The sequence below is a fragment of the Nitrobacter hamburgensis X14 genome, assembly GCF_000013885.1.
GTDB classification, from domain to species: domain Bacteria; phylum Pseudomonadota; class Alphaproteobacteria; order Rhizobiales; family Xanthobacteraceae; genus Nitrobacter; species Nitrobacter hamburgensis.
In genome coordinates this window covers 2,275,508-2,506,193 of record NC_007964.1, presented here as the reverse complement: position 1 = coordinate 2,506,193, position 230,686 = coordinate 2,275,508, and the positions used below count along the sequence as shown (strand labels likewise).

The 230,686-nt window shown below is 61.2% G+C and carries 204 protein-coding genes, 9 tRNA genes and 1 pseudogene (2 of these 214 cut by a window edge); 136 read left to right on the top strand and 78 right to left on the bottom strand.

What is annotated here, in order from left to right; all coding sequences use genetic code 11:
* The 12 genes from NHAM_RS11485 to NHAM_RS11430 form a co-directional block, all read left to right on the top strand.
* Positions 1 to 149, top strand: the 3' portion of a protein-coding gene (locus NHAM_RS11485) for a pyridoxine 5'-phosphate synthase (protein WP_011510723.1). Its footprint begins 622 nt before the window's first position; 149 of the gene's 771 nt are visible here — the last part of the coding sequence; its start codon lies beyond the left edge, outside the window; the stop codon is at positions 147 to 149.
* Positions 146 to 565, top strand: coding sequence for a holo-ACP synthase (gene acpS, locus NHAM_RS11480; RefSeq protein WP_011510722.1), 420 nt, complete (start codon positions 146 to 148; stop codon positions 563 to 565). Before NHAM_RS11485 ends, acpS begins: the two co-directional genes overlap by 4 nt.
* A gap of 444 nt (positions 566 to 1,009) precedes the next feature.
* Positions 1,010 to 1,768, top strand: a complete 759-nt coding sequence (gene lepB, locus NHAM_RS11475; protein WP_011510721.1) for a signal peptidase I — start codon at positions 1,010 to 1,012, stop codon at positions 1,766 to 1,768.
* Positions 1,765 to 2,565, top strand: a complete 801-nt coding sequence (gene rnc, locus NHAM_RS11470) for a ribonuclease III (protein WP_011510720.1) — start codon at positions 1,765 to 1,767, stop codon at positions 2,563 to 2,565. The genes lepB and rnc overlap by 4 nt, the downstream gene beginning before the upstream one ends.
* Entirely contained in the window at positions 2,562 to 3,479 is a 918-nt protein-coding gene (gene era, locus NHAM_RS11465) for a GTPase Era (RefSeq protein ID WP_011510719.1), read from the top strand. Before rnc ends, era begins: the two co-directional genes overlap by 4 nt.
* Before the next feature lie 13 nt (positions 3,480 to 3,492).
* Positions 3,493 to 3,870, top strand: a complete 378-nt coding sequence (locus tag NHAM_RS11460) for a hypothetical protein (RefSeq protein WP_011510718.1) — start codon at positions 3,493 to 3,495, stop codon at positions 3,868 to 3,870.
* A gap of 43 nt (positions 3,871 to 3,913) precedes the next feature.
* The gene (gene recO, locus NHAM_RS11455; RefSeq protein ID WP_011510717.1) at positions 3,914 to 4,675 is read left to right on the top strand and encodes a DNA repair protein RecO; all 762 of its coding nucleotides are present in this window, start codon (positions 3,914 to 3,916) and stop codon (positions 4,673 to 4,675) included.
* Between the two features lie 225 nt (positions 4,676 to 4,900).
* Positions 4,901 to 7,150, top strand: a complete 2,250-nt coding sequence (gene parC / locus NHAM_RS11450) for a DNA topoisomerase IV subunit A (protein WP_011510716.1) — start codon at positions 4,901 to 4,903, stop codon at positions 7,148 to 7,150.
* A 193-nt stretch (positions 7,151 to 7,343) separates the two neighbouring features.
* On the top strand, positions 7,344 to 7,691 hold the full coding sequence (locus NHAM_RS11445; protein WP_011510715.1) for an ArsR/SmtB family transcription factor: 348 nt from the start codon (positions 7,344 to 7,346) through the stop codon (positions 7,689 to 7,691).
* Positions 7,692 to 7,846: 155 nt separating this feature from the next.
* Positions 7,847 to 8,545 carry an aquaporin gene (locus tag NHAM_RS11440; protein ID WP_011510714.1) on the top strand — a complete coding sequence of 233 codons (699 nt, stop codon included), beginning with the start codon at positions 7,847 to 7,849 and terminating at the stop codon, positions 8,543 to 8,545.
* Positions 8,542 to 8,940 carry an arsenate reductase (glutaredoxin) gene (gene arsC, locus NHAM_RS11435; protein ID WP_011510713.1) on the top strand — a complete coding sequence of 133 codons (399 nt, stop codon included), beginning with the start codon at positions 8,542 to 8,544 and terminating at the stop codon, positions 8,938 to 8,940. Before NHAM_RS11440 ends, arsC begins: the two co-directional genes overlap by 4 nt.
* A 226-nt stretch (positions 8,941 to 9,166) precedes the next feature.
* Entirely contained in the window at positions 9,167 to 10,561 is a 1,395-nt protein-coding gene (locus NHAM_RS11430) for an Nramp family divalent metal transporter (protein WP_011510712.1), read from the top strand.
* Between the two features lie 131 nt (positions 10,562 to 10,692).
* Here NHAM_RS11430 and NHAM_RS11425 read toward each other — a convergent pair whose 3' ends face one another.
* The 3 genes from NHAM_RS11425 to hemB form a co-directional block, all read right to left on the bottom strand.
* The gene (locus tag NHAM_RS11425) at positions 10,693 to 11,466 is read right to left on the bottom strand and encodes an arginyltransferase (RefSeq protein ID WP_011510711.1); all 774 of its coding nucleotides are present in this window, start codon (positions 11,464 to 11,466) and stop codon (positions 10,693 to 10,695) included.
* Positions 11,467 to 11,655: 189 nt separating this feature from the next.
* Positions 11,656 to 12,195 carry an RDD family protein gene (locus tag NHAM_RS11420; RefSeq protein WP_011510710.1) on the bottom strand — a complete coding sequence of 180 codons (540 nt, stop codon included), beginning with the start codon at positions 12,193 to 12,195 and terminating at the stop codon, positions 11,656 to 11,658.
* Between the two features lie 129 nt (positions 12,196 to 12,324).
* A complete protein-coding gene (gene hemB, locus NHAM_RS11415) occupies positions 12,325 to 13,386 on the bottom strand; it encodes a porphobilinogen synthase (RefSeq protein WP_041358013.1) in 1,062 nt (353 codons plus the stop codon).
* A gap of 172 nt (positions 13,387 to 13,558) precedes the next feature.
* On the opposite strand from hemB, the gene NHAM_RS11410 reads away from it, so the two are divergent.
* From NHAM_RS11410 to NHAM_RS11395, 4 genes are all read left to right on the top strand, one after another.
* On the top strand, positions 13,559 to 14,023 hold the full coding sequence (locus NHAM_RS11410; RefSeq protein WP_011510708.1) for a DUF6163 family protein: 465 nt from the start codon (positions 13,559 to 13,561) through the stop codon (positions 14,021 to 14,023).
* 456 nt (positions 14,024 to 14,479) lie between these two features.
* Positions 14,480 to 14,995, top strand: coding sequence for a transcriptional regulator LdtR (gene ldtR / locus NHAM_RS11405; RefSeq protein WP_041358011.1), 516 nt, complete (start codon positions 14,480 to 14,482; stop codon positions 14,993 to 14,995).
* 290 nt (positions 14,996 to 15,285) lie between these two features.
* Positions 15,286 to 15,834 (top strand): hypothetical protein, encoded by a 549-nt coding sequence (locus NHAM_RS11400; protein ID WP_011510706.1) that lies wholly within the window; start codon positions 15,286 to 15,288, stop codon positions 15,832 to 15,834.
* A gap of 325 nt (positions 15,835 to 16,159) precedes the next feature.
* Positions 16,160 to 16,456, top strand: a complete 297-nt coding sequence (locus NHAM_RS11395) for an antibiotic biosynthesis monooxygenase family protein (RefSeq protein ID WP_011510705.1) — start codon at positions 16,160 to 16,162, stop codon at positions 16,454 to 16,456.
* Between the two features lie 100 nt (positions 16,457 to 16,556).
* Here NHAM_RS11395 and NHAM_RS11390 read toward each other — a convergent pair whose 3' ends face one another.
* From NHAM_RS11390 to NHAM_RS11380, 3 genes are all read right to left on the bottom strand, one after another.
* Positions 16,557 to 17,744, bottom strand: a complete 1,188-nt coding sequence (locus tag NHAM_RS11390; RefSeq protein WP_011510704.1) for an AI-2E family transporter — start codon at positions 17,742 to 17,744, stop codon at positions 16,557 to 16,559.
* Between the two features lie 238 nt (positions 17,745 to 17,982).
* On the bottom strand, positions 17,983 to 19,392 hold the full coding sequence (gene glnA / locus NHAM_RS11385; protein ID WP_011510703.1) for a type I glutamate--ammonia ligase: 1,410 nt from the start codon (positions 19,390 to 19,392) through the stop codon (positions 17,983 to 17,985).
* Positions 19,393 to 19,482: 90 nt separating this feature from the next.
* Positions 19,483 to 19,821 carry a P-II family nitrogen regulator gene (locus NHAM_RS11380; protein ID WP_011510702.1) on the bottom strand — a complete coding sequence of 113 codons (339 nt, stop codon included), beginning with the start codon at positions 19,819 to 19,821 and terminating at the stop codon, positions 19,483 to 19,485.
* Positions 19,822 to 20,177: 356 nt separating this feature from the next.
* Between NHAM_RS11380 and NHAM_RS11375 the strand changes: the two genes are divergently transcribed.
* On the top strand, positions 20,178 to 21,677 hold the full coding sequence (locus NHAM_RS11375; protein ID WP_011510701.1) for a bifunctional ADP-dependent NAD(P)H-hydrate dehydratase/NAD(P)H-hydrate epimerase: 1,500 nt from the start codon (positions 20,178 to 20,180) through the stop codon (positions 21,675 to 21,677).
* 14 nt (positions 21,678 to 21,691) lie between these two features.
* On the opposite strand, the gene NHAM_RS11370 is transcribed toward NHAM_RS11375, so the two are convergent.
* Positions 21,692 to 23,032, bottom strand: a complete 1,341-nt coding sequence (locus tag NHAM_RS11370) for a multicopper oxidase family protein (RefSeq protein WP_011510700.1) — start codon at positions 23,030 to 23,032, stop codon at positions 21,692 to 21,694.
* A 249-nt stretch (positions 23,033 to 23,281) separates the two neighbouring features.
* Between NHAM_RS11370 and NHAM_RS11365 the strand changes: the two genes are divergently transcribed.
* The 6 genes from NHAM_RS11365 (at position 23,282) to NHAM_RS11340 (ending at position 30,589) form a co-directional block, all read left to right on the top strand.
* Positions 23,282 to 23,366 (top strand) — tRNA-Leu (locus NHAM_RS11365).
* A 150-nt stretch (positions 23,367 to 23,516) separates the two neighbouring features.
* A complete protein-coding gene (gene tig, locus NHAM_RS11360; RefSeq protein ID WP_011510699.1) occupies positions 23,517 to 24,878 on the top strand; it encodes a trigger factor in 1,362 nt (453 codons plus the stop codon).
* Positions 24,879 to 25,211: 333 nt separating this feature from the next.
* Complete coding sequence (locus NHAM_RS11355; RefSeq protein WP_011510698.1) at positions 25,212 to 25,847, top strand: ATP-dependent Clp protease proteolytic subunit; 636 nt, start codon at positions 25,212 to 25,214, stop codon at positions 25,845 to 25,847.
* Positions 25,848 to 26,272: 425 nt separating this feature from the next.
* Positions 26,273 to 27,547: an ATP-dependent Clp protease ATP-binding subunit ClpX gene (clpX, locus tag NHAM_RS11350; RefSeq protein WP_011510697.1), complete on the top strand. Its 1,275-nt coding sequence runs from the start codon at positions 26,273 to 26,275 to the stop codon at positions 27,545 to 27,547.
* A 316-nt stretch (positions 27,548 to 27,863) separates the two neighbouring features.
* The gene (gene lon / locus NHAM_RS11345) at positions 27,864 to 30,287 is read left to right on the top strand and encodes an endopeptidase La (protein WP_011510696.1); all 2,424 of its coding nucleotides are present in this window, start codon (positions 27,864 to 27,866) and stop codon (positions 30,285 to 30,287) included.
* A gap of 225 nt (positions 30,288 to 30,512) precedes the next feature.
* Positions 30,513 to 30,589 (top strand) — tRNA-Val (locus NHAM_RS11340).
* Between the two features lie 52 nt (positions 30,590 to 30,641).
* Here NHAM_RS11340 and NHAM_RS11335 read toward each other — a convergent pair.
* On the bottom strand, positions 30,642 to 30,860 hold the full coding sequence (locus NHAM_RS11335) for a hypothetical protein (protein ID WP_041358009.1): 219 nt from the start codon (positions 30,858 to 30,860) through the stop codon (positions 30,642 to 30,644).
* A 420-nt stretch (positions 30,861 to 31,280) separates the two neighbouring features.
* Here NHAM_RS11335 and NHAM_RS11330 point away from each other — a divergent pair, with 420 nt between their 5' ends.
* Positions 31,281 to 32,138 (top strand): class I SAM-dependent methyltransferase, encoded by an 858-nt coding sequence (locus tag NHAM_RS11330; RefSeq protein WP_011510695.1) that lies wholly within the window; start codon positions 31,281 to 31,283, stop codon positions 32,136 to 32,138.
* Positions 32,139 to 32,155: 17 nt separating this feature from the next.
* On the opposite strand, the gene NHAM_RS11325 is transcribed toward NHAM_RS11330, so the two are convergent.
* The 3 genes from NHAM_RS11325 to NHAM_RS11315 all read right to left on the bottom strand — a co-directional run bounded on the left by NHAM_RS11325 (position 32,156) and on the right by NHAM_RS11315 (position 34,294).
* A complete protein-coding gene (locus tag NHAM_RS11325; protein ID WP_011510694.1) occupies positions 32,156 to 32,476 on the bottom strand; it encodes a hypothetical protein in 321 nt (106 codons plus the stop codon).
* A 113-nt stretch (positions 32,477 to 32,589) separates the two neighbouring features.
* The gene (gene pepT / locus NHAM_RS11320; protein ID WP_011510693.1) at positions 32,590 to 33,843 is read right to left on the bottom strand and encodes a peptidase T; all 1,254 of its coding nucleotides are present in this window, start codon (positions 33,841 to 33,843) and stop codon (positions 32,590 to 32,592) included.
* A gap of 151 nt (positions 33,844 to 33,994) precedes the next feature.
* Positions 33,995 to 34,294 (bottom strand): HU family DNA-binding protein, encoded by a 300-nt coding sequence (locus NHAM_RS11315; RefSeq protein WP_011510692.1) that lies wholly within the window; start codon positions 34,292 to 34,294, stop codon positions 33,995 to 33,997.
* 212 nt (positions 34,295 to 34,506) lie between these two features.
* On the opposite strand from NHAM_RS11315, the gene NHAM_RS11310 reads away from it, so the two are divergent.
* Positions 34,507 to 34,583 (top strand) — tRNA-Asp (locus tag NHAM_RS11310).
* Between the two features lie 125 nt (positions 34,584 to 34,708).
* Here the strand turns inward: NHAM_RS11310 and NHAM_RS11305 are convergent.
* A complete protein-coding gene (locus NHAM_RS11305; RefSeq protein WP_011510691.1) occupies positions 34,709 to 34,903 on the bottom strand; it encodes a hypothetical protein in 195 nt (64 codons plus the stop codon).
* Between the two features lie 328 nt (positions 34,904 to 35,231).
* Here NHAM_RS11305 and NHAM_RS11300 point away from each other — a divergent pair, with 328 nt between their 5' ends.
* The 27 genes from NHAM_RS11300 to NHAM_RS11170 all read left to right on the top strand — a co-directional run bounded on the left by NHAM_RS11300 (position 35,232) and on the right by NHAM_RS11170 (position 63,663).
* The gene (locus NHAM_RS11300) at positions 35,232 to 35,597 is read left to right on the top strand and encodes an NADH-quinone oxidoreductase subunit A (RefSeq protein WP_011510690.1); all 366 of its coding nucleotides are present in this window, start codon (positions 35,232 to 35,234) and stop codon (positions 35,595 to 35,597) included.
* Positions 35,567 to 36,202 (top strand): NuoB/complex I 20 kDa subunit family protein, encoded by a 636-nt coding sequence (locus NHAM_RS11295; protein ID WP_086008316.1) that lies wholly within the window; start codon positions 35,567 to 35,569, stop codon positions 36,200 to 36,202. The genes NHAM_RS11300 and NHAM_RS11295 overlap by 31 nt, the downstream gene beginning before the upstream one ends.
* A gap of 12 nt (positions 36,203 to 36,214) precedes the next feature.
* Positions 36,215 to 36,835: an NADH-quinone oxidoreductase subunit C gene (locus NHAM_RS11290; protein ID WP_011510688.1), complete on the top strand. Its 621-nt coding sequence runs from the start codon at positions 36,215 to 36,217 to the stop codon at positions 36,833 to 36,835.
* Positions 36,835 to 38,043 (top strand): NADH-quinone oxidoreductase subunit D, encoded by a 1,209-nt coding sequence (locus tag NHAM_RS11285; RefSeq protein ID WP_011510687.1) that lies wholly within the window; start codon positions 36,835 to 36,837, stop codon positions 38,041 to 38,043. Before NHAM_RS11290 ends, NHAM_RS11285 begins: the two co-directional genes overlap by 1 nt.
* Positions 38,043 to 39,005: an FkbM family methyltransferase gene (locus tag NHAM_RS11280; RefSeq protein ID WP_198137038.1), complete on the top strand. Its 963-nt coding sequence runs from the start codon at positions 38,043 to 38,045 to the stop codon at positions 39,003 to 39,005. The genes NHAM_RS11285 and NHAM_RS11280 overlap by 1 nt, the downstream gene beginning before the upstream one ends.
* Before the next feature lie 14 nt (positions 39,006 to 39,019).
* Positions 39,020 to 39,706 (top strand): NADH-quinone oxidoreductase subunit NuoE, encoded by a 687-nt coding sequence (gene nuoE, locus NHAM_RS11275; RefSeq protein WP_011510685.1) that lies wholly within the window; start codon positions 39,020 to 39,022, stop codon positions 39,704 to 39,706.
* Positions 39,706 to 41,031, top strand: coding sequence for an NADH-quinone oxidoreductase subunit NuoF (gene nuoF / locus NHAM_RS11270; RefSeq protein WP_011510684.1), 1,326 nt, complete (start codon positions 39,706 to 39,708; stop codon positions 41,029 to 41,031). Before nuoE ends, nuoF begins: the two co-directional genes overlap by 1 nt.
* A 4-nt stretch (positions 41,032 to 41,035) precedes the next feature.
* Positions 41,036 to 43,111, top strand: coding sequence for an NADH-quinone oxidoreductase subunit NuoG (gene nuoG, locus NHAM_RS11265; RefSeq protein ID WP_011510683.1), 2,076 nt, complete (start codon positions 41,036 to 41,038; stop codon positions 43,109 to 43,111).
* 5 nt (positions 43,112 to 43,116) lie between these two features.
* Positions 43,117 to 44,187, top strand: a complete 1,071-nt coding sequence (nuoH, locus tag NHAM_RS11260) for an NADH-quinone oxidoreductase subunit NuoH (RefSeq protein ID WP_011510682.1) — start codon at positions 43,117 to 43,119, stop codon at positions 44,185 to 44,187.
* A gap of 7 nt (positions 44,188 to 44,194) precedes the next feature.
* Positions 44,195 to 44,683, top strand: coding sequence for an NADH-quinone oxidoreductase subunit NuoI (nuoI, locus tag NHAM_RS11255; RefSeq protein ID WP_011510681.1), 489 nt, complete (start codon positions 44,195 to 44,197; stop codon positions 44,681 to 44,683).
* 93 nt (positions 44,684 to 44,776) lie between these two features.
* Positions 44,777 to 45,415, top strand: a complete 639-nt coding sequence (locus NHAM_RS11250; RefSeq protein WP_011510680.1) for an NADH-quinone oxidoreductase subunit J — start codon at positions 44,777 to 44,779, stop codon at positions 45,413 to 45,415.
* Positions 45,412 to 45,720, top strand: a complete 309-nt coding sequence (gene nuoK / locus NHAM_RS11245; RefSeq protein WP_011510679.1) for an NADH-quinone oxidoreductase subunit NuoK — start codon at positions 45,412 to 45,414, stop codon at positions 45,718 to 45,720. Before NHAM_RS11250 ends, nuoK begins: the two co-directional genes overlap by 4 nt.
* An 83-nt stretch (positions 45,721 to 45,803) precedes the next feature.
* Positions 45,804 to 47,855 carry an NADH-quinone oxidoreductase subunit L gene (gene nuoL / locus NHAM_RS11240; protein WP_011510678.1) on the top strand — a complete coding sequence of 684 codons (2,052 nt, stop codon included), beginning with the start codon at positions 45,804 to 45,806 and terminating at the stop codon, positions 47,853 to 47,855.
* Between the two features lies 1 nt (position 47,856).
* Positions 47,857 to 49,365, top strand: coding sequence for an NADH-quinone oxidoreductase subunit M (locus tag NHAM_RS11235; RefSeq protein WP_011510677.1), 1,509 nt, complete (start codon positions 47,857 to 47,859; stop codon positions 49,363 to 49,365).
* 25 nt (positions 49,366 to 49,390) lie between these two features.
* Positions 49,391 to 50,827: an NADH-quinone oxidoreductase subunit NuoN gene (gene nuoN / locus NHAM_RS11230; RefSeq protein ID WP_011510676.1), complete on the top strand. Its 1,437-nt coding sequence runs from the start codon at positions 49,391 to 49,393 to the stop codon at positions 50,825 to 50,827.
* Positions 50,828 to 50,841: 14 nt separating this feature from the next.
* On the top strand, positions 50,842 to 51,654 hold the full coding sequence (locus tag NHAM_RS11225; protein ID WP_011510675.1) for a biotin--[acetyl-CoA-carboxylase] ligase: 813 nt from the start codon (positions 50,842 to 50,844) through the stop codon (positions 51,652 to 51,654).
* Entirely contained in the window at positions 51,654 to 53,324 is a 1,671-nt protein-coding gene (locus tag NHAM_RS11220; protein WP_041358945.1) for a ribonuclease J, read from the top strand. The genes NHAM_RS11225 and NHAM_RS11220 overlap by 1 nt, the downstream gene beginning before the upstream one ends.
* A 113-nt stretch (positions 53,325 to 53,437) precedes the next feature.
* Complete coding sequence (mce, locus tag NHAM_RS11215; protein ID WP_011510673.1) at positions 53,438 to 53,842, top strand: methylmalonyl-CoA epimerase; 405 nt, start codon at positions 53,438 to 53,440, stop codon at positions 53,840 to 53,842.
* Positions 53,842 to 54,117, top strand: coding sequence for a DUF1467 family protein (locus NHAM_RS11210; RefSeq protein WP_011510672.1), 276 nt, complete (start codon positions 53,842 to 53,844; stop codon positions 54,115 to 54,117). The genes mce and NHAM_RS11210 overlap by 1 nt, the downstream gene beginning before the upstream one ends.
* 568 nt (positions 54,118 to 54,685) lie before the next feature.
* On the top strand, positions 54,686 to 55,060 hold the full coding sequence (locus NHAM_RS11205) for a DUF2946 domain-containing protein (protein ID WP_011510671.1): 375 nt from the start codon (positions 54,686 to 54,688) through the stop codon (positions 55,058 to 55,060).
* Positions 55,061 to 55,152: 92 nt separating this feature from the next.
* Positions 55,153 to 57,363 carry a TonB-dependent receptor family protein gene (locus NHAM_RS11200; protein WP_011510670.1) on the top strand — a complete coding sequence of 737 codons (2,211 nt, stop codon included), beginning with the start codon at positions 55,153 to 55,155 and terminating at the stop codon, positions 57,361 to 57,363.
* 88 nt (positions 57,364 to 57,451) lie between these two features.
* Complete coding sequence (locus NHAM_RS11195) at positions 57,452 to 57,982, top strand: copper chaperone PCu(A)C (RefSeq protein WP_011510669.1); 531 nt, start codon at positions 57,452 to 57,454, stop codon at positions 57,980 to 57,982.
* Positions 57,979 to 58,512 carry a YcnI family copper-binding membrane protein gene (locus NHAM_RS11190; RefSeq protein ID WP_011510668.1) on the top strand — a complete coding sequence of 178 codons (534 nt, stop codon included), beginning with the start codon at positions 57,979 to 57,981 and terminating at the stop codon, positions 58,510 to 58,512. The genes NHAM_RS11195 and NHAM_RS11190 overlap by 4 nt, the downstream gene beginning before the upstream one ends.
* 13 nt (positions 58,513 to 58,525) lie before the next feature.
* A complete protein-coding gene (locus NHAM_RS11185; RefSeq protein ID WP_245269871.1) occupies positions 58,526 to 60,106 on the top strand; it encodes a copper resistance CopC/CopD family protein in 1,581 nt (526 codons plus the stop codon).
* A gap of 175 nt (positions 60,107 to 60,281) precedes the next feature.
* Positions 60,282 to 61,601 carry a proline--tRNA ligase gene (proS, locus tag NHAM_RS11180; RefSeq protein WP_011510666.1) on the top strand — a complete coding sequence of 440 codons (1,320 nt, stop codon included), beginning with the start codon at positions 60,282 to 60,284 and terminating at the stop codon, positions 61,599 to 61,601.
* Between the two features lie 73 nt (positions 61,602 to 61,674).
* Positions 61,675 to 62,955 (top strand): lipoprotein-releasing ABC transporter permease subunit, encoded by a 1,281-nt coding sequence (locus NHAM_RS11175; protein WP_011510665.1) that lies wholly within the window; start codon positions 61,675 to 61,677, stop codon positions 62,953 to 62,955.
* 9 nt (positions 62,956 to 62,964) lie between these two features.
* The gene (locus NHAM_RS11170) at positions 62,965 to 63,663 is read left to right on the top strand and encodes an ABC transporter ATP-binding protein (protein WP_011510664.1); all 699 of its coding nucleotides are present in this window, start codon (positions 62,965 to 62,967) and stop codon (positions 63,661 to 63,663) included.
* 148 nt (positions 63,664 to 63,811) lie between these two features.
* Here the strand turns inward: NHAM_RS11170 and NHAM_RS24890 are convergent, their stop codons facing one another.
* The 11 genes and pseudogenes from NHAM_RS24890 to NHAM_RS11125 all read right to left on the bottom strand — a co-directional run bounded on the left by NHAM_RS24890 (position 63,812) and on the right by NHAM_RS11125 (position 73,538).
* A complete protein-coding gene (locus tag NHAM_RS24890) occupies positions 63,812 to 64,066 on the bottom strand; it encodes a DUF3551 domain-containing protein (protein WP_011510663.1) in 255 nt (84 codons plus the stop codon).
* A 236-nt stretch (positions 64,067 to 64,302) separates the two neighbouring features.
* On the bottom strand, positions 64,303 to 64,980 hold the full coding sequence (aat, locus tag NHAM_RS11165; RefSeq protein ID WP_011510662.1) for a leucyl/phenylalanyl-tRNA--protein transferase: 678 nt from the start codon (positions 64,978 to 64,980) through the stop codon (positions 64,303 to 64,305).
* Between the two features lie 193 nt (positions 64,981 to 65,173).
* Positions 65,174 to 66,262, bottom strand: coding sequence for a sensor histidine kinase (locus NHAM_RS11160; RefSeq protein WP_011510661.1), 1,089 nt, complete (start codon positions 66,260 to 66,262; stop codon positions 65,174 to 65,176).
* On the bottom strand, positions 66,259 to 66,699 hold the full coding sequence (locus NHAM_RS11155) for a response regulator (RefSeq protein WP_011510660.1): 441 nt from the start codon (positions 66,697 to 66,699) through the stop codon (positions 66,259 to 66,261). Before NHAM_RS11155 ends, NHAM_RS11160 begins: the two co-directional genes overlap by 4 nt.
* On the bottom strand, positions 66,696 to 68,225 hold the full coding sequence (locus tag NHAM_RS11150) for a sensor histidine kinase (RefSeq protein WP_041358944.1): 1,530 nt from the start codon (positions 68,223 to 68,225) through the stop codon (positions 66,696 to 66,698). Before NHAM_RS11150 ends, NHAM_RS11155 begins: the two co-directional genes overlap by 4 nt.
* A 146-nt stretch (positions 68,226 to 68,371) precedes the next feature.
* Positions 68,372 to 69,727 (bottom strand): acetyl-CoA carboxylase biotin carboxylase subunit, encoded by a 1,356-nt coding sequence (gene accC / locus NHAM_RS11145; RefSeq protein WP_011510658.1) that lies wholly within the window; start codon positions 69,725 to 69,727, stop codon positions 68,372 to 68,374.
* Between the two features lie 25 nt (positions 69,728 to 69,752).
* Positions 69,753 to 70,241 (bottom strand): acetyl-CoA carboxylase biotin carboxyl carrier protein, encoded by a 489-nt coding sequence (gene accB, locus NHAM_RS11140; RefSeq protein ID WP_011510657.1) that lies wholly within the window; start codon positions 70,239 to 70,241, stop codon positions 69,753 to 69,755.
* Between the two features lie 42 nt (positions 70,242 to 70,283).
* A complete protein-coding gene (aroQ, locus tag NHAM_RS11135; protein ID WP_011510656.1) occupies positions 70,284 to 70,754 on the bottom strand; it encodes a type II 3-dehydroquinate dehydratase in 471 nt (156 codons plus the stop codon).
* Positions 70,755 to 71,045: 291 nt separating this feature from the next.
* Positions 71,046 to 71,156: pseudogene (locus NHAM_RS28895) on the bottom strand (DUF1236 domain-containing protein); the annotation flags it as partial.
* A 149-nt stretch (positions 71,157 to 71,305) separates the two neighbouring features.
* On the bottom strand, positions 71,306 to 72,073 hold the full coding sequence (locus NHAM_RS11130) for a DsbA family protein (RefSeq protein WP_011510655.1): 768 nt from the start codon (positions 72,071 to 72,073) through the stop codon (positions 71,306 to 71,308).
* 43 nt (positions 72,074 to 72,116) lie between these two features.
* On the bottom strand, positions 72,117 to 73,538 hold the full coding sequence (locus NHAM_RS11125) for a M48 family metalloprotease (protein ID WP_011510654.1): 1,422 nt from the start codon (positions 73,536 to 73,538) through the stop codon (positions 72,117 to 72,119).
* A 103-nt stretch (positions 73,539 to 73,641) separates the two neighbouring features.
* On the opposite strand from NHAM_RS11125, the gene NHAM_RS11120 reads away from it, so the two are divergent.
* Positions 73,642 to 74,829 carry a pyridoxal phosphate-dependent aminotransferase gene (locus NHAM_RS11120; protein WP_011510653.1) on the top strand — a complete coding sequence of 396 codons (1,188 nt, stop codon included), beginning with the start codon at positions 73,642 to 73,644 and terminating at the stop codon, positions 74,827 to 74,829.
* 355 nt (positions 74,830 to 75,184) lie between these two features.
* Positions 75,185 to 77,305, top strand: a complete 2,121-nt coding sequence (locus NHAM_RS11115) for a sodium-translocating pyrophosphatase (RefSeq protein ID WP_011510652.1) — start codon at positions 75,185 to 75,187, stop codon at positions 77,303 to 77,305.
* 331 nt (positions 77,306 to 77,636) lie between these two features.
* Here NHAM_RS11115 and NHAM_RS29275 read toward each other — a convergent pair whose 3' ends face one another.
* A complete protein-coding gene (locus NHAM_RS29275; protein ID WP_081434990.1) occupies positions 77,637 to 77,918 on the bottom strand; it encodes a GCG_CRPN prefix-to-repeats domain-containing protein in 282 nt (93 codons plus the stop codon).
* Positions 77,919 to 78,184: 266 nt separating this feature from the next.
* Here NHAM_RS29275 and NHAM_RS11110 point away from each other — a divergent pair, with 266 nt between their 5' ends.
* Positions 78,185 to 79,000 carry an isocitrate lyase/PEP mutase family protein gene (locus NHAM_RS11110; RefSeq protein WP_011510650.1) on the top strand — a complete coding sequence of 272 codons (816 nt, stop codon included), beginning with the start codon at positions 78,185 to 78,187 and terminating at the stop codon, positions 78,998 to 79,000.
* Positions 79,001 to 79,070: 70 nt separating this feature from the next.
* On the opposite strand, the gene NHAM_RS11105 is transcribed toward NHAM_RS11110, so the two are convergent.
* Positions 79,071 to 79,475: a hypothetical protein gene (locus tag NHAM_RS11105; protein ID WP_011510649.1), complete on the bottom strand. Its 405-nt coding sequence runs from the start codon at positions 79,473 to 79,475 to the stop codon at positions 79,071 to 79,073.
* Positions 79,476 to 79,751: 276 nt separating this feature from the next.
* On the opposite strand from NHAM_RS11105, the gene NHAM_RS11100 reads away from it, so the two are divergent.
* Both NHAM_RS11100 and NHAM_RS11095 read left to right on the top strand, forming a co-directional pair.
* Complete coding sequence (locus tag NHAM_RS11100) at positions 79,752 to 83,246, top strand: indolepyruvate ferredoxin oxidoreductase family protein (RefSeq protein WP_011510648.1); 3,495 nt, start codon at positions 79,752 to 79,754, stop codon at positions 83,244 to 83,246.
* 138 nt (positions 83,247 to 83,384) lie between these two features.
* Entirely contained in the window at positions 83,385 to 86,066 is a 2,682-nt protein-coding gene (locus tag NHAM_RS11095; RefSeq protein ID WP_041358002.1) for a PAS domain S-box protein, read from the top strand.
* Positions 86,067 to 86,165: 99 nt separating this feature from the next.
* Here NHAM_RS11095 and NHAM_RS11090 read toward each other — a convergent pair whose 3' ends face one another.
* The 4 genes from NHAM_RS11090 to NHAM_RS28885 all read right to left on the bottom strand — a co-directional run bounded on the left by NHAM_RS11090 (position 86,166) and on the right by NHAM_RS28885 (position 89,094).
* Positions 86,166 to 86,516 (bottom strand): GrlR family regulatory protein, encoded by a 351-nt coding sequence (locus tag NHAM_RS11090; protein ID WP_011510646.1) that lies wholly within the window; start codon positions 86,514 to 86,516, stop codon positions 86,166 to 86,168.
* Positions 86,517 to 86,751: 235 nt separating this feature from the next.
* Positions 86,752 to 86,991, bottom strand: a complete 240-nt coding sequence (locus tag NHAM_RS26705; RefSeq protein ID WP_198136923.1) for a hypothetical protein — start codon at positions 86,989 to 86,991, stop codon at positions 86,752 to 86,754.
* Between the two features lie 535 nt (positions 86,992 to 87,526).
* Positions 87,527 to 88,228: an L-lactate permease gene (locus NHAM_RS28890; protein WP_198136922.1), complete on the bottom strand. Its 702-nt coding sequence runs from the start codon at positions 88,226 to 88,228 to the stop codon at positions 87,527 to 87,529.
* Complete coding sequence (locus tag NHAM_RS28885) at positions 88,210 to 89,094, bottom strand: L-lactate permease (RefSeq protein WP_198136921.1); 885 nt, start codon at positions 89,092 to 89,094, stop codon at positions 88,210 to 88,212. The genes NHAM_RS28890 and NHAM_RS28885 overlap by 19 nt, the downstream gene beginning before the upstream one ends.
* Positions 89,095 to 89,500: 406 nt before the next feature.
* Here NHAM_RS28885 and NHAM_RS11070 point away from each other — a divergent pair, with 406 nt between their 5' ends.
* On the top strand, positions 89,501 to 90,289 hold the full coding sequence (locus NHAM_RS11070) for a hypothetical protein (RefSeq protein WP_011510644.1): 789 nt from the start codon (positions 89,501 to 89,503) through the stop codon (positions 90,287 to 90,289).
* Positions 90,290 to 90,423: 134 nt separating this feature from the next.
* Complete coding sequence (locus NHAM_RS26700) at positions 90,424 to 90,588, top strand: hypothetical protein (protein WP_157043605.1); 165 nt, start codon at positions 90,424 to 90,426, stop codon at positions 90,586 to 90,588.
* A gap of 525 nt (positions 90,589 to 91,113) precedes the next feature.
* On the opposite strand, the gene NHAM_RS11065 is transcribed toward NHAM_RS26700, so the two are convergent.
* Together NHAM_RS11065 and NHAM_RS11060 are read right to left on the bottom strand one after the other, a co-directional pair.
* Positions 91,114 to 91,479 carry a PRC-barrel domain-containing protein gene (locus NHAM_RS11065; RefSeq protein WP_011510643.1) on the bottom strand — a complete coding sequence of 122 codons (366 nt, stop codon included), beginning with the start codon at positions 91,477 to 91,479 and terminating at the stop codon, positions 91,114 to 91,116.
* A gap of 329 nt (positions 91,480 to 91,808) precedes the next feature.
* A tRNA-Arg gene (locus NHAM_RS11060) sits at positions 91,809 to 91,885 on the bottom strand.
* 362 nt (positions 91,886 to 92,247) lie between these two features.
* On the opposite strand from NHAM_RS11060, the gene NHAM_RS11055 reads away from it, so the two are divergent.
* A complete protein-coding gene (locus tag NHAM_RS11055; RefSeq protein ID WP_011510642.1) occupies positions 92,248 to 93,588 on the top strand; it encodes a tetratricopeptide repeat protein in 1,341 nt (446 codons plus the stop codon).
* A 477-nt stretch (positions 93,589 to 94,065) separates the two neighbouring features.
* A complete protein-coding gene (locus NHAM_RS11050) occupies positions 94,066 to 96,336 on the top strand; it encodes a CHASE2 domain-containing protein (protein ID WP_011510641.1) in 2,271 nt (756 codons plus the stop codon).
* Between the two features lie 71 nt (positions 96,337 to 96,407).
* Here NHAM_RS11050 and NHAM_RS11045 read toward each other — a convergent pair whose 3' ends face one another.
* Both NHAM_RS11045 and NHAM_RS11040 read right to left on the bottom strand, forming a co-directional pair.
* Entirely contained in the window at positions 96,408 to 97,535 is a 1,128-nt protein-coding gene (locus tag NHAM_RS11045) for an S-(hydroxymethyl)glutathione dehydrogenase/class III alcohol dehydrogenase (RefSeq protein WP_011510640.1), read from the bottom strand.
* Between the two features lie 440 nt (positions 97,536 to 97,975).
* Positions 97,976 to 98,635, bottom strand: coding sequence for a peroxiredoxin (locus NHAM_RS11040; protein WP_011510639.1), 660 nt, complete (start codon positions 98,633 to 98,635; stop codon positions 97,976 to 97,978).
* Between the two features lie 399 nt (positions 98,636 to 99,034).
* On the opposite strand from NHAM_RS11040, the gene NHAM_RS11035 reads away from it, so the two are divergent.
* The 3 genes from NHAM_RS11035 to NHAM_RS11025 all read left to right on the top strand — a co-directional run bounded on the left by NHAM_RS11035 (position 99,035) and on the right by NHAM_RS11025 (position 102,300).
* On the top strand, positions 99,035 to 99,595 hold the full coding sequence (locus tag NHAM_RS11035) for a hypothetical protein (RefSeq protein WP_430707706.1): 561 nt from the start codon (positions 99,035 to 99,037) through the stop codon (positions 99,593 to 99,595).
* A gap of 316 nt (positions 99,596 to 99,911) precedes the next feature.
* On the top strand, positions 99,912 to 101,927 hold the full coding sequence (locus NHAM_RS11030) for an acetyl-CoA carboxylase biotin carboxylase subunit (RefSeq protein WP_011510637.1): 2,016 nt from the start codon (positions 99,912 to 99,914) through the stop codon (positions 101,925 to 101,927).
* A 73-nt stretch (positions 101,928 to 102,000) separates the two neighbouring features.
* The gene (locus NHAM_RS11025) at positions 102,001 to 102,300 is read left to right on the top strand and encodes an acylphosphatase (protein ID WP_011510636.1); all 300 of its coding nucleotides are present in this window, start codon (positions 102,001 to 102,003) and stop codon (positions 102,298 to 102,300) included.
* Positions 102,301 to 102,480: 180 nt separating this feature from the next.
* Here the strand turns inward: NHAM_RS11025 and lipB are convergent, their stop codons facing one another.
* Positions 102,481 to 103,206 carry a lipoyl(octanoyl) transferase LipB gene (gene lipB, locus NHAM_RS11020; protein ID WP_011510635.1) on the bottom strand — a complete coding sequence of 242 codons (726 nt, stop codon included), beginning with the start codon at positions 103,204 to 103,206 and terminating at the stop codon, positions 102,481 to 102,483.
* Between the two features lie 42 nt (positions 103,207 to 103,248).
* Here lipB and NHAM_RS11015 point away from each other — a divergent pair, with 42 nt between their 5' ends.
* From NHAM_RS11015 to NHAM_RS11000, 4 genes are all read left to right on the top strand, one after another.
* Complete coding sequence (locus tag NHAM_RS11015) at positions 103,249 to 103,512, top strand: FliM/FliN family flagellar motor switch protein (RefSeq protein WP_011510634.1); 264 nt, start codon at positions 103,249 to 103,251, stop codon at positions 103,510 to 103,512.
* Positions 103,513 to 103,743: 231 nt separating this feature from the next.
* A tRNA-Leu gene (locus NHAM_RS11010) sits at positions 103,744 to 103,828 on the top strand.
* Between the two features lie 455 nt (positions 103,829 to 104,283).
* On the top strand, positions 104,284 to 104,955 hold the full coding sequence (locus tag NHAM_RS11005) for a phosphatase PAP2 family protein (RefSeq protein ID WP_157043604.1): 672 nt from the start codon (positions 104,284 to 104,286) through the stop codon (positions 104,953 to 104,955).
* A 108-nt stretch (positions 104,956 to 105,063) separates the two neighbouring features.
* Positions 105,064 to 106,173 (top strand): IS5-like element ISNha7 family transposase, encoded by a 1,110-nt coding sequence (locus NHAM_RS11000; RefSeq protein ID WP_011509106.1) that lies wholly within the window; start codon positions 105,064 to 105,066, stop codon positions 106,171 to 106,173.
* Between the two features lie 1,064 nt (positions 106,174 to 107,237).
* Here NHAM_RS11000 and NHAM_RS10990 read toward each other — a convergent pair.
* The 3 genes from NHAM_RS10990 to NHAM_RS26695 all read right to left on the bottom strand — a co-directional run bounded on the left by NHAM_RS10990 (position 107,238) and on the right by NHAM_RS26695 (position 108,314).
* Entirely contained in the window at positions 107,238 to 107,459 is a 222-nt protein-coding gene (locus NHAM_RS10990) for a hypothetical protein (protein WP_041357994.1), read from the bottom strand.
* Between the two features lie 122 nt (positions 107,460 to 107,581).
* Positions 107,582 to 107,791 carry a hypothetical protein gene (locus tag NHAM_RS10985; protein ID WP_011510631.1) on the bottom strand — a complete coding sequence of 70 codons (210 nt, stop codon included), beginning with the start codon at positions 107,789 to 107,791 and terminating at the stop codon, positions 107,582 to 107,584.
* A gap of 328 nt (positions 107,792 to 108,119) precedes the next feature.
* Positions 108,120 to 108,314, bottom strand: coding sequence for a hypothetical protein (locus tag NHAM_RS26695; RefSeq protein ID WP_157043603.1), 195 nt, complete (start codon positions 108,312 to 108,314; stop codon positions 108,120 to 108,122).
* Between the two features lie 436 nt (positions 108,315 to 108,750).
* Between NHAM_RS26695 and NHAM_RS10980 the strand changes: the two genes are divergently transcribed.
* The 13 genes from NHAM_RS10980 (at position 108,751) to NHAM_RS26685 (ending at position 119,212) form a co-directional block, all read left to right on the top strand.
* The gene (locus tag NHAM_RS10980) at positions 108,751 to 109,842 is read left to right on the top strand and encodes a tyrosine-type recombinase/integrase (protein WP_011510630.1); all 1,092 of its coding nucleotides are present in this window, start codon (positions 108,751 to 108,753) and stop codon (positions 109,840 to 109,842) included.
* Between the two features lie 215 nt (positions 109,843 to 110,057).
* Positions 110,058 to 110,243 carry a helix-turn-helix transcriptional regulator gene (locus tag NHAM_RS10975; RefSeq protein ID WP_011510629.1) on the top strand — a complete coding sequence of 62 codons (186 nt, stop codon included), beginning with the start codon at positions 110,058 to 110,060 and terminating at the stop codon, positions 110,241 to 110,243.
* Positions 110,240 to 110,413 carry a hypothetical protein gene (locus tag NHAM_RS26690; RefSeq protein WP_157043602.1) on the top strand — a complete coding sequence of 58 codons (174 nt, stop codon included), beginning with the start codon at positions 110,240 to 110,242 and terminating at the stop codon, positions 110,411 to 110,413. The genes NHAM_RS10975 and NHAM_RS26690 overlap by 4 nt, the downstream gene beginning before the upstream one ends.
* A 69-nt stretch (positions 110,414 to 110,482) precedes the next feature.
* On the top strand, positions 110,483 to 112,570 hold the full coding sequence (locus tag NHAM_RS24870; RefSeq protein WP_011510628.1) for a VapE domain-containing protein: 2,088 nt from the start codon (positions 110,483 to 110,485) through the stop codon (positions 112,568 to 112,570).
* Between the two features lie 187 nt (positions 112,571 to 112,757).
* The gene (locus NHAM_RS10965) at positions 112,758 to 113,111 is read left to right on the top strand and encodes a hypothetical protein (RefSeq protein ID WP_011510627.1); all 354 of its coding nucleotides are present in this window, start codon (positions 112,758 to 112,760) and stop codon (positions 113,109 to 113,111) included.
* 37 nt (positions 113,112 to 113,148) lie between these two features.
* Complete coding sequence (locus tag NHAM_RS10960; RefSeq protein WP_198136920.1) at positions 113,149 to 114,732, top strand: terminase large subunit domain-containing protein; 1,584 nt, start codon at positions 113,149 to 113,151, stop codon at positions 114,730 to 114,732.
* On the top strand, positions 114,723 to 115,148 hold the full coding sequence (locus NHAM_RS24865; RefSeq protein WP_081434986.1) for an HNH endonuclease: 426 nt from the start codon (positions 114,723 to 114,725) through the stop codon (positions 115,146 to 115,148). Before NHAM_RS10960 ends, NHAM_RS24865 begins: the two co-directional genes overlap by 10 nt.
* Complete coding sequence (locus NHAM_RS10950; protein WP_011510625.1) at positions 115,105 to 116,301, top strand: phage major capsid protein; 1,197 nt, start codon at positions 115,105 to 115,107, stop codon at positions 116,299 to 116,301. The genes NHAM_RS24865 and NHAM_RS10950 overlap by 44 nt, the downstream gene beginning before the upstream one ends.
* Positions 116,301 to 117,002: an HK97 family phage prohead protease gene (locus tag NHAM_RS10945; protein ID WP_011510624.1), complete on the top strand. Its 702-nt coding sequence runs from the start codon at positions 116,301 to 116,303 to the stop codon at positions 117,000 to 117,002. The genes NHAM_RS10950 and NHAM_RS10945 overlap by 1 nt, the downstream gene beginning before the upstream one ends.
* A 1-nt stretch (position 117,003) precedes the next feature.
* On the top strand, positions 117,004 to 117,534 hold the full coding sequence (locus tag NHAM_RS10940; protein WP_011510623.1) for a hypothetical protein: 531 nt from the start codon (positions 117,004 to 117,006) through the stop codon (positions 117,532 to 117,534).
* Entirely contained in the window at positions 117,534 to 118,607 is a 1,074-nt protein-coding gene (locus tag NHAM_RS10935; RefSeq protein WP_011510622.1) for a phage portal protein, read from the top strand. The genes NHAM_RS10940 and NHAM_RS10935 overlap by 1 nt, the downstream gene beginning before the upstream one ends.
* Positions 118,607 to 118,813, top strand: coding sequence for a cold-shock protein (locus NHAM_RS10930; RefSeq protein WP_011510621.1), 207 nt, complete (start codon positions 118,607 to 118,609; stop codon positions 118,811 to 118,813). The genes NHAM_RS10935 and NHAM_RS10930 overlap by 1 nt, the downstream gene beginning before the upstream one ends.
* Before the next feature lie 231 nt (positions 118,814 to 119,044).
* The gene (locus tag NHAM_RS26685) at positions 119,045 to 119,212 is read left to right on the top strand and encodes a hypothetical protein (RefSeq protein WP_157043601.1); all 168 of its coding nucleotides are present in this window, start codon (positions 119,045 to 119,047) and stop codon (positions 119,210 to 119,212) included.
* Between the two features lie 81 nt (positions 119,213 to 119,293).
* On the opposite strand, the gene NHAM_RS10925 is transcribed toward NHAM_RS26685, so the two are convergent.
* Positions 119,294 to 119,368 (bottom strand) — tRNA-Glu (locus tag NHAM_RS10925).
* Positions 119,369 to 119,646: 278 nt separating this feature from the next.
* Here NHAM_RS10925 and NHAM_RS10920 point away from each other — a divergent pair.
* Entirely contained in the window at positions 119,647 to 119,898 is a 252-nt protein-coding gene (locus NHAM_RS10920; RefSeq protein WP_157043600.1) for a hypothetical protein, read from the top strand.
* A 340-nt stretch (positions 119,899 to 120,238) separates the two neighbouring features.
* Here the strand turns inward: NHAM_RS10920 and NHAM_RS10915 are convergent, their stop codons facing one another.
* On the bottom strand, positions 120,239 to 120,688 hold the full coding sequence (locus NHAM_RS10915; RefSeq protein WP_011510619.1) for a VOC family protein: 450 nt from the start codon (positions 120,686 to 120,688) through the stop codon (positions 120,239 to 120,241).
* 184 nt (positions 120,689 to 120,872) lie between these two features.
* Between NHAM_RS10915 and NHAM_RS10910 the strand changes: the two genes are divergently transcribed.
* Positions 120,873 to 121,226, top strand: coding sequence for a hypothetical protein (locus tag NHAM_RS10910; protein ID WP_011510618.1), 354 nt, complete (start codon positions 120,873 to 120,875; stop codon positions 121,224 to 121,226).
* A 46-nt stretch (positions 121,227 to 121,272) separates the two neighbouring features.
* Here NHAM_RS10910 and NHAM_RS27565 read toward each other — a convergent pair whose 3' ends face one another.
* Entirely contained in the window at positions 121,273 to 121,479 is a 207-nt protein-coding gene (locus NHAM_RS27565; protein ID WP_041357987.1) for a hypothetical protein, read from the bottom strand.
* A gap of 437 nt (positions 121,480 to 121,916) precedes the next feature.
* Between NHAM_RS27565 and NHAM_RS10895 the strand changes: the two genes are divergently transcribed.
* The 3 genes from NHAM_RS10895 to NHAM_RS10885 all read left to right on the top strand — a co-directional run bounded on the left by NHAM_RS10895 (position 121,917) and on the right by NHAM_RS10885 (position 123,493).
* Positions 121,917 to 122,570, top strand: coding sequence for a cold-shock protein (locus NHAM_RS10895; protein ID WP_011510616.1), 654 nt, complete (start codon positions 121,917 to 121,919; stop codon positions 122,568 to 122,570).
* Positions 122,571 to 122,813: 243 nt separating this feature from the next.
* Complete coding sequence (locus NHAM_RS10890) at positions 122,814 to 123,230, top strand: DUF192 domain-containing protein (RefSeq protein ID WP_086008350.1); 417 nt, start codon at positions 122,814 to 122,816, stop codon at positions 123,228 to 123,230.
* 186 nt (positions 123,231 to 123,416) lie between these two features.
* A tRNA-Pro gene (locus NHAM_RS10885) sits at positions 123,417 to 123,493 on the top strand.
* A gap of 342 nt (positions 123,494 to 123,835) precedes the next feature.
* Here the strand turns inward: NHAM_RS10885 and NHAM_RS10880 are convergent.
* Entirely contained in the window at positions 123,836 to 124,108 is a 273-nt protein-coding gene (locus tag NHAM_RS10880) for a hypothetical protein (protein ID WP_081434984.1), read from the bottom strand.
* On the opposite strand from NHAM_RS10880, the gene NHAM_RS10875 reads away from it, so the two are divergent.
* The 8 genes from NHAM_RS10875 (at position 124,107) to NHAM_RS10835 (ending at position 129,228) form a co-directional block, all read left to right on the top strand.
* Positions 124,107 to 124,820, top strand: coding sequence for an IS5 family transposase (locus NHAM_RS10875; protein WP_081434983.1), 714 nt, complete (start codon positions 124,107 to 124,109; stop codon positions 124,818 to 124,820). The two genes, NHAM_RS10880 and NHAM_RS10875, sit on opposite strands and share 2 nt — an antisense overlap.
* Before the next feature lie 466 nt (positions 124,821 to 125,286).
* Entirely contained in the window at positions 125,287 to 125,790 is a 504-nt protein-coding gene (locus NHAM_RS10870) for a hypothetical protein (protein ID WP_041357982.1), read from the top strand.
* A 310-nt stretch (positions 125,791 to 126,100) separates the two neighbouring features.
* Positions 126,101 to 126,855 (top strand): IS5 family transposase gene (locus NHAM_RS24860; RefSeq protein WP_086008349.1). Its coding sequence is split into 2 segments (ribosomal slippage): positions 126,101 to 126,434 and positions 126,434 to 126,855, totalling 756 coding nucleotides; the frame shifts between segments, so codons are not numbered across the junction.
* 114 nt (positions 126,856 to 126,969) lie between these two features.
* A complete protein-coding gene (locus NHAM_RS10850) occupies positions 126,970 to 127,317 on the top strand; it encodes a hypothetical protein (protein WP_011510610.1) in 348 nt (115 codons plus the stop codon).
* A gap of 27 nt (positions 127,318 to 127,344) precedes the next feature.
* Complete coding sequence (locus NHAM_RS10845) at positions 127,345 to 127,671, top strand: hypothetical protein (RefSeq protein WP_011510609.1); 327 nt, start codon at positions 127,345 to 127,347, stop codon at positions 127,669 to 127,671.
* Positions 127,672 to 128,089: 418 nt separating this feature from the next.
* Positions 128,090 to 128,245 carry a hypothetical protein gene (locus tag NHAM_RS26680; RefSeq protein WP_157043598.1) on the top strand — a complete coding sequence of 52 codons (156 nt, stop codon included), beginning with the start codon at positions 128,090 to 128,092 and terminating at the stop codon, positions 128,243 to 128,245.
* Positions 128,227 to 128,661, top strand: coding sequence for a hypothetical protein (locus NHAM_RS26675; protein WP_011510608.1), 435 nt, complete (start codon positions 128,227 to 128,229; stop codon positions 128,659 to 128,661). Before NHAM_RS26680 ends, NHAM_RS26675 begins: the two co-directional genes overlap by 19 nt.
* A 27-nt stretch (positions 128,662 to 128,688) precedes the next feature.
* Positions 128,689 to 129,228, top strand: a complete 540-nt coding sequence (locus NHAM_RS10835) for a hypothetical protein (protein WP_011510607.1) — start codon at positions 128,689 to 128,691, stop codon at positions 129,226 to 129,228.
* Positions 129,229 to 129,230: 2 nt separating this feature from the next.
* On the opposite strand, the gene NHAM_RS10830 is transcribed toward NHAM_RS10835, so the two are convergent.
* Positions 129,231 to 130,964 carry a site-specific integrase gene (locus NHAM_RS10830; RefSeq protein ID WP_049769328.1) on the bottom strand — a complete coding sequence of 578 codons (1,734 nt, stop codon included), beginning with the start codon at positions 130,962 to 130,964 and terminating at the stop codon, positions 129,231 to 129,233.
* 311 nt (positions 130,965 to 131,275) lie between these two features.
* Here NHAM_RS10830 and NHAM_RS10825 point away from each other — a divergent pair, with 311 nt between their 5' ends.
* Positions 131,276 to 131,695 (top strand): GTA-gp10 family protein, encoded by a 420-nt coding sequence (locus tag NHAM_RS10825; protein WP_011510605.1) that lies wholly within the window; start codon positions 131,276 to 131,278, stop codon positions 131,693 to 131,695.
* A 318-nt stretch (positions 131,696 to 132,013) separates the two neighbouring features.
* Here NHAM_RS10825 and NHAM_RS10820 read toward each other — a convergent pair whose 3' ends face one another.
* Positions 132,014 to 132,325 (bottom strand): hypothetical protein, encoded by a 312-nt coding sequence (locus NHAM_RS10820; RefSeq protein WP_041358933.1) that lies wholly within the window; start codon positions 132,323 to 132,325, stop codon positions 132,014 to 132,016.
* Between the two features lie 31 nt (positions 132,326 to 132,356).
* Between NHAM_RS10820 and NHAM_RS26670 the strand changes: the two genes are divergently transcribed.
* The 5 genes from NHAM_RS26670 (at position 132,357) to NHAM_RS10800 (ending at position 139,061) form a co-directional block, all read left to right on the top strand.
* Positions 132,357 to 132,704: a hypothetical protein gene (locus NHAM_RS26670; protein ID WP_157043597.1), complete on the top strand. Its 348-nt coding sequence runs from the start codon at positions 132,357 to 132,359 to the stop codon at positions 132,702 to 132,704.
* Positions 132,705 to 132,814: 110 nt separating this feature from the next.
* Positions 132,815 to 134,626: a carbamoyltransferase family protein gene (locus tag NHAM_RS10815; RefSeq protein ID WP_011510603.1), complete on the top strand. Its 1,812-nt coding sequence runs from the start codon at positions 132,815 to 132,817 to the stop codon at positions 134,624 to 134,626.
* A 205-nt stretch (positions 134,627 to 134,831) separates the two neighbouring features.
* Positions 134,832 to 135,140: an ETC complex I subunit gene (locus NHAM_RS10810; RefSeq protein WP_011510602.1), complete on the top strand. Its 309-nt coding sequence runs from the start codon at positions 134,832 to 134,834 to the stop codon at positions 135,138 to 135,140.
* A 313-nt stretch (positions 135,141 to 135,453) separates the two neighbouring features.
* Complete coding sequence (locus tag NHAM_RS10805) at positions 135,454 to 137,058, top strand: carboxyl transferase domain-containing protein (protein ID WP_041357977.1); 1,605 nt, start codon at positions 135,454 to 135,456, stop codon at positions 137,056 to 137,058.
* A 2-nt stretch (positions 137,059 to 137,060) separates the two neighbouring features.
* Positions 137,061 to 139,061, top strand: coding sequence for an acetyl/propionyl/methylcrotonyl-CoA carboxylase subunit alpha (locus tag NHAM_RS10800; RefSeq protein WP_011510600.1), 2,001 nt, complete (start codon positions 137,061 to 137,063; stop codon positions 139,059 to 139,061).
* Between the two features lie 158 nt (positions 139,062 to 139,219).
* On the opposite strand, the gene NHAM_RS10795 is transcribed toward NHAM_RS10800, so the two are convergent.
* Positions 139,220 to 139,567, bottom strand: a complete 348-nt coding sequence (locus NHAM_RS10795; protein WP_011510599.1) for a DUF6481 family protein — start codon at positions 139,565 to 139,567, stop codon at positions 139,220 to 139,222.
* A gap of 298 nt (positions 139,568 to 139,865) precedes the next feature.
* On the opposite strand from NHAM_RS10795, the gene ndk reads away from it, so the two are divergent.
* From ndk to NHAM_RS10780, 3 genes are all read left to right on the top strand, one after another.
* Positions 139,866 to 140,288, top strand: coding sequence for a nucleoside-diphosphate kinase (gene ndk / locus NHAM_RS10790; protein WP_011510598.1), 423 nt, complete (start codon positions 139,866 to 139,868; stop codon positions 140,286 to 140,288).
* A 186-nt stretch (positions 140,289 to 140,474) separates the two neighbouring features.
* Complete coding sequence (locus tag NHAM_RS10785) at positions 140,475 to 141,296, top strand: YjbE family putative metal transport protein (protein ID WP_011510597.1); 822 nt, start codon at positions 140,475 to 140,477, stop codon at positions 141,294 to 141,296.
* A 359-nt stretch (positions 141,297 to 141,655) separates the two neighbouring features.
* Complete coding sequence (locus NHAM_RS10780) at positions 141,656 to 141,859, top strand: cold-shock protein (protein WP_011510596.1); 204 nt, start codon at positions 141,656 to 141,658, stop codon at positions 141,857 to 141,859.
* 93 nt (positions 141,860 to 141,952) lie between these two features.
* Here NHAM_RS10780 and purN read toward each other — a convergent pair whose 3' ends face one another.
* Positions 141,953 to 142,603, bottom strand: coding sequence for a phosphoribosylglycinamide formyltransferase (purN, locus tag NHAM_RS10775; RefSeq protein ID WP_011510595.1), 651 nt, complete (start codon positions 142,601 to 142,603; stop codon positions 141,953 to 141,955).
* Between the two features lie 10 nt (positions 142,604 to 142,613).
* A complete protein-coding gene (purM, locus tag NHAM_RS10770; RefSeq protein ID WP_011510594.1) occupies positions 142,614 to 143,684 on the bottom strand; it encodes a phosphoribosylformylglycinamidine cyclo-ligase in 1,071 nt (356 codons plus the stop codon).
* A 172-nt stretch (positions 143,685 to 143,856) separates the two neighbouring features.
* Here purM and NHAM_RS10765 point away from each other — a divergent pair, with 172 nt between their 5' ends.
* The 5 genes from NHAM_RS10765 (at position 143,857) to petA (ending at position 149,805) form a co-directional block, all read left to right on the top strand.
* Positions 143,857 to 144,399 (top strand): CDP-alcohol phosphatidyltransferase family protein, encoded by a 543-nt coding sequence (locus NHAM_RS10765; RefSeq protein WP_011510593.1) that lies wholly within the window; start codon positions 143,857 to 143,859, stop codon positions 144,397 to 144,399.
* Positions 144,400 to 144,450: 51 nt separating this feature from the next.
* Positions 144,451 to 145,131 carry a DnaA ATPase domain-containing protein gene (locus tag NHAM_RS10760; RefSeq protein WP_011510592.1) on the top strand — a complete coding sequence of 227 codons (681 nt, stop codon included), beginning with the start codon at positions 144,451 to 144,453 and terminating at the stop codon, positions 145,129 to 145,131.
* 139 nt (positions 145,132 to 145,270) lie between these two features.
* Positions 145,271 to 147,472, top strand: coding sequence for an RNA degradosome polyphosphate kinase (locus NHAM_RS10755; protein WP_041358932.1), 2,202 nt, complete (start codon positions 145,271 to 145,273; stop codon positions 147,470 to 147,472).
* 7 nt (positions 147,473 to 147,479) lie between these two features.
* The gene (gene ppx, locus NHAM_RS10750) at positions 147,480 to 148,991 is read left to right on the top strand and encodes an exopolyphosphatase (protein ID WP_011510590.1); all 1,512 of its coding nucleotides are present in this window, start codon (positions 147,480 to 147,482) and stop codon (positions 148,989 to 148,991) included.
* A gap of 154 nt (positions 148,992 to 149,145) precedes the next feature.
* Complete coding sequence (petA, locus tag NHAM_RS10745; protein WP_011510589.1) at positions 149,146 to 149,805, top strand: ubiquinol-cytochrome c reductase iron-sulfur subunit; 660 nt, start codon at positions 149,146 to 149,148, stop codon at positions 149,803 to 149,805.
* Between the two features lie 101 nt (positions 149,806 to 149,906).
* On the opposite strand, the gene rnd is transcribed toward petA, so the two are convergent.
* Entirely contained in the window at positions 149,907 to 151,055 is a 1,149-nt protein-coding gene (rnd, locus tag NHAM_RS10740) for a ribonuclease D (RefSeq protein ID WP_041358930.1), read from the bottom strand.
* A gap of 222 nt (positions 151,056 to 151,277) precedes the next feature.
* On the opposite strand from rnd, the gene aspS reads away from it, so the two are divergent.
* The 3 genes from aspS (at position 151,278) to NHAM_RS10725 (ending at position 156,013) form a co-directional block, all read left to right on the top strand.
* Positions 151,278 to 153,050: an aspartate--tRNA ligase gene (gene aspS, locus NHAM_RS10735; protein ID WP_011510587.1), complete on the top strand. Its 1,773-nt coding sequence runs from the start codon at positions 151,278 to 151,280 to the stop codon at positions 153,048 to 153,050.
* 99 nt (positions 153,051 to 153,149) lie between these two features.
* Positions 153,150 to 155,450, top strand: a complete 2,301-nt coding sequence (locus NHAM_RS10730; protein ID WP_041357975.1) for an NADP-dependent malic enzyme — start codon at positions 153,150 to 153,152, stop codon at positions 155,448 to 155,450.
* 110 nt (positions 155,451 to 155,560) lie between these two features.
* Positions 155,561 to 156,013 carry a DoxX family protein gene (locus NHAM_RS10725; protein ID WP_011510585.1) on the top strand — a complete coding sequence of 151 codons (453 nt, stop codon included), beginning with the start codon at positions 155,561 to 155,563 and terminating at the stop codon, positions 156,011 to 156,013.
* Positions 156,014 to 156,139: 126 nt separating this feature from the next.
* Here NHAM_RS10725 and NHAM_RS10720 read toward each other — a convergent pair whose 3' ends face one another.
* The 3 genes from NHAM_RS10720 to NHAM_RS10710 all read right to left on the bottom strand — a co-directional run bounded on the left by NHAM_RS10720 (position 156,140) and on the right by NHAM_RS10710 (position 159,149).
* A complete protein-coding gene (locus NHAM_RS10720) occupies positions 156,140 to 156,691 on the bottom strand; it encodes a dihydrofolate reductase family protein (RefSeq protein WP_011510584.1) in 552 nt (183 codons plus the stop codon).
* A 23-nt stretch (positions 156,692 to 156,714) separates the two neighbouring features.
* Positions 156,715 to 157,647, bottom strand: a complete 933-nt coding sequence (locus NHAM_RS10715) for a polysaccharide deacetylase family protein (RefSeq protein WP_011510583.1) — start codon at positions 157,645 to 157,647, stop codon at positions 156,715 to 156,717.
* Between the two features lie 131 nt (positions 157,648 to 157,778).
* Positions 157,779 to 159,149 carry a L,D-transpeptidase gene (locus NHAM_RS10710; protein ID WP_198137036.1) on the bottom strand — a complete coding sequence of 457 codons (1,371 nt, stop codon included), beginning with the start codon at positions 159,147 to 159,149 and terminating at the stop codon, positions 157,779 to 157,781.
* A gap of 346 nt (positions 159,150 to 159,495) precedes the next feature.
* Between NHAM_RS10710 and NHAM_RS10705 the strand changes: the two genes are divergently transcribed.
* Positions 159,496 to 160,059: a CreA family protein gene (locus NHAM_RS10705; protein WP_011510581.1), complete on the top strand. Its 564-nt coding sequence runs from the start codon at positions 159,496 to 159,498 to the stop codon at positions 160,057 to 160,059.
* Positions 160,060 to 160,103: 44 nt separating this feature from the next.
* Here the strand turns inward: NHAM_RS10705 and NHAM_RS10700 are convergent, their stop codons facing one another.
* The 6 genes from NHAM_RS10700 to yghU form a co-directional block, all read right to left on the bottom strand.
* A complete protein-coding gene (locus NHAM_RS10700) occupies positions 160,104 to 160,349 on the bottom strand; it encodes a DUF6719 family protein (protein ID WP_011510580.1) in 246 nt (81 codons plus the stop codon).
* Between the two features lie 89 nt (positions 160,350 to 160,438).
* Positions 160,439 to 160,738, bottom strand: coding sequence for a hypothetical protein (locus NHAM_RS10695; protein WP_011510579.1), 300 nt, complete (start codon positions 160,736 to 160,738; stop codon positions 160,439 to 160,441).
* A 317-nt stretch (positions 160,739 to 161,055) separates the two neighbouring features.
* Positions 161,056 to 161,730 carry a DUF2161 domain-containing phosphodiesterase gene (locus NHAM_RS10690; protein ID WP_011510578.1) on the bottom strand — a complete coding sequence of 225 codons (675 nt, stop codon included), beginning with the start codon at positions 161,728 to 161,730 and terminating at the stop codon, positions 161,056 to 161,058.
* A 37-nt stretch (positions 161,731 to 161,767) separates the two neighbouring features.
* Positions 161,768 to 162,310 (bottom strand): bifunctional 3-hydroxydecanoyl-ACP dehydratase/trans-2-decenoyl-ACP isomerase, encoded by a 543-nt coding sequence (fabA, locus tag NHAM_RS10685; protein ID WP_011510577.1) that lies wholly within the window; start codon positions 162,308 to 162,310, stop codon positions 161,768 to 161,770.
* 144 nt (positions 162,311 to 162,454) lie between these two features.
* Entirely contained in the window at positions 162,455 to 163,135 is a 681-nt protein-coding gene (gene fabG, locus NHAM_RS10680; protein ID WP_011510576.1) for a 3-oxoacyl-ACP reductase FabG, read from the bottom strand.
* A 46-nt stretch (positions 163,136 to 163,181) separates the two neighbouring features.
* Positions 163,182 to 164,054 (bottom strand): glutathione-dependent disulfide-bond oxidoreductase, encoded by an 873-nt coding sequence (gene yghU / locus NHAM_RS10675; protein WP_011510575.1) that lies wholly within the window; start codon positions 164,052 to 164,054, stop codon positions 163,182 to 163,184.
* A gap of 160 nt (positions 164,055 to 164,214) precedes the next feature.
* On the opposite strand from yghU, the gene NHAM_RS10670 reads away from it, so the two are divergent.
* From NHAM_RS10670 to NHAM_RS10660, 3 genes are read left to right on the top strand one after another with little or no spacing between them, the layout of a single operon-like run.
* Positions 164,215 to 164,904: an ROK family protein gene (locus tag NHAM_RS10670; RefSeq protein ID WP_011510574.1), complete on the top strand. Its 690-nt coding sequence runs from the start codon at positions 164,215 to 164,217 to the stop codon at positions 164,902 to 164,904.
* A gap of 26 nt (positions 164,905 to 164,930) precedes the next feature.
* On the top strand, positions 164,931 to 165,146 hold the full coding sequence (locus tag NHAM_RS10665) for a DUF2945 domain-containing protein (RefSeq protein ID WP_011510573.1): 216 nt from the start codon (positions 164,931 to 164,933) through the stop codon (positions 165,144 to 165,146).
* 31 nt (positions 165,147 to 165,177) lie between these two features.
* Positions 165,178 to 165,576, top strand: a complete 399-nt coding sequence (locus NHAM_RS10660; RefSeq protein ID WP_011510572.1) for a hypothetical protein — start codon at positions 165,178 to 165,180, stop codon at positions 165,574 to 165,576.
* A 29-nt stretch (positions 165,577 to 165,605) separates the two neighbouring features.
* Here NHAM_RS10660 and NHAM_RS24855 read toward each other — a convergent pair whose 3' ends face one another.
* Positions 165,606 to 166,742, bottom strand: coding sequence for a DUF3298 domain-containing protein (locus NHAM_RS24855; protein WP_011510571.1), 1,137 nt, complete (start codon positions 166,740 to 166,742; stop codon positions 165,606 to 165,608).
* A gap of 312 nt (positions 166,743 to 167,054) precedes the next feature.
* On the bottom strand, positions 167,055 to 167,789 hold the full coding sequence (locus NHAM_RS10650) for a hypothetical protein (protein ID WP_041357971.1): 735 nt from the start codon (positions 167,787 to 167,789) through the stop codon (positions 167,055 to 167,057).
* A 93-nt stretch (positions 167,790 to 167,882) separates the two neighbouring features.
* Between NHAM_RS10650 and NHAM_RS28880 the strand changes: the two genes are divergently transcribed.
* A complete protein-coding gene (locus NHAM_RS28880; protein WP_011510569.1) occupies positions 167,883 to 168,017 on the top strand; it encodes a hypothetical protein in 135 nt (44 codons plus the stop codon).
* Between the two features lie 346 nt (positions 168,018 to 168,363).
* On the opposite strand, the gene NHAM_RS10645 is transcribed toward NHAM_RS28880, so the two are convergent.
* From NHAM_RS10645 to NHAM_RS10590, 12 genes are all read right to left on the bottom strand, one after another.
* The gene (locus NHAM_RS10645) at positions 168,364 to 169,083 is read right to left on the bottom strand and encodes a hypothetical protein (protein ID WP_157043596.1); all 720 of its coding nucleotides are present in this window, start codon (positions 169,081 to 169,083) and stop codon (positions 168,364 to 168,366) included.
* A 90-nt stretch (positions 169,084 to 169,173) separates the two neighbouring features.
* Positions 169,174 to 169,944 carry a YecA family protein gene (locus tag NHAM_RS28185; RefSeq protein WP_041357970.1) on the bottom strand — a complete coding sequence of 257 codons (771 nt, stop codon included), beginning with the start codon at positions 169,942 to 169,944 and terminating at the stop codon, positions 169,174 to 169,176.
* A 34-nt stretch (positions 169,945 to 169,978) separates the two neighbouring features.
* Positions 169,979 to 171,835: a TniQ family protein gene (locus NHAM_RS10635; RefSeq protein ID WP_011510566.1), complete on the bottom strand. Its 1,857-nt coding sequence runs from the start codon at positions 171,833 to 171,835 to the stop codon at positions 169,979 to 169,981.
* The gene (locus tag NHAM_RS10630; RefSeq protein ID WP_011510565.1) at positions 171,832 to 172,902 is read right to left on the bottom strand and encodes a TniB family NTP-binding protein; all 1,071 of its coding nucleotides are present in this window, start codon (positions 172,900 to 172,902) and stop codon (positions 171,832 to 171,834) included. Before NHAM_RS10630 ends, NHAM_RS10635 begins: the two co-directional genes overlap by 4 nt.
* Positions 172,899 to 175,148, bottom strand: a complete 2,250-nt coding sequence (locus NHAM_RS10625) for a DDE-type integrase/transposase/recombinase (RefSeq protein WP_011510564.1) — start codon at positions 175,146 to 175,148, stop codon at positions 172,899 to 172,901. The genes NHAM_RS10630 and NHAM_RS10625 overlap by 4 nt, the downstream gene beginning before the upstream one ends.
* Before the next feature lie 6 nt (positions 175,149 to 175,154).
* Positions 175,155 to 175,877, bottom strand: a complete 723-nt coding sequence (locus NHAM_RS10620) for a hypothetical protein (RefSeq protein WP_011510563.1) — start codon at positions 175,875 to 175,877, stop codon at positions 175,155 to 175,157.
* Positions 175,878 to 176,271: 394 nt separating this feature from the next.
* Positions 176,272 to 177,147 carry a hypothetical protein gene (locus tag NHAM_RS10615; RefSeq protein ID WP_011510562.1) on the bottom strand — a complete coding sequence of 292 codons (876 nt, stop codon included), beginning with the start codon at positions 177,145 to 177,147 and terminating at the stop codon, positions 176,272 to 176,274.
* Positions 177,148 to 177,231: 84 nt separating this feature from the next.
* Positions 177,232 to 177,888 (bottom strand): hypothetical protein, encoded by a 657-nt coding sequence (locus NHAM_RS10610; protein ID WP_011510561.1) that lies wholly within the window; start codon positions 177,886 to 177,888, stop codon positions 177,232 to 177,234.
* A 171-nt stretch (positions 177,889 to 178,059) separates the two neighbouring features.
* Entirely contained in the window at positions 178,060 to 181,851 is a 3,792-nt protein-coding gene (locus NHAM_RS10605) for a vitamin B12-dependent ribonucleotide reductase (protein ID WP_011510560.1), read from the bottom strand.
* Between the two features lie 808 nt (positions 181,852 to 182,659).
* Positions 182,660 to 183,178 (bottom strand): BA14K family protein, encoded by a 519-nt coding sequence (locus NHAM_RS10600; protein ID WP_011510558.1) that lies wholly within the window; start codon positions 183,176 to 183,178, stop codon positions 182,660 to 182,662.
* A 332-nt stretch (positions 183,179 to 183,510) separates the two neighbouring features.
* On the bottom strand, positions 183,511 to 186,552 hold the full coding sequence (gene uvrA / locus NHAM_RS10595) for an excinuclease ABC subunit UvrA (protein ID WP_011510557.1): 3,042 nt from the start codon (positions 186,550 to 186,552) through the stop codon (positions 183,511 to 183,513).
* 300 nt (positions 186,553 to 186,852) lie between these two features.
* A complete protein-coding gene (locus NHAM_RS10590; RefSeq protein WP_011510556.1) occupies positions 186,853 to 187,608 on the bottom strand; it encodes an outer membrane protein in 756 nt (251 codons plus the stop codon).
* Between the two features lie 397 nt (positions 187,609 to 188,005).
* Between NHAM_RS10590 and NHAM_RS10585 the strand changes: the two genes are divergently transcribed.
* Positions 188,006 to 188,497, top strand: coding sequence for a single-stranded DNA-binding protein (locus tag NHAM_RS10585; protein WP_011510555.1), 492 nt, complete (start codon positions 188,006 to 188,008; stop codon positions 188,495 to 188,497).
* Between the two features lie 122 nt (positions 188,498 to 188,619).
* Here NHAM_RS10585 and NHAM_RS10580 read toward each other — a convergent pair.
* A tRNA-Arg gene (locus tag NHAM_RS10580) sits at positions 188,620 to 188,696 on the bottom strand.
* Positions 188,697 to 188,985: 289 nt separating this feature from the next.
* On the opposite strand from NHAM_RS10580, the gene NHAM_RS10575 reads away from it, so the two are divergent.
* The 5 genes from NHAM_RS10575 to NHAM_RS10555 all read left to right on the top strand — a co-directional run bounded on the left by NHAM_RS10575 (position 188,986) and on the right by NHAM_RS10555 (position 199,509).
* A complete protein-coding gene (locus NHAM_RS10575; RefSeq protein WP_011510554.1) occupies positions 188,986 to 194,202 on the top strand; it encodes an alpha-2-macroglobulin family protein in 5,217 nt (1,738 codons plus the stop codon).
* Positions 194,199 to 196,319, top strand: coding sequence for a penicillin-binding protein 1C (gene pbpC / locus NHAM_RS10570; protein WP_011510553.1), 2,121 nt, complete (start codon positions 194,199 to 194,201; stop codon positions 196,317 to 196,319). The genes NHAM_RS10575 and pbpC overlap by 4 nt, the downstream gene beginning before the upstream one ends.
* A 50-nt stretch (positions 196,320 to 196,369) precedes the next feature.
* Positions 196,370 to 198,112: an ArnT family glycosyltransferase gene (locus NHAM_RS10565; protein WP_011510552.1), complete on the top strand. Its 1,743-nt coding sequence runs from the start codon at positions 196,370 to 196,372 to the stop codon at positions 198,110 to 198,112.
* A 319-nt stretch (positions 198,113 to 198,431) separates the two neighbouring features.
* A complete protein-coding gene (locus tag NHAM_RS10560) occupies positions 198,432 to 199,193 on the top strand; it encodes a glycosyltransferase family 2 protein (RefSeq protein WP_011510551.1) in 762 nt (253 codons plus the stop codon).
* Positions 199,186 to 199,509 carry a lipid-A-disaccharide synthase N-terminal domain-containing protein gene (locus NHAM_RS10555; protein ID WP_011510550.1) on the top strand — a complete coding sequence of 108 codons (324 nt, stop codon included), beginning with the start codon at positions 199,186 to 199,188 and terminating at the stop codon, positions 199,507 to 199,509. Before NHAM_RS10560 ends, NHAM_RS10555 begins: the two co-directional genes overlap by 8 nt.
* Before the next feature lie 12 nt (positions 199,510 to 199,521).
* On the opposite strand, the gene NHAM_RS10550 is transcribed toward NHAM_RS10555, so the two are convergent.
* A complete protein-coding gene (locus NHAM_RS10550; RefSeq protein ID WP_011510549.1) occupies positions 199,522 to 201,213 on the bottom strand; it encodes a Na/Pi cotransporter family protein in 1,692 nt (563 codons plus the stop codon).
* Between the two features lie 138 nt (positions 201,214 to 201,351).
* Positions 201,352 to 202,548, bottom strand: a complete 1,197-nt coding sequence (gene metC, locus NHAM_RS10545; protein ID WP_011510548.1) for a cystathionine beta-lyase — start codon at positions 202,546 to 202,548, stop codon at positions 201,352 to 201,354.
* 342 nt (positions 202,549 to 202,890) lie between these two features.
* On the opposite strand from metC, the gene NHAM_RS10540 reads away from it, so the two are divergent.
* From NHAM_RS10540 to NHAM_RS10525, 4 genes are read left to right on the top strand one after another with little or no spacing between them, the layout of a single operon-like run.
* Complete coding sequence (locus NHAM_RS10540; RefSeq protein ID WP_011510547.1) at positions 202,891 to 203,925, top strand: amino acid ABC transporter substrate-binding protein; 1,035 nt, start codon at positions 202,891 to 202,893, stop codon at positions 203,923 to 203,925.
* Positions 203,926 to 203,946: 21 nt separating this feature from the next.
* Entirely contained in the window at positions 203,947 to 205,152 is a 1,206-nt protein-coding gene (locus tag NHAM_RS10535) for an amino acid ABC transporter permease (RefSeq protein WP_011510546.1), read from the top strand.
* Positions 205,149 to 206,669, top strand: a complete 1,521-nt coding sequence (locus NHAM_RS10530) for an amino acid ABC transporter permease (protein WP_011510545.1) — start codon at positions 205,149 to 205,151, stop codon at positions 206,667 to 206,669. The genes NHAM_RS10535 and NHAM_RS10530 overlap by 4 nt, the downstream gene beginning before the upstream one ends.
* Before the next feature lie 14 nt (positions 206,670 to 206,683).
* Positions 206,684 to 207,427: an amino acid ABC transporter ATP-binding protein gene (locus tag NHAM_RS10525; protein WP_011510544.1), complete on the top strand. Its 744-nt coding sequence runs from the start codon at positions 206,684 to 206,686 to the stop codon at positions 207,425 to 207,427.
* A gap of 15 nt (positions 207,428 to 207,442) precedes the next feature.
* Here the strand turns inward: NHAM_RS10525 and NHAM_RS10520 are convergent, their stop codons facing one another.
* On the bottom strand, positions 207,443 to 208,483 hold the full coding sequence (locus tag NHAM_RS10520) for a cysteine synthase A (protein ID WP_011510543.1): 1,041 nt from the start codon (positions 208,481 to 208,483) through the stop codon (positions 207,443 to 207,445).
* A 660-nt stretch (positions 208,484 to 209,143) separates the two neighbouring features.
* On the opposite strand from NHAM_RS10520, the gene NHAM_RS10515 reads away from it, so the two are divergent.
* From NHAM_RS10515 to NHAM_RS10495, 5 genes are all read left to right on the top strand, one after another.
* Positions 209,144 to 210,559: an efflux transporter outer membrane subunit gene (locus NHAM_RS10515; RefSeq protein WP_049769326.1), complete on the top strand. Its 1,416-nt coding sequence runs from the start codon at positions 209,144 to 209,146 to the stop codon at positions 210,557 to 210,559.
* Positions 210,549 to 211,913, top strand: a complete 1,365-nt coding sequence (locus NHAM_RS10510) for an efflux RND transporter periplasmic adaptor subunit (protein ID WP_011510541.1) — start codon at positions 210,549 to 210,551, stop codon at positions 211,911 to 211,913. The genes NHAM_RS10515 and NHAM_RS10510 overlap by 11 nt, the downstream gene beginning before the upstream one ends.
* A gap of 65 nt (positions 211,914 to 211,978) precedes the next feature.
* The gene (locus NHAM_RS10505; protein WP_011510540.1) at positions 211,979 to 215,107 is read left to right on the top strand and encodes an efflux RND transporter permease subunit; all 3,129 of its coding nucleotides are present in this window, start codon (positions 211,979 to 211,981) and stop codon (positions 215,105 to 215,107) included.
* Positions 215,107 to 218,205 carry an efflux RND transporter permease subunit gene (locus tag NHAM_RS10500; RefSeq protein ID WP_011510539.1) on the top strand — a complete coding sequence of 1,033 codons (3,099 nt, stop codon included), beginning with the start codon at positions 215,107 to 215,109 and terminating at the stop codon, positions 218,203 to 218,205. The genes NHAM_RS10505 and NHAM_RS10500 overlap by 1 nt, the downstream gene beginning before the upstream one ends.
* A gap of 73 nt (positions 218,206 to 218,278) precedes the next feature.
* On the top strand, positions 218,279 to 218,995 hold the full coding sequence (locus tag NHAM_RS10495) for a tRNA-uridine aminocarboxypropyltransferase (RefSeq protein ID WP_011510538.1): 717 nt from the start codon (positions 218,279 to 218,281) through the stop codon (positions 218,993 to 218,995).
* Positions 218,996 to 219,354: 359 nt separating this feature from the next.
* Here NHAM_RS10495 and NHAM_RS24005 read toward each other — a convergent pair whose 3' ends face one another.
* The gene (locus NHAM_RS24005; protein WP_011510537.1) at positions 219,355 to 220,005 is read right to left on the bottom strand and encodes a class I SAM-dependent methyltransferase; all 651 of its coding nucleotides are present in this window, start codon (positions 220,003 to 220,005) and stop codon (positions 219,355 to 219,357) included.
* Between the two features lie 454 nt (positions 220,006 to 220,459).
* On the opposite strand from NHAM_RS24005, the gene NHAM_RS10485 reads away from it, so the two are divergent.
* A tRNA-Cys gene (locus NHAM_RS10485) sits at positions 220,460 to 220,533 on the top strand.
* Positions 220,534 to 220,615: 82 nt separating this feature from the next.
* Here the strand turns inward: NHAM_RS10485 and NHAM_RS10480 are convergent.
* Entirely contained in the window at positions 220,616 to 220,810 is a 195-nt protein-coding gene (locus NHAM_RS10480) for a hypothetical protein (protein WP_011510536.1), read from the bottom strand.
* Positions 220,811 to 221,160: 350 nt separating this feature from the next.
* On the opposite strand from NHAM_RS10480, the gene glmS reads away from it, so the two are divergent.
* Together glmS and NHAM_RS10470 are read left to right on the top strand one after the other, a co-directional pair.
* Positions 221,161 to 222,987: a glutamine--fructose-6-phosphate transaminase (isomerizing) gene (glmS, locus tag NHAM_RS10475; RefSeq protein ID WP_011510534.1), complete on the top strand. Its 1,827-nt coding sequence runs from the start codon at positions 221,161 to 221,163 to the stop codon at positions 222,985 to 222,987.
* A 154-nt stretch (positions 222,988 to 223,141) separates the two neighbouring features.
* Complete coding sequence (locus tag NHAM_RS10470) at positions 223,142 to 223,861, top strand: DUF502 domain-containing protein (RefSeq protein WP_198137035.1); 720 nt, start codon at positions 223,142 to 223,144, stop codon at positions 223,859 to 223,861.
* A gap of 3 nt (positions 223,862 to 223,864) precedes the next feature.
* Here the strand turns inward: NHAM_RS10470 and recG are convergent, their stop codons facing one another.
* A complete protein-coding gene (recG, locus tag NHAM_RS10465) occupies positions 223,865 to 225,964 on the bottom strand; it encodes an ATP-dependent DNA helicase RecG (protein WP_011510532.1) in 2,100 nt (699 codons plus the stop codon).
* A gap of 159 nt (positions 225,965 to 226,123) precedes the next feature.
* Here recG and NHAM_RS10460 point away from each other — a divergent pair, with 159 nt between their 5' ends.
* The gene (locus NHAM_RS10460; RefSeq protein ID WP_011510531.1) at positions 226,124 to 226,414 is read left to right on the top strand and encodes a succinate dehydrogenase assembly factor 2; all 291 of its coding nucleotides are present in this window, start codon (positions 226,124 to 226,126) and stop codon (positions 226,412 to 226,414) included.
* Positions 226,414 to 229,935 carry a transcription-repair coupling factor gene (gene mfd, locus NHAM_RS10455; RefSeq protein WP_011510530.1) on the top strand — a complete coding sequence of 1,174 codons (3,522 nt, stop codon included), beginning with the start codon at positions 226,414 to 226,416 and terminating at the stop codon, positions 229,933 to 229,935. The genes NHAM_RS10460 and mfd overlap by 1 nt, the downstream gene beginning before the upstream one ends.
* A 5-nt stretch (positions 229,936 to 229,940) precedes the next feature.
* Here the strand turns inward: mfd and NHAM_RS10450 are convergent, their stop codons facing one another.
* Positions 229,941 to 230,686, bottom strand: the 3' portion of a protein-coding gene (locus NHAM_RS10450) for a GGDEF domain-containing protein (RefSeq protein WP_011510529.1). The gene runs 490 nt beyond the window's last position; only the last 746 of its 1,236 coding nucleotides appear in the window; its start codon lies beyond the right edge, outside the window — the gene reads right to left on this strand; it ends in the stop codon at positions 229,941 to 229,943.

Sequence of the window (230,686 nt, the reverse complement as noted above, 5' to 3'; positions counted from 1 at the left end):
CGATCGCGGCGCTGCCTGAGATCGCTGAGCTCAACATCGGTTACTTCATGATCGGCGAGGCGTTGCTCGTCGGGATCGCCGAGACCGTTCGCACCATGCGCGCTGCCATGGATCGCGGACGCGCCATCCTGAAGACGCGTATGGCATGATCATCGGCGTCGGCTCCGACCTGATCGATATCCGCCGGGTGGCGAAGGTCATCGAGCGTCACGGCGACCGGTTCCTCAATCGCATCTTCACGGACGCCGAGCGGGCGAAGGCCGCGCGCCGCGCCAACAACGAGAAGATGGCGGTGGCGACCTACGCAAAGCGGTTTGCCGCGAAGGAAGCCTGCTCCAAGGCTCTCGGGACCGGAATCCGGCATGGCGTGTGGTGGCGGGACATGGGCGTCGTCAATATGCCGTCCGGGCGGCCCTCCATGATCCTCACGGGCGGGGCGCTGAGGCGGCTGCAAATGCTGACGCCGCAGGGTCTTGAGGTGCGGATAGACCTGAGCCTCACCGACGATTGGCCACTGGCGCAGGCCTTTGTCATAATTTCGGCCGTCACACCGGGCAACCTTTGATCGGCTGATTCCGATACAGTATCGTGTCGGAACTAAAATCAAAGCAATATCATAATGTTAGAAGGTTTCTGTAGCGCGGTTGATTGCGCAGCCGCAAACAACCGTCTAAAATGCCGCAGGATAGGGACACTTCGGGCCGGTGGTCCGACCAACATTCGCAAGTTTGCTTCATTCACTTCGGCGAGTCGGTCAAGCGAACTTCTGAATCTCAAACCACACCAGAAATCATAAAGTTTGCTAGTGTCCCTTGATTCCGAAGTTCGCATCAGGGGGGTGCTGCAAGGACATGCGAAGTTCGGAATCGGGGCATCAGGTGAATCAGCACGAAGGTTGCGCGCGGATTCGTCTCAACACCAGAATTGACTGCGTTTTGTGCGGAACGGACACGCTTCGCCTTGAACGCTTTGCCACCGCCCGGGCGGCGGCGACGGACATAGGGAAGCGATGGGCGTGACATCCGGAACCAAAACTGAAAGCGGCGTCGGCGAGACCATCCGTGTCGTCATCCATGCTCTCCTAATCGCGCTGGTGATCCGAACCTTCCTGTTCCAGCCGTTCAACATCCCCTCGGGATCGATGAAGGCGACGCTGCTGGTCGGTGACTACCTGTTCGTTTCGAAATACTCATATGGCTACAGTCGCTATTCCATCCCGTTCTCGCCGCCGCTGTTTTCGGGGCGTGTTTTCGGCTCCGAACCGAGTCGCGGCGATGTCGTGGTGTTTCGCCTGCCGAAGGACACCACCACCGACTACATCAAGCGGGTGATCGGGATGCCGGGCGACCGCATCCAGATGAAGGAGGGGCTGCTCTACATCAACGACACGCCGGTGCAGCGCGAACGGCTGCCGGATTTCGTCGGGGAAGACCCCTGCGGCTCCGATGCGACGGCGCGGGTCAAGCAATGGCGGGAAACGCTGCCGAACGGCGTCACCTACAAGACGCTCGATTGTGTCGACAACGGTTTCTACGACAATACCAACGTCTACGTCGTGCCGGCGGGCCATTTCTTCATGATGGGTGACAACCGCGACAACTCGACCGACAGCCGCGTGCTCTCCGCGGTCGGCTATGTGCCGTTCGAGAACCTGGTCGGACGGGCGCAGATGATCTTCTTCTCGATCGCGGAGGGCGGGCATGCCTGGGAGGTCTGGCGCTGGCCCACCGCGGTGCGGTGGAATCGCATATTCTCCTTTGTGCGATGATCGACGAATTGGCTGACATCAAGCCGGTCCCGGACTCGGACGCCGCGATCGTGCCGTCCGGCACGGAGCCGGCGGAGCCTGCGCCGAAGAAGAAGCGGGCCCGCACCAGCACCAAGGCGATCATGGCCGCGATCGAACAGCGGCTGGGCCACAAGTTCGCCGATATGTCGCTGCTGACCACGGCCTTCACCCATGTCTCGGCGCTGAAGTCGTCGCGCGGACGCAGCGACAGTTACCAGCGTCTCGAATTTCTCGGCGATCACGTGCTCGGTCTGGTGGTCTCCGACATGCTCTACCGCGCCTTTCCCAAGGCGGACGAGGGCGAACTGTCGAAGCGGCTCGCCGAACTCGTGCGCAAGGAGACCTGTATCGATGTCGCCAAATCGCTCGATCTGCAGGATGGCATCAAGCTCGGCGCGGTCGGCGCCGGCGCCGGCGCGCGGCTGCGCAGGTCCGTGCTCGGGGACATCTGCGAGGCGGTGATCGGCGCGGTCTATCTCGATGGCGGCTATGCGGCTGCTGCCGCCTTCGTCGAGCGCAACTGGCTTGAGCGAATGCGCAAGCCGGTGCGGCCGCTGCGCGATCCCAAGACCGTGCTGCAGGAGTGGGCGCAGGGCCAGGGCCTGCCGACGCCGGTTTACCGCGAAGTGGAGCGCACCGGGCCGCATCACGACCCGCGTTTCCGCGTCGCGGTGGAATTGCCGGGGCTGGAGGCCTCGGAGGGCATCGGCGGCAGCAAGCGCGCGGCGGAGAAGGCTGCGGCATCCGCCATGATCGCCCGTGAAGGTGTAAAGTGAGCGAGACCGGCGCGACTGCTGCCACGCGATGCGGTTTCGTTGCGTTGATCGGGGCGCCGAACGTCGGCAAGTCCACCCTGGTCAATGCGCTGGTCGGCTCGAAAGTCACCATCGTCTCGCGCAAGGTGCAGACCACCCGTGCGCTGATCCGCGGCATCGTCGTCGAGAACAATGCCCAGATCATTTTGGTCGATACGCCCGGCATCTTCGCGCCGAAGCGGCGGCTCGACCGCGCGATGGTTTCGACCGCGTGGAGCGGGGCCCACGACGCCGATCTCGTCTGCGCGCTACTCGACGCACGTGCGGGGGTCGATGACGAGGCCGACGTCATCCTGACGAAACTCGCAGGCGTTGCGCATCCGAAAATTCTGGTGCTGAACAAGATCGATCTCGTGCCCCGCGAAAAACTGCTGGCGCTGGCCAGCGCGGCCAACGGGCGCATGGCCTTCGAGGATACGTTCATGGTGTCGGCGCTGTCGGGTGACGGCGTCGATGATCTGCGCCGCGCGCTGGCCGAGCGCGTGCCGGAAGGGCCGTTTCACTACCCGGAAGACCAGATGTCGGACGCGCCGCTGCGTCATCTCGCTGCCGAAATCACCCGCGAGAAAATCTATCGCCATCTGCATCAGGAATTGCCGTATCAATCCACCGTCGAGACCGACACCTGGACCGAGCGCAACGACAAGTCGGTTCGCATCGAGCAGACCATCTTTGTGGAGCGCGACAGCCAGCGTAAGATCGTGCTGGGCAAGAATGGCGCGACCATCAAGGCGATCGGCGCCGACTCCCGCAAGGAGATCGGCGAGATCCTTGGCCAGCCGGTGCATCTGTTCCTGTTCGTGAAGGTGCGTGAGAACTGGGGCGACGACCCGAACCGTTATCGCGAAATGGGACTGGAATTTCCCAAAAAATAGGCCGGCGGACGCCATGACGATTCCGAGAAACGTGCTGTGGTTCGAGGTCCTGCTGTATCTGTCGCTGCTGATCGATACGTTGTCGGCTGCGTTCATCGAACGCCCGTCGACTGAAATCGACGAGACGGCTGCGGTGAGCGCCGATATGTTCGTCGTTGTCGTGTTGATGTTTTTCCTGCTTCTGGTCTGGCTCGCGGCACGACACAGGAAGAGCTGGGCGCGATGGATCCTGGTCGCTGCACTCGGGCTTTCCGCGCTTTCGCTGCTCGATTCATTGAGCAGCGGGTTGAGGCTGGCGTCGGTGGTCGACCTGTTTTCGACCGTTCTGGCCGGGGCCGGGATTTATTTGTCATTCACGGATGACGCGAAAGACTGGTTCAACTCCGTCTGATCGGATGGCTGCGAAACGCCGCGCGATATTATAAGCTGACGCGATGGAATGGACCGACGATGGCATCGTGCTCGGGGTGCGGCGGCATGGCGAATCCTCAGCCATCGTCGAACTGCTGACGCGCGGCCACGGCCGCCATCTCGGCCTTGTGCGCGGAGGGGCGGGATCGCGGATGCGCCCGCTGTTGCAGCCCGGAAATTCGGTCAGCGCGCTGTGGCGCGCGCGGCTCGACGAACATCTCGGCGCCTATGCGCTGGAAGGCACCCGGATGCGAGCCGCCAACCTGCTCGGTGCATCCCATGCGACCTATGGCGTGACCCACCTGGCGTCGCTGGCGCGGCTGTTGCCCGAGCGCGATCCGCATGACGGCATTTTCGAGAGGCTGGAACGGACGCTGGACGATTTCGACACGGCGGGCGAGGCGGCGATCCATCTGATCCGGTTCGAACTGGCGATGCTGACCGAACTCGGTTTCGGCCTCGATCTATCGACGTGTGTGGCGACTGGTACCACCACCGAACTGATCTACGTCTCACCGAAATCGGGCGGGGCGGTGTCGCGGCAGGCCGGCGAGCCGTGGCGCGACCGGCTGCTGCGGCTGCCACCGTTTCTGCGCGAGGCTGACGAAGAACAAAGCGGCTGGTCGGATCAGGACTTGCTGGATGGATTCGAACTGACAGGCCGGTTCCTGCTGCGCCACGTGCTGGAGCCGCGGGGGCAAGGACATTCTGATGCGCGCGCCGGGTTCATCAACGCAGTTGTGAAGCATCAGGCGCGGGCGAGCGCAGCGGCGATTTCCGGATAGGATACGATCCAAGCCGTCATGCCCCGCGGAGGCGGGGCATCCAGTAAAGCGTTACCTTCGCGATATTGATCCAATGTTGAGGCGTACTGGATCATCCGCCGGAGCCTGTCATCGGGCCGGCGAAGCCGGACCCGTTGGCGGATGGACCATCAGCTTGGCCGTGGATGGCGATACCGACCTGATTCGCGCCTTGTCGCCGCACTCCGCAGGCGTTAACCCCACGCCATGGGAAAGCGCTTGATTCCGGCGGAGCCGGCCGAAATTCACGACGTGCAGCTTCGGGATGCGCTGGAAGAGCGCTATCTCGCCTACGCGCTATCCACCATCATGCACCGCGCGCTGCCGGATGCCCGCGACGGCCTGAAGCCGGTACATCGGCGCATCCTTTACGGTATGCGGCTGCTACGGCTCGACCCCGGTTCGGCCTTCAAGAAGTCGGCCAAAATCGTCGGTGACGTCATGGGCTCGTTCCATCCCCACGGCGACCAGGCGATCTACGATGCCATGGTGCGGCTCGCGCAGGATTTCGCCTCGCGTTATCCGCTGGTCGACGGCCAGGGCAACTTCGGCAATATCGACGGCGATAATCCCGCCGCCTACCGCTACACCGAAGCGCGCATGACCGATGTCGCGCGGCTGCTGCTCGAAGGCATCGACGAGGATGCCGTCGAGTTTCGTCCCAACTACGACGGCCAGACCCGCGAGCCGGTGGTGCTGCCGGGCGGCTTTCCGAACCTGCTCGCCAACGGTGCGCAGGGTATTGCGGTCGGCATGGCCACCGCTATTCCGCCGCACAACGCCGCCGAACTCTGCGACGCCGCGCTGCATCTGATCGACAAGCCGGACGCGACGTCGAAATCGCTCCTGAGGTGGGTCAAGGGGCCGGACTTTCCAACCGGCGGCATCATCATCGACTCCAAGGAAAGTATCACTGAGGCCTACATGACCGGGCGGGGCGCGTTCCGCACCCGCGCCAAGTGGAATCAGGAAGAAGGCGCGCGCGGCACCTGGGTGATCGTGGTCACCGAAATCCCCTGGCTGGTGCAGAAGTCGCGGCTGATCGAGAAGATCGCCGAACTGCTCAACGAGAAGAAGCTGCCGTTGGTCGGGGACATCAGGGACGAGTCGGCAGAAGATATCCGCGTCGTCATCGAGCCGAAGTCGCGCAACGTCGATCCCGAACTGGTGATGGAATCGCTGTTCAAACTCACCGAGCTTGAGAGCCGCATTTCGCTCAACCTCAACGTGCTCATCAAGGGCAAGATTCCGAAGGTCGTCGGCCTCGCGGAATGCCTTCGCGAGTGGCTCGACCATCTGCGCGACGTGCTGTTGCGCCGTTCGGCCTATCGCAAGGCGCAGATCGAACATCGGCTGGAGGTGCTGGGCGGCTACCTGATCGCGTATCTGAACATCGACAAGGTCATCAAAATCATCCGCACCGAGGACGAGCCGAAGCCGGCCTTGATGAAGGCATTCAAGCTGACCGAGGTTCAGGCCGAGGCCATCCTCAACATGCGCCTGCGCTCCTTGCGTAAGCTCGAGGAGATGGAAATTCGCACCGAGGACAAGAACCTTCGGGCGGAACTCAAGGGCATCAATGCCGTGCTGGGCTCCGAAGCCAGGCAGTGGGAGAAAGTCGCCGAGCAGGTGCGCACCGTGCGCGACATGTTCGGTCCCAAGACACCGCTCGGCAAGCGCCGCACCGTCTTCGCCGATGCGCCGGAGCACGATCTCGCCGCGCTGGAAGAGTCGCTGGTCGAGCGCGAGCCGGTCACGGTCGTGTTATCCGACAAGGGCTGGGTGCGGACGCTGAAAGGCCACGTCGAAGACCTGTCGAGCCTGTCCTTCAAGACCAACGACAAGCTCGGTTTTGCGTTCTTCGCCGAAACCACGTCAAAGCTGCTGCTGTTCGCCACCAACGGCAAATTCTATTCGCTCGACGTCGCAAAGCTGCCGGGCGGGCGCGGCCACGGCGAGCCGATCCGTCTGTTTATCGACATGGAGCAGGACGCTGCGATCGTGTCGCTGTTCGTCAACACCGGCGGCCGCAAGTTCCTGATCGCGAGCCACGAGGGGCAGGGCTTCATCGTCAATGAGGACGATTGCGTCGGCACCACCCGCAAGGGCAAGCAGGTACTCAATGTCGAGATGCCGAACGAGGCCAAGGCGATTGTGACGGTCGCGGGCGATCAGGTCGCCGTCATCGGCACCAACCACAAGATGGTGATCTTCCCGCTCGATCAGGTGCCGGAGATGGCGCGCGGCCGCGGCGTACGGCTGCAGAAGTACAAGGACGCAGGTCTATCCGACGTCGCCGTGTTCGATTCGAAGGCCGGATTAACGTGGAAGGACTCTGCAGGCCGCGAGCAGGGCCTGCGCTGGAAGGACTTGTCCGACTGGCGCGGCAACCGCGCCGACGCCGGACGCCTCGCGCACGGCCTGCCGAAGTCGAACAGGTTCGGTCGCACCATTTAATTTCATTTCAAGATGCACGCCCGCGCGGAAACCATTGCGCCGCGCCCTCGCCATCGAGGTGCAAACGTCGTGACATCCGCACTCCGGTGGTCCGCACCGTCACGTCAACCTGCAGGGATTATGGGTCCCTGCGTGCGCATGGACGACGGCGGGGCGGCTTGACAACGGGTTGTATATCGATAATTCTCGATACATGGAATCCGAAGCCATTATCCTGGCGCTCGCGGCGCTCGCCCAATCGACCCGGCTGGATGTCTTCAGGCTTCTGGTGAAGCATGAGCCGAAGGGTCTTGCAGCAGGCGATATCGCGAAAGCTGTTGCCGTGCCGCAAAACACGATGTCGTCGCATCTTGCGGTTCTGTCCCGTGCCGGACTGGTTTCGGCGCAGCGTTTCAGCCGCTCGATCGTCTATCGCGCTGACCTTAAGCGTTTTGGCGGCGTGGTTCAGTTCCTGCTCGAAGATTGCTGCGGCGGTCGCGCCGATTTGTGCGCGCCCGCGGCGACAAGCAAGCGCGGCAGGCGTGCCAAAGTTTCGACCTGAAGGGATATGTCCATGACGTTTGCACGCTCACGTCGCGGTCGAGGTTATCACGCGATCGGTTGGCTTCTATTCCGCCTCGTTCGCGGCGAAACCGGCTGTGATCAAGCCGGATTACGCCAAAATCCTGCCGCGGCTTCGGCCTGCTGCACGTCCTGATGCCTGAGTTTGATCTGCAGCGCAGGTTGGCGGCTGAAGCGCTCGGGACCGCGCTTCTGGTTGCGACCGTGGTCGGCTCTGGCATCATGGCGGAGGGGCTTACGAAGGATGCGGCGCTGGCGTTGCTCGGCAATACCATTTCCACCGGCGCAATCCTCGTTGTTCTGATTACCGTGTTCGGCCCGATCTCCGGCGCGCATTTCAATCCCGCCGTAACGCTGGTTTTCTGGTTTAAGCGCGAGCTTTCGACGAACGATGCGCTGATGTATGCCATCGTCCAGATTGTCGGCGGCATTGTCGGCACGATGATCGCTCATCTGATGTTCGGGCTGCCGCTTCTGAATGAATCGATGAAAATCCGGACCGGCGGCGGGCAATGGTTCGCTGAGGCCGTCGCGTCGTTTGGATTGATCGCAACGATCCTTGCGGGACTTCGTTTTGAGCGCGGCTCCGTGCCGTGGCTGGTTGGTCTCTATATCACGGCCGCGTACTGGTTTACGGCGTCGACATCGTTTGCCAATCCGGCCGTCGCGGTGGCGCGTTCGCTGACGAACACGTTTTCCGGAATTCGTCCGCGGGACCTTCCAGGTTTTATCACTGCCGAACTTTGTGGGGCTATCATCAGCGTGATTGTTATTGGTTGGCTGCTGCGCGAGGTTAACCGCGCGGCTCCCATCAGCAAGGAGGTTCAGCCATGACCGTGACGATCTATCACAACCCATCCTGCGGCACCTCCCGCAACACGCTGGCGATGATCCGGCAGAGTGGCGAAGAGCCGGTGATCGTCGAATACCTCAAGCATCCGCCAGACCGTGTGCGGCTTCGCGCGCTCGCTGACGCCATGGGGATTCCCATCCGCGCGCTGCTGCGGGAGAAGGGCACGCCCTATGCCGAACTCGACCTCGGCAATCCCAAATGGACCGACGACCAGCTTCTCGATTTCATGCTGGCGCACCCGATCCTGGTTCAACGCCCGATCGTGGAAACGCCGAAAGGCACGCGGATTTGCCGTCCGTCTGAGACGGTGCTCGAGCTGCTCGATCGTCCTGCCGCTTCCTTCACCAAGGAAGACGGCGAGGTTGTCAGGCGCTAGTGGTCCGATTCTAACATTTGCGTCCCGTTTCATGTCGAGCACGGGCGCGAGCAACGAGACACAATCAGGGCGAGGCCGAGCGCGATCTTCGCGTTGCGGAATACAGTCGCTCGCGAGCCACCCGCATGGATGCGGAATGCGAACGGCGATCGTCCGCCCACGCATCTGGCTAGATGCATTTGCAAGTGAGTTGCAAGAACGAACGTTTTAGTCCATTACGTTGCCGATGGATGTGAAAACACCTGGATTGGCGTCTGAACCGGTACCGGTGTCGGAGCCGTCGCATGGAGCCTTTTCGGCTGGGGCTGGCTGGCGTCCGGAAGCACCAGCCCACCCCAGCCTTGAGGAGGTCCATGCGACGGTGCCGGTGCCCGCGACCGGGCACTGGCTGCGTCGTCTGCTGGCCTTTGCGGGTCCCGGTTACATGGTCTCGGTGGGGTATATGGACCCCGGCAACTGGGCCACCGACATCGCGGGCGGTTCGCAGTTCGGTTACACGCTGCTGTCGGTCATCCTGCTGTCGAACCTCATGGCGATCCTGCTGCAGGCGCTGGCCGCGCGGCTTGGCATCGCGTCCGGCCTTGATCTCGCGCAGGCGTGCCGCGCCAGCTATTCGCGGCCGGTCAGTTTTATGCTCTGGCTGGTCTGCGAGGCAGCGATCATCGCCTGCGATCTGGCTGAGGTGATCGGCACGGCGATCGCGCTGCAGTTGCTGTTCGGCATTCCGCTGATAGGCGGCGCGCTGATCGCGGCGCTGGATGCCTTTCTACTGTTGCTGTTGATGAACCGGGGCTTCCGTTTCCTTGAGGCCTTTGTGGTCGCGCTGCTGATCGTGATCGCGGTCTGTTTTGCAATCCAGATCGTTGCCGCCGCGCCGCCGGTCGCCGAGATTCTGCACGGCTTCGCACCGTCGCGCGAGATCGTCACCAATCCGGAAATGCTCTACATCGCCATCGGCATCATCGGCGCGACGGTCATGCCGCATAACCTCTATCTGCATTCGTCGATCGTGCAGACGCGCGCTTATCCGCGCACGGAGGAGGGGCGGCGGAGTGCAATCCGATGGGCTACCGCCGACAGCACGCTGGCGCTGATGCTGGCGTTGTTCGTCAACGCCGCCATTCTGATCGTGGCCGCCGCCGTGTTTCATCGCAGCGGTCACACCGACGTGGCCGAAATCGGGGACGCCTTCAGGCTGCTGTCGCCGCTATTGGGTCTCAGCATCGCCTCGACGCTGTTCGCGATCGCGCTTCTTGCTTCCGGCCTCAATTCCACAGTGACGGCGACGCTCGCGGGCCAGATCGTTATGGAAGGCTTTCTGCATTTGCGGATGCCGATGTGGGCACGGCGGCTGGTCACCCGCGGCATCGCCATCGTCCCGGTGATCGCCGTCACTGCGTTCTATGGCGAGCGCGGGACCGCACAACTTCTGGTTCTCAGTCAGGTCGTCCTGTCGATGCAGTTGCCGTTCGCGGTGATCCCGCTGGTCCGCTTTGTCTCGGACCGGCGCAAGATGGGCGAGTTCGCGATTTCAACCGGAACTGCCGTTGCGGCATGGATCGTCGCCGGTGTGATCGTGATTCTGAATGTGAAGCTGTTGGTAGACACGTTTGCCGGATAGCACTGAACAGCGTTTTCGAACGAAGCATGTCCTCGGGCTTGACCCGAGGATGGATACTGGTTCGCAGGAAGAAAACGCGTCAAATCAAAATCATAGGACCCGCTTCTGATTCCATCAGAAGCGAAAAGGCTCTAGTCCCGCGACTCGTGCTGCGATTCGTCTTTGGCATCGACACGCAACCAGCCGGTGGGCGCGAGGCGCTGCTGTGGCATGAAGCGGCCCTTGTAATCCATCTTCCGCGACCCCTCGATCCAGTATCCGAGGTACACATAGGGCAGGCCGAGCTGCCGCGCGCGCGAGATGTGATCGAGGATCATGAAGGTGCCGAGCGAACGGTTCTGTTCGGATGGCTCGAAAAACGAGTAAACCATCGACAGCCCGTCGCTCAGCACATCGGTGAGGGCTACCCCCACCAGATCGCCGCGTTCGTTGATGTCGCTATCCGCGCCGCGCCTGCGATATTCAATGATGCGGGTCTCGACGTGGCTGTCTTCCACCATCATCGCGTAATCGAGCACGGTCATATCGGCCATGCCGCCGTCGCGGTGGCGCTGGTCGAGATAGGCGCGAAATATCGAATATTGTTCCGACGTCGGCGTAGCGGCGCGTAGCTGGCTGACGATGTCGGCGTTGCGCGCCAGCACCTTGCGGAAATTGCGCGACGGCCGAAACTCGCCGGCGATCACCCGCACGGAAACGCAGGCGCGACACTGATCGCAGGCTGGACGATAGGCGATCGACTGACTGCGGCGAAACCCGCCATGGGTCAGCAGATCGTTGAGCTCGCCGGCCTTTTCGCCGACGAGATGCGTGAACACCTTGCGCTCGCTGCGATCGGGCAGATAGGGACACGGCGAGGGTGCCGTCAGATAGAATTGCGGGGTGTCGCGCGAGTGTTGGGTCACGGTAGTCTTGTCAGTCTCCGAACTAGGTTATCTCCGAGCATCGCGCTCCCAAGGCCGACCGTCAATCCGATTGTCTTGATATCAACCAGAGCGTTTTCGAGCGAAGCGGGTACCGGTTCGCGGGAAGAAAACGCGTCAAATCAAAATCGTAGAGCCCGCTTCTGATTCCATCAGAAGGGAAAAAGATTCTTAGGTCCGGTACGGCTCTGCAACCGCCGCGAGAACCGAGTTGTTGATAATCACGGTGCCCAGCAGCATGTCATGCAGCAGCCGCCGCCGCCCGTTGAAGAGGCCGATCAGCAGGATGAGCGGCGTAAAAACCGAGACCGACACCCAGAACAGGATCGCGTGCATGGCGCCCAACACAAAATAGCCCGGCTCCCCGTACCACGTCCGCATCTCCAGACCCATGACCCGCATTCCGATGGTCGCCGAATGCGGGCCGCCCAGCGACGCGCCATAATAGACGAGAGCCCAGATCAGGGAGGCAGGCGAGACCAGCCAGAACAGCGCCCAGCCGAGTCCCAGCGTGACGATGCCGAACATCGCGATGAAGATCACGCCGAGAATCACCGGTATCGAAAGCACCACGAGATCGATCAGGAATGCAAAAAAACGCCGCGTCAGGACGCCGCGAAACAGTTCTGGCTGCATCCAGGGGTCGAACGCGTGAGGCCGGAACCCGTCAGAGTTGTCGCCACGCGCATTGCTGAAGCCATAGTCGGTCATGACCGATCCTCCGCGGCTCATCCACGGCATTTTCTTTGCCGGCCTTCGACATGGCTACGTGCTGCCGGGGTTGCAAGACCTCGCAGGCGTTACGGAACGGCAATCATTGCAGGTGGCGGCGTTGGAACGTCAGCCGTTTTGTTTCAGTTTCTCCGCCGCCGCTGCCGCAAAGTAGGTGAGTACACCGTCGGCGCCGGCGCGTTTGAAAGCAACGAGGCTTTCCATCATGGCCCGGTCGCCGTCGATCCAGCCGTTGCCGGCGGCGGCGGCGATCATCGCGTACTCGCCCGATACCTGATAGGCGAAGGTCGGCATCCCGAAGGTGTCTTTCACTCGCCGCACAATGTCGAGATAGGGCATGCCCGGCTTCACCAGTACCATGTCGGCGCCCTCGGCGATGTCGAGTTCGACCTCGCGCAACGCTTCGTCGGAGTTGGCGCTGTCCATTTGATACGTGCGCTTGTCGCCGGTGAGCGCCTTGGCCGAGCCGATGGCGTCGCGGAACGGGCCGTAAAACGCCGACGCGTATTTCGCGGCGTAAGCCATGATCTGCACGTCGACGAATCCGGCTTCATCGAGGGCCCTTCGGATCGCGCCGACGCGGCCGTCCATCATGTCCGACGGAGCAATGATGTCGCATCCGGCTTCCGCCTGCACCAGCGCCTGCTGGACCAGCACCGCGACGGTCTCGTCGTTGAGGATCCTGCCGTCCTCGACCAAACCGTCATGGCCATGACTGGTGAACGGATCGAGCGCCACGTCGCAGAGCACGCCGAGGTCCGGAAACTCCCGCTTGATGGCGCGGACCGACTTGCACACCAGATTCTTGGCATTGAGAGCTTCGCTGCCGGCGTCGTCCCGCAACGCGGGATCGGTATAGGGGAACAGCGCGATGCAGGGAATGTTCAGCTTCAGCGCGCGTTCGGCGTCGCGCACGCATTGATCGACGCTGATGCGGTCGACGCCGGGCATCGAGGCGACGGGCGTCCGCTTGTTGGTGCCATCGGCCACGAACAGCGGCCAGATCAGATCGTCGGTGGTCAGGACGTTTTCACGAACCAGACGGCGAGCCCATTCCGCCTTGCGGTTGCGGCGCGGCCGGGCCACCAGATCGAGCGGAGGGGCGGTGACGGCGGCCTCGCGGCGGGGTCCATCCCGCATTTCTATGGGACGCCCGTATTTTATCGCCATGTTGCCGACACTCCCGAAGACCAGAAACCGATTTGATTTTGCTCCAATTCTAACACCAGGAACCGGTTTCGTCACCGCGCTCATGCACCCGAGGCAATGCAATTGATTTTGTGGTCCCAAAAAGTCATGAATCGATTTCGTCTGCTTGTCGTTCCCGGTTGCGAGCACCCTGATGTCTGAAACCTCTTCGCGCGAGCAGATCCCGCGGGATAATGCCATGTCGGTGGCGGGAATTTCGTCTGTACGGACGGAAACGGTCGAAAATCTCTGGACCCGGCGACTGGTGCTGTTCCTGCGCATCATGGCGGCGCTATCGCTCGCTGCGGGACTCTATCATTGGGCTCAAGTGACCGGATTCATCGGCGGCGAAGACGATGCCTTTGAGAACCAGACTGTGGCCTGGCAGGCGGCGACGGTCTACTTCGCGGTGATCGATCTGGTGGCTGCCGTGGGCCTGTGGCTTGCGACGCCATGGGGCGCCGTCGTGTGGCTCACTACCGTCGTCTCGATGGCCGTGGTCGAACTGATGTTCCCGGCGATCTATGGCGGCAATCTCGCCGTGGTCGGGTTGGAAACGGCAATGCTCACGGCCTATCTGGCACTGGCCTGGATGGCGTCGCGCGAACGGCCGCCATAGACATTCAAATGCGCGAGCCTCAACAAAAAAAGTCCCGCATCCGAAAGGGACGGAGGCGACTTAACCGGAATAGACGGCATCGCTGGAATTGACGACGCCGCGTAGAATCGGAATTGAGACGTCGCGTCAAGTTTTCAGACAATTGTTCGCGGTAAGAATTCGGTGACCCTAACGGCGTGGTCATTTGTATTGACCGGATGTTTCGAATTTGAACGGTGCTGTTCCTGAATGCGACAACAGTCGCAGACGAAGCGTGAACAGCGTGGCGGAAACGTCAAGAAAAAGTTGCGAAAAGTCCTTATCTGAAGGGCTTAATCGGCGATTCACTGTCTTAAATTCATGATGTCTTTATTGTCTTATTTAAGCTGATCTTCAAACGCCTCCCCTAAGGTCCAGCTATCAGGCGGGACACAAGTTTCGTCGAATAAGTCGATAAAAACGACAACAGGGGATGTCATCATGAAAGCCGTTGCGAAGGCTCACGAGCCCGCGGAACAGGTTGTCGGCCAGGCGCCGGTGCAGCCGCTCTATCTCGAAGCGTTGACCCTGGTCGAGCGTCTGCATCGTCGCTTGCTCGATGTCATCAAGGATGAATTCGATCGTCGCGGTCGCGCCGACATCAATTCGGTGCAGGCGCTTCTGCTCTACAACATCGGCGACAAGGAGTTGACCGCCGGCGAACTGCGGACCCGCGGCTATTATCTCGGCTCCAACGTTTCCTACAATCTGAAGAAGCTCGTCGAGTTGGGCTTCCTCGATCATCAGCGCTCGCGCGTCGATCGCCGCTCGGTGCGCATCCGCCTGACCGCGCAAGGTCAGGAAATCCGCCGCATCGTCGACGCGCTATACCAGAAGCACGTCAAGACCGTCGAACAGGTCGGCGGCATTTCGAACGAGGAGTTCGCAACGCTGAACAAGTCGCTGCATCGCCTCGAGCGTTTCTGGACCGATCAGATTCTGTATCGGCTCTGAGTTTTCTCCGGGGCAGGGCGAAGCCGGCGTCAAGACCGGCCGCCCGTTCTCCTGATATTTCTGGAACGCGACATTCCCCCGCACTTTAAGCGCATCGGCCCGGTCCATCCGGCGCCGGTGCGTTTGCTATTCGTGGTGGTTATCTCGCTGTGCTGCGCCCTCCGTAGCGAGCCTTGAGGATGGCGCTCAGTCGAAGCGCCCTCTGTACAAATAGTCGCGGAGCGGTCATACTGAGGGCTTGGTTTGAAGGGACAAAAGATAACAAGACAACATATAAGGGAGGCAACGTGATGAACGAACACGACCACTCTAATCGGTTGATCTGGGGCATAATCGTTGTCGGCGTGTTGTCGCTCGGCAGCGTGGGTTTGGTATGGAGCACCGGCGGCCCGCTTCCGTCGAAAGCGGTTGCAGCGGTTCCCGCGAAAGCGAAAGCAGAAGTCGCCGCCGCGCCCCACGCAGATGCGGTCGTGGGGCTGGAAAAGCGCTTGGCCCACATCGAAGCCAGGATGAAGGATCCGCCGCCGGCAGTCGATACCTCTCAGCTCGAAGCACGCCTCAAGGATCTGCAGTCTCAGCTCGCGACCGTACAAACGCAGTTGGGTGCCTTCAAGGTGTCGGATCTCGACGCTCTCAAGACGAAGATAGACCGCGCCGGGAAGGCCGAACCTGAGTCCGTCAAGACGACGATAGACGCTCTCCAGACGGACGTAGGAAACTTGCACAAAAGCGTCGATCAGCTTTCGCAGCAGGTTGCTTCCGTCACAGCGCCGGTTGATTCCAAACACAGCTCGCAGTCGGAATCCAAACACAGCTCGCATAAGTCGCACCACCGCTGAAGACGGGCGCGCAAGGCCTGACACCTACTCTAGAGCCTCGCTTCTGATGGAATCAGAAGCGAGGCTCTATGGTTTTGATATGACGTGTTTTCTCCATGCGAACCGGTATCCACTTCGCTCGGACCAATAGAACACGACATTCCCCGCACTTTAAGCGCATCGGCCCGGCTCATCCGGCGCCGGTGCGTTTTGCTGTCCTTGGTGCGTTGCTGCGAACGATAACGAGGCTTGCTAACCGGAAGGCGTGAGACGATCATGCGCGGGGCGGCTTCACGGTTGCCGCCGGTTGCGATACAGACGGGAGACATACGAAAGGTCTCCTCACATGATCACCGAAATCGCGCAAATCGAGATCAAGCCGGGCAGCGAAAAGGACTTTGAGGCAGCGATCGCGCAGGCGCAGACGATCTTCAAGCGCTGCAAAGGCTGGAAAAGCTTCAAGCTGCACAGGTCGATTGAGAAGCCGTCACGTTACCGGCTTCTGATCAAGTGGGAAACGCTCGAAAACCACGTGGTGGATTTTCGCGAGTCCGCAGATTTCACCGAATGGCGCGCGCTGGTCGGGCCGCACTTCGCCTCACCCCCCGAGGTCGAACACACCAATACGGTCGTAGTCTTTTAGAGCCTTTTCGCTTCCGAACTCAGAAGTGGGCTCTATGATTTTGATTTGACGCGTTTTCTTTACGCGAACCGGTATCCAACTTCGCTCGAAAACGCTCTGGCTAACTTGCGGCTTTGATGGACCGCTGCTCGCCATCCTCGCGCAAATAATCGATGGCGACCTTGCCGATCGCGAGCAGGGGCAGGGCAAGCGCCAGCCCCCATACGCCGAAGACAACGCCGAGCAATATCTGGAACGCGAACAGCGTCGCGGGCGGGATGTCGAGCGCCTGACGCTGGATGATGGGCGTGAGGATGTAGCTCTCGAGTGCATGGACGCCGAGAAACAGCACGAATGCGCTCGCGCCTGCCACCCATCCCGACGCCAGACTCGCCAGCACGACGATCAACCCGCCGAGCAGCGCGCCGATGGTCGGAATGAAGGCGAGCAAACCGGCCTGGATGCCCAGGATGAAGGAGCTCTGGATACCGATGATCTCGAGGCCGATCCAGGTCACCAGAAACACCGCGGCCATGGTGACCATCTGGGCGATCAGCCAGCGCTCCAGGGTGTCGCCGATCCTGTCGACCAGAATCGTCGCCGCCGCACGGTGTTTCGCGGGCGCCATGCCGAGCAAGCCTTTACGATAGAGAGTTGGCTGCGCGGCAAAGCAGAGACCAAGGAACAGCACGATGAAGAAATTTCCGACGGCGCTGACGGTGCCGAGGATGAGCTTCAGGGTCTGGCTGACAATTGCGGAACCGCTAGAGGCCAGCGCGCCGGCGCTTGGCAAGTTGTGCTGAACATTTGTTGACGGCGTCTCTTCGGCTTTTGCGGCTCCGGAGGCTCTTGCGGGTCCTGAAGCTCTTGCAGTCCCGGAAGCTTTCGAGGTTTCGGACGATGCATTGAGATTGGTCAGATTGAAGTAGCTGGTGTCTACGCCATTTTTCTCGAGGAAGGCCTTGAGGTTCACAAGCTGCGATTTGAGGGTATTGCTTAAAACCGTTGTCTGGTCCGCGATTGTTGTTCCCCCGAGAACCACGACGCCTGACAACGCCGCAGCGAGCGCCAGACAGACGATCGTCAGCCGCAATCCATGAGGCAGGCGGACGACCCGGCCGAGCAGATTTGTGATGGCGTTGAGAGCGACACCGAGCAGCACACCGGCGAAGATCAGGAAAAGCGTCGCTGCAAATTCCCAGGCGAACACCAGCAGGGCCGCGAACAGGACGATGCCGATCCCTCCGGTCGCAATCGCCCATGCCAGATCCGTCCGGGTTTGCCCTTTGCCTGCGGTGAAGTCGGTCACGGTCGCCTCCGGTTCTGAGCCCGCAGTGTTCCGTTAAAACGCCGTCCGGATCAAGCGCCGCCGGCTGTGCTGGTCTGACGCCGACCGGGCGTCGGGCGAACTGTCGCCTGAAACGGGCCGGGCTGATCCCGCCGCCGCGGCCCGCTGCTACGGCCGGAGATGAAACGAGGGGGGTGGCGTCAAAAAACAAGGCGCTCCGTCAGGAGCGCCTGTTTTGGTTTTCGAGACCGAGAGCCAATCAGTACGAATAGTACATGTCGAATTCGACCGGGTGCGGGGTCATGTCGAAGCGCTCCACCTCGGTCATCTTCAACTCGATATAGGCGTTGATGAAGTCGTCGTCGAACACGCCGCCGTTCTTCAGGAAGGCGCGGTCCTTGTCGAGGCTTTCAAGCGCCTCGCGCAACGAGCCGCAGACCGTCGGAATCTGCTTCAACTCTTCTTTCGGCAGATCGTAGAGGTCCTTGTCCATGGCCGGACCCGGATCGATCTTGTTCTTGATGCCGTCGAGGCCCGCCATCAGCATCGCCGCGAAGGCGAGATACGGATTGGCCATCGGGTCGGGGAAGCGAACTTCCACGCGTTTGGCCTTCGGCGAGGTGGTGTAGGGGATGCGGCACGACGCCGAACGGTTGCGCGCCGAGTAGGCGAGCAGCACCGGCGCCTCGTAGCCCGGGACCAGGCGCTTGTAGGAGTTGGTCGACGGGTTGGTGAAGGCGTTGATCGCCTTGGCGTGCTTGATGATGCCGCCGATGTAGTGCAGGCAGGTTTCCGACAGGTCGGCGTACTTGTTGCCGGCGAAGGTCGGCTTGCCGTCCTTCCAGATCGACTGGTGGACGTGCATGCCGGAGCCATTGTCGCCGAAGATCGGCTTCGGCATGAAAGTGGCGGTCTTGCCGTAGATATGCGCCACCTGGTGGATGCAATACTTGTAGACCTGCATCTGGTCGGCCATGTAGGTCAGCGTGTCGAATTTCATGCCGAGTTCGTGCTGGGCGGACGCCACCTCGTGATGGTGCTTCTCGACCTTGACACCCATCTTGGCCATGGCGCCCAGCATCTCGGAGCGCATGTCCTGCACCGAGTCCTGCGGCGGGACCGGGAAGTAGCCGCCTTTGGTGCGAATGCGGTGGCCGAGGTTGCCGCCTTCATACTCCGTTGCCGAGTTGGTCGGCAGTTCGGACGAATCCAGCTTGAAGCCGGTGTTGTAGGGATCGGCCGAGAAACGCACGTCGTCGAAAACGAAGAACTCGGCTTCGGGGCCGATATACACGGTGTCGCCGATGCCCATCGATTTCACCATCGCCTCGGCTTTTTTGGCGATGCCGCGCGGGTCGCGGTTATAGGGCTCGCCCGTGGAGGGCTCCATGATGTCGCAGGTGATGACCATCGTCGTCTCCGCGAAGAACGGATCGATCGCGGCCGTCGCCGGGTCGAGCATCAGCATCATGTCGGACTCGTTGATCGCCTTCCAACCGGCGATCGACGAGCCGTCGAACATCGTGCCTTCGGTGAAAATGTCCTCATCGATCATGCTGACGTCGAAGGTGACGTGTTGCCACTTGCCCCGCGGATCGGTGAATCGCAGATCGACGTACTTTACGTCGTTGTCCTTGATTGATTTCAGGACGTCGCTGGCGGTCTTCATAAATACCCCTTGTCTCTGCTGGTCGTGGTGATCGGCAGCGCGAAGCGGCCGTTGGTATGGCTTGATGTGTGGATGTCGCTCTCAAAGGGTCTAGATGGCGTCGAGGCCGGATTCCCCCGTCCGGATCCGAATGGCTTCCTCGATATTGGACACGAAGATTTTGCCGTCGCCGATGCGGCCCGTCTGGGCGGCGCGCCTGATGGCGTCGATGGCTTTTTCGACCAGATCATCGCCGATCACGATCTCGATTTTGACCTTGGGCAGGAAGTCCACGACGTATTCCGCGCCGCGATAAAGTTCGGCGTGCCCCTTCTGCCGGCCAAAGCCTTTTGCTTCGATCACGGTGATGCCTTGCAATCCGATCTCCTGAAGCGCTTCCTTTACTTCGTCGAGCTTGAACGGTTTGATGATGGCTTCGATCTTCTTCACTGAACGTCTCCTGGCGCTTCCGATTTCCAGCCAGTGGCCGATGCGCGCTCACACTGCCGCCTGCAGCACCGGTCATGCACTGGTTTTCGGACGGACAAAAGTCGCGAGACACGCTTCATTACCTGCCAGTGGACACCACAGATCGAAACGGCTCTCTCAAAGCAGGCTTTGTGCCAACTCGCAGAGGCCTGAAATTTTCAAACGTTATCAGGTGATTAAAGCGTGACTTTGCATGTCATAGCAGTGCGCCGGAGCATCTGTGGGATTACAAATTAGGCAACGGGTTTATTTTTTGTGCAGCTGTGCGTCTGTAAGACGGTTAGCTCTTTGCCTCAGGATCGGGTGGGGGTGAGGCCATGGAGATTCTGACGACCGGTGAAATGGAGCAGGCTGACCGGCTTGCTATTGCGGCTGGTGCGCCGGGCTTCGCTCTGATGTTGCATGCCGGACAGGCGGTGGCGGATGCGGCCACCGACCTCGCCGGTCAAGGTCCGATCCTGGTTGCCGCCGGGTGCGGCAATAACGGCGGGGACGGATTTGTCGCAGCGACCGAACTGGCGGCGCGCGGCCACGACGTTTCGGTTATCCTGCTGTGCGGGCGGGACAGCCTGAAGGGCGATGCCGCGCTCGCGGCGAAGGGCTGGAAAGGGCGGGTGCTGCCTTGCGACCTGTCCGCGCTCGGCTCGCCCGCGTTGATTATCGACGCGCTGTTCGGCGCAGGGCTCAACCGCCCGGTCACGGGCGACCCTCAGGCGATGATCGAGGCGATCAACGCCAACGGCGCGCCTGTGCTCAGCGTCGATCTGCCGAGCGGCATCAACGGCACCACCGGCGCGATCATGGGTGTCGCTGTACGCGCCACGGAGACGGTGACGTTCTTTCGCAAGAAGCCGGCGCATCTCTTGCTGCCCGGCCGAATTCACTGCGGCCGGGTGCGCGTTGCCGACATCGGCATCTCCGATGTGGTGCTGGATAAGATTCGTCCCGCAACCTTCGAGAATATCCCGGATTACTGGCAAGGCGCGTTTCCGGTGCCGCGTATCGACGGGCACAAATATGCGCGAGGACACGCAGTCATCGTGTCCGGCGATCTGACCTCGACGGGCGCTGCCCGATTGTCGGCGCGCGGCGCGCTGCGGGCCGGAGCCGGGCTTGTGAGCGTGCTCTCGCCGGACGACGCGCTGGGTGCGAACACAGCGTCGCTGACTGCCGTGATGGTTCGGCGCATGAACGGCGCTGCCGGGTTTGCGGAAATCCTGACGGACCGGCGCCTCAATGCCTGCGTGATCGGACCGGGGGCTGGAGTTGGGGAGGAGACCCGCGCGCTCGTATTGACGGCGCTCGCGGCCAAGCCGGCGCTTGTGCTCGACGCCGACGCGCTGACGAGTTTTGCCGATCTGCCGGCGCGTTTGTTCGAGGCCATCAAGGAAACCGGGAATACCGACATTATCCTGACACCGCACGAAGGCGAGTTCCGTCGCCTTTTCAGTGAGATGAGCAATAAACATCCACTTCGCTCAAAACTTGAGCGGGTGCGCGCCGCGGCCGGACGTTCGGGCGCGATTGTCCTGCTCAAGGGGCCCGATACAGTGGTGGCCTCACCCGACGGGCGGGCGACGATCGCGGCCAACGCCCCGCCCTGGCTGGCCACGGCAGGTTCAGGCGACGTGCTGTCCGGCATGATCGGCGGGCTGCTGGCGCAGGGCGTGCCGGCTTTTGATGCGGCCTGCATCGGCGTCTGGATGCACGGCGAGGCAGGGCACGAGGCGGGCCCGGGGCTGATCGCTGAGGATTTGCCGGAGGTGCTGCCGGCGGTGTTGCGGCGGCTCTATGATCGGTTCGGGATCGACTACTGAGCTATTCCACTGAACTATTCCACCGCGAACCAGCGGACCTGGCGCGGCGCGTTCCATTCGACGGCCATCGCCTCCATCAGCCATGCCCCGGCCACGTCCGCGGCGAAAGCGATACGCTGGGTCTGCCCGGCATCGACCAGCACGGTATCCAGCCAGAACGGCTTCCACCCGTCGTCGAGCCGGTCGAGCAGACGGACGTGATGGCCGTGCAGATGAAACACCATGGGGATTGCTGCCGGGTTGGACAGCGCGAGCACCACGGGTCGGCCGCGCTTTGCGCGAAACGCGGGGGTCCAGTCCGTACTGAAGTGCGTCGGCGGGCCCCACGACGTCGGAGTCCCTCCGGAGGAGGCCAGCGGCATGTCGACGCGCAGCGCAGTCTTGAGATCGAGCCGGGTCGGCAGGCTCTCGGACGGCAACGGAGCGGGAGCCGGCAAGGGTGCAGGCCGAACGGGACTGTCGGCGGAGATGTGCAGTCCAACGATCTGTCGCGGACTGCCGCCGCCGTCATGCAGGGTGACGGCTGATGTCGTTCCAGCGGGGAGCGTCGCATCGATAACGGCGTCGATCCGGGTCCCCGGGGCCAGCACCAATCGCCCGTTGCGGGCCAGAAACGGTTCCGCCGGCTGGCTATCGATCGCCATGACCCGAACATCCAGATTCTGGATTCCGATAGCAATTACATTGCGCTGGCAGGCATTGATGAACCTGAGTCTGAGTCGTTCGTTGGGACGCAAAGTGAGGTCGAGCGAGGGCTTTCCGTTGACCAGGTAGATTGGGGCTCCTGCCTTCTTTCCTCCGGGACCGGGAGCGATCAGAAGCCCTTCGGCGTCCAGCCGCCAGTCCTCGATCAGCATGACCTCGTCGCGGTCGACCTCGACCGGCGTCCGCTCCTCGACGATCAGGGCCTGTGCGGGCGAGGGCTGCGCCAGACCGTCTCCGAGGAGGCGACCATCGCAGAGAAAAGTACCGGCCTGCCTCAACGGGAGCGAATAGCGGTCGGTTTTGCCCGGCGAAGCCGGCCGTCGAGCGGTCAACGGCTCGATGGAAGGCACGCCATCGATCCCGTGCCAGTTCAGGACCAGCGGCGCCGGAAGGCCGTTGTTCATGACAAGGTCGATGCCCTCGCTTTGGCGGAAACGCGGGATTGCCGAGGACCCGTCGGCCCGCAGCGACCAGACCGCGGTTTCGCGTCGATCCGGCCCGAGTAAAAGGGGGGCAGGCGCCGCATCAAAGGCAAGTATCTGCGGATGCCGCGATTGCGCGTGGATCGCGGCCACCGGCCCCGCCGCGGCGGCAGCCCCGAAGCCGGCCAGCAGATGCCTCCGGGTGATCTGAACAGGACGGCGCGTCATTGCCGATGCGGATCATGTTCGCGGGGGTCTGTCCAGCAGTCTCCGGCGGGCCGAACGGCCATTTTTTTGCTGCGAACCGGTATCTGCATGTTATAAGCCCGCCCCATTGAGCGCGTTGATGATACCGGGGGGGGAGCCCGGTGCCGTTGGTGCGCCCGATCTCGACTCGTTGGAGCATGACGTCTACCGAAAGCCGCTGCGCATTTTTCGGCATCATGCTCGGCATCGCAGGCCGGATTGATGCTCGTAGCGGGCGTGGCGGAATTGGTAGACGCGCTGGATTTAGGTTCCAGTGACGAAAGTTGTGGGGGTTCGAGTCCCTCCGCCCGCACCAAACGCCACAGCGTTTGAGCAGAACGATTTCAGGCAGCTATCCGGGTGGATATATGCCGGCCGTACACCGATGCAGGCGTTTCGCCGCGCATCGACCGATTGACAATGATCCGGCCGTTCCGGCCGGGCCAAGCGGAAGAAGATTGACGCCATGCAGGTGAACGAAACCCTCGCCGAGGGACTGAGGCACGAATTCCAGATCAGCATTCCGGCCGCTGAAATCACGGCCAAGGCGGATGCGCGGCTGGTCGACCTCAAGGACAAGGTGAAGCTCGACGGCTTTCGTCCTGGCAAGGTGCCGGTCAGCCATCTCAAGAAGATGTACGGCCGGTCCGTCATGATCGAAACCATTGAGGACACGATCCGCGATACGAATATGCAAATCGCCACCGACCGCGGCTTCAAGCTTGCGGGTAATCCCAAGGTGACGATGCCGTCGGAGGTGAAGGAGATCGAGGATATCCTCGCGGGCAAATCCGACCTCAGCTACAGCGTGGCGATCGAAGTCGTGCCGGCGATCGAGCTTGCGGACTTCAAGACTTTCAGCCTCGAAAAGCCGGTGGTCGATGTCTCCGATGCCGACGTCGACGAGGCCATCAAGCGGATCGCAGATCAGAACCGCAGCTACTCCGCCAGGGCGGAGGGCGCAAAGGCCGAGAATGGCGATCGCGTCACTATCTCGTTCAAGGGCACCATCGACGGCGAGTTGTTCGAGGCCGGCAGCAGCGATGACGTTCTGGTCGTGCTCGGATCGAACGCCCTCATTCCGGGATTCGAAGAGCAGTTGGTCGGGATCGGCGCCGGCGAGACTCGCGTCGTCAAGACGTCCTTCCCCAGCAACTATATGGAGAACGACCTGGCCGGGAAGGACGCAGAGTTCGAGACCAAGGCCAGCCTGATCGAGGCACCGCAGGACATCAAGATCGACGACGAGTTCGCCAAGTTGCTCGGTCTGGAGGAACTCGATCAGTTGAAGCAAGTCGTCCGCGAGCAGCTCAGCGCCGAATTTGCCCGCGCGATGAGGCAGCATCTCAAGCGCGCGCTGCTCGACCGCCTCGACGATACGCACAAGTTCGATGCGCCGCCGTCGCTGGTCGAGGAGGAATTCGAACAGGTGTGGAAGACGGTTACGACGGAGATGGAGACGAACAAGAAGACCTTCGCCGACGAGAATACTACCGAAGAGGCCGCCAGGGTCGAGTATCGCCAGATCGCCGACCGCCGGGTACGGCTCAGCCTCGTGCTTTCCGATATCGGCGAAAAGAACGGGATCAAGGTCACGGATGACGAAATCAACCGCGCAGTGATCAGTCGCGCCCGCCAGACGCCGGGGCGGGAGAAGGAGATCTGGAGCTACTATCAGAAAAACCCCCAGGCCCTGGCTCAGGTTCGTGCGCCGCTGTTCGAAAACAAGGTGGTTGACTTCATTCTCGAACTCGCCACCGTCACGGAAAAGAAGGTGACTCGTGAGGATCTCTTTAAAGATCACGAGGCGCACAGTACCGAGGCCTGACGGGCGGCGCGTCGATCGGGCCTCGGGTCCGGCCCGCGCCGGATATTAAGGATATTGGTCGAAACCAGCGTCGCGACGCCGTCACCGCTAGGTTATGCACTGCGAATCGGCTTGAACGGTGGAGTGGATGCGAATGTTCGAATCGAAGGACCACTAGGTTCGGCCGCTGCGGTGCGGCTCCCTTGTCGCCCGAGCGATCGGCTCATATCTGTGGGCCGTGCTTGCCGAGTCCTGCATACGGGACGTTCGTCCGCACCGGAAAAGCCGAAGATTGTCGGTTTTGGCCCGGATGTCCGTCGCCGCTAACTGCTGACACAAACTTTTGGGTGATCAATGCGCGATCCAGTGGAAACCTACATGAACCTCGTGCCGATGGTGGTCGAGCAGACCAATCGCGGCGAGAGGGCTTACGACATCTTTTCCCGGCTGCTGAAGGAGCGCATCATCTTCGTGACCGGGCCGGTCGAGGACAACATGTCGATGCTGGTCGTCGCGCAGCTTCTGTTCCTCGAAGCCGATAATCCCAAGAAGGAAATCTCGATGTACATCAATTCGCCGGGCGGCGTGGTGACATCGGGGCTCGCGATCTACGACACGATGCAGTTCATTCGTCCGCCGGTCGCAACGTTGTGTACCGGACAGGCCGCGTCGATGGGCTCGTTGCTGCTGGCTGCCGGCGAAAAGGATATGCGGCATGCACTGCCGAACGCGCGCATCATGGTTCACCAGCCCTCCGGCGGCTTCCAGGGGCAGGCGACGGACATCATGCTGCATGCCCAGGAAATCCTGAATCTCAAGAAGCGGCTCAACGAGATCTACGTCAAGCATACGGGGCAGACCTACAAGGCGATCGAGGACGCGCTGGAGCGCGACAAGTTCCTCACCGCCGATATGGCCCGCGATTTCGGCCTTGTCGACAAGGTGATCGACAAGCGCGCCGAAGAGCCGGCTGCCCCCAAAGCTTCATAGCGTGGGCTGAACGGGCCGGTTGATCCGGTCCAACCCGGCACCGCCGACGATCACGCCGCGATACTTTCTGAAAAGTTCCTTTTTCGTGGCGTTTCCGCTTGACTGGCGTGACAATAGCGCAACGCTGGACTGAATTTGATCAAAGAGAGTCGCGTTGTCGAGCCAAATCGCGCTACTGTTACGGTGCGGGAGGCCGGCCGATTAGCGAATTCTTGATAGTCGGCGGTCATCGTGGTTCGGTAGCTGAGTTCAGCTAGCGAGTGTGCGCAGGAGAATCGAACTAGCCGCGATTCGCGCGAGATTGAGAGCGCAGGGTCTTTCCTGGTACGGACTTTGCTCATATGTAACCTTGCTTCCCCGGATGTGCCGGAACGAAGCAGGCGAGCAGACGGACAGGCGAGACCGAACGGCGGACGGAGACAGGAATGAGTAAGGTCGGTACGGGCGACTCCAAGAACACGCTGTATTGTTCGTTTTGCGGCAAGAGTCAGCACGAAGTACGCAAGCTGATTGCGGGGCCCACCGTATTTATCTGTGACGAATGCGTTGAACTCTGCATGGATATCATTCGCGAGGAGAACAAATCCTCGCTGGTGAAATCGCGCGACGGCATTCCGACCCCGAAGGAAATCTGCAAGGTCCTGGACGACTACGTCATCGGGCAAGGCCATGCCAAGAAGGTGCTCTCGGTCGCGGTCCACAATCACTACAAGCGGCTCAATCATCAGACCAAGCACAACGACGTCGAACTCGCGAAGTCGAACATCCTGCTGATCGGCCCGACCGGGTCCGGCAAGACGCTGCTTGCGCAGACGCTGGCGCGGATCCTCGATGTTCCGTTTACGATGGCGGATGCGACGACGCTGACCGAAGCCGGCTATGTCGGCGAGGATGTCGAAAATATCATTCTGAAGCTGTTGCAGTCCGCGGACTATAATGTCGAGCGTGCGCAGCGCGGTATCGTCTATATCGACGAGATCGATAAGATTTCGCGCAAGTCCGACAATCCCTCGATCACGCGTGATGTATCGGGCGAGGGCGTGCAGCAGGCATTGTTGAAGATCATGGAAGGCACGGTTGCGAGCGTGCCGCCGCAGGGAGGGCGCAAGCACCCGCAGCAGGAGTTCCTGCAGGTCGATACGACGAATATTCTGTTCATCTGCGGCGGCGCGTTCTCCGGTCTCGAGAAGATCATCTCCGCGCGCGGGCGGACCACGTCGATCGGTTTCGCCGCGCAGGTGCTCGCACCGGAAGATCGCCGCACCGGTGAAATCTTCAGGCATGTCGAGCCGGAGGATTTGCTGAAGTACGGCCTCATCCCGGAATTCGTCGGGCGTCTGCCCGTCGTCGCTACGCTCGAGGATCTCGACGAGGCGTCGCTGAAGAAGATCCTGACCGACCCGAAGAATGCGCTGGTGAAACAGTATCAGCGGCTGTTCGAGATGGAGAACATCGAACTGACGTTCGCCGACGAGGCGCTGGGTGCGATCGCACGCAAGGCGATCGAGCGCAAGACCGGCGCGCGCGGGTTGCGTTCGATTCTCGAGAGCATCCTGCTCGAGACCATGTTCGATCTTCCGGGTCTGGAAGGGGTCGAGGAGGTCGTGATCTCGCGCGAAGTGGTTGAGGGAACCGCGCGGCCGCTGTACATTTACGCCGATCGCTCGGATCGCGCGAGCGAGACCAGCGCCAGCGCCTGATCGAGGCGTCCCTGGCGCGCTCCCGTCGCCGCGAAGCGTTGCTGCCGGTCGTTCCGCGCGGCGGCAGCCGGCTGTACAAATGACAGTCTTGTAGTCCCTGGAAGTCGCCGCTTTCCTCGACTTGACACGCTGGCGGTCGATGGCCACCTAATGCTGTCGGCGGCGACGCATGTGCGTTCGCTGTTTCACAACCCAGGGCAGGTGAGGCCATCGGTTCGCAAAAGGCCCATTCTTCTCCGGAAAACTCGGCACCTTGTGGCGGTTGCGCGCGATCTGCGGGCTGCGTACAAGGGGGCGCAACAAAAGGAACAAGGCCATGACCGCCTCAAAACCCAGGCCAGCTATCGTTCACGGAGAAAGCCATACTTACGCGGTGCTGCCGCTTCGCGACATCGTCGTTTTCCCGCATATGATCGTGCCGCTGTTCGTCGGCCGCGAGAAATCGATCAAGGCGCTCGAAGAGGTCATGAAGAACGATGCGCTGATCATGTTGGCGACGCAGAAGAACGCGTCGGATGACGATCCTGAGCCGGATTCGATCTATAAAATCGGGACGCTCGCCAGCGTGTTGCAACTGCTGAAGCTTCCCGACGGCACAGTGAAGGTGCTGGTCGAGGGATTGGATCGCGCGCGCGTCACCAAATATTCCGACCGCACCGATTACTATGAGGCCGAAGCCGTCGCGCTGGCCGATACCGACACCAGCAGCGTCGAAGCCGAAGCGTTGGCGCGTTCGGTCGTGTCGGATTTCGAAAGCTATGTGAAGCTGAACAAGAAGATCTCGCCCGAGGTCGTGGGTGTTGTGCAGGCGATCACGGATTTCGCCAAGCTCGGCGATACCGTGGCTTCGCACCTCGCCGCCAAGATCGCGGATCGTCAGGGCATCCTGGAAACGCTGTCGGCTACGGCGCGCCTGGAAAAGGTGCTCGGTCTGATGGAGAGCGAGATTTCGGTCTTGCAGGTCGAGAAGCGCATCCGCTCGCGTGTCAAGCGCCAAATGGAGAAGACCCAGCGCGAGTACTATCTCAACGAGCAGATGAAGGCGATCCAGAAGGAACTCGGCGACGACGAGGGTCGCGACGAACTCGCCGACCTGGAAGAGAAGATCGCCAAGACCAAGCTCTCGAAGGAAGCTCGCGAGAAGGCCCAGCACGAGCTGAAGAAGCTGCGGCAGATGTCTCCGATGTCGGCCGAAGCCACCGTGGTGCGCAACTATCTCGATTGGCTGATATCGATTCCGTGGGGCAAGAAGTCCAAGGTCAAGAAGGATCTAAATGCCGCGCAGGAAGTGCTGGACGCCGACCACTACGGGCTTGAGAAGGTCAAGGACCGTATCGTCGAGTATCTCGCGGTGCAGTCGCGCGCCAACAAGCTGACCGGACCGATCCTGTGCCTCGTCGGTCCGCCCGGCGTCGGCAAGACCTCGCTCGGCAAGTCGATCGCGCGGGCGACCGGCCGCGAATTCGTGCGCGTGTCGCTCGGCGGCGTGCGCGACGAGGCGGAGATTCGCGGTCACCGTCGGACCTATATCGGTTCGATGCCCGGCAAGATCATCCAGTCGATGCGCAAGGCCAAGACTTCGAATCCGCTATTTCTGCTGGACGAGATCGACAAGATGGGCGCCGATTTCCGCGGCGATCCGTCGTCGGCCCTGCTTGAGGTTCTCGATCCCGAGCAGAATTCGACCTTCAACGACCACTATCTGGAGGTCGATTACGATCTGTCCAACGTGATGTTCCTCACGACCGCGAATACGCTGAATATTCCCGGACCGTTGATGGATCGCATGGAGATCATCCGGATTGCCGGCTACACCGAGAACGAGAAGGTCGAGATCGCCCGCAAGCATCTCATTCCGAACTCGCTCACCAAGCACGGCCTGGATTCGAAGGAGTGGTCGATCGATGACGACTCGCTTCTGCTCATCATCCGTCGCTACACCCGCGAAGCGGGCGTGCGAAACCTGCAGCGCGAACTCTCCACGCTTGCCCGCAAGGCGGTGAAGGAGCTGATGCTGTCGAAGAGGAAGTCGGTCAAGGTCACCGAGAAGGCTGTCGAGGAATTTCTCGGAGTGCCGAAGTATCGCTACGGCGAGATCGAAAGCGACGATCAGGTCGGCGTGGTGACCGGGTTGGCGTGGACCGACGTCGGAGGCGAGTTGCTGACGATCGAAAGTGTGATGATGCCCGGCAAGGGGCGCATGACGGTCACCGGCAACCTGCGCGACGTGATGAAGGAATCGATCTCGGCGGCGGCGTCCTATGTCCGCTCGCGCGCGATCACCTTCGGGATCGAGCCGCCGCTGTTCGAGCGGCGCGATATCCACGTCCATGTTCCCGAAGGAGCTACTCCGAAGGATGGTCCTTCGGCCGGCGTGGCGATGGCAACGACGATCGTGTCGGTGCTGACCGGAATTCCGATCCGGCACGACATCGCGATGACGGGCGAGATCACGCTGCGCGGCAGGGTGTTGCCGATCGGCGGCCTGAAGGAGAAGCTCCTGGCTGCGGCGCGAGGCGGCATCAAGACGGTGCTGATTCCCGACGAAAATGCCAAGGATCTGACGGAGATCTCCGACGCCATCAAGGGTGGACTGGACATCATTCCGGTCGCGCGGATGGACGAGGTGATCAGCAGGGCGCTGGTGCGGCCGCCGAAGCCGATCGTTTGGGAGGAGGATCCCAAGCTTCCGGTCGGCGATGCGACTGACGAGGCTGCCGGCGGTCTGACCGCGCACTGAACGTCTTAAGCTAACCAACGAAACGGCGCCCCTGAGAGGGCGCCGTTTGCGCTATGGGCCGATTATGCCTGCCGGTGATCGCGGGGTATCGACGGACGATGCGGCTTCGGATTCCTGGCTTTCGCGCGAAGATCGATCTGCGAGACGTTGCCGATGAACCCGCGCTGCAACTGCGACCGGTGGCGGCTTGCATGCAGGGGCGCGTCAGAGCTAAACAGGAGGCGAGGGCGGCTAGCTCAGCTGGTTAGAGCATCTCGTTTACACCGAGAGGGTCGGGAGTTCGAATCTCTCGCCGCCTACCACAAATCAAGAACTTAAGCTGGCACACCGATTTTACTCTCGGCGCAGGGCCGATCATGACGAAACTTTACGATAGATCAAACCCGGCGACATAAGGCATTCGTCCCGGGCTAGCTGCGACGGTTCAAGCCCGCCATAGCCCTCGAGTGCAATGCGATCAAACTCAAACCGATCGCCGTTCGCATCGACGATGTATTCCGGAATTGACTCCCGGCGGTATTCGCCGATGGAAGGGCCATGCTCGACAATCCGCTTATCTTCTTCATCTTCCATCTCACCTCTCCATCCTGATCGAGTGTGCGATCACAAGCCGCGTATCTTTCTTGCGCGGGAAGGCCGGTTGTTCCAGTATTCATGGTCGGTATCCCATGGCGCAATCCCATACGCAGGTCGGCACCTTTACGCGACCCCGGCTCGCGGTTACAGCCCTCGCGTGGGCTCCACCTCAACTTCGGGGCGGCGGACAGTAGGGGAATTTCGCCAACCTGCGCAGGTGTGGCATATTATTTGGCCTGGATTGTATTTGGCGCGGATTGTCCCGAAGTTGCTGAATCGTTCACGGTTTACCTCCGTCGAAATCATCGTTAAGTCATTGATTTCGTGAAGGGCGGCACCGTTTCCAACGGAAGGTTTGGAATTCGAATCTCTCGTCGCCTACCAGTCTGTTGATTTCAGATTCCCGCGGGAGCAGCGATGGTGGAAATCCTTCAGGCGCAGAACGCGGAACAGATCGCTTACTGGAATGGGCCCGGCGGCCAGCACTGGGTCGACCGGCAGCAGGCGCAGGATGAGATGCTGGCGCCGGTGTCCGCCATCCTGCTCGATCGCGCGCAAATCGTACCGGGTGAACGCATCATCGATGTCGGCTGCGGCTGCGGCGCCACCACCCGGGCATTTGCGGAACGAGTCGGTGCTACTGGCCGCGTTCTGGGCGTCGATATCTCGGCACCGATGCTGGAGCGGGCCGGGCAAGTCGCACCGGAAGGCGCTCCGGTGGAGTTCCTGCTCGCCGACGCCACAGTACATCCGTTCGAACCGGCGCGGTCCGATCTGATTGCCTCACGGTTCGGCGTGATGTTCTTTGCGGAGCCGGCCGTGTCGTTCGCCAATCTGCGCCAGGCGTTGCGGCCGGGCGGCCGGCTGACATTCGTTTGCTGGCGGGAGCCTCGCCTCAATCCTTGGCTCATGGCTCCGCTCCAGGCGGCCTATAACCATGTTCCGAAACTTCCCGAGCTGGGGCCGGAAGACCCCGGCCCGTTCTCGTTCGCGTCCGAGGCGCGCGTTCACCGTATTCTCGGCCAGGCCGGTTTCTCCGAAATAGCGATGGAAGCCTGCGATCTCGCATTGGACATTTCGGTCGGCGGCGGGCTCGACGCCGCGGTCGAGTCCGCGCTTCAGATCGGTCCGGCCAGCCGCGCGCTTGAGGGGCAGCCTGCTGATGTCATCGCGGCGGCGGCGGGGTCGATCCGTGAAGCGCTTGCTCCGTTCGTCCGAGAGCAGGCCGTTGTGCTTCCGGCATCGATCTGGATCGTAACCGCGCGCAACCCATGATCGCGGCGGCAGGCTAGCTAGCAATATCCGTACAGTCCGCAGGCGTAGGGTAATCGGTCGAAATAGAACGAGATCGCCGACCGATCCTCGTAGTAGGGGCGATAGTAGAAATCGTTCGGCCGTCCGTAATAGCCGGGCACCGGCGGCGCTATCCGAAAACGGTAGAGCGCGCTCTCCGGGTAATCCTTCTCCTTCTCATGGACGACACGGGCGCGCGGAGACGGAGCAGGCTCGGCAAAGATTACGCCGATGCGGCTATGCACCGGAAGGTCGGCGGCTGACCCCGTCGCTCCCGTCGCGACGAGGCCGATGACCGCAAGCAAGATGGTGCGCAGCATTTTTGAATCCTCGTTGATTCGAGGATCATATCTCCTGGCGTTTAGGAAAGATTAACGATGTCGTTGCGCGCTGTTTCGATTGAACGCCATCATTGACCGCGATATCAGATCCTTCAGGCGCGTTCTTCCCAGATCGCTGCAAGATGGACGATGGTCCGGACTGCGGCTTCCATGTCCTGCACGCTGACCCATTCGGTGCGTGAATGGAACGCGTGCTCGCCGGCGAAGATATTGGGGCATGGGAGCCCCATAAACGATAGCCGCGACCCGTCGGTGCCGCCGCGAATGCTGCCTTTGACAGGTTTGAGACCGGCGCGGCGGATCGCTTCCATGGCGTTGTCGACGATCTCGGGATGACGATCCACAACCTGTTTCATGTTGCGATACTGCGGCTGGATGTCCAGCCGATACGTCGAGTGCGGGAAATCCGCCAAGACGTCGCGGACGATTTCCTCCAGCAGGATTTCCTTTTCCTTCAGGCCGGCATCGGTGAAATCGCGCACGATAAAGTTGAGTGTCGCGCGCTCCAGCGTGCCGCTGATGCCGGTCGGATGCAGGAAACCGTCGCGGCCGTCGGTGGTCTCGGGCGAGCAGGTGTCTTTCGGGAGGCGCTCCACAATGCGGGATGCGATCTTGATCGCATGTTCCATCCTGCCCTTGGCGAAACCGGGATGGGCGCTGACTCCCTCGATGGTAATAACCGCACCATCGGCCGAGAAGGTCTCGTCCTCGATATGACCCGCGGTCTCGCCGTCAACGGTGTAAGCGAAGTCTGCGCCCAGTTTTTCCAGATCGACCTTGTCGACGCCACGCCCGATTTCCTCGTCGGGCGTAAACAGGATCTTGATGGTGCCATGCTGGATCCGGGAATCGGCAAGCAGAACCTGTGCGGCATCCATGATTTCGGCGACGCCCGCCTTGTTGTCGGCGCCGAGCAGCGTGGTGCCGTCCGACGTGACGATGTCATTACCGACCTGATCGGCCAGCGCCGGGTTGTCGATGACGCGGATGACCTGCGACTGATCGCCGCAGAGTTTGATGTCACCACCGCGGTAATCCCTGACGATCTGCGGCCTGACGTTTGTCCCTGAACAGTCGGGCGACGTGTCCATGTGGGAGCAGAAGCAAATGACGGGAACCTGCTTGGAACTGTTCGCCGGAATCGTCGCGTAGACGTAACCGTGCTGGTCGAGGTGGGCATCCGCGACGCCGATCTCCTGCAACTCGCGCACCAGCAGGCGTCCAAGATTCTTCTGCTTCTCGGTGGATGGACACGTGGAAGACGCCGGGTCCGACTGGGTGTCGATGACGACATAGCGCAGAAAGCGCTCCGTTACAGTGTGCTTGAATGTCATGGCAGCGGCCATCGTATCTCAGGGCAGGGGCCCTATATCCGGGAAAGTCGTATATTCAGGAAATCAGGTCAACGAAATCTGCCGTTCCGGCGTTGCCCACTGCAACCCGGTCGAGCGGGCGGATGCCCCAGGCGGTTAAAAGCGTCCTGATCCGGCGTTCTGGTTAGATGGCTTCCTTGAGTTCCTTCGCGGCGCGGAATGCGACCTTCTTGGAGGCCTTGATTTGAATTTCCTCGCCGGTGGCCGGGTTGCGACCCTTGCGGGCGGCGCGTTTGCGAACCTGGAGGATGCCAAGGCCGACGATGCGGATGCGTTCGCCCTTCTTGAGGTGCTTGGTGATACGGGTGACCATGTCGCTCAGGATCGCCTCGGCGGCCTTCTTCGACAATTCATGGTCTTCGGCCAATGCTGCCGCCAGATGCTTCAGCGTCACGGTGCTCGGGGTCGCTGCTTTCTTCGCCATATATGCCCTCCTCGTCGTTGATGGCTTCGGAACGTAAGGCGTATCAGGCCTCGGTTGATTCGGGGAGGCACCGACCACGCCGTTTTGCCTGTAAACAGCCGGTTTTTTGCGTCGACCGCTCAAAAAATCTTGCCAGTTAAGGAGATCTGCAACTGCCTTGACTTGGAAAGGCCCCGCCTTTAAGTCCTCGGCTCTGTGCGGATACGACATCCGCGGGAGTAGCTCAGTTGGTTAGAGCGCCGCCCTGTCACGGCGGAGGTCGCGGGTTCGAGTCCCGTCTCTCGCGCCAGTCTTTTCCGGCTTGATCCCCAACGTTCGAATCTGACGCAAGGCTCGCATGACGGCGGCTGCGGACTGACGCCAATATGCAAAGCCGCCCGATGGCCGCTTTGATTCCCGGCCCGAAATCCAAAATCACCTCACCAGGGATGTCCCCGAACTGGATATCATCGTTGGTTGCCCGGCCTTGATCACATGGACGGTCTGGACGAAGTCGGTGCTTGGACGGAGGGATGTGCCGAAAGCTGTCAGCGCGGCGCCAACGACGAGTGTGACGACCACGATCTTCAGGTGGGTGGCGCGGTCCGCGCTCTGGATCGAGTGGTTCATAGTCGCCTCCTGTCTCCCGGCGCCGCCGCGGGGCCGTGGGCAAGAGCAATAAATCCGGTTTGTTTCAGCTTCGCTTCGCGGGCTCCCCGAAATGGTTTCATTTGCCTGATGTCTCGGACGCCGGCGTGGTGTCCGATGGATGCGCGGGCAAGGGTTGGCGGGCGGGATTTTCCGGCCAAAGCGTCGCTGTCAACCCGTAAAAGCTCGGTCCTGGGTGCGTCAAAATAGGCTATCTTGCCACCCCTCTTGCACTGGGCTAAAGCCTCTCAAAAGTTCCAATAGCCTAACAAATCTGCGGGTCGAGCAACCGCAGCGAGGGGAAGCGCCGATGGGCGGCATTTTGCAGAACTATCTTCCGCTTGTGGTGTTTATCGGTATAGCGGCCGTGATCGGCGCTGTGCTACTGATCGCTCCCTTTATTGTCGCGTACCAGCAGCCTGACCCGGAGAAGCTTTCGGCCTATGAGTGCGGATTCAACGCATTCGACGATGCCCGGATGAAGTTCGACGTCAGGTTTTATCTGGTCGCTATTCTTTTCATCATTTTTGACCTTGAAGTCGCGTTCCTGTTTCCCTGGGCGGTTACGTTCGGCAAGCTTGACGCCACGGGCTTCTGGTCGATGATCGTGTTTCTTGGAGTGTTGACCGTGGGCTTTGCCTACGAATGGAAGAAAGGCGCGCTCGAATGGGATTGAGCTCTCCTACCACGAAGTTCTCGAATGCGGCCTCCTCCGCCGGCGGCCCTCGCGTGACTCCGGCTGCGGCCTCGATTCTGGATCCACGGACCGGTCGGCCGGTGGGAGCCGGCGATCCGTATTTCCTCGAGGTCAATCACGAACTGTCCGACAAGGGCTTCTTCGTCGCCGCGACCGACGACCTCATCACCTGGGCGCGCACCGGCTCGCTGATGTGGATGACCTTCGGTCTTGCCTGCTGCGCGGTCGAGATGATGCAGGTTTCGATGCCGCGCTATGATGTCGAGCGTTTCGGCTTTGCGCCGCGCGCCTCGCCGCGCCAGTCGGACGTGATGATCGTCGCCGGCACGCTGACCAACAAGATGGCGCCCGCGCTGCGCAAGGTCTACGACCAGATGCCGGAACCGCGCTACGTCATCTCGATGGGATCGTGTGCCAACGGTGGCGGCTACTACCACTATTCCTATTCGGTGGTGCGCGGCTGCGATCGGATCGTGCCGATCGATGTCTACGTGCCGGGCTGTCCGCCGACGGCGGAAGCGCTTCTCTACGGCATTCTGCTGCTGCAGAAAAAGATCCGGCGTACTGGAACCATCGAACGTTAAAGGTTTGAAGGAATGGACGACAGCAGGCTCGATGCCTTGGGTCAGATGATCGTTGCCACGCTTCCGGGCGCGGCCATCGGCCATTCCGTGGCGTTCGGTCAATTGAGTATCACGGTCGAGGTCGCGAAGATTGTCGAGGTCGCTCGCTTCATCCGCGACGATCAGCGTTGCCGCTTCGTCAACATCACCGACGTGACCGCGGTCGACTATCCGGGCCGCGAGAAGCGCTTTGACGTGGTCTATAACTTCCTGTCGCCGACGCTGAATACCCGTATTCGTCTGAACGCGCAGGCCTCGGAGACCACGCAGGTGCCATCGTTGATCGATGTGTTTCCCGGCGCAGACTGGTTCGAACGCGAGACCTACGACCTCTATGGCGTGATTTTCACCGGGCACCCCGACATGCGGCGTTTGTTGACCGACTATGGGTTCGACGGACATCCGCTACGCAAGGATTTTCCGCTGACGGGCTTCGTCGAGGTGCGTTACGACGATGCCGAGAAGCGGGTCGTGTACGAGCCGGTGCGTCTCAATCAGGAATTCCGCAAATTCGATTTCATGTCACCGTGGGAAGGTGCGGACTATCCGCTGCCGGGTGACGAGAAGGCGACCGGCGGCAAGGCGGGTGGCTGATGACCGAAGCACTTGGTACCGAAACTCCCGGTATGCGCAACTTCACCATCAATTTCGGTCCGCAGCATCCGGCGGCGCACGGCGTGTTGCGCCTGGTGCTGGAGCTGGATGGTGAGGTGGTCGAGCGCGTCGATCCGCACATCGGTCTGCTGCACCGCGGCACCGAGAAGCTGATCGAGCAGAAGACCTATCTTCAGGCGATTCCGTACTTCGATCGGCTCGATTACGTCGCGCCGATGAATCAGGAGCACGCTTTCTGTCTCGCGGCCGAGAAGCTGCTGGGTATCGCGGTGCCACGCCGTGGCCAGTTGATCCGGGTGCTTTACTGCGAGATCGGCCGCATTCTCTCGCATCTTCTCAATGTCACCACGCAGGCGCTGGATGTCGGCGCGCTCACGCCGCCGCTGTGGGGCTTCGAGGAACGCGAGAAGCTGATGATGTTCTACGAGCGCGCCTCGGGATCGCGGATGCATGCCGCGTATTTCCGCATCGGCGGCGTGCATCAGGATCTCCCGCCGAAGCTGATCGATGACATCGACGCCTGGTGCGATCCGTTCCTGCAGGTCGTGGCGGATCTCGATGCGTTGCTGACCGACAGCCGCATTTTCAAGCAACGCAACGTCGATATCGGCGTGGTCAGCCTGAAGCAGGCCTGGGAATGGGGTTTCTCCGGCGTCATGGTTCGCGGCTCCGGTGCGGCCTGGGATTTGCGCAAGGCGCAACCTTACGAATGCTATGCCGAAATGGACTTCGATATTCCGATCGGCAAGAACGGCGACTGCTACGATCGCTATCTCATCCGCATGGAGGAAATGCGACAGTCGGCGCGGATCATGAAGCAGTGCATCGCCAAGTTGCGCGCCGCCGACGGGCAGGGGCCGGTGGCGGTCGAGGACAACAAGATCTTCCCGCCGCGTCGCGCCGAGATGAAGCGTTCGATGGAAGCGTTGATCCATCATTTCAAGCTTTACACCGAAGGATTCCGCGTTCCGGCGGGAGAGGTCTACGCGGCGGTGGAAGCGCCCAAGGGAGAGTTCGGCGTCTTTCTCGTCTCCGACGGCAGCAACAAGCCATACAAGTGCAAGATCCGCGCGCCGGGCTTTGCGCATCTGCAGGCGATGGATTTCATCTGCAGGGGCCACCTGCTGGCGGATGTTTCCGCCATTCTCGGCTCGCTCGACATCGTGTTCGGAGAGGTCGACCGGTGATCGCACAGCCGCCCATCCAGTTCGATCGGACCTCCGGCGTTATCGAGGGAGCCAACGCCTGGGAGCGCGCGGCGTCGCTGGCGCTGGTGGCAGGCTCCAAGGTGTCGTCGCTGTTCTCGCACCGCGGCTACAGGTTTTGCGCCAACCTGCTGCGCAAGACGTTGCCTGAGCGCGATATCGCCGTCAGGCTCAATTCCGACGCTACGTTCGCGTTTCCCTATGGCGACGGTTATTGGAGCAAGCTGCTCAATCGCTCCTTCAAGTATGAAGAGGAGCTTGAACTGCTGTTTCGCGGCTCCGCCGACGTCGATTACACGCTGCTCGATTGCGGCGCCAATTACGGCTACTGGTCGGTGCTGGTCTCCAGCCGGCCGTTCGGATCGCGCAGGGCGATCGCGATCGAGCCGTCGTCGAAGAATTTCGCCAAGCTGTTGAACAATGCTGACATCAACGGCAACCGCTTCGAGGTGGTGCAGAGTGCCATTGGCGCGACGCGCGGCACTGCGCGCTTGTCCGGCACCAAGCATGAGGCCTTCAGCATCGCCGGCGGCGCCAATGCCGACGGGGAGAACGTGCCGGTGCTGACGCTCGATAACCTGCTCGACGACGGCCGGATTTCGCCCGACGGCAAGTACCTCATCAAGCTCGACGTCGAAGGCGTCGAGATCGAAGCCATCAAGGGTGGCACCCGCGTGCTGCAGGGCGACGCTGTGATCCTGTGCGAGGACCACGGCAATGACCGAAACCACACCGTATCGCGCTACATTCTTGAGCAGACGCCGTTGGAACTGATCGTGCACGATCCCGTCAGCAACCGTTTCGAGACGTTGACAGAGCTTTCCATTCTGGACCGCATCAAGGTCGCCTCCCACGTTGGATACAACGTGTTCGGAACCTCAAGCGCATTCTGGCAAGATCGTTTTCGCCGCATGAACGCGGCCGCGTCGCAACGTGTTCATTGAGAGACTAGAGTACGATGTCCGTTCGCCGCCTGGCACCGAAAGAACAGCAGCCCGAGAGTTTCGCGTTCAGCGAGGAGAACCTCGCCTGGGCCAAAAAGCAGATCGGGCAATATCCCGCGGGTCGCCAGGCGTCCGCGGCCATCGCTATTTTGTGGCGCGCGCAGGAGCAGCACGACGGCTGGGTGTCGGAGGCCGCGATCCGCACCGTCGCCGATATGCTCGATATGCCCTACATCCGGATGCTGGAGATCGCGACGTTCTACACGATGTTCCAGCTTCAGCCGGTCGGCAAGAAGGCGCATATCCAGGTGTGCGGCACGACGCCGTGCCGGCTGCGCGGCGCTGAGGACATCCTCGCCGTCTGCAAGAACCGCATCCATCACGAGCCCTTCCACCTCTCGAAAGATGGTGACTTCTCATGGGAAGAAGTCGAGTGCCTCGGTTCCTGCGTCAACGCGCCGATGGTGCTGATCTGGAAAGACACCTACGAGGATCTGACGAAGGAGAACTTCGGCAAGGTGCTGGACGGGTTTGCTTCGGGCCAACCGCCGAAGCCCGGCCCCCAGATCGACCGCCAGTTTTCCGCACCCGTCGGCGGTCCGACCACGTTGAATACGGCGGCTGCGAAAGGCGAGGGGGGACAGCGGGCCAGCGCTCGGCCGGCACCCGCCGATGACGCGGCCAAAAAGGGCAAAACCTGATGCTCGACGACAAGGATCGCATCTTCCGCAACCTCTACGGCCTCGACGACTGGCGGCTCGCCGGCGCGCGCCGCCGTGGCGCGTGGGACGGCACCAGGACGATCGTCGACAAGGGTCGCGACTGGATTATCAGCGAGATGAAGGCGTCGGGCCTGCGCGGCCGCGGCGGGGCCGGATTTCCGACCGGCATGAAGTGGTCCTTCATGCCGAAGGACAACGCCGACGGCCGGCCGAGCTACCTCGTCGTCAATGCCGACGAGTCGGAACCCGGCACCTGCAAGGATCGCGAGATCATGCGGCACGATCCGCATCTTTTGATCGAGGGCTGTCTGCTGGCCGGCGTCGGGATGGGCGCCCATGCCGGCTATATCTACATTCGCGGCGAATTCATCCGCGAGCGCGAGCATCTCCAGGCCGCTATCGACGAGGCCTATGAGGCCAGACTGATCGGCAAGGATAATATCCACGGCTTCCCATTCGATCTGTATGTCGCCCACGGCGCAGGGGCCTACATCTGCGGCGAGGAGACAGCGCTACTGGAGAGCCTGGAAGGCAAAAAGGGCCAGCCGCGGCTGAAGCCGCCATTCCCGGCCAATGTTGGTCTCTACGGTTGCCCGACGACCGTGAACAACGTCGAGTCGATTGCGGTGGCGCCGGATATCCTGCGCCGTGGCGCGGCCTGGTTCGCCGGGATCGGCCGTCCCAACAATGTCGGCACCAAGCTGTTTTGTATTTCGGGTCACGTCGAACGTCCCTGTAACGTCGAAGAGGCGATGGGAATCACGTTTCGCGAATTGATCGACACCCATTGCGGCGGCATCCGCGGCGGCTGGAACAACCTCAAGGCGGTCATTCCGGGCGGCTCGTCGGTGCGCATGGTGCCGGCCGAGCAGATCATCGATACGCCGATGGACTTCGACAGCCTCGGCAAGCTGCGCTCCGGTCTCGGCACCGCCGCCGTCATCGTCATGGACAAGTCGACCGATCTGATCCGGGCGATCGCGCGCATTTCGTATTTCTACAAGCACGAGAGCTGCGGCCAGTGTACGCCGTGCCGGGAGGGCACCGGCTGGATGTGGCGAGTGCTGACCCGGATGGCCGACGGCCGCGCCCACAAGCGCGAGATCGACATGCTGCTCGAGGTCACCAAGCAGGTCGAAGGCCACACCATCTGCGCGCTCGGCGACGCGGCGGCCTGGCCGATTCAGGGACTGATCGCGCACTTCCGTCATGAGATCGAGGCGCGCATCGACCAGTATTCGCATAACGCCGACCGCGACGATCAGGGCATCCTCGATCCCGCGCGCATGGTCGCGGCGGAGTAGGGCCATGACGAAGCTTATCATCGACGGCAAAGAGATCGACGTACCCGCCGAATATACGCTGCTGCAGGCGTGCGAGGCTGCGGGCGCCGAGATTCCGCGTTTCTGCTACCACGAGCGGCTGTCGATCGCGGGCAACTGCCGGATGTGCCTTGTCGAGGTCAAGGGCGGGCCGAAGCCGGTCGCGAGCTGCGCCTGGGGCGTGCGCGACTGCCGTCCGGGTCCGAACGGTGAGCCGCCGCAAATCTCCACGCGGTCGCCGATGGTGAAGAAGGCGCGCGAAGGCGTGATGGAATTCCTGCTGATCAACCATCCGCTCGATTGCCCGATCTGCGATCAGGGCGGCGAGTGTGATTTGCAGGATCAGGCGATGGGGTACGGCGTCGATACCTCGCGTTTCGCCGAGAACAAGCGTGCGGTCGAGGACAAGTATCTCGGCGCGCTGGTCAAGACCTCGATGAACCGCTGCATCCAGTGCACGCGCTGCGTCCGCTTCTCCGCGGAGATCTGCGGCGCGCCGGAAATGGGTGCGACCGGCCGCGGCGAGGACATGGAGATCACCACCTACCTTGAGAGCGCGCTCACGTCTGAATTGCAGGGCAACCTCGTTGATATCTGTCCAGTCGGCGCATTGACCTCGAAGCCCTACGCGTTCGCCGCAAGGCCATGGGAACTCGGCAAAACCCAATCCATCGATGTGATGGACGCGGTCGGCTCGGCCATTCGGGTCGACACGCGCGGGCGCGAAGTGATGCGTATCCTGCCGCGCGTCAATGAGGCCGTGAACGAGGAGTGGATCTCCGACAAGACCCGCCACATCGTCGATGGGCTGCGTACCCAGCGGCTCGATCGCCCCTACATCCGTGAAAACGGCGCGCTCCGCGTAGCCTCGTGGCCCGAAGCGTTCGCTGCGATCGCTGCGAAAGTGACGCGGGCAGACGGCAAGCGGATCGGCGCGATCGCCGGCGATCTTGCGGCCGTGGAAGAAATGTTCGCGCTGAAGGACCTGCTGTCGAAGCTCGGCTCGGTCAACATCGCGGTGCAGGGCGGCGACGCCTTCAATCCGGCGCTGGGGCGGGCATCGTACATTTTCAATCCGACCATCGCCGGCATCGAGCAGGCCGACGCGCTGCTGATCGTGGGATCGAACCCGCGCAAGGAAGCGGCGATCCTCAATGCGCGCATCCGCAAGCGCTGGCGGACCGGTCAGCTCAAGATCGGCGTGATCGGCGAGCGCGCCGACCTGACTTACGACCATGATTATCTCGGCGCCGGTGCGGATTCGCTCGCGGACCTCGCCGCCGGCAAGAACGGGTTTCTCGGTGTGCTGAAAGGCGCGAACAATCCGATCGTACTGGTCGGCGCGGGCGCGACATCGCGGCGCGACGGCGGGGCCATTCTCGCGGCGGCGGCCAAGCTCGCCGTGACTATCGGCGCGCTGAAGGACGGCTGGAATGGATTTGCGGTGCTTCACGATGCGGCGTCGCGGGTGGGCGCGCTGGACCTCGGCTTCGCGCCGGGGAAGGGCGGCCTGAACGCAGCGCGGATGACCGCGCCGGGTGAACTTGATGTTCTGTTCTCGCTCGGCGCCGACGAGATCAAGGTGCCGGACGGCGTGTTCGTCGTCTATATCGGGACTCACGGCGACGCGGGCGCGCACCGCGCCGACGTCATTTTGCCGGGCGCCGCCTATACCGAGAAGACCGGCATTTATGCCAACACCGAAGGCCGGGTGCAGATGGCGAACCGCGCTGGCTTCCCTCCGGGCGAGGCGCGGGAAGACTGGGCGATTATCCGCGCGTTATCCGAAGTGCTGGGCAAGACCCTCGGCTATGACTCGCTGGCGGCGCTGCGGCAGGCGATGTTCAAGGCGGTGCCGCACCTGATGCGGATCGACCGGATCGAGGGCGGCGATTCCGGCGCGATCAAAAATCTTGCCGGCAGGGGCGGCAGCATCGAGAAATCGCCGTTCAAGGCTGCGGTTGACGATTATTATCTGACCAACCCGATCGCGCGGGCCTCGGCTGTGATGGCGGAATGCTCGCGGCTTGCGTCTGGTCGCATGCTGACGGCGGCGGAGTGAGCGTGATGGCCGAATTCTTCGCAGCCCCGTTCTGGACGGACTTTCTCTGGCCGCTGATCGTGATGGTCGCGCAGAGCGTGTTGCTGCTCGTGGTGCTGCTGATCGCGATCGCCTACATCCTGCTCGCCGACCGCAAGATCTGGGCGGCGGTGCAGATCAGGCGCGGCCCGAACGTGGTCGGGCCGTGGGGTTTGCTGCAATCCTTCGCGGACCTGCTCAAGTTCGTGCTGAAGGAACCGATTATTCCGTCCGGCTCCAACAAGGGCGTGTTCCTGCTGGCGCCGCTGGTCACCTGCGTGCTGGCGCTGGCGGCGTGGGCGGTGATTCCGGTCAATCTGAATTGGGTGATTTCCGACATCAATGTCGGGATTCTCTACATCTTCGCGATTTCGTCGCTGTCGATCTACGGCATCATCATGGCCGGCTGGTCGTCGAACTCGAAATATCCATTCCTTGCGGCATTGCGTTCGGCAGCGCAGATGGTCTCGTACGAAGTCTCGATCGGCTTCGTTTTCATCACGGTATTGCTCTGCGCGGGCTCACTGAACCTCTCGGCCATCGTCGAGGCGCAGCATGTCCGGGGTCTCGGCAGCCTGATCGGATTGCCATGGCTGACATTCCTGAACTGGTATTGGCTGCCTTTGCTGCCGATGTTCGTGGTGTTTTACGTTTCGGCCCTGGCCGAGACCAACCGCCCGCCGTTCGACCTGGTCGAGGCGGAATCGGAACTCGTCGCAGGCTTCATGGTCGAGTACGGCTCGACGCCGTATCTGTTGTTCATGCTCGGCGAGTACGTCGCGATCACCACCATGTGCGCGATGGGCGCGATTCTCTTCATGGGCGGCTGGCTGCCGCCGATCGATCTGCCGCCGTTCAACTGGGTGCCCGGCGTGATCTGGTTCTCGCTGAAACTGTTCTTCATGTTCTTCCTGTTCGCGATGGCGAAGGCGATCGTGCCGCGCTATCGCTACGATCAACTGATGCGGCTCGGCTGGAAGGTGTTTCTGCCGCTGTCGCTGGCTATGGTGGTGATCGTGGCGGGCGTGTTGCAGTTCGCCGACATCGCGCCGAAGTGAGGTTGTCATGAGTATCAATGCAACAGCCCGTGCGCTTCTGCTGACCGAATTCGTGTCGGCGTTCTTCCTCACCATGCGCTATTTCTTCCAGCCGAAGGCGACCATCAATTATCCCTTCGAGAAGAATCCGATCTCGCCGCGATTCCGCGGCGAACATGCATTGCGCCGCTACCCGAACGGCGAGGAGCGCTGTATCGCCTGCAAGCTGTGCGAGGCGATCTGTCCGGCGCAAGCCATCACCATCGAGGCCGGCCCGCGCCGCAACGACGGCACGCGGCGCACCGTGCGCTACGACATCGACATGGTGAAGTGCATCTATTGCGGATTGTGTCAGGAGGCCTGTCCGGTCGACGCCATCGTCGAGGGGCCGAATTTCGAATTCGCGACCGAGACCCGCGAGGAACTCTATTATGACAAGGCCAAGCTGCTCGCCAATGGCGACCGCTGGGAACGCGAGATCGCGAAAGCGATCGAACTCGACGCGCCGTATCGGTGAAGTGAGGGCACAATGTCTTGTTCGTCAGCCGATAGAACGGATGTCGTTCTTCACCTCTCCCCGCAGGCGGGGAGAGGGAGTGGAGGCGTCTAGATGATCCTTCCCGCGCTGTTCTTCTATCTGTTCGCCGGCGTCTGCGTCGCATCCGCCGCTATGGTTATTTCGTCGCGCAATCCCGTGCACTCGGTGCTGTTCCTGATTCTGGCGTTCGTCAACGCCGCCGGCTTGTTCATCCTGATGGGTGCGGAATTTCTCGCGATGATCCTCGTCGTGGTCTATGTCGGCGCAGTCGCGGTGTTGTTCCTGTTTGTCATCATGATGCTGGATGTGAATTTCGCCGAATTGCGCGAGGGTTTTCTCGAATATTTGCCGCTCGGCCTGGTGATCGCAGCGATCTTTTTGCTGGAACTGCTGCTCGTCGTCGGAGGCTGGACCCTCAATCCAACCGTGACGAAATCGATCACCGCAGCCATTCCGGGCGACGTCAGCAACACCGAGGCGATCGGCCTCGTGCTCTATACGAAGTACATTCATTATTTCCAGCTTGCCGGCATGGTGTTGCTGGTGGCGATGGTCGGCGCCATCGTGCTGACGCTGCGGCACAGGGCAAGCGTCAAGCGGCAGGATATCAATGTCCAGAACGCGCGGACTCCCGAGATGGCCATGAGCGTTCGCAAGGTCGCTTCCGGACGGGGGTTGCAGGACGCCGACGCAGCAGAGTGGGTGAAATGACGATCGGGCTCGGGCATTATCTGGCGGTCGGCGCGATCCTGTTCACGTTGGGGATTCTCGGTATCTTCCTCAACCGCAAGAACATCATCGTCATCCTGATGTCGGTGGAGCTGATCCTGCTGGCGGTCAATATCAACCTGGTGGCGTTTTCAGCGTTCCTGGGCGACATCGTTGGACAGGTGTTTGCGCTGCTGGTGCTTACGGTCGCCGCGGCCGAGGCGGCGATCGGTCTTGCTGTTCTCGTTGTGTATTTCCGCAACCGCGGTTCGATCGCGGTTGAGGACGTTAACCTGATGAAGGGCTGAAGCATGATCCGGAAGGGTGAGGACCGGCTTTCTCCAGCCAACGGGTCCGTTGGCTGCGGGGTCATGCTCCATGAGGTGGGTACATGATCGAGGCAATCGTCTTTTTGCCGCTGGTCGGCGCGATCCTCGCCGGGCTGATCTCGCTGGTGGGCGCGCGTGGACGCAACCCTGGTGGCGATACGGTCGATCATCACGACGCTCATGGTGATGCTCACGCGGCGACCGCGCATGATAGTCACGGGCACGACGACCATCATATCAGCGAGCCGCCGGCGGCGGGATCGCGCGCCGCCGAGCTGATCACCACGATCCTTCTGATCGTGTCGGCCGGCCTGTCATGGGTGGTGTTGGTCGATGTCGGCTTCATGCATCACGATGCACGGATAACGCTGCTTTCGTGGATTAATTCGGGCGATTTGCAAATCGCGTGGTCGTTGCGGGTCGATACGCTGACGGCGGTGATGCTGGTAGTCGTCAACACCGTGTCGGCGCTGGTGCATTTTTATTCCATCGGTTACATGGACGAGGATCCGAACTGCCCGCGCTTTTTCGGCTATCTGTCGCTGTTCACCTTCGCGATGCTGATGCTGGTGACGTCGGACAATCTGGTGCAGATGTTCTTCGGTTGGGAAGGCGTCGGTCTTGCCAGCTATTTGTTGATCGGATTCTGGTATCGGAAGCCCTCGGCGAATGCGGCGGCCATCAAGGCGTTCGTGGTCAACCGCATCGGCGACTTCGGTTTCTCGCTCGGCATCTTTGCGGTGTTCATGCTGATCGGCTCGATCGATTTCGATACCATCTTCAGCGCAGCGCCGGGATTGACCGGAAAGACGGTCCACTTCCTCGCCTGGGACGTCAACGCGCTGACGTTAATCTGTCTGCTGCTGTTCATGGGCGCCATGGGCAAGTCGGCTCAGTTCCTGTTGCACACCTGGTTGCCGGACGCCATGGAAGGCCCGACGCCGGTATCGGCGCTGATCCATGCGGCGACCATGGTGACCGCCGGAGTGTTCATGGTGGCGCGGCTGTCGCCGTTGTTTGAACTGGCGCCGGATGCGCAGGCTTTCGTGATGTTCATCGGCGCGACCACGGCGTTCTTCGCGGCGACGATCGGTCTCGTGCAGAACGACATCAAGCGGATAATAGCCTATTCGACATGCTCGCAGCTCGGCTACATGTTCGTCGCGATGGGAGCGGGGGCCTACTCCGTCGGCATGTTCCATTTGTTCACCCACGCCTTCTTCAAGGCGCTGCTGTTCTTGGGCTCGGGATCGGTGATTTATGCGATGCATCACGAGCAGGATATCCGCAATATGGGCGGCCTGAAGGATCGCATCCCCTACACGTATTTCGTTATGGTGATCGGCACGCTGTCGCTGACGGGATTTCCGCTGATGGCCGGCTATTTTTCGAAGGATGCGGTCATCGAATCCGCCTACGTGTCTCACAATCCATTCGCGTACTACGGCTTCCTGATGACGGTGATCGCGGCAGGATTGACCTCATTCTACTCGTGGCGGCTGATTTTCAAAACCTTCCACGGCAAGCCACATGATCGGGCTCACTATCAGGCCGCGAAAGAAAGTCCGATCTGGATGCTGATTCCGATCGGTGTCCTTGCGGTCGGCTCGATCCTCGCAGGCTTCCCGTTCAAGGAGTTGTTCACGGGTCATGGGGTCGAAGAGTTCTTCCGGGAATCCCTGAAGATGCGCCCGCACATCATCGAGGACATGCACCACATCCCGGAGACGATCGGCTTCCTGCCCACCGCGATGATGATTGGGGGGTTTGTGATGGCCTGGCTGTTCTATATCCGGCGCCCCTATCTGCCGGTCCAACTCGCCCGCGAACACCAGATGCTCTACCAGTTTCTGCTCAACAAGTGGTACTTCGACGAGCTGCTTGACCTGATCGTCGTGCGTCCGACCAAGTGGCTTGGCCGCTTCCTGTGGAAGAAGGGCGACGGCTTCGTCATTGACGGCTTTGGTCCAGATGGCGTGTCAGCACGGGTGCTCGATGTCACCCGCAATGTGGTGAGGTTGCAGACCGGCTATCTCTATCACTATGCGTTCGCGATGCTGATGGGGGTTGCGGGTCTGATCACGTGGTTCATGTTTGGTGTAGGAGGCCAGTGAAATGACGACCTGGCCGATCCTCTCCGTTGTGACCTTCCTGCCGCTGCTCGGCGCGCTGCTGATCTGGCTACTGGCGCGAGGCAGTGATGATGCCGCGGACAGGACCGCGCGCTGGATTGCGTTATGGACCACCGTCGTCACCTTTGCGGTGTCGCTGATTCTGGTCGCGCGCTTCGATCCCGCCGATCCCGGGTTTCAGTTTGTCGAACACGCGAGCTGGCTTACGACCGGTATTCGCTATCACATGGGCGTGGACGGCATCTCGCTGCCGTTGCTGATCCTGACTACAGCGTTGATGCCGGTCTGCATTATCGCGAGCTGGCGGGCGATCTCGCGCCGGGTGCCGGCCTACATGATAGCGTTTCTTGTGCTGGAAACGCTGATGGTCGGCACGTTCTCGGCGCTCGACCTGTTGTTGTTCTATGTATTCTTCGAAGGCGTTTTGATTCCGATGTTCCTGATCATCGGGATCTGGGGCGGCCCGCGCCGCGTCTATGCCACCTTCAAGTTTTTCCTCTATACGCTGCTCGGCTCGGTGCTGATGCTACTGGCCATCATGGCGCTCTACTGGAACGCCGGCACCACCGACATTCCCACGTTGATGCGGACCGCTGTTCCGTACAATTTGCAGATGTGGGCGTGGCTCGCCTTCTTTGCATCGTTTGCGGTCAAGATGCCGATGTGGCCCGTTCATACCTGGCTTCCGGATGCGCATGTCGAGGCTCCGACGGCGGGCTCGGTGATTCTTGCAGCGATCCTGCTGAAGATGGGCGGCTACGGCTTCCTGCGCTTCTCGCTGCCGATGTTCCCTTTGGCGTCGCATGATTTCGCGCCGCTGATTTTTGTGCTCTCGGCCATCGCGATCATCTACACCTCGCTGGTCGCGCTGATGCAGGACGACATGAAGAAGCTGATCGCCTATTCGTCGGTCGCGCACATGGGCTTTGTGACGATGGGCATCTTCGCGGGCACCATGCAGGGGGTCCACGGCGGCGTATTCCAGATGATCTCGCACGGTATCGTGTCGGGTGCGTTGTTCCTCTGTGTCGGCATTATTTACGACCGTATGCACACCCGCGAGATCGCGGCTTATGGCGGCCTCGTCAATCGGATGCCGCTCTACGCGCTGGTGTTCATGACGTTCACCATGGCCAACGTCGGGCTGCCCGGCACCTCCGGTTTCGTCGGTGAATTCCTGTCGCTGATCGGCACCTTCAAGGTATCGATACCGACGGCGTTCGCGGCGACGACGGGCATAATCCTGTCGGCGGCCTACGCCCTGTGGCTCTATCGCAAGATCGTGTTCGGGGCGCTGGTCAAGCCGTCGCTTGCGACGATCAAGGATCTGACGGTCCGCGAATGCCTCACCTTGATGCCGCTGTTTGTGCTGACGATCCTGTTCGGCGTGTATCCGAAGCCGGTGCTCGATCTCTCGGCGGCTTCCGTGCAAAATCTCGTCAATAATTATGCAAGCGCGACCGCCGCCATCAAGGCGGCGGCGCTGCCGTGATCACGGCAGGTCAGGGACACCAACTATGATGTTTGAGGCCGCCGGGTATCAACTGCTTCCCGTATTGCCGGAAATCGTGCTGGCGATCGGCGCGATGGCGTTGCTGACGATCGGGGCGTGGTGCGGCCAGCGCGCGGCTGCTCTCGTTACGGTCCTGGCGGTATGCCTTCTCGTCGCGACCGGCGTGATTGAGTATCTGCTGCCCAGGGGCAAGCTGATTACGTTCGGCGGCAGCTTCATCGTCGATGATTTCGCGCGGTTTCTGAAAATTCTTGCTTTGCTCGGCTCGGCGGCGACGCTCGTTCTGTCGCGCCAGTTTCTTGAAAACCAGTCCCGGCGGATGTTCGAGTTCGCGATTCTGGTGATGCTCTCGACGGTCGGCATGATGGTGCTGATTTCGGCGGCCGACCTGATCATGCTGTATCTCGGGCTCGAGTTGATGAGCCTTGCGCTTTACGTGGTGGCGGCGAGCGACCGTGACAACGTCAAATCGACCGAGGCAGGCTTGAAATACTTCGTTCTCGGCGCGCTGGCGTCCGGGATGCTGCTGTACGGCGCTTCGCTGATCTATGGTTTCACGGGAACCGTCAGCTTTGCGGGCATTGCAGCCGCTGCCAAGACCGGCAGCATCGGCGTTGTGTTCGGCATCGTCTTCCTGCTGGCGGGCCTGTGCTTCAAGGTGTCGGTGGTGCCGTTTCACATGTGGACACCCGACGTTTATGAAGGCGCGCCGACGCCGGTTACGGCATTCTTCTCCTCGGCGCCGAAGGTCGCGGCAATGGCGGTGTTTACCCGCGTGGTGCTGACGGCGTTCTCCGGCGTTGTTACCGAGTGGCAGCAGATCGTGGTTTTCGTGGCGATCGCGTCCATGGCGCTGGGTTCGTTCGGCGCGATCGGACAGCGCAACATCAAGCGCATGATGGCTTATTCGTCGATCGGCCATATGGGTTTTGCGCTGGTCGGTCTCGCCGCCGGCACCGTCGAAGGCGCGCAGGGCGTCGTGCTTTATATGGTCATCTATACCGTCATGACGTTCGGAGCGTTCACCGTCATTCTCGCCATGAGCCGTAAAGGCCAAGCCCTGGAGCAGATCAGCGATTTCGCTGGGCTGTCGCGGACCAATCCGCTGCTGGCGTTCTTCTTTGCAATGCTGCTGTTCTCGCTGGCCGGAATTCCGCCGTTGGCAGGCTTCTTCGCCAAATTCTATGTCTTCACCGCTGCGATCAAGGCGGGACTGGTCGCGCTGTCCGTGATCGGCGTCATCACCAGCGTGGTCGGCGCGTTCTACTACCTCAACGTCATCAAGGTGATGTATTTCGACGAGCGGGACGAAGCGACAGACGCCGTGCATATCGAATTGCGTTCGGTGGTGGCGGTGACGGCGCTCTTCAACATGCTGTTCTTTGCCTATCCGGGGCCGCTGGTCAGCGCCGCCACGGCGGCAGCGAAGTCATTATTCTGAATGGCATCGTTTTAATGACATTTTCGCTCGGTCCACGAGCTGCATCGGCGGGCTATCGGATCGCTGCCTTCGACAGCATAGGCTCGACCAATGCCGAAGCGCTGATGCGGGCGCGGGCGGGCGAAACTGGCCCGATCTGGTTGGCGACGACGGAGCAGACCGCGGGACGGGGTCGCCGGCAGCGGGCCTGGGTCAGCCCACGGGGCAATCTGGCGAGCAGTATTCTCGAGGTCATCGATACGTCGCCTGCCGTAGCGGCGACCCTGAGCTTCGCGGCGGGGCTGGCGCTCGAAGCCGCGCTGCAAACGGTCAGCCTTGAGGCGCGAATGAGATCTCCTGGTTCGGAGAACGCGACATTTCATTTGAAGTGGCCGAACGATGTGCTGGCAGGCGGTAAGAAACTCGCGGGAATCCTGCTGGAGGCCGAAACCGTCGCACATGACCGTCTGGCCGTTGTCGTCGGCATCGGCACCAATGTCGTCGCTGCGCCCGAGGGAATACCGTACCCGGCGGTCTCGCTGCGGGACCTCGGCATTGACATCGGCGCCGCGGATTTGTTTCGCGCGCTGACCGAGGCCTGGGTGGAGTTTCGTCAAATCTGGGACGGAGGTCGTGGTTTCGGCGACATCAGGCGTCTGTGGCTCGATCGGGCGGCCGGGGTCGGCCAGGCCGTCTCGGTTCGGTCCGGCGCGTCCACGATATCCGGCCTGTTCGATACCATCGACGAGGACGGCTGTTTGATCGTTGCGACCTCCGACGGCAAGCGGATGGCTGTCTCCGCCGGTGATGTGTATTTCGGCGCGGCAGCATCGATCGGAGCAACATGATAGCGCGGCCCGATGAACTGATGTTCGCTCCGCTCGGGGGTGTGGGTGAGATCGGCATGAACCTGTCGATCTACGGGCTCGGCAACCGCCATCAGCGAAGCTGGCTGGCGGTCGATCTCGGTGTGTCCTTCGGCGACGAGGAACATTTGCCGGGCATCGATCTCATCATGCCGGACGTCCGGTTTCTCGAAAAGGAACGGAAGAACCTGGTCGGTCTCGTGCTGACCCACGCCCATGAGGATCACTTCGGCGCGATTATCGAGTTATGGCCGCGCCTGAAATGCCCGATCTACGCCACCAAATTCAGCGCCGCATTGTTCGAGGCCAAATGCGCGGCGGAACGCAATCCGCCGGACATCCCGGTGACCGTGGTGCCCTCGGGTGACCGCATCGATCTCGGTCCTTTTGGTGTCGAATTTGTTCCGGTGGCGCATTCGATTCCGGAATCCCATGCGCTGGCGATTCATACGGCGGCGGGAATCGTTGTGCATACCGGCGACTGGAAGATCGATCCGACCCCCATCGTCGGGCCGCCGACCGACGAGCGGCGATTGCGCGAACTTGGCGACGAGGGCGTGCTGGCGTTGATCGGCGATTCCACCAATGCGGTGCGAGACGGGCGCTCGCCGTCCGAAACCGAAGTTGCCAAAACCATTGCGGAATTGGTGAAGGCAGCCAGGGGCCGGGTCGCGGTGACGACGTTCGCTTCCAATGTCGGGCGGCTGCGCGCGGTGGCCGATGCCGCGCGCGCGGCGGGACGCGAGGTCGTGGTCGTCGGCCGCGCCATGGAGCGCGTGGTGCAAGTCGCGCGCGAGACCGGACATCTGGACGGGATGCAGGAATTGCGCAGCGCCGACGTGTATGGCCATCTTCCGTCGGACAAGGTGTTGGCGCTGTGCACGGGCAGCCAGGGCGAGCCGCGGGCGGCGCTCGCGCGTATCGCCAAGGATGATCATCCGCAAGTCACGCTGAACCGTGGCGATACCGTGATCTTTTCCTCACGCACCATTCCCGGCAACGAGAGAGCTGTCGGCGCGATCATCAATGGTCTGGTGACCCAGGGCATCAAGGTCATTACCGATCGCACCGAACTGGTTCACGTGTCCGGCCATCCGCGCCGCGACGAACTGCGGGACATGATCGCGTGGGTTCGCCCGCAGTTGCTGATCCCGGTGCACGGCGAGGCGTTGCATCTCTCCGAACATGCGCAGTTGGCGCGCGCCGCGGGCGTGCCGAAAGTCCTGATTTGCAAAAACGGCGATCTGGTCCGGCTTGGGCCCGGAGACCCTGGCATCATCGATGAATTGCCGTCGGGACGGCTTTACAAGGATGGCGCCATTCTCGAGGATTCAAAGTCGCGCGCGGTTGTCGAGCGGCGGCGCATGGCATTTGCCGGCTGCGTGTTCGTGGCGATCGCCGTCACGGAGAAGGGTGAACTGGCTGATGATCCCGAGATTGATCTCGTCGGTATACCGGAGAAGAATACGGTCGGCGAGGTGATCGACGACATTGTTTTCGATACGATTGTCTCGACGGTGAAGGCGTTGCCGCGAACACGGCGGCGCGATCCGGATGCGATGGCCGAGTCATTGCGCCGCGCCGTGCGGGCAGTGGTTGCGGAAGAGTGGGGCAAGAAGCCGCTCTGCTACGTTCACGTTCTGTTGATCTAGTAGAGTGGGTTTGACACGCCTCTTGACGGCGAACGCCGGACATGAACGTGAATGTTAATCCCGCCTGAGCAGTGCGGCGAGTTGAAATCGAACCATTGAGCATTGCAGGATATATGCTGGGTCGGCTCAATCATGTGGCTATCGCCGTCAGGGATGCCGAAAAGGCGGCGAAGATCTACGGCGCCGCCTTCGGCGCGGATATTTCCGCCGCGGTGCCGCTGCCGGAGCATGGGGTGATCACCGTGTTTGCGGCGCTGCCGAACACCAAGATCGAATTCATCCAGCCGCTCGGCGAGGCCTCTCCAATTGCGAAGTTTATCGAGCGTAACGCTGATGGCGGTATTCATCATATCTGCTATGAGGTGCCTGACATTGTCGCCACTCGTGATATCCTGATAGCGGAAGGCGCTCGCGTTCTCGGCGATGGCGAGCCGAAGATTGGTGCGCACGGCAAGCCGGTGCTTTTCTTCCATCCGAAAGACTTTTCCGGCGCGCTTGTCGAAATCGAGCAATCCTGATGGTTAATGCAATCTCCTCCGGTTTTGCCATCTACTTCGTCGTATGGTGGATAACGCTGTTCGTGATGCTGCCGTTCGGCGTGCGGAGCCAGCATGAAGACGGCGAGCACGTTCCGGGCACCGATCCCGGAGCTCCGGTGATGCCGTTGATGCGCCGCAAACTGATCGGGACCACGATTGTTTCAATGATAATCTATGGTATCGCGGCGTGGGCGTATTATGCAGGTTTGCTCAATGTCGTGCGACTGTCGCGGTTGATGGGCTTTTCGGGTTAGCTCGTCCGATCTGGCTCCAGGGAGAAGGGGCGGTCCAATAGCACATCGTGCCGGGACATCGCCGCAGCCCACTCACAGAATGAGGTCGGCCGGGCCGCTGTCCCTCCGACCGATCGGAGCGGATCACCCGCACTGATCCTGAAAAAAGCTCTTAAAAAAATAAAGAGCAGGACCAAAGCCCCACTCTCAAAATTGTATCGACCCTTTATCCCCGAAAGTGGAGTTATCGTTGCTTGACGGGGCGGCGCTGTTGAACACGCCAAGGTTCCTCCCGAGACTTGGACCACCAGACTGATAGCATTCAGGCAGCCTGGGGCTCAAGCGTAGCCGACCTTTTCACACCTGTCACCGTTCTCGACAACGAAGTTTCGGGATTCCGGATGTCCAGAGGCAAATATCCCGTGCCATTTTGGACAACCGCGGTTGCTGAAGCGGTCTTTGGAGACGCGCCGAGGTGTTGCGTGTTCGGCCGCTCCTCGAGCGTCCCGTCGGCGCAAGCTGGCCGGGAATCCCGGCTCGACACTCGACTCCGGCCATGGTAGCTCTCGGCGCGAAAGGCTGGGGAATCATGCGACGGCGGCTGGGAAGACTTCTTCCAATCGTCATGCTTGCGATGCTGGTACAGATATTCGCACCGATCGCTGCTTGCCAAGCATTCAGCAACGCTACAGCAGATCCGCTGGCGGGCTCTATTTGTTCGCACGCAATCGATGCGAACGTTTCGCAAGATGGTCAGACAGACCCGCAGCAGCAGGCGTCCGGCGCCTGCTGTACGTTGTGCTGTGTCGGCCATGCCGCGACCCCGACCGCTGACCCGCAAGCCTCCGTCGTCAAGGTTGAGCGTGACGCCGGCGCGGTCGTCTGGCGCGACCTGAACTTCATGCTGCCGCCATCCGCGGTCGGCTCCCACGCGCAGGCGCGCGGCCCTCCCGGTATTTCCTGATTTCAGTAAATTTTGAACGATTGCTGTGATGACGTTGCAGTGATCTGGTCTGCTCGAACGCTCCGGCGATTGTCCGGTATCAGGAATATATCATGTTCAACCACCTCGCCCCCGGCGGAGGTAGCGCGCTTTGGGGCGTGCTCGCGACAACAGTGGCGATCCTATTGCCTTCTTCGGCTTTCGCGCAGTCGAGTTCCGGAACCACGCTGCCGACGGTGACCGTAACGGCGCCGAAATCCAGCAAACCTCAACCGAAGCGTGCGACGCGCAACGCGGCCCGGTCGAATCAGGCTCCGCGCCATGCGCGGGTACCGTCGCAGGCCGCTGTCGCTGTTCCGGCGGCCGTCCCGGGATCGTTGACTGTCGCGACCGCACAGCAGGCGCTGCGGGAGATCCAGCAGACGCCCGGCGGCGTCGCGCTGGTGACGGCCGACGCCTACAGGAATTCGACGGTCTCCAGCACCATCAAGGATATACTCGATTACGTGCCGGGCGTGTTCGCCCAGCCGAAATGGGGCGACGACACCCGGCTGTCGATCCGCGGTTCGAGCCTGTCGCGCAACTTCCATTTGCGCGGTGTGCAGCTCTATATGGACGGAATCCCGATCAACACCGCCGACGGTTACGGTGATTTTCAGGAAATCGACCCGACCGCCTACAAGTACGTCGAGGTCTTCAAGGGCGGCAACGCGCTGCGCTTCGGCGCCAATTCGCTCGGCGGCGCCATCAATTTCGTGACGCCGTCCGGCCGCGATCCGTTCGTCAATGGCGTCAGCGTCGATGCCGGCGCATTCGGCTTTCGGCGGTTGCAAGCCAATACCGGCGGCAGCAACGGCCCGTGGGATGGTTTCGTCACCGCATCGACGCAGAGCAGCGACGGGTTTCGCGATCACAGCTACGGCCACTCGACCCGCGTCAGCGGCAATGTCGGGTATCAGTTCTCGCCGGATTTCGAGACGCGGTTTTATCTCAACGCCAATGATGTGCGGCAACGCATTCCCGGCACCGTCAGCAAGGATTCAGCGCTGACGTCGCCTCAGACCGCCGCCGCCGGCAATATCGCACTCGACCAGCAGCGCAATATCGACACCGTGCGGATCGGCAACAAGACCACGATGCGGTTCGACAATACGACGGTGGAGTTCGGCGCGTTCGGGGTCGATCGGCATCTGATGCACCCGATCTTCCAATGGCTCGATTATCGCTATCAGGACTATGGCGGGTTCGCGCGGGTTACCGACGATCGTGTGATCGGCGGTTTTCGTAACCGGCTGGTGGCGGGCGTCAACCTGCTCAATGGCCGGATCGACAATCAACAATTCGAGAATCTCGCCGGCCAGAAAGGCGCGCTGAAGTCGTCGTCGATCGACAGCTCGAGGAACACATCGGTCTATGTCGAGGATTCGTTCTATTTCCTGCCGAATGTGGCGGCTGTCGCCGGCACGCAGTTTCTCTACGCGACGCGCAACAGGCAGGACCGCTTTCTGAGCGACGGCGATCAATCGGGCCGAACGGAGTTCAACCTGTGGAGCCCGAAGGGCGGGCTGTTGTGGCAGATCGATCCGACCTGGCAGGCCTACGCCAACGTCTCTCGCAGCGCCGAGGTGCCGAGCTTCGGCGAGAGTGCGATGGGCGTCGGGATTCCGACGATTCCGTTCACCAGCATTCGTCCTCAAACCGCGACCACCTATGAGATCGGCACGCGCGGCAAACGTCCGGATTTCACCTGGGAACTGACGGCGTATCGCGCCCAGATCAGGAATGAGTTGCTCTGTTTCTATAGTGTGTTCGGCAACTGCAACGTCACCAACGCCGACCGCACCATGCATCAAGGCATCGAAGCCGGAGCAGGCGCTGCGATCGTTCGCAACCTGTTCGTGCGCGGCGATCGACCGGACCGGCTCTGGCTGAACGTCGCCTATACGTTCAACGATTTCCGCTTCGACAACGATTCCGTGTTCGGCAACAACCTGCTGCCCGGCGCGCCACGGCACTTCGTCCGCGCCGAACTGCTCTACAAGCATCCGAACGGGTTCTACATCGGCCCGAATCTCGAATGGGTGCCGCAGGGTTATTATGCCGACAGCGCCAACACGCTGAGCACCGATGCTTACGCCATTTATGGACTGAAGGCGGGGTTTGACGATGGCGGCAGGTATTCCGGCTATATCGAGGCCCGCAACATCGGCAACAAGGCCTATATCGCCTCCAGTTCGATCATCGATCGCGCCAATGCCGCTTCACCATTGTTTGAACCCGGAACCGGACGTGCGGTCTATGCTGGATTCAAAGTCCGATGGTGAGCACGTCTGGCACTGCGCGCGCTCACTGTAATGACCTCCGCGCTTACGGGTCGAACCTCCTCCGTGACAGAACCAAAAGGAGAATGTCATGAATTTGTCGTTGACGCTTCGCAGCATGATCGGCGCGGTCGCGATCGCCGCGCTTGCCGTGGGTACTTCCGCCAACGCCGAGTCCGTCAAGGCCGGCGATCTGGTCATCTCGCAGGCATGGACCCGTGCCACGCCCGGCGGCGCCAAGGTCGGTGGCGGGTACCTCACCATCGAGAACAAGGGCGCGACTGCCGATAAACTGGTCGGCGGCTCCACCGATGCGGCCGGCAAGCTCGAAGTTCATCAGATGAGCATGAACAACGGCGTGATGACAATGCATCCAGTCGAGGGTGGCCTCACGATCGAGCCGGGCAAGACCGTCAAGCTGGCGCCGGGCGGCTATCACCTGATGTTGGTCGATCTCAAGCGTCCGTTCAAACAGGGCGAGATGGTGCCGGTGACGCTCGAATTCGAAAAGGCGGGCAAGGTCGCGGTCTCGCTCGATGTGCAAGGCATCGGCGCGCGCGCACCGAGCGCGCCGGCGGGCGGAGCGATGACGGATCATCAGCATGACGGAAACAAGAAGTGACGCGCGACTCGCGATTGTGGATCGGCACGGTCATCGCGGCAGTTGCCGCGGTGGCCTCGTGTAACGCTGCGCGGGCGCATGTCACGGTCCAGCCGGCGGATGCGCCCGCGAACAGTTATGCGCATCTCGTCTTCACCGCGCCGCACGGCTGCAACGGCAGTGCGACGACGGCGCTGCGGATCAAGTTGCCGGAAGGAATTCTGTCGGCGAAACCGCAGATGAAGCCGGGCTGGAACGTCGAAATCAAGAGCAGAAAGCTCGAAGCTCCGGTACAAGGGCCACACGGCAAATCCATCACGGATGTCGTCGATGAGGTGGCCTGGCGCGGCGGCCCGTTGCCGGACAACCTCTATGACACTTTCGGTCTGATCGTGCGGCTGCCGGACAAGCCGGGACAGAGCCTCTATTTTCCCGTTGTGCAGGAGTGCGAACAGGGTGTCGAGCGCTGGATCGAAATCCCGTCCGCAGGGCAGGGCTCCGACAACCTGCGCGCTCCGGCGCCGGCGGTTCACCTGAAAGCCAAGCACTGAGAATCGTTCATCCGTGAGACGTCCGGCGCAGGCGATGTGGTGGTGGTTGCTGGTGACGGCGCTACTGCCTTCGGCGGCCTGGGCTCACGCCAGTCTGATTGCCAGCGATCCCGCGAACGGCGTTCTATTGGCGCACGCGCCTGCGACGCTGACGCTGACCTTCAACGAGCCGGTCGAACCGCTGACGATCCGGATCGTCGACCGGAGCGGGGCGGGCGAGAGCGTCACCCGGATCCGTCGCGACGGCGCACAGCTCATCCTCACGCCGCCGGCGATATTGGGCGATGGCGCGCACGTCATTAGCTGGCGGGTGGTTTCGGCGGATGGTCATCCGGTGGGCGGCTCCACGACGTTCTGGGTTGGCCGACGCGACGGCGATGCGCCGCAGGTGGTGCGCTCGGACGACATGCTGCTTCGCGGCGCGATCTGGCTGTCGCGGCTCGCCATCTATCTCGGTTTGTTTGTCGGTGCCGGCGGCGCGTTCTTCGTCGCGTGGATGCGGGCGCCGTTTGCTCCGGCGATGCGAGTCATCGGCAGCAGCGTCGAACTGGTCGCGTTAGCTGCGCTGGCGCTCTCGGTCGGGTTGCAAGGGCTCGATGCTCTGGCGTTGCCACCGTCGTCGTTACCGGACCCGGACGTATGGGCCGTCGGTGCTCGCGGCTCGTTTGGGTTGTCGGTTGCGATCGCGGCCGCGGCTTTGCTGCTTGCTCTGCTGTCGCATCGGGCCGGCGCGACACGCGCCAGGGTGATGTCGCTCAGTGCCCTGATCGGCGTTGGACTGGCGCTGGCGGCAACCGGTCATGCCGCCACTGCCTCGCCGCGATGGCTGACCGCGCCCGCCGTGTTCGTGCATGGCACTGCTCTGGCCTTCTGGGTCGGGTCGCTGGTTCCGCTCGCGCTGGCGATGCGCGGGCCTCGCCAGACTGTTATCGACGTTCTGACGCGGTTTTCGCGTGTCATCCCGTTCGCGGTCGCCGCGCTGCTGGCGAGCGGATTGCTGCTCGCTATCGTACAACTCGAACGGCTGGATGAGCTGTGGACCACAAGCTATGGCCGCGTCCTTGCGATCAAGCTCGTGCTGGTGGCGTTGCTGCTGGCGATCGCGCTCTGGAATCGGCTGTATCTTAGCCCGCGGATCGGGAAGGGCCGCGTCAAGTCTCGCCGTCACATGCGACGAACGATCATCGCCGAATTGGTTCTGGTGGCCGGCATCCTCGGCATCGTCGGGCTTTGGCGCTTCACTCCGCCGCCTCGCGCGCTGATAGTCGCAACCGAGCCGTTCTTCACGCACCTTCATACCGGACAGATGATGGCGGACATTACGGTGTCGCCGGGCCGGGCGGGGCCGATCAGTATTGAAATCCAGTTGCGGACGCCGGACGAGGAGGTGCTGGCCGCCAAGGGCGTTTCCGTCACACTGTCCAGCCCGGACAACGGCATCGAGCCTTCGACCGCCGAAGCGCAGTCGCTCGGCGAGGGACAGTGGCGGGTGTCGATGGCCGCCCCGGTGGCCGGACGATGGACCCTCGCGCTCGATATCCTGATCTCGGACTTCGCTCAGCTTCATGGCGAGGCACCGATCCTGATCAATTGAGAGAGCGTTTCCGGCAGCCCCAGGAGCGGCCGCGATCCAGGCGCGTAAAATGTCGCAAGTGGACGGAATTCCGCCGCTGTCGCGCGGCTTGTCATCGTACAAACCCTTGTGTTTTGCCGGCCGATCCGGTTTCACTCGAACGTCCCGTGTCCCGAAACGATTCCCAGGCCTGTCCATGCGATTGTCGCGGTTCTTTTTGCCGATTCTGAAGGAGACCCCGAAGGAAGCCGAGATCGTCTCGCACCGGCTCATGTTGCGGGCGGGCATGATGCGGCAGGAGGCGGCCGGCATCTATGCCTGGCTGCCGCTCGGCCTTCGCGTGCTCAAGAAGATCGAGGCGATCGTGCGCGAGGAACAGAACCGCGCCGGCGCCATCGAATTGTTGATGCCGACCTTGCAACTCGCAGACCTCTGGCGCGAGAGCGGCCGCTACGACGCCTATGGTCCGGAAATGCTGCGGATTCAGGACCGTCATAAGCGCGAGTTGTTGTATGGGCCGACCAACGAGGAGATGATCACCGAGATATTTCGGAGCTACGTGCGCTCCTACAAGAGCCTGCCGCTCAACCTCTATCATATCCAGTGGAAGTTCCGCGACGAGCAGCGTCCCCGTTTCGGCGTCATGCGTGGCCGCGAATTCCTCATGAAGGATGCCTATTCGTTCGATATCGATGAAGTCGGCGCGCGGCTTTCCTACAACAGGATGTTCGTCGCTTACTTGCGCACATTCGCGCGCATGGGTTTGAAGGCGATCCCGATGCGGGCGGAAACCGGTCCGATCGGGGGCGATCTCAGCCATGAATTCATCGTGCTCGCCGAAACGGGAGAGTCCGGCGTCTATATCGACAAGGACGTTCTTGATCTTCCCGTGCCGGGCACGGACGTGGATTACGACGGCGATCTGACGCCGATCGTCAAGCAATGGACCACGGCCTATGCCGCGACCGAGGACGTTCACGACGGCGCGCGCTACGAGCGCGAGGTTCCGGAGGAGAGGCGCGTTCACACCCGCGGCATCGAAGTCGGCCAGATTTTCTATTTCGGCACCAAGTATTCCGAATCGATGAAGGCGCTGGTGGCCGGCCCCGATGGGGTCGAGCAGCCGATCCACGGCGGCTCCTACGGGGTGGGGGTCTCCCGTCTCGTCGGGGCGATCATCGAGGCTTGCCACGATGACGCGGGCATCAAGTGGCCGGAAGCCGTCGCTCCGTTCACGGTTGCGATCCTGAACCTGAAACAGGGCGCCGGCGATACTGATGCCGCATGTGAACGACTCTATCGCGAGCTCTCCGCCAAGGGAGTTGACGTGCTTTATGACGATACAGATCAGCGCGCAGGTGCGAAGTTCGCAACCGCCGACCTTATCGGCATTCCCTGGCAGGTCATGGTGGGTCCCAAGGGACTCGCCGAAGGCAAGGTCGAGATCAAGCGGCGCGGGGACGGGACGCGGGAGAATGTCGCGCTGGAAGATGCGGTTGAGCGGTTGATGGCGTAGCGATTATCCACCGCGCGCGGCATTCAATGCCATTCCGGCCACAATTGGCCGCGAATCATGGGATTATCGAACGATGGATGAGACCATGAACGAGCCGCTCCGGACCAAGCCCTTTGCCGCCTTCGAATGGATGCTGTCGGGGCGCTATTTGCGGGCGCGGCGCAAGGAAGGTTTCATCTCGGTCATTGCCGGCTTTTCGTTCCTGGGCATCATGCTCGGCGTCGCCACGTTGATCATCGTGATGGCCGTCATGAACGGATTTCGCACGGAGCTGCTCAGCAAGATCCTTGGCCTGAACGGGCATCTGCTGGTTCAGCCGCTGGAATCGCCTCTCACCGACTGGAAGGATGTTGCCGACCGAATCAGTCAGGTGCCGGGGATACGGCTCGCAGCGCCTGTCGTCGACGGTCAGGCGCTGGCGTCTTCGCCGTATAATGCCGCCGGCGTTTTCGTCCGGGGTATCAGGGCCGCTGACCTCAACAATCTCACCTCCATCGCCAAGAACATCAAACAGGGTACGCTCGACGGGTTTGACGACGGGCAGGGCGTGGCCATCGGCCGGCGGCTTGCCGATCAGCTCTCGCTGCACGCAGGCGACAGCATCACGCTGGTCGCGCCGCGCGGGGCCGTGACCCCCATGGGCACGACTCCGCGCATCAAGCCGTACAAGGTCGCGGCGGTGTTCGAGATCGGGATGTCCGAATACGATTCGACCTTCGTGTTCATGCCGCTGGCCGAGGCGCAGGCCTATTTCAATCGCGCTAACGATGTCACCGCGATCGAGATCTATACCGACAATCCGGACAAGATCGACGAATTCCGCAAGTCGGTGACGGAAGCCGCGGGCCGGCCGGTGTTTCTGGTCGACTGGCGGCAGCGGAATTCGACGTTTTTCAATGCGCTCCAGGTCGAGCGCAATGTGATGTTTCTGATCCTGACGCTGATTGTCCTCGTCGCGGCGCTGAATATCGTTTCGGGACTGATCATGCTGGTCAAGGACAAGGGCAGCGATATCGCCATCCTGCGCACCATGGGCGCGTCGCAGGGATCGATCATGCGTATCTTCCTGATTACCGGCGCGGCGATCGGTGTCGTCGGCACGCTCACCGGCTTTGTCGTGGGGCTGGTGATCTGTCTCAACATCGAGTCGATCCGGGAGTTCCTGTCGTGGCTCACCAGCACCGAACTGTTCTCGCCGGAGCTTTACTTCCTGTCCAAACTGCCGGCTGAGATCGATGTTCGGGAGACCGGCGCCGTTGTGATCATGGCGCTGACGCTGTCGTTTCTCGCGACTCTTTATCCATCGTGGCGTGCCGCGCGCCTCGATCCCGTCGACGCCCTGCGGTACGAGTGAGCGACAGATATGGAGCAGGGGGCAAAGGAGATACCGGTTGTCTATCTTCACGACATCAGGCGTCAATATACGCAGGGCGAAACAAAACTGACCATTCTGGACGGCACGAAGCTTGCGTTGTGGGCGGGCCAGTCCGTCGCGCTGGTGGCCCCCTCGGGATCGGGCAAGTCGACCTTGCTGCATATTGCCGGGCTGCTCGAGAGTCCGGATGCCGGGGAGGTGTATATCGGGGGAACCGCGACGTCAGGTCTCTCGGACGTGGAGCGCACCAGGATTCGGCGCACCGATATCGGGTTCGTCTATCAATCTCACCGTCTTCTTCCGGAATTCACCGCGCTCGAAAACGTCATGCTGCCGCAGATGATCCGCGGCCTCAGACGCTCGGAGACGGTCAAGCGCGCGCGCGAAATTCTCTCCTATCTTGGCCTCGAGGATCGCGTCACCCATCGTCCGGCTGAATTGTCAGGCGGCGAGCAGCAGCGGGTCGCGATCGCGCGGGCCGTCGCCAATGCGCCGCGTGTGCTGTTGGCCGATGAACCGACCGGCAACCTGGACCCCAACACCGCGGATCACGTGTTCAATGCCCTGATGCAGCTTGTGAAAGCGACTCGGGTGGCAATGCTGATCGCGACCCACAACATGGAGCTCGCGGATCGGATGGACCGGCGGGTGTCGCTGGAAAACGGTCACGTTGTCGAGCTGGACTGAAGCGTTTTCGAGCGAAGTGGATACCGGTTCGCGTCAAGAAAACGCGTCAAATCAAAATCATAGAGCCATTCCGCTTTTGATTCCATCAGAAGAGGAATGGCTCTGAAGCGGGCACCATTAGCGAAGCCGGGCTTCAGCGTTTTCCAGATCAATGGTGGTGCCGTCGGCGCAGCCGTCGAGTCGGGCCGTCCTGCGGGTCGCCGAAAAACGGATTCTCCAAGCATTGAGCGGAACGTCCCGACGCCAGCGGCCTGCATTGCTGGAGGGTCATATATCGGCAGTCGTTGTACGCGATCGGCCCGTAAATCACCATGCAGATCGGATAACGACTGTCCCAGGCCTGGGCGTGAGCGGTCGCACACGAGCAGATGATGGCCGAAGCGATCAAGAGTGCTGCACGCATCAATAAGAATCCTCGGAATGGACGGCTGCCACGAGCGCCCCTGACGGGCGTTTGAGGCAACATATCGGATTTTTGAAAAAACCGCGCTGGTGGTCCGGTTTTATAGCGTGTTCGAGCGAAGCATGTCCTCGGGCCCGGCCCGAGGATGGATACCGGTTCGCGGGAAGAAAACGCGTCAAAACAAAATCATAGAGCCCCGCTTCTAATTCTATCAGAAGCGGGGCCCTATGATGATCTTACGCGCGGTCGGCGATGATCTTGAGCGCGTCTGTGCCGGGAACCGGCTGGTCAAGCGGCAGCGCCGCGAAATCGGCACGGCCTTCCAGCGCAGCGTCCAGCAGCGCCCGGTAACGCCTGCGCGGGATTTCGATCGCGCCGAACCCGCGCAGGTGATCGGTCACGAATTGCGTATCGAGCAGCACGAAACCGCCCGCGATCAATCGGGCGACCAGATGCACCAGCGCGACCTTCGACGCGTCCCGCGCGATGTGAAACATGCTCTCGCCAAAAAAAGCACGGCCGAGCCTGACGCCATAAAGGCCGCCCACGAGCTCGTCTCCCTGCCAGACCTCGACGCTGTGACAGTGGCCGAGTTCGTGTAGGGCGATGTAGAGTTCGCGGATGCGGCGGTTGATCCAGGTGTTGTCACGGCCAGGCTGCGGTGCGGCGCAGCCGTCGATCACCGCGTTGAAGGCGGTATCAACGGTCACGGCGAAACTGTCCGATCGCACCGTGCGCGCGAGCCGCGACGAGATCCGGAAACTCTCGAGCGGTATCACACCGCGCAGCTTCGGTTCGACCCAGAACAGCGTCGGGTCGTCGACGCTTTCCGCCATCGGAAAAATGCCGCAAGCATAGGCGCGCAGTAGCAGCTCGGGCGTGATCTCGGAGGAGGCGGTCTCGCGGGACATCATGCGCCTTATAGAGCATTTTCCGGCTAAGTGGAAATCCGGTTCACGTCAAGAAAATGCTCTCAATCAATAACTTGCGTGCATTCTGATCGCAAAACCGGTCTCCACTTTTGCGGAATATGCGCGAGCAGCATAGCAGAGCCGCTGGGTATAATCCGCGAGGTGCGCGGAGGCGCGCTTTTTTACCGTTGGTTGCTCAGGCCGCCGTTGCAGACCTGGTCTTCGTGGCCGGTGAAATGTCGCGGCGGAACCGCAGCACGATACGCGTGCCGGCATGGGTCGGATCGCGCTCGGCCTGAGCGTCGAGTTTCTGCGCCATCGCGGAAACAATCCGCTGGCCCATTCCCGTGGAGCGCGGATCAGCCTTTGCATTGAGACCGACGCCGTCGTCGGCGATCGATAGTTCGATGTTGCCACCGTCGGTCTTGAGCTGGACGTGGATCGGGCCGGGGCCGTCGGGGTAGGCGTATTTGACCGCGTTCATCACCAGTTCGTTGACGATGATTCCGATCGCCACGGCGCGATCCGGATCGATCTCGACGGGCTCGGCCTTCAGGTCGAGGCGCGACATCCGGTTGCCCTCGGCGGAGCGCCGGAGATCCTCGAGCAACGCTTCAAGATACTGGTTCAGCAGCACGCTCTTCAGGTCGTGTGAGGTATAGAGCCGGCGATGCACCTGCGCCACGGCCGCGACGCGACCCATCGCGGCGGTGAGCGCAGCCTTGATGTCTTCCTCGGGACTGGAATTGGCCTGCAGGTGCAGCAGCGATGCGATGATCTGGAGGCTGTTGCCGACGCGGTGATTGACTTCGCGCAGCAACACCTCGCGCTCGGTGGCCAGCGCCGCATAGCGGTCGCGCGAGGCGCGGATTTCGGCCTCGGCGTCGTCGCGCGCCTTCTGGATGTGCGCCTGCCGGATCGCCACTTCGGCCGCGACCTGCAGCAGGGGAACGAATTCGCCGAGCGTGTCTTTGACGAGATAGTCGGCGGCACCGGCTTTGAGCGCGGTCACCGCGATCTTCGAGTCCTGCGACGCGGTGACGAATACCACCGGCGGTGCGCCGGGGATTGCCTGAATCCGTTCCAGCGTCTCCAGCCCGTCGAGGCCGGGCATGTACTGGTCGAGCGCGATCACATCGATGCCGCCCTGCGCGATGCGTGCGAGCCCGGCTTCGCCGTTGTGAGCGTGCTCCACGCAAAATCCATGGCGCGTCAGGCCGCGCTCGACCAGCCGGGCCAGCGCCTTGTCGTCATCCACGTATAAAAGGGTAGGTTGGGCGCTCATGGATTGGCCTGCGGAACCTGGATGATGGAGAAGAACAGACCGAGTTGTCGGATCGCGTGGGCGAAGCTTTCGTAATTCACCGGCTTCGTGATGTAGACGCTGCATCCAAGTTCGTAGCACCGCTTGATCTCCTGGGAATCGTCGGTCGTCGTCAGTACGACCACCGGTGCGTATTTCAGATATTTGTTTTCCTTCACCTGCCGCAGGATATCGATGCCGGACATGTCGGGCAGATTGAGGTCGAGCAGGATGAGCAAGGTCTCTCCCTTATGGGGCAGGCCGCTGCCATCCACGCCCAACAAGTAGTTGATGGCGTCTGTACCGTTTCTGAACGGCCTGATCTCATTGTTGACACCGGAACGCCGGATATTGCGCTCGATTAGTCGGGCGTGACCTTCATCGTCCTCGATCATGATGATGGTGACTGGTGTGCTCATGATTGCTTGTCCTGATCGACGCCTGCCCATGCGGTGGGGAGGGTAACAGTAAATGTACTTCCGGTGTGAAGTTCCGAAGAGACCGACATGGTTCCTCCGAGCCTTCGGACCAGCGTGCGGGCGTGCGCGAGGCCGATGCCCTGACCCGGCCGATCCTGCGGGCCCGCCCGGCGGAACAGATCAAAGATGCGCTGGTGGTCTTTCGGATCGATGCCGCGGCCGTTATCGGTGACCTCAAAAATCGTAAAACCGAGCTTACGCCGGCCACGGATGGCGATATCGCCGGGCCGGTCGGATTTGAGATACTTCAACGCATTATCGATCAAGTTAGAGAAAATCTGCTCGACCGCGAGACGGTCACTGACGATATCCGGCAGCGGCTCGACCCGGATTTGGGCGTCGGCCTCGGCGGCCTGATGCGCCACGGTCGATGCGATGTTCTCGATCAGGTCGCGCATGGCGATCGCGGCGGGGTGGAATTCGCGGCGGCCTTCGCGGTTGAGACTGAGGATAGCGCTGATCAGCCGGTCCATCTTGGCGATCGACGACTTGATGAACCCGAGAGCCTCGGTGAAATCCTGCGACAATTGCTTGTCCGGTTCGTCGAGAACCGGTTCGACGGCGGCCGCCGGATCCTCCGCCGGAGGCGGGAGGCCGCCCGGCTGTCTCAGGTCCGCGATCCGTCTGAAGATGTCGCCGCGCAGTTCCTCGAGTTCACTGGTGAAGCCCATGATGTTGACCAGCGGCGAGCGCAGGTCGTGGCTGACGATGTAGGCGAAACGCTGGATTTCATCGTTGGCCTCGCGGAGATCGCTGGTGCGTTGCTCCACGGTGGATTCCAGATTGAGATTGTTGTCGCGCAACTGGGCTTCGGCCACGTCGCGCGCCCGGCTCGATCGCCGCACCAGGAAGATCGAGAGTCCCGCAAACACCACGACCAGTCCCGAGCCGATGCTGGTAATCGATGCCGAAAGCGACTGGCTGGCATCGGCCGACGCCGTTCGCTCCGCAAACACGCGGTCTTCCTCGGCCCGCATTTCGCTCCCGAGGTCGCGGATTTGCCCCATCGCGTCGCGGCCGGCTTCCTGCCGTGCGATTTCGACGATTTCATCGTGCCGGTTTGCCAGCGCGAGGTCGATGCTGTGCCGCAACTGCTGGATCCGCTGATTGGCTTGCGGGATCATCTCCTTGAGTCGTTGCTGGTGGTGGGGATTGTCGACCGTCAGCGCCTTCAGCCGTTCGAAACTCGACGGAATGTGGCTGGCTGCTCTCTCGAACGCGCTGCGGAAGTCCGGGTGCTGCGTCAGCAGGAAACCGCGCTGCGCGCTCTCGGCGCGCCGCATCTCCAACTGGGCGAGCGAGATTTCGTTTTCGACCTCCATGCTGTGCAAGGCCGAGCCAGCGTCTTCGCGCGCCTTATTGACGAGATAGACGGAGGTCGCGCTGATCAAGGTCAGAACCACCAGACCCGCTGCCAGCAGGATAACCTGGCCGAGCGCGTGGCGTGATGATTTGGCGGCGGTCACCGCCATCGGGGCATGTTCGGCTTTAGACAGTCCTAATTGCTCCCCCGCACGGCTTCCGTGCCGAACCACTTGTCAAACGCCTCAGCGGGCGGCCGGTTCCGTATCTTCCGGGTATTTTCACGGCTCCCGAGCCGCGAAGGAGTGATTCAAGCTCCTGTCATACCGCCACTGGCGAGGTACTGCTCCAGCCAATGGATGTGGTAGTCGCCGTCGATGATGCTCGCCTCGCGGACCAGCGCCCGGAACAGCGGTAAGGTGGTCTCGACACCATCCACCACCATCTCGTCGAGTGCCCGGCGCAGCTTCATCAGGCATTCGGAGCGGGTCTTGCCGTGGACGATCAGCTTGCCCACCAGCGAGTCGTAATAAGGCGGGATTACATAGTCCTGATAAACAGCGGAATCGATCCGGACGCCGAGCCCGCCGGGTGGATGGAATCGCGTGATCCTGCCCGGCGAGGGCCGGAAAGTGACGGGATTCTCCGCGTTGATGCGGCACTCGATGGCATGGCCGTTCACGACGATTTCCTTCTGAGTCGCGGGAAGGTCGCCGCCGGCGGCGATGCGGATCTGCTCCAGCACCAGATCGATGTCGGTGATCATTTCGGTGACCGGATGCTCGACCTGGATCCGGGTGTTCATTTCGATGAAGTAGAACTTGCCGTCCTCGTAAAGGAATTCGATGGTGCCGACACCCAGATACTGTATCTCACGCATCGCCCTGGCGACCGTTTCGCCGATCTTGTTGCGGGCGGCGGCGGTCAGTACGGGCGAGGGGCCTTCTTCCCAGACCTTCTGGTGCCGCCGTTGCAGCGAGCAGTCGCGCTCTCCCAGATGAATGGCGCCGCCGCGGCCATCGCCGAGCACCTGGATTTCGATGTGGCGCGGCTTCTGCAAATATTTCTCCAGATAAACGGAAGCATCGCCGAACGCCGCCCTGGCCTCGTTGCCGGCGGTCGAGATCGCCATCATCAGGTCGTCGGGGGTCTTTGCGATTTTCATGCCGCGTCCGCCGCCGCCGGCGGCCGCCTTCACCAGCACGGGAAAACCGATCGCCTTGGCGATCGCCATGGCATCGTGGTCCGGGCCGATGCCGCCGTCGGAGCCCGGGACCACCGGAATGCCGAGCCGCTTCGCGGTCTTCTTGGCCTCGATCTTGTCGCCCATCAGGCGGATGTGTTCGGCCTTGGGGCCGATGAAATGCAGGCCGTGGTCGGCGAGGATTTCGGCGAAGCGGGCGTTCTCGGACAAAAAGCCGTAGCCGGGATGCACGGCATCGGCGCCGGTGATCTCACAGGCGGCCAGCAGCGCCGGAATGTTGAGATAGCTGTCCTTCGACGGCGGCGGTCCGATACAGACGCTCTCGTCCGCAAGCCGCACATGCATGGCGTCCGCGTCGGCGGTGGAATGCACCGCGACGGTCGCGATACCGAGTTCCTTGCAGGCGCGCAGGATACGCAGGGCGATCTCGCCGCGATTGGCTATCAGGATCTTGTCGAACATCACTGCGCCCGAGGTTCGAACGTCATCATTCGATAATGACCAGCGGCTCGCCGAACTCGACGGGTTGGCCATCCTCGATGAGAATCTGCGTGACCGTGCCAGCCCGCGGCGACGGAATCTGGTTCATTGTCTTCATGGCCTCGATGATCAGCAGCGTCTGGCCCGGGGTGACCTTGGAGCCGACCTCGATAAAGGGTTTGGCGCCGGGCTCCGACGCCCAATAGGCCGTGCCGACCATCGGCGACGGGACCATACCCGGATGCTTGCTGATGTCGGCGGGGCCGGGGGCCGGACCGCCGGCAGGCATCGCCGCTGCAACCTGATAGCTCGCGGGCACTGCCGCGCCGACGCCGACATTGCGCGCGACCCGGACCCGGAGCCCGTCGCGCTCGATCTCGATTTCGGTGAGCTTGGTCTCGTCGAGCAGCGCGGCAAGCTCGCGGATCACCTCGCTCTCCTCGCGCGGTTCGTCGCCGGTTTTGGCTTTTGCTGGGTCTCCAGGCTGACGGGCCATGATCTCGATCCGAAACTTTCTGAGTGGGATGACGCTGATACGTCAGGATTTGACTTTTGCGCCGGACTTCACCGCGCCGATTTTGGCGGCAAGACCGTTGATGGCGAGCCGGTAGCCATCAATTCCGAACCCGCAGAGGCTCGCAAAAGCGGCTCTGGCCGTGAACGAGTGATGGCGGAAGTCCTCGCGCGCATGGATATTGCTGATGTGAACCTCGACGGTCGGGATATTCACCGCGACCAGCGCATCGTGAAGCGCAACCGAGGTGTGCGAGTAGCCGCCGGCGTTGATGACGATGCCGGCCGCCTTCTTCGCATGGGCGTCGTGGATGAAGTCGATCAGTTCGCCCTCGCGATTGGACTGGCGGCAATCCGCGGCCAGTCCAAAATCCCCGGCCGTGTCGGCGCAGAGCTTTTCGACGTCCGCCAGGGTGGCGCGGCCATAGGTTTCCGGCTCCCGAGTCCCGAGCATGTTAAGGTTCGGGCCGTTGAGCACGTAAATCGTCCTGGCCATCTGAAATCCCGAAAACAGTCGTTCCGGCGCCAAAGCGCCGAAGCTTGGGCCGTTATATGTAACAAGAGAGCCAAGGGGAAGCCTGAACACTCTGGTATTCGGCTTCAAATACCTCACTTTGTTCGCGAAAAGCTATGTAGAACATGCGGAAACTGCTCGTTAACCAAGGTCGGGAGCGTTAACCGGGGTCGAGATAACGGACATGGGCGGGCGGCACCGCGATCCGGCTGCCTCGCAGCGGCCGCGGGAGGCCAGAATCGGCCCGCGCGTCCGCTGTTTGAGGAGTTCCGATCAGGCCTCCAGAACTGCTACGATCTCCAGGGTCCTCGGATTGACGACGATGATCTCGTCGCGAACCAGGAAGAATTCATAGCCACGCCAGGCCGGATGAATTTCGACGATTTGTTTTGTTTTGTGAACGCGCATTCCTTGCACGCGCGCGCCGGCGCGGTGTGCGAAGCGCGCAACTTACACAAGAGACCTGGTCAATGAAAAAAGCCCTCGCAATGCGAGGGCTTTTTGAAGCGCGAGCGTTTGATCCGGTGGTCAGGTTAGCAAGACGCCTTGCCGCAGCGCGCCGTGCTTATTTTCTCCTTGAGGGTCTCGAGACCCACCGCGCCGACCACAACCTGCTTGCCGATCACATAGCTCGGGGTTCCGTTCATGCCCATCGACTCGGCAAGCTTGAAGTTCTCTTCCAGCGTTGCGCGGACTTCCGGGCTGCTCATGTCCTTTTCGATGCGAGCCATATCGAGACCGGCTTCCTTGGCGGCCGCGAGCGCGTGCGTCTTGTCGGCCTGTCCGCGCGCGCCGAGCAAGCGCTGATGGAAATCGAGATATTTCTTGCTGCCGGGGTCCTGCATGCGAACGGCCACCGCGACCTGTGCGGCTTCGACCGAGCCGGGGCCGAGCACCGGAAATTCCTTCAGCACCACCTTGAGCTTGGGATCCGACTTCAACAGTTCGAGCATGTCGGCCATCGCGCGCTTGCAGTAGCCGCAATTGTAATCGAAGAACTCGACGAAGCTGACGTCGCCGTTCTTGTTGCCCAGCGTTACGCCGCGCGGCGAATTGAAAATGGCATCCGCGTTCTTGGTGACCGCGGCCTCATGCTTGAGTGCCTCGGTAGCCGCCTGACGCTTGCTGAGCTCGGCCGAGACATCTTCGAGGATTTCGGGATGGGCCAGCAGATAGTTTTTGACGATCTGTTCGATCTCGCCGCGCTGGCTGTCGGAGAAGCTCTGCGCCGAGGCGGCGACGGGCGCCGCTCCGAGTGCGAGCGCAAAGAGAGCAGGGGCGAGAAAGCGATGCGAGGGCATTGTTAAAATCCTTTGGAACAGGGGATCTCGTTGTTCGGGGGCGCTAGTCTTTCTTGTCGGGTACCTTGGCCGAGACGATATCGTCGGCCTTGACCCATCCGGGCGTACCGATGGCGAAACGGGTCTTTGCACGCGATGCGAGTTCGCGCGCTGTCTTGTTATCGCCTCGCAGAGACGCGGCCTGTGCCGATGCCAGATCGGCTTGGGCATAATCGCCCTTGCGGCCATAAGCCATTGCAAGCTGCATATAACCAAGCGGGGCCTCGGGCTCCCGTGCCAGCGCCGCGCGCAGAATCGCAATAGCTTCCTCAGTGTGGGCCTTATTATTCGATGCCACGAGCGCCTGCCCAAGTAACATCTCGATGAGCGGGGAATTATGGGACAATTGTACCGCCCGCCGCAGCGGGGCAACCGCGTCCGCGGGATGGCCCCCTTCGAGCAGCGCCTGTCCCCGCACTTCATGGAAATAGGGATTTTGGGGCTGAGCCTTGATCAGATCGTCGATTTGCGCAAGCGCCGAGCGAAGATCACCATGCAGGTATGTGCTGATGGCGTGTGCGTAACGGCCGGGCAGACTGGTGTCGGACATCGGATAACGCCGGTATACGGTGTCCTGGCGTTCCATGAACGCCGATATCTTCGCGCGCACCATGTCGTGGCGCATCTGTAGCGCCGGATCGTCCTTCTTGTCCCAATAGGGGCTGGTTTTGGCGAGTTCCGCGAGCGCGGCGACGCGGTCGGCCGGCATCGGATGCGACTGCACATAGGGATCGGCCCCGCGCGCAGCGAACAGGCTTTCGTCGGTGAAGCGCTTGAAGGTTTCGTACATCCCCTTGGCGGATTGCCCGGTGGCGTTCAGGAACTTGACGCCCGCGCGGTCGGCGTTCTCCTCCTGCTGGCGCTGGTAGGACAACAGGCTGCGGCGCGCGATCTCCTGCGGTGCGCTGATCGCGGCTGCGCCGATATTGCTGGCGGCGCCGTTGCTTCCGCCGCCGCCGGCGGCTCCCGCGGCGAGGGCGCCTGCGCCAAGCAGCATGGCGATGATCAGTTGGGTCTGGGTTCGGGCGAGTTGCTCGCGAAATTTGGACAGATGTCCGCCGGCGAGATGCCCGGTCTCGTGCGCGAGCACGCCGATCAACTGGTTCGGCGTGGTCGATTGCATGATCGCGCCATAGTTCACGAAGATGCGGCGGCCGTCGGCGACGAAGGCGTTGAACGACTTGTCGTTGAGGATGACCATCTGGATGTTGCGCTTCTCCAGCCCCGCCGCGCGCAGGATCGGGCGCGTATAGTCGCGCAGCAGTTGCTCCGTTTCGGTATCGCGCAACACCGGCGGCCCCTTGGCCCGCTGAGCGTGGACCGGTAGCGAGGCACTCGCCAGCACGCAGGCCGTGACCAGCGCGGTCAGTTTCGACAAAGTACGGCGTGCGGTGGCGCCGGGCCGCGGGGTCACGTCTTTAGTCATTGGCCATGGTTCGAATAAGTTATATGTCCTAACAACCCGCTGAATACGGCGGTAACGCGGCTTCAGCCGTTCGCCACAGGTGAAAGCGCATTAACAGATTTCCATGCTCGATGCGACATTGAGAGACCGGGCCAAAGGCTTGCTGGCGGCATCTAGCCGCAGCCAGGTTCCGCCCTTCATGGTGATGGACGTGATGGCGGCGGCGGCGCGGATCGAAGCCGGGGGCGGCCACGTCATTCACATGGAGGTCGGGCAGCCGTCGGCGCCCGCGCCCCGGACCGCGCTGGATGCGGCCCGTGCCGCGCTCGAGCGCGGCCAGATCGGTTACACCTCCGCGCTCGGCATTCCCTCGCTGCGGGAGCGGATCGCGCAACACTACCGCGATGCCTATGGCTGCACGGTCGATCCCGAACGCGTCGTCGTGACCACGGGATCGTCGGGCGCTTTCATCCTCGCGTTCCTCGCAATGTTCGAGCCCGGCGACAGGGTTGCGGTGACGGTCCCGGGCTATCCGCCGTATCGGCATATCCTGACCGCGCTCGGCTGCGAGCCAGTGATGATCGAGACGTCGAGCGAAAACCGTCACGCCCTCACCGGCGAGGCGCTGCTGTCGGCACACCGTAAGACGCCGCTGAAGGGCGTGCTGGTCGGAAGCCCGGCCAATCCCACGGGCACGATGATGTCGCGCGAGGCGTTGACGTATCTGATGGCGGCCGCGGAAAGCGAAGGAATCCGCTTCATATCCGATGAAATCTATCACGGCCTCGACTATGCGTTTCCAGCGGTGACCGCCGCCGAACTGTCGCCGCGTGCGCTGGTGATCAACTCGTTCTCGAAATATTTTTGCATGACCGGCTGGCGCGTCGGCTGGATGGTGGTGCCGGAGCAACTGGTGCGGCCGATCGAACGGCTGCAGCAGAACCTGTCGATTTCGGTGCCGACGCTGTCGCAGATTGCGGCCGAGGCGGCATTCGCCGGCCGTGACGAGATGGAAACCGTGAAGCGCGGTTATGAGACAAACCGCCAGATTTTGATCGCGGGTTTGCCACAAACCGGATTGAGCGAATTCCTGCCCGCGGATGGTGCGTTCTATCTCTATGCCGATGTCTCGAAGTTCACGTCGGACAGTTATGAGTTCGCGCGGAAGATGCTGGAGCAGGCGCATGTCGCCGCGACGCCCGGCGTCGATTTCGATCCGGTTCGCGGCCGCTCGTTCGTGAGATTTTCCTACGCCCGTTCGGCGGCCGAGATGCACGACGCGGTCGCACGTATCGCGCGGTGGCTGACTTAGAGTAGTTCTCGTCTGGACCGTCACGCCTCGATGACCCGTCATTGCCGGGCTTGACCCGGTAATCCGTCGTCTCCGGAACGGGCGACGGCTGCTTCGCGCCCATGCTCGCGCATAGCTACGGCCATCCCGGTCGGCGTTTGGAATTCGCCCGCAAGTCCCGGTATTTTATCGTAATTCCTGACGGGAATCGGCCGTTTAACCATAAGGCGGCGTTGCGCATGAGGTTCGATTTTGGCATGGTCCCGCCGATTTGAGGTCGCCTTACCACAAGGCGGACTTCGCTTTTTGTACGTCCGCCCCGCGCTCGCGGCCCGCGGCGTTGTCGGGGCAACTTCAGGGATCCGAGGCAAATTCAATGATAGTTCTATGGATGATCGTGCTCTGCGGAGTACTTTCGATCGTTTATGCCATCTGGGCGACATCGTCCGTATTAGGGGCTGATGCGGGAAATTCGCGGATGCAGGAAATCGCCGCGGCAGTGCGCGAGGGCGCGCAGGCCTATCTGCGCCGGCAGTACGCGACGATCGCAGTCGTCGGCATCGTGATTTTCGCGCTGCTTGCTTACTTCCTCGGAGTGCTGGTGGCAGTTGGTTTCGCCATCGGTGCGATTCTGTCGGGTGCCGCCGGCTTCATCGGCATGAATGTCTCGGTTCGCGCCAACGTGCGCACCGCGCAGGCGGCGACCAAGTCGCTGGCTGGCGGACTTGAACTCGCCTTCAAAGCCGGGGCGATCACGGGGATGCTGGTCGCCGGTCTGGCGCTGCTCGGCGTGACGATCTATTTCGCCTATCTGACCCACGGCGCCGGCTACGCCGCGAACAGCCGCACGGTTGTCGACGCGATGGTCGCGCTCGGCTTCGGCGCGTCGCTGATCTCGATCTTTGCCCGTCTCGGCGGCGGCATCTTCACCAAGGGCGCCGACGTCGGCGGCGATCTTGTCGGCAAAGTGGAAGCCGGCATTCCGGAAGACGATCCGCGCAACCCGGCGACGATTGCCGACAACGTCGGCGACAACGTCGGCGACTGCGCCGGCATGGCCGCAGACCTGTTCGAGACCTACGCGGTGACCGCGGTCGCCACCATGGTGCTCGCCGCGATCTTCTTCGCGACCTCGCCGTTGCTGGTGAACATGATGACGCTGCCGCTCGCCATCGGTGGCATCTGCATCATCACCTCGATCATCGGCACCTTCTTCGTCAAGCTGGGCGCCAGCGAGTCGATCATGGGCGCGCTCTACAAGGGCCTGATCGTCACCGGTATCCTGTCCCTGATCGGCGTCGGCGCCGTTATCTATTCGCTGGTCGGCTTCGGTCCGCTGGCGGGCGTCAGCTATACCGGCCTCGAACTGTTCGCGTGCGGCGTGGCCGGCCTCGTCGTCACCGGACTGATCATCTGGATCACCGAATACTACACCGGCACCGACTACCGCCCGGTGAAGTCGATCGCCCAGGCCTCGGTGACCGGGCACGGCACCAACGTCATTCAGGGTCTTGCGATCTCGATGGAAGCCACCGCGCTGCCCGCGCTTGTCATCATCGCCGGCATCCTCGTCACCTACAGCCTTGCCGGCCTGTTCGGCATCGCGATCGCCACCACCACCATGCTGGCGCTGGCCGGCATGGTCGTCGCGCTCGACGCGTTCGGTCCGGTCACTGACAATGCCGGCGGTATCGCGGAAATGGCTGGCCTGCCGAAGGAAGTGCGCAAGTCGACCGACGCGCTCGACGCGGTGGGCAACACCACAAAGGCGGTTACTAAGGGCTACGCGATCGGTTCCGCTGGTCTCGGCGCGCTGGTGTTGTTCGCAGCCTACAATCAGGACCTCAAGTTCTTCATCGCCGATGCCGCGCAATACCCCTACTTTCAAGGCGTCAACCCGGATTTCTCACTGAACAATCCCTATGTCGTGGTCGGCTTGTTGTTCGGCGGCCTGCTGCCGTATCTGTTCGGCGCGCTGGGCATGACCGCCGTGGGACGTGCAGCCGGCGCGATCGTCGAGGAGGTGCGTCGCCAATTCCGTGAGAAGCCCGGCATCATGCGAGGCACCGACAAGCCCGACTACGGCAAGGCGGTGGACCTGCTGACAAAGGCGGCGATCAAGGAAATGATCATTCCGTCGCTGTTGCCGGTGTTGTCGCCGATCGTCGTCTATTTCCTGATCTATGCGATCGCCGGCGGTGGTGCTGCCGGCAAGTCCGCGGCGTTCTCGGCGGTAGGCGCCATGCTGCTCGGCGTGATCGTGACGGGCCTGTTCGTTGCGATCTCGATGACCTCGGGCGGCGGCGCATGGGACAACGCCAAGAAGTACATCGAGGACGGCCATCATGGTGGCAAGGGCTCCGACGCGCACAAGGCGGCGGTGACCGGTGACACCGTCGGCGACCCCTACAAGGACACGGCGGGCCCTGCAGTGAACCCGATGATCAAGATCACTAACATCGTGGCCCTGCTCTTGCTGGCGGTTCTGGCGCACTGAGACATCGCGGTGCGATCCAAAGGAAACCCGCGGCGCGAGCCGCGGGTTTTTCTTGTGCGTGACGCATGAGCGTCGATCGGGAAGGTGGACGTCGCTCGCGAGCCGGCCACGGTAAGCGAGAAACCGCAGAACGCTGGATCGCGAATGCCGGAGTTCGGTTGTATCCGGAATGTGCGCTGAACGTCCGGCGACCGGCCGCCGGTTGGGATTCGGTTCCGAGCGGAGTCGTTAAGACAATCTGAACAACGGAAACAAAAAAGGGCGGGATCGGTCCCGCCCTTTTCGTGCAAATATAAACAGGAATCCCGCCGAATGGTGGGAATCCCGGGTCTCACCACCAGGTGCGGCAGGCGCGGCGGTCGGGACCCCAGTGTCGGCACCGACGATGCTCTATACGGCGCTCCCTCCGATGGTCTCGCCGATCGAACGCCGGACCGCGCCGGTCTGCGACGCAGACGCCGCGAGGCCCGGGATGGTAACCACGACCGCAGCCGCCAGCGACCTGAATGACGTCAGCATTCACGCCCGACGCCGGCGCCAACGGCATAGCGTCTGCAATACCGAATGTCGCAATGGTGCCAGCGAGAAATGCTGCTGCAAAAAGTGCTTTCATAAATCGTCCTCTCATTCGGCCGCGACAGCGCGGCGACTTTAGCGATTCGCACGGGGAGATTCAGTCATAACTCTGTCCAAAATCTGGCAACATGATTCTCGCTGCGACGCCGGTGGTTTCGTTCCCGGCTGAAACCATCATTCAAGCATTTGATTGGACGGCGGCACCGAACAATGCCGAAGCACTCACGCCGATGAAGCAGGCATATACAAATATCCCATCGCTTGCATCAGTCGTTCATAACGAGACGGGAAGGAGACTTCAGGATGTCATCGACCGCGGAAAAGCGCGCCGCATTCCACTCTCTGCACGAGAGCGGCTGCTTCGTCATTCCCAATCCTTGGGATATCGGCAGCGCCAGGGTGTTGCAGGGCATGGGCTTCAAGGCGCTCGCGTCGACCAGCGCCGGGTTCGCATGGTCGATCGGCAAGGCCGACAACCACATCACGCTGGACGAGGTCTGCAGCCATCTGACCGCGCTGTGCGCAGCGGTCGATCTGCCCATCAACGCCGACTTCGAAAACGGCTTCGCCAATGAGCCGGAAGGCGTTGCAGTCAACGTGTCGCGCGCGGCGAAGACGGGTGTCGCCGGTCTGTCCATCGAGGACTCCACCGGCGACCAGGACAAGCCTCTCTACGACAAGACGCTGGCGATCGAGCGTATCCGCGCGGCGCGCAAGGCTATCGATGCCGATCGCAGCGGCATGCTGCTGGTCGGCCGTTGCGAGGCTTTCCTGTGGGGGATGCCCGATCTCAAGCTGACGATCGACCGGTTGCAAGCCTATGCGGAGGCGGGGGCCGATTGCCTTTATGCGCCGGGGTTGAAATCGAAAGACGACATTGCCGCCGCGGTGAAGGCCGTTCATCCCAAGCCGTTCAACCTGCTGATCGGTTGGCCCGGTCTCAGCGTCGCTGAGGCCGCCGATCTCGGCGTTCGCCGCATCAGCGTCGGCGGTGCCTTGGCGCGCGCGGCATGGGGCGGCTTTTTAAGAGCCGCAAAGGAGATTGCGGAGAAGGGTACGTTCGACGGACTCGGCGCGGGCTACCCCGGCGGGGAACTGAACCGGATGTTTTCCGTCTGATGCCGTCACGCTCTAAGGAATGGTGAGTATTGCAGGGATGCTCGCCATTCCTGGCGTGAACTCACTGCGGTTACCTGGTCGGCGTATTGCCGCTCTGCGGATTCGCCTGCTGCGTTGAATTGGCCGGGGCTGCGCCGGTTGTGACGTCCGGTTGCGTGCTGGAGGGCGTCACGTCACGAACACCGGGTGCAACCGGCGGCTTGGCCGCATTATTCTGCGCCGTGCTCGGGCTTGTCGATTGCTGTGCGGTCGTACTGGTCTCGGTCGGGCCTGTCGAATTGTTGAGGCCATAGAACACCGTACCGAGTATGACTGCGATGGCGATCGCCAACAGCACGATGCGACCGCGCCCCGCAGGACGCCCAGCAAGCTCGGGGGCAGGTTGCAGTTTATCGTCGAGACGTGCGGCCGGCTGCACATCGTTATCGGCGGGGTCCCGCCGATAACGATCGTTCGGATTAGGTTCGTTAGCCATGGAGGTCCTCCCGTTTTCCGGGGAGGACAACACGTTGAAGACAATGTGGGTTCCGTCGGGCAGGGGATGTTTCGGCGGACCGCGACTGAATAACGCGGACCCACGGCGCGCTTTTCGCCTGGTGGCGAAAGGGGACGCCACCTGAGCCTAAAGGGTCACGTTCCAGTTGCCGGAATCTGTGAAGCGTTCGGTTCGTGCCGCGATAGAGACTGGTTCTAAAGGCTTCGCATAACTAACTGTAAGAGAGCCGTCGCAGCCGCGAGCCAAGAGGGCGCAATGGGAATCAACCAAGGTCCGATCAACCTCGATCAGAAATACACCCAGGGCACCGGCCACGTCTTCATAACGGGCATTCAGGCGCTTGTTCGGTTGCCGATGGCGCAAATCCGCCGCGACCGCGCCGCGGGCCTCAACACCGCGGGATTCATTTCCGGCTATCGCGGCTCGCCGCTCGGCGGCTACGACCAGCAGCTCGTCGCCGCGCGCAGCCATCTCGACCAATACAACATCAAATTCCAGCCCGGCGTAAACGAGGACCTCGCGGCGACTGCGATCTGGGGCTCACAACAGCTCCACCTTTCGCCGGGCGCGCGCTACGATGGCGTCGTCGGAATCTGGTACGGCAAGGGTCCCGGCGTCGATCGCTGCGGCGACGTATTCCGTCACGGCAATGCCGCAGGCTCGGCCATGAACGGCGGCGTACTCTGCCTGGCCGGCGACGACCACGGCGCCAAATCCTCGACCGTGCCGCATCAGTCGGACCACGCCTTCATCGCGGCGCTGATGCCCTATCTCTATCCGTCCTCGATCCATGAAATGATCCAGATGGGCCTGCTCGGCATCGCGATGTCGCGCTATTCCGGCTGCTGGGTCGGGATGAAGGTCATCACCGAGACGGTGGAGACCACCGCCGAGATCGACCTCGCCGACGAACTGAATCCGTTTGTCATGCCAACCGATTTCGAGATGCCGCCGGGTGGGTTGAACCTGCGCTGGCCCGACGACCGCTACGATCAGGACCGGCGCTTGCAGGATCACAAGGGTTTTGCCGCGGTCGCGTTCGCGCGCACCAACAAGATCAACCGCATTACCATGGATTCGCCGCACGCGCGGTTCGGCATCATGGCGTCCGGCAAGAGCTACGAAGACATTCGTCAGGCCTTGCGCGAGCTTGGCATCACCGAGCAGGTCGCCGCGAAAATCGGCTTGCGGCTTTACAAGATCGGCATGCCATGGCCGCTGGAGCCGCAGGGCGTGCGCGAATTCGCCGTCGGACTCGAGGAGATCTTCATCATCGAGGAACGACGCGAGATCGTCGAGAACCAGGTCAAGCAGGAGCTGTTCAACTGGCGCGACGACGTGCGGCCGCGCATCATCGGCAAGATGGATGATCGCGACAAGCCGTTCCTCCCGTTCGCGCAGGAATTGAGCGTCGCGTCGCTGGCGACATCGCTTGCCGAGCGGCTGCTGCGCCTCAACCTCAATCCGGAAATCGCCGAAATTCTGCGCGCTAAAGCCGACTGGTTCAACGGCCGGCTGGCGACGCAAATGCAGGCGGCGGCCCCGGTTACGCGTACGCCGTATTTTTGCTCGGGCTGCCCGCACAACACCTCGACCAGGGTGCCTGACGGCAGCCGCGCCATGGCCGGCATCGGCTGTCACTTCATGGCGCTGTGGATGGATCGCAATACCGAAACGTTCACCCACATGGGCGGTGAGGGGGCGCCGTGGGTCGGAATCGCGCCGTTCACCGGGGAGAAGCACATCTTCGCCAATCTCGGCGACGGCACCTATTTCCATTCCGGGAGCCTCGCGATCCGTCAGGCGGTCGCTTCCAAGGCGAACATCACCTACAAGATTCTCTACAACGATGCCGTCGCCATGACCGGCGGCCAGCCTGTCGACGGCGAACTGTCGCCGCAGCGGATCACCTTCCAGCTTCACGCCGAAGGTATCCGCGACATCTACCTCGTGTCCGAGAATCCGGTCGCCTATCCGGCGGCCGATATCGCGCCGGGGACCAGAACCGCGCATCGCGACGACCTTGATGCGGTCATGAAAACCTGCCGCGAGATCAAGGGCGCCTCGGCGATCGTGTTCGTGCAGACATGCGCCGCCGAGAAGCGCCGCCGCCGCAAGCGCGGTACCATGGAAGACCCGCAGCGCCGTGTGTTGATCAATCCCGCCGTCTGCGAAGGCTGCGGCGACTGCTCGGTGCAGTCGAACTGCATTTCGGTGGAGCCGCTGGAGACCGAGATGGGACGCAAGCGCACCATCAATCAGTCGTCCTGCAACAAGGATTATTCCTGCATCAAGGGATTTTGTCCGTCGTTTGTCACGGTCGACGGAGGGCGCCTGCGCCAGCGCGCGCCGGCGGACCTCGGGGCGATCGGCGAACTGCCGGAACCGCCTTCGCGGCCGTCGCTTGAGCAACCTTACAACATCGCGGTCGGAGGTGTCGGCGGCACCGGCGTGCTGACCATCGGCGCGCTGCTCGGCATGGCTGCGCATATCGAGGGCAAGGCCAGCATGATCCTCGATATGTCCGGCCTCGCCCAGAAGGGCGGCGCGGTTCTGAGCCATGTCCGGCTGTCCGAGAAACCCGCTGACGTGACCTGTTCGCGCATCGTCACCGGCACCGCCGATCTCGTTATCGCCGCTGATGAGGTGGTGGCGGCCGCCAGGGACACGTTGATGCTGTGCGAGTCGAGCCGCACCCGCGGCGTCATCAATACTCACCTGATCCCGACTGCCGGCTTTGTTCTTGACCGCGATTTCAATTTCCAGAGCGGCAAAGTCGGCCTCGTCCTTGAAACCGCGCTGCGCAAGGATTCGACCTTCATGAATTTCACCAGGCCGGCCGAGATGCTGCTCGGCGACTCCATCGCCACCAACATGATGATGATGGGGTACGCCTATCAGAAAGGCCTGCTGCCGCTGACGACGGCAGCGATCGAGCAGGCGATCGAGGTGAACGGTGTTGCCGTCAGGATGAATATCGAGGCGTTCCGGCTGGGACGGCTTGCGGCGGCCGATACTGCGCGTCTCGCGGCGATGATGAAGGGGAAGGACGAGACCGTCGCGCCGAAGATACTCGAAGACATGTCGCTCGACGAGATCGTTGCGCACCGCTCGGCGCACCTTGCCGGCTACCAGAACAGGACGCTTGCAGAAAAATATCGTGCGCTGGTGACGCGGGTGCGTCAGGCGGCAAGCGATGGCGGCTACGGGGAGGCGTTGCCGCGCGCGGTGGCAATCAATTACGCCAAACTGCTGGCCTACAAGGACGAGTACGAGGTGGCGCGCCTCTATACCGACGGCAGCTTCGAGAAGCAGCTCGGCGACCGGCTCGAAGGCGACTACAAGATCAGCTTCCACCTCGCGCCGCCGATGTTCGCCAACAAAAAGGACGCGCTCGGCCGGCCCGTCAAGAAGTCGTATGACGGGTCGCGGATGATGCCGGTTTTTCGTCTGCTGGCGAGGATGAAGGGTTTGCGCGGCACTCCTTTCGACGTGTTCGGCTACAGCACTGAGCGCAGGTTGGAGCGCGACCTGATCGCGGGTTACGAAAAGGATGTGGCGTTCGTGCTCGACAAGCTTTCGCCGGTCAATGTCGAAAGTGCGATCGCGTTGTTGTCACTGCCGGATCGCATCCGCGGCTACGGCCCGGTCAAGGAGAAGGCGATGGTCGACGCTAAAGCCCGTTATGCGGAATTAGTGCGCGATTTCGCGGATCCTCCGCCCGCGCCACGGCAGATAGCAGCGGAATAGGACGAGTGCGCGGCAAATAGTCCTCGGGCTAAAAGCCGGGCGACCCCGCCGGACCGACGCTCCCGTCAACACGGACGGAATGTTCCCCGAGGCTGCAAACCGGCCTATATTGGGCCGTCGGGAGCCGGTCTTAACGCCATGCCATCTGGGTTCGGAGCATTTTTGCAGCGGATGCGGTCATCCTCGCTGTCGATCGGCCAGATCACCTTCGGCGGATTTTTGCTGGTGCTGGCGATCATGGTGATAACCAGCGTGGCCAACGTCGTCGCGACGCGCCATCTCGACAATACCTTCGCCGAGTTGCAGCGGCTGGACAGCGTCGGCGACCTCGCCGAGGAAATCGACCGCCGTATGAACGAATTGCGGCTGGCGGCGCGAGACTACGTCACCGATCCAGGTGCGCAGTCCAGCCGGGTGTGGGGGGCCGCATCGTCGCTGAACGAGTTGCTGAAGAAGACGCGTATCAAGCTTGCGCCGGAACAGCAGGAGATGATCGACGGCGTCACGACGCGGCTGGAGGCCTATCGCAGGGGCATAGAGCGGGTGACGGACCTGATCGCAAGCCGCGCGGAGCTGATCGAGACCCTGCCGCCGCTGCGTGAAAAACTCGAAACAGTAATCGAGCAGGCGGCCGATCAGTCGGCCTCAAAAACACTGTTTCGAGCCCAGAGCGATGTCGCCGCCGCACTGCTCGGGCATGATCCCACCACCGCGGAGCGGTCGGCGGAAAAGATGCGCGCCATCCCCATCGGCGAGCCCGCAGTCCGTGCCGCCGTTGAGGCCTACGCCGATGCCGTGATTGCGATATCGCTGCGGGAGCGTCAGATCGCCGATCTCGACAGGGATGTGCTGGGCACCGAAGGCCGGATGATCGGGCAGGTCACGGAGTTGTTGCGCGAACTCAGCACGCAACGCGAGCAGGTGCTGTCGCACGACTTCGCGCGAACGCTGGCCGAAACCAAATGGCAGAGCATCGTTCTCGGCAGCGTAGGAATATTGATTGGCCTGCTTGCGGCGATGTTCGTGGTGCGACGAACGATCCGGCCCTTAAAGGCGATCGCGAGGGCGATCCGGAAGTTGGCTGGCGGTGAAAAGGAGACGTCGATTCCCGCAACCGACGTCGATAACGAAATCGGCGATATCGCCCGCGCCGCCGAAGTGTTTCGCCGGACGCTTGCTGAAGCGGACTCGGCGCGGGAAGCTGCCGTTCGCGCGCTTGCCGAGCAGCGTCTTGCCGAGGAGAGCTACCGCAAGCTGTTCGAAGGTTCGGTCGATGGCATCTATGTTACGACGCCGGGTGGTCAACTGCTCGATGCCAACCCGGCGCTGGCGCGGATAATCGGCTATGACACCCCGGACGATCTGATGCGCGATATCGGTGACAGCGCGCAAACGATCTACGTCGATCCGTATGCGCGCGCCGAATACCAGTTGCGGATGGAACGCGACGGGACCGCCCGCGGGTTCGAGTATCAGGTGCGCCAGCGCGATGGCGGCATTCTCTGGCTCTCCGACAGCGCGACAGCGGTCCGCGATGAGAATGGCCGCATCGTCCGCTATGAAGGGGTGGTTCGCGACATCACCGAGCAGCGGCGCGCCGAAGAGGCGATCGCAGAAGGACGGCGCGTGCTGCAACTCGTGATCGACACTGTGCCCGCGATGATCAACGTCAAGAACGCCGACCTGCGTTACGTCCTGATGAATCGCTACATGGCGGGCATTTTCGCGATCGAACCGGCGGATGCGATCGGGCGAACGACGAGCGACCTGATGTCGCGTTACGGTGCGGCAAAGACCGACGAGAACGACAGGCGGGTTCTTCAGAGCGGCAAGGAGCTTGGCTTCTACGAAGAAGAGTATGAGGATGCGTTGGGCACGATGCGGCAATGGCTGGTCAACAAGCTGCCGATCCGCGGCGCCGACGGCCGCGTCGAGAACATCGTCACGGTCGCGCTTGATATCGGTGATCGTAAACGCAACGAACAGGAAATGCGGCAGGCCAAGGACGCGGCCGAGACGGCGCTACGCAACCTGCGCGAAACTCAGAACTCGCTGATCGAGGCGGAGAAGCTCGCGGCGCTCGGTCGTCTCGTGGCGGGCGTCGCTCACGAGGTCAACAATCCGGTCGGTATCAGCCTGACGGTGGCCTCGTCGCTGGAGCGCAAGATTGCTCTGTTCGCCGAGGAAGTCGCGCGCGGGGGGTTGCGGCGTTCAAGCCTGAACGATTTCGTCGCAACCAATCGCGATGCTGCATCGCAGCTTGTCGCCAACCTCAATCGCGCCGCCGAATTGGTCCAGTCATTCAAGCAGGTTGCCGCCGACCGCAGCTATTCGGACAAGCGGACCTTCGACCTCGGTGAACTCACCGAGCAGGTCGTCATGAGTCTGCGTCCCGGCCTGCGCAAGCACAATGTGACGCTGACGGTCGATTGCGAACCCAATCTCTCGATGAACAGCTACCCCGGGCCTTACGGCCAGGTGCTGACCAATCTTTTCCTTAACTCGCTGGCGCATGCCTTTCCGGATGGTAAGGGCGGCGCGGTCGATATCAATGTGCGGGGAGCCGGCCGGGACAATGTTGAAATCCTGTTTTCCGACAACGGCTGCGGCATGAGCATCGATGTGCGGCGCAAGGCGTTCGACCCGTTTTTCACGACGCGGCGCGATCAGGGCGGCACCGGTCTCGGTCTGCACATCGTCTACAACATCGTGACGAACCGTCTCGGCGGGCGCCTCGATCTCGACTCCATATCCGGGGAGGGGACGCGGGTTCACATCGTTTTGCCGCGCGTCGGGCCGATGGAGCTGGCTGCGGAGTAGCAACTCGAACCAGTGTGGTTGCCGACGCATTTCATATCGAGTTCGCAGCGACGACTGCAACCACGACACGGGTTCTTCGAAATCAGGGCATAATAGCGGTCAATCCGCGTCGGCCAGCTTGTGCAGCGTTGCCCGAAAAATCTGACTGGCCTTTCCGACCAGCGCGGTGCCGTTCATCGTGCCGGTCGTATCCGTGAATGTGCCGGTGACACCGATGCCCACGGGTTGGGAACTGCCGAACAGCAGATTGGCGTCGGCACTCGGCGTATGGCGCTGGACCAGAACCTCGCCCCTGAACGTACCGTCGTCTTTTGTGAAATAGCTGCCCGTATAGAACAGATAAGCGTCGCCGCCGAGGATCTTGCCGTCGCGGAACATCACGACACCGCTGCCCTTGCCCACACGGCCGTCGAGCAAGGCAACATGAACCGAATATAGCCCATTTTTCATGGCGATCCGCTCGCAACCGGCATCTTGTCTTGTCCGGGGGCATTATGTCAAAGGCGGCGCGAGCGCGTCAATGCGATAAGGCGCAGGGGACGGCTCGGCACTCGAAAGCGATGCGCGACGAGCATCGTGCACATCGTGTCGGCGCACGCAGTTTCGCAGACCAATCCGTGATCTGGAATTATGCGATTTTCGCCAAGGGCCTTTGCAGAGGAAAGGCGAAGCGCGGCAGTCCGCGCTACGCCAGCCGATGATGGACCAGCCTAATGGCGGCCGCCATGACCGCCGCCACCGTGACCACCGCCACCATGACCGCCACCGTGACCACCGCCACCATGACCGCCGCCGTGATGACCTCCACCATGGCCTCTCCCGCCGCCGTGATGCATTCCGGAACGACCTGGACCGCCACGATGAATGCCGGGACGGGGACCGCCACGATGGCCGCCGAAGTGTTGGCCACCCCGATGCCAGCCATGCCAGCCTGCGCCGCCGCCCCAACCCATGCCACGACGGAACGCATAGCCGCACCAATAGAAGCCGGGGCCGCGCCAGCCGTTGTCATACCAACAGTAGTTCCGTCCGCCGTAGAAGAACTGCACCGGCTGGATGGCACTGGGCGACGGCATCGAGGTTGGCCCACTCGCAGGTAACGCCGAGGCCGGAGTCGCGAGAAGCGCAGCCCCAAGGGCCAGCGACGTTGCAAGTGCGATCTTTTTCATTCGAATCTCCGTTGCGGATGCCGGCAATAATGCCTGGTTGCACCCAAAGTTCCAGCCGGTTCCACGATAGAAAACTGAGACTACGAAAAAAATCCCACAGTAGATCGTCCAACTTCGATCGATTGTCCGGCTGAAAAACTGTCGGCGCTGCTGCCAGGCATTTGCAACAGCGCGCTGAGCATTGCAATGAATCAGGGCATGCGCATTACCCGCAGCATTTTCTGCGAAGCATAAGTTGCAAAAAGGGGCGCGATTTAAGCGCCCCTTTCATGCAAGATTTGTCCTGTTCCCTTAAATGGTCATCGTGCCAGGAGCCAACACATAGAAACCAACGCTGATGATGATGAGATAAACCAGCACCACCAGACACCAGAAAAAGTTATGTCGGATGACCTCGCCTTCGTTGCGAACGAAGCGGGTGGTCGAAACACCGACGCTCGCTGTCTGCGGCGCCACCGGCTTGCCGATCTCGGCGCCCACCGAGTTGACCGTCGGCAATAACAGCGGCGGAAAACCGAGCAATTGCCCGACCAGCGCCTGGAATTTGCCGAACATCGCATTGGTCGAGGTGTTACTGCCCGACAGAGCCACGCCGATAAAGCCGAGAATTGGCGCGACAATGATAAAGCCGGTGCCGAGCGCGGAGAAGGCTTTGGCCAGCGAAGCCGCCATGCCCGAGTAGTTATAGACGTAGGCCAAGCCGAAGATGAACACGCCGACCAGACAAGCACCCCACATCTGCGACCAGGTCTTGCGCCATATCTCGGAAAGCTGCTGACCGTTCACCCGTAGCAGCAAAGCGACGATGATCCACGAAGCCAGGATCGCCGAGCCGCCCACGAACGGTGTCCAATTGAAGGCCGCTGCGATGGTCGCGCCCGGTGCGATTGATGATGCCGCGGCCACTTGCATGTGCAGCAGCACGACGCCTGGCAATTTCGACCAGGGACCGGTCCAGGCGACGACAACGATGATCAGGACCGCGATCGGCATCCATGCCTGCGCGATATCGCGGCCAGAAAGGCGTGCGCCTCTGCCATGGCAGCGCCGCCGCTCACCGGCGTGCCGCCGTAGCCGAGAACTTCCGCGGGGCGCCAGATCTTGAGCAGGATCAGGACGCAGATGAAGCAGACAATCGCACCGGCAACGTCCGGCAGATAGGGGCCAAGATAGAGGCCCACCGGCAATTGGCCGGCGATATAGCCAAGCGAGCCAACCACGGCCAATGGCCACGCGCCCCACATCCCCCTCTTGCCGGATACCAGATAGAGCAGGATCCAGGGCGGCAGCAGCGCGAGCACCGCGACAACCTTGCTGATCGAACCAGAGAGTGCGAGCAGCGGGTAGCCGGTGACGGCGGCGAGCGCGATGATGGGGGCGCCAAGGGCGCCATAGGAAACAGGCGCGTTGTTGGCGATCGCCGCCACCCGGATGGCGTCGAGATCGGGAATGCCGAGTGCGATGAGGATCGGCGCCACGAAAGCCCAGGGATAGCCGAATCCAACCAGGCCTTCCAAAAGCGCGCCAAAGGCCCAAGCGAACAGAATGGTCTGCACCCGCACATCCTGCGTGCCTTGCGAGACCAGCCAGCGGCGCAGCTTGTCGAAGGTGCCGGTGATGACCAGGGTGTTGAACAGCATCACGCCCCAGAACGTGATCCAGTCGACGTTCCAGACGCCGGTGGCCGAGCCGTAGGCATAGGCCCGGATGCCGTCGCCCACCGGCATCCGCCAAACCCAGAGGCCAAGCGCGACCGTAATCAGCGAGCCGACGAGCGTGGCCACCCAGGCCGACCAACGCAGCGCTGCCAGCATAAAGAGCAGGGCCGCGACCGGAATGAGCGCGACCAGCCATGTCATAAACAGATTGCCAGTGGGATCGAGAATTTGCGTAAACATGGGAAATAACCTCCACGTTATGACGTCTATTTCTCCACCTTCGCCCCCTGAGCCGGATTTTGAGTGAACAAGCCGAGCACGTGGCTCTGCGCTATCAACCTATGGATGAAGACCTCCCTCGGCAACGGGAGGAGGTGCTAGTCACCGTGACCGCCACTCGGCTTCAGCGGCAGCTTCTAAGCCGGCGATGTGCCTCGATTCCAGGAGGACATGGCTCGTCTCCCACGCCGTAGAGCGAGGACGTGCATTGAGCTATCAGACGCCCGACCGTATAGTGCTTTGTTTTATTCTTTCGGGGGCGGAATTATCGTTTCGACCGGAAGCATACCGGAAGCATGAAGCAACTTGTTGAAGGCGCAAGAATCCTATGTTCCATCGTTGGTCGCTGCTCTTTGCTATGTTCGCAATAATAAGCGCAATTTTTGGGCGCGCATACGCCGAAGAAGACGTGTTGATAAAAAGGGTCAAGACAACATGGCGAGCGCAAGATGGAGCGACGATAGACGATATCCTGTCTCACGCTGCCAAGGTTGCCCATTTTGTCCCGAGAGGGTGGGGGGTCGGCCAAAAGCATGACTCTGAAGACCCCGTGTTCCTGTCGTGGTCCAGAAACCAAGGCGACAAGCCGGACGACGAGTACACAATCACGTGGGATATATCGGCGAGTGGCGTCATGTCACTCGGGCCAGCCTACGCGAAGACGATGGAACTCGGCTGGCGACCGTTTGCGCTGTCTCTAATTGCTCGTGAGGTGGCGGACGACTACCCGCAGCCTAACGTTTCCTTTTTACGTGATACATCCAACTACGACTTTGTCGCTACGGCGCAGGGTGGACTAGGCGATCTATTGAAGAAAGGGCGCTGCACAATCGGCAACCCTGTATCTCTCGAGTACGTGGTCCTGTCCGACAAGGCATCAAAGGATGATCTTTGGCGGCTACAGCTCTCGGTGGATTGTAAGATCACAGGCCCGTCGTACTTTACGCGCCAAGGCATCATCATATTCAAAAAGAAGAATCGTGACGCGTGGCAGCCTGCCTCGTTTTTCGCTCGCCGCATTGCCAAATATCCTCCCGGACATTGGTTCGAACAGGAGGAGCCAGACGAAAAAAGAACATTTGATGCGGTCCGCAAAGTACTCAAGGGAACGCGGTAGCGCTTGCGACACAATACGCCCATTCAGCGTCCGAACGCCTGTAAGCCGCTTCCGTTTCGTATTGCAACGTCTGAAACTTCCAGTGCAGTTTTCGTCAGTGCACCGCTCCAGCACCCAAATACGGACGTTGCCTAATGGCGGCGCTGAAAGAGTCGAACCGCTATCGCTCGGCGGCTTTTTTGTCGATCGGCCCCAATTCAACCAATGAAGGCCGATTTTTCTTTTTGGGTTTCGGTCGCGCCGCTCTGGTTATGTTCGGCTGGGCTGCCCATATGGAAGTAGTCACCAAAACACTATGACCAGCATAACCGGCGCTGGCGGCAGAGCGCAAACGGGTAAATCGCGTTGCTCGTGAATTGCCTGTTCGAAGATCCCCGAAGGGACTGATATCTGCGCTCGCGGGAATACCGTGATAGCACCCGCGTACTCGCAATATTCGCTCTATAGCGCTCGACCTCATTATCACCGCCGTCCGGAGATCGGCATTTATCGGTGACTGACAGTGTTGCGCTCCCGCCTTCGTCAACACAGGAGCAACACCATGCAGACTCGACCTCGCTTTCCACAGAATCTCAAATCTCTTCATCAACGCCTCAACGATGAAGCTCAGCGCCTGCGTAAAGAGGCGCGCGGTACTCAGCCCGGCGTTGAGCGAGAGCGGTTAATACGAAAGGCACGACAAGCTGAAACAGCGTCGCGCATCGACAAATGGCTGTCGTCCCCAGGCCTTCAGTCACCAAGATAATCGGGCAAATATCGCGCCTGACGCACAAAACCCGCCGGGCATCCCGGCGGGTAAGTTTCAGTAACGGAAGTTCCAATGCTCAGCCGGGATGCATCACCCACTCGTTGTCATACTTGTCGAGCACTGCGTATCGGGCATTCCGGTCAAAGATGGTTTCGGTGCCGTGCTTCGGGCGGCCTTTCAGCCGGCTCCCGCTTATGTCGGAACTGTACACACCAAGATCAGCGTCGTATCTCAGCAGGTTCCACGGTACCATGTGATGATCGTCGCCGAAGCCAAGGAAGCCGCCGAAACCGAGTACGGCGTGGGCAATTTCCCCGCTCTTCCTGTCAACCATCACACGTTTGATTGAACCTATCTTCTTTTTCTCGGCGCCGTAGACAGCCTTCCCAGACTTTCTATCGCTGGCGATCAAGTGGTCGGTTCTCCTTTTTTTCATGGACATATATTTTCCTTTCTTTGCAACTAGTTAAGCGACAGGTGCGGGAAACGTTCCGGGAACGCGCGATCTGTCGCACTCTAGGCAGGCAAACTCTCGCCGCTCGGGCCAACTGGCCGCGCTGTTCACTTCGGAGGGTGACGTTGACCAGCGCATTCAATTCGCGATCGATGCCCTGCCAGACTCGGCCAGTTCTGCCAGGTCGCGGAGGGCGGCCATGTCGCCGTTTCTGCAGATTCAAGGACGGCTTCCTGCGCTTCGACTGGACTTGGTGCCGGCCCGACAGCGATCAGCGCGAGCACGCATTATTGAATAATTGCGTCCAAATGCGGAGGTGGCGCGCTCGGAGAGATTCGAACTCCCGACCCTCGGAATCGAAATCCGATGCTCTATCCAGCTGAGCTACGAGCGCATGCGCCCCCTTATAGGAAGGGCGGGGTCCCGATGTCACGCAGTTTGCTTGGACCGGCTGTGTCTCTCGCCGGACTGATGGCTGCGCCGACAGTCCGACGGCTATCGCGGCGGCCGGGGCGAGGGCTCCCGTCTCTCTATGGCTCGTGTGCCCGTTCGGGACATGTCGCCAAGTCATTGATTTCAATAATTCAATGTGTGGCAAAAAGGTGACGCTGCGCTGAAATCACCCCGCTCGTCAGCCATGGTTGTTTCAATTGGGCCGTCCGACGCTAATCTGACGACCATTACATTGCGGATTTCCTCGATATTCCACGGAGATGGAAAGGGAGTCTCGCATCAAAGATAGTTTTGGGTGGCGGTTTGAAACTTGTTCATACGGCGAAAGCCGCATTCGTTTTGATCACGACGATTGCCTGCTGCTCGGGGGCTGCGGCGCAATCGCCGGCGCCGCCTATTACGGCGGCGGCCGTGGTCGAGCAGGACTACGACGCGCTGTTCGAGCAGATGTACAAAAATCCCTCCAACCTGGAGGTGAGTTTCAAGTTCGCCGAGCAGGCTGTGAAACGTGGCGACTATGAAGCCGCTATCGGCGCGCTCGAACGTATGCTGTTCTTCAATCCAAATCTGCCGCGCGTGAAACTCGAACTGGGGGTGCTGTATTTCAAGCTCGGCTCGTATGAACTCGCGCGCAGTTATTTTCAGGAGGCGATCAAGGCTGCCGACGCCCCTGATGACATCAGGGCCCAGGTCCGCGCCTATTTGACCGAAATCGACCGCCGGCTGGCGCGATACGAGTTCAGCGTGTTTACCACCTCCGGCTTCCGCTATCAGACCAACGCCAACTTTGGTCCCTCAAGCCTGATGGTGCGCGCCCTGGGTCAGGATGCACTTCTCGACGGCGCGTTCGGCAAGCATCCCGATTGGAATTTCTTCCAGACACTCACAGCCAACTACGCCTACAAGATCGGCACGCGGGGGGATGCCATCGAAGCGAGCTTCCTCGGCGTCAATTCGCGCCAGTACAAGCTCAACCAGTTCAATCTCGGCCTGGTCGAACTCGTCGTCGGTCCGCGCATCGGGATCGGCCAGAACGCATCGTTCAAGCTTTACGGCATCGGCGATCAGGTCTGGCTCGGGGACGCCAATTATTTCTCGGCCGGCGGCGGCGGCGTGTCCGCGCGCACGACGGTCGGCGATCTCGGGCTTCTGGAGGCGTTCGTCGAGCAGCGGCACCGCGATTTCTCGGATTCGACCAACTTTCCGACGGCCAGCCAGCAGACCGGCGATCTGCTGTCGGCGGCGGTGACATCGGATTTGCGCTTCGGGCTGCTGCATTGGGCGGCGCGCGCCGGATACGATCAGAATCGCGCGATCTTCGATTACTACTCCTACAAGCGCTACTCGATCGACATGGCTTTTCCGTACGCGTTCGCCCTGTCGGTGTTCGGCACGCCGCATCAGTTCGTGATCGCGCCGACGATCGGCTTTAGCTGGGCCAATTATGATGCGCCCAATCCGATCGTCGACCCCTTCACGATGCGGAACGACAGGGAGCAACGCTACGGCGCGATCTTCGATGCGCAAGTGTACAAGAACGTCGGCGTGCGGACTCAGGTCCAATACATGAAGATCGACTCGTCGCTGCCGAATTACACGACCGACAACTTTTCAGTCTCGGTCGGGCCGACCGCGCGGTTCTGAGCCGGACCTCTGCACCGATACGTCTTGCGCCAAAGCCCCGCGAGAACGCGGTCCGGCGACCGCCTTCCGGCCACGCCCAGCAGGCGGTCGGCAAAGCCCGCGTCGCCCGCTCGACGGCTATTTTTGCTGCGCCAAATCGAGCGGATTCCGTTAGAGCGTTTTCAAGCGAAGTGGATACCGGTTCGCGTGAAGAAAACGCGTCAAATCAAAATCATAGAGCCCGCTTCTGATTCCATCAGAAGCGAAAAGGCTCTAGTGTGCCGATCACATTTGCGACGTCTCGTTGTTCCGCGGGTTGCCGAACAACCGGTCGCAAAATCATCGAACCGGATTTAGCCCCTTGTCGTCGTCCCTTGGTTGCGCTGATCCTAGTTTGCCCGGGAGGCTCGCAGGAGCGAGCAGCGGAATGACGAGCCAGCTTTCAACCTGCATCGGGAGCGCCGGCCATCTGGTCGCATCTGCAAACGAGGCTGGACGATGAAGGCTGCGGCGCGTTTGCGCGGCACCTTGCGCGTGCGGACCATGCTGGTGTGGGCGCGTCTGCGCCGGCTGATGCGCAACAAGAATCTCCGCGCCGTCGGTGCGGCGGTGGCGACGCTTGTGCTGCTCACCTCGCTGCGCGCTTACGATCCGCGTATCGTCACCGAATTGAAGGAGCGCACGTTCGATACCTATCAGCGGCTCAAGCCGCGGGCCTATACCGACCTGCCGGTGCGGATCGTCGATATCGACGAGGCCTCGATCGCCGAATACGGACAATGGCCGTGGCCGCGGACGCGCCTTGCCGCGCTGACCCGCCGGCTTGCCGACCTTGGCGCCGGCGTGATCGCTTACGATGTCATCTTTTCCGAGCCGGATCGCACCACGCCGAGCCGGCTTGCCAACGACTTGAAGGACTCCGGCGCGCCCGATCTGGACCAGACCATGAAACTGCTCGCGAACCTGCCGGATCATGATCGGGCGTTCGCGGATGCAATCGGCAAGACAGGGGTTGTACTCGGCTTTGCCGCGACGAACGTCGCCAACGACAAGCGTCCGCCGGTCCGGGCCGGGCTGGCGTTTGTCGGCGTCAATCCGACAAAGGTGCTTGCGCCGTTTCACGGTACGGTGTCGAGCTTGCCGATTTTCAACGAAGCTGCCGCTGGCATTGGCGGCATCAACTTGAGTTCGCGCGATCGCGCCGGCATCGTCCGCCGCGTTCCCATGCTGTTTTCCGACGGCGCGAAGGTCTATCCCGGCCTTGCGATTGAGGCGCTGCGTGTCGCCCAGAATCAGAAAAGCATCATCGTCCGCGGGACCGGATCGAGCGGCGACAGCGACACCGGTCACGCGGCGCTGATCGATATGCGCGTCGGCGCTTTCAAGCTGCCGCTGACCAGCAACGGCGAGTCATGGGTCTATTTCAGCCGCGATCGACCGCAACGTTACGTGTCGGTGAAGGACATTCTCGATCCCGGCAAAGAGGCTGCGGTCAAGCCACTGATCGATGGCGCGATCGTTCTTGTCGGCGCATCGGCCGCGGGTCTGATGGATGCGCGCGCGACGCCGCTCGGCGGGCTGGTTCCGGGCGTGGCGATCCAGGCACAACTGATCGAGCAGATCCTCGCGCAGGACTTCATCGAGCGCCCGGACTGGACCAACGGGCTCGAGATCGTTCTGACCGTATTGTTCGGCGCCCTGGTCGCAGGCCTGGTCCTGGCGTTCGGCGCTCGGTTTTCATTCTATGCCGGCGTGGTGGTGTTCGTGGCAGGGCTCGCGGGCTCGTGGATCGCGTTCTCGCATTTCCGGCTGTTGATTGATCCGATCTTCCCCTCGCTGGCGGCGCTGGCGGTCTATATCGCCGTCGAGCGTGTGCTTCACGTCGCCTCCGATCACGAGAAGAAGTTCGTGCGTCAGGCCTTCGGCCAGTATCTCGCACCGGAACTGCTCGCGCAGCTTGAAAATTCGCCGCAGGCGATGCGGCTTGGCGGCGAGTCCCGTGATATTTCCGTGATGTTCATGGATGTACGCGGCTTTACGCCGATCTCCGAAGCTCTGACTGCGACGGAACTTGTCGATTTTATCAATACGCTGCTGTCGCCGCTGTCGGATGCGATCCAGGATGAGTTGGGGACGATCGACAAGTACATCGGCGATTCGATCATGGCGTTCTGGAACGCGCCGGTGGACGTTCCCGATCATGCGACCCGAGCCTGCCGCGCGGCGCTCAAGATGCGCGCGGCGCTCGACGCGCTCAACGACTCCGACGTCTTCGGGTTTTCCGCGCGCGGTTTCGAGGACTCCCGCGTCAGGATCGGGGTCGGCATCAATGCCGGACTGGCCTGCGTCGGTAACATGGGATCGCAAAGGCGATTCAATTATTCCGCCATGGGTGACGTCGTGAACGTGGCGGCCCGGATCGAGTCGGCAAGCAAGGCGCTCAATGTGGACCTTCTGGTTTCGGAAGACGTGGCGCAGCGGGCAAAGGGGATCGCGCTGCTTGAGGCAGGTGAAATCCTGTTGAAAGGCAAGTCACGACCGACCAAGATTTACGCGATCGCGGGCGATGAGGCGATGGCGGCGTCGCCGGAGTTTGCCGAATGGAAACGTCTGCACGGCGCGCTGCTGACTGCGATCAAAGTTGGTCATATGGACGAGGCGGGCGCTGCCCTGGCGCGGTGCCGCGAACTCGCCGGTGAGGAGATGCAGGATTTTTACAGCCATTTTGCCGAACAGATCGCACCGTTCGACACCGCGCCGCTGCAATAGCCTACTTCGGCAGGACCACCGAGATGAAGAAGGTCTCAATTCTGTTCTATAGACCGCATTAGCTCGGCCTCTCAGAACGTCACGACGCTGCGGATGGACTCGCCTTTGTGCATCAGGTCGAACGCCCTGTTGATGTCGTCGAGGGGCATGGTGTGGGTGATCATCGGGTCGATCTGGATCTTGCCCTGCATGTACCAGTCGACGATCTTCGGTACGTCGGTGCGACCGCGTGCGCCGCCAAACGCCGTGCCTTTCCACACGCGCCCGGTGACAAGCTGGAACGGCCGCGTCGCGATCTCCGCGCCGGCGGGCGCGACGCCGATCACGATCGACTGCCCCCAGCCGCGGTGACAGGCTTCCAGCGCCTGGCGCATCACCTTGACGTTGCCGGTGCAGTCGAACGTGTAGTCGGCGCCGCCGATCTGATCGGCGCCGGACTTGGTCATGTCGACGAGATGAGGGACGAGGTCCTTGCCGAGCTCCGTCGGGTTGACGAAATGCGTCATGCCGAAGCGCTCGCCCCATGCCTTGCGGTCGTCGTTGAGATCGACGCCGATGATCATGTCGGCGCCGGCAAGCCGCAGGCCTTGCAACACGTTCAGTCCGATGCCGCCGAGGCCGAACACGATCGCCTTGGCGCCGGGTTCGACCTTCGCGGTATTGATGACCGCGCCGATGCCGGTGGTGACGCCGCAACCGATGTAGCAGACCTTGTCGAACGGTGCGTCCTCGCGGATTTTCGCGACCGCGATCTCCGGCAGCACCGTGTAATTGGCAAAGGTCGAAGTGCCCATGTAGTGATGGATCGGCTTGCCGTCCAAAGAGAAGCGCGACGTGCCGTCGGGCATCAATCCGGCGCCTTGCGTGGCGCGGATCGCCGTGCAGAGGTTGGTCTTGCGCGACAGGCATGACGGGCACTGCCGGCATTCCGGCGTGTAGAGCGGAATGACGTGATCGCCTTTCTTCACCGACGTCACGCCCTTGCCGATATCGACGACCACGCCCGCACCCTCATGGCCGAGGATTGCCGGAAACAATCCTTCCGGATCGGCGCCGGACAAGGTGAACTCGTCGGTGTGGCAGACGCCGGTAGCCTTGATCTCGACCATGACCTCGCCTTCGCGCGGGCCATCGAGTTGCACGGTCGTGATTTCAAGCGGCTTGCCGGCGGCAACGGCGACTGCGGCGCGAACGTGCATGGCGATTTCCCTGTCGGTGCTTGTGTGAAACTGCGCGAGCATCTCACGGCAAACGCGTGTTGCCACATAGCATAGGTTCGGGTGCTAAAGGCCGCAAACGATGAATCGCGATTTTGCTCCCATGACGGTATGGGAGCAGGTCGTGAGCATCCGGTGCGGGCGGTGATGAGCGCCGCTCGGCGAACGGCTCGGCGCGCCGGCAAGGCTCGGCATCGCGGTGCGCGCGGCGGGGTGGGGGCTCTGGTGCGGAGCGGCGGGCTTAGGCGAATGCTGTCACAGCAAACAGGAGCGCCGGAGCAATTTCGGATTCGCGGAAACGTCACGAATTACAGAGCGCGGCCAAATCGGAATCGCCGCAGACATCAAGGGGTACGCGATCGACACGAAGGGACGCAATGGCGTCCCTTCATGCGCTTTCGTGGGGGCGGCACCTGCCTGCGTTACTTCGGCTGCTCGACGATACGGAAATACGGTTTCGGCGACTTCCAGCCCTTGGGGAATTTCTTGCGGGCCTCTTCCTCCGGAACCGCAGCGGAGAAAAACACGTCCTCGCCTTGCTTCCAGTCCGACGGAGTCGAGACACCGTGCTTGGCGGTGAGCTGCAGGGAGTCGATGATGCGCAGCACTTCCTGCCAATTGCGGCCGGTGCTCATCGGGTAGATAAGTACTAGCTTGATCTGCTTGTCGGGGCCGATCACGAAGATGTTGCGCACGGTTTGGTTGTCTGCCGGCGTCCGCTTGTTGACGTCGCCCGAGGTGCTGGCCGGCAGCATGCCGTAGAGCTTGGCAACGTTGAAATCGACATCGGCGATCAACGGATAGTTCGGCGCGACGCCCTGCGTCTCCTCGATGTCCTTGGACCACAGATGATGCTGGTCGGTGGGATCGACGCTGATGCCGATCAGCTTGACGCCTCGCTTGTCAAACTCCGGCTTGAGCCGCGCGACGGCGCCCAGCTCAGTGGTGCAGACCGGAGTGAAATCCTTCGGGTGAGAGAAAAACAGGGCCCAGCCATCCCCGAGCCACTTGTGGAAGCTGATGTGGCCTTCGGTACTCTCGGCTTCGAAATCGGGGGCAGGCGTACCAATCGATAAAGTCATAGTTACGTCCTCGTGTCACAGTTAACCCATGGATGCAGCAAGTATAGGCCTCAGGACCGCGAAACGGAACCGGTTATAAAAAAGGACAATATCTTTTTCTCCGGCGGGCGTTGCGGAGCATCTTCCTGTCGACAGCCGGCACGTGTGGCGAATTAACGCCTAGGACAACGCCTACGACATTGTGATCGGGGACGCCGCGATGTTGCCGCGCCCACGCCCCACGCGCGCCGGAACGTGCTGCGATCGTCTTGAACCGCGATCCACATCGCAGTGACAAACCGGGCGGTCGGGTAAATTCAAAAGCACGGCGACGGATTGTCTGATTTTTAACGAACGATTCACGCCCGCGTGAAATTGCTGATTTGATCCAGAAGCGAGAACCACCCCATGCTTTCCGACATGTCCGCCGCCGGCGGCCCGATCGACATTTCCGCCATTGCCAGCCCGGAGGCCGTGGTCGCGGCGCTTGCCATGGTCCGTGACAGCGTCATCACCGGGGAGGGACCGACTGCGCGCGGCCGCGTCCATTTTTCCCGCATGCTCGACCCCACCGACGCGTCCTGGTGTGTGCGCCTTTTGACCGCTGCCGCCGTGAATAACCAGCCGGTGAGCCGGGCGGAGGCGGAAGTTCTTTTCGAAATCAACGATGCCGCGACTGAGCGAAGCGATGACGGGCGGTTCGACGATCTTTTCGCCAAGGCGATCGTGCACCACGCCGCGGCTGCATCAGGTCTTCCGGTGCCGCCGCGCAGCGTTGCGCTGTCGCCGGGCACTGCTATCGAGAGCTGGGCGCCGACCAAGGCCGTGGGCGTCAATATCGAAGTGCTGGAGTGGATCGCAGGCCAGATGCGCGGAAAACGCCGCAGCAATCGTCAGTTGATGGCGCTGGTCGCGAGCCTGATCGGGGCGGCGACACTGCCGCTGACGCATCTCCCGAACGTTTTCGATATCAGCATGTAGGCCGCGCGAAACGTATTGAGACAACGAACGACGGGTTGCTCGCTCGCGCCGTTTCTATAGCGTTTTCGAACGAAAGGATGTCCTCGGGCTTGACCCGAGGATGGATACCGGTTCGCGTAAAGAAGCGTGTCAAACCGAAAACATAGAACCCCAGCTTCTGGCATCAAAGCTCCTTCGAGGGGCGATCCTCCTGAAAAGCCTTTGCTCCTGTTTTGTTTTTCTGTACGACGGAACAGTTAGGCTGCGTCCGTAGGCTAGATCGCGCACACCGTCCGGAGGATTGGACCGCGCCTCAAGGTTGCAGGTCAACAGGCTCATGTTCAAACGGATACTGATCGCCAACCGCGGCGAGATCGCCTGCCGGATCATCAGATCGGCCCGTCGAATGGGCATCGAAACCGTTGCCGTGTATTCGGACGCGGACCGCGACGCGCTTCACGTCGAGATGGCCGATGAGGCCGTGCTGATCGGTCCGCCGCCGGCGGCCGAGAGCTATCTCGTCATCGAGAAGATCGTGGAGGCTTGCCGCAAGACCGGTGCGCAGGCCGTGCATCCCGGATATGGCTTCCTGTCCGAGCGTGAGGCGTTTCCGCGCGCGCTCGCGGACGCCGGCCTGGTGTTCATCGGACCCAATCCCGGCGCGATCGCCGCGATGGGCGACAAGATCGAATCCAAAAAGGCTGCGGCCAAGGCTGGGGTCTCGACGGTCCCCGGCTTCCTCGGCGTGATCGAGGACGACAGGCACGCGGTGAAGATCGCCGACGAGATCGGCTATCCCGTGATGATCAAGGCGTCGGCTGGCGGCGGCGGAAAGGGCATGCGCATTGCGCACGCGACCGCCGAGGTCGCCGAGGGGTTCGGTCTCGCCAAGGCGGAGGCGAAGTCGTCGTTCGGCGACGATCGGGTCTTCATCGAGAAATTCATAACCGATCCCCGCCATATCGAAATCCAGGTGCTCGGCGACAAGCACGGCAACGTGATCTATCTCGGCGAGCGGGAGTGCTCGATCCAGCGGCGAAACCAGAAGGTCATCGAGGAGGCGCCGTCACCGCTGCTCGACGAGACCACGCGGCGCAAGATGGGCGAGCAGGCCGTGGCGCTGGCCATGGCCGTGAACTATGACTCGGCGGGCACGGTCGAGTTTGTCGCGGGGCAGGACAAGAGCTTTTACTTCCTCGAAATGAACACGCGGCTGCAGGTCGAGCATCCCGTCACGGAGTTGATCACCGGCATCGATCTGGTCGAACAGATGATCCGCATTGCTGCCGGAGAAAAGCTCGCGATCGCGCAGAAGGACGTGACGCTAACGGGATGGGCGGTTGAAACGCGGGTTTATGCCGAAGACCCGTTCCGCAATTTCCTGCCCTCAATCGGGCGTCTCGTCAAATATCGCCCACCGGCCGAGATGAGCCAGGACGGCATTACCGTGCGTAACGATACCGGCGTGTACGAGGGCGGCGAGATTTCGATCCATTACGATCCGATGATCGCCAAGCTCGTGACCCATGGGCCGTCGCGCGCCGCCGCCATCGAGGCGCAGGCTCATGCGCTCGACGCATTTTATATCGACGGTATCCGGCACAACATTCCGTTTCTGTCGGCCTTGATGCATCACCCGCGCTGGCGCGCCGGCAATCTCTCGACCGGATTCATCGCCGAGGAATTCCCGAAGGGATTCTCGGCGCGGACTCCGAAAGGCGAGATCGCACGCAGACTGGCCGCGGTGGCGGCCGCGATCGATCACGTGCTCGGCGAGCGGAAGCGGCAGATTTCCGGCCAGATGAACGGGCGCGTGGTAACGCGCGAAGGCCGCCGCGCAGTCTGGCTGGACCGCGCTGAAATCCTGCTCGACGTCGCGCGCGACGGCGATGCCATCGCGATCCGCTTCGTCAGCGAGGATGGTGATGTCGGCAATGCGCATCAATTGCTCTCGCGATGGGTGCCGGGCCAACCGGTCTGGCAAGGCACGCTCGACGGGCATCCCGTCGCATTGCAGGTGAGGCCGATCGCAAACGGATTCCGGCTCGCTCATCAGGGATTCGAAGTCGCAATCTACGTGTTCACCGAAACTGAAGCAGCGGCGGCGCGGCTGATGCCGGTTGCGGCCGCGACTGATACCGGCAAGAAGCTGCTGTGCCCGATGCCGGGTCTCGTCGTCTCGGTCGCCGTGACCGAGGGACAGGAAGTCAAGGCCGGCGAGACACTGGCCGTGATCGAGGCCATGAAGATGCAGAACGTGCTGCGTGCCGAGTACGACGGAGTGGTCAAGACAATCGCGGCGGTTCCCGGAGCCACGCTGGCGGTGGATGCGCTGATCCTCGAATTTGCGTGAGACCGTGATGTTTCGTCTACGCTTTGAAACCTTGTATGCCCGCGGTGAGAAGTTGTCGGGGCCGAAACGCTAGATGGACGATGTGGTTCGTCAGATCGTGATCCGTGGCCGCGTTCAGGGCGTCGGCTTTCGCTACTGGACGATGCGCGAAGCCATCCGTCTCGGCGTTGCCGGCTGGGTGCGTAATCGCCGCGACGGCAGCGTCGAGGCCTTGTTCGCGGGGCCGGCCGATGCCGTTGCGGACATGGTGGCGCGCTGTCGGAACGGGCCGGGGGCCGCCCGCGTCGATGCGGTCGAAGATCAGCCCGTGGCGGCGAACGCCGAAAAGATGATCCGGCCCGGCGAGCGCTTTTCACAACTCCCGACGGTTTAGAGCGTTTTTGAGCGAAGTGGATACCGGTTCGCGTGAAGAAAACGCGTCAGATCAAAATCATAGAGCCCCGCTTCTGATTCCATCAGAAGCGGAAAGGCTCTAAGCAAACGTCCGCGCACCGAAAGCTCAGCCTTGCTCGTAGCGCGGTCGCGCACTCCGCAGAGCGGCGCAGCTTGACGGTCAGGCCGTCGTCTCCGGCAGGCGCAGTTCCGAGGGGCCGAACACCTCTCCGAACGCGCGTCGGAGGGCGGCATCGACATCGCTCAACCTGACACGAAGGCCGAGATCGGCGAGGCTGGTGACGCCGTAGCGCGCGTCGGTAATCCCGCAGGGCACGATGGCATCGAAATGGCTGAGATCGGGGTCGACATTGAGCGAGATGCCGTGGAACGACACCCAGCGGCGCAGTCGCACGCCGATCGCCGCGATCTTGTCCTCGTGGCCCGGTCCCTTGTCCGGGCGCGCCACCCAGACGCCGACCCGATCCTCCCGCCGTTCTCCCTTGATGTCGAAGGTGTCGAGCGTGCGGATGATCCATTCCTCGAGGCCGGCGACGAACGCCCGCACATCGGGACGGCGACGCTTCAAATCCAGCATGACATAGGCCACGCGCTGGCCGGGGCCGTGATAGGTGACCTGGCCGCCCCGGCCGGTCGAAAACAGCGGAAAGCGAGCCTGGAGCAGGTCGGTTTCGCGACCGCTGGTGCCGGAGGTGTAGAGCGGTGGATGCTCCAGCAGCCAGACCAGCTCCGAAGCCTCACCCGAGGCGATCGCCGCCGCCCGTGCTTCCATGGCGGCAACGGCCTCCGGGTAGGGCACGGGAGTATCGGACAGCTGCCAGTCCACAAGCTCGCCAGGCGAGGCTGGAAACAGCTTCAAATCGAGGGTCTGGCGGTTGTTAACCATTGTCTAACCATAACGTGGTGGTCTGGAACCGTAGCAATTTGCATGGTCCGTGAGTCTGTATTCGTGGCGACGCTCGATAAAGTATCCGTCGATCTCATGGTGGTCCTGGGGACCACGTCGATGCCCGTTCATCAGGTCATGCGACTCAGCCGCGGCGCCATTATCGAGCTTGATGCCACCGAGCAGGACGAGGTCAAGATCCTCGCCAACAACCTGCCGGTCGCCAGCGGGGTGGTGGTGGTCAATCGCAATCGCATCGCGGTCGAAGTCAAGCAGATGCTGCCGCGGACGCCGGACCACAGATAAGCCGCCCGAGGGCCGACTTGAAGTTCGCAGGTCCGGGCCGGGACCGGCGCCCAGGAGCAAGAGAGCGCTCGAAACCCCTGATTCCGGTATCGTTCTGGTTCCCGCGGCGGTGCTCATCCGAGCCGCTTCCGACCGGGGAAGAACGTCCCACTGGGCCTTGTCCCTCCACCATTGTTTTGTTACATCGGCGCCGTCGATCCGGTCGGGGCGCCAGCTTCGGCCCGATTTTCAGCGCTCGTGGCGGAATTGGTAGACGCGCTGCCTTGAGGTGGCAGTGAGTAACATCGTGGGGGTTCGAGTCCCTCCGAGCGCACCACTTCACAAACCGACTCTGAGATCATTTTCGTTCCTGGAGGCCGTTTTAAAAATCGGCTGATGGGAGTTTTGCGCGCGGCTGAGTTATGATTCAGGCTCTCGATGTAGACGGAGCAAAACCGTGGGCGGATGGCCCGTATCAAACGCGATAGGTGGCAACGCTGCCACGCAGAACAACCTATCCATGATTTCCCGAACGCTTACGACACCGATCTCTACAGGGGGCGCAGCGTCATCGAGCGCTGCTTCAACAAGATCAAGCCGCTCAGGCGCGCCGCCGCCCGACGACAAACGGCTCGCCAGTTTCACGGGCTTCGTCAAACCCACCGCGATGGCCACCCGGCTGAAATAACGGCCTGGCCATGATTGTTTTATTGACCAGCAGAGGGTGCACGTAATAGCAGGATCGCGGCCAATTTCCGGGTTGATGTGATGAATTCATTAACGACGACACTTATGGGTCTTGATAAAGAAATCCTGCTTACGCTCAACGCATTTGGTGGAGGAAATAACAACCTCTGGGATCTCGCGAACAATTCGCTCTTCAGGGGATTTCCCTTGTTCTTTTCGATTCCCGCCCTGTGGTTCTCCAGCGATCAGCCAGAGCGTCGCGGTCGAATGCTGGCCGGACTGTTGGCGGTCTGTTTGGCGACAATGCTATCGGTTTGGTCGCAGTTTCACATCGCGGTCCACACGCGGCCAATTTTGGACTTGGCAATTCCTCTGGACACCGTCATTCCGCGAACACCATGGGACCGAACGAACTCGTTTCCGAGCGACACCGCGACCTTGTTTTTCGGCCTTGCTGCTGTAATCTTTGTAGAAAAGCGATTGGTCGGATTTTTCTGCTTTGTTTGGGTTGCGGCGCTAGTCGCGATTCCCAGGGTCGTTGTTGGCCTCCACTATCCAAGCGACATCATTGGTTCGTTTGTTCTTGGACCGGCAATCGTTTTCATTTTTACCGCGCTTCCATACCCGAGGGGCCTGTTTGAACGTGCGCTCACGTGGTTCCAAGGTCGTCTGTATATTGTTCACGCACTTTTATTCATTTTTTTGGCGGAATCGTTTGACCTGTTCCCGAGCTTGCAAGCTCTCGGAAAAGTGTTTGCGCGATTGCTTCACGCCTAGACTTTTCAGCTTTTCAATGGCTTGCGAGCTAGCAGGCTGTTGAAGAAGTCTCTGGCGCAGCGGTTCTGGGCATGATTCTCTTGATGCGGATGCGTCGAGGGGGGAGCGATGCGGGGAAGCGACGAACGGTCAGGCTCGCTGTTCAGCTATGTGGACTTGGAGGCTCGGATTCGCTCCGACCATCCGCTGCGAACGATCCGACAGATCGCGAACGCGGCGTTGAATGATCTGTCGAGGGACTTTGACAAGCTCTACACGGCGTTCGGCCGTCCCTCGATCGCACCGGAGAAGCTGCTTCGGGCAATGCTGCTGCAGGCATTCTACGGGATCCGCTCGGAACGGCAGTTGATGGAGCGGCTGGAGTTCGACCTGCTGTTGCGCTGGTTCGTGGGCTTGGGCGTGGACGACCCGGTGTGGGACCACTCGACCTTCTCGAAGAACCGCGACCGATTGCTTGAAGGTGAGATCGCCGCGAAGTTCTTGAACGCGCTGATGGGGCAGCACCAGGTCAAGCGGCTGTTATCAAGCGAGCATTTTTCGGTCGACGGCACGCTGATCGAGGCGTGGGCATCGATCAAGAGCTTCCGGCGCAAGGACGGCGGTGACCAGGACAGTGATGGACCGGGACGCAACGCCGAGCGCAGTTTCCACAACGAGAAGCGCTGCAACGAGACGCATCAGAGCACGACCGATCCCGAGGCACGGCTCTATAAGAAGGGCGGCGGCCAGCCGGCGAAGCTTTGCTACATCGGCCATGCCCTGATGGAGAACCGCAACGGACTGGCGGTGCTGGGTGGCGTGAGCCGGGCGACCGGAACGGCGGAGCGGGATCAGGCGTTGGCGCTGATCGACTGCCACCGCGGCCAAAGCGAGCGGCGGATCACGCTGGGCGCCGACAAGGCCTATGACGTCACCGCATTCGTCGAGGACTTAAGACGGCGTTCGGTCACGCCGCACATCGCCATCGACGGGCATTTGAGCAAGACCGGAAAGCCGCGCAAGACCGCGATCGACCAGAGGACTCTCCGTCATGCCGGATATGCCGTCAGCCAACGCTGTCGCAAGCGCATCGAGGAGGTGTTCGGCTGGATCAAGGCCTCCGCCGGACTTGCCAAGATCAAGCTGCGAGGCCGCGACCGCGTCAACGCCACCTTCACCCTGGCGCTGGCGGCCTACAACCTGATCCGCTTGCCCAAACTCCTGGCAGCCGCCGCGTGAAACACAAGTCGTGCACCGTCAAGATGCTCGATCAGGACCCTGATGGTGGCGCCGCCCGCAGATCACGCTGACTCCATTCCATATCCGTCTCCGTGGGAAACTTCTTCAACAGCCTGCTAGAGCGTTTTCGAGCGAAGTAGTTACCGGTTCGCGTGAAGAAAATGCGTCAAATCAAAATCATAAAGCCTCGCTTCTGATTCTAGCAGAAGCGGAAAGGCTCTAGCGAAGCGTCGTGCCATGCCATGGAGATAACACTTTCCATCACCCCGTTTGGCAGCCGAAATCAACCAACGCGAGACGGAAGCAGCTTCTCTCCTGAAGAACCTTTTTCTACCGCTGCGATGCCGCAATTGGCCAGCCGTATCTTATTCCTGACCCCCGCCCGCCATGCGACCAACATAGCGTGTGCCGCCTCATGCCGCGCCTCTGTAAGCTGAACCGCTTGCCCCGTTAACTTCAGATAACGCATCGCGATATCTAGCGCCTCGCTCAAAATGTCTGGGTCTACGTACAAGGGCCAAGGGTACAACAACATCACACGCTCCTAACCACGACGATGTAGAAAACGCCAACGATCTACCAATATCATCATGCCCACTTCAATCACTGTTGTGCAGCGTGACGGAATACACTGATGATCGCTCAGAGTTTTCAACTTTTCAATGGCTTGCGAGCTAGCTGGCGCTCCCTGGCGGAAACCTGAGAGCGATGGCGCAGCGCATTGAAAGAACAGATATTTCTGCCGACCAATGCGCACTTTTTGTAGCACGGGCAGGGTATCCAATCGAGTAGCCCTGCTATGCGAGGGGCCGACAAAACCTAGCCAAAGTGAGTCGCGCAGTTTCCTCCCGTGCCCCCGTTCGCAAAGGCCCGCCGTCACGCAATAGCCGATGGTTGGTTTGAATGCGGTCGGGGCTTGCGGCTCCAGCGGGGATTGAGGGCGACATCCTCGTGGCCATCCTGCCCCAAGCTGATAGCTTGGGGCATCACCGCCTTGCCGATTCCATGGGTGCGAGGATTCCCGCAAAGATCAGCAACGTTTAGTCGCCTCGCCGGTTTTGAGGTCAGTTAAGACAGTCAAAAGGCAAGATGGAGACTGTTTCGCCTAGGCTGTTGAGAACGGTGACGCATACCCCTTTGCCCGTCAGGTCGGGCATGGCCTCGAGCATATTGCGGGCCAAGAGGCTTCCGTAGCTAAGGGCGTCTTCAAGGCTTTCCAACGCGGCCTCGATGGGTTTCGATTTGTGATCGGTCAGATCTGTGACGATGTAACTGAAAATCTGCATGATGGCCGAACGTCCTGCCTTGGGTGATCGTTCCTGTTCTACGAGAGTCAACTAGTTTACATAGGCGCGTGCACCATAAAGAAACCCCGCCGTAGCGGGGCTTTGTGCTTGCTGTCGCGGGTTCAGCTGTTGCTTTTATTTTTCGGTCCGCTCTTTAGACCATCATGCGCCCTGCGGCTAGTCCGGATTGCGTCCGCCTCCTTGTCGAGGAGGGGCATATCCCGCGCCAGGTAGTCTTTAGCCCGCGCAGTCTCGATGTCGGAGAACGTGGCGTCGAGCTGCACGATGAGGTCTTCAAGCCGCTTGACGTAGGCGCGGTTGATGCGGGTCATGCCGCTTCCTCCTGCTTGGTTTCGGAGGACGCTCGAAGGTAGTTCGCCGCAAGGGCCAATTTGTTCATGCCCCGAGTATCTGAACTTTCATGCTAGCGGTAAGCTACGCAAGTGAGGTGGTCGCAATGATCGAGCTAATCAATGGAAATTGGGTGGCAACATGCGATGGCGGATGCAGCACTCGGCTGAACACCGGCCGACGATCAATCCAGCAAGCGGCCAACTATCTTAGTCGTGCTGAGAATTGGGATAACGTCGAGCATGGCGGGACTTGGAGACACTACTGTCCCAGTTGCACAGAAGGTGGGATATCTGACCCCGATATGGATCACGGTGTGACAAATACCGCGTTTTTGCGCGCCGGCGGCAGCGTGGCGGAGTACGGCGCCGGTAGGTGGGCAGCTTCGACCCCCTTCACCAGCCCGGCATGCAGGCTTTCGACGCGCCGCAGCTCGCGGGCGTAATGCTTCCGGTCGCCGCCGGACAACGGCATCTGGATCACGCAGGGTGACATAGGCAACATGTTAACGCAGGTGCCACGGTGTCTTTGTGACCCACCAGAACATCCGTTCCTAAAAGTGGGTCAAGCAGAGCTATTTTATTTAATGATTTCAAAGGGAGAAAAAGCCAGTGGCGCTCCCTAGCGGAATGCTCTCTCCACCGTGAAAGGGTGTTAACTCCGTCTAGGGGCGTCTACCGTGGACATCGTTATCCTATATTTCCCAGTGCTTTCTTCTACTTAGACACTCATAGACATTTGTCCGGAAACCCACGCTTATTGGACACCTGTTGGACACGTGCTATTCTCCACCGTGATGGCACGTACAATTCGCGACAGCATATTAGACACGAGGACGGCTCGCAGCCGCCTGAAACCCCAGGGAAAGCCGTATTGGCGGGCCTTGGAGCCTGGGCTGCATATTGGATACCGACGTCCAATATCCGGCGCGGGGAAGTGGGTGCTGCGGCTCTACGCTGGCGAACAGACCTACCAAACCGAGACGCTGGCCACCGCTGACGATTTCAGCGACGCCGATGGCGTGGCCATCCTCGATTGGAAACAGGCACAGACGCTCGCCCGCCGACGCATGGTCGACTATGCGCACAGCGAGGCGGGTCTCGCCAAGCCGCTCACTGTGGCGGACGCCATGGCGGACTATTTGGTCTATCTCGAAAGCAAGACCAAATCGGGCAGGGAAGGGCGCTATGCCGCCGAAGCGTTTATCCTGCCGGCATTCGGAAAGGTCGAGGTCGCAAAGCTGACCAAGGAACAGATCGACCGTTGGCACGCCGAGATGGCGAAAGCTCCGGCGCGTATCCGAACCAAGAATGGCCGTCGGCAACGCTTCAAGACCACGACGGACCCCGAAAACGATCGTCGCCGCAAATCGACCGCGAACAGGATTTTGACCACGTTCAAGGCCGCGCTGAATATGGCGTGGCGCGATGGAAAGGTGCCGACGGACGCGGCATGGCGGCGTGTGACGCCGTTCGAATCGGTCGACCAAGCTCGCATTCGCTACCTGAGCATGGATGAAGCCAAGCGGCTGCTGGAAGCCTGTTCGCCGTCGTTCAAGCGCCTTGTGCGCGTGGCGCTGGAAACCGGCGCCCGCTATGGCGAGTTGATCGCCTTGCGGGTCGAGGATTTCAACGCGGATGCCGGGACGCTGCACATTCGCGACAGCAAGAGCGGCAAGCCGCGCCATGTCGTGCTAACGCCCGAGGCTGTGACGTTTGTCGTTAAGGTCGCTAAGGGGCGTTCGCCATCATCCATGTTGCTGGTCAAGGAAAATGGCGAGCCTTGGCAGCGTGACCACCAAGCGGACCCGCTTAAGAACGCCTGCGCGACGGCGAAGATCGATCCGCCGATAAACTTCCATGCGTTGCGCCACACATGGGCAAGTCACGCCGTCATGCGCGGCGTGGCGCTGCAGATCGTTGCTCGGCAACTCGGCCACACGACGACGCGCGTCACCGAACAGCACTATGCGCACCTGGCCCCCAGCTTCGTGGCCGATGCTATTCGCGCGAACGCTCCGCGTTTTTCGTAGCCGGAGCGGCCCCCGCGACTACTCCTCGCCGGGACCATATTAGCGAACGATTCAGGCGAGTGGCGCGCCATCATCCACGTGTGTGTTCGCAAGTAGACGCACGGGGGCTTTGCACCATGTTTCGTAAACGATTTAGAAACTCGTACTACTACTTGGGAATCCCTGAGGACACGTGGATACTGATTGATACCCGCTTTCACATAGGAGGTTCAAAAATGGTTTCGTTGACGATCAATGAGTTTTGCACGGCGCAGAAAATCAGCCGCGCCTATTTCTATCTTCTGGTACGCGACGGCAGAGCGCCGCGGTCTTTCAAGCTCGGGAAGACGACCCGCATTTCGGAAGATGCGGTTCGCGAATGGATTGCGGCTCGCGAAGCCGAGACGGCGGTGGCGGCATGAGCGTCGATTATCCCATTGACGTCCGCACGAAGGACATCGCCGTCGCCAGTGAGATCGTGGCCGAACTCGAACACAACGCTGGACGGATCGCCGCTCAACTTGAACGGCAGCGGCGCGACATCGCCGATCTGAAAGACACTCTGGCAGAGTGGCGCGAGCGGCGTGTCTGAAAAAGAAAAAGCCCCGGTGCTCGCCGGGGCTAAGTCGTCTCTCTCTCAAGTTCAGGATCAATATACAGAATGTCGTTAGAAATCTCAAGTGATTTTGACTATTATGCGTCAATCGGCGCGGCTCTTGCTCCTATTCCCCATGGCGCGAAAAATCCTCTCGGCATCGTGGGAAGTGTTTATCTCGACTGCTCCAAAGACCCAGCACAATGGCGCGGCTGGCGCGCGACGCATCCAAACTGCAATTTTGTTCTTGTGGCCGGGCCGTCGCGGCTCATCATACTCGACATCGACGTGAAAGAGCTTGGCGTCGACCGTGCCATCCATCTTTACCGCTGGTGGTTCGAGTCGCGCAGACTTCCGATCCTAATGCCGCAGGTCAGAACGCCGTCTGGTGGATTCCACACATACGTTCGGGTGCCGGATGGCGTTGATCTGGAAGACCTGACCGCCGCTCAACTTGTGCCCGCGTGCGAAGGCGCGAAGAAGGCGATCGTGGAGACCAAGATCGGCAACGGTATCACAAACGCAGTCGGCTCTTATTACGACGGCCGCGACGGCGGCCCGGCGGGCTATTACAAGCGCATCACACCTTACGAGCCGCACGAGTGCCTGCCGCAACTTCTAGAGTATTACAAGCGCAAGGTTGTGGCGACCGCGGCAACGCCGGAATCCACGCGCGCCGCGGAGGAACTATTACCGACGTTGCCGGCGCATATTCGTCGCAAACTCGATTGCGAGGACGCCACCGGCGACCGCAGCGCGGACATAGCTCGTTGCACGACGGCCTTAATCGGCCACGGATGCAGCGATGCGGAAATCTTCGATCTAATCTGGAGTCATCCGCTCGGCGAAAAGGCGCGGGAAAAGAAGGATGACGGGCACTGGCTGCGCAAGGACATCACCAGTATGCGCAGCAAGGGATTTGGCGAGCGCAAGCCGGTAGACTGGAGCGGCGTAGCTATGACCGGCGCGAAGACTGGCGATATCGTCAGCCGTCCCGATTGGCATCACCAGTGCATTGCAGACGGCAACGGCAAGATCATTCCCAACGTCGCGAACGCCATCGTCGCGGTGACAGCAGCATCCGGATCGCACATCGGATTTAACGAAATGGAGTGCGCTCCGTTCTGGCTCGCTCCGTACAACCGGGCAATCCGAGACGAGGAGGTCACCGAAATCCAGAAGTGGATTCAGCACAACGGAATTCCGCGCATCGGGAAGGATATTGTCCACGATGCTGTGCGTTCGGTAGCGGTCAAGAATAGCTTTCACCCTGTGCGCGATTACCTGAACGCGCTGCGATGGGACGGCGTGCCGCGCGCTGGTAACTGGTTGTCGACATATCTCGGCGCGACGCGAACACCTTACACGAACGGCATCGGGCAAATGTTCCTTATCGCCATGGTGGCGCGTGCGTTCCAGCCGGGATGCAAGGCGGACTACATGCTGATTTTGGAGGGCAAGCAGGGGCTTATGAAGTCGAGCGCCTGCCGTGCCCTCGCGGGACAATGGTTTTCCGATCAACTGCCCGACATCGGAACAAAGGACGCGGCGCAGCACTTGCGCGGCAAATGGCTGATCGAGGCCGCGGAGATGCACGCGTTGTCGCGCGCGGAAACGACGGCGCTCAAGGCATTTGTGACGCGGCAGGAGGAACGCTATCGCCCGCCGTACGGCCGCCTTGAGGTCGTCGAGCCGCGCCAGTGCGTTTTTATCGGGACAACGAACAAAGCCGTCTATCTGAAAGACGAAACGGGTGGACGGCGGTTCTGGCCGGTGAAGTGCGGGACCATTGCCATAGATCGCTTGGCGGCTGATCGCGACCAACTATTCGCTGAGGCTGTGCATCTTTACCGGAGCGGCGCCGCGTGGTGGCCGGATCGTGAGTTTGAGGCGGAGCATATTGCGCCCGAACAAGAGAGGCGATTCGAGCATGACGATTGGTCCCAGCCGATTTCAGAGTACCTGAAAGACAAGCAGTCGGTAACGCTGATCGATGTGGCGGCCGGGGCGCTCCATGTACGGCGCGAGGATTTCTCGCGAAGCGACCAACTGCGGATTACGGCTATCCTTGAAAAAGTGGGTTGGGAACGTGGCATCCCTGAGCACGGCAGGCGGCCTTGGGTGCGGACACAAAGGGAAAGCGTGGCGGCGTAACGCTGTAACGCTGGTAACGCTGAGTCCAATAGAGGAGAGTTTTGCTAGTTTGCCTCTTATAGGAAACAGCGTTTCAGCGTTTCAGCGTTACGTCTCCCTTTTGTGTCTGATGCGCAGTTTCAGACAATATGTGGCTAGTCAAGCAGTATGTTGACAAACAGATCACAATATATTACAATGATCGAACATGTCCATATTGCTCGATGGCAGTCTTGCTGCCCGCCTCACCGACGCCTTAGTGGCCGCTGATCTGCCCTATGCGCTGACGGTTCAGCACGGCGTCGATAACGGCGACCCATTCAACCCCGAGACCACATGGGTTGACCACTCGTGCACCGGCTGGGTCGACGACTATTCGCTGCAAGACAAAGCGGGCACGCTGATCCAGGTCAATGATCGCAAAGTCTTTATCCTTTGCAATAGCTTAGACCTTGTTCCGACCACGGCGGATAAGCTCGTGGTCAGTGGCAGCACGTATCAAATCATCAACGTCGCGCTCGATCCCGCATCTACATGTTGGGTTGTGCAGGCTCGCAAGTGACACAAGGCACAACATATAGCGGTTCCAATACCCCGAAATGGGAGGAACCGTTCGCCGCAGTAGGCGGGCTGTTCCATTCTCATTCCCTCGAAAAAATCGGGGGAAAATGACCGCTGAAGTTGTCATTAAGTTCTTGGAATCGTTGAAAATTCCAGAAGGACCGCTGGCTGGAAAACCCCTCAAATTAGGCGAGTTCCAGAAACGGTTCGTCCGCGGCGCGCTGGATCCTGCAAACATGGTCGCCTGCCTGTCGATCGGCAGAGGGAATGCAAAAACAGCTCTGTCCGCCGGCATTTCGCTGGCCGCGCTGATGGGCATCGTCGACAAACAGCCAAAGCGGGAAATCCTTTTTGCGGCTCGGAATCGCGACCAATCGAAACTCGCCTTCACCTTCCTGGTCGGGTTCATCGAAAGCCTGCCGAAGCGCGAGCGCGAGAAATTCACGATCCGCCGCGGTCAACGCCTTGAGGTAGAATACAGCGGCAACGGTGGCGGGCTGGCCCGCTGTATCGCGGCCGATGGCAAGTCCATTTTAGGCGGCGCTCCGGTGCTTGCCGTGCTCGATGAGCGCGCCGCGTGGGAGAAGGAAAAGGGCGATTCACTAGAAAATTCAATACTTTCCGGGCTCGGGAAGCGAGCCGGCAAAGCGATTTTAATAAGTACGAGCGCTCCCGACGATTCGAACACGTTCAGCCGGTGGATGGATGACCCACCGCCCGGCACCTATGTGCAGGAACACCGGCCACCGCCCGGATTGCCGGTCGACGATCTGGAAAGCCTCCTGATCGCAAACCCTGGCGCTTCCGAAGGCATCGGCGCTTCTGCCGACTGGTTAGTCTCGCAGGCTCGTAGAGCCTTGGCCCGCGGTGGTTCGGCGCTGTCGTCATTCCGCAACCTCAATAGAAATGAACGTGTCGCATCGGATGATCGTTCGGTTCTGCTGACGACGGATGAGTGGTTGTCGGCGGAAGTTTCGCTGGACGATCTGCCGCCGCGTCAGGGTGCCTGCATTCTCGGCGTTGATTTGGGCGGTTCGCGCTCCATGTCCGCCGCTGCATTCTATTTCCCCGAGACCGGCCGCCTTGAAGCCTATGGCACTTTTGCGAGCGTGCCGAATTTGGCTGACCGCGGAGCCGCTGACGGCGTAGGGACTCGCTACGTCGAGATGCACTCGCGCGGCGAATTGCGAGTACTAGGCGAAAACACTGTGCCGCCCGGCCCATGGTTGGCGGACGTTGCGCGTCTGGCCGATGGTTACCCGATTGCCTGCATTGTCGGCGACCGGTTCCGCTTCGCTGAATTTCAGGAAGCGATGGTCGCGGCGAATCTTCGCGTGCAGTTCGTGGCGCGCGGCATGGGTTGGCGTGATGGCTCGGAAGATTGCGAGCGTTTCCGGCGATCGTTGTTCGACGGGAAGGTCAAAACGACTCCGTCGCTGTTGCTACGCAGCGCCTTCGCCGACGCGATCACGCTTATCGACCCCTCGGGCAATCACAAGCTGACAAAAAGTCGCTCGCTCGGCCGGATCGACGCCTGCGTGGCGTCGGTGTTGGCTGTTGCGCAAGGCGACCGCATGACAGCGCGTCCTCAACGTAAAGCGCGAGTGCCCGTATGGCTTTGAAGCAATACGATCGCCACGGTGCCAGTGTTTATCGCGACCCGCGATGGAAAGCGGTTCGCTATCTCGCAAAGAAGCGCGACGGGTGGCGCTGCGTGAAATGCGGATTCCGCGGGCGGCTTGAGTGCGATCACGTCCGGGCGATACGCGATGCGCCAGAATTAGCGTTCGAATTATCGAACCTCCAGACGCTTTGTCGCTTCTGCCATTCCAAAAAAACTCAGATCGAAGTCGGCTTCTTCACTGAAGTCGACCCGAAACGCGCCGCGTGGCGCGATCTTGTCCGCGCCTTGGCGCAACCCAACAATGAGGTACTAAATGTTAACCAGCGTTCGAATCCAGAAGCGTCAGTCGGAAATTCGCCAACAGCTTGCGGTGCTCGCCGGGAAAGACAATCCCGACGAGACCGAGATTCGTAGTCTCGGCGACCTGGATAAGGAATTCCAGACTAACGAACAGCGTTTCCGCGCTGCCCTTGTGGCGGAGTCGGAAGAGCGTGCGGCGGCCGGTGCCGAGATGGAGACCAGCGGTACCAAGGAATGGGACAAGCTGGTCGGCGGCTTCGAAATGCGTCAGGTCGCGGCGTTCTACACCGAGAACCGCAACCTCGAAGGCGCCACCAAGGAAGTCGCCGACGAACTGCGCAGCAAGGGTTCGTACCAGGGCATTCCGGTGCCGCTGAGCGCACTGGAAACGCGCTCGGGTGAAACGGTTTCGTCTGGCATCTACTCGCCTAAGTCGACCGCTGCACTGATCGACCGTCTGTTCCCGCAGTCTGTGGCTTCGCAGATGGGCGTGCAGATGATCAACATCGCGTCCGGTTCGCAAGAGTGGCCTCTGACTTCGAGCAGCGTCGCGTCCGGTTGGGTTGCGAACGAAACGAGCAACGTACCTGGTCCGACTGCCTACACGACCAGCGAGCGTTCGGTTGCGCCGAATAACACGCTCGGAATCACGATGACCCTGACCCGCAAATCTCTTAAGCAGGCGGGCGAGGCACTTGAGGCCGCGGTCAGAAGGGACATGAATGGGTGCATTTCGCAGGCGCTGGACAAGGCTGTTTTCTTGGGTGCCGGTAGCGGTGGCGAGCCGCTCGGTCTAATCACTGGCGCGGCGACCTACGGGATTAGCTCCGTGGCGATCAATGCGGCTGCGTCTTGGGCAAAATTCCGTGACGCCGTGGTTGCGTTTATGGTTGCGAACGCTGCGACCGGCCCCGGTGGCGTGAAAATGCTCGTTCGTCCGGAAGTCTATTCGACGATGGACTCGGTCATTTACACGGGCACGGCAACCAGCGAGTGGGACAAAACTGTTGCCAATCTCGGCAGCGTTATCACTTCGTCGAATGCTCTCGCGGCTCCGACCGGTTCGCCGCTCGCCAGCAAGGCTTTTCTGACTTGCTCCCCTGGCAATGTTGCGCCTGCGGTTCTGGCCACATTCGGCGCTCTCGACGTAATCCGCGATATCTACACTTCTGCCCCGTCTGGCGAAGTCAAACTGACAGGTTTGCTCACCGCGGATATTTCCGCGCTGCGCGCCGTTCAGTCGACCGTGTTGACCGGCATTCAGTGATGGATGAGTTCGCCACGATCAACGGCGAATTGGAATTGCGCGCCTCCCGGAGAACCGGGGGGCGTCGCATCCGCGGCAGATTCCCGTACCGTTCAAAAGCCGTTCTAAGCGATGGTGGCCGCAACGGCGGCAAACCACAGAAAGAGCAATTCGAACCGGGCGCCTTTTCCTACTCGCTCAAGTCGGATGCTGAAATTCATTTGCTAAGCGGTCATGACTTCGCGAAACCGCTTGCCAGCAAAAACACGGGGACGTTGACGTTCCACGATAGCAACGAGGCGCTGCAATTCGACGCTGACATCCATCCTGAAATTCTCGACACGAGCTATGGTAGCGATCTTATTAAGCAGATTTCTTCTGGCCTTGTTTTCGGATTGTCGCCTGGTTTCAGAATTCCGCCTCCATCTGCTGTGCCTGCGGACAAAGCGCAGAAATTCGAGAACGAAGATCCGAAGCTCGGTCGCGCGATCATTCGCACGATTTTTGAAGCGATCCTGACGGAATTGTCGATCGTGACGCGGCCGGCATATCCGGACGCGAGCGTCACCATGCACGACGCTCTCGGCAACGTCATCAATCCCGACGATATGACCGATGAGGAAAAGATCGCTGCCGGCTGGACATACAACGTCGCGGGAATCTTGATCCCGCCGCCGGACACAATCAAGCGCGCGATGCCCGCTGCGTTGAGATGGAGATAATATGTACGTGACTGCCGATCATATCGACGAAGCCGCGCCCACGACGTACCTGAACACAAGCCCCGCATTGCCGATGGGCGACGTGGCGTGGCAGCGTATCGAGGGCTGGATCAATTGGCGTTATACGCCGCGCACGGTGACTTGGTTCGTAAATGGGTGCGGCTATTTCGAACCGAACCGATTTCCGTATGCCATCACCGGCACGGAAGTCTGGTCGAACCGCGCCAAGGTGTGGGAGATCACGACGCTCGACCCCAGCCCGCGCGGTGGTTTCTACCTGCCATGCACCGGCCCGTGGAAAATCACCGCAACGGTTGGCGGTGGCAGTCCGGCGCCTGTTGTGCCTCCGTTGGTTCTCGAAGCGTGGAAGCGCCTCGCAACGTATCTTGACAGCAAGACCGGCACGCCTGGCGCGAACCGCGAACGAATTGAAGCAGGATCGATCCGGCTCGACGTGATGCGTGATCCGGCATGGATGGCGAACGCCATGCGCGATTCCGGCGCCGCTGATCTCTTACGAGGATTCCGCTGATGGGTTTCATGGATTTATTTCGTCGCGCCGCGCCTGCGGTCGAGAAGCGTTCCGTTGGCTCGGGTTTTACCGCGGAAGTCTTGCGGATGCGCGAGGCATATATCAGCGGCAGGACCGGACTAGGCGAACTGACCGGCACGGTGTCGTCGTGTGTGTCGCTCTGGCAAAACGGTTTTGCTCTGGCGGACGTCAACGGCACGGACATGTTGACGCCTTCCATGTTGGCGCTGCTCGGGCGGTCGCTTGCCTTGCGAGGCGAGTTTGTTGCCCTGATCGATGGTGACCAGCTTGTGCCGGCGTCCGATTGGGACACGCGGACCCGAAACAGTCAGCCCGTAGCTTACAGGCTTTCGATCCCGGAAAGCGGTGGCGGTCGCTCTTTGACGGCGCTGGCGGGTGAAGTCTTGCACGTTCGGATCAATGTTGACCAGGCGGCGCCTTGGCTTGGTGTGTCACCGTTGCGGACGGCTAGCTTGTCAGCCGGGATGCTTCACAGCGTTGAGACGGCGCTAGGTGAAGTTTTCCAGAATGCGCCCCTCGGCTCGCAAGTGGTGCCGATGCCGGAAAATCCCGAGAACAACAATAACGAGATCGCGTCCAGCTTTGTCGGCAAACGAGGTCGCGTGATGCTTCGTGAGTCCGTCACCGTCACCGCTGCCGGCGGGCCGACGCCGCAGACTGATTGGCGCCCTTCGGACCTCACGCCGAATTTGGAGCAGTCCATGGCGAAGGAAACGCTCGACGCCGCGCGCGATTCCATCTTCGCGGCTTATGGCGTCATTCCGGCGTGGTTTTCGAACCAGGCGCAGGGACCGGCGATTCGCGAATGCCAGAGGCATTTAGCCCAATGGTGTCTCCAACCCATTGCCGAACTGATCGAAGAAGAGGCGTCGGCGAAGCTGGGCGGCGAAATCGAAATCGATGTCATGGGACCGACGCAGGCGTTCGATAGCGGCGGCTCGGCCCGCGCCTTCGCCACGCTCATTCAAGGGTTGGCAATGGCGAAAGACGCTGGCGTGGATGCGCAGGCGGCGCTTGCCATGCTCGACTGGTCGAAGAAGGAGACCGCGTGATGCAGACGGGCAGCGTGAAGTTTTTCAATGCGGAGAAGGGCTACGGATTCATCCAGCCCGACGATGGCACGCCGGACATTTTCCTGCATGTCCACGGGCTGGCGGACAAGCTGCGCTATCCGTGCCCGCGTGACCGCGTGGAGTATGAGGTCGGTAAAGGGCCGGACGGTCGGCTCCGCGCCGAAAGGGTTGCGCTGATTGATTAGAGCTTCCGGCCGCGGTGCCTCACCCGCGGCGGGTTGATCCGGGAAGATGGTCGCGGTGGATGCCGCGGCCATTTTCTTTGTGCGACTTTACTACGACGACGTAGTTTGTCAACGAATAGCGCTGCGATTTCAATATTTTATACGAAACATTTTACAGATCAAGTCGTGACCTGTCGCGCGGAATGTGGCTCTATTCGCTCGCGGCCATGGTGGTCCGCGAAAGGAGATCACATGATGCCCAAGAAAACCGAAGACGTCGAAGTGAATTTCACGCAGCGCGTGCTCATGTCACTGTTGGTCGATGTGACGTACTTGGTGGAAAATGCGGAACGCGTGAAGACCCAAGTTTTCGCGATGGCGAAAGAGAACGGCGTGCCTATTCCGAAGTGGGACGACTAGATGTCCACCGATGACAATGGTCGCTTATTGGACATTTGTTGGACATGGCCGATGCGCGGAGAGCTAAGCCATTGAAATAGTTGGCGCTCCCTAGCGGAATCGAACCGCTCTCTCCACCGTGAAAGGGTGGCGTCCTAACCGATAGACGAAGGGAGCTGAACTTTTCAGCGACGAATCGCGCCGTTATTTCAGTCTCAAGCCCGCTGCGATATTGCCGTTAAATCAATATTCTATAACGATTTGATCAGACGGTGTCTCCGGGCGGCGGTGAACCGGACCGGCGGCAGCGGCGGAACGTATAGTGGCGTTTGCCCGGAGGGGCAAGCATTCTCCCCGAAGGATGCCGAAGCGGTGCAGGGTCTCGCTTCGACCGAAAAGGCGATGCAGAAGTGGCCGGGGCAGGCTGAGTTGCCATCTCCGATGGAGCATCCGACATGATACGGCGATCGTTGTATGGAGTGCTCGTGGTGGTGCTGTCCTTCGCCGGCACATCCGCGTGGGCGCAAACACGCGGCTCGCACATCTCCGACCGCGACATCAAGACCGAGCAGCCGGTCAGGAAGTCGGGACTGTCCGCGCAAAAATCCTGTTCGGAATTTGGACCCGGCTTTGTCAGGGTCGAGGGATCGTCGAGTTGCATGCGCATTGGCGGCAGCATTGGCGTCGATGCCGGCACCCGACGCTGACGCTGCGTCGGAATAGCGGAGCGTGTTCAGAACACCTTCCGAACACAACGAATGTCGTCGCCGCACCGTAGCGGCGGTAAAAGCAAAAAAGCCTCGCCGAAGCGAGGCCTTCATTGGCGGTGGATGCGAGCGTCAATGACCGAAGAACAGCCACAGAAGAATAATCAACGGTATCGGTACGCCTATCAGCCAAAGCAAGAGTCCGCGTCCCATCGTCGTCTCCTTGTGTGCCAATATCCACAAGGAAAACGCGAGGTGAGAGGGATCGTTCCGGTGCCTCAGCGCGTTGGGAAACAGGACAGCAATTGCCGGATTCGGAAATAGTCGGTCGTGCCGCGTCTCACCAATGACCCGTGTTCGGCATTGAACTCCACGGCTCGGCCGACGGCAGGGCGTCGCCCTTTTGCAGCAGCTCGATCGAGTGCAGGTCCGGCGAGCGGATAAACGCCATCTGGCCGTCGCGGGGCGGGCGATTGATCGTGACCCCGAGCTTCATCAATCGGCCGCACGTCGCATAGATGTCGTCGACCTCATAGGCGAGGTGGCCGAAATAGCGATCCTCGCCGTATGTCTCCTCGTCCCAGTTGTAGGTCAATTCGACCAGCGGCGCGCCGCGGCCCCTGGACTGCTTGACGAGGTCCTCGTCCTCGGGCGCGCACAGAAACACCAGCGTGAATTTCGCCTTGTCGTTGTCGACGCGGCGGACCTCCTTCAGTCCCAGCGCATCTACGTAAAACTTCAGCGCGGTCTCGAGATTGCGCACGCGCAGCATGGTGTGAAGGTAACGCATGTCCCTTGTCTCCCTGCGGATTTGCTTTGTCACCTGATAACAGCAAAATCCATGCGAGAGCAGACAAAAGCGGATTTCCGGGAAAAGCAAAAAATGCGGATGGATTGAATCCGGCCGCTTCGGTTCTGCAACCAAACCAAAAGGACCGCGTTAATTCGCCGATGCTTCGCGAGAGGACAGGGACATGAAAAAAACGGCGATCATGATTGCGACCGTGGCGACAATTGGCAGCGCTGTTGTGACGGCGCCGGCTCAGGCACATCGAATCGGGCCTGGTCTTGGATTCGGTCTTGCCATCGGCGCGCTGGCCGCGGGCGCAGCGGCGAGTTCATACTATTATGGACCCTACGGTTATTACGGGGGCTATTACGGGCCGCGCTACTACCGGCCGTATTATGGACCGGCCTATTACGGCGGGTGGTCTCCGGCCTACTACGGTGGCCCTCCAGCCTATTATGGCGGGTCTTATGGTTATTACCGAGGTCCATACCGGCACTGGCATCATCGCCACTGGCATCACCGGCACCATCACTGGTGATCTGACGCAGGGATCACAGGTCGCAATGCCTCAGGGATGAAGAGCATCATTCAGGAGTATTCGCGACGTTGGTCGGCTGCGACCCGCCCAGTGCTCTGCCTATCCGAGCGCGAACGGATTTGTAGTATTCGTCCCGTTCCTGTTGGAGCTTGGCTTGATACGCCTTGAAATTGGCGACGCGCCGCGCGATGTCGGCTCGTTCCGATCCCAGCCTGTCCTCCGGACTCGTCTGATTTTTTTGTTCGTGCGGCATTACGATTATTCCTCCGGCATTTGCGCCCTGTTTGGAATGATTTCAACAAAGCGGACGGCGCGCGTCAATCGAACGCATCTGCGGAGAAGCTATTCGCGCCTTGCCCGATGAATATCAAGCGCTGCGCCGCCCGACTCCGGCGATTATGGCCGCACAATGCGTCGCAAAGCTGGTGATCCTCAACAAAGAGCCGTCGGTGCAGCCGATCCTGTCATCCGGCACGACATCGGCGTCACATCGATGGTCGATCTGGAATCGGGAGAAAGATGATTCGTGCATGTGCAAGGCTGTTCATAGGTCGCCGTCAATTTATTTTTTGTCTTGCGACGCCAACGAGAGTGTTATCTTTTGATTCGTGAGATTCGTGGGGCTATATACGTTCGTGAATGACGGTGTCGAGCAGACGGCAGCCGTAGTGATGTGTGGGGGCCTGGGTCATGGGGGCAGACGGTTTTGAATCCAGGAAGTTTGGAGGTCCGGCGGTGAGCGATCACCTTGGGTCGAAGGACTTTTCTGGAACGGCGGATCGGGAGTCGGGGGTTGGTCCGTTTACGGGGGTTGGAGAATCCCCCGCGAACATTGTCGAGATCAGCGGCGTCATCAAATGGTTCGACGCTTCAAAGGGCTACGGTTTCATCATCCCCGATAACGGCTGGTCGGATGTGCTGCTGCATGTCACCGTGCTTCGTCGCGACGGCTATCAGACGGTTTACGAGGGAGCCCGTCTGATCTGCGAATGCGTGCAGCGAGCGAAGGGCTATCAGGTGTTCCGGATCACCTCCATGGACGAGTCCACCGCAATTCACCCGGCGCAGATGCTGCCGCCACGGACCCATGTCAGTGTAACGCCGACCAGCGGCCTGGAGCGGGCGCAGGTGAAATGGTTCAACCGGTTGCGCGGTTTTGGTTTCTTGACGTGCGGCGAGGGGACACCGGATATTTTCGTCCACATGGAAACGCTACGGCGCTTCGGCATGACGGAGCTTCGACCGGGACAGTTCGTGCTGGTCCGGTTCGGGCCGGGCTCCAAGGGCATGATGGCGGCGGAAATTCAGCCGGAAACCGGCGCCCCGGGCCTGTCCTCTCACTGATCTGACGAACGGGCCGTCGCCGAAGGTGACCCGCGCGGGATTTGATCACTTGAGGTCCGACCTTCCGGAAATCGTGTTTTGTGGCGGCAGGGCCCGCCCGCTATGGGTCGTGGCCGGCGGCCGTCTTCGGCGGTTGCGCATGATCCTTCGTTCCTGACAGGTTGCCAGATGATACGAGTGCGGAAGGTCGGTCTTGAGTGGCTGCGCGCCGGTTTATGGGTTGCGCTGCTTTCGTGGATAGGCATGGTTACGCCGGGCTGCGCCGGTGTCCATGCCGCCGAATTCCAGCCGCTGGAAATCGCAACTCGAGCCGGCGTGAAGATGTTCTCGGTCGAGATGGCGACGACCGAGGAGGAAAAAGCCACGGGACTGATGTATCGGAAGCATCTGCCGGACGGGCAGGGCATGCTGTTCGATTTTTCTCCGGCCCAGCAGGTGTCGATGTGGATGAAGAACACCTACATCTCGCTCGACATGATCTTTATCGGCCCCGACGGCCGCATCCTCCGGATCGCCGAGAACACCGAGCCGCTCTCGACCCGGATCATCCCCTCACGCGGTCCGACCAAAGGTGTGCTCGAGGTGATCGCGGGGACCGCGAAAAAATATGGCATCGCGCCGGGCGACCGGGTCTCGCACCCGCTCTTCAACGGCCATTGAGATCATTCGAGCGTTTTCGAGCGAAGCATGTCCTCGAGCTTGACCCGAGGAGAGCACCTGTTCGCGTGAAGAAAACGCGTCAAATCAAAGTCATAGAGCCCCGTTTCCGATTCCATCAGGAGCGGAGGCTCTGGGCGGCTTGCTGGGCCAGCTGGAAGCATGTAACGACATCGGTTCCCAGCAGATCGGGGTATAGCGCAGCCTGGTAGCGCGGCAGTTTTGGGTACTGCAGGTCGTTGGTTCGAATCCAGCTGCCCCGACCATATTGCTGATAATGTAATAATTTAAATTACTTATACGGTATATGCACTGCACAATAAGTGGCATTCCGTAACAGTTATCCGGAGCAGTTTTCGGTAACACTCCTTTATTTCGCCACAACTTTCCGTAATATAGTTACAGTTCAGGGTCACGAAACGGAATATCGTTACGCGACCTTTTCAAGTTTCGATTTGCGCGGTGATTTCCGAGAGACCGTGAAACGGTCACGCAGCGCCCATAGGGCGGTGACCATTCCGAGAGAGAGTGCGAATGGTTCGGCGAGAAGCTGGACCCTCTTGCGACTCGAAATCGGAATGTCATTCGTTACTCGCTTCAAATCCTTCCTATGCCTCGAAACCAAGTCGGGCGTATCGAACCCCGATCCGTGGCTCTTTGAGCAGTTCAGCGGCGGCACGTCCGCTGCCGGGATCGTCGTCACCCCGCGCACCGCCATGGAATGCGCGCCGGTCCGGTGCGGCGTTCAGGCCATCAGCGAGACCATCGGCCAGCTTCCCCTGATCGTTTACCAGCGCGGCGCGAACGGCTCCAAAGAGCGCGACCACCTTCACCAAGAACCGGGAGCGGTTGCAGAACGGCGAGGTGCTCAAGAAGTTCATGACCAGGCTTCTGAACCATCCGCAGGTCAAGCCGCGGCTGTCGGACGAGCACTTTTCGGTGGACGGAACGCTGATCGAAGCTTGGGCTTCACAGAAGAGCTTTCGTCCCAGGGACGGTCGCGGTGACGATAATGACGGCGCGAACTTCCATGGCCAGAAGCGCAAGAACGACACCCATGCAAGTACCAGCGACCCCGACAGCCGGCTCTACCGCAAGGCAGCCGGACAGGAGGCGAATCTTTGCTATATGGGCCACGCCACCATGGAGAACCGGCATGGGCTGGCGGTGGCCGGCATGGTTACGCACGCCAATGGCACCGCCGAGCGCCGCGCCTCGGAGATCATGCTGGAGGCCAAAGGCAAAGCTGCCGGCCACCGCATCACGGCCGGTGAGGACAAGGCGTACGATACCGCCGATCATGTCGCCAATCTTCGCGCCATCAACGTGACGCCGCATGTGACACAGAACCGGGCCGTCACCAGAACCGGCAAGACCCGCACCAGCGCCATCGACGAACGAACTACGCGGCATCCGGGCTACGGCATGTCGCAATCGCGCCGCGCGATGATCGAGTGCATTTTCGGGTGGGGCAAGCAGCACGGCACCATGCGCAAGACCAAACATCGCGGCATCGCTCGCGTCGCCGCCAACTTCCTGCTCAATCTGGTCGCCTACAATCTGATCCGCATCCCCAAACTCGTCGCAGCGTAGCCGATCCAGACCTCAAACTCCCGAACACGCCGTCTCAACAGCCAGCCTCGCAATAAAACCCCGTAATTCTGTGCGCTTTTCAGCAGACTGCTAAGGGAGTCCTAACTTGCCGTTGCTCAGACAGAAGCTAGAACAAAAACAATATAGCACGCTCGCCTCAATTTCGCAGGACCACGACAACAAAAAGCGGTCCAAAAATGTTCAGCGGTTACGGTCCAAAAATGTTTCGCCGCGTCGTCGCCGGACACCCTCAAAAGATTCAAAAACCCTAGCAAAAATGCGGTCTTTTTGTCCCGCACCCCAAACGGCTGTTCCGACATCTTTAGTTGTCACACCATCACCCCTCTATTCTCCCCATTCATCACCCATTCTAACATACGCTCCTAACACCCCTTCACCGTCACTCACCCCAGCCAACGACAACCTTATCCCCACATGGTCTCTTGTAGAGGACGGCGTCAAAGCCGTGGCGGCGACGGCTGCCCTACAACTCTCAGGGAAGTCCGCCCATGCGTTCGCCTTCAATCTGCTCCCGGAGACCATCGAAGCAGCCAAAGCGAATCCAGCGGGATTCCTAGACCATCTAAAGCGTCCCTTTGATCTGTTGCTAAAGCGGGCGGGTGTTGATCTGCCCTATTGGCTCTGTCTCGACATCGACGATGACAAGCGCCTACACATTCATGGCGCGTTTGCCGCTGTCCTTGAACAGCATCCGGCCATTAGGAAAATTATGAAGACAGCATGGGGGAAGTGGAAGGGGCGGGGCGAGCACAAGCAGCTTTGGATCAGTCGGAAGCCCTGCGACGACGGCTGGGCCAGCTACAGCCTGCGCAATCAGCGGAAGGTCGCGAGGATCATCGGTCCCCGAACCTTCACGATCACCCGGCCGCTACAACGCAAAGCCGAATGGACCTATTCGGAAATCCGCCGGATCATGCGGGGCAGCTTGCTTAAGTCAGTTCTGACTTAAGCATTTGAAATTATTATATAAAATATCTTGCGCCGATTCCGCGAATATGTTTCCTTGCCGTCGTTCACAGCCAAAACACGGGGCCTGAAAATGCAATATCTTCCTGATGATGATTACAACGTGGCTGTCGCGGCGGCTGCGACCCTTGTCCGGTTCGCACCGGCTATGCTGTCGCTCAAAATCGAACACTCGCCATGGACCGGGCGCATTGAACCTGACGACGTGAAGCTCGTCCTAGGCTCAGGACCCATTAATTTTCTTGTGGAGAGGTGTTTGGACTGATTCATTGGCGTTGCTGGGAGACGCCGCGATGTCCGATTTGTTTCTGCTCACTGAGGCGCAGATGCGCCGGATCGAACCGTATTTTCCGTTGTCGCACGGGATTGCGAGGGTTGACGATCGGCGGGTGATCAGCGGCATCATCTTCGTTATCAGGAATGGTCTGCGCTGGCGCGATGCACCGCCGGGCTATGGTCCGTACAAGACGATCTATAACCGGTTCGTGCGCTGGAGCCGGCTTGGCGTCTTCAACAAGATATTTGCTGAACTGGCTCGTAAGGGCGGCGCTCCGAAGCGATTAATGATCGACGCCACGCATTTGAAGGCGCACCGTACCGCCGCCAGCCTTTTAAAAAAGGGCCTGTTTCCCGATGTATTGGGCGCACCAAGGGCGGCCTGAACTCCAAACTGCACGCCGTATGCGACGGTCAAGGCCGCCCCATCATCATGCTGCTCAGCGAGGGCCAGATGAGCGATTACAAAGGCGCGGCCCTGATGATCGATGCGCTGCCGCCCGCCAGGCAGTTGCTCGCCGACAAGGGTTACGACGCCGACTGGTTCCGTCAGGCTCTCGCCGCGCGCAGCATCACCGCATGCATCCCATCAAAGTCAAACCGCAAAGAGAAAATCGAATATGATCGGGTGCTCTATCGCCAGCGGCACAAAATCGAGAATATGTTCGGAAGGCTCAAGGACTGGCGACGTATCCATACCCGCTACGATCGGTGTGCTCACACATTCATGTCCGCTATCTGCATCGCAGCAACCATCATCTTCTGGCTCTGATCAATGAGTCCTGAGCCTAGGTTTGCAACTGGACATCTGGCCCGAGCATTCGCGCCCGGAGGAGGAAGATCGGCCCGAGAGCATCCGCGCGAAATGGCAGAGGAAGATTAAGCAATGAGCAGCTGGACGCTTATAGCCAAGAAGCCACCAGAAGGGGACGTAGCGGTCGACCTTACGATCGATGGCGGTGATCCGCTCACACTGAGCTTAGTCGAAGCTCAGGGATTAGAAGCCGCGTTAGGCGAAGCGCTGGCAGGGGTTGATAATGCGTTCGGCCGAATTTCATGCGTGAACGCAGCCACCCAGATCATCGTTGCAATCGACAAGGTCACGGTTGCATCGCTTAGGTATGAAAAGGCGGAGCGGATGCGCGACCAGCTAAAGGAACTTCTGGCGGGCAAGGGCACTAAATTTTCCGATTCAGGTGCCGTTGAAGATCATCGGCCCATCTCACTGAAATGAGGACTACACATTTCGTGATCGCCTGCCGTGAGCAATCCGCGACCTCGCCGCTATGTTGCAGCCATGAGTGATACGGCAGACGATTTTAAGACCGCATTTAATGAGTGGAAAACGCAACTTGAAAAGCTGGGTCTTGCCGAGTTGACAGGCGATGACCTTGTGGAAGGTATCGGTGACCATCTTTATGGTATCGGCGTAGAAAGCGAAGATCGCGCCGAACTTATGCTTAGCTTGACTTGGCTCGCGGACGACGAGGTTTTTTGGCGCGTGTTTCACGACTACTGGTCTAGTTGTGACGACACTTGGTGTCTACGTGAGCAACTGCCTGATATAATGACCAACTGTTTTGACTAGGCGTCAGAGTATTGGAGCGACGACCAGCGCCGCTTTTTCGATGGCCTGCCGGAAATGGTGACGCTGTATCGCGGCTGTTCAGTTGATCGGGTGTTAGGAATATCGTGGACCACCGACAGGAATGTTGCCGAGGGTTTTGCGCGTGGACATCGCGGCATTCAGGTGCCGGATGCAGGCATCGCCAAATGCGAATCCCTAAGCGCAACATCATTACGGTTATCGTTGATCGTGACGAATCCGAGGTAATTGTCGATCGGAGCGGTATGGGTCTGAAATATCGTTTGGGCGCTACACGCTAATGCAGGAAGCCGCATAGAGCGGATCATCTGACATAGGACACAAAGAGGCGCGAATTATACCGCGCCTTTTTTTGTTGCCCCGAATTGTCTCCTACGCTGTGATGGAGCGGGGGTGCTTCATGAAAAGAATTTTTGCTATCGGTCTCACTATGTCTGGAGTGCTGCTTGCCGGCTGCGCTGGTCACTCCCCCTATGAAGGTCCGCTGGTCGACATGGCCGGCGTCGACCAGGCTAAATACAACAATGACCTGAACGAGTGCCGGCACAAGAAGTAGCAAGCCTCGTTCGTCGGCGCCGCAACTATGATCTCCGACTGTATGGCCGGTCGAGGCTACAACGTGATCGAGAAGCGCGGCTGAAGCGAAATATTTTGTTGCTGGTTGCCTCGCGGCTTCTCTTTTCGGGCTGCGGTGGTGGTGACGCAATGCGTTGGGTCCATGCCGAAAATAGAATCGTCACTGTTGAGGATACCCCTTATCAGGTGCAGTGGGTTCGCGATGCCAACGGTATCGATATGCGCGGCGTCAGAACCACGTCGATCGTGATTATGCCAGACGACATGATTGAGCGCCGAAGAAACACGCAAGCCGCGCTTATCGTCGGCACTGATCTGTGCGGAGGGAAGGCGTCCGTCGTGGCGGAAATGAAGTCCGGGGATTCCTACGCCACGCGGATCAAGTACGGCGGTTGACCGCCGGGAAGCTAGACGGGGGAATCGATGGCTGAAAACAATACGCCACCTTTTGATCGTGCGAAGTGGACGTATGAGCTAAATCGGGAGAACGCGCATCGCCAGCATGACGCCACTCGCGAGCTTTTTCATTACATCAACAAAGCATCAATAGAAGCAGGAAATATTGCGCTCAAAACGCTGGTTGTCATCAATGGCAGTGCCGCGATTACGATTTTAACTTTCCTTGGCGGGGTTGCTGCGAAGCGCGAAATTGATTTTCTTAAGGTGGCGAATGTCGCATCAACCATAAAATGGTTTGCATTTGGCGTGGCGCTCGCAGTTCTCGCCATGGCCCTCTCGTATTTAACTAACTACACGATGGCCGGGACAATTGCGAGCAAGAGGGCGACATATGAACATCCGTTCATAGTGGATGGACCAAAATTTCGAACGTGGAGACGTTGGAATATTCTCTTTCATATCGCAGCGGTTTTGGTTGCGTTTGTATCGCTTGGACTATTTGTCTACGGCATGTTTCTTACAAGTGATGCTGTGAGGCATCCTCTCGCTAGTTCAGAAATGTAGCGTCACGATATCGCCGGTCCTTGCGGCACGTTGCCATAAAGCCCCGTCGTGCTGCCTTTGGTGTGACCGAGTAGGGGGCCGAACGTTTCGTCCATATACCCGCCACGCCGGAAGGCGTCAGCCGCGCTATGCCGGAAGCTATGGAAATTCCGGCTCTTGTCCTCTTTAGCGCCAATATTTTTGAAGTAGCCCGCAAAGAAACGTGACGGCATTCGCGAATAGTGTCCGCGCGTGTCCGGCTTCAACTCCGGGAATAGCTGTTTCTCGCCACGCTCAACCATACGCGCGTGATAGTCCAGGAATCCAAGTTCAATGAGCCGCGAATGCAGCGGCACCACGCGGGCGCTGCCGTCCGTCTTGACGGACTTGTCTTGCGACCCTTCCGGCGTGATGTGGAGGATCCAGACGCCATGGTGTTGCCGAACGTCGGCGGTCAGCATTTGCGACAACTCGCCAAGGCGCGCGCCGCTATAGGCTGCGAGATACGGCAACCAATAGCGCCAATCCCGAATCTCGACCTTGCCCGGTAGGTGTTCTTGCCGCTCGCCCCGGCACTTCCCAAAGAGCGGCGATGTAAAGATCAGTTTCAATTCGTCACCGGACCACGGATAGACCGTCCGTTTTTTCTTATCGACGGCAAGGTGCATCCGCTGGCAGGCGTCCTGCTCGATATATTCGGCATCGAATAGCCATTGGCAGAACGGGGCGATGGCGCTGATATATCTGTTCGTCGTTCTGGCGCTGATGACCGGTTTTCCGACCGTCTTGTTAGCCTCGATCACCTTGCGGAACGACATGCCCTCGAATTGCTTGATGCTGGTCGCTTTGCGGGGCCAAGAGGCGAGGGCGTGTTTCCAGTCCCGGACAGCCTTCCGCGTAATCGCGCTGATATGCAAAGTCTCTCCGATAAACTCGAAAAACAGCGGCACAATCCCGGCGTTCTGATTCCACGTGTCTTGCGTGACGCGACCGTTCTGTTCCGCCTGATAGCGGGCGTAGAGTTCCGCCAGCGTCTCGCCGGACGCGGCCTGCTTTTTCCCCATGGTCGGGTAGGACGGCACGACTATCGGATCGGCGGGCGTGCCGGTGAAGTTGCCTTGGTTCCGTTCGAGCGTTCGCTGTAGCTTCTCTATTTCGGACCGCTGTAGCCGCTGGCAAAGGTCGCGATAGACGGACGAGTCTTTAGGAATCATTAACCCTTCGCGCTGGATCACGTCGTCGGCGGCCCATTCGATCAAGGCGGTTTCACCCCTCGCCAGATGCAGCCGAAGCGTTTCAAGGTGCGGTTCCCGCTGTTCGCGGCCCCACTGAGCGGCATTGCGAATCACGAGGAAGTTCCCGGCGTCCTCTAAGGTGACCTCGCCAGCGGCGTCCGCTGTGGTTCTCAATTCGTCGGCGGCGCCTGGATATCTTGCTGGCCGGGCAGAGGCGGTCCGTTCCTGTCGGTCCCGCTCCAATTCGCCCTCGTAGTGGTCCCAGACGGCCTTGCTGAGATCGGCCGGCGTCGGCTGGCGGCGCGTCCGTAGCCGCTCAAATTCCGCTTCCCATCGCGCCAGCACCGGGCGGGCCTTCGCTACGGCCTCTTTCGGATCGCGCGTCCCCAGCGACTTCCAAAGCTCCTGTTTACTGGTCCCTGTCTTAGTGGGATAGAGGGGTTGAAGGTCTTGGGGAATGGCGACCCTTGCGTAATACATCGCCGAACCCGGCCGTCTTTGGACATTCGTTCGGAGCGCCATTCTCTAAACCTGTAAGACCAATCCGCAACAGTTTGTCGTGCAGGCTTACGCGCTAAGGAGCTGAAAAATCAAACGATATTGACATTGTTAATATTTTGGTTGAAGCATTTCTCCCAGCTGCCCCGACCAATGAAATCAATGGCTTAGATAGTACTTCAGCGCGCAAATCTTCCCGTAAGATTCGACCGGGAAGGCTATGGGAATATTGTGATGTCGACATATTTCGGGAGCGAAGCCCCGCGCCCTCGTGGTCAGCGCTGGCGTCGCAAGATCGCCGACAGCATCACCGAAGCAATCGAAGAGGTTTTGAAATGACCGACCACAGCACCAGTCCTAGCTCTCGGCAGCTTCAATTTGCCGGCAAGGTTCGCACTTTCAATTTGAATGACCCCAGGGTTCTCGCCATGATCTTGGGCGGAGCGAAATTGAAGCAGGTCGCGAAGATGGTCACGATTGCCCGTCTCGGCATAGGTAGGGCGCCGCTTGCCGGACAATACGGCGACACCCCGGAGGCTTGCCACAAGCGCTTTCTCGAACAGGTCTATTCGGTTACGGATGTGGAGAACGTGATCGCGCTCGGATTGATTGGTGGCGGGATGGCCGAAGATGAAGCGTTCGCGCTTGTCGATGAGCATGTCTCTGGTAAGCCACTCTCAGCTAACGCGCTGATCGCATCGGAAACCATTGCCGCGTTTTGCGACCGCAGCGAGAAAACGAAACAGACGCCTTAGAGCGCTTATCGTTCTGATGGAATCAGAACGAGCGCCCTAAACCATTGAATGGTCGCATTTCCTTACGGTGAACCGGTTTCCACTTCACCGGGAAATGCTCTAGCCGGGCTGATGTTCTACCTTATCAGTTTGTTCGCGGCGCCATTCTCAGAGTCCGTATCGCCGGATAACGAGCGGCCGAAGCAAGACAGAACATCAACGCCAACAAGACTTTTCTGATAAATATCATTTTCGCCTTGAATGCTTCCCATCCAAGAGAAGGGGTGCGCCAGCGAACCGGCGCACCCCTTTAATGCTTGCGAAAAGACCGGGCGGCGATCAGTACGGGCAGATCGTGCGGCCCCAGCGCGGGCTGTAGTAGCAACCCGGTGCGATGAAGCCATAGCCGCGACCACGACCCCAGCCGCGACCACGACCCCAGCCGCCCCCGCGTCCCCAACCGCCCCCGCGGCCAACACCACGGCCACCGCCGCGTCCACCGCCGCGCCCGCGGGCTGCCGCCGACGTGGTCGATCCGGCGATCACAACCGAAGACACGCCGGCAACGCTGACAAAGTACACGCAAACCATCGCCGCTGCCGCCAGGACGCGGGTGATGATGTTTTGCGCGCTCGAACTTCTTTGAGCCATCAGGAGAAACTCCCATTCTGTTGGCACCGTCTTGAACCAGACCATTATCGCGACAAACATTGTCGCGAATATAAGGCGTTCGGCTCGCTTTGGTTCGGTGCATGATGCAAATAACAGATCAACGAATTTGAGCGTGTCGCCGTTCAGGGCTTGGTCGGCTTCCCGCCCGGTCAAGGGTCGGCCCGCGATGCTTGCAGGTTCAAGCGTCGTGGTGAAAAAACTGGAAATGCTCGGGGACACCAACGAGAAACCCGGCATCGCCTGGCCGTCCTGCGTTTTTGCCGGTTGCAATGGGCCATTTTCAGCATCGGCCCATTTGCCGTTTCGGCCCGGCATGAACTTAGTCTGCCGCACAAGCGACGCATTAGGGCAGGCATAACGTGGTCCGCTGGCGGCGTGGCGCGTTAACCAATCTTTCACGCACGGCCCGGCTCCTTGAAAAAGGCGCGGCGGTCCGAATTCCTCCTCCAGATTGCTCCGCAGAGGCTCATGTCAAAACAGCACACTTATGTTCTCGGTCTCAACACCTACGATCACGACGTGAGCGCCTGCCTGCTTCGCGACGGCGCCGTCGCTTGCGCCATCGCCAAGGAACGGATCACGCGCGAAAAGCACGCCAGCGGGTTCTTTAAGGAAGTCATCGACTATTGCCTGGGCGCCGAAGGCATCGGCATCGGCGACATCGACCTGGTGGTTCGCAATTGCTACATCCTTCCCGTTCCGGAGATGGAGGAGCGGCTGATCTATCAGGACATGCCGGGATTCCTTCCCGCCGAGGAGCGCTCGGATGCGCACGACCATCCGTATTTCCGCTCGCGCTCCGACAAGGTGGTGTCGATCTCCCACCATCTGGCGCACGCCTACAGCGCCTTTGCGGCCTGCCCGTTCGACGAGGGCGCAATCATGATTGTTGACGGCGTCGGCAGCTATCGTTCGGACGTGAGCGAGCCCTATCCGGAAAGCGACACCGCAACGCCGCTCGCGCGGGAATCGGAGAGCTACTACCGGTTCAGCGGCGCAACGCTCGAGTGCCTGAAGAAGGTCTGGATGGAGCCGGACCGCGGCTTTTTCAGCGACGAGTTCTACAACATGCCGGGCCTCGGGGCGCTTTACAGCCGCGCCTCGACCTACGTGTTCGGCGACTGGAACAAATGCGGCGAACTGATGGGGCTCGCACCGTACGGACGCCGCGAGCAAGTCAAGCCGCTGATGGAGATCGCCGACAATCAACTCACGGTCCCGCGCTGGTCGGCCGAGTTCAACCAGCCCTACGTCGTCGACGGCGGCGGAAGATGGGACAGCAGCTCCTCCATGCGGCATTGGGAGGATCTGGCATGGCGGGTTCAGGACGACACCGAAAAGGTGCTGCTCGCACGCGCCAACTGGCTGCGGGAAACCACTGGCGCGAAGAACCTCTGCATCGCCGGCGGCGTGGCGCTGAACTGCGTCGCCAACGGACGCATCGCGCGGGAGGCCGGATTTGAGAATGTCTGGATTCAGCCAGCGGCAGGGGACGACGGCATTGCGATCGGTTGCGCCTATTATGGCTGGCTCGAAGTGCTGAAACAGCGCCGCGGTTTCGTGATGGAGCACGCCTATGTGGGTCGCAGCTATTCGGATACCGAGGTCGACGCCGCAACCAAGCGCTCGATCGTCAAGGTCCAGACAGCGGCGGTGAGAAGTTCGAACGTCTATGCCGAAACCGCGAAACTTCTGGCGGACCAGAAAGTCATCGGCTGGTTTCAGGGGCGTTCCGAATTCGGCCCGCGCGCGCTGGGCAATCGCAGTCTGATCGCCGACCCGCGCAAGGCCGATATGAAGGACATCCTCAACAGCCGGGTCAAGCATCGTCAGCCGTTCCGCCCGTTCGCGCCCATCGTGCTGGCCGAGCGCATGACGGATATCTTCGAGGGCGACGAGGACTCTCCATTCATGCTGATCGCCAAGGCGGTGCGGCCGGAGTGGCGCGACCGGATTCCGGCGGTGGTTCACGTCGACGGCACGGCTCGGGTGCAGACCGTGCGCGAGAGCACGAACCCTGCACTCTACCGGCTGCTGAAGGAATTCGAGGAGCTGACCGGCGTTCCCGTGCTGATCAACACGTCATTCAACGTCAAGGGCGAGCCGATCGTGGAGACACCGCGCGATGCCATGCGCTGCTTCCTGACCACGGGCATCGATCATCTCGTGCTGCACGACACGGTGGTTTCCAAGAAGGGGTTGCACCGGATCGTGGGGCCGCTCGTCGGCGTCTATACCGACGTCGGCGCCGTTGTCATGTCGAACCTCAAGCGGGCCTGACGATCGGCCGGACGGGCCGTCGTATCTCGCCGGCGCAGAACATGCGATTGTCATGCCGCGCCATAAAGATTATATGGAAAGCAGGGTGTTAGGCGCTTCGCCGACGGATGCGCAGGTCGTGTTCCCGGCTGGTGAGTTTTTCGGAAAAAGCGCCGGTTTTTACCAGATCGGCGCAAGCCCGCACAGCAGCAGGTCACAGCGATCCATGACAGCACGTATCTTCAAGCCCGCCAAAAACGCGATGCAATCGGGGGTCGCCATGACCCGGGAATGGCAACTGGACTACGAGCCCGAGCAGGCGCGGGTGATCGAGCCCCTGATGGGCTGGACCAGCTCCGGCGACATGAAGCAGCAGATCACGCTTCGCTTCGACACCAGGGAGGATGCGATCGCCTATTGCGAGCGTGAGGGCATTCCCTATGAGGTGATCGAGCCGAAGGTAAAGGCGGCGGCGAGAAAGGCCGCCTACGCCGACAATTTTGCATTTCGCCGCAGCGAACCCTGGACGCATTAGTACCTCACGCTCGGACGGAGCCATCTCGATTACCCGTCGCCGGGCATAGCCGTTTGAAGACCGGCGTCGCTTCTGGCTCGCCTGTGCCCCGGCAATCCACGTCTTTGGTCCGATACGTGTTTCAAGACGTGGATGCCCGGCATAAAGCTGGGCATGACGATTCAATTCAATCAAACCGCATCCCGCTTTAGCGCGCGAGGCCTGTTGCCGTGAGGGCCGAACGAAGGTTGACCTTGCCGGGGAGGGCGGGGCACCCTAGGCCGGGATTGCGGGCGTGAGATTCAACGCCGCCCGCCAACTGTCCTGGACTGTCATGGCGCTTCGTTCCGGTGTCGATATCACCTCTTCTGATTTTGCGCGCAACACCGAGGCGATGAAGGCTCTCGTCAACGAACTGCGCGACAAGCTCGCGAGCGTGGCGGGCGGAGGCGGCGAGACCGCGCGCGCCCGCCATACCTCGCGCGGCAAGATGCTGGCCCGCGACCGCGTCGATCTGCTGCTCGATCCCGGCACGGCGTTTCTCGAACTGTCGCCGCTGGCAGCGAACGGCATGTACGGCGGCGATGTTCATTCCGCGAGCATCATCGCGGGTGTCGGGAGGGTGTCGGGCCGTGAGTGCGTGATCGTCGCCAACGATGCCACCATCAAGGGCGGCACCTACTATCCCATGACCGTGAAGAAGCATCTGCGAGCGCAGGACATCGCGCGGCAGAACAATCTGCCCTGCATCTACATGGTGGATTCCGGCGGAGCCTTCCTGCCGCAGCAGGACGAGATCTTTCCGGACGAGCGCCACTTCGGCCGCATCTTCTACAATCAGGCCAACATGTCGGCGCAAGGCATTCCGCAGATCGCGATCGTGATGGGATCGTGCACCGCGGGCGGCGCCTACGTTCCGGCGATGTCGGACGAGAGCATCATCGTCCGCAATCAGGGTACGATTTTCCTCGCCGGCCCGCCTCTGGTGAAGGCCGCCACCGGCGAGGTGGTCACTGCCGAAGAACTCGGCGGCGCCGACGTGCACTCGCGGCAGTCAGGCGTTACCGATCACTATGCGCAGAACGACGCCCACGCGATCGGGATCGCGCGCCGCATCGTTTCCACCCTGAAGCCGCCGCAGCGCGCGCCGCTCAACATACGCATGCCGCGCGAGCCGCTGTTTCCGAGGGACGAAATCTACGGCGTGGTGCCGGCGGACGGCCGCAAGCCGTTCGACGTGCGTGATATCATCGCGCGCATCGTCGACGGCTCCGAGTTCGATGAATTCAAGAAGCTTTACGGCCAGACGCTGGTGTGCGGTTTCGCCCATGTCTGGGGCTATCCAGTCGGCATCGTCGCCAGCAACGGCATCCTGTTCAGCGAAAGCTCGCTGAAGGGCGCGCACTTTATCGAGCTATGCTGCCAGCGCGGCATTCCGCTGGTGTTCCTGCAGAACATCACCGGATTCATGGTCGGCAAGAAGTACGAGGCCGGCGGCATCGCGCGCGACGGCGCCAAACTGGTGACGGCGGTGGCGACCGCAGCCGTGCCGAAATTCACAGTGGTGATCGGCGGCTCCTACGGCGCCGGCAACTACGGCATGTGCGGGCGCGCCTTCTCCCCGCGATTTTTGTGGATGTGGCCCAACGCGCGAATTTCCGTGATGGGAGGCGAGCAGGCCGCGATGGTGTTGAGCACGCTGCGGCGGGAGAACATCGAAGCCAAGGGTGGCACCTGGTCAGCGGAGGAGGAGCGCGAATTCCAGGCGCCGATCCGCGCGCAATACGAAAGCCAGGGCAATCCCTATTACGCCACCGCGCGGCTGTGGGACGACGGGGTGATCGATCCCGCCGATACCCGGCTGGTGCTAGGGCTCGGATTGTCGGCGGCGGCGAATGCGCCGATCGAGCCGACGACATTTGGCCTGTTCAGGATGTGACCATGGCCAAGCGTCCGCAGTATCGCCGTTTCCAGACGCTCCTGATCGCCAATCGCGGCGAGATCGCCTGCCGCGTGATCCGTTCCGCGCGCGCTATGGGCCTGCGCACCGTGGCCGTCTATTCGGAGGCCGATCGCGACGCGCTGCATGTCGGCATGGCCGACGACGCCGTGCTGCTTGGACCTGCGCCTGCCCGCGACAGCTATCTCGATATCGACAAGGTGATTGCTGCCGCCCGCCGGACCGGCGCGGAAGGCATCCATCCCGGCTATGGATTTTTGTCCGAGAATGCCGCCTTCGCACAGGCCTGCGCCGACGCCGACCTCGTGTTCGTCGGGCCGACTGCTGCCATGATGACGGCCATGGGCTCGAAGTCGTGCGCCAAGGCGCTGATGGAAAAGGCGGGTGTGCCGCTGGTGGCGGGCTATCACGGCGAGGCGCAGGACGACGCCACGCTGCAAGGCGCGGCAGATCGGATCGGCTATCCGGTGCTGGTGAAGGCATCGGCCGGCGGCGGCGGCCGCGGTATGCGGATCGTGCGTTCGGCCGCGGAATTGGCCCCGGCCGTCGTCAGCGCCAGGCGCGAGGCCAAGGCGGCGTTCGGCGACGACCGGATGCTGATCGAAAAATACGTCGACAATCCCCGGCATATCGAGGTGCAGGTGATCGGCGACAGCCACGGCAATCTGCTGTCGCTGTTCGAGCGCGAATGTACCCTGCAGCGGCGGCACCAGAAGGTGATTGAAGAGGCGCCCTCGCCGACGCTCGATGCAGCGGGACGCGAGGCCGTCTGCGCAGCTGCGCGCAAGGCGGCCGGCGCGGTGAATTATGTCGGCGCGGGCACCGTCGAGTTCGTGTCCGACGGCAAGGACGTGTTCTTCATTGAAATGAATACGCGCCTGCAAGTCGAGCATCCCGTGACCGAGCTTGTCACCGGCGTCGATCTCGTCGAATGGCAATTGCGTGTCGCGTTCGGCGAAAAACTGCCGCTGACGCAGGACCAGATCAGGCTGAACGGCCACGCGATTGAAGCGCGCGTCTACGCCGAAAACCCGAACAAGAATTTCATGCCGTCGGTCGGCCGCATCAGGACGTGGCGGACGCCGCCCGAGGTCGACGGCTTGCGTATCGATTCCGGCTACCGCGAGGGCGATATGGTCTCGCCGAACTACGACGCCATGCTCGCCAAGGTGATTGCCTGGGCGCCGACCCGCGAGGCCGCGATCAGCCGGCTCGACCGCTCCCTGCAAGAGACCGATGTCCGCGGCGTCGTCACCAACATTCCGTTCCTGTCCGCGCTGGTGATGCACCCCGACGTGCGCGCCAACGCGATCGACACCGGCTTTATCGAGCGTCACCTGAAAGACCTGACCGGGACGCCGGCCGTGCCGGGCGAGACCGAGCTTGCCGCCGCCGTCGCCGCGATCCTGCAAACGGAAAGCAGGTCGTCCCGACCGGACGCGGCATCGCCCTGGCAAACCGCGGGCTGGATGCCGGTTGGCCGCCGTCAGCGGTGGTTCGTATTCCGTCAGGGGCAGGTCGAGCACAAGGTCATATTCGCCTATGGCAACGGCTCGGCCGAAATCCGGATTGGAGAAAAGGATATCGCGCTCGCGTTTGCTGCGGACGACGGCGGAGGTTTGACGCTCTCGCTCGACGGAATGCGAAGCCACGTTGTCTCCGTCGTCGAAGGGCGCGGCCTGTACTTGCGGACGCGCAACGGTCGGTTCGAACTGCACTGGGTCGATCCGTTCGGCGGGGACGACGAGGAGCAGGCCGCCGAAGATCGAATCGTCGCGCCGCTGCCCGGCATCGTGGTCGCGCTGCTTGCGCAGGAGGGCGCGGTGCTGGAGAAGGGCGCACCCATCCTCACGCTGGAAATGATGAAGATGGAGCAGACGTTGCGCGCGCCCTACGCCGGCAAGCTGAAAAAGCTCAAATGCAAGGTTGGCGATATCGTGCAGGAGGGCGTCGAACTCGCCGACATCGAGCCCGCCGCTTAATATATTTCACGGCCCGGAATTTCCGTCCCGGCGATTTTACCGTCAGCCCCTGTTCGCAGGTAGGGACCAGACCCGGCGTCAGGCCGATTCGTCTCCGGCACGTCTTCGCCGCCGGTATACGGCAATGGGTACGGGACCAACGTCCGTTGTATCGCCGGCTATTTCTTCCGCTCCTTTCTGGCGGCATAACGGGCATCGCGCGCTGACTTGCGCTCGGCCTCGAGCGCGGCCTCAGCGGCTGCGGCTTCTTCTTTCTCCCGGGCGAGCTGTGCGGCGGCGGCCGCAGCGGCCTCTGCCTCGCGGGCTTTTCGCGCGGCCTTCTCGGCTTCGCGGGCCTGCCGCGTCTTGTCGCGGGCAGCCGCCAGGGCCTCGCGTTCGGCCTGCCTTTGCTTCACGGCGGGGTCGTCGGGACCGGGCTTTGCGCGAAACTTGTCGAGAATATTTTTCCGGGCCTCGAGCGCCGCCTTTTGGCGGTCAGCGAAGCCGGGCTCCTTGAATCCACTCATCTATCGAGGCCTGTTCGTTCATCGCAATATCAGGTGCGGGGGGCTTATAACAGCTTCGCCAATCATGCGTTGTGAAAAACGCGTTCGCGGGCGCGCTTTGTTATCCCTTGTCGTCGCCATATTGCACGAAAATTAACGGATTTTCGGCGCCGCGCGATCCCCGGCGCGGGTTGCTCCCCGCATTGCCCCCCGCAAAGGCTTTTGGCCTGGCGTCGGCGCACCGGGCGTCCTTGCCGTCGATGATGCGCGCCGATATAAGCGCCGCAATTCCCACGACCGCTAAATCAAGGACGATATTATGGCGATTGAACGCACCTTTTCGATTCTCAAGCCGGACGCAACCGCGCGAAACCTGACCGGCGCGATCAACGCCCTGATCGAGAAGGCCGGGCTTCGGATCGTGGCTCAAAAGCGCATCCGCATGACCCGCGAGCAGGCCGAGACGTTTTACGCCGTGCACAAGGCGCGTCCCTTCTTCGGAGAGCTTGTCGACTTCATGATTTCCGGTCCCGTGGTGGTGCAGGTGCTCGAAGGCGAGAACGCCGTGCTCAAGCATCGTGAGATCATGGGCGCGACCGACCCGTCCAAGGCGGCCGACGGCACCATTCGCAAGCTCCATGCGACGTCGGTCGGTGAAAACTCCGTGCATGGATCGGACGCGACCGAGACCGCTGCGGTCGAAATCGCCCAGTTCTTCTCAGGCAACGAGATCGTCGGCTAGTGGAGTGACTTTGACATTCGCTACCCACTTTGCAGCAAACCCGACGAGCGAATGTCAAATTCAAAACTCCACTAGAAACTAATAGTTACTAGTGGTCCTTTGATTCCAACATTTGCAAGAACTGCTGCCGCAACGAGATGCAAATGTTAGAATCGGACCACTAGGCGGCGAGGCAAGGGACGGACATTGGATTGGCTGCTGCACATCTTCGATCTGGCGGCGATCACATCGGTCTTCGCTGAGTTTCGGAGCGAGGTGCAGAGTCCGGCTTTCTGGCTTGCCGTCGGCAAGATCATCTGGATCGATGTTCTGTTGTCCGGCGACAACGCGCTGGTGATCGCGCTTGCCTGTCGCGGGCTGGCGCCGCCGCAGCGCCTCTGGGGCGTGGTGCTTGGGGCCGCTGCCGCGGTCGCCCTCCGCATCGTCTTCGCGGGGATCGTCACGACCTTGATGGGGATGCCCTACCTCAAGCTGGCCGGAGGGCTCGCGCTGCTGGTGATTGCCGCCAAATTATTGGCGCCGGAAAAAGAGGACGGGGAGGGGATCGCAGCGGCCCGGAATCTGTGGGCCGCCGTTCGAGTCGTGGTCGTCGCTGACTTCGTCATGAGCCTCGACAACGTGATTGCGGTCGCCGCGGCGGCGAAGGGCAGCCTGCTGCTGTTGGTCATCGGGTTGGCCGTCAGCGTGCCGCTGATCGTGGTGGGTGCCGCGCTTATCATGATGCTGCTGACACGGCTACCGTTTCTGGTGTGGGCCGGAGCGGCGTTGCTGGGCTGGATCGCAGGGGAGGTCATCGCGACCGATCCGGTGGTCGCGCCGCGACTGCACGGGCTGTTCGACACCGGCGCCGGCGTCTTCCTGGATGCGGTGCTGGCGCGGTTCGGCATCGCGCCGCAATTCGCCGCCGGCGGAACCGGGGGCGAGATTTTCTGTGCCGTGCTGGGAGCGATGATCGTGCTGATCGCCGGCTCGATCTGGCGCAACCGAATGCGGGTCGCCGCCGAGTAAAGCGGCATCCACGTCCTGAAACGCGATCAAACATGTGGATAGCCGGGCCATCGGCGAGCCAAGGACGGCGGTGTTGAAACGGTCGCGCCCCGCCACGAGGCGTTGAAACGCTTTATCATCAGCAGGTGCGGTCGCCGGCTCGTTGTTTCGAAACCACGGGTTCGGGCAGTTTCACGATCACCTGCCACGACTTGCTAAGCGGTAATTTTCGTGTTGCAATCCCCGCACAATCGGATCTGAGCCCGTTCGTCTGTGCGTTTCGCAATTCGGAAGTTCAGCAGAGATCAGGAGGCCCGCTTGTGGCGTGGTACGCGAGATGCGTGGCCGCGTCTTTTTTATACCCAGACAGGAGACAGACGATGCAGAAGGGCACCGTCAAATGGTTCAACCCGACGAAGGGGTATGGATTCATCAAACCAATGAACGATGATAGGGACGTATTCGTTCACATCTCTGCGGTTGAGCGCGCTGGCCTCAGTACTCTCAATGAAAATCAGGTTATCGAATACGACCTGGTCGAAAATCGCGGCAAGACCTCCGCCGAAAATCTGAAGGTCTCATAATTCATCACGTTCCCGCGATTGTGCGGGCCGTTGTAACGTGCGCTCCCCCGGTCGCAAGCCGGGGGAATTCGTTCTTGTCCGGTCCGGGTCCGGTTAGATCACCGATGGCGAAATCAGGCTGTCGTCCGGACTGGCATTTGCCGACGTCTTGCAGATATCGCCATCAAGTCGCGTGCCGCCACTTGCGACAAGCCGCAACGCGTCCGGGTAGATGCGATGCTCGATCTCCAGCACGCGCGCGGCCAGCGTCTCTGCCGTGTCGTCGCCTCGCACGGCGACCGCGCCCTGCATGACAATGGGGCCGGCATCGGTTTCCGCAATGACGAAATGGACGGTTGCGCCGGAGATCTTCACGCCGGCACGCAAGGCCTGGCCGTGAGGATCGAGGCCGGGAAACGACGGCAGCAGCGACGGATGAATGTTGAGCATCCGTCCATGCCAGCGCTGGACGAATTCGGCGGTGAACAGCCGCATGAAACCGGCGAGGCAGATCAACTCGATGCGGTTTTCATCCAGCGCCGATTGCAGCCTGGTTTCGAACGCCGCGCGGTCCTTGCCGAACGATTTGCTTTCGATGACGAGGGTAGCGATGCCGGCCGCCCGGGCTCTGGCGAGGCCCTCCGCGCCGGACTTGTTGGAAATAACGACGGCAGTTTCAGCCGGGAAACCCTCGGCCTTGGCAGCTTCTACCAGCGCCGTCATGTTCGATCCGCGCCCGGAAATCAGGATTGCGACGCGCTTCATCGTCTCTGCCTTACATCGCGAGATCGAGGTGGTTGTCGTAAACGACGCGGTCGCCGCTGGCCTCGATAACGCTACCGAGCGGCGCGACTCTTTCGCCGGCCTGCGTCAGCACGTCCACGACCTGCTCGACCGCGTCGCGCCGCACGATCGCGATCATTCCGACGCCGCAGTTGAAGGTTCGCAGCAATTCCAATTCGGCGATGCCGCCTTGCCTCGCCAACCATTTGAACACAGGCAGCACCGTCAACCTGGAGAGATCGATGCGGATGCCGAGATGTTTGGGCAGCACGCGGGGAATGTTGTCGGTGAAGCCGCCGCCGGTGATGTGAGCAAGCCCCTTCACCGCGCCGGTTTCGCGGATCGCGCGCAGGCAGGATTTGACGTAGAGCCGGGTCGGCGTCAGCAGCGCGCCGCCCAGCGTGGTGACCGGTGCAAATGGGGCAGGGACGCTGAAGCCCAGCCCCGAAGCCTCGACGATCTTCCGGACCAGCGAATAGCCGTTGGAATGGACGCCGGACGAAGCGAGCCCGATCACCGCATCGCCGGCGGCGATATCGCGGCCGGGCAGCAAGGTGCCGCGTTCGGCCGCGCCGACTGCGAAGCCCGCCAGATCGTAGTCTCCGTCCTTGTAGAGGCCCGGCATTTCGGCCGTTTCGCCGCCGATCAGGGCGCAACCCGCCTCCCGGCAACCGACCGCGATGCCGGCCACGATCGCCGACGCAACCTCGGGATCGAGTTTGCCGCAGGCAAAATAGTCGAGGAAGAACAGGGGCTCCGCGCCTTGCACGACGAGATCGTTGACGGACATGGCGACGAGATCGATCCCGATGGTGTCGTGTATCCCGGTTTCGATCGCAATCTTGACCTTGGTTCCCACGCCGTCGTTGGCCGCGACCAGAACCGGGTCCGTGAATCCGGCGGCCTTGAGGTCGAACAGTCCGCCGAATCCGCCGATTTCGGCATCCGCGCCTGCGCGGGCGGTGGCGCGCACCATTGGCTTGATGAGGTCAACCAGCCGGTTGCCGGCGTCGATATCGACGCCTGCATCGGCATAGGTAAGGCCGTTCTTCCGGTCGGTCATGCAATAGCGTCCGAACAATTTTCCGGCTGGTTACGTCGGATTCCGGACCCGCGCAATGGCCCGCAAAGCCCCGCCAGCATATACTATGTAGACAAGAGGTTGATCCGGGCAGCGGAAGCCTCGAATCCCCGAGCCGCTTGCGCGGAAACGGGCCGGAGGCGGGAAGCGTCGCGTGAGCATTCCGAACATTATTACACTCGGCCGTATTCTGCTGGTGCCGATCATCGTCTGGGCTATCGCCTCCAATCAGATGGAAATCGCCTTTGCGATCTTTGTGATCGCCGGCGTCAGCGATGCGGTGGACGGATTTCTCGCCAAGCGCTTCAATATGGCCAGCGAACTGGGAGCGCTTCTGGATCCCCTGGCCGACAAGGCGCTGCTGGTCTCGATCTTTGTGGCGCTCGGCATCTGGGGCGCCGTTCCCCGCTGGCTTGTCATCCTGGTGGTCTCACGCGACATCATGATCGTCGGCGCCGTGATCGTGTCGTGGCTGTTCGATAAGCCGATTCCCATGAAGCCGCTGATGGTCTCGAAGCTCAATACGGGAGCGCAGGTTGCGTTCGCTGCACTGGTGCTGGCGGCGCTAGGCTTCGGATTCGATTCCTCGCCCTACGAGGCTATTCTCATGGCTATCGTCGCGGTCTTGACCTTGCTTTCAGTCGCCTTCTATGTCGTCGAGTGGGTGCGCCACATGAGCACCATCGAGCAAAGCTGACGACCACCGCTCGACGGCAGGCGCGAGTTGGTTCCGGCATGGAGTAGATGCGTGGCAGGCCGCCCCCGACCCCGTCAGCTTGCATTCGTGCTGCCGCACGCGGAAAGCCTTTCGCGGGACGATTTTCTCGAAGGTCCCGCGAACGCGGCGGCGCTGTCGCTGATCGAGAGTTGGCCGGAATGGCCGAACCGGGTCATGCTGCTTGCCGGCCCTGAAGGTTGCGGCAAGAGCCATCTGGCGACGATCTGGGCGGAGCAGGCGGGCGCGCGTTCCATAAGCGCGCACGGCCTGACTGCGGCGGCGGTGCCGGGAGCGCTGGCGACAGGGGCGCTCGTCGTTGAGGATATCAATCCGCATGCCTTCGACGAGCTTGCGCTGTTTCACCTGATGAATCTCGCCCGCGAGGACGGCGCGTTCGTGCTGATGACGGCGCGGGTGCCTCCGGCCGCCATCGAGATCGGGTTGCGCGACCTTCAGTCGCGGCTTCGCGCGGTGCCCGTCGTAACGCTGATGCCGCCCGACGATCAGTTGCTCCGGGCGCTGATTATCAAGTTCTGCGCGGACCGCCAGATGAGCATCGACGAGACGGTTGTCCATTTTATCGCAACGCGGACCGAGCGCTCGTTTGCTGCCGCCCGCCACGCCATCGAACGGCTCGATGCCGAATCGCTGCGGCTTGGCAGGCCGGTGACGCGCGCGCTTGCCGCCGAATTGCTGCGGAATCACGACTGAGCGATCTTGCCCGGCCGCCCTTGACGCACCGGCCTTCCGGAACGTCAATGTCATTGAAACGTCATGGAGTTGGCCCAGAGTTTGCCACTGTTTGCGCGTGTTGCCGCGCGACCCGATGAGGATATGGACCGACATATCAATGGAATTAGTTCAAGCTATTGTTATTGAAGAGAAAAAGATAGATCCGGAACCCGATTTCGCAATCCGGACCAGCCCGGAACGGTTCATCAATCGAGAGCTGTCCTGGCTGAATTTCAATCGCCGCGTGCTTGAGGAGTCGGTCAATCCCCGCCATCCCGCGCTCGAACGCGTCCGCTTCCTGTCGATTTCCGCCAATAACCTTGACGAGTTCTTTATGGTGCGTGTCGCCGGCATCAAGGCGCAGGTGCGGGAGGGAATCGCGGAGCGTAGTCCGGATGGGCTGACGCCGTCGGAGCAACTCGTTCTCATCAACGAAACCGTCTCGAATCTCGCGAGCGATCAACAGGCGATCTGGCGGGATCTGCGCAACGTGCTGACCGAGGTCGGCATCGTCCTGATCGACGGCAAGGACGTCACCAAGGCTGAGCGGACCTGGATTGCGGATCACTTTCTTCGCAATATCTTCCCCTTGCTGACGCCGCTTGCCATCGATCCGGCCCATCCGTTTCCATTCATCCCAAGTCTTGGTTTTACCGTCGCACTGCAGCTCGCGCGCGCCTCTGACGGCAAGCCGATGAATGCGCTGATCCGTATGCCCGGCAAGATCGACCGGTTTCTGCGGCTGCCGCCGACCGGCAAGGACGACCCCGTCAGGGTGATCACGCTTGAGGGTGCCACCAGCCTGTTCATCGGCCGGCTGTTTCCAGGCTACTCCGTTAAGGGGCAGGGCGCGTTTCGCATCATCCGGGACTCTGAGCTGGAGATCGAGGAAGAGGCGGAAGATCTGGTTCGCCTGTTCGAGACCGCATTGAAGCGCCGCCGTCGCGGCTCGGTCATCCGGCTTGAAATCGAAGCCGCAATGCCGGCCGAGCTGCGTGCATTCGTTCAGCGGGCGTTATCGGCTGCCGACGACGAAGTGTTGCTGGTGGACGGCGTCTTGGCCATGAACGAACTGTCGCAACTGACACGGCTCGACCGGCCCGACCTTGAATTCGCGCCGTACGTCCCGCGCCATCCCGAGCGCGTGCGCGATCACGGCGGCGACGTGTTCGCTGCGATCCGGCAGAAGGACCTGATCGTTCATCATCCTTATGAATCGTTCGACGTCGTCGTGCAGTTTCTGCAGCAGGCCGCGCGCGATCCTGACGTCGTTGCGATCAAGCAGACGCTCTATCGCACCTCCAACAACTCGCCGATCGTACGGGCGCTGGCGGAGGCCGCGGAGGCGGGCAAGTCGGTCACCGCGCTCGTCGAGATCAAGGCGCGGTTCGATGAAGAAGCCAACATCCGATGGGCGCGTGACCTCGAGCGCGCCGGCGTGCAGGTGGTTTACGGTTTCCTCGAACTGAAGACGCACGCCAAGCTGTCGCTGGTGGTGCGCCGGGAAGGCAGCAGTCTCGCGACTTACGTTCACACCGGTACCGGCAACTATCACCCGGTGACCGCGCGCATCTATACCGACCTGTCGTACTTTACATCGGACCCGATCATCGGCCGCGATGCGGCGCGCGTGTTCAATTACATCACGGGCTACGCGGAGCCGAGGGACATCGAGAAGATGGCGGTGTCGCCGCTGACCTTGCGCAACCGGATTCTCGACCACATTCGCGACGAAACCGGTTTCGCCCGCCACGGCAAGCCGGCCGCGATCTGGATGAAGATGAATGCGCTGGTCGATCCCGATATCATCGATGCGCTGTATGAAGCGTCCCAGGCCGGTGTCTCAGTGGAGCTGATTGTACGCGGCATTTGCTGTCTGCGACCTGGGGTTCCCGGATTGTCGGAAAACATTCGCGTCAAGTCCGTGATCGGCCGGTTTCTGGAACACGGCCGGATTTACTGTTTTGGAATGGGGCAGAACATGCCCGGACCGAAGGCCGCTGTGTATATCTCGTCCGCCGACATGATGCCGCGCAACCTCGACCGGCGCGTCGAAGTGCTGTGCCCGTTGCAAAATGCGACGGTGCATCAGCAGGTTCTCGAGCAGATCATGGTCGCGAACCTGAAGGATACCGAACAGAGCTGGCAGTTATTGCCGGATGGATCATCAACGCGTATGAAGGCCGCGAAGGGTGAGGAGCCCTTCAACCTGCATAACTATTTCATGACGAACCCGAGTTTGTCCGGCCGTGGAAAGTCGCTCAAGGAATCCTCGCCGCGCCGCCTCACGCGTCGCGCAGAGCGGCAGCCGTCGGCATAGGGGGCCGGTGCGGAAATATCCGCGTCCGCGCAAGCCGGACTCCAGTATTGCCGTTATCGATATCGGCTCCAATTCCGTCCGCCTCGTCGTTTATGAAGCGTTGGAGCGGAGCCTCGTCACGATCTTCAACGAGAAGGCGTTGTGCGGACTCGGCCGCGAGGTGCAATCCACCGGCCTGCTCGCGCCCGATGCGGTCAACAAGGCGCTGACATCGCTGCGGCGTTTTCATGCGTTGTGCAAGGTGATGAAGGTCGGCCGCGTTTATGCCATCGCAACCGCCGCCTGCCGCGACGCCACGAACGGCGCGGATTTCATTGCCAAGGCGGAACGCATCTGTCGCGTGTCGGTGGATGTCCTGTCGGGATCGGAGGAGGCACATCTGGCGGCGCTGGGTGTGGTTTCCAGTCTCCACAAGCCGAACGGGATCGTCGGGGATCTGGGCGGCGGTTCGCTGGAATTGACCGACGTACGCGGCCATCGCGTCCGTCGCGGAGTGACGCTGCCGCTGGGCAGTCTCGCATTGCAGGACGCATCGAGGAAATCGTTGAAGCACGCAGAGCGCATCGTGAAGACCGAGCTTTCCGGTGTCGTGCCGCTCAAGGCCGGGGAGGGCCGCACCTTCTACGCCGTCGGTGGAACGTGGCGGGCGCTGGCGCGGATTCACATCATCCAGAGCGGCTATCCGCTTCGCGTCATGCACGGCTATTCCATTCCCGCCGCCGACGCGCTCGATTTCGCCCGGCGGCTGCGTCGTCTGGCGGCGTCCCATACGCTGGCGGATATCGAGGCGGTCGCCGAGGCACGGCAGCCGCTGCTGGCTTATGCCGCTCTCGTGCTGGAATATATCATCCGGATCGCGAAACCGAAGACCATCGTGTTTTCCACCTATGGCGTCCGCGAGGGCCTGCTTTATTCGATGCTGCCCGCTGCCGAACGGTCCAGGGATGGATTGATCTGCGCCGCGCAAACGCTGAACGGCCTGCTCTCGCGTTCGGCGCGTCATGCCGAAGAGCTGATCGGATGGACCGATCGGCTGATCCGGATCGCAAAGCTGCCGGAGACCAAAGACGATCGCCGGCTGCGTCACGCCGCTTGTCTGCTATCTGACATTGGCTGGCGCATCCATCCGGACTACCGCGCCGAGCAGACGCTCAATCTGATTATGAACGGCAATTTCGGCAACGTTGACCATCAAGGACGAACCTTCGTCGCGCTATCGGTGTATTATCGATATATTGGGCTGAATGAGATCAACGAACCGTCCTCCGCGGTGCGCGAACTGGTGACGCCGGCCATGGACGAGAGAGCGCGCATTCTCGGCGCGGCCTTTCGCGTCGCGCATCTGATTTCGGCGGCCAGGCCTGGCGTATTGCCCGCGACACATTTCAGAAGCCGCGGCCGCAAGCTGGCGCTCGTGTTCGAACACCGGCTGGTCGATCTGGTCGCGGATCGCGCCGGCAGCCGGTTCAAACAACTGGCACGTCTTGTCGGTCGCTCGGGCTCGATCGTGCGGCGCTGACGATCTCGCGTCTTATTCTCGTTCTCGGTCTCACCATTGTGAACCGCGCCAGCGGTTCGAATCCGCATCGTGCCGGTTATCGTGATGTTGGTGTGCTGCTGTCGTCGTGGCATCATCCGGCATCGGGGGCTCCAGTGTTTTCGTGGAGCAAGCCATGACCGATATCCCTTCCGGCGCGCAGATCAAAAAACCTTCGGGCCGCAGTCCGACCCGGCGCGATTTTCTCTATATCGCGACCGCCGCCGTGGGCACCGTTGGAGTCGCCGCGGCGATCGTCCCTATGATCTCGCAGTTAGAGCCGGATAAGGCGACGCTCGCAGCCGGCGGTCCCGTCGAACTCGACCTTTCCCAAGTTCAGCCGGGGCAGCAGGTGAGCGTCCGCTGGCGCGACCATCCGATCCTCGTCATCAACCGTTCCGATGCGGCGCTGAAGACCCTTCAGGATCCGAAGCTGCTGGCCCAGCTTTCCGATCCCCAATCCAGCGAGTTTCAGCAGCCGGAATACGCGCACAACTGGCACCGCTCGGCCAATCCGGAATACGGAGTCTTCGTCGGAATCTGCACTCACCTCGGCTGCATCCCGCTTTACTACCCGAGCCCGAATGCCAACCATCCGGCGTCGGACTGGCTCGGCGGCTACTTCTGCCCGTGTCATGGATCGAAATACGATCTCGCGGGCCGGGTCTTCAGCGGCGTGCCGGCGCCATACAATCTGCCGGTGCCGCCGTATCGCTTCGTCAGCGACAGCACGATCCGGATTGGAGAAAATCCGTCAAACTCGAATTTCAATTTTTCGGATATTCGGCAAATTTAGAGCATGATCCCGAAAAGTGGAAACCGGTTTTCGGATAAGATCATGCTCAAGGGTCTAATTCACCGTCGTTGAATCAGACTCTAACGGATGGCAGGAGTCGTTCAGCTTCGCTCCACGCGCACAACGCGGCCCTTTTCGATCGCCAATGCCAGCTGGCCATGCTTCAGCGCGAGCGCGGCCTCGCCGAACAGTTCGCGCCGCCAGCCGCGCAGCGCACCAACGTCGGCCGCGTCATCCGCGGCGATCCGCTCGAGATCGTCCACGGTCGCGATCACCTTGCTGGCGACGGCATGGCGCTCGGATGTCATACGCAGAAGAACCTTGAGAAGCTCCACCGTGGCGGCGCCGTTGGTATTGTTTCGCGGTTTCTCGATCTTGGGCAACTCGCGCGGGTCTCGGGCGAGACCGCGCTGGACCGCTGCGACAATGTCGGCGCCCCACTGCGATTTTTCAAAACCTTTCGGCAGCGAGCGCAGCGTTGCCAGCCGCTCCGGGGTTGCTGGTGCATGGATCGCGATATCGCCAACGGCGTCGTCTTTCAGCACGCGCGATCGCGGAATGTTCCGGCTCTGGGCTTCCTGTTCGCGCCAGGCCGCCACTTCCATCATGACGGCGAGATCCTTCGGCTTGCGAACCCGGGTCTTCAACCGCTCCCAGGCGCGTTCGGGGTGGAAGTCGTAGGTTTTCGGCGAGGTCAAAACCTCCATTTCCTCGCTGACCCAGTCGCCGCGGCCGCGCTTCTTGAGGTCGGCATCAAGGGCGGCAAAGACATCACGGAGATGGGTGACGTCAGCGACCGCGTATTCGAGTTGGTCCTTGGTCAGAGGCCGGCGCGACCAGTCGGTGAAGCGATGGGTCTTGTCCGGGCGGTGTCCGTTGACGCGCTCGACCAGCGCGTCATAGGCGATGGAATCGCCATATCCGAGCACCATGGCAGCCACTTGCGTATCGAAGATCGGGTGCGGAATGATGCCGGCCTGATGCCAGACGATTTCAATGTCCTGGCGGGCGGCGTGAAAGACCTTCAGGACGCGCTCGTTCGACATCAGGTCGAAAAAGGGCTTCAGGTCGATTCCCTCGGCGAGAGCATCGACCACCACGGCTTCGTCCGGGCTCGCCATCTGGACCACGCAGAGCAGGGGGTAGTAGGTGGTCTCGCGGAGGAACTCCGTATCGACGGTGACAACTGGGTAGTTGGCGAGGCGAGCGCAGACGGAAGCCAGTTCCGCGGTGGTCGTGATCAGGTCCATGAGCGCTCCATAGCCCGTCTTTTTACCCTTGTCGCCCCGCATTCGGTACACAGCACCCTTGTTTTTTCCGGACCTTTCCGGTCAAAAAACGGCGTCCCGCATCGCATTGCAGGTTCCGTCATTCGGTTGCCGCGCTATCCCTGCTCGGGTAAACCCTGACGATCTTCACACCCGGCTCGGTCCAAGCTCTGATTCGCCTCTGACCATTTTTGCAGGATTTCCATGCATCGCTATCGGTCCCATACCTGCGGCGCGCTCCGCGACAGCCACATCGATCAGACGGTCCGCCTATCCGGCTGGTGCCATCGCATTCGCGACCACGGCGGGGTGCTGTTCATCGACCTGCGCGACCACTATGGGTTGACTCAGTGCGTGGCTGATCCGGACTCGCCTGCCTTTGCGCAGGCCGAGAAGTTGCGATCGGAATGGGTGGTCAGGATCGACGGCAAGGCCCGGCTTCGCCCCGCGGGCACCGAGAATCCGGAACTGCCGACCGGCCAGATCGAAATCTACATCAATGAGATCGAGGTGCTGGGCCCAGCCGACGAACTGCCGCTGCCGGTGTTCGGCGAGCAGGAATATCCAGAAGACATAAGGCTTAAGTACCGTTTCCTCGACCTTCGTCGCGAGAAGCTTCACCAGAACATCATGACCCGCGGCGCCATCGTCGATTCGATGCGCAAGCGCATGAAGGAGCAAGGATTCTTTGAATTCCAGACGCCGATCCTGACGGCGTCGTCGCCGGAAGGCGCGCGCGACTTCCTGGTGCCGAGCCGCATCCATCCCGGCAAGTTCTACGCGCTGCCGCAGGCGCCGCAGCAGTACAAGCAGTTGCTGATGATGTCCGGCTTCGACCGCTACTTCCAGATCGCGCCGTGCTTCCGCGACGAGGACCCACGCGCCGACCGGCTGCCCGGCGAGTTCTACCAGCTCGATCTCGAGATGAGCTTTGTCGAGCAGGATGATGTTTTTGCTGCAGTGGAGCCGGTCGTTACCGGCGTGTTCGAGGAGTTCGCCAAGGGCAAGCCGGTGACAAAGAACTGGCCGCGGATTCCGTTCGCGGAAAGCTTGCGCAAATACGGCACCGACAAGCCGGACCTGCGCAATCCGCTGCTGATGCAGGATGTCTCCCAGCATTTCCGCGGCTCCGGCTTCAAGGTGTTCGCGCGGATGCTCGAGGATTCGAAGAACCAGGTCTGGGCGATCCCGGGTCCGGGTGGCGGCAGCCGGGCGTTCTGCGACCGCATGAATTCATGGGCGCAGGGCGAGGGCCAGCCGGGGCTCGGCTACATCATGTGGCGTGAGGGAGGCGAGGGCGCGGGTCCGCTCGCCAACAATATCGGTCCGGAGCGCACCGAAGCGATCCGCCAGCAGCTCGGCCTCAAGGCGGGTGATGCGGCGTTCTTCGTCGCGGGCGATCCGGCAAAATTCTGGAAGTTCGCTGGCCTTGCGCGCACCAAGCTCGGCGAGGAGCTGAACGTGATCGACAAGGACAGGTTCGAGCTCGCATGGATCGTCGACTTCCCGATGTACGAATACAACGAAGATGAGAAGAAGGTCGACTTCTCGCACAACCCGTTTTCGATGCCGCAGGGCGGACTCGATGCGCTCAACAACCAGGACCCGCTGACGATCAAGGCGTTCCAGTACGACATCACCTGCAACGGCTACGAGATCGCCTCCGGCGGTATTCGTAACCACAGGCCGGAAGCCATGGTGAAGGCGTTCGAGATCGCGGGCTATGGCGAAAACGACGTGGTCGAGCGTTTCGGCGGCATGTACCGCGCGTTTCAATACGGCGCGCCGCCGCATGGCGGCATGGCGGCGGGCGTCGATCGCGTCGTCATGCTGCTCTGTGGCACCACCAACCTGCGCGAAATCTCACTGTTTCCGATGAACCAGCGGGCCGAAGACCTCCTGATGGGCGCGCCGTCCGACGTCACGCCGAAGCAGTTGCGCGAGCTTCACATTCGGCTCAATCTGCCGCAGGACTAGTGGAGTGAGTTTGATGTTCGCGTCAGAGCTGCGCGGCTGGCGGGATGCGAATATGATACCCACTCCACGAGGGAGCTGACGAAAGCTGCTGGGAGCGTTATCGTGTCATATTCTGAGGATCTCCGCTCCGCCGCGCTGTCCTTCCACCGTTTCCCGCGTCCCGGCAAACTCGAAATCCAGGCCACTAAGCCGCTCGCCAACCAGCGCGACCTCGCGCTTGCCTATTCGCCGGGCGTTGCCGCGGCCTGCGAGGAGATTGTCGCCGATCCGGCGGAAGCCGCGTCCCTCACCGGCCGGGCCAATCTGGTCGCTGTGGTGTCCAATGGCACGGCCGTGCTCGGCCTTGGCAATATCGGGCCGCTCGCGGCCAAGCCCGTCATGGAAGGCAAGGCGGTCCTGTTCAAGAAGTTCGCCGGCATCGACGTGTTCGATATCGAAATCGCCGCCGACACCATCGAGCGTGTGGTCGAGACGGTCGCAGCGCTGGAGCCGACCTTCGGCGGGATCAACCTCGAGGACATCAAGGGTCCTGAGTGTTTCGAGATCGAGGAGCAGCTAAAGGCCCGGATGAAGATCCCGGTCTTTCATGACGATCAGCACGGCACCGCCATCATCGTCGCCGCGGCCATCACCAACGGCCTGCTGCTGAACGGCAAGACGCTCGCCGACGTCAAGATCGTTGCTTCCGGCGCGGGGGCCGCCGCTATCGCCTGCCTCAATCTGCTGGTGTCGATGGGCGCGCAACGCAGGAACATCTGGGTCTGCGATATCGACGGCCTGGTCTATGAAGGCCGCAATACGCTGATGGACAAGTGGAAGGAGGCCTATGCGCAGAAGACCGACAAACGCAAATTGGCCGACGTGATCGCGGGCGCCGATGTGTTTCTCGGCGTCTCGGCCGGCAACGTGCTGAAGCCGGAAATGGTTGCGCAGATGGCGGACAAACCGCTGGTGATGGCGCTTGCCAATCCTGTTCCGGAAATCATGCCGGACGAGGCGCGCAAGGTGCGGCCCGACGCTATGATCTGCACCGGGCGTTCCGACTTTCCCAATCAAGTGAACAACGTCCTCTGTTTTCCTTTCATCTTCCGCGGCGCCCTCGACGTCGGCGCGACAGCGATCAACGAGGATATGAAGCGCGCCGCTGTCGATGCCATCGCGCGGCTCGCGCGCGAACCGCCGTCCGATGCAGCGGTCCGGTTTGACAGCGAGACCCAGGGTTTTGGACCGGGTTCGCTGATTCCGAGTCCGTTCGACCCCCGGCTGATCCTGCGCATCGCGCCCGCGGTTGCGAAAGCCGCCATGGCGTCGGGCGTCGCAACGCGGCCGATCACGAATTTTGACGAATACCGCGGGCGGCTCGAACGCTTTGCGTTCCGCTCCGGCCTCGTCATGAAGCCGGTGTTTGCCAAGGCGAAAACGCAGCCGGTTCGGGTGATCTATGCCGAGGGCGAGGATATGCGGGTGCTGCGGGCAACCCAGCAGGTGCTCGAGGAGCAACTAGCGCGCCCGATCCTGGTCGGTCGCCCGTCCGTCGTGGAAACGCGGATCAAGCGCCTTGGCCTCGCGATCAAGGCCGGCAAGGATTTCGACCTGATCAACCCTGAGGACGATCCCCGTTACCGCTCATATGTGCAGTCCTATATCGACGTCGCCGGCCGCCACGGCGCTACGCCCGACGTCGCCCGGACCACGATCCGCACCAATGCGACGGTGATCGCCGCGCTTGCGGTGGTGCGCGGCGAAGCCGACGCGATGCTGTGCGGCGTCGAAGGCAGCTATATGCGGCACCTCCGGCACGTCCGGGAAATCATCGGGTACGTGCCTGGCGCGAGCGACTTCGCCGCGCTGTCGCTGATGATCACCAGCAAGGGCGCGTATTTCATCGCAGATACGCAGGTGCGCCCGAATCCGTCAGCCGAAGAACTCGCCGACATCGCCGCCCAGGCGGCGGTGCATGTGCAACGCTTCAACATCAAGCCGAAGATCGCATTTGTGTCGCATTCCGATTTCGGCAGCTACGACACCGAATCTTCGCGCAAGGTGCGTCGGGCGACCGAACTGTTCACCGAGCGGCATCCCCAAATCGAGGCTGACGGCGAAATGCAGGGCGATACCGCCTTGTCGGGGTCAGTGCGGCAACTGATCTTGCCGCATTCGCGGCTGACGGGTGTCGCCAACGTCCTGATTCTGCCCAACCTCGATGCGGCGAATGCGGCCTACCAGATGATCAAGGTGCTCGGCAGCGGATTGCAGGTCGGTCCCATTCTGATCGGCCCCGCGCGGCCGGCGCACATCCTGACCCCGTCGGTGACGGCGCGCGGCATACTCAATATGACGGCCGTGGCGGTGGTCGAGGCGCAGGAGCGCGCGAGTCGACAGCCAACCTTGTTCGGCTGAAATATGACGAGCGTTCTTTTTTTTGATCTTTCAAAACGCCCTGCGAAGCGCCCATACTCGAATTCTTGAGAGACGATCCACGTTCTCGTTAATTCTGCGAGGGGCCGATCATGCCAGCGTTCATCACTGTCGGACGAGTCCTGTTTTCTGTGTTGTTCATCGTTTCAGGCGCGTCCAAGCTGTTCGACATCGCGGCGACCGCGGAGGGGATTGCGTCCAAGGTCGTCATCCCGGCCGTGCTGACGGGCTTCACCACCCAGATCGAGGGTTTGACAGGTCTGCCGACCGCTCACATGCTGGCGATCGCGGTCGGCGCGCTTGAGCTTATCTGCGGCGTCTTCATCGCGCTCAACCTCGGAGCGCGTTTCTTTTCGTGGGTGCTGGCGGTATTTATCGTCGTGGCGACGTTCTACTACCACGACTTCTGGAACCAGACCGGGCCCGAAGCGAGGAACAACATGATCCACGCGTTGAAGAACCTGTCGCTGATCGGAGCGTTGTTCATCATCGCCGGGATCGATCGTCGCCCGCCAAAGGCCGAGCCGATTGGCGGCGAAGCCTGATCGCTTGGAGCTGTTCCTGCTTTGATGGAAACAAAGCCGGGCTCCAGCTTTTGTTTTGACGCGTTTTCTTGACGCGAACCGAGCCATCTTCGGGTCAAGCCCGAGAGGATGCTTCGCTCGAAAACGCTATGGCGTACGGCGCCATGCGGTGACGCGAACGTCGTTGGCGGCGTCGAGAATCCTGACCTCGCGAGGCTGGAGCCCATGCGCCGCCAGCACGGCTTGCGGAGAAGATTCGGGAACGCCCGGAAAACAGCCTTCGCCGCCGGGCAGCGTCACGTGCGGAGCCTCCGACAGCCAAAACGTGTCGTAACGATCGAGAAACATTTCGAAGATGCCGGGGCCGCCGATGATCGCGGCCGTTCCATCGCGGACACTGGCATGAGCACAAGCGTCCTCGAACGAGGCGCCGGCAGGATTCCACAAGGTTGCCTTGGCGTTGTCCGGATCGCCGGCAAGGCTCGTGACACGACGGGTCAATACGATCCTTTTGCGGAGCGGCGAATTGGGCTGATCCTCGAACGAATTGCGGCCGTGCACCACGACATCCACGCGATCCATTCCCGCGGTGAAGAACTCGAGGTCGCCTTTGAATTTCAGCGCTTCGGGCATCACGCGGTCGGCATCGGCGAGCATTCCGTCCGCCGATACGATGACGTAGCCTTCGATACGAAGCATTTTGCGTCCCGGATCGTCGCGGGCTATTCGGAGATCGTCTGGACCACGCTATTGACCGGGCGCGTGCTCACGGTCGGCAGCTTGGTATCCTTCTTCAGCTCATCGTCGTATTGCGCGAGCGTCTCGACCGGCGCCTTGGCCTTCATCTGCACCACCTTGTAGCCTCCGGCCTTCAGCCTGCGCAGAATCTCCGGCAGCGCCTCGGCGGTATGCTTCTGGAAATCGTGCATCAGAATGATGCCTTTGCCGATCTTGTCGAGTTTCTTGAAGATGTTGTCGACGACCTGTTCGGGCTTGCGCGCCTTGAAGTCGAACGAGTCGACGTCGCAGGAGAAGATCGCGATATTGCGCTCGCCCAGGTAGGTCACCATTTCCGGCGGATGCTGAAGCGCCGGGAAGCGGAAGAACGGGGCAGGGGCGGCCTCAAGCGCCCACTTGACGGCGCTGAACCCTTTCTCGATCTCGTCCTTGCGCTGCGCCTCGGTCAGCTTCTTGTTGTTGAGATTGGCATGCGACCATGTATGCCCGCCGATCGTGTGCCCGGCGGCGGCGACCTGTCGCAGGATCTCGGGATGGTACGTCGCGTGCTTGCCGATCGCGAAGAAGATGCCGGTGGTGCACTGATCGGCAAGCGCCTTCAGCACGGCGGGCGTATGTCCGGGCCACGGACCGTCGTCGAACGTCAGCACCACTTCCTTGTCGCGCAGGAAGTCGAGCTGCTTGAAATGCTCAAAGCCGAAGCCCGGACCGCCGGTCGTATCGATCTGGACCACGCGCGCAACACCGAGCGCGTCGGGGCTTCCGTTGCAGGCGACCTTCGGTCCGCTCGGCGGCGTGGAGGCTGTGGCCGAGGCGGCTTGCTGCGCTCCTTTCGGTGTTGGCGTCTGCGCCCAGGCGACCGTGGTCGCGCACAATGAAACCGCGCCTGCAAAAATGAGCCCCGCCGCGATGCGCATATCGATCACCTCAGAGGTTGTCGCGCGTTGAATCACCCGCGCTTTTTCCGTTCTTCGTCATCCTAGCGCAGCTCCGGAGAGCCCTTCCACGGAAACAGCATTTATCCCCAGTCGGTTAGCTGTTCCCTCGGCTATTGGAGCTTGACGATGAAGTCGGTGCCTTGGCCGGTTTCACCGCCGGCGATGCCCTGATCGGACACGACGATGGAGTCGCCGGTCGAAAGCGAGTCGGCGATTTTCGTCATGACGTCTTCAGGAAGGGAGATGCGGTCCAGTGCGTCGGTAGCACTGTCCGGAACAGGAGTCGGTCTGGGCTTTGCGTCGACACCGGCCGTTCGCTGGTGGGACTGGTTTTCGCGGAGGTGAACCCGATCCGCGCGATGCGCCATTGCCGGGAGCGACACCACCGACCAACGGAAGTCGTCCTTGCTGTCCTTGCCGGCTTCGGCCGTGAACACGTGTGTTCCCAACGGCCGATCGCTCGGGGTGATGGTGACGGGAGCATTGAATAGCGGTGCAAAGTTCTGCCGCACGTAAATCTTGCTGTCCTTGCGGCTGACAAAGACCGCGATCCGATCGCTCCGCTTGAGCGCAGAGATCGCCACGGACTCGGCGTTCACGTCGCTCGCCGGTGAGGGTTGAGACTGATCGTGTGCTGTCGCCGTGACAGCGGCGGCGGCGGCGGAACCGGCGCTTTGCGGCTTGTCTTCCGTTCTGGGCGCGTCGGCCTCAGGCTTGACGCCTGTTGCTGCCGTGACGTCGGCGTCCTTTTTGTAGTCTGTATCGACCTTGATCGGATCGGCCGCCGGCTCAGGTGTTGCACTCTGAGGCTCGCTCGCCACAGGCGAATCGGTCGCGGTTGATAGAACCGCCCGTTGCGCCATCGCGCCGTCGGCATTGGCGGTTAGCACTTTGGCGGCGACGGGAGCACGCTCGGGTCGATGGGTTGTCAGCAGCGGATGCGAAAATTCCGCAGGCGTCACTTCGCCGGGCGTGATGATCACCCGCGCGCCTATTCTGGTCCAGCGCCACATTTTCACCGCGAAGCTCATAGGCATTCGGATACATCCATGCGATGCGGGATAACCCGGAAGCACCCCCGCGTGCATCGCAATGCCGGACCAGGTGATGCGTTGCATGTAGGGCATCGGCGCGCCGCTGTAGATGTTCGAGCGGTGCCATTTCTGTTTCTGAATGACGCTGAAAACGCCCATCGGGGTCGAGTGGCCGCGCATTCCGGTCGATACCGGCGTTTCGGCGAAAAGGCCGTTGGCGTCATAGACCTTGAGCGTTTGCCGGCGGATCGAAATGGCAATGATGATCGGGCCCTGGGGCTTGCGCGCAACCTTGGCGGCCGATTCCGGCTTTGCGTGGCGGTGATGCTTGGCTCGATGCGGCTGGGGCCTCGTGACGGGAGGTGGAGGGGGCGCTTCGATATAGACCTCCGGATAATCGTCCGGATAATCGTTCTGCCAGAATATCTGGCTCTGCGCGGGTGACATCAGTCCGATCAGGATGGCGGTGACCAGTCCGAGCCGAAGCCGCACTGGACCGAGATACGCAGCCGCCTGGGCCGGGAAAAGTTTGCCCGCCAATAATAATCGCCACCATGTCGCCGGGAGAGAAGACCAATACTCATTCACGCCTTCGTTCCTCGAATCTGGTTCAGATGTTAATGTCAAAGATGCTCATCAGGTTCACCGGCCCGGCCCGTCCGAAGCCTCGCTTCGGTCAAAAATAGTTTGAATTTCTTCACACGAGTCTAATGCCCACCGTCTGGGCAATCGGCATCTTTCCGGGGGAACCAAGCGATCCTAAATAGACTTGGACCAGCAAACGGAGCGAATGATGGCATTTCGTGACCAGACTGATGATGACAAGCGCCGAACGGCCTGGACCTCTTGGGCCTTCGCCATCCTGGCGGTTGCGGTACTCGCCGGATCGCAGGCCCATGCGGCGGACGAACCCGACCTGATCTTTCGTCGCTCCACGGTATTCAATCTGCTGACCCCGAATGACAAGCTTGCGACCTATGGCGTCGATGATCCGGAGATCGAGGGCGTCGCTTGCCATTTCACCGTGCCGGAGAAGGGCGGCGTCAAGGGCTGGCTGGGGCTGGCGGAGCAGGTCTCGGATATTTCGCTGGCCTGCCGCCAGATCGGACCGATTCGTTTCAAGGGAAAAAAGATGGAACAGGGCGGGGACATGTTCCAGCAAAGGCGCTCGCTGTTCTTCAAGAAGATGCAGATCGTGCGCGGCTGCGACGCGAAACGAAACGTGCTGGTCTACATGGTTTATTCGGACCGACTGATCGAAGGTTCGCCGAAGAATTCGACATCCTCGGTGCCGATCATGCCATGGGGCGCCGCGGATACGGCCGTGCAAAAATGCGGTGATTTCTTTTCGCATTAGGTTTGGCCATCGGCTGCATTTCGAGCCGCGGTTGCGACCCGCATTCAGCGCCTCAAACCGGTCCGTGATACGCATTTGCGCGCACGAACGACGCCGGTCGGGCCGAGCTTCGCGCCCGAGATTTCCTTGATCTGCCCCGCCGGGCAGGACCCGTCGTCGACGAGGATGCGTTCGCCCAGCCGCAGCGTGACGATGTCGGTTTCTCGCGACACTTGCGCGGCGTTTGCGGTGGGCGCCGCGACGATCAGCGCACCGACCGTCAGAAACAGCAGTTCGCGATTTCCCGGCATCCAGCCCCCGTGGTTGGAACGACGTGCGCCGCACTTTAGTAACGCGGCCGCGGCAAGCTGGTCGCGGCGGTGATCCAGATTGATCCGGATCAGATTCGTTTGTCGTTGCCGAATCTGCGGACCACGCGGCGCTCGACTACGACCGAGCGCAGCGCGCCCTGTTCGCCGGCAATCACGCGCGTGGTTGGCGACCGCGCAACGGTGCGGGCGGCTTTCTTGACCTCAGCGTGAACGACATCGAACGGCATCCCGATCAGCGATGCCGCGATCTCGGCCTGCGAGTCGAGATCGTTGGTGATGCCGGTGGCCGCGAAGATGGCTTCGTCCAGCGTGGGAGGATCGCGGCGGACCCGCCGGATGCCATATTTCGTCTGCCAGCCTTCGTTCATCGGTAGCCTCAGTGGGTTGCGCAAACCTGGACCAGGAAAATCGACGATGAAGCGCTTTAACGCGTCACAGCCGTTCGACGAACGACGTCGCTTCGTTCGCCTTTGTCCCGTACACCCACGTCTCAGATTCGATTCAAGTTCAGGACGTAGATGTCCGACAGAAAGCGGAACATAACGATTCAATCAAATCTCATCCCGCTTTATGAGACTCGATGCTGAATCTCAATACGGGATTTGTCTTGGCAAGACAGCTATGCATTTTGACGCGCTTGGGTCGCTTTTCGAGCCGGACCGGTGCCCTCCGTCGCCGGATAGCATCAGGCGGCTGGCGACGATCCGAGGGAATGCTGTGGCCATCGCTCTAGCGCGGCGCGGCCCCCGGCAGTCAGGGTATAGACCCCGCGCTCGACGCAGTCGAACCATCCATAGACGTTATGGAGAAGGATTTTTCCAGCATCCGGGTTTTCCGGCGTGAGATCCCGCACGCGGCGCGGACCTGCGGCCATCGCGGCCGCACAGCTCAGCGCCTGCTGACGATAGGCTGTCATGATCGGCGTCCGCGTGCTGCCACCGGCAACGGGATCGCCCTTGCGACGCTGGTGCTCTGCGACCAGCCGGGAGCGCTTTTTGGGATTGCGGCGGGGACTGACGGCGGCGGGCGCGACCAGCACTTCAACGCCACCCCGATCGGTCACGCCAAGCATCCCGAATCCGAGTCGCCGGCACAGGTTGCGATAGCGCGCATCGCTTTCGCGGCCCTTGCCGCGCATCGACAGCCTGGCGGCAAGCCAGACCTCGTCGCAGGCGCCGGCGCGGTCGACACCTTGCAGGATCAATTCGAGATTGAAGCTGAGCTTCAACTCGCCGATCACCACGATAGGCGGATCGTCGCCGCTGAGCGCGACCAGATCGCAGCCGCCGATCTCGCCCTTGACGGTGAAGCCGAGGCTTTCAAGATGACGTTTGACCGGAAGATAGAGCGAGGTTTCCACGGGTGCGGCGACTCCGGACGATTGCGGCTTGAGTTTATCAGCCGGCCGGTTTAATCGGCGAGTCGGGAAGGTGCTTGAATAGGCCGAGCCGAAGGTCGCTGGCGCGATAGATCACCTCGCCGTCCGCGCATACCGTGCCATCGGCAATTGCCATCACCAGTTTCGAACGCATCACGCGCTTGATGTCCACGGTGTAGGCGACCCTGCGGACGTGCGGCAGGATCTGCCCCGTAAACTTCAGATCGCCGAGGCCGAGGGCGCGGGCCCGCACATGCCGGTCGCGGCCGAGCCAGACCAGATAAAATCCCACCATCTGCCACAGCCCGTCGAGGCCAAGGCAGCCGGGCATCACCGCGTCGTTCTGAAAGTGGCAGCGGAAGAACCAGAGGTCCGGTTTGATGTCGAGCTCCGTGCGCACCAGTCCGCGCCCGTACTTCCCGCCGCCTTCCGTGATCTCCGTGATGCGATCGAACATCAGCATCGGCGGTAGCGGAAGTTTCGGCTCGCTTGGCCCGAACATTTCGCCCCGGCCGCAGGCCAGCAAGTCCTCGTAGTCGTAGTTACTGCGAAGCCCAGGCATGCGTTGATGATCCTGCAGGAAATTGTCGCCGGCAAGGGTAGCAAACAGCGCAGCTGCGCCGCTTGATTGAATGGCAACGGCCTTAACATCGGGTTACTTTATCGCGGGGTTGTATCCTGCGTATTACAGCGAGAAAATCAGGTCTCAAACACGTCCGCGCACGGGCAGCAGCGCTCCGGTCACGGCGCTCGCCGCATCGCTGGCCAGAAACAGGATGACGTTCGCCAGTTCATCCGCCGTCACCCAGGCCGTGAAGTCCGCCTTGGGCATGTCCCTGCGATTGGCTGGTGTGTCGATGATGGACGGCAGTACGGCATTGACGGTGACTTTCCCCTTCAGTTCGGCGGCGAGCGCTTCGGTCAGACGATGCACACCGGCTTTCGACGCGGCATAGGCGCCCATGCCGGCGTTAGCCTGCAACGCCGCCACCGCGCCGATGTTGACGATGCGTCCGGCGCCGGAGGCAACCAGATGTGGGATCGCGGCCCGCGAGGCGTTCAGCGCGGTGGTCACGTTGATCGTGTAAAGGCGCTGCCAGGTTTTTGGGTCGCCGTCGGCCACGGTCTCGAACGTGAACGCGCCGGCGATATTGATGAGGGCGTCGAGCCGGCCGAAATGCGCGGCCGCTGCGTCGACGGCCTGCAGGGCCTGCGCCGCGTCGGACAGATCGACGCCACCGAGATCGATCCGATCCGCCGTGGCGCCGCCTTTCGCGGCAGCCCGGTTGATGCCGGCCACTCGGGCGCCGCGCGCGACGGCGGCGTCCGCGACGACCTTACCCAGTGCGCCGGAGGCTCCGGTGATGATGATGGCTTTTCCATGCATGAAGGGACCTCCAGGTTAAAATGGCTGCAAATGATGCTGGCAGGCGTCAGGCCTGCTTCGCAAGCTTGTCCTGCGTCCGGGTCTCGAAATCGGAGGCGTCGTGGCGCTCGTGGAGCTGGCTTGCGGGATCGCCGGAGGAACGGTTGACGATGCGGCCGCGCTTCACCGCGGGCCGCGCGGCGATCTGTTTATTCCAGCGCTGCACGTTCTTGTAGCTCTGGACGTCGAGGAAGGTGCCGCTGTCGCCGTAGAGCAGACCCTGGGCCAGGCCGCCGTACCACGGCCACACCGCGATGTCTGCGATCGTGTACTCCTTGCCGGCGAGATAGTCGTTGGCCTTGAGCCGGCGGTCCAGCACGTCCATCTGCCGCTTCGTCTCCATGGCGAAGCGGTTGATGGCGTATTCGATCTTCTCCGGCGCATAGTTGTAGAAATGGCCGAAGCCGCCGCCGAGATAGGGCGCGCTGCCCATTTGCCAGAACAGCCACGACAGGCATTCCGCGCGCGCCGCCGCTGTTTTCGGGATGAACGCGCCGAACTTCTCCGCGAGATGCAGCAGGATCGCGCCGGACTCGAACACCCGGATCGGCTCAGGTCCCGAGCGGTCCATCAGCGCCGGAATCTTCGAGTTCGGGTTGACCTCGACAAAGCCCGAACCGAACTGCTCGCCGTCTATCCGGATCATCCAGGCGTCATACTCCGCGCCGGTGTGGCCGAGCGCGAGCAGCTCCTCGAACATGATCGTGACCTTCTGGCCGTTCGGCGTTCCCCGCGAATAAAGCTGAAAGGGGTGGTTGCCGACCGGCAACACCTTCTCGTGGGTCGCGCCGGCGGTCGGCCGGTTGACCGAGGCGAATCTGCCGCCATTCTCCTTGTCAAAGGTCCAGACTTTGGGCGGCGTGTAGGGGGCATCGGTCATCTAAGGAGGGCTCCGGGAAAGGCGGGATATCGCAACTAGTTAGGTCCGAATGCGAGAGGCCGCAAGCCGGTGTGTGCAAGGCAGGCGACGGCAATACGGCCGCATTTGATCGCTTCATCGGAACCTTGGACATAGATGAGGCGTTCTAAGGACAGACACCATGAAAACAGCGCGCACGAACCAAACCGCCCGATCCATTCTCGCGATCGACGTCGGCGGGTCTCACGTCAAGGTCATGACCGACAAGGACCGCATCAAACGCGAGTTCGAATCCGGACCCGATCTCGCGGCGAAGCAGATGGTGCGCAAGGTCAAGGCGCTGACGAAGGACTGGTCCTACGACGTCATTTCGATCGGCTATCCCGGACCCGTCGCAGGCAATCGTCCGCTGCACGAGCCCTTCAATCTCGGCGAGGGATGGAAGGGCTTCGATTTCCAGAAGGCGTTCTGCAAACCGACCAAGGTCATCAACGATGCGCTGATGCAGGCGCTCGGCGGCTACAAGGGCGGACGAATGCTGTTTCTCGGACTCGGCACCGGGCTCGGCTCCGCGATGATCGTTGACGGCGAACTGGAGCCGATGGAATTGGGACACCTGCCGTATCGCAAGGGCAAGACCTACGAGGATTATGCCGGCGAAGCCGGGCGCGAGCGCCGCGGCGACAGGAAATGGCGCAAGCACGTCGCCGATATCGTCAGGCAACTCACAGCCGCGCTGGAGCCGGATGAGGTGCTGATCGGCGGCGGCAATGTCGAACATCTCGACAAGCTGCCGCCAAAGTCACGACGTGGCGATAACGCCGACGCGTTCGAGGGCGGGTTTCGGTTGTGGGACGAAGGACGGCGTTAGCGCGTAGTCCACGCGGGAAAAACACGATGGCAAAGCGATTCAAGATTGGCGACCATGTGAGCTGGAATTCCGAAGCGGGCCGGGTGTCGGGAACAATCATCGCCATCCATACCGGGGATTTCGACTATAAGGGTCACACCCACCGCGCATCGGAAGACGATCCGCAGTACGAAATCAAAAGCGACAAGACCGATCACGTTGCGGCCCACAAGGGTGGTGCGCTTGAGCATATCCGCAGGTGAGGGCGCGGCGCGCGCGTTCGCCTGGATTTGAATGGCCCAGCGGCCGCCGAACGTCTATGATCAACCCATGTCGCGACTTCTGTGTCTATCGATGGCCATCGTCCTGCCGCTGCCGTCCGTCGCGGCGGAAGCGGCCCCGCACCATAAGAAGCACTTGCACCGCTCGCACAGCTACGGCTTTCTGCCGGGCTATCGTCAGCCGCTGAACAACGCGGCGCCGCTTTTCAAGCAGGAGCCCGTCGTGCTGCGCAACGCGCGCCGTGAGCGGCGCCATTGGTACATCGATCCGAACGTGCAGTATTTTAACTGGCGCGACGGTGAGTGGCGCTATCCCGGCCGCCCCGGGTTCTACCGCGGCCGCTTCAACGGCGGCAGCATAGGCCCGTGCTGGACGCAAACGCCGATCGGGCCGGTGTGGACGTGTGTGTGAGGGTACAAGCCTTTCGAATTGTCCAATGGTTACGCAGATGATTGAGGAAGGTTTAGTTTCGGCATGCTCTCGAATTCTTTGCTAATGCGATCATGTATTTGATCCCAAGGGATTCGAACCTCAAATGAGCCAAAAGCATATGCAAGCACATCATACGGGCTGAAATGCAGAACCAAACCTCTATTATCAAAATTAAAATTGCTGAGCAGTGCCCAACCCAAGTTCGAATCTGAAGTGTATTCGTTGAAATCAATGAGAAAAGAAATGTCTTCGTAACCTGAAACGAGTAATTGCCGCTTTAAATCGAGCTGCACATAATCAAGAAGAAATTTTAGGTTTGAACTCTCGCTATCGAACAGGTCATTGATTGTCCACTTACCAATATTCTCGCCTGCAAAATTTAATGTAGTTGTGTGTTGATTGCCGTGTGCTGCCCCGGTCGAATAAAAGAAATGTTCGAATGTTAAGGATACCCAGTCATCGGATCGATAAAATTCACGAACGCTGCACTGCCACGTGGATCGCAACTCAGGCGACTCCGGCATTTCTGCCTCTCTTCGACGTGCATCATAGTAAGCGGCTAGCACATGGGCCGAAATTTCCGCATTGATGAAGTCAAAGAAACGGTTACTAAAGCGATATTTGAAATAGTCGGCCTGTAGATCTCGTACCGAATCTACATCATGGATCTTAAGATCAATTCGACCGCCTGCCGTGGCTTGAGCTTTGATATAGTTGGTAAGCTCTTCGGGGCCGCACGAGCAAAGCTGCTCATGTTTTCGCGCGATGCTTTTTGCTACACGATAAGGCCAATCACCTTTTTTGTACTCAACGTACTGATAGCTCGCAATCTCGCGAGGAACGGCAGCACCACCGACAAGTATAGGAATTAAGAAAAGGTTTCCTGGCGGTATATCCTTGGCCTTATCGAGAGAACGCTTTATCTCTCTCTGCACTTCGCCAGCCCGACTTTGCATTTCCGGGGAGATCAGATGGATGACGAGATCAGCCTCATCTTGCGCTTGTTCACGCGCAGCACGCCAATCCTCGCCAACAAGTACGTGTTCCTTATCAAACCATACTGTCAATCCCAAATTGGTCAGAAAATCCCAAATGGCTCTGGCATCGGAAAGCCGTTCTGACGGATAACCCAAGAAAATTTTCATTGTTCAAGTATTCGAAGACAAATTTCTGATGCGTAACATTTGGTTCGTCCTAATCATGGTCTCGCTTGTTGCCAGGACGGATGCTAATTAGCAATCGGCATAATGTGTCATCAATGAGTGGAGCAGCTGATTAAGAGTTAGCTGCTCCACTGCGGCGCCGGGCAAAGTACGTCCCCTAGCGCCTCCGCAAGGCCTTGGAATCGCATACGGCGAGTGCCGCACATTGGCAGGATAACCGATCCTTGCCGAGCAAAGTACGTCCCCTAATGAGGTGATGCCAGCAGCAGCGAGGCGCCGGCCATGCGCGACCACCTAGGGCGCGAAGGACAGCCTGTCCGCTCCGAAGATTTCGGCCGCCCATTCGCGCAGGCGCCCGGTCTCCACCCGTCCGTGCTCGACGACCTCGCTTCGTCCGCCGGTCACGGTGTCGCTCGCTACAACGAGCTCGGGTCCCGTAGATCTGCGTATCCTGAGGAGATAGACGGTCTGGATCAGATCGCCAGCGATCCCCTGTCTCCAAATGGCAGTTGCACCGCGATACTTCGCCACGATTCCCGCGTCGGTATGCGGGACGAGCGGCCGCGCCGCAGGGATACCGTCCGCCGAAAGAAAGAGCCTGCAGGCGTCTTCAACGCGGCACCGGAGGTCAATCCTGATGATCATCCCATCTCCCGTCAGGGGCGGCCAGGACCGCGCGCAGACCAGCGCCGGCCCTTCTGCCGCGGCGACGACGGCAACGATCTGCCGTTCCTCAACGCCAGACCAGGAGATGTCGCGGGAAAACAGAACGAGGCCTTCGCTGCGCATCTCGTCGAAGATCGCCCGTTCCCCCGGATGAGCATAGTCGATCTCCCGGGGCGCTGCGTCACTCCAATAGAAAGGGTGCGGACGATGGCACCATCTCCGGAAAGTCGCAACCGCCGCCCACGCGCAACGGGACTGCACACCGGCCGCCAGCGCGTCCGCTTGCAAGAAAGAGTTCGTGCGCGCTGGAGTTAGGTCGCGCTTGCGACTCGACACTGCGACGACGCAGTTTTCGTCGAGCATTCCGTATTCGAGATGAGATGGCCAAGAAGGCGGAGCCGGGAAAGTCACAGACCAGCAGGAGTGGCCCCCCGCGCGCCGGCAGGGAAGAAGCCGTTGACGGCCATCATCGACGAAGAGGTGATCAAGGAGGCGAAGATCGAAGCCATCCGGCAGGGGACGAACCTGTCGCGCGTGACACAGGATCTGCTGCAGGGCTGGCTGTCAGGCATCTACAAGCTGAAGCAGTAGCGCGCTCAATCAAGTCCGATCGCATCGTCCCAAAGGAAAACCCCGCCGTCGCCGGCGGGGTTTTTTGTGCCCTACGAAAGTAGAGGGCGTTTAATCAGGGGACGTTTTATGCCCGTCGCCGCAGCCGCATGCGGCGACGGGCATAAAACGTCCCCTATCTCCTCGTTAAAGCATTGAATCATTGCCGTTCGAGACGTCAAGATTCGACGTGGATGACAGCAGAGCATGCAATTCGCGTCCTCCAAAGACTGTCCCCTTCTAGGACGATCCCTCTCTCTGGATCACCGTCGCGTCATTCGTCCGCTAATGCCGTCCGCTCGACATGTCGATCCAGAGTATCGCCCACCTACCGAGGCTGCGGTTTATCGTAGTCCAGATACTTGTCGGCGGAACGGTTCAACCGAAGGAGCGTGGTGAAAGGCACCGATACAGTTCGACTGATAATCGCCTCTTCGTCCACCGAACTTCCGAAATCTAGGTCGTAATGGACCGCGGGATAGCCTTCTTCCCCTCGAGTGATTTCGTGAACGTCGCGCTGCTGATCGTAGGTTGACTGGAGAAAGCTGATCTCTCCGAAATCTAGCTCCGGATTGTAGTCGATGTGCGACGCCATCAGCGTGGGAGTGTCAGCCTCCCGCCCCAACAGATGGTGAGCATTGTGAAGCACCTCGCCGATCGCGATCAAAAGGGTGAGTTCGTCCTTCTCGTCATTTCCGGGGAAGATTTCCGAATTGAGCCGGCGCAAAGGGGCCTGTTGCGGCGCGAGATGGCGCTCTTTGATCCAGGCATCATCGACAAAGTATTGAGCCAACGCTCCCCTGAACGGCCACTTTCCCCCATTGGGGCTCATGGTCTTGGGGAAGTAGAACATGTTGACGGTGCATCGCTCGAGCCTCGCGAGCAGTTCCTCAGGCGGAATGTTTGCCAAGGGAAAGAACATCAGGCAGCCAAGTCGCGTGAGCTGGTCTTTGGAGAGGCGGTCCTTGGCACCTACAACGTCGCAGTACCGCAGAAAGAGAGACTCCGGGATACCGACTTTCATCGCGAATTTTTTGAGCTCGAACACCTGTGCCTCCTGAAATTGCGGAGGCCACATCGATTCAGATACCGCTGCCAGGGTCAATCAAGTTTTCACGGAAATCTGTCGACAATGACCTTACACCACGGGTGACGTGTTCTTCTCAAACCATAGAAAGGTCCGTATCTCCAGCAGGGTCAGGATCAAAACGAGGGAGTTTTCCTCGTTACCGTACTCGACATTTGCGCCGTGCAGGATCGCGTTGCGGTTGAAGTCATCAGAGCCCTTTTGCCCCTCGAAAAGCTGATGGATAAACGCATTGAAGTGCGCTGCGCCGTCGGTCAGGCTGAACATTAGCCGACTATCCCAGTCGCGTTTGATGGTGGGCCTGAGATCGTCTTTGAGGTCGAGCGCCCCGATCTTTCTGAGTATCCCTTCGAGTTGAGCGAAAAGCGCTGGGACCGATAGCGTATGGAGCCCCTGAAAATGAGCATCGATCGCATCCAGTAATATTTTTCGTCGGGGACCGAAGCTGTCAAAAGTATCGCAGGCATCTTCGACCAGCTTGACCACGGCATCTCGCTTAGTGGCGCTCTTGAAGAGGTCGAAAATAAGGATCTTCGTCAAAACGTCATTTTTCAGAGCATTGTCGATCCCGATTAGCATCTCGACCGTCAAAACTCCGAAAAGATAGAAACCGTTATCGCGGCAGAAGTAATGAAGAGTCCGAGTGAACCCCGAGACGTGGTTCATGATGTCGTCGGTAAAATCGACGGTTCCAGCGAAGCCCGGCGGGCCTGCCGTGACCGGAACGATCCGCGGCTTTATCTCGCGTCCGATGCAGCAATACTTGTATTTTTTTCCCGACCCGCAGGGGCAAGGTTGGTTGCGGCCTGTTTTAACGTTCACTCGGCTTTCCACAGATTGCGTGACGGTAGCTATCTTATGTAGAGTTTCTTGAGCTCTCCGCGAGCGTGGTCCGCCGATAGAACGTCGCCCCGACCTTGTCCGGATCGAAGGCCGGCTTCACGCCGGCGGACTCGATCTCTCTCTTGACCGCCATGTGATGGCGGCCCTGCTGGCGGGCGATCGCGAACAGGGACACGAATTCACGGTCAAACCGCTCGACCTCCGCGGCTGGCACGACCACGGTTGGGCACCTGTTGACGGGGTTGACGACGGTGATCGATTTCAGATAGCCATGCTTGATAAGGGCGGACGCGACCTTGGCCGTCGTGGACAGTTTGTCCTTGATCTGGAGCCCGGTCAGCCCACCGTGATCGGGCCCGCGTACCAAAGCGCGGATTTCCTCGACGTCGACAAGGACCGACATATAATCGCGCTCGGAGGTGAGCCTCCATTTCCGCCGCACGTTGCCATCCAGGATCAATCGGACGATTTCCTCGCTGGCGCAACAAGCGAACTTGGCTGTGTCGGGAATGTTCGCCCGGCTGCGGCCAACCGTTTTCGTGGGCTTGGCGCCGTCGAGCAGCCGTTGCAGGAATGCATCCAAGTCTTCAGGGGCGAACTGGTCGGCGGCGCCGTGATCGCCAGCGCGAAACCGAGGGACAATCAAGCCGGATCGATAGAGCATGTCTCGTTGGACCCGAGGGGCATTGAGATATTCACCGGCTTTGCGGACAGACAGGATGGCGGCCGAGGCCTCTCTCGCCGTCAGGGAGCCTTTCTCAGCATCGAACAGGCAATTTCCGTCCGCGAGATCAGCTGCACCGTCGGGGAGCACTCCAGACGCCGCGAGGAGCTTCCGGAGCCGCTTCGGGTGAAGCTTGGTCTCGATCGAGAGCGTCCTGATTGAATGCAGGGCTCGGTGTTCGACCGGCTTACCGAACACGGTGTCGCCTGGCCCGACGGGAAAGCGGGTCCGGATGAAGTCGCCGACCAGGTCGCGCAGCGGGTCGTAAGCGGGATCCTCCCGCCCAAATTCGAGAGCTTGGTAGATTCTGCCGAACACGGCTTGAGGCCCTTCCTTGCCGGTCCCACGGTATGGATACGATGCCTGCAGGCCCTGCAGGAAGGCGTCGACTGCCGGCTTGCCGCTATTCAGGATGTCGAAACCGGCGGCGCCGGCGCAGCGCCTCTCATCATCGGTCAGGATCTTGAGGTTCGGCATGCGTCCGAGCGTGGCGACCGCGCCAAACAGCTCACAGCCGGCCATGGACACATGCAGCGTCATGCCGTCGAGCAGGACGCTTCGTGCTGCTCCACCGTCAATGCGATTGACGATATAGGTCTCAAGACCGGTGAGCGGCCGCGTGCCGGCCTCGTCCGCCAGGACACGAAGGTTCGGCAGCACCTTGCTGACGTGGCGGGACCAGTCATGCAGCAGACTTGGGGTCAGGTCCTTGTCGAGCACAACAAGTGGCGTGGTGTGGATCGGGCACGTTTTCACGGCCGCGATCTGCCACAGCGCGCGTTGGAACGGCGCGAGCTCGGGTCGGAGGTGGGGCGCGTCCGCGATGTCGCCGGCGAGACATTTCGGGCAGATAGCGACGATGGCACGTCGCAGGCTGCCGCGGACAAGTTCCTGACCTCGTAGCCGGTAGCGTCGCTCGCCGGTCTTGACGAACGCGTTTGCCGCGAGCGCCTCCGCTGCGACGCCACCCTTGGCGGCGATCATGGCCAAGGCCTCGGGCTCGCCGTCAACGACCTTCTGGAAGGTCGTGCGGAAATCAAGACAGAACTCGCGCGCGGATGGGGCGTATCGAACCGCGAGCCTGGAAACGAAGGACGCTGGCGTTTCGCCGACGCCAAGGGGCACGGTAAGGCGGAGCGGTCTCACGACTTCCGGCCTTTCTTGGCGTTCTTCCGGCCGACGGGCGTGGTGGCATCGTCGATTTCCTCGACATCCTTGGTCTGCAGGCGCGTGGTGTCGATGGTGTGCCAGGCGCTCGAGATGAAGGGGTTCTGGTCGTCCGGCAGGAGATTGCGAGCGGCATAGGCGTTCGCGAAATCCATCCTGGTGACGCCCTTGGCACCGCGGTCGATCGCTTCCTCCATGGCCTCGGCGAGTATCTCGAGGGTGATGCCCATTTCGTATTGGCCAGCGTGCAGCAGGCGGGCGATGATGTCGTCGCCTGGTTCAGTGCCGACCTTAAGCTTCACCTCGTCCGCGTAATGCTGGAGGGCCTGTTCCAGAAACTCAGCGTGCTCCTTGGGCGTGAGCTTGGTCAGGTACATGAAGCGGAGCCGGCGCCGAAGCTGCCGGTCATGGCGGAAGAAGGGCAGCAATTCGGGGATGCCGGACAGGATCAACTGCACGGGCCATTCCGGGTTGGTCATCAGATCCTTGAGCGTGTCACGCACTTTCTGGACTTCGTCCACGCTGTGGCCGTGCAGGACGTGTTGAAGATCATCGATGGCGAGGAAGAGGACGTTGTTCTCGCGAATTTGCTGCCTGACCCGGAGCCAGGCGTTGTTTTCTCGGATTTCGCGCTGAAGGTCGTAATCCATCAGGTCAAGCACGCGGATACCGAGTTGACCGAGCGTGCACGGGCTGGGCGCGGTGATGCTGATCAGCGGACACCAGGTACTCTTGACGCCGAAATTAGGAAAGGCCGAGTGATCGCGGAAGGTCTCTTCCATGAGCCTGGATTTGCCGGCTCCACTGGGGCCAATAACGACAACACCTTTACCTGGGGCGCGGTTGTTGGCGGCGTGCGGCTGGTTCGGATCCCGGCGGATCACTGCATTGGTGATGAGGCGTTTGAGGAGGCGCGCGAGGTCGTCGTCGCGCTCCGACATCATGTACGTGGTTTTTGCCTTCTCGATGCGGGCAACGAGCGCGAGATCAGCTGGACTGAGCAACGCGCGCAGGTAGGCAGCGGGATCTGCGGTGTCGTAGGTCATTTGCGCCTCTTGGGCTTCCATTCGCGCGGTGGTTTGCGGATGCGGATTTCGGGAGTGGGTTGAGATTCTGCGCGCGCGACGCGCGGCGCCTTGGACCGGCCGCGTTTGTTGGTTGCTTCGACCTGGCTCATCAGCATCTCGGCCGACGGCAGTAGCGGTGTCGCTCCATTGTGGGGCGGTGCCATTGCGCCGGTGGGAAGCAGATCCTTGAAGATATCGACGGGGCCGTCGGGAGCAGGATTAGGGTCCGCCGCGAAGCGAATGGCGGTACCGATGGAATTGCGCAGCTTTTCGAGCTCTTCCGGCGTTTTGAGGCGATGCCTGATCCCGAGCCGCTTCCGGGTTTCGGCATCAGCCATCTGGGCGAAGCCGATGGCGCCGAGGACGATTGGTTCGGCGAGCTTCTCGATGTGCCGATTTTCCCGGCGCATGCTGGCGAGCGCGTGGTCCCAGACCGACGCGCTGATGCCATTCATACAACGTGGACCGGGGACGTGGAGCCAGCCGCCATCGACGCGCAGGGACAGGCCGCCGAGGTCCTCGCTGTCGACGATCACAGTGTAGTCGCGCTGCGGACTGTCGCGGAACAGGCGTTCAACCATCGGCGAGGTGTACCAGTTGCCGAAGATCTCGATGCCCTCCGGCTGGAGCGTGATGGTGTAAGGCTGACCGAATGCCTGCCGCAGAAGCGGTTTGCCGGGGACCGACCGAGGCGCGAACTTTTTGGTCGCCTGGAGCCAAGCATGCCGCGGCGTATCGCCGTCGAGGCCGTCATGCGGCGTGTTGTGGTATTGGTCGACGATAAAGCGCAGGATCAGCGCGGCGAGTTCGGCCACCGTGACGCAGGCGCGCGCGTCCGCCTGATACTTGCCCCGCACCACCGGGTTGCTAAACGCGCGGCCCGAGAACCTAAGCAGTGAGCGGATTTCGAAAGTCTGGAAGACGCGTTCGATCTTGGCGCGCTGCTGCGGCGTTTCGATCTGTGGACACTGGTATTCGATGCCGAGGATGTCGCAAACGCCCCTGGTCCTGGCATTAAGGATGGCGCTGCCTTCGTCGCCCGCGAGGGTGTTGATGTTACCGCGGTACTCGTACGGCGTTTCGCAACCGATGGACTGCGCCAGCGGGGTCTTGTCCGACATGCACATCCGCAACAGGGTCGCTGTGTTCGTAGCGCTGGGCTCGAACGACAGGACAACGGCCGGGAGGACGCGTGTGGTGCAACAGATCGCGGCCGAGAGAACGCATCTGGTCTTCTCAGCCTGCTCCTGCAGCGCTGGACTGATGGCTTCCCAGAAGCCGGCATCGATCACGAGGGTGTGGAGGTGGACGTCCCAGTCGTCGATTTCGACACGCTGCATGGGACGGAAAAGATCGGGGACGCCGCCCTTGGAGGGGTGGAAGCGACGCTTCGCGCTTTCCTCAAGGTGGCGCGCGGCGTGAACGTCGAACGGCGCGAGCATCTTGATCTGCTGTCTGAAGTAATCTTTATCCGGAAGGCGCAGGTCCTTCAGACCATTCTCTCGCCGCTCGGCGTTGATGTTGGCGATCTCGGCCTTCAGGTCATCGTAAAGCAGTTCACGCGTTGGGCGCTCCGGACTGAGAAAGCGGAGGGCATGTTTCTTCACCAGTGCATATTCGTCGCGGTCGTAGTGTGGCTTGCGGTTTCCGCACCGATGCGTACCCGGGACGATTCCGAGTTTCCCGAACCGTTCGTAGTTCATGACCCACTTCAGGAATTCCTTGGCACCGGGCAAATGCAAGCTCGTGACCAGCCCGTTTCTGGCGTGCTTGCGAGCTTCTTGGTCGATGTAGGGTTGGATTTCGTTGTCGATGGCCTCCTGCGCGGCCGGTCGGAATTTGGAGGTGCGGTGATCAGCGAACAGATCCTGGAACTTCCAGACCGCGATTTCACGCAAATCCACGACAATCTGTTCGCGTGGCGGAAGCTCCTTGGCCGACGAAACGCCCGCTTTAAGCCTGGCTTCGGCCTTCTCGACGCTGAGACCATCAGGTTCGAGGTCGAAGTCCTGCCTCTCTAGGAGCTCGTTGTACTCATCGACCGTGAAGGCGAAATTCACATTCGCGTCCGTGAGAGACTGGAAGATGTAGCCTTCATGGTCTGATTTGATGCACCTGAACGGCAGGCCGAACACAGTGGCCTTGTCCCTTTCGCCCACGTGCCAGCGCACCGCCTCGCGGCGGCGCGGCCTTTTCGGCAGGTACTGGTGGGCTCGGCGCGCCATCGAGTGTCAGCGCTGGCGTGCGACCGCTCGCGTCACGAGCGCGTCGAACTCGAGCCTGCGGTACTCGACGAGACGGATATGACCGGCGTCGATCGCGCGTATCACCGCGTCGTAACCGTAGCCTCCAAGCCCCGAGTCCTCGACGAGCTCGCCGATCGTAATCTCGCCCTTGAGCTTGCGGATTATTTTGGCCAGTTGGGCATCATCTTCGGGCCATTCGTCGCGCGTCGCCATGTGGACGACTTCGGCGTTGAAGAGGTCGACCTGGGACAACTTCTTCTCAGTGAACAGCAGCACGTAGTCGGCGATCGCGGGGGAAATCTGCTCGGCGATGAGTTCGACAGTGCGATCGATCCCGGTCTTGGCGACGAGCGCAGACGGCTTCACTGCGGTCAGGATCCGGGCGCCACCCACCAGCGTGAACCGGAAATCGAACTTATGCTGACGTTCACGACCGGTGTCGTCGACGTAAGTCACCGCCGGCTGCTGCTCGGCGACCTCAATGACATCGGGCCGCAGCCTGGCGAGTAGCGCGCAGCAACGCTCGAGAATGGCTTCGTACCAGACCTTGCGCCCATCGATGAACGTATAGCCGTGCACGCTGATCGCCGAGTGCAATGACATCTCGCGGCTGGCCAGACTTGGCGGTGGGTCCGGCATGAATTCTGGACACGGGCGCGGCGCGCGCAGGTTCGGATCCGGGGTTAGATATTCTTCCAACGTCATCATCGATCTGGCTCGTCCTTTCGAGGCAAAGCTTCGCCGTTCGCCGAAATGGTCGGCGGCGAGCCTCTCTGAATTTTCGGATCGAAGACCGGTTTCTGCGTTGAACCGCTTGCATCATGCGGCGGCGGGGAGCAGAATCCAGACGCCTTTTCGGGCTCGTCTGGTTCGGTCTTCGATCCAGCGAACAAGCGGTCTCGCTGCTAACGAGGCCGCTTGTTTTCGTTTGGGCTACGTCGTGGTCATGGTCTCCTGAGGTGAGGATTGCTCCTCGGGACGAAGGATTCCCCGGAACCCTGCAAGAGTCCCAGGGAAAATTCAGAAAAAGAATCTGCGATCAAAGACTTAGCGAAATCGTTGAATCTAAATCGCGAATCCTTGCGCAGCGCGCCGGCGCTTTTCATTCCGTTGGGATGCGAGCGTTCATCTCGTTGGCTGCTGCTGCCCGTGAACTCCAAATCGGATCATTGCCGAAAGCCTTGGCCAAGACTGCGTAGACCTGAGGATGGACAGCGGTGAGCGAGACAGCGCGGTTGTCGCGAGCAACGGTCAGCCCAATCCAGCGCGGATGTTCGATGGCGTCGAAATAGGGATCGGCTTCGCGCTCGTCCTTGGCGCGATAGAAGAAGAACTGCGGAAGAAATATTTCGGCGCGGACGTCACCATCGGAGGTGATGATGGAAATCTTGCCTCGCCCCCGTTTTGCCGTGCAGCCAGTTCGGTCGACGTCGCATGCCTCGACGATCTCATCGAGATTCAGGGCCTCCACATCGCCCGTTTTCGCAATGAACTGGAGGTGTCCATCCTTTGTGAGGGAGATAGACGCCAGCGCGCCGGCGCCTATCTCATAGGCGAGAAGCGCGGCACCGCCGAAGAGTGACAAACGATCCGTCACACCAGTGTACCAGAACCAATCGAGTATCGCAGCCTGCCGGCCGGGCAAGCGGGCAAGCCCGTGAGCCTTGGCAAGGCGACAGCACAGATCGAAATCCCCGCGCTGATCCTTAATAATCTTGCGTGCGCGACCAGCGGTGTCCTCGAAGTGTTTGAACGTGGCCTCTGTCTCAGCGCTCCGGCGTCCATACGAGAAGAACTTCTTCTTCCCGTCCTCGCGGAAGTAGCGGACGAGGTATTCGGCGCCCTTGACCTTCTTCCAGCCCATGCCGCCTGAAAATGCGGCCGCAACCTGTAAGGAATGACCGTATTCGGGCCACATCTCACGGAGGTGATGCATCTGTTCAGCCTGGGCCGAGTTGAATTCGACGAGATCTGACACCTGTTTCTCCAAAATCACTTTTCAATGAAATGGTAGAAACAGTGAAACTTTCAATGCGATCTGCCCCTGTCGGCTCGTTCACCTTCATCGATTGGTTAATGCACTAGCTGATGTGCGCTGCAGCGTCGCGTCGCCCCTCCGTCTCGGCGCCCGCATAAGCAACGTGTCGATGTCGAGCATACAGTATTCGACAAGCCGAAGCTGGCCAGCGAATAGAGCCCGGACCACGGCGTCAAAGCCATATCCCTCGAGGCCGGATCTCTCGACGAGTTCGCCAATACTAACCTGGCCACTCATCTTGCGGATGACCCTGGCGAGTACCTCGTCGTTCTCGGGACAGGGATCGCGGGTCGCCATGTTGACGTTTTGCACATTGAAGGTATCGATCCGGGAGAGCTTCTTCTCGGTGAAGGACATCACATAGTCGGCCATCGCGGGAGAGATCTGCGCGGCGATGAGCTCAAGGATGCGGTCAAGGCCAGAAATCGCAATCAACGCGGACGGCTTGACTGCCACAAGCACACGCTTGCCGTCGGAAGTGGTGAAGCGGAAATTGAAAATATGCCGGCGCTTCCGGCCATCATCGTCGATGTAGGTGACCGCAGGGGGGTGCTCAGTAACTTTGACGATATCCGGCCGCAGCCTGCCAACCACCAAGCAGCAGCGCTCAAGGGCGCCCTCGTAGCAGACCTCGCCGCGAAGGTCGAAAGTGCGCAACGGCATTGCCGAATGAATGATCATCGCCTCCACCTCCTTTCGATCCGCCGTGCGAGCCCCGGTTGAATCAAAAATGGCTCGCCGCTGATTGTTCGCGTCGAGCCATTTTGCTTTTCACTTACCCCCTACGAAAGTCGGGGACGTACTTGTAGGGGACGTACTTTGCTTGGCGCTGCATCCACTCATTGAGCTACCTCACGAACACCCCGTCGTCGATCCACACGTGTCGCACTTCATGCAGGTGCCGTTGCGCACCAGTGTAAAGTTGCCGCACTCCGAGCACATCTCGCCTTCGTAGCCTTTTGCTTTTGCTTCGGCGCGGCGTTCGGCTTTCGAGGGTGCAGCTTGAGCGGGGGCGCCGGCTTTGCTCCTCTGCTGCTGCTTCAGCCGTTCAGTCGGCGAAAGATCGTGCGGTGCTTCCTGCTTCAGCGCGGTCGCGCCTTCGAGCGTGTCGCCCATGCGCGAAGAGGAGAGGGCGGTGACATTGGCCCCCCCACCTCGATCCTCCCCCGCGAGGGGGGAGGGAGAAGTAGAGACGCTTCGTGCGCTACCCTCCCCACCGAGCGGGGAGGAAGAAGAGCCACGCATCACCACAAGATTGTCGGTACGCGAGCGGGTCAGGCCCTTGGAGACGTAACGGGTGGCCTGCTGGCCTTCCGGCTCCTTGCCTTCGGCGACACCCTTGCCGATGGCGTCGAAACCGGATTCGCTGGGATCGACATGGGCGAGGTCGTAGCGGCCCATATAGCTCACCGCGAGTTCGCGGAACACATAGTCGAGGATCGACGTCGCGTACTTGATGGAGTCGTTGCCCTGCACCGGGCCGGCAGGCTCGAAGCGGGTGAAGGTGAAGGCGTCGACATACTCTTCCAGCGGCACGCCGTATTGCAGGCCGAGCGACACCGCGATGGCGAAGTTGTTGATGAAGGAGCGCAGCGCCGCGCCTTCCTTGTGCATGTCGATGAAGATCTCGCCAATGCGGCCGTCGTCGTATTCGCCGGTGCGGACGTAAACCTTGTGGCCGCCGACGACCGCCTTCTGGGTATAGCCCTTGCGGCGGTCCGGCATCTTCTCGCGTTCGCGCAGCACGACGATGCGCTCGACCAGTTTCTCCACGACCCTTTCCGATACCTGCGCGGTGCGCGCCGCCATCGGCTTGTCATAGAACGTCTCGATCGCGTCGTCCTCCTCGTCGTCATCGCTGATGAGCTGCGAGTTGAGCGGCTGGCTGAGCTTCGAGCCGTCGCGATAGAGCGCGTTAGCTTTCAGCGCGAGCTTCCAGGACAAAAGATAGGCCGACTTGCAGTCGTCCACCGTGGCGTCATTCGGCATGTTGATGGTTTTCGAGATCGCGCCCGAGATGAACGGTTGCGACGCCGCCATCATCCGGATGTGGCTCTCCACCGACAAATAGCGCTTGCCGATCTTGCCGCAGGGATTGGCGCAGTCGAACACCGCGTAGTGCTCGGCCTTGAGGTGCGGCGCGCCTTCCACCGTCATCGCGCCGCAGATGTGCACGTTGGCGGCTTCGATTTCACGCTTGCTGAAGCCGACCGCCGCGAGCAGGTCGAAGGTCGGCGAGGCGATGGTCTCGGAGTCGATGCCGAGCGTGTCGCGGATGAAGTCTTCGCCAAACGTCCATTTGTTGAAGGCGAACTTGATGTCGAACGCGGTCGGCAGCGCCTTTTCCACCTTGGCAATGGCTTCGTCGGTGAAGCCTTTAGCTTTCAAGGTGGAGACGTTGATGCCGGGCGCGTTGGACAGCGAGCCGTGACCGACCGCATAGGCCTCGATCTCGGCGATCTCGCTCTCGCGATAGCCGAGCACGCGCAGCGCCTCCGGCACGGCGCGGTTGATGATCTTCCAGTAGCCGCCGCCGGCGAGCTTCTTGAATTTCACCAGCGCGAAGTCAGGCTCGATGCCGGTGGTGTCGCAATCCATCACGAGGCCGATGGTGCCGGTCGGCGCCACCACGGTGACCTGCGCATTGCGGTAGCCGTGCTGTTCGCCGAGCGCGAGCGCATCGTCCCACGCCTTCGTCGCGTGGACGATGAGGTCGGCTTGCGGGCAGGAGGCATGGTCGAGCGGCACCGGGTTGACCGCGAGCGCCTCGTAGCCGTGCGACTGACCGAGCGCGGCGCGGCGGTGATTGCGGATCACGCGCAGCATGTGGCCGGTGTTTTTCTTGTAGCCGTGGAAGGCGCCGAGTTCGCCGGCCATCTCGGCGGACGTCTTGTAGGCGATGCCGGTCATGATCGCGGTCAGCGCGCCGCACAGCGCGCGGCCTTCCTTGCTGTCATAGGGCAGGCCCATGGTCATCAAAAGGCCGCCGATGTTGGCGAAGCCGAGGCCCAGCGTGCGGAATTCATAGGACAGTTCCGCGATCGCCTTCGATGGGAACTGGGCCATCAGCACCGAGATTTCCAGCACGACGGTCCACAGACGACAGACGTGCTCGTAGGCATCGACGTCAAAACGCTTCAAGGCGGTGTCGTAGAACGTGATCAGGTTGGCGGAGGCGAGGTTGCAGGCAGTATCGTCGAGAAACATGTATTCCGAGCACGGATTCGACGCGCGGATGTCGCCGGACGCCTTGCAGGTGTGCCAGTCGTTCATGGTGGTGTTGAAGTGCAGGCCGGGATCGGCCGACGCCCAGGCGGCGTAGCCGATCTTCTCCCAGAGATCGCGGGCCTTCAGCGTCTTCATCACTTTCTTGTTGGTGCGGCCGATCAGATTCCAGTCGCCGTCGGTCTCGACCGCGCGCAGGAAGTCGTCCCTCAGCGACACCGAGTTGTTGGAGTTCTGGCCGGAGACGGTGAGATAGGCCTCGGAGTCCCAGTCGGTATCGTAGACCGGGAAGTCGATGTCCTTGTAACCCTGCCGGGCGTACTGGATCACCCGCTTGATGACGTTGTCGTTGACCAGCGCGCGGCGCGCCAGCTTGATCTCGCGGCGCAGCGCCGGGTTCTTCTCTGGATCGAAGCAGTCGTCGCCCGAGCCCTCGCAGTTGACGCAGGCCTTCATGATGGCCTTGAGGTGCTTCTGGTTCAGCTTCGAGCCGGTGACCAGCGCGGCGACTTTCTGCTCCTCCTTCACCTTCCAGTCGATGTAGGTCTCGATGTCCGGATGGTCGGCATCGACCACCACCATCTTGGCGGCGCGGCGCGTGGTGCCGCCCGACTTGATCGCGCCCGCGGCGCGGTCGCCGATCTTGAGGAAGCTCATCAGGCCGGAGGATCGGCCGCCACCGGAGAGGCGTTCACCTTCGCCGCGCAGCCGCGAGAAATTCGAGCCAGTGCCGGAGCCGTACTTGAACAGACGCGCTTCGCGCACCCACAGGTCCATGATGCCGCCCTCGTTGACGAGGTCGTCCTCGATGCCCTGGATGAAGCAGGCGTGCGGCTGCGGATGCTCGTAGGACGACTTCGACCTGGTCATCTTGCCGGTCTTGAAGTCGACGTAGTAGTGGCCCTGGCCGGGTCCGTCGACGCCGTAGGCCCAATGCAGTCCGGTGTTGAACCACTGCGGCGAGTTCGGCGCCACCATCTGGCGCGCCAGCATGTAGCGCAACTCGTCATTGAAGGCGCGGGCGTCGTCCTCGCTTGAAAAGTAGCCGCCTTTCCAGCCCCAATAGGTCCAGCACCCCGCGAGCCGATCGAACACCTGCTTTGAAGAGAGTTCGCTGCCGAAGCGCTCTTTTTCGGGCAGCAGGCTGAGCGCCTCGGTGTCCGGCACCGAGCGCCATAGCCACGACGGCACGGTCTCTTCCTCGACCTTCTTCAGGCGCGCCGCGACGCCCGCCTTGCGGAAATACTTCTGGGCCAGAACGTCGGAAGCCACCTGCGACCAGAACTCCGGCACTTCCACGTTCTCGAGGCGAAACACCACCGAGCCGTCCGGATTGCGGATCTCGCTCGTTGTCAGCCGGAAATCGATCTCCGCATAGGGAGACTGGCCATCTTTGGTGTAACGCCGTTGGAATCGCATTGTTTTCGTGCCCCGTAACTGCCCGTAACCGCTTCGGCGCGGCATCGGCGATTTCCATTCGCGGACTTTTCGCGGCCCGCAGCTCAGCCGGTGGTTCCGACCCTGTTTTCCCGGAGGTAGGTCCGACCCGCCCGAACCTTTCGATTCGGCTGGGCCTTGAACTCAACGCCTCACGCCTCGATTTGAGCCGTTCCAACCCGGTTCTGGCGCTCCTGAAAGCCCCGGTTTCAGAGCAGACACGTCCACGCTCCGCTGCCTCAACGGCTAACGAAGTGACCATTCTGGAACCCTTCAGGAGCGACCGGCGGGGACCCGAAACACACTCGCGCCGAACAGGAGCAAAGCTAGGACGACTCCGTTGCGCCCGTCAAGGATTAGTGCTGTTTTCTAAATCAAATACTAAATATGGTGGAAAAACGAGAAAACCAAGGGACGGATTGAGCCTTGATTGGCTCCAAGTATCAGTGAGTCCTCAGGGATTCCCAAGCAAAAGAATCCTCCAATTCACTCCTCGGACGAGCTTCGCACGCTGTTCACAGGACAACTATTTATTGCTCGCGAGGGGTTGCTTTAAGCGCGACTCGCCACACCGGACGGCATGCCGCCGCATGACCGGGCTCGGGCGAGAGAGCGGCAGCGCTCTCCCGGCGTTGTCGCGGCCGATTCCGCCGGATTTTTCAAAATAACTTGAGGCCCCAATCACAGCGAGCGTCACGTGTGAGGAGCATAATAACAAAGAGCGGTGCGCAAAGGCACCGCTCCTGGATTTGAGGGCAGGGGCTTGCCAATCAGTGAAGCCCGGCAACGTTCATGGACAGGGATGGCGTTTGCCGTCGTAACCGAGATAGGTTCCTGAACTCACGTCGTATGATTTGAACCGCTGCTGACAATAGGCGACGTCGTCGCCACTGCTCGGAACGACCTCGACGGTCGGACTATCGTCATAATATCCGTAGGAGTCATCGTAGTAATAGGGACTGGCGAACGCACTGCCGACCCCGAAACCGAAGCCGGGATAGAATCCCGTATAGAATCCGCCGGAATGACGATGATGATGGCCGCCACGCCAGCCGCCGTGATGTCCCCCGCCATGCCAGCCGCCGCCAGCCATATGTCGGCCGCCGCCGCCAAAACCGCCGCCACGGCTTATGTGGCCTCCGCCACCGCCCCCGCGACCTATGTGACCGCCTCCGCCGTGGCCGCCACCGCCGGAGAATCCCTGAGCCTTTGTTCCCTGCGTTCCCTGCGCCAAGCTTGGGGATGTCGCGGCCAGCGGCACCGCAAGCGCGATGATGGTCGCCGCCAATACTGGTTTGAAATTGAACATATTCGCAACTCCGTGTCGTGATTCATAAATCCGAGGCTTTGTTCCACGACCTCAACGTGGCGATGTGAGGCAAGTTCCACAATGCGCGTTACGGAATTGTCATGATCGGGGTATTCTCCCCTTCAAGGGTCCACCTTTCAGCCTGCCGGAATCTCCTGATGCCGCTCAAAGGTGACGTCCAGTCTCCCTAACAAGATTAATAAGATGTCCGGCCTTCCTCAATCGGGACTCTAACCGGAGAGAGGCGAACACAGGATTTTCCGGCAAATCCAGACAAGCCATCGCCAAAATTACTTATCGATTACCCGATCGATTCCCAGACTCGATTGGTATTACTCCGCCGCCTCGCTGGCATCTCGCCGCTTCGGCTTTCCTGCCTTTTCCAGCACCGGCCTCAGAAATTTTCCCGTATGGCTGCGCGAAGCTTTTGCGATGTCTTCCGGCGGTCCCCAGGCTACGACCTCGCCGCCGCCGTCGCCACCTTCGGGGCCGAGATCGATCACCCAATCCGCGGTCTTGATGACTTCGAGGTTGTGTTCGATCACCACGACGGTATTGCCCTGCGCCACCAGCTCGTGCAGCACTTCCAGAAGCTTCTTCACGTCATGGAAATGCAGACCGGTGGTCGGCTCGTCCAGAATGTAGAGCGTGCGTCCCGTCGCGCGCTTCGACAGTTCCTTGGCGAGCTTGACACGCTGCGCCTCGCCGCCTGACAGCGTGGTGGCCTGCTGCCCCACACGAATGTAGTCGAGGCCGACGCGATGCAGCGTCTTGAAGGTTTCGCGCACGCGCGGGACCGCCTTGAAGAATTCGGCGGCTTCCTCGACCGTCATGTCGAGCACGTCCGAGATCGACTTGCCCTTGAACAACACCTCCAGCGTCTCGCGGTTGTAGCGCTTGCCCTTGCAGGTGTCGCAGGTGACGTAGACGTCGGGCAGGAAGTGCATCTCGATCTTGATGACGCCGTCGCCCTGGCAGGCCTCGCAGCGGCCGCCCTTGACGTTGAACGAGAAGCGGCCCGGCGCATAACCGCGCGCCTTGGCCTCCGGCAGGCCGGCGAACCACTCGCGGATCGGCGTGAAGGCGCCGGTATAGGTTGCGGGATTCGAGCGCGGCGTGCGGCCGATCGGCGACTGATCGATGTCGATGATCTTGTCGATGTGTTCGAGGCCCTCGATGCGGTCGTGCGGAGCGGCGCCTTCGCTGGCGTTGTTGAGCCTTCGCGCGATCGCCTTGTAGACCGTGTCGATCAGCAGTGTCGACTTGCCGCCGCCGGAGACGCCGGTGATGCAGGTGAACAGACCGAGCGGAATTTCCGCGGTGACGTTCTTGAGGTTGTTGCCGCGCGCGTTCACCACCTTGATGGTGCGGCGATGGTTCGGCGGCCGCCGCTCGGGCACCTCGACCGCCAGGTCGCCGGTAAGATATTTGCCGGTCAGCGACTTCGGGTTTCGCATGATATCTGCGGGCGTGCCCTGCGCCACGATATGGCCGCCGTGAACACCGGCGCCCGGGCCGATGTCGAGCACATGGTCGGCGAGGCGGATGGCGTCTTCGTCATGTTCGACAACGATCACGGTGTTGCCGAGGTTGCGCAGCCGCTTCAAGGTTTCGAGCAGGCGGGCGTTGTCGCGCTGGTGCAAACCAATAGAAGGTTCATCCAGCACATAGAGCACCCCGGTCAGGCCCGAACCGATTTGCGAGGCCAGCCGAATGCGCTGGCTCTCGCCGCCGGACAGCGTACCGGAAGCGCGCGACAGCGTAAGATAGTTGAGGCCAACGTCGAGCAGGAACGACAGCCGATCGCGGATCTCCTTGAGCACCCGACCGGCGATTTCGTTCTGCTGCGCCGACAGCATTTTCGGAACGGTCTCGAACCATTCGCCGGCGTGGCGCACGGACAGTTCGCTGATCTCGCCGATGTGCTTGCCGCCGATCCTGACGCACAACGCCTCGGGCTTGAGCCGATACCCCTTGCAGGCCTCGCACGGCACGTCGGAAAAATATTTCCCGAGCTCCTCGCGCGCCCATTCGCTTTCGGTCTCGCGGAAACGGCGATCGATGTTGGTGACGACGCCCTCGAACGGCTTCCTGGTGTCGTAGGAGCGTACGCCGTCCTCGTAGGAGAACTTGATCTCGTCGTCGCCGGAGCCATGCAGCAGCGCGGCCTGCGTCTTCTTCGGCAGATCCTTCCACTTGGTGTCCAGCGTGAACTTGTAGAATTTGCCGAGCGCGGTCAGGGTCTGCAGATAGTAGGGCGACGACGATTTTGCCCACGGCGCGATCGCGCCCTTGCGCAGCGTCTGTTCCTTGTCGGGAATGATGAGGTCTTCATCGACATGCTGCTCGATTCCAAGGCCGCCGCACTTCGGGCAGGCGCCGTAGGGATTGTTGAACGAAAAGAGCCGGGGCTCGATTTCGGGAAGGGTGAAGCCGGACACGGGGCAGGCGAACTTTTCCGAGAACAGGATGCGTTCGGGCCCGCTCTTGTCGTGGATTTTTGCCACTTTTTTCTTCTCGTCGTGGCCGGGCTTGACCCCGCCATCCATCTCTTTCGAAGATGATGGATCACCGGGCCTCGCCCCTTCGGTGCGGCCCGGTGATGACGCAGGCGCGTCGGCGTACTCGATCACCGCCAGCCCCTCGGCGAGTTTCAAGGCGGTCTCGAAGCTTTCCGCCAGCCGCTGGCCGATGTCCGGCCGCACCACGATGCGATCGACCACAACGTCCATGTCGTGCGGAAACTTTTTGTCGAGCGCCGGGGCGTCCGCGAGTTCGTGAAACGCGCCGTCGATCTTGACGCGCTGAAAACCCTTCTTGAGATACTCCGCCAGTTCTTTTCGATACTCGCCCTTGCGGCCGCGCACGACCGGCGCCAGCAGATAGAGCCGCGTGCCTTCGGGCAGCGCCAGTACGCGGTCGACCATCTGCGACACCGTCTGGCTTTCGATGGGCAGACCGGTTGCGGGCGAATAGGGCACGCCAACGCGCGCCCACAGCAGCCGCATGTAGTCGTAGATCTCGGTGACGGTGCCCACCGTCGAGCGTGGATTCTTCGAGGTGGTCTTCTGTTCGATGGAGATCGCCGGCGACAGCCCGTCGATCTGATCGACGTCGGGCTTCTGCATCATCTCCAGGAACTGGCGCGCATAGGCCGACAGCGACTCGACATAACGGCGCTGGCCCTCGGCATAGATGGTGTCGAACGCCAGCGACGACTTGCCGGAGCCGGACAGACCGGTGAACACCACCAGTTTGTCGCGCGGGATTTCAAGATCGACGTTCTTCAGGTTGTGTTCGCGAGCGCCGCGAATTGTGATGGCGCGTGTAGCGGAACCGGGTTGTTGCCGCTTCGCCTTGATGACTTCATCCATGACAGGCTTTTCCGGGCGCGAAAGCCCGCCGCGTTCGGGCGCGCCGTACCGGGGGAGATCCAGGCTGGCGCCATGTGTGGCTATCTGTGGAACGTAGATAGAACGGCGGACGATTTCCAGAGGGCGTCAGCGATCATCACCGATTTCGTCGCGAGGGGAGTCCGGCCGTATCAGCATGGCTGCCAATTTTGGCAGCGGTCTCCTGCGAACGCGCACCGATACTGGCGGTGCTCAAACAAAAAGGCCGGCTCAAAAAGCCGGCCTTCCGTAGTTTCCGAGAGAGGTTCGGATCAGAGGTGATCAGTACCGCGCAATGGCCGGGCCGCCCCAGCGGTAGTTGATGCGCGCGGTGACGAGGTCCACGTCCTGACGAATGTTGTCGGTTCCGAACGTCGTACCAGGGGCACCAATGACGCCGTTGTTGATGAAGGTGTGGCTGCTGTTGCCCATGAAGATGTGATCGTATTCGAAGCCGAGCGACCAGTTCGGTGCGAAGCCGTATTCGAGGCCGACGCCGACCACGCCGCCCCAGCGCGTGTCATTGACGCTGTCGGCCGCCTGAAGGCCGGATACGTTATCGACGCTCCGATAGCGGTTGGATGTCACCGCGGCGCCGCCCTTCACGTAAAGCAGGGTCGCATCCCAGGAGTAGCCGATCTGGCCGGTAAACAGGCCAAACGCATCAAGGCGGCTGTGGTTGGTGAAGCGAGAGAAGTCGATACTAACATTGCGGCCATTCAGATCAGCCCAGTTGCCCTGGGCTTCAAGGCCGAACACCAGATTATTCGACTGCCAACGATAGCCGATCTGGCCGCCGATCGTGCCGCCGGTTGCGTCATGGCAACCACCTGCGACCGGGGCGGTTAAGTCCCAGCAACTCCTGCTCGATCCCCAGCCGCCGTTCGCGCCGACATAGAAGCCGCTCCAGTCGTAGATCGCGGCGATCATCGGAGGAGCTTTGGTATAAGGACGCGGGGCCAGATCGGCCGCGGTGGCCGGCGCGGCGCCGAGGCCAATGGCGAGAGCACCGACGACCCCGATCAGTAACTTGTTCATTGCGATTCCCCGGATTTCCGCTTTGTTTTCAACAAACTCAGGCGCGAGCGCTGCATAGGCAGTCTGAAATTCGTGAGGCACTATACCGCCCGCCGTTGCAAAATGCCGTCTCTCAAGTGCAACACTCCGGACCAAATTGATCCGTCCCGAAGCCCATTTATCTGAAACCAGCGTGGAATCTTTACTAAGCCCGATCCGCACTTTGTTCGCACTGCTGGCCTTGAGAACAAATATGGAACATTGTATATTCGACCGGTGGATAACCCGTCAATTGACCGTCTCGACGATATGACGGGAGTATAGGCTCGCGAACGAAGCCGCGAAGAGGCGATGCCGGGGGTGAACCGGCGGCGCCTGTGCGTGTTGGCAAATCGGGACCGGAGATTGGAGAACGGCGATGGCGGGTAGCGTGAACAAGGTCATTCTGATCGGCAATCTCGGCGCCGATCCCGAAATCAAGCGGACCCAGGACGGCCGGCCGATCGCTAATCTGCGGATCGCCACCTCTGAAACCTGGCGCGACAAGACCAGCGGCGAGCGCAAGGAGAAAACCGAGTGGCACCGCGTCGTGATTTTCAACGAAGGTTTGTGCAAGGTCGCCGAGCAGTATCTGAAGAAAGGTGCGAAGGTCTACATCGAGGGTCAGTTGCAGACCCGCAAATGGACCGACCAGAGCGGCGTCGAAAAATACTCCACCGAAGTCGTGCTGCAGAATTTCAATTCGACGCTGACGATGCTCGATGGCCGTAACAGCGGCGGCGGCGGCAATTTCGGATCGGATGACTCCGGCGGCGATTTCGGGGCCGGAAGCCCGTCCGGCGGTGCGCCGCGCCGTACCGTTGCGGCCGGTGCCCGCCGCAGCGATATGGACGACGACATTCCGTTCTAGAGGAGTGAATTCGACATTCGCGACCCGGGCCGCGCACCCCGGCCGCGAATGTCAAAACCCCACTGGTAACCTGCACTTGCTGGCGGTCTTTATAAAAATGGTGGCGACCCCGATAAAAATGGTGGCGATCCCGGCAGGATTCGAACCTGCAACCCGCGGAGTAGAAATCCGCTACTCTATCCAGTTGAGCTACGGGACCGTTAACGTCATCATATCACCGCAATATGAAAAATCCGCCCTCGCGCCAAGCCCGATCCGAACCATTCTGATGGATCGGGCGACGAACCGGTACGGGGCGGCCCGCTGTTTTGTCCGCAGCCTTGGGTTTGCCAAGCGAGCTTCTGAACCTAAACCGCTCTCAAATCATAAGTTTGCTGGTGTCCTTTCGAATACGAAGTTCGCTAAGGCTAAGGAAGGCGCAGCGCAGTGAGGCGAACTTCTTTGGATTCGGGACACCAGGCGGCATTTGTTCGCGCAGGGAGCTTTTCATGACCGGGATGGTTCGTACCGTAGTCCTCTGCGTGGCGCTGGCGATTGGGTTTGTTTCGGCGCAGGCGGCGGATAAGGTTTTCAAGCGCGACGATCTCGCCGACGCGGCGATCAAGCTCGAAGCCCAGATCAAGAGCGAAGCCGGCACCATCGCCAAATCGGCCCCGACGCTGCGGACCGATGCCGACGCCGCCTTCAAGCGATCCGATTTTCGCAGCGGCCTTCATATCCTCGGCCAGATCGCGACCGTCGCTCCCGACGACAGCGGCAACTGGCTGCGGCTGGCGCGGACGATTTTCCAGATCAAGCCGACCACGAGCCAGGAACAGACCTTTCTGCGGGAGCGGGCCTCCACCGCCGCCTATATCGCCTATCAGCGGGCGCGTGATCCCGGTGCCGAAGCTGATGCATTGGCGATGCTCGGGCGCGCTTTCTCGGAACGCAAGCTGTGGCGGCCGGCGCTCGATACGCTGGGTCTGTCGCTCGATCTGCGCGAGGTCGCCGACGTTCGCGAGCAGTACGAAAAGATGCGCGACGACCACGGCTTCCGGCTGCTCGATTACACCGTCGATTCGGATTCGGCCTCGCCGCGAGTCTGCTTTCAGTTCTCGGAGGACCTTGCCAAGCGGACCGACTTTTCACCGTTCGTAGCGCTAGCCGGCGCCGACCGGCCGGCGCTGTCGTCGGAAGACAAACAGCTTTGCGTCGACGGCCTCAAGCACGGCGAGCGCTACAATATCAACCTGCGCGCCGGCCTGCCGTCGACCGTCAAGGAAAGCCTGCCGAAATCCGCTGAATTCAATGTCTATGTGCGGGATCGCAAGCCGTTCGTCCGCTTCACCGGGCGTGCTTACGTGCTGCCGCGCACCGGCCAGCGCGGCATTCCGCTGGTCAGCGTGAATACCCAGGCGGTGTCGGCGCAGGTATTCCGGATCGGCGACCGCAATCTCATCAACACCGTGATCGACAGCGACTTCCAGAAGACGCTCAGCGGCTATCAATTGTCCGATATCGGTAACGAGCGCGGGGTCAAGGTCTGGTCGGGCGAGGTTACGACGGCCTCCACGCTGAACGCCGATGTGACCACCGCGCTTCCTGTGGATGAGGCGCTCGGGAACCTCCAGCCCGGCGTCTATGTGATGACGGCCGCGCCCAAGGGTCCCGGATCGGCGAACGACGAGGAGTCCGGCTCGCTGGCGACCCAGTGGTTCATCGTCTCCGATCTGGGCCTGACCGCTTATTCCGGCAATGACGGCATCCATGTCTTCGTCAATTCGCTGGCGACGACCGATGCGGTGGGCAAGGCGGAAGTCCGCCTGATCGCGCGCAACAACGAAATCCTTGCGACCAGAAAGACCGACGAGTCCGGTCATGCGCTGTTCGAGCCGGGTCTCGCGGGAGGCGAGGGCGGACTGTCGCCGGCGTTGCTGACGGTCAGCACCGATAAGGCCGATTATGCGTTCCTGAGTTTGAAGTCGAGCGCGTTCGATCTCACCGATCGTGGTGTGTCGGGTCGGGCAGTGCCTGCCGGGGCCGATGCGTTCGTTTACGCCGAGCGTGGCGTCTATCGCTCCGGGGAGACTGTCTATCTCACGGCGCTGCTGCGCGACGGGCAGGGCAATGCCGTGACCGGCGGGCCGTTGACGCTGGTGGTGGAACGGCCCGATGGGGTCGAATTCCGCCGTGCCGTCCTGGCCGATCAGGGCGCGGGCGGGCGAAGCCTGACCCTGCCGCTCAATTCGGCGGTCCCGGCCGGGACGTGGCGGGTTCGCGCGTTTACCGACCCAAAGGGGCCGTCGGTCGGCGAAACCACCTTCATGGTCGAAGACTATGTGCCGGACAGGATAGAATTCGACTTAATGACCATGGCGAAGCAGATCGATGCTCAAGCTCCGGTAGAACTTAAGGTTGACGGCCATTTCCTCTACGGTGCGCCGGCATCCGGCCTGCAACTCGAAGGCGACATGCTGGTGGCTCCTGCAGCCAGCCGTCCGGGTTATGCCGGATATCAGTTCGGGGTCGCCGACGACGAGACCACCAGCAACGAGCGCACGCCGATCGAAAACCTGCCCGAAGCCGACGCCAACGGTGTTGCCACGTTTCCGGTCAGCCTCGCGACGCCGCCGTCATCGTCCCGCCCGCAGGAAGCGCAGATCTTCGTTCGCATGGCCGAGGCTGGCGGACGCGCGGTTGAGCGGAAGCTGGTGCTCCCGGTCGCCCCCGCCGCCGCCATGATCGGCGTCAAGCCGCTATTTGCCGACAAGAACGTTGCGGAAGGCGACAAGGCCGGTTTCGACGTTGCCTTCGTCGCCCCTGACGGTACCTCGCTTGCGCGCGAGGGCCTGCGCTACGAACTGCTCAAGCTCGAGAGCCGCTATCAGTGGTATCGCCAGAATTCGTACTGGGAATACGAGCCGGTGAAGTCGACCAAACGGGTTGCCGACGGCGATCTCACGATTGCCGCCAACAAGCCGGCGCGGATCGAACTCTCTCCCCAGCCGGGACGCTACCGGCTCGATGTCAAATCGTCCGATCCCAACGGTCCGCTGACCTCGGTGCAGTTCGACGTCGGCTGGTATTCCGACGGCAGCGCCGATACGCCCGACCTGCTGGAAACCTCGATCGACAAACAGGATTACCTGTCCGGCGACACCATGATCGTTTCGGTCAATGCCCGAGCCGCCGGCAAACTCACGATCAACGTGCTCGGCGACCGGCTGCTGACGACGCAGACCACCGAGGTCAAGGAGGGCACGTCGCAGGTCAAAATCCAGGTCGGAAAGGATTGGGGCACCGGCGCCTATGTGGTGGCGACGCTGCGTCGGCCGCTCGACGTTGCCGCCCAGCGTATGCCCGGCCGCGCAATCGGCATCAAATGGTTCGGCATCGACAAGACGGCGCGTACGCTGTCGGTCAACCTGTCGCCGCCGACATTGGTGCGGCCGTCGACGACGTTGAAGCTGCCTGTGAAGATCGGCGGTCTAAGCCCCGGCGAAGACGCCAAGATCGTCGTTGCCGCCGTCGATGTCGGCATTCTCAACCTCACCAATTACAAACCACCCGCACCCGACGACTACTATCTCGGCCAGCGCCGCATGACCTCGGAAATCCGTGATCTTTACGGGCAACTGATCGATGGCATGCAGGGCACGCGCGGCCAACTCAGGACCGGCGGCGATTCGGCAGGAGCGGAGTTGCAGGGCAGCCCGCCGACGCAGAAGCCGCTCGCGCTCTATTCCGGCATCGTCACGGTGGCCGCGGACGGCACGGCCGAGATCAGCTTTGACATTCCGGAATTCGCCGGCACCGCACGGGTGATGGCGGTTGCCTGGAGCGCAACCAAGCTTGGCCGCGCGACGGTCGATGTCACCGTGCGCGATCCGGTGGTGCTGACGGCGACCCTGCCGCGCTTCCTGCTGACCGGCGACCAGGGCACCATGAGCTTCGATCTCGACAACGTCGAGGGTGCGCCCGGCGACTACACCGTCAACGTCAAGGCCTCGGGGCCGGTGACGGTGGCGGGCAATCCCGCGACCACGATCACGCTCGCGGCCAAGCAGCGCAGCTCGATGGCGCTGACGCTCAATGCTGGCGGCGCCGCCGGCGCCGCGCAATTCGACGTCGATATCAAGGGGCCGAACGGTCTGACGCTGGCGCGGCACTATGATCTCGACGTCAAGCCCGCGACCCAGATACTGGCCCGACGCTCGGTCCGCACGCTGGCAAAAGGCGAGAGCCTGACGCTGACCTCGGACATGTTCTCCGACCTCGTGGCGGGAACGGGCGGGGTGTCGATGTCGGTCGGCCTGTCGTCCGCGCTGGATGCGGCGACCGTCCTGAAGGCACTCGACCGTTATCCCTTCGGCTGTTCCGAGCAGATCACCAGCCGGGCGATGCCGCTACTCTATGTCAACGATCTCGCGGCCGGAGCACACCTCGCGATGGATACCGGCATCGATGAGCGCATCAAAAGCTCGATCGACCGTCTGCTGGCCCGGCAAGGCTCGAACGGCTCGTTCGGCATGTGGTCATCCGGCGGCGACGACGCGTGGCTCGACACCTATGTCACCGACTTCCTGACCCGCGCCCGCGAGAAGGGATTTGCGGTACCAGAAACCCTGTTCAAGAGCGCGCTCGATCGCATCCGCAACTCGGTTGTGAATGCCTCCGAACCAGAGAAGGATGGCGGCCGCGAACTGGCTTACGGGCTTTATGTTCTCGCCAGGAACGGTGCCGCTCCGATCGGGGATCTGCGCTATCTGGCCGATACCAAGCTGAACAATCTGGCCACCCCGATCGCCAAGGCGCAACTGGCCGCGGCGCTAGCGCTGGTCGGCGACCGGGCGCGTGCAGAACGCGTGTATGCGGCGGCGGCTGAAAGTCTGGCGCCGAAACCGGTCGTCGAATTCGGCCGGACGGACTACGGCTCGGCCCTGCGCGATGCCGCGGCGCTGGTGTCGCTGGCGAGCGAGGGCAACGCGCCGCGAGCGACGGTGACGCAGGCGGTGCAGCGGGTCGAGGCGGCGCGGGGACTGACGCCCTTTACCTCGACGCAGGAGAACGCGTGGCTGGTTTTGGCGGCGAGGGCGCTTGCGAAAGAATCCATGTCGCTCGATGTCGATGGCACACCGGTCAAAACCGCGCTCTATCGCAGCTACAAGGCAGCCGAGATGGCTGACAAGCCGATCAAGATCGCCAATACCGGCGATGCGCCGGTGCAGGCGGTGATTTCCGTGGCCGGCGCGCCGATGACCCCGGAGCCGGCTGTCTCGAACGGTTTCGAGATCGAACGAAACTATTTCACGCTCGACGGGACGCCGGCGGATCCGACACAGGCCAGGCAGAACGACAGGTTGGCCGTCGTTCTCAGGATCACCGAGGCCAAGCCGGAATACGGTCACATCATGGTGGCCGACTATCTTCCGGCAGGTTTCGAAATCGACAATCCGCACCTGGTCTCGTCCGGCGACGCCGGCACCCTCGACTGGATCGAGGAGGGCCAGCAGCCGGTCAATACGGAATTCCGCGACGATCGGTTCACTGCGGCCTTCGATCGCGCCGGTAACGACAAGGCGGTGTTCACCGTCGCCTATGTCGTGCGGGCGGTTTCGCCGGGCAAGTATGTTTTGCCGCAAGCCTATGTCGAGGACATGTACAATCCCTCGCGCTACGGCCGCACCGGCACCGGTCGCGTCGAGGTGCGTCCCGCGAAATGACCGCATCCGACACCACGGCACCGACGATACAACCGCGCCGCTGGCGGCGGGTGAAGCTGGCAGCGGCGGTCGTCGCGGTCATAACCGTCGTAACCGCCGGCGCGATTGCGAGCTGGATCGTTTCGCTCGGGCCGCTCCCGCTGGCGAAGGCGCGCGAGGTCTCGACGACGGTGCTCGACCGCAACGGTAAATTGCTCCGTGCTTTCGCCATGGCCGACGGCAGGTGGCGATTGCCGGTCGATGCCAGGACCGATGTCGATCCGGGATATCTCAACCTGCTGCTGGGCTATGAGGACCAGCGTTTCTATTCGCACACGGGCGTCGATCCGCTCGCGCTCGGCCGCGCCGCGTTGCAACTCCTGACGCGCGGTCACATCGTCTCGGGCGGATCGACCATCACCATGCAGCTCGCCCGGCTGATCGAGCCGCGCCGCCGGCGCTCGATCTACGCCAAGCTGCATCAGGTGGTGCGCGCGTTCCAGCTCGAGCACGAACTCTCCAAGGATGAAATCCTCAACCTGTATCTGGCGCTTGCGCCGTTCGGCGGCAATCTCGAAGGCATTCGCGCGGCGTCCATTGCCTATTTCGGCAAGGAGCCGAAGCGGCTGTCGCTGGCGGAGTCGGCGCTGCTCGTGGCCTTGCCGCAATCGCCGGAAAGGCGCCGTCTCGACCGGCACCCGACGGCTGCGCGCGCAGCCCGCGACCGCGTGCTCGAACGCATGGTCGAGGAATCGCGTATCTCGGCGGAAGATGCCGCGCAGGCCAAGGCTGTGCCGGTCATGCGCATGCGCAAACCATTTCCGATGCTGGCGCCGCATTCGGCGGATAGGGCTCTGGCGACGGTCAGGGATTCGAGTGTCATTCGACTCACGCTTGAGTCCGGATTGCAGCGAACGCTCGAAGCGCTGGCGCGCGACCGTGCGGGGGCGCTCGGGCCGGACATTTCGATCGGCATCATCGCGGTCGACAACGCCACCGGCGATGTGCTGGCCCATGTCGGGTCCGCAGATTATTTCAACGAGCGACGCGCCGGGCAGGTGGACATGACCCGGGCCGTGCGCTCGCCGGGATCGACGCTGAAGCCGTTTATCTACGGACTGGCGTTCGAAGACGGCTTCGTTCACCCGGACAGCCTGATCGACGATCGCCCGGTCCGGTTCGGCAGTTACGCGCCGGAAAACTTCGACATGACGTTCCAGGGCACGGTGGCGGTGCGCCGCGCCCTGCAATTGTCGCTCAATGTTCCGGCGATCGAACTGCTCGACCGCGTCGGCGCCAGTCGGTTGTCGTCGCGGCTGAAACAGGCGGGCGCCGATCTCGTGCTTCCGAAGGACGAAGCCCCGGGTCTGGCGATGGGACTCGGCGGCGTCGGAGTGACCCTGCATGATCTGGTGCAGGCCTATTCCGGCATCCCCAGGCTGGGCAGCGTGATGCCCTTGCGTGAAATCGAGCGCGGCGGCGGCAGCGTTCGGGAGCCTTTGCGACTGCTGGATCCGGTCGCGGCATGGCAGGTCGGCAATGTTCTTTTGGGGACACCACCGCCGGAAAACGCGGTCCGGAACCGGATCGCTTTCAAGACCGGCACCAGCTACGGCTATCGCGATGCGTGGTCCGTCGGCTTCGACGGCCGCGTGACGATCGGCGTCTGGGTCGGGCGCCCGGACGGCGCGCCGGTGCCGGGTCTGGTCGGGCGTGTGGCAGCCGCGCCGGTTTTGTTCGATGCTTTCGCCCGTACCGGCAAGTTGCTGGCGCCGCTGCCAAAAGCTCCGCGTGGAACCCTGATCGCCAGCAATGCAAAACTCCCGCTTCCCTTGCGGCGGTTTCGTCCCGCGGGCGAACTCATCCGGGTCGGCAATAAGCACACGCTCCATATCCAGTTTCCACTGAACGGTTCGCGGATCGATGCCGGAGGAGGGGGCGGGATAAAGCTCTCCGCGCTACCGGTGAAAGTGGCGGGCGGCGTTTTGCCGATGACGATGCTGGTCAATGGGGTTGCGGTCGGGGAGATCGACGGCCGCCGCCAGCGGATCATCGATCCCCCCGGGCCGGGATTCGTTCGGCTGACCGTGATGGACGCGGCTGGCAGCGCGGACACAGTTACCGTCAGAATTCAATAGTGACCAGCTAAGCGGTTGTCCCTGTGTTGGCTTCAGCGTATGCGGAACCCATGGCCGAGACCCTTCCCCGTCCCCGATTTGGACAATCGCGCGAGCCGAAGAACCCGGTGAATCCCGGGCGAGGCCTTGCCAACGTGATCGATTTTGTTGCTTCCAGCCACATCAGGTCGGCGTTATTTCTGGCGATCGTCGGCCTGCTGTTCTTTCTGCCCGGCTTTTTCAATATCCCGCCGATCGACCGCGACGAGCCTCGTTTCGCGCAGGCGACCAAGCAGATGGTCGAGACCGGCGATTTCGTCGACATCCGCTTTCAGAACGAGGTGCGTTACAAGAAGCCGGTCGGCATTTACTGGTTGCAGGCAGCCGCCGTGGAAACGGCGTCGTCGCTCGGACTCCCGCGGGCGCAAATCCGCATCTGGCTGTATCGCGTACCCTCCCTGATCGGTGCGATCGGCGCGGTGCTCCTGACCTACTGGGCGGCGCTCGCTCTCGTGACGCGGCGCGGCGCTGTTCTGGCCGGGCTGATCATGTGCAGTTCGGTATTACTCGGGGTGGAAGCGCGGCTCGCAAAGACCGACGCCATGCTGCTGCTGACCGTTGTCGCGGCGATGGGTCCGCTCGCGCGGATCTATCTGTCGTCGCAGCGACGCGAGAACCTGGAGCATCCCTCGTGGATACATCCGGCCATCTTCTGGACGGCGCTCGCCGGTGGAATTTTGCTCAAGGGTCCGCTGATCCTGATGTTCGTTGGATTGACGATCGGGACCGTCGTTATTCTCGATCGCTCTGCATCGTGGCTAAAGGGTCTGCGGCCCGTCTGGGGGCTGATGTGGATGCTGGTCCTCGTCATGCCGTGGTTCGTTGCGATTTTCCTCCGCGCCGGAGATACGTTTTTCGCGGACTCGATCGGCGGCGACATGCTGAGCAAGCTTGCGGCTCAGGAATCACATGGAGCACCGCCCGGAACTTACTTCCTGCTGTTCTGGATCACGTTCTGGCCCGGCGCGCCGCTGGCAGGGCTGGCGGCGCCTGCGGTCTGGCGCGCACGCCGGGAGCCGGGGGTACGGTTTCTGCTCGCGTGGCTGGTTCCGTCTTGGATCGTGTTCGAACTGGTATTGACCAAACTGCCGCACTATGTGCTGCCGCTGTGTCCGGCGATCGCGATCCTGTCGGTTTACGCGCTGGAGCGCGGCGTGCTGTCCCGATCGTGGCTCACGAAGGGCACGGCATGGTGGTTTGCCATTCCCGCGATCACCCTGGTGCTCGCGATCATCGCGACCATTACCCTCACGCGCCAGCCGGTGTTTCTGGCATGGCCGTTTGCCGCCGCGGCCCTGATCTCCGGACTGTTCGCGTGGTGGCTCTATGACGACCGTAATGCGGAACGTTCCTTGCTGAATGCGGTCATGGCGGCACTGTTCCTGAGTGTTTCCGTCTACGGGATCATTGTCGCGGCGCTGACGCCGCTGTTCCCGAGTCCGGAAGTCGCGCGCGCGCTGCGAAACGTGGTGTGTGTCGGGCCAAAGGTCGCTGCGGCGGGCTACCACGAGCCAAGTCTGGTCTTTATGACGGGGACATCGACGCTGCTGACGGACGGTCCCGGCGCCGCCGATTTCCTCGGCCACGGAAGCTGCCGGTTCGCGCTCGTCGAATCGCGCTCCGAGCGGGCCTTCGCGCAGCGCGCCGAAGCCATCGGACTACGCTACAACGTCGCCACGCGGATTGACGGCTATAACTTCTCGCAGGGCAAAACAATTTCGATCGCCATCTTCCGCTCGGAGGGAACGCGTTAGGATATCCGGGCGGTTAGCACGATGTAGCGATAAGCCGCCGGTGCCCTAGAGCGTTTTCGAGCGAAGTGGATACCGGTTCGCGTGAAGAAAACGCGTCAACTCAAAATTATAGAGCCTCGCTTCTGATTCCATCAGAAGCGAAAAGGCTCTAGCCGTTCGCCGGGCAATCGTTCCTGCGATTGGCGAGGCCATCACCTTCTCCGCGCGTCGAAGCAAACCATTTTCAAAAGGGTTGCCCACGGCGCGTTCGCGCCATAAGAAACGGACGCGGCCAGACCAGTTTGGCGCGGGTTCTGACCAGCAGCAGACCAACCGGACGATGAACGACGATATGTCCACCAGCACGACCGCGCCGACGGTTTCCATTGTTGTGCCCGTGCGCAACGAGGCGGACAATGTCGCGCCCCTCGTTGACGAGATCGCTGCGGCGCTCGACGGTCGATGGGCTTACGAGATCGTCTACATCAACGATGGCTCCACCGATGCGACCGCCGAGCGATTGGCGGAGATTATGACCAAGCGCGGAAACCTGCGTCAGATCCGCCACGAAAAGTCATCCGGACAATCGGCGGCGGTCCGGACCGGGGTGCGCGCGGCGCGCGGCAAGATCGTTGCGACGCTGGACGGCGACGGCCAGAACAATCCGGCGTTTCTGCCGGAGTTGATAACGGCGATCGAGAACGGCGGCGATCGTATCGGTCTCGCCGCCGGCCAACGCGTCGGCCGCAAGGATACCGGATTCAAGAAACTCCAGTCGCGGATCGCCAACAAGGTGCGAAGCCGGGTGCTGAGCGACGGCACCCGCGACACCGGCTGCGGACTGAAAGCCTTTCGGCGAGAGGTATTCCTGTCCCTGCCTTATTTCGACGGCCTGCACCGGTTTCTTCCGGCGCTGGTGCGGCGGGAAGGCCATGACATCGCCTATGTGGACGTGACCGACCGGCCGCGACGCTCCGGCGTATCGAACTACGGTTTTTTCGATCGGCTGTGGATCGGAATCATGGACCTCGCCGGGGTGTGGTGGCTCATCCGTCGGAAGAAATCGACGCCGGTTGCAACCGAGGTATTGCGTCATGACTGATATCATCGGGATGCTGACGAACTATCTCTATGACGTGTTCGTCACCCAGTTCGACGGCTGGGTCGTTCTCGGTTTTGTCGCGCAGGGATTCTTTACCATGCGGTTCGTCGTGCAATGGATTGCATCCGAACGCGCGCGGAAAAGCGTGGTCCCGGTTGCGTTCTGGTTCTTCTCGATCGGAGGCGGCACTCTTCTCTTGGCTTACGCCCTGTACCGGCGAGACCCGGTGTTCATTGCGGGCCAGGCTCTCGGACTTGTCGTCTATTTCCGGAACGTCTACTTCATCATGCTCAACGGACGCCAATCATCGACCTGAGCGCACGTTCGATCAGAGCGTGGACGGATGCGCTGGCGTGGAAATCCCCAGCAAGTCGGCTTCGCTCTGCCGCAAAGGCGGAAGCTCGCCTGCCGCATCAAGAACCGGATAGGCGACCGAGCAAATGTGCGAATGTATCCGCCGCAGATCGCGCAGGACGTCGAGATGCAGCGACGTCGTCTCGATCGTTTCGAGGCGCCCCTCGCGCAGCCGGTCAAGGTGCAGTTCGGTTGCCGCGAGTTCGAAGTTGCGCAAGGCGACTTTCTCCGCGATAAGCCAGCGCGCCTCGTCAACATTGCCGGACATGAAGATGCCGAAGGCGATACGAAGCGAATCCATTATCCGCTTGTGAAATGCAGAAAGCTCGCTGGCGCCTTCGGGCGAGAACTGAAAGCGGTGCTTGATTTTCTTGGTGGCCAGCTCGCTCAGATTCTTGTCGATGATGTCGCCGATATGTTCGAGGTTGATGGCGAATGCGATGATTTCCATCGAGCGATGCCCCTCGCGTTCGTCGAGGCTGCCGCGGGTCAGTTTGGTCACGTAGAGCTTGATGGCTTCATCGAGCCCGTCGACGCCGTCGTCCATCCGCGAAACCTGATCGACCAGCGATTTGTCGTTGGCCATCATCGCATCCATCACCTTGCGCAGCATGGCTTCCACGAGGTCGCCCATGCGCAGCGTTTCGCGCGCCGCGTCGGCGAGCGCGAGCGACGGCGTTTCCAGCGCGCTCTCGTCGAGATAGCGGGGTCGCGACGGATCGGACTCGGGCACCCTTTCGGGAAGAATCCGCTCCAGCATGCGTGCCATACCGTCGAGCAGGCCGATAAAAAGGATTGCGGTCATAACATTGAACGCAATGTGAAACGTCGCGGTCGCCGTGGCGAGGTTCGGCTGCCATGCCAGCATGAAATCCACGATCGGTTGCAGAAATGGTGCGACCAGCAACACTCCTATGAGCCGGTTGAGCATGTTGCCGAGCGGCAGCCGATAGCTCGCGGGATTGTCGCGCCGGCCGCCTTCGACGATCGGGTTGACGGCGCTGCCGATATTGGCGCCGAGCACCAGCGCGAAGGCCGCATATGGCGAAACGAATTGGGAGTAGGCGAGCGACATGATGAGGAGAACGGTCGCGACGCTGGAATGGACGGCCCATGTCGCGGCGGCGCCGATGAGGATACACAGGATCGGGTCGCCGGTGATGGCGTTCAGAAAAACCCGCACGCCCGGCGCGTTTTCAGCCGGCGCAAGCGTCGTGAGCAAAATGTGGAGCGCCAGCAGCATCAAACCAAGGCCGATAAAGACGCGGCCGACATCCTTGATGCGCGAGCGGGCGCCGCTGCGGAACGCCACCAATCCGATCACGAAGAAGATCGGCGCGACGGCGGAGATATTGAACGACAGCACCTCAACGATCAGCGTGGTTCCGACGTTCGCGCCAAGCATGATCGCGAGCGCCGGAACAAGGCTTACGAGGCCTTCCGCCGCGAACGAGCTGGTAATCAGGCCGGTGGCGGTGCTGCTCTGGAGCAGGGCGGTGAGACCGAGGCCGGCGCCGAACGCTGCAAAACGATTGCGAAGCGCTTTGCCCAAAAACCAGCGGAGGTCCGGACCGAAGGCGCGCAGGATTCCGCTCCGGACCATATGAAGGCCCCAGAGCAAAAGCGCGATACCACCCATCAGATCGAGAAGAGCGAGGCTTCCCATGAGTTTCCCGTCAACGAATTGGAGTCGAAGGGTGAGGCTATCGGCAAACGGCGGCGGATCAATCGCTTTGTTCGTTTGTTTCGCCGCTGGCCGATCAAACGAGCGGATGAGAAGCGGCCGCGCGCAGATCAGAAAGGCTCACCGCCGAGCGTTGACGGCTTCAAACCCGCGGTCGAGATCGGCCTTGAGATCATCCACGCTCTCCAGCCCGATGTGGAGCCGCAGCGTCGGGCCGCCCGGCGCCCAGGTTGTGGCAGTCCGGTAGGTCGCACAATCGAAGGGAATGACGAGACTCTCAAAGCCGCCCCACGAGTAACCCATGCCGAATAGCTTCACCGTATCGAGCAGCGCATCGACGGCCTGTTGTGGCGCGGGCTTGAGGACGATGCTGAACAACCCCGACGCGCCGGTGAAGTCGCGCTTCCAGATCGCGTGGCCGGGATCGTCCGGGAGCGCCGGATGCAAGACCCTCGCGACTTCCGGCCGTCTCGCGAGCCACTGCGCCATGTCGATCGCGGCTTGCTGGTGGTGCGCGAGCCTGACTGCGAGTGTCCGCAGTCCTCGCAATGCCAGAAACACATCGTCAGGTCCCGCGCAGACGCCGAGCAGCCTGATGGTCTCGGCGACGGCCGGCCACGCGTTGGCGTTGGCGGATATGGTTCCGAACATGATGTCGGAATGTCCGCCGATGTATTTGGTCGCCGCCTGAATGCTGATGTCCACGCCCTGTTCGAGTGCGCGGCGGAACAGGGGAGTGGCCCACGTATTGTCGTCGACCACGAGCGCGCCTCGCGCGTGCGCGACGGCGGCGATCGCCGGAACGTCGGGCATCTCCAGGGACTGAGAACCCGGAGCCTCGGCCATGACCGCGCGGGTGTTGGGCCGAAACAGCGCGGCGATACCCGAACCGACCAGCGGATCGAAATAGGTGGTCTCGACTCCGTAGCGGGCCAGCAGCCCGTCGCAGAAATTCCGCGTGGGGCGATAGACGTTATCGCAGACAAGGAGGTGATCGCCGGCCTTCAGCACCGACAGCAGCGCGGTGGAGATCGCAGACACCCCCGATGGAACGAGCCCGACGCCCGCGCACTGCGGGCCTTCCAGCGCCGTCAACGCATCCTGCAAGGCGCGGGTGGTGGGAGTGCCGTGCCGTCCGTAATGGAATTCTCCGCGATGGGCGTGAAGGTCACCCGCGGTCGGGTAGAGCACGGTCGAGCCGCGAACGACGGGCGGATTGACAAACCCCTTTTGGGCCTCGGTATCTCGACCCGAAACGACCAGTCTGGTTTCCGCTCGAAGCGAATCCGTCGGTCCGCCGTCCTTTGAGAGGGTCATTATGTTCGCCGCTGCAAAAGGAGGCATTTTGCCGCTGACGCGCTGCCTCGAAATTTGCCGGATCTTAAGTTCCGGAGTGATTTCACTAGTAACAGGAAGGGGAAGACCCTCGTCAACCCCTTGACCCTGCCCGCCAGTCGTTCTGTGATGAAACCCGACTCTCTGCTTACCGCATGTTGAGAGGCCCGCTGCGAGTTTCGATCTGTTCTCAACCTCGGTGATCGACAAAGTCCGTCTTTGGCCGGATTCTGGAGGAGGAAAACAAATCGATCGACCGGACTCAACCGAGCGTCCGAACGGCAACGAACTGACAATCCATTGACGTCCCTGAAAGGCATTGCCATGAAATGCGTACTTGCTGTCATCTTCGCTATCGCCGCCGGTCTTCCGTTGCAATCGGCCTCCGCACAGGAGTCCGCGAAGGTGAAGACCACGCTCGAAGCAGTCAAGACGCGAGGCATGCTGTCCTGTGGCGTGAGCCAGGGGTTGCCGGGGTTCTCGGCGCCTGACGACAAAGGCAACTGGACCGGCCTCGATGTCGACGTCTGTCGCGCAATCGCGGCAGTGGTGTTCAACGATCCGACCAAGGTCAAATTCGTTCCGCTGTCTGCCAAAGACCGGTTTATCGCCTTGCAATCCGGCGAAATCGATGTGCTGTCGCGCAACACGACATGGACGCTCTCGCGCGACACGTCGCTGGGCGCAAATTTCACCGGCGTGACCTATTACGACGGACAGGGTTTTCTGGTCAGGAAATCGCTCAAGGTCAATTCGGCGCTGGAATTGAACAGCGCGTCCGTCTGCGTCCAGACCGGCACCACGACCGAACAGAATCTTGCCGACTATTTCAAGAGCAACAAGATGAAGTATGAGGTCATCGCGTTCAGCACGGCCGACGAAACCATCAAGGCCTACGAATCAGGCCGGTGCGATGTGTTTACGTCCGATATTTCGCAGCTCTATGCGGAGCGGCTGAAGCTCTCCAATCCCGCCGATCACGCGGTGTTGCCGGAGGTGATCTCGAAGGAGCCGCTCGGGCCGATGGTGCGTCATGGCGACGATCAGTGGTTTGATCTCGTGAAGTGGACGCTGTTTGCGATGATCGACGCGGAAGAACTCGGCATCACCCAGAAGAATGTCGACGAGATGGCCAAATCGAACAACCCGGAACTGAAACGCGTCTTTGGGACCGACGGCAATTTTGGTGAACAGCTTGGCGTGACCAAGGATTGGGTGTCGCGCATCGTCAAAGCCGTCGGCAATTACGGTGAGTCGTTTGATCGGAACGTCGGCGCCGGCTCGAAGCTCGGGATTGCGCGAGGGCTCAACAGGCTCTGGAACCAGGGCGGCATTCAGTACGCGCCGCCGATCCGTTAGCGCCAACGCCAGAAAACAACGATGGCCGCCGAGCCTCGAAAACCGCCGCTTCAGTTGTTCTTAAAGCTACGGCGCGCGCTTGGCGGCAGGGCAGGTTGGGACGGACTCGCGCTCCAGGTGCTGTTCGTCGCTGCGCTGGCATGGATCGGTTATGAGATCGTGGCCAACGCTCGGGGAAACCTGGAGACGCAGCATGTCGCGTCCGGCTTTGATTTCATGTCGCGCACGGCCGGCTTTGGCGTCAGCCAGAGCCTGATTCCATATTCCGAGACCGACACCTACACGCGCGTATTTCTGGTCGGCCTTCTCAACACGTTGCTGGTGGCCGTGGTCGGCATCTTCTTCGCGACGATCATCGGCTTTATCGTGGCGCTTGGTCGGCTGTCACCGAACTGGCTGATATCGCGCATTTCCGGCGGCTATGTCGAGCTGGTTCGAAACCTGCCGCTGCTGTTTCAAATTCTGTTCTGGTATCTTGCTGTGCTGGGGGCGCTGCCGAGTCCAAGGCAAAGCGTTTCAATCTTCGACAGCTTCTTTCTCAACAATCGCGGTCTCGTGATTCCGAAGCCGATCGGGCACGAGGGGCTTGTCGCCCTTATGATCGCGATTGTGGCTGCCATCGTCGGCTGTCTGCTTTTGCGCAGCTATTCGCGCCGCGCGCTGTTCCAAAGCGGACGAGTGGTAATCGTCTGGCCCTACGTTTCTACGCTTCTGGTCGGCGTTCCGCTGGCCGTAATGATGATTTTCGGCGCTCCCTTCACGTTCGAGATGCCTGTCCTGAAAGGATTCAATTTCTCCGGCGGAGCGCGCGTGACCCCGGAATTCGTTGCGCTCGCCATCGCGCTTTCGACATATACGGCCGCTTTCATCGCGGAAGTCGTGCGCGCCGGAATCCTCTCGGTTCACAAAGGGCAGATGGAGGCGGGGGCATCGCTCGGGCTCTCGCGCGGATCGACGCTGCGATTGATCGTGGTGCCGCAGGCGATGCGGGTCATTCTGCCGCCGTTGACCAATCAGTATCTCAACCTCACCAAGAATTCGTCACTGGCTGTCGCCATCGGATATCCGGACCTGTTTTCGGTTTTTGCCGGAACGACGTTGAGCCAGACCGGACAGGCCATCGAAATCATCGCGATCACGATGGGCGTTTATCTGCTGATTTCGCTGGTGACCAGCACGATCATGAGCTTCTACGGCTGGCGTCTTGCGCGGAGCATCGGCGCATGACCGATCAGCCCACACTGTCGTTCGTTCGCGCCGATCTTGTTCCGGAGCGGCCCGCGCCGATCAAAACCATCGGCTTTGTGGGCTTTCTGCGGACCCGTCTGTTCAATACCCCGACCAATGCACTGCTGACCATCGTGGGTGCGTTGCTGCTCTGGTTCATCATTGTCCCCACGATCCGGTTTCTTCTCGTGGACGCAGTCTGGGAAGGCAAGGATCGAACATCGTGTCTGGCTGCGGATGCGGGACAGTCGATCGGGGCATGTTGGCCGTTTGTCCAGGCGAAAATCACGCAGTTCATCTACGGCTTTTATCCCGAGCCCGAACGCTGGCGGGTGAATCTGACATTTCTGCTGGCGGCTGTTTTGCTGCTGCCGCTTCTGATTCCGCGATTGCCTGCCAAAAGTCTCAACGCGGGCGTGTTCTTTGTCGCCTTTCCCGTCGTGGCATTTTTTCTGCTGCATGGCGGGGGCATCAATGGGTTCGGCGTAAGTTGGACCGTCGGCATTCTGTCGAGCTTTGCAGACGGCGTAGGCAATGCCGGGCGGCAGCTCGCCGCCTCTGGAGAGGCAAGCGGAATCGGTTCGACCCTGTGGCTGCTGGGAAATGCCGTTGCATGGATCGGCGATGCGTTGAACTCGCTGGCGTGGCCCCTGATCTGGCTGCGCGACCGGATCCAAAACTCCGGTCAACCGGTCTGGTACGATTTGGCGTGTACCGCTGCGATCGTTTCGCTGCTGCTCTTTCTTCTGAGCGGCGCCTTCCGCACGGGCTGGCGCGCGCTGCTCACCAGCCTGACGACGTTCGTCGGTATTGGTCTGGTGATTGCGGTGATGCACCTCGATCGCGGCGGCCTGCCGATCGTCAATACCCGGCTCTGGGGCGGTCTGCTGGTGACGCTGGTGGTGTCGGTTACCGGCATCGTAGCTTCGATACCGATCGGAATCGCGCTGGCACTTGGACGACGCTCCACCATTCCGCTGATCCGGATTTTCTCGATCGCCTTCATCGAGTTCTGGCGCGGCATTCCACTGATCACCGTGCTGTTTTTCGCGACTTACATGCTGCCGCTTTTCCTCCCCGGAAACTTCACCGTCGATGGTCTGGTCCGGGTTTTGATCGGCGTCGCGCTGTTCGCCGGCGCCTATAATGCCGAGGTTATTCGCGGCGGTCTGGCTGCGATCCCGCGCGGACAGGCGGAGGCCGCCCATGCGCTTGGCTTGTCGTACTGGAAGACGACAGGACTGATCGTGATGCCGCAGGCGTTGCGGCATGTCATCCCCGGACTGGTCAACAGCTTTATCGCGTTGTTCAAGGATACCTCGCTGGTCTCGATCGTCGCGCTGTTCGATCTGCTCGGGAGCTTGCGGGCCTCGTTCGCAGATCCAACGTGGGCGACGCCGACCACCCTGTTCACAGGGTTTGCCTTCGCCGGAATTATCTATTTCGTGTTCTGCTTCGGCATGTCCCGATATTCACTGTTCGTCGAACACCGGCTGAACGCACACCGGCGAAGCTGAGCTTGGGATTAGCCATGACAGACGCAAACGCCATCGTTTCCATCGCCGGCCTCAACAAATGGTACGGCAGCTTCCACGTGCTGCGGGACATCGATCTCGATGTGGCCCGCGGTGAGCGCGTCGTCATCTGCGGACCTTCAGGCTCGGGAAAATCGACGCTAATCCGCTGCATCAACGCGCTCGAGGAATTTCAGGAAGGCCGGATCGTCGTCGATGGGATCGAACTTGGTCCCAATCTGCGGCGCGTCGAGGAGGTTCGACGCGAGGTCGGAATGGTTTTCCAGAGCTTCAATCTGTTTCCGCACCTGACGGTGCTCGAAAACTGCACGCTTGCTCCGATCTGGGTCCGCAATATCCCGAAGAAGGATGCCGAGGCGGCGGCGATGAAGTTTCTCGAGCGTGTCAAGATTCCCCATCAGGCCAACAAGTATCCCGGCCAGATGTCCGGAGGTCAGCAGCAGCGCGTGGCGATTGCGCGCGCGCTCACGATGAATCCGAAGGTCATGCTGTTCGACGAGCCGACATCGTCGCTCGATCCCGAGATGGTCAAGGAAGTGCTCGACACCATGGTCGATCTCGCCAAGGAAGGCATGACCATGCTTGTGGTCACGCACGAAATGGGATTCGCCAGGGAAGTGGCCAACCGCGTCGTGTTCATGGATGAGGGACAGATCATCGAATCCAATACGCCGGCTAACTTTTTCGCCAATCCGCAACATCCGCGAACCCAGCTCTTCCTCAGCCAGATCCTGCGCTGAGACTGGTACGACGCCCTAAACTTGCGCGAGGGGGACCTTCACCGTGCTCCGCCGCTCCAGCCATTGCGGCACGGGAAGATTTTTGGAACGCATGAAGTCCGGATTGAACAGCTTCGACTGATAGCGGTTGCCGGAGTCGCACAGGATCGTCACTACGGTGTGGCCGGGTCCCAACTTGCGTGCGAGTCGAACCGCGCCGGCGACGTTGATGCCGGTGGAGCCGCCAAGGCAAAGCCCCTCGTGTTCAAGCAAATCGTAGATCACCGGCACGGCTTCCTCGTCGGGAATGAGATAGGCCTCGTCGACCCTGGCGTTGGCGATCACCGGCGTCACCCGTCCAAGGCCGATTCCCTCGGTGATCGAACCTCCCGGGGTCGCCTTGGCCACGCCGTTCTTGAACAGCTCATACATGGCCGCCCCGCACGGGTCCGCAACGCCGATGACGATGTCCTTCTTTTTCTCCCGCAGGAAAGCGCCGGTCCCGGCCAGCGTGCCGCCGGTTCCGATCGAACAGATGAAGCCATCGACCTTGCCGCCGGTTTGCTCCCAGATTTCGGGGCCCGTCGAAACGTAGTGAGCCTTGGGATTGTCGAGGTTGTTCCACTGATCGGCAAACAGGACGCCGTTCGGTTCGGACTTGCGCAATTCGTCCGCGAGCCGTTTTGCGATGTGCTGATAATTGTTCGGATTGCTGAAGGGGAGCGCCGGGACCTCGACCAGCTCGGCTCCGCACAGCCGCAGCATGTCCTTCTTTTCCTGGCTCTGCGTTTCCGGGATGACGATCATCGTGCGGTAGCCGCGCGCGCTGGCAACGACAGCGAGGCCGATGCCGGTATTGCCGGCCGTGCCTTCGACCACGAGGCCGCCGGGCTTGAGATCGCCCCGCTTTTCGGCTTCAAGGATCATCTGTTTGCCGGCGCGATCCTTGACCGACTGACCCGGATTCATGAACTCGGCCTTGCCGAGAATGGTGCATCCCGTCGCTTCGGATGCGTGCTTCAACTTGATAAGCGGTGTGTTGCCGATCGCTTCGACGACGTCGTTGTTGATTCTCATGAGGTGCAGATCTTGTCGGCCATTGGAGGAATTGAGGATAACCCTAGTTGAGAGGCGAGGGAGGTACAAGGGTGCGAGGACGGCCGATCACCCGACCGGTTTGAGTTGCGTTGCTGTTCGTATTGCGTTGCTATTCGTATTTTGCGAAGAACTTCCGCACATAGGCGTTTCCTGATCGGTCGGCTCCGCAACAGGCGAAATGATCCGCCTGGTCAGGCTTCGAGTCGCGCAAGGAGAGCTTTCGATCCGAGAATCCTCGGCGGCGTGTCGCCCGCGCCACTGCGCTGCATGAAATCTTGGTAAGATTGCCGGGACCGCTCGCGACCTGATCGTCCGGAAAGCCAGTTAAAACGGGGCTTTTTGATAAATCAGGTTTCCTGCAGTGGGGACGGCGCCAATAGAACGTATCTAATGTTCGCGACCGTGCGGGACTGTCCGGCGACTATTCGGGCCGCTAGAATAGGGCGGTTCCAGAAGGAAGCATTGCCACCGTGACCGCGTTGTTTTTTATATTTGAAAAAGCTGCTACGTGGGCGCTGCGACCTCACGCGAATGCCTATCATCGCCTCTGCCGCCCCCTGGGGGACCGGCGTGGGTGATTCTCCTGCGAAGGCCTTGAGCGGTTTACAAGGGGTTGCGAGGTGGATTCATCGCTCCGCCATGCTTCTCCCTATGTTGGCGATGGTGGCAACGTCGGCTGGCTGCATCCTGACCAGGGATCTTCCCGATCCGGCGCTGGACATTCCGGCCGGGTACAAGGCCGCGCGGCTGACCACGACTGAGGCTCCGCCGACGCTCGACTGGTGGCGTGGCTTTCGCTCGCCCGAACTGACGGACCTGATGGAGGAAGCTCAGACCGTCAATCTGGACATTGCAGCGGCGACGGCGCGGATCATTCAGGCCGATCAGCAAGCCCGGATCGCGGGGGCGGCGCTGTTGCCGAGCGTCAGTGTCGGGGGGCAGGAAACCTATTCCCGCACGTCGGGCTCGAGTTCCAGCGGCCTGACCAACCGCGGTCGGGAAGTTGTGAACTACTCGTCGTCGCTGAGCGCCGCCAGCTATGAGATCGATTTCTGGGGCAAGAACCGCGATGCAACACTGGCCGCAGAGGAAACCGCGACCGCGAGCCGCTTTGATCGCGACGTGGTGGGCCTGACGACTCTCACCAGCGTTGCGAATGCCTATTTCCAGGTTCTCGCAGCGCAAGACCGTATTCGTACCGCCGAGCGCAACATCGCCAGCGCCGTGCGCATCCTCGACGCGATCAAGCAGCGGCTGAGCGCCGGCACCGGGACCGATCTCGACGTGGCGCAACAGGAAAGCGTGCTGGCAAATCAGCGCGCCGCCGTTCCGCCGCTTCGTCAGATTTTGGCGCAGAACATCAACGCACTCGCGACGCTGGTGGCTCGTCCGCCGGAAAGCGTGAAGGTCAAGGGCGGCTCGCTCAACCAGATCGCCGCGCCGCGGGTGACGCCGGGCCTGCCGTCGGAATTATTGACACAGCGTCCGGACATCCGCCGTCAGGAGGCGCAACTCGCATCGGCTACCGCGAACGTGGGCAGCGCGCGCGCGCAGTTTTTCCCGAGCATTCAATTGACCGGGCAGGGTGGCTACCAGAGTTCGGCCCTGGTCGCGCTGTTCCAGCCCCAGGCCGCATTTTTCAGTCTCGCCGGCGGACTGACGCAGCCGATTTTCGACGGCGGCAGGATTCTCGGCAACTTCGAGTACACAAAAGCGAAACAGGACGAACTGCTTCAGACGTACCGCAAAACAGTGGTTTCGGCGTTCGCCGACGTCGATAACGCGTTGATCGCGATCCGTCAGACCACGGAGAGGCTGCGCCTTCAGCGGAAGGTCGTGACCGCCTCACGCAGGGCATTCGAACTCGGCGAGCAGCAGCTTCGGGCCGGCACAGCCGACATCGTAACCGTGCTGAATACGCAACTGACGCTGTTTCAGGCGGAGGATTCGCTGTCGCAGGCACAGCTTGCGCGACTACTGGCAGTCGTGAGCCTTTATCAGGCCCTGGGCGGCGGCTGGGAACCAAAAATTGAGAGGCCGGGCAATGCTCTTTAAACCGGGGCTGGACGAAACCGCGAAAGCAGCCGGCGACGGGATGCCTGACAAGGTGACGGGTCGCGGCCGGCGACCTGCCGTGCGGATCGCGATCACGCTCCTGATCGTCGGAGGACTCGCCTATCTCGGCTGGACCGCGCTCGCGCAAAAGAAGCGCGACGCAAGGGGCGGACGTCCCGATCTCGCAGTACCGGTGCTTGCCGCAACGCCGCGCATCCAGGACGTACCGGTCTACCTCGATGGCGTCGGAGCCGTCCGGGCTCTGAACACGGTCGTCGTGCGCTCGCAGGTCGACGGCAAGCTGATCGCCGTCAATTTTACTGAGGGGCAGGACGTCAAGAAAGACGACGTACTGGGCGAGATCGATCCCGTGATCTACCAGGCGCAGTACGATCAGGCGGTCGCGAAGAAGGCCCAGGATGAAGCGCAACTGGCCAACATGCGCCTCGATCTGAAGCGCTACCAGCAACTGGCCGCCTCCAATGCCGGATCGAAGCAGCAGGCCGATACGCAGAGTGCGGTCGTTGCGCAGCAGGAGGCGCTCGTCAGGGCCGATCAGGCCGCGATCGACAACGCCCAGGCTATGCTCGGCTATACCAGGATTGTCGCGCCGATCTCGGGCCGTGCGGGCCTGCGCCAGGTCGATCGAGGCAACATCATCCATGCGTCCGATGCGACCGGACTTGTCATCATTACGCAGCTTCAGCCCATCGCTGTGCAATTCAGCCTGCCGCAGCAGCAGATTACGCGTGTGAATGCAGCAATGGCGAAGGGCGCCCTCGCAGTCGATGTATTCGGAAATGACGGAACGACAGTTGTCGATACCGGCAAGCTGATCGGCGTCGACAATCAGGTCGATCCGACGACCGGCACGTTGAAGCTGAAGGCCGAATTTCCGAATGGACACTTCCAGCTCTGGCCCGGCCAGTTCGTCAACGTGCGCCTCAAGGTGGAAACGCTGTCGCAGGCGACGGTCATACCGACGTCAGCGGTACAGCGTGGTCCGCTCGGAACCTTCAGCTATGTGATCGGAAGCGACGATATCGCGACAGCAAAGCCCGTGACGGTGACGCAGCAGGACGAAAAGGACGCGGTGATCGCCAAGGGCATTGCTCCCACGGATCGGGTGGTGACCACGGGATTTGCCAATCTCTCCGACGGTGCAAAGGTGACCGTCAGCCAGAACGATCAGACGCCGACGGCCGATCTGGCGCCTCAGAAGCGACAAGGTAAACGCGGCGCTCGTCAAGGCGGCGAGCGCCGCGGCAAGCGGGACGAGGGAAGTCAAAAGCAGTCGGGCAGCGGGGTGCAGAAAAACGGGCAATCGAGCGGCAACGCAAAGACTCAACCGTGATCCCGGAGGCAGGGCGCTGAGCATCGAACCCGCGGCAGCGAGCTGCCAGACATGAGCTGACAGACATGGGCGTCTCCGAACCGTTTATTCGTCGTCCGATCGCAACCTCCTTGCTCGGGATCGCGTTGATGATCGGAGGCGCGCTCGGCTATTGGGCGTTGCCGATCTCGGCTTTGCCGCAAGTCGACTTCCCGACAGTGCAGGTGAGGACCCAGTTGCCGGGCGCGAGTCCCGATGTGGTTGCGTCGCTGCTGACCGCGCCGCTGGAACGCCAGCTCGGGCAGATCCCATCGCTGTCGTCGATGGCATCGACAAGCTCGTTCGGCGTCAGTCAGATTTCCCTGCAATTCAACCTGGACCGCGATATCGACGGCGCCACGCAGGATGTGCAGGCGGCGATTAACGCCGCCGCCGGGATACTGCCGAAAAACCTGCCGTATCCGCCGACATACGCCAAGGTGAATCCTGCCGACGCGCCGGTGATGACGCTCGCGCTGACGTCGGACACGGTCTCGCTGCGCGCCATGAGCGATATTGCGGACACCATCCTGACCCAGCGTCTCAGTCAGATTTCGGGCGTGGGGCGCGTTTCCGTGCTCGGAGGTCTGAAGCCGGCGGTGCGTGTCCAGGCCGACCTCGCACGGCTGGCCGCCTACGGCATTTCAATGGAAGATTTGCGCGCCGGGATTGCCGGCGCCAATGTTTCAGGCCCAAAGGGCTCGCTGGACGGCGCGCAGCAAGCCTACACCATCGCCGCCAACGACCAGATCGCGGTGGCGGACGCGTACAAGCCCATCATTATCGCCTATCGCAACGGCTCTCCGGTCACGATTGGCGATGTCGCCCAGATCGTCGACGGACTGGAAAACGACCGCACCGGCGGCTGGTATAACGGAACGCCGGCCGTCATCATCGATATCCAGCGCCAGCCCGGCGCCAATGTGATCGAGGTCGTCCGGCAGATCCGGGAGGAGATTCCGAAGGTCCAGCGTGCGATTCCCGCCGGTGTTAAACTGACGGTCGTCAGCGATCGGACCGTGACGATCCGTGCCTCCGTCCACGACGTGCAATTCACGCTCATTCTCAGTGTCGTGCTGGTCACGCTCGTGGTGCTGCTTTTCCTGCGCTCGCTGCGGGCGACATTGATCGCGGGAGTGGCGCTGCCGCTGTCGCTGATTACCAGTTTCGGCATCATGTATTTCGCCGGATTCAGCCTCGACAACCTGTCGCTGATGGCGCTGACGATCGGCACCGGATTCGTGGTCGACGACGCCATCGTGATGATCGAAAACATCGTCCGTCACATCGAGAACGGCGAGAGCGTCATGGAAGCCTCGCTCCGGGGTGCGAGCGAGATCGGCTTTACCGTGATTTCGCTGACGGTCTCGCTGATCGCGGTGTTCATTCCGCTGCTGTTCATGTCCGGGCTGGTCGGGAGGATGTTCCGCGAATTTGCCCTGACCCTCACCATCGCGGTTGTCACGTCCGCTATCGTGTCGCTGACTTTGACGCCGATGATGTGCTCGCGGCTGCTGAAGCACTCCGGGGGGGAGCGAGCGGTTCCGGGAATGGCGGCGGTCAGCCGCAGTATCGATCGGATGGTCGAGTTCTACCATCGTACGTTATTATGGGTGCTGCGGCATCAGCGCGCGACACTGGTTGTGGTGTTTGCGACAGTCGCCGCGACGATGGTCCTCTATGTCGTCGCGCCCAAGGGCTTTCTGCCCTTGCAGGACACGGCATCGATCACCGCGGTGACTGAAGCGGGTCCGGATGTATCCTTTGCCGAAATGCGAAAGCATCAAGCCGAGGTGGCCAACGTCATCAAAGAGGATCCGGACGTCACGGGCGTTGTATCGGTCATTGGTGCCGGCTCCGTGAATCCAACGACGAATGTCGGACGCCTGGTGATGACGTTGAAGCCGCGGAGCGACCGCCGCGACGATGTAGCTGTCGTTATCGCGCGGTTGAAGGAGCGCGTTGCCCCGATCCCCGGCATGACGGTTTATTTTCAGCCGGTGCAGGATGTCCAGATCAGTACGCAGTCGAGCCGTTCGCTATATCAGTACACCCTAACGGGGACGGATGCCGCCCAGGTTTCGGAGTGGGCCCGCAAACTGGTTGCCGAACTGCGTCGCGATCCGCTGTTCCAGGACGTATCATCCGAAGCTCAGGAAAACGGACTGCGTGCAGCGCTGCACATCGACCGCGCCCGCGCGGGCCAGCTCGGCGTCAGCCTCCAGGGTGTCAACGACACGCTGAACGATGCCTTCGCGCAACGGCAGATATCGACCGTTTACGGGCAGGCCAACCAATATCGCGTCGTGCTGGAGGCCTTGCCGCAGTATCAGCGCGACCCCTCGATCCTCTCCAAGCTTTATCTGCCGGGTCTTGCCGGCGCACAAGTGCCGCTGTCCGCGGTCGCAACGCTGACCCGAACGACGGCGCCGCTGTCGATCTCGCATCACGCGCAATTCCCGGCGACGTCGCTCAGTTTCAACCTTGCTCCGGGAGAATCGCTCGGCGATGCCGTGGAGCGGGTCAAGACCATCGAGACCCACATCGGCATGCCCTCAAGTATCGTCGGTGTGTTCTCCGGCGATGCGGCGGAGTTCTCCAAATCGCTTGCCGGACAACCCTGGCTGATCCTGGCTGCGCTGGTCACGATCTACATCGTGCTGGGCGTATTGTACGAGAGCTACATTCATCCGATCACGATTCTCTCGACGCTGCCTTCGGCGGGTGTCGGCGCCATTCTCGCGTTGATGCTGTTCGGACAGGATCTGTCCGTCATCGGCCTGATCGGCATCATTCTTCTGATGGGCATCGTGAAGAAGAACGCGATCATGATGATCGATTTCGCGCTCGAGGCCGAGCGCCATCAGGGCATGTCGCCGACCGAGGCGATCGTGCAGGCATGCCTGCTCCGGTTCAGGCCAATAATGATGACCACGCTGGCGGCGCTGTTCGGCGCGCTGCCGCTGGCGATCGAAAGCGGCACCGGCGCGGAACTGCGATTTCCCCTTGGCATCTCGATCATCGGCGGCCTGCTGCTCAGCCAGTTGCTTACGCTTTACACCACGCCCGTGATCTATCTGGCGCTGGATCGGCTGAACAAGCGGATCGAGAAAGCCGTTCCGACGGGCGGGCCGGAGCAGCCGCCGATCGCAGGTACGACCGAGGGAATGCAGTAGTGGCCTCGATCTCCGAGCCGTTCATCCGAAGGCCGGTCGGTACCACGTTGCTGGCGATCGGCCTGTTTCTGATCGGAGTGGTCGCTTACGGGTTCCTCCCGGTGGCTTCGGTGCCGAATGTCGATTTCCCGATGATCAGGGTGTCGGCGAACCGGCCGGGGGCGGCGCCTTCGGTGATGGCGGCGACCGTCGCCGCGCCGCTGGAGCGCCGGCTCGGCGAGATCGCCGGCGTCGATCAGATCACATCCACGAGCACGCTTGGCGCCACCAGCATCCAGTTGCGGTTCGCCATCGGGCGCGACATCGACCACGCGGCACGCGACGTGCAGGCGGCGATCAACGCCTCGCTCGCCGATCTGCCGACCGATCTGCCGACATTGCCGAAATTCCGCAAGGCGAATCCCGCTGCGGCACCGGTCTTTATTCTGGCGCTGACGTCAAAAACCATGTCGACCAGCGCGATCTATGATGTGGCCGACACCGTTATCGTTCAGCGCATCTCGCAGGTTCCGGGTGTCGGCGAGGTTTCCGTAAGCGGCGCCGATCAGCCGGCCGTCCGGATTGCGCTCAACCCGGTGGCGCTCTCGAACGCGGGCATCTCGACCGACGATGTCCGCACCGCGATCGTGAACGCGAATCCGCTTGGCCCTGTCGGAATCTTCAATGGCGGCCGCCAGAGCGAGACGCTGTCGACCAACCGGCAGATGCGGACGGCGGCCGAATTTCGCGACATCGTTATCAAAAGCTCCGGAGGGAATTTCGTCCAGCTCTCGGACGTGGCCGACGTCAAGGATGCCACGCGGAACAGCCGCTCCATCGCCTGGTTCAACAAGCAACCCGCGGTGCTGATCCAGATCACCAAGCAGGGCGATGCCAATGTCATCGACACCGTCGACCGGGTGAAGGCGATTATCCCTGAACTCAAGCAGTGGATTCCGGCCGGTGTCGAAATATCGACCCTCGTTGACCGAACCGGCTCGATCCGCGCCAGCGTGGACGACATGGAGTGGACGTTGTTGGCGACGGCGTTTCTGGTGATGGTGGTGGTTTATGCGTTCCTCCGCCGTTTCACACCGACCGTCGCCGCCGGTGTGTCGGTTCCGCTGGCGCTTGCGGGTACATGCGCCGGGATGTGGCTGGCAGGCTTCTCCATCGACAACCTGTCCCTGATGGCGCTGGCCATTTCCGTCGGCTTCGTGGTCGACGATGCCATCGTCATGATCGAGAATATGTACCGCAACCTCGAGCAGGGGCTGCCGCCTTACCGGGCTGCGCTCGAAGGAGCGAAGCAAATCGGTTTCACGGTGCTGTCGATCAGCCTGTCGTTGATCGCCGCATTCACGCCCCTGATCTTCATGGACGGCATGGTCGGCCGGTTGTTACGAGAATTCTCGCTCACCCTCACATTTGCGATCGTGGTGTCGACCGTCGTGTCGTTGACCGTCACACCGATGATCTGCGCCCACTACATCAAGCACGCGACATCAGCCGATGCGACCCGGTTCGACCGGCTGGTTGAAGGCTTTCTGTCGCGAGTCGTGGCGTTCTATACGCGGACGCTGCGCGTCGTGCTCGGCTTTCCCATCCTGACGCTGCTGGTGTTCTTTGCGACGATCGCCCTGACAGTGACGCTGTATATCAAGATGCCGAAGGGCTATTTCCCGATCGACGACAGCGGCTTCGTGATCGGCTCGACGCGAGCGTCGGCCGACGTTTCCTTTCAGTCCATGCTCGGGCTTCAACAGCGCGTTATGGATATCGTGATGGCAGATCCTGCCGTGCAAGGGATCGGCTCCTCCATCGGCGGCAGCAGCACGCGCGGAGGCTCAAATCGCGGATTCATGTATATCACGCTGAAGCCGCCGGCCGAACGGGGCGGGCTGACGACCCAGCAGGTGATCGACCGGATGCGCCGGAATCTCGGCGATGTGCCGGGCATCAGGCTGTTCATGTTCGCGGCGCAGGACATTCGCGGCGGCGGACGCCAGAGCGATTCCAACTACCAGTATACGCTCTCCAGCACCGACCTCGATTTGTTGCAGAAGTGGGCGCCCCTCGTCGCCAAGCGCATGGAGACGGTGGAGGGGATCACGGACGTTTCCAGCGACCGCGACCCCGGCGGTCTGCAACTGACCTTGTCGATCGACCGGCCAAAGGCATCCAGCCTCGGCGTCAGGGTTCAGGATATCGACAACGCACTCAACAATGCCTTTTCGCAACGACAGATTTCGATCGTTTACACCCAGCGCAACCAGTATCAGGTCATTCTGGAAGTCGATCCGCAATTCCAGCAAGACCCATCCAACCTGGAACGCATCTTTGTCGCGGGGGCTGACGGAGTGCAGGTGCCGCTGTCTGCCGTCGTCCGCTATCAGCGCGACCTCTCACCGCTCGCCGTTTATCACTCGCAGTCGTTTCCATCGGTGACGGTGTCCTTTAATACGTTGCCGGATGTGGAGCTTCAGGAAGCGACCAGCAATATTCAACGCGCGGTCGATGAATTGCACATGCCCGAGGGCATTCGCGGAAGCTTCGAGGGCAACGCGGCCGATTTCCGCAAAACGTCGGGACGGCAGCCGCTGCTGATCCTCGGCGCGCTTGTCGCGGTGTATATTGTGCTCGGCGTTCTCTACGAGAGCCTGGCGCATCCGCTCACCATCATCTCGACCTTGCCATCCGCCGGTCTCGGCGCACTGCTGGCCTTGCAGATCACCAATACGTCGCTGACGATCATTGCATTTGTCGGAATCATTCTTCTCATCGGCATCGTCAAGAAGAACGGCATCATGATCGTGGATTTCGCGCTGGATGCCGAGCGCCAACGCGGCCTGTCGTCCACGGACGCCATATTCGAGGCATGCAGCGTGCGCTTCCGGCCCATCCTCATGACCACTATGGCGGCGATTTTCGCCGCGATACCGCTGGTGCTCGCAACCGGTCCGGGCACTGAACTAAGACGGCCCCTCGGCATCACCATCATCGGCGGGCTGCTCGTTTCACAGGTTCTGACGCTTTACACGACACCCGTGATCTACCTCCTGATCGACCGGTTGCGGCGGCGAGGCGAGGCTGCTCCGGCGATCGCGCCGGCCGAGTAGGCGGGACGGCGATCGGTTTCCTTGCCGGATGGACGGGCGCGGCGTATAGCGGGCAATGTCCAGGAACTCCGAGATGGCCGCCGCTGACACAAGGCAGGACGCGATTCCGGATTGCCAACGGTGCCACAAACCGTTGGCACTCTGCATTTGCGACAGCGTCGAGCCGATCAGGAACAGGACATCGCTCTTGATCCTGCAGCATCCCCAAGAGCAGGACAGGGCTCTCGGGACCGCCCGGCTGACGGCGTTACATTTCCAGGACGCCGTGCTGAAGATCGGGCTGTCCTGGCCGAGCCTGTCCCGGGCGCTGGGCCGGACGGTGCATGATCCGTCGCGCTGGGCGGTGCTTTATCTCGGATCGGCCAGGGCCGACGATCTCAACACCGACCGCGCGATCGTGGCGATCAACCGCAAGGGCGAGATGGAGGACGGTCAGCGCGCCATCCTCGCGGACATCGAGGGTTTGGTGCTGCTAGACGGCACCTGGAGCCAGGCCAAGGCGCTGTGGTGGCGCAACGCATGGATGCTCAAATGCCAGCGCATCATTCTGGGACCGCGCCAGCCCTCACGTTATGGCAAGCTTCGCAGGGAGCCTCGTTGGGACGGGCTCGCCACGATCGAGGCCGCGGCGATGATGCTCGCCGGTCTCGAAAATCGTCCGGACATCGAGACGACTTTGCTCGCGAGTTTTGAGCGGATGCTGGCGAAATATCGTGAGGTCCAGGCGACGATGCCCGAACTCGCGCCCCGGCCGAAACCGAGCAGGGATTATCGGCGCCGCCGCGCCTGACCAACCGTTTCGGCAGGTCGTCGAAGGGTATCGAATTTCAGAACCTTTTCGTGGCCTGCACGAGCAGCTTGCCTAAGCGGAGGATCTATCTTGATCCGATTCGAGGGCCACGTGGCGGAGTGGCAGGTTGCGATGGTTGCGCAGGGGTCGCATATCGCAGCTTGTGCCAGCGCGACATCGGGTCCGTGCGGTACGGCCTGATTAGAGCCTTTTCGCTTCTGATGGCAGAAGCGGGCTCTATGATTTTGATTTGACGCGTTTTCTTCCCACGAACCGGTACCCACTTCGCTCGAAAACGCTCCAGCATTCGCAACATCAGGATTTTTAGGCAACCCTGAAGGGCGTGAACTGGAAAAGCCTTATTTGATGAAATCAACGATGATCGAAATAGCCTTGCCGCCGGCCCTCAGGTCCCGCGGAGGACACCTGAAAACGAACATTTCGTTCTCGGGAAATGAATTCGTCACCGAAGTCTCATCGTCCAGCCAATAATGGTGGAAGGTGATTTTCGAAGATTTCCTGATCTCGGATCGCAGGATCAAATCTAGCACATGCTCGTAGGTTGGAAACCATAGATGGGCAGAACCATCGGTCATGAATACCGTCTTGTAGGCTGCATTTTTGGTGTCGTACTCGACTTTCGCGCCCATCATCAAGTCAGCGAGCACGTTCCCTTTATGATCAAAGACAGTCCGCGCCTTAAGTAGAGGACTGCGATAGTCCGGCACACTGAGGCGGAAAATGCCACCCGGCACCAATACGCGATAGACCTCATCCAAAAGACTTGGAACGCGATCTTTCGGGATGTGCTCCATCACATCCTGCGCCTGGATCTTTTTGATCGAATTGTCCGGCACCGGAAGCGGATCGTTCAAATCGTGCTTGATCTCTCGTTCAGATCGAGGAACGAGACAAAGACCAACGAAATTAGGGATCTTGTACTGCGGCTCTGTTTTACCGAGATTGCCGAAATATAAATACGGGTCCTCGGGAAGCCCATCTGCAACCATGAAATCCCTCGTCAACCGCTTTAATGGCTGGAGAATTTGGTGAAGTCTCCATGGTGGTCCAGTCAGGAAAAGAGCTGCAATTCTGTGGCCGTTTTCAGGCGGGCCGGTATCGACAGGTCGTCATCATCGTAGAACCAGGGTGAATGCTCCACATCACACACGGTACGGAATCGCGCGTCGAGCGATTCGACGACGGGCGATGGAAGTCCGAGCTGTGCGTTGGGAGCACAGCCTCATGCATCGTTTAGAGCGTTTTCGAGCGAAGTGGGTACCGGTTCGCGGGAAGAAAACGCGTCAATCAAAATCATAAAGCCCGCTTCTGATAAGGCTCTAGAACGCAACGTGGACAGCAGTTTCAGAAATGCCGCAGATCGCAGTTTCAGATTTCTCAGCAATCCACGTCTCAGCAAGGTTGCCTAAGTGGCTGACACTCTATAATCATCCCGGGCCAAGGGGCCACGTGGCGGAGTGGTTACGCAACGGTCTGCAAAACCGTGTACTCCGGTTCAATTCCGGACGTGGCCTCCATCAACATAATCAATATCTTACGATGATTATTTGATGAATCTTTTAATCTTTACCGATGCGCCGATCAGGCTCGCCGTATCATTCAGCAAGCACCGTTCCATCCATCGGGAAAAGGAAAAAACGGCCAGGCGACCTGATTGTCGTTAGCAGCCTGCGGCGGCTTGTCGAAATGCAGCTCGTCGAAATCCGACAGGCCGTTCAGCATGGCTTCTTCAATGCGCGGAGCGATCGCGGCGCTCACTGCGCTAAGCAACCGTTCAAACTCGACTTCACTCATGTGTGCCTCACTTTTTTCTTGCGCACACCGTGACAAAAAGGGTTTGGGCTCCCGTTGCAGGAATCGCTAAAATTGTTTCAATCGCGCGTTAAAATTCAAAGCGGCTTTGAGCACCGAACATCGGTGACTTACGGCGCGATCCTTGATGCGACGGATTGTCGGTCCACGGACATCGAGGTTACCGAGCGGTTAATCGGGGGGCGGCTACGTTATGACGTCGCCGGCCATCGCGGTGATTTAACCCTGTCGCAATCGGCAATAATTATTGTTTCCTTGCGTTCCAGGCTTTTCGTTAAGAGGGCACGAGCCTTTTCTGCAATTTTTCTGCGATCTTGGAGATATTGATCCGCATGTGCGGCATTGTCGGAATTTTGGGACGCAGTCCCGTTGCGGATCAATTGGTTGATTCGCTCAAGCGCCTCGAATACCGCGGCTACGATTCCGCCGGCATCGCGACACTGGAGGGAACGCATCTGGCGCGTCGTCGCTCCGAGGGCAAGCTGCGGAACCTGGCGGCGCGCCTGCGGGCCGAACCGCTGGCCGGGCGCGTCGGGATCGGACACACGCGCTGGGCAACGCACGGCAAGCCGACCGAGAACAACGCGCACCCGCACGCGACCGAGCGTGTGGCCGTCGTTCACAATGGAATCATCGAAAATTTCCGCGAACTGCGCGAAGAGCTTCAGAAAAAAGGAGCGGTCTTCAAGACCGAAACCGATACCGAGACGGTTCTGCATCTCGTCGACGGCTATCTTGCCGCCGGCATCAACCCGGTCGAAGCGGTCAAAGCCACGTTGTCGCGGCTTCGCGGCGCCTTCGCCCTCGGTTTTATCTTCGCAGCCGACGATAACATTCTGATCGGTGCGCGCAACGGACCTCCGCTGGCCATCGGGTATGGCGACGGCGAGATGTATCTGGGATCGGACGCGATCGCGCTGGGGCCGTTTACCGATACGATCAGCTATCTCGAGGACGGCGACTGGGCGGTTTTGACCCGCGAGGGCGCGACCGTCTACGACCACCGGAGCGCCGTCGTTCAGCGCGACGTCGTCAAGCAGAGCGCCTCGACCTCCCTGGTGGACAAGGCCAACTTTCGTCACTTCATGGCCAAGGAAATCCACGAACAGCCCGAAGTGGTCGGGCATACGCTCGCCCGCTATGTCGACATGGCAGCGGAGCGTGTGTTGCTTCCGGTGAATCTTCCGTTCGATTTTCGTGATATCAAGCGGGTCTCGATCATCGCGTGCGGGACCGCGAATTACGCCGGTTACATCGGAAAATACTGGCTGGAGCGTCTGGCCCGGCTGCCCGTCGAGATCGATATCGCATCGGAATTTCGCTATCGTGAAGCGCCGCTCAGCGAGGGCGACCTCGCCATCTTCATTTCGCAATCCGGCGAAACCGCTGACACGCTCGCGGCACTTCGTTATGCGAAGGAGCACAGGCTGCATACGCTGTCGGTCGTCAACGTGACGACATCGACGATCGCCCGGGAAAGCGAGACGATGCTGCAAACCCTGGCAGGCCCTGAGATCGGCGTCGCTTCGACCAAGGCTTTCACCTGCCAGTTGATGGTGCTTGCGGCGCTCGCGATCGCCGCCGGCAAGGCGCGCGGCGAACTATCCGAAGAGGACGAATCCCGGCTTGTGCACGGCCTTATCGAAATTCCGCGACTGATGTCGGAAGCGCTGAACACCGAACCGCAGATCGACAGGCTCGCGCGCGACATCGCCAAATCAAGGGACGTCCTGTATCTCGGGCGAGGCACCAGCTACCCGCTTGCGCTGGAGGGGGCGCTCAAACTCAAGGAAATTTCCTACATCCATGCGGAAGGCTACGCCGCAGGCGAACTCAAACATGGACCGATCGCCCTGATCGACGAGAACATACCGGTGGTGGTGATCGCCCCTTATGATCGCGTTTTCGAAAAGACCGTGTCCAACATGCAAGAGGTGGCGGCGCGAGGCGGCAACATCATTCTCATGACCGACGCAAAGGGGGCAGCGGAGGCGACTATCGAGTCGCTGGTGACGATTATCCTGCCCGACATGGCAGCCACTTTTGCTGCGCTGGTCTATGCGGTTCCAGTGCAGTTGCTGGCCTACCATACCGCGGTCGTAATGGGCACGGATGTCGACCAGCCGCGCAATCTGGCAAAATCCGTCACTGTCGAATAAGACCGCAGGCCGCAGGGCGGTCCATCGCGCCGCATGTAAAGTCTGCTAGAATGCCTATATGAGCAGATATCAGTCATTTTGACGTCTTTAATCTGGAACTACGATGACCCGTGACAATCCTTCGAGCGGCGCGCCAGGCGACCATCACCCGGACATGCCCCGCGGCGTCATCGCGCGATTCCGGAATTATTTTCTGACCGGCCTGATCGTAGCCGGCCCGGTTGCTATAACACTTTACCTGACCTGGTGGTTCGTGAACTGGGTCGACAGCCTGGTCCGGCCGTTCGTTCCGATCGCGTATCGGCCGGAAACGTATCTGCCTTTCGGAGTGCCGGGATCAGGCTTGATCGTTGCGGTGTTCGCGCTGACGATGCTCGGCTTCCTGACGGCCAACCTGATCGGCCGGACGCTGGTCGATCTTGGCGAAAGACTGCTGGGCCGGATGCCGGTGGTGCGGGCGATCTACCGCGGACTGAAGCAGGTCTTCGAAACGCTTTTTTCCGGGTCCGGATCGAGCCTCCGCAGGGTTGGTCTCGTTGAATTCCCGTCGCCCGGCATGTGGTCGATCGTCCTCATTTCGCAAGTGCCGAGTGAGAATGTTGCCGCCCGACTCCCCGGCCAGGAAGAGCATATCTCCGTGTTCCTGCCTTGCGCGCCCAACCCGACCACGGGCTTCTTCTTCTACGTACCCAAGAGCAGGGTCGTCGAGATCGACATGAGCACGGAGGAAGCGGCAACTCTGATCATGTCCGCGGGCGTCGTTCAGCCAAATTCCGACCCGCAGAAGAAGCTCGCGGCTCTTGCAGAGATGGCCGAAGCGGCGCGCGTGGCGAATGATTCTGCCCTTGCGCCCCAGACTGCAAAGGTCGACTGACGTTCAGCCCGCACCGATCAGGGGCAGCGCTTCGTCGCGCTCAAACAGATACAGCAGGCATCGCAAAGCTTCGCCGTGCGCGCCCGTGAGCTTCGGATTCTGCTTCATGATACGCAAGGCTTCGTCGCGAGCCTGCGTGATGAGTTGGGCATGAACATCGGAGCGCGCAATGCGATAGCCGGGCAGGCCGCTTTGACGGGTCCCGAGCACGTCGCCTTCGCCGCGCAGCTTCAGATCTTCTTCGGCGATACGGAAGCCATCCGCGGTTTCCCGGATCACCCGCAGCCGTGCGGCTGACACCTCGCCCAGCGGTTCCCGGTAAAGCAGCAGGCAGGTCGATGGCTCCGAGCCGCGGCCGATCCGGCCCCGCAATTGATGCAGTTGCGCAAGGCCAAAGCGTTCCGCGTTCTCGATGACCATGACGGTCGCCGCCGGCACGTCAACGCCGACCTCGACGACGGTTGTCGCCACCAGCAGATTGATTTCGGCCGCCGCGAATTGCGCCATCACGCGATCTTTCTCCAGGCCTCGCATTTTGCCGTGAACAAGGCCGACCTTGTCGCCGAAGCGGGCCTTGAGGCTGTCGAAGCGCTGCTCAGCATCGGTCAGGTCGACGGTGTCGGATTCCTCGACCAGCGGGCAGATCCAGTAAACCAGCTTGCCGGCCTTCACGGCGCGGCCGACCGCTTCGATCACCTCGTTCAGGCGGCTGTCGGGGAGGGCGCGGGTATCGATCGGCTGCCGACCAGCGGGCTTTTCGCGCAATTCGGAGACGTCCATGTCGCCGAAATAGGTGAGAACGAGCGTGCGCGGGATCGGTGTTGCGCTCAGGACCAGCACATCCACGGCCTCGCCCTTGGCGGTCAGGGCGAGGCGCTCACGCACCCCGAAACGGTGCTGTTCGTCCACCACCGCAAGCGCCAGCGCCTTGAACGCCACATCGTCCTGGATCAATGCGTGGGTTCCGACCAGCAAGTCGATGTCGCCGTTGGCCAGGCGTGCAACGATCTCGCGCCGTTCCTTGCCTTTCTCGCGGCCGGTCAGGATCGCAACACGCAGGCCGGCCCGGTCGGCCAGCGGTGCGACGGTCTTGATATGCTGGCGGGCAAGGATTTCGGTCGGCGCCATCAGGGCCGTCTGCTTGCCGGCCTCAGTCACCGCGGCGGCGGCGAGCAGCGCGACGACCGTCTTGCCCGAGCCGACATCGCCCTGAAGCAACCTCAGCATCCGCACCGGCTGCCGCAAATCATCGCTGATCGCGGCAGCGGCCTGCTGTTGAGATGCGGTCAGGGCGTAGGGAAGCGCGTCGATAATCCTGTTGCGCAGGTGCCCGTCGCCGGCGTGTCGGCTTCCAGCCGGCCGGCGAAGCTGCGCGCGCACCAGTGCCAGCGCGAGTTGTCCGGCAAGCAGCTCGTCGAAGGCAAGGCGTGACCAGAACCGGCTTTCCGGGAGAATGTCGGTCAATTCCAGCGGGACGTGAACGCGATGGAGCGCTTCTTCCAGCGGCGGGAAGCTGCACCGGCGCAAAATGTCCGGACCGATCCATTCGGGCAATAGGGGGAGCCTTTGCAGGGCCATCGCGATCGCGCGCCGCAAGGAGCCCAGCGCCAGCCCCTCGGTGAGGGGATAGACGGGATCGATGCCCGAAAGTTTTGCAAACCCGGCCTCATCGACCACCCGGTCGGGGTGCACGATCTGCAAGCTACCGTCGAATATCTGCGCGGTGCCGGACACGTAGCGCTTGGTTCCGACGGGAAGCAACTTTTCGACGTAGCCCGGCTGGGCGCGGAAGTAGGTCAGCACGACGTCCCCGGTCTCGTCGCTGGCATAGACCAGATGCGGCGCGCGCGAGCGTCCGGACGGCGTAGGGCGATGCCGGTCGACGGTCACCTCCAGTGTCACGACGGTGCCGGGAACGGCATCGCGGACCTTGGGTCGCGCCCTGCGATCGATGACGCTTCCAGGCAGGTGAAACAGCAGATCGATCAGGCGCGGGGTTTCGTCGCGCCCGAGCAGATACCGGAACAGCTTGTCCTGTCTCGGGCCGACGCCGGACAGGCTGGTCACCGATGCAAAGAGAGGATTGAGCAGTGCAGGGCGCATCAAGCGTTTCGACAAAAAGTGAGGTGGACCGGCCGCAAGCCTTGAATGCAATTTGCGGATTATGCAATGCGCGGACAGGTGCTGACATCCCCGACCGCGAGGGCTATATGGTGCCGGCCCGGCTCGTCCGGGCTTTTGGCGTTCGGATGGGATTGACGGATGACGGGATCGACACGATCGAGCGACGGCCTGGATGACCGCCGCAAACGGCTGCTGTTTCGCTGCTGGCATCGCGGGATGCGCGAGGTGGACCTGATCCTCGGCCGGTTCGCCGATGCAGAAATCGGTTCGCTGACCGATTCGGAATTGATCGATCTCGAAAGCCTGATCGAGGTTCCGGACCCGGACCTTTATGCCGCGCTAAGCGGCGGCGCTCCGCTGGCCCCCGAATACCGGACGGCATTGTTCAATCGTATAAAATCGTTCCGCACGTCAGGGCAGGGCGCGTGATGGCGGCAGTTCGATCACCGGCGGAATCGCTGTCGCCCGGCCGTCCGCTGACGCTCGCGAACGTCGCGGAAGGTGCCGAAGGGCTCGTCGTCTCGGACCTCGCGCGGGCTATCAAGGCCAAAGCGGGACGGCAGGCTTCGGCCGTCAGCCTCGCCGTGGTCTGCCGGGATGGCCCACGCATGCAGCAACTGGCGCGTGCGCTTGAGTTCTTCGCGCCTGATATTTCGGTGATGCAGTTTCCGGCGTGGGACTGTCAGCCCTATGACCGGGTCTCGCCGCACGGCGGCATCCTTGCCCAGCGGCTCACGACACTGGCGCGCTTGTCTCGTCTGACCGGCAGCGAGGCGCCTTTGATCGTACTCACGACGGTCAACGCCATCCTGCAACGGGTGCCCGCGCGCGCGATCGTCGCGTCTCAAGCCCTGTCGGTCGCGCCCGGCCACGTGGTGCCGATGGACTCGATCGCCGCGTGGCTGGAGCACAACGGCTACAATCGCTCCTCGACGGTCCGCGAACCCGGCGAATACGCCGTGCGCGGCGGCATCCTCGATCTGTTTCCGTCCAGTCTCGACCAGCCTGTGCGGTTCGATTTCTTCGGCGACTCGCTGGAGTCGATCCGGTCGTTTGACCCGGAAACCCAGCGCACACTGCTCGACGTGCGTTCGCTCGATCTTGTGCCGATCTCCGAATTCCAGTTCGTCACCGAAACCATCCGGCGTTTCCGGATGGGATATGTCGCCGCTTTCGGTGCGCCCGGCCGCGATGACCTGTTGTACGAGGCCGTCAGCGAGGGGCGGCGGCATCCGGGCATGGAGCACTGGCTGCCGTTGTTTCACGAGCGCATGGACACGCTGTTCGATTATCTCGACGGCGCGCCCATCGCCATTGAACCGCAGGGGGAAGACGCAGCGAACGAGCGTTTCAAGCAGATCGTCGATTACTACGAAGCGCGGCGCGAGGCCCTTGAGCACCCAGGCGGCGGTGCGGTCTACAAGCCGCTTCCGGTCGACCGGCTTTATCTGACGCCGGATGAATGGGCGAAGCGCGTCGATGAAGCCGCGCTGGTGCGACTGACGCCTTTCGCGGTGCCTGACGAGGCCGTCAATGTCATCGACGCCGGCGCGCGGCAGGGGCGGAATTTTGCACCCGAACGGGCAGATGCCGCCGTCAACGTTTTCGCGTCCGTCGTATCCTATGTGCAGGCCTTGCAGGCCGCGCGAAAGAAAGTCGTCGTCGCGTTGTGGAGCGAGGGTTCGCGCGACCGCATGGCGAGCATGCTGAGGGATCACAAGCTGCTCAATCTGACCAGCGTCAATGCTTGGCGCACGGTTCAGGCCACGCCCCGCAATGAAGTGATGCTGGCGGTCGTCGGCATGGAATCGGGATTCGAGACCGAGGCCGTCGCGGTCGTCAGCGAACAGGATATTCTCGGTGATCGTCTGGTGCGGCCGCGCAAGGCCAGCCGTAAACTTGAAAATTTCATCTCGGAAGCGACCAGCCTCGCGGCTGGCGATCTCGTCGTGCACGTGGAGCACGGCATCGGACGGTTCACCGGTTTGCAGACGCTCGAGGTGGGCGGTGCGCCGCACGATTGTCTGGAACTGCGCTATGCGAACGAAACAAAACTGTTTCTGCCGGTCGAGAATATTGAACTCCTATCCCGCTACGGCTCCGATCACGCCAACGTCGAACTCGACCGCCTCGGCGGCAGTGGGTGGCAGGCCCGCAAGGCCAAACTGAAGAACCGCATTCGCGAGATCGCAGGCGAACTGATCAAGATCGCCGCGGCGCGGCATTTGCACGAAGCGCCGAAGATGCCGGTACAGTCCGGCCTCTATGACGAATTCTGCGCGCGCTTTCCCTACGAGGAAACCGAAGATCAGCTCGGCGCGATCCATGCGTCGCTGAAAGACCTCGAGAGCGGGCGGCCGATGGATCGGCTGATCTGCGGCGATGTCGGTTTCGGCAAGACCGAGGTGGCGCTGCGGGCGGCGTTCGCCGTCGCGCTGGACGGGAAGCAGGTCGCTGTCGTGGTGCCGACGACATTGCTGGCGCGCCAACATGCCAGGACATTCACCGAACGGTTCCGCGGTTTTCCGGTCAACGTCGCGCAGGCGTCGCGGCTGGTGTCGTCGAAGGAGTTGGCTCAGGTCAAGAAGGGGATTGCCGACGGCTCCGTCGATATCGTCGTCGGCACCCATGCGCTGCTCGGAAAATCCATCAAGTTCAGGGATCTCGGACTTCTCGTGGTGGACGAGGAGCAGCACTTTGGCGTCAGTCACAAGGAGCGTCTCAAGCAGTTGCGAGCGCAGGTGCATGTCCTGACGCTGAGCGCGACTCCAATTCCGCGCACGCTGCAACTGGCGCTGACGGGCGTACGCGATCTTTCAATTATCGCTTCGCCGCCGGTCGATCGCCTCGCCGTCCGCACCTTCGTCGCGCCGCACGATCCCTTGATGATCCGCGAGGCGCTGCTGCGCGAACGCTATCGCGGCGGCCAGGCCTTCTATGTGGTGCCGCGCATCGACGATCTCGCCGAGGTCAAGGATTTTCTCGACAAGCATGTGCCGGAGATGAAGGTCGCCGTTGCCCACGGTCAGATGGCGCCGACGGTGATCGAGGACATCATGTCGGCTTTCTACGACGGAAAGTACGATGTCCTGCTCTCGACCACCATCGTGGAGTCGGGTCTCGACATCCCGTCCGCCAACACCCTCATCGTGCACCGCGCGGACATGTTCGGTCTGGCGCAGCTTTATCAGTTGCGCGGCCGGGTCGGCCGGTCGAAGCTGCGCGCCTACGCGCTGTTCACACTGCCCTCGACGCACAAGATCACGGCGCAGGCCGAGCGCCGGCTTAAGGTTCTGCAGTCGCTTGAAACGCTGGGGGCCGGCTTCCAGCTTGCGTCGCACGATCTCGACATTCGCGGCGCCGGCAATCTGCTCGGCGAGGAACAGTCCGGCCACATCAGGGAAGTCGGATTCGAGCTCTATCAGTCGATGCTGGAGGAGGCGATCCTGAATCTGAAGGCTGGCGTTGCGGAGCCGGCCGCTGATCAGTGGTCGCCGCAGATCACCATTGGAATGCCGGTTTTGATTCCGGAAGATTTCGTCGCGGATCTCGCGGTGCGGCTGTCGCTGTATCGCCGGCTTGCCGACCTCGACACCGATGACGAAATCGAAGATTTCGGTGCGGAGTTGCGTGATCGCTTCGGTCCGCTGCCGGATGAAGTCCGGTACCTGTTCAAGGTCGCGGCCATCAAGGCCTATTGCCGCCGCGCCAATGTCGAGAAGGTGGATGCCGGGCCGAAGGGCGCTGTGATTTCCTTCCGTGACAACAAGTTCGCGCAACCCGATCGGCTGATCTATTTTATTCGTCAGCACGGACAGGCGGCAAAGGTCCGCCCAGACATGAAGGTCGTGTTCTTCCAAAATTGGGAAACGCCGGAGGAACGCCTGACGGGAACCACCGAAGTCATGCGCCAGCTCGCCAATCTCGCGGAAGATCGCAAGGCGGCATAACGCGGTTACGATGCCGCGCGGCACGCCTCGTCATTCAATCGGGCGAGAATCGAGTTTGCGGAATCGTCGGGCCGGGACACCGTCAACGCGACATGGGGATCGACCCGCAGTGCTCGTTTGTTGCTGTGCGCCGTATGCTTCATCACGCTCGCAAGCCGCCGCGTGATCACGTGGGCATTGCGCAGATCTGCGTCGGCGAAAACCACAATGATCGACCCGTCGTTTTCGAGCGTGCCGAAATCCATTCGGCGCATCAGCCGACTCAGAATGCGCGCCGCGTCGAATAGCGGACGCTCCTGCTTCTGGTCGAGCGAAAACCGAGCGACGGAGAACCTTCCATCATGGGATTGGGCCTGATCGATCGCCGTGGCGAGCTCGCGATGGAAGGCATCCACGGTCAGAAGGCCGGTTCGCGGGTCCAGCAAGCCGCCCGCATCGAGAGATTTCAGCGTACGATGGAGGCGCGCCTCGAATGCGTGTTGCCGGACCAGGGGCAGGAATGTGCTTACGATATGGGCGGGCTCGCCTGGCATCGCTTCGAGATTGGGGAGATCATAGGTCGCTACCAGGCTGCCGGTCGTGACCGCGATCGGCAGATTGCGAAAGCGGGTGTCTTCCGCCAGCACGGTCAGAAGCGCGTCAACCACACGCTGGGTAAACCCTTCGCTGATAATGATGCCGTCCAGCTCGCGCGCGTTGAGGTGCTTCGCCGCCGCCTCGATGCTGAGCGCGCCGACAACACCGAGCCGTT

Bases quoted from the DNA above. Each gene is read 5' to 3' on its own strand.
- NHAM_RS11210 (WP_011510672.1), top strand. From the start codon at position 53,842: ATGGTTAATGCAATCTCCTCCGGTTTTGCCATCTACTTCGTCGTATGG.
- NHAM_RS10705 (WP_011510581.1), top strand. From the start codon at position 159,496: ATGGCATTTCGTGACCAGACTGATGATGACAAGCGCCGAACGGCCTGG.
- NHAM_RS10720 (WP_011510584.1), bottom strand. From the start codon at position 156,691: ATGCTTCGTATCGAAGGCTACGTCATCGTATCGGCGGACGGAATGCTC.
- NHAM_RS11005 (WP_157043604.1), top strand. From the start codon at position 104,284: ATGGGTCTTGATAAAGAAATCCTGCTTACGCTCAACGCATTTGGTGGA.
- NHAM_RS11045 (WP_011510640.1), bottom strand. From the start codon at position 97,535: ATGCACGTTCGCGCCGCAGTCGCCGTTGCCGCCGGCAAGCCGCTTGAA.
- NHAM_RS11125 (WP_011510654.1), bottom strand. From the start codon at position 73,538: ATGACTAAAGACGTGACCCCGCGGCCCGGCGCCACCGCACGCCGTACT.
- NHAM_RS10630 (WP_011510565.1), bottom strand. From the start codon at position 172,902: ATGACCTACGACACCGCAGATCCCGCTGCCTACCTGCGCGCGTTGCTC.
- NHAM_RS11300 (WP_011510690.1), top strand. From the start codon at position 35,232: ATGGGCGGCATTTTGCAGAACTATCTTCCGCTTGTGGTGTTTATCGGT.
- NHAM_RS11115 (WP_011510652.1), top strand. From the start codon at position 75,185: ATGATAGTTCTATGGATGATCGTGCTCTGCGGAGTACTTTCGATCGTT.
- tig (WP_011510699.1), top strand. From the start codon at position 23,517: ATGCAGGTGAACGAAACCCTCGCCGAGGGACTGAGGCACGAATTCCAG.
- recG (WP_011510532.1), bottom strand. From the start codon at position 225,964: ATGCGCCCTGCACTGCTCAATCCTCTCTTTGCATCGGTGACCAGCCTG.
- NHAM_RS10540 (WP_011510547.1), top strand. From the start codon at position 202,891: ATGAAATGCGTACTTGCTGTCATCTTCGCTATCGCCGCCGGTCTTCCG.
- NHAM_RS11015 (WP_011510634.1), top strand. From the start codon at position 103,249: ATGGTCCGTGAGTCTGTATTCGTGGCGACGCTCGATAAAGTATCCGTC.
- NHAM_RS10560 (WP_011510551.1), top strand. From the start codon at position 198,432: ATGAACGACGATATGTCCACCAGCACGACCGCGCCGACGGTTTCCATT.
- clpX (WP_011510697.1), top strand. From the start codon at position 26,273: ATGAGTAAGGTCGGTACGGGCGACTCCAAGAACACGCTGTATTGTTCG.
- NHAM_RS11370 (WP_011510700.1), bottom strand. From the start codon at position 23,032: ATGACGCGCCGTCCTGTTCAGATCACCCGGAGGCATCTGCTGGCCGGC.
- NHAM_RS11430 (WP_011510712.1), top strand. From the start codon at position 9,167: ATGGATGTGAAAACACCTGGATTGGCGTCTGAACCGGTACCGGTGTCG.
- NHAM_RS10565 (WP_011510552.1), top strand. From the start codon at position 196,370: ATGGCCGAGACCCTTCCCCGTCCCCGATTTGGACAATCGCGCGAGCCG.
- NHAM_RS24870 (WP_011510628.1), top strand. From the start codon at position 110,483: ATGTCGTTAGAAATCTCAAGTGATTTTGACTATTATGCGTCAATCGGC.
- fabG (WP_011510576.1), bottom strand. From the start codon at position 163,135: ATGCATGGAAAAGCCATCATCATCACCGGAGCCTCCGGCGCACTGGGT.
- NHAM_RS11420 (WP_011510710.1), bottom strand. From the start codon at position 12,195: ATGACCGACTATGGCTTCAGCAATGCGCGTGGCGACAACTCTGACGGG.
- NHAM_RS11375 (WP_011510701.1), top strand. From the start codon at position 20,178: ATGGAGATTCTGACGACCGGTGAAATGGAGCAGGCTGACCGGCTTGCT.
- NHAM_RS11225 (WP_011510675.1), top strand. From the start codon at position 50,842: ATGACATTTTCGCTCGGTCCACGAGCTGCATCGGCGGGCTATCGGATC.
- NHAM_RS10650 (WP_041357971.1), bottom strand. From the start codon at position 167,789: ATGCTCGACGAAAACTGCGTCGTCGCAGTGTCGAGTCGCAAGCGCGAC.
- NHAM_RS10525 (WP_011510544.1), top strand. From the start codon at position 206,684: ATGACAGACGCAAACGCCATCGTTTCCATCGCCGGCCTCAACAAATGG.
- nuoG (WP_011510683.1), top strand. From the start codon at position 41,036: ATGACGAAGCTTATCATCGACGGCAAAGAGATCGACGTACCCGCCGAA.
- glmS (WP_011510534.1), top strand. From the start codon at position 221,161: ATGTGCGGCATTGTCGGAATTTTGGGACGCAGTCCCGTTGCGGATCAA.
- NHAM_RS11050 (WP_011510641.1), top strand. From the start codon at position 94,066: ATGAAGGCTGCGGCGCGTTTGCGCGGCACCTTGCGCGTGCGGACCATG.
- NHAM_RS26680 (WP_157043598.1), top strand. From the start codon at position 128,090: ATGAAAAGAATTTTTGCTATCGGTCTCACTATGTCTGGAGTGCTGCTT.
- NHAM_RS10610 (WP_011510561.1), bottom strand. From the start codon at position 177,888: ATGATCATTCATTCGGCAATGCCGTTGCGCACTTTCGACCTTCGCGGC.
- NHAM_RS24005 (WP_011510537.1), bottom strand. From the start codon at position 220,005: ATGGTTGCAGATGGGCTTCCCGAGGACCCGTATTTATATTTCGGCAAT.
- NHAM_RS11065 (WP_011510643.1), bottom strand. From the start codon at position 91,479: ATGTCCATGAAAAAAAGGAGAACCGACCACTTGATCGCCAGCGATAGA.
- acpS (WP_011510722.1), top strand. From the start codon at position 146: ATGATCATCGGCGTCGGCTCCGACCTGATCGATATCCGCCGGGTGGCG.
- pepT (WP_011510693.1), bottom strand. From the start codon at position 33,843: ATGGCCGCTGCCATGACATTCAAGCACACTGTAACGGAGCGCTTTCTG.
- nuoE (WP_011510685.1), top strand. From the start codon at position 39,020: ATGTCCGTTCGCCGCCTGGCACCGAAAGAACAGCAGCCCGAGAGTTTC.
- recO (WP_011510717.1), top strand. From the start codon at position 3,914: ATGGAATGGACCGACGATGGCATCGTGCTCGGGGTGCGGCGGCATGGC.
- NHAM_RS10945 (WP_011510624.1), top strand. From the start codon at position 116,301: ATGGATGAGTTCGCCACGATCAACGGCGAATTGGAATTGCGCGCCTCC.
- NHAM_RS10805 (WP_041357977.1), top strand. From the start codon at position 135,454: ATGGCGCTTCGTTCCGGTGTCGATATCACCTCTTCTGATTTTGCGCGC.
- NHAM_RS10515 (WP_049769326.1), top strand. From the start codon at position 209,144: ATGCTTCTCCCTATGTTGGCGATGGTGGCAACGTCGGCTGGCTGCATC.
- NHAM_RS11155 (WP_011510660.1), bottom strand. From the start codon at position 66,699: ATGAGCACACCAGTCACCATCATCATGATCGAGGACGATGAAGGTCAC.
- NHAM_RS10665 (WP_011510573.1), top strand. From the start codon at position 164,931: ATGGCAAAGCGATTCAAGATTGGCGACCATGTGAGCTGGAATTCCGAA.
- NHAM_RS10575 (WP_011510554.1), top strand. From the start codon at position 188,986: ATGACCGGGATGGTTCGTACCGTAGTCCTCTGCGTGGCGCTGGCGATT.
- arsC (WP_011510713.1), top strand. From the start codon at position 8,542: ATGACCGTGACGATCTATCACAACCCATCCTGCGGCACCTCCCGCAAC.
- NHAM_RS11295 (WP_086008316.1), top strand. From the start codon at position 35,567: ATGGAAGAAAGGCGCGCTCGAATGGGATTGAGCTCTCCTACCACGAAG.
- NHAM_RS11205 (WP_011510671.1), top strand. From the start codon at position 54,686: ATGCGACGGCGGCTGGGAAGACTTCTTCCAATCGTCATGCTTGCGATG.
- aat (WP_011510662.1), bottom strand. From the start codon at position 64,980: ATGATGTCCCGCGAGACCGCCTCCTCCGAGATCACGCCCGAGCTGCTA.
- nuoN (WP_011510676.1), top strand. From the start codon at position 49,391: ATGATGTTTGAGGCCGCCGGGTATCAACTGCTTCCCGTATTGCCGGAA.
- NHAM_RS11105 (WP_011510649.1), bottom strand. From the start codon at position 79,475: ATGGCTAACGAACCTAATCCGAACGATCGTTATCGGCGGGACCCCGCC.
- NHAM_RS10990 (WP_041357994.1), bottom strand. From the start codon at position 107,459: ATGCAGATTTTCAGTTACATCGTCACAGATCTGACCGATCACAAATCG.
- NHAM_RS11070 (WP_011510644.1), top strand. From the start codon at position 89,501: ATGTTCCATCGTTGGTCGCTGCTCTTTGCTATGTTCGCAATAATAAGC.
- NHAM_RS11095 (WP_041358002.1), top strand. From the start codon at position 83,385: ATGCCATCTGGGTTCGGAGCATTTTTGCAGCGGATGCGGTCATCCTCG.
- NHAM_RS11410 (WP_011510708.1), top strand. From the start codon at position 13,559: ATGTCTGAAACCTCTTCGCGCGAGCAGATCCCGCGGGATAATGCCATG.
- NHAM_RS10495 (WP_011510538.1), top strand. From the start codon at position 218,279: ATGGCCGCCGCTGACACAAGGCAGGACGCGATTCCGGATTGCCAACGG.
- NHAM_RS11445 (WP_011510715.1), top strand. From the start codon at position 7,344: ATGGAATCCGAAGCCATTATCCTGGCGCTCGCGGCGCTCGCCCAATCG.
- NHAM_RS10825 (WP_011510605.1), top strand. From the start codon at position 131,276: ATGACCGACCACAGCACCAGTCCTAGCTCTCGGCAGCTTCAATTTGCC.
- NHAM_RS10890 (WP_086008350.1), top strand. From the start codon at position 122,814: ATGGTTACGCCGGGCTGCGCCGGTGTCCATGCCGCCGAATTCCAGCCG.
- NHAM_RS10605 (WP_011510560.1), bottom strand. From the start codon at position 181,851: ATGCGATTCCAACGGCGTTACACCAAAGATGGCCAGTCTCCCTATGCG.
- NHAM_RS10755 (WP_041358932.1), top strand. From the start codon at position 145,271: ATGGAATTAGTTCAAGCTATTGTTATTGAAGAGAAAAAGATAGATCCG.
- proS (WP_011510666.1), top strand. From the start codon at position 60,282: ATGCGATTGTCGCGGTTCTTTTTGCCGATTCTGAAGGAGACCCCGAAG.
- NHAM_RS28885 (WP_198136921.1), bottom strand. From the start codon at position 89,094: ATGACATGGCTGGTCGCGCTCATTCCGGTCGCGGCCCTGCTCTTTATG.
- NHAM_RS10470 (WP_198137035.1), top strand. From the start codon at position 223,142: ATGCCCCGCGGCGTCATCGCGCGATTCCGGAATTATTTTCTGACCGGC.
- ndk (WP_011510598.1), top strand. From the start codon at position 139,866: ATGGCGATTGAACGCACCTTTTCGATTCTCAAGCCGGACGCAACCGCG.
- aspS (WP_011510587.1), top strand. From the start codon at position 151,278: ATGCATCGCTATCGGTCCCATACCTGCGGCGCGCTCCGCGACAGCCAC.
- NHAM_RS10965 (WP_011510627.1), top strand. From the start codon at position 112,758: ATGTCCATATTGCTCGATGGCAGTCTTGCTGCCCGCCTCACCGACGCC.
- hemB (WP_041358013.1), bottom strand. From the start codon at position 13,386: ATGGCGATAAAATACGGGCGTCCCATAGAAATGCGGGATGGACCCCGC.
- NHAM_RS10930 (WP_011510621.1), top strand. From the start codon at position 118,607: ATGCAGACGGGCAGCGTGAAGTTTTTCAATGCGGAGAAGGGCTACGGA.
- NHAM_RS11460 (WP_011510718.1), top strand. From the start codon at position 3,493: ATGACGATTCCGAGAAACGTGCTGTGGTTCGAGGTCCTGCTGTATCTG.
- NHAM_RS11315 (WP_011510692.1), bottom strand. From the start codon at position 34,294: ATGGCGAAGAAAGCAGCGACCCCGAGCACCGTGACGCTGAAGCATCTG.
- NHAM_RS10810 (WP_011510602.1), top strand. From the start codon at position 134,832: ATGACAGCACGTATCTTCAAGCCCGCCAAAAACGCGATGCAATCGGGG.
- NHAM_RS10620 (WP_011510563.1), bottom strand. From the start codon at position 175,877: ATGATGACGTTGGAAGAATATCTAACCCCGGATCCGAACCTGCGCGCG.
- NHAM_RS11355 (WP_011510698.1), top strand. From the start codon at position 25,212: ATGCGCGATCCAGTGGAAACCTACATGAACCTCGTGCCGATGGTGGTC.
- NHAM_RS11130 (WP_011510655.1), bottom strand. From the start codon at position 72,073: ATGCCCTCGCATCGCTTTCTCGCCCCTGCTCTCTTTGCGCTCGCACTC.
- NHAM_RS11400 (WP_011510706.1), top strand. From the start codon at position 15,286: ATGAACGAACACGACCACTCTAATCGGTTGATCTGGGGCATAATCGTT.
- NHAM_RS26700 (WP_157043605.1), top strand. From the start codon at position 90,424: ATGGCGGCGCTGAAAGAGTCGAACCGCTATCGCTCGGCGGCTTTTTTG.
- NHAM_RS10935 (WP_011510622.1), top strand. From the start codon at position 117,534: ATGGGTTTCATGGATTTATTTCGTCGCGCCGCGCCTGCGGTCGAGAAG.
- NHAM_RS11235 (WP_011510677.1), top strand. From the start codon at position 47,857: ATGACGACCTGGCCGATCCTCTCCGTTGTGACCTTCCTGCCGCTGCTC.
- NHAM_RS10975 (WP_011510629.1), top strand. From the start codon at position 110,058: ATGGTTTCGTTGACGATCAATGAGTTTTGCACGGCGCAGAAAATCAGC.
- NHAM_RS11000 (WP_011509106.1), top strand. From the start codon at position 105,064: ATGCGGGGAAGCGACGAACGGTCAGGCTCGCTGTTCAGCTATGTGGAC.
- NHAM_RS10985 (WP_011510631.1), bottom strand. From the start codon at position 107,791: ATGACCCGCATCAACCGCGCCTACGTCAAGCGGCTTGAAGACCTCATC.
- NHAM_RS10800 (WP_011510600.1), top strand. From the start codon at position 137,061: ATGGCCAAGCGTCCGCAGTATCGCCGTTTCCAGACGCTCCTGATCGCC.
- NHAM_RS10535 (WP_011510546.1), top strand. From the start codon at position 203,947: ATGGCCGCCGAGCCTCGAAAACCGCCGCTTCAGTTGTTCTTAAAGCTA.
- lon (WP_011510696.1), top strand. From the start codon at position 27,864: ATGACCGCCTCAAAACCCAGGCCAGCTATCGTTCACGGAGAAAGCCAT.
- NHAM_RS10795 (WP_011510599.1), bottom strand. From the start codon at position 139,567: ATGAGTGGATTCAAGGAGCCCGGCTTCGCTGACCGCCAAAAGGCGGCG.
- lipB (WP_011510635.1), bottom strand. From the start codon at position 103,206: ATGGTTAACAACCGCCAGACCCTCGATTTGAAGCTGTTTCCAGCCTCG.
- NHAM_RS27565 (WP_041357987.1), bottom strand. From the start codon at position 121,479: ATGCCGCACGAACAAAAAAATCAGACGAGTCCGGAGGACAGGCTGGGA.
- NHAM_RS11440 (WP_011510714.1), top strand. From the start codon at position 7,847: ATGCCTGAGTTTGATCTGCAGCGCAGGTTGGCGGCTGAAGCGCTCGGG.
- mfd (WP_011510530.1), top strand. From the start codon at position 226,414: ATGGCGGCAGTTCGATCACCGGCGGAATCGCTGTCGCCCGGCCGTCCG.
- NHAM_RS10835 (WP_011510607.1), top strand. From the start codon at position 128,689: ATGGCTGAAAACAATACGCCACCTTTTGATCGTGCGAAGTGGACGTAT.
- NHAM_RS10780 (WP_011510596.1), top strand. From the start codon at position 141,656: ATGCAGAAGGGCACCGTCAAATGGTTCAACCCGACGAAGGGGTATGGA.
- NHAM_RS10625 (WP_011510564.1), bottom strand. From the start codon at position 175,148: ATGGCGCGCCGAGCCCACCAGTACCTGCCGAAAAGGCCGCGCCGCCGC.
- NHAM_RS10505 (WP_011510540.1), top strand. From the start codon at position 211,979: ATGGGCGTCTCCGAACCGTTTATTCGTCGTCCGATCGCAACCTCCTTG.
- NHAM_RS10520 (WP_011510543.1), bottom strand. From the start codon at position 208,483: ATGAGAATCAACAACGACGTCGTCGAAGCGATCGGCAACACACCGCTT.
- NHAM_RS11160 (WP_011510661.1), bottom strand. From the start codon at position 66,262: ATGAGCGCCCAACCTACCCTTTTATACGTGGATGACGACAAGGCGCTG.
- NHAM_RS11305 (WP_011510691.1), bottom strand. From the start codon at position 34,903: ATGAACCACTCGATCCAGAGCGCGGACCGCGCCACCCACCTGAAGATC.
- NHAM_RS11090 (WP_011510646.1), bottom strand. From the start codon at position 86,516: ATGAAAAATGGGCTATATTCGGTTCATGTTGCCTTGCTCGACGGCCGT.
- accC (WP_011510658.1), bottom strand. From the start codon at position 69,727: ATGTTCGACAAGATCCTGATAGCCAATCGCGGCGAGATCGCCCTGCGT.
- fabA (WP_011510577.1), bottom strand. From the start codon at position 162,310: ATGCCTGGGCTTCGCAGTAACTACGACTACGAGGACTTGCTGGCCTGC.
- NHAM_RS10510 (WP_011510541.1), top strand. From the start codon at position 210,549: ATGCTCTTTAAACCGGGGCTGGACGAAACCGCGAAAGCAGCCGGCGAC.
- NHAM_RS10915 (WP_011510619.1), bottom strand. From the start codon at position 120,688: ATGCGTTACCTTCACACCATGCTGCGCGTGCGCAATCTCGAGACCGCG.
- NHAM_RS11395 (WP_011510705.1), top strand. From the start codon at position 16,160: ATGATCACCGAAATCGCGCAAATCGAGATCAAGCCGGGCAGCGAAAAG.
- NHAM_RS10460 (WP_011510531.1), top strand. From the start codon at position 226,124: ATGACGGGATCGACACGATCGAGCGACGGCCTGGATGACCGCCGCAAA.
- NHAM_RS11120 (WP_011510653.1), top strand. From the start codon at position 73,642: ATGCTCGATGCGACATTGAGAGACCGGGCCAAAGGCTTGCTGGCGGCA.
- NHAM_RS10660 (WP_011510572.1), top strand. From the start codon at position 165,178: ATGGCCCAGCGGCCGCCGAACGTCTATGATCAACCCATGTCGCGACTT.
- nuoI (WP_011510681.1), top strand. From the start codon at position 44,195: ATGAGTATCAATGCAACAGCCCGTGCGCTTCTGCTGACCGAATTCGTG.
- NHAM_RS10875 (WP_081434983.1), top strand. From the start codon at position 124,107: ATGACCAGGCTTCTGAACCATCCGCAGGTCAAGCCGCGGCTGTCGGAC.
- NHAM_RS11110 (WP_011510650.1), top strand. From the start codon at position 78,185: ATGTCATCGACCGCGGAAAAGCGCGCCGCATTCCACTCTCTGCACGAG.
- NHAM_RS10670 (WP_011510574.1), top strand. From the start codon at position 164,215: ATGAAAACAGCGCGCACGAACCAAACCGCCCGATCCATTCTCGCGATC.
- glnA (WP_011510703.1), bottom strand. From the start codon at position 19,392: ATGAAGACCGCCAGCGACGTCCTGAAATCAATCAAGGACAACGACGTA.
- NHAM_RS10850 (WP_011510610.1), top strand. From the start codon at position 126,970: ATGAGCAGCTGGACGCTTATAGCCAAGAAGCCACCAGAAGGGGACGTA.
- nuoL (WP_011510678.1), top strand. From the start codon at position 45,804: ATGATCGAGGCAATCGTCTTTTTGCCGCTGGTCGGCGCGATCCTCGCC.
- NHAM_RS26685 (WP_157043601.1), top strand. From the start codon at position 119,045: ATGATGCCCAAGAAAACCGAAGACGTCGAAGTGAATTTCACGCAGCGC.
- NHAM_RS11040 (WP_011510639.1), bottom strand. From the start codon at position 98,635: ATGACTTTATCGATTGGTACGCCTGCCCCCGATTTCGAAGCCGAGAGT.
- NHAM_RS26695 (WP_157043603.1), bottom strand. From the start codon at position 108,314: ATGTTGCCTATGTCACCCTGCGTGATCCAGATGCCGTTGTCCGGCGGC.
- NHAM_RS10590 (WP_011510556.1), bottom strand. From the start codon at position 187,608: ATGAACAAGTTACTGATCGGGGTCGTCGGTGCTCTCGCCATTGGCCTC.
- NHAM_RS26705 (WP_198136923.1), bottom strand. From the start codon at position 86,991: ATGGCTGGCATCGGGGTGGCCAACACTTCGGCGGCCATCGTGGCGGTC.
- NHAM_RS10530 (WP_011510545.1), top strand. From the start codon at position 205,149: ATGACCGATCAGCCCACACTGTCGTTCGTTCGCGCCGATCTTGTTCCG.
- NHAM_RS24890 (WP_011510663.1), bottom strand. From the start codon at position 64,066: ATGCGTGCAGCACTCTTGATCGCTTCGGCCATCATCTGCTCGTGTGCG.
- pbpC (WP_011510553.1), top strand. From the start codon at position 194,199: ATGACCGCATCCGACACCACGGCACCGACGATACAACCGCGCCGCTGG.
- NHAM_RS24865 (WP_081434986.1), top strand. From the start codon at position 114,723: ATGGCTTTGAAGCAATACGATCGCCACGGTGCCAGTGTTTATCGCGAC.
- NHAM_RS28890 (WP_198136922.1), bottom strand. From the start codon at position 88,228: ATGCCGATCGCGGTCCTGATCATCGTTGTCGTCGCCTGGACCGGTCCC.
- rnc (WP_011510720.1), top strand. From the start codon at position 1,765: ATGATCGACGAATTGGCTGACATCAAGCCGGTCCCGGACTCGGACGCC.
- yghU (WP_011510575.1), bottom strand. From the start codon at position 164,054: ATGACCGATGCCCCCTACACGCCGCCCAAAGTCTGGACCTTTGACAAG.
- NHAM_RS10695 (WP_011510579.1), bottom strand. From the start codon at position 160,738: ATGAACGAAGGCTGGCAGACGAAATATGGCATCCGGCGGGTCCGCCGC.
- petA (WP_011510589.1), top strand. From the start codon at position 149,146: ATGACCGATATCCCTTCCGGCGCGCAGATCAAAAAACCTTCGGGCCGC.
- NHAM_RS10880 (WP_081434984.1), bottom strand. From the start codon at position 124,108: ATGAACTTCTTGAGCACCTCGCCGTTCTGCAACCGCTCCCGGTTCTTG.
- purN (WP_011510595.1), bottom strand. From the start codon at position 142,603: ATGAAGCGCGTCGCAATCCTGATTTCCGGGCGCGGATCGAACATGACG.
- purM (WP_011510594.1), bottom strand. From the start codon at position 143,684: ATGACCGACCGGAAGAACGGCCTTACCTATGCCGATGCAGGCGTCGAT.
- nuoF (WP_011510684.1), top strand. From the start codon at position 39,706: ATGCTCGACGACAAGGATCGCATCTTCCGCAACCTCTACGGCCTCGAC.
- parC (WP_011510716.1), top strand. From the start codon at position 4,901: ATGGGAAAGCGCTTGATTCCGGCGGAGCCGGCCGAAATTCACGACGTG.
- NHAM_RS11030 (WP_011510637.1), top strand. From the start codon at position 99,912: ATGTTCAAACGGATACTGATCGCCAACCGCGGCGAGATCGCCTGCCGG.
- NHAM_RS10815 (WP_011510603.1), top strand. From the start codon at position 132,815: ATGTCAAAACAGCACACTTATGTTCTCGGTCTCAACACCTACGATCAC.
- accB (WP_011510657.1), bottom strand. From the start codon at position 70,241: ATGGCCCGTCAGCCTGGAGACCCAGCAAAAGCCAAAACCGGCGACGAA.
- NHAM_RS10725 (WP_011510585.1), top strand. From the start codon at position 155,561: ATGCCAGCGTTCATCACTGTCGGACGAGTCCTGTTTTCTGTGTTGTTC.
- aroQ (WP_011510656.1), bottom strand. From the start codon at position 70,754: ATGGCCAGGACGATTTACGTGCTCAACGGCCCGAACCTTAACATGCTC.
- NHAM_RS24855 (WP_011510571.1), bottom strand. From the start codon at position 166,742: ATGAAAATTTTCTTGGGTTATCCGTCAGAACGGCTTTCCGATGCCAGA.
- NHAM_RS11100 (WP_011510648.1), top strand. From the start codon at position 79,752: ATGGGAATCAACCAAGGTCCGATCAACCTCGATCAGAAATACACCCAG.
- nuoK (WP_011510679.1), top strand. From the start codon at position 45,412: ATGACGATCGGGCTCGGGCATTATCTGGCGGTCGGCGCGATCCTGTTC.
- NHAM_RS29275 (WP_081434990.1), bottom strand. From the start codon at position 77,918: ATGAAAGCACTTTTTGCAGCAGCATTTCTCGCTGGCACCATTGCGACA.
- NHAM_RS11175 (WP_011510665.1), top strand. From the start codon at position 61,675: ATGGATGAGACCATGAACGAGCCGCTCCGGACCAAGCCCTTTGCCGCC.
- NHAM_RS11200 (WP_011510670.1), top strand. From the start codon at position 55,153: ATGTTCAACCACCTCGCCCCCGGCGGAGGTAGCGCGCTTTGGGGCGTG.
- NHAM_RS10550 (WP_011510549.1), bottom strand. From the start codon at position 201,213: ATGGGAAGCCTCGCTCTTCTCGATCTGATGGGTGGTATCGCGCTTTTG.
- NHAM_RS10910 (WP_011510618.1), top strand. From the start codon at position 120,873: ATGAAAAAAACGGCGATCATGATTGCGACCGTGGCGACAATTGGCAGC.
- NHAM_RS10600 (WP_011510558.1), bottom strand. From the start codon at position 183,178: ATGTTCAATTTCAAACCAGTATTGGCGGCGACCATCATCGCGCTTGCG.
- NHAM_RS10830 (WP_049769328.1), bottom strand. From the start codon at position 130,964: ATGGCGCTCCGAACGAATGTCCAAAGACGGCCGGGTTCGGCGATGTAT.
- NHAM_RS11330 (WP_011510695.1), top strand. From the start codon at position 31,281: ATGGTGGAAATCCTTCAGGCGCAGAACGCGGAACAGATCGCTTACTGG.
- NHAM_RS11325 (WP_011510694.1), bottom strand. From the start codon at position 32,476: ATGCTGCGCACCATCTTGCTTGCGGTCATCGGCCTCGTCGCGACGGGA.
- NHAM_RS10715 (WP_011510583.1), bottom strand. From the start codon at position 157,647: ATGCGCATCGCGGCGGGGCTCATTTTTGCAGGCGCGGTTTCATTGTGC.
- NHAM_RS11335 (WP_041358009.1), bottom strand. From the start codon at position 30,860: ATGGAAGATGAAGAAGATAAGCGGATTGTCGAGCATGGCCCTTCCATC.
- metC (WP_011510548.1), bottom strand. From the start codon at position 202,548: ATGACCCTCTCAAAGGACGGCGGACCGACGGATTCGCTTCGAGCGGAA.
- NHAM_RS10895 (WP_011510616.1), top strand. From the start codon at position 121,917: ATGGGGGCAGACGGTTTTGAATCCAGGAAGTTTGGAGGTCCGGCGGTG.
- NHAM_RS11170 (WP_011510664.1), top strand. From the start codon at position 62,965: ATGGAGCAGGGGGCAAAGGAGATACCGGTTGTCTATCTTCACGACATC.
- NHAM_RS10820 (WP_041358933.1), bottom strand. From the start codon at position 132,325: ATGGCTCAAAGAAGTTCGAGCGCGCAAAACATCATCACCCGCGTCCTG.
- NHAM_RS11025 (WP_011510636.1), top strand. From the start codon at position 102,001: ATGGACGATGTGGTTCGTCAGATCGTGATCCGTGGCCGCGTTCAGGGC.
- NHAM_RS11250 (WP_011510680.1), top strand. From the start codon at position 44,777: ATGATCCTTCCCGCGCTGTTCTTCTATCTGTTCGCCGGCGTCTGCGTC.
- lepB (WP_011510721.1), top strand. From the start codon at position 1,010: ATGGGCGTGACATCCGGAACCAAAACTGAAAGCGGCGTCGGCGAGACC.
- NHAM_RS11195 (WP_011510669.1), top strand. From the start codon at position 57,452: ATGAATTTGTCGTTGACGCTTCGCAGCATGATCGGCGCGGTCGCGATC.
- NHAM_RS10700 (WP_011510580.1), bottom strand. From the start codon at position 160,349: ATGCCGGGAAATCGCGAACTGCTGTTTCTGACGGTCGGTGCGCTGATC.
- NHAM_RS10710 (WP_198137036.1), bottom strand. From the start codon at position 159,149: ATGTCACCCGCGCAGAGCCAGATATTCTGGCAGAACGATTATCCGGAC.
- NHAM_RS26690 (WP_157043602.1), top strand. From the start codon at position 110,240: ATGAGCGTCGATTATCCCATTGACGTCCGCACGAAGGACATCGCCGTC.
- rnd (WP_041358930.1), bottom strand. From the start codon at position 151,055: ATGGACCTGATCACGACCACCGCGGAACTGGCTTCCGTCTGCGCTCGC.
- NHAM_RS10585 (WP_011510555.1), top strand. From the start codon at position 188,006: ATGGCGGGTAGCGTGAACAAGGTCATTCTGATCGGCAATCTCGGCGCC.
- nuoH (WP_011510682.1), top strand. From the start codon at position 43,117: ATGGCCGAATTCTTCGCAGCCCCGTTCTGGACGGACTTTCTCTGGCCG.
- NHAM_RS11035 (WP_430707706.1), top strand. From the start codon at position 99,035: ATGTCCGCCGCCGGCGGCCCGATCGACATTTCCGCCATTGCCAGCCCG.
- NHAM_RS11285 (WP_011510687.1), top strand. From the start codon at position 36,835: ATGACCGAAGCACTTGGTACCGAAACTCCCGGTATGCGCAACTTCACC.
- uvrA (WP_011510557.1), bottom strand. From the start codon at position 186,552: ATGGATGAAGTCATCAAGGCGAAGCGGCAACAACCCGGTTCCGCTACA.
- NHAM_RS10555 (WP_011510550.1), top strand. From the start codon at position 199,186: ATGACTGATATCATCGGGATGCTGACGAACTATCTCTATGACGTGTTC.
- NHAM_RS10940 (WP_011510623.1), top strand. From the start codon at position 117,004: ATGTACGTGACTGCCGATCATATCGACGAAGCCGCGCCCACGACGTAC.
- NHAM_RS10480 (WP_011510536.1), bottom strand. From the start codon at position 220,810: ATGAGTGAAGTCGAGTTTGAACGGTTGCTTAGCGCAGTGAGCGCCGCG.
- NHAM_RS11290 (WP_011510688.1), top strand. From the start codon at position 36,215: ATGGACGACAGCAGGCTCGATGCCTTGGGTCAGATGATCGTTGCCACG.
- mce (WP_011510673.1), top strand. From the start codon at position 53,438: ATGCTGGGTCGGCTCAATCATGTGGCTATCGCCGTCAGGGATGCCGAA.
- NHAM_RS10920 (WP_157043600.1), top strand. From the start codon at position 119,647: ATGATACGGCGATCGTTGTATGGAGTGCTCGTGGTGGTGCTGTCCTTC.
- NHAM_RS10960 (WP_198136920.1), top strand. From the start codon at position 113,149: ATGGGAGGAACCGTTCGCCGCAGTAGGCGGGCTGTTCCATTCTCATTC.